Source organism: Staphylococcus sp. IVB6181 (genome assembly GCF_025561445.1).
GTDB lineage: Bacteria > Bacillota > Bacilli > Staphylococcales > Staphylococcaceae > Staphylococcus > Staphylococcus simulans_B.
Window position 1 is genome coordinate 1153431 of record NZ_CP095096.1, and the last position, 230686, is coordinate 1384116.

Consider the following 230686-nt stretch of genomic DNA (forward strand, 5'->3'; position numbering starts at 1 on the left):
ATGAATTGCTAGTTCTTCTTGAGTCATTTTAAATTTCCTCCGTTGCTTTGTTAAATTTATTATACATTATATGTCACCAAAACGGTAACAAAAAGCACCGAATTACTTAATAGGAGGAAAATATGAACGAAATTCAACAACTATTTAACTTAAAACGAAATGAAGACGGAACAGTGGCAGTAAGTGGACGTGAATTGCATAAGGGTTTACAAATTGAAACTCAATATACTAAATGGATTAACCGAATGATTGGTTATGGTTTTGAAGAAAATGTTGATTACATTTTGGTTAGTCAAAAAAGTCTAACCAATAATCCACGCAATCCATATACAAATATAACTGACCACATCATGACACTCGACATGGCAAAGGAAATTTCGATGATACAACGTAGTGACATCGGAAGAAAAATCAGAGGTTACTTCATCAAAGTAGAAAGACAGCATAATCAATTAGCAAGCGCTTATGGAATTACTTCATTAGAGGATATGAACCAACTCATTGAACAGTTAGTAAGTGATAAACTTGATTATTTAATCTCAACAGGAAAAGTAAGTAATCAAAAATTAGAAGAATTAAACGAAAAATTCGAAGGCGAATATGTAACGCCACAAGACATTGACGCTATCAAATTTGCTATCAAGTCTAAAGCTGAACAAATATTAGGAAAAGCTGGCATTCAAGTAACGATAGATGAATTCTTAATCGGAGATGTATATGAACAAGCATTAGCAAACAAGAAAGCTAAAGAAGAGTACAGATACCAATTAGGAAAAGTTAAATCAAAATTATTAGTTAAATCTAAAAAATATCTAGGAATGAAAGGTAACGCACCTAACAACCACATCAAACGAAAAGATGTAGACTTAGCAATTCAATTTATCAAGGATGTTAGATTATCAGAGATTGAGATTTAAAGAAAAAGAATCACAAACAACTTAATAGGAGGAAACAACATGTAAGATCAAAAATTAAGTAGAAGTCAAATTTTTAAGGTTTATACATTGAAAGAACAAGCATTCGAAGAATTTTACTCACAAGAACACCAAGAGTTAGCTAATGAAATTCTTCAAGCAATAAAGAAAAAAGAACCAACGTATGAGGAAGCATACGCGGTCCTAAATCTCGTTCATGCAAAGTTACAATTCGAATCTAATTTTGTTCATGTTTTACCAAATGTAAAGAAATGAATTCTAAATCATCATCAATTTTTATGATTGGTATATTCCAGCTTTTATCTAGAGATTGGATGTTATATGCATAATCAGAACAATTCATATCAAATTCGTAAAAATCATTATTTTCTAAAAGATAAAGCATTAAATAATTAGTTTCTTGGTTTTTGTAATGATTTATCAACTGCTTAAATTTGAATTTTTCTTTCACCATATTGTATTGAGAGTTAACTTCCGTATACAACTTCGCTTTATCATCTGAAAGTGAAGCGATAGTTTTAGGTTCTGAAAGATAAAACTCATCATCCCATTCAAAAGGAATCACAAGATCTAGTGTTACAAATTGATTATTCCATTTACAAATTATTTTGTATAAAAAATCTAATTTCAGGTCATTGCTGATTAATTTAAGCAAAGTGTCAATACACTTTAATTCTTTATAACTCATATATTATCACCTCCTCAATAGGAGTATAGCAGAAAGGAGGAACGCAAATGTTCAAGTTTTTAAATGATGTAAAAACTTCTTTAGAAAACCACCCTTGGGGTTGGAAAGAGCATTTACCTTATTTACTGATTTTATCAATGTCACTAATTGCTCTGATTCTCGGAATTCTCTCAGTGATTCTATTTTAAAAGGAGGAAACGGAATGAACATTCAAGAACAAAATAAAAAAGTCATCTATTACTACTATGACGAAGCAGGTAATAGACGACCGTTAGATTTTCAAGTCAACGATGGATATAACTTGATGATTCAAGAAATATTTATCAGTAAGGTTTTAAAAAAATATCCATATTTAAAAAATAACTTTTACGCTTTGATTGATGGTATCGAATTTAAGATAGATTAAATTTTTGAGAAAGGTATTGAACAGCTAGTTTACTCATCAGGGTCAACGACATACTAGAGGTTTTACTTGCGAGTCTTTTAACCTCTTTCCAAGTATTATTGTCTCGGATATTGTCTAAGAATTCATGACCTTCCCAAGTCATATCATTGATTAAAAAACTTTGAACAGATCCAGATTTTCAAAGTAACTGAACATTGAGATATTCAGCTTCATTCAGTTTTAACAGTGAATACATCACCGTATCAAAACCATATTTTTTAAAGACGATATTATCTTTGAAATTGTGTTCAGTAAGTGGTTCTCCAATTCTCTTATTAGATTCAATTTCTAATAATAATAGCCTTACACAATCATGATTTAATTTCATATTAACTCACCTCCCTTAACAGGAGTATAGCAGAAAATTTATGAACAAATCCCATAATCGAACGAACTAAGGAGGAAACAAAGTGAACAAACTATACAAAATAACCCTCCTCATCACAATGACAGTTGTGACTTGGAAGGTTTGGAAGATTGAAAAAAATTCAAGAAGACCAATGATTAAAATAAAAAACTTCGACAAATTAAAAACTAATCGTCGCTTTGGGTCTTCTCAAAATATTCTCTAGCATGTTCATATGCCATTAAATAAATGACAAACGCTTCTTTTATCATATCTTGTTCACTCGTGTAATCTTTTGGATTAAAGTTTTGAACACTTAGATATGCATTAGCAAAATGCTGAGGATCAAATGGAATTTTATCCACTAATCGCACCTCCTTCCACTAGGAGATAACAACATTATACACGAAAGGAGGAAACAAAATGAGCAAACTCAAAGCAATTAAAATAGCACTCCTCTTATATATCGCTGCAACGATATTAGAGAAAGTGCCGAAAAGAAAAAGACATGGAATTAAATTATCCATAAATAAAAACGGTTCATTAATTAAAAATTATTGAATGCGAGGTAAATACTTATCCTCTCTACTATTATAATCTAACGCCCAATTACTCTTGATGATGATCTTGTCAGGAAACTGAATGAACATTACATGAAAGCCGTTATCATATTGTTGCTCAAATATTTTTAAATCATCAGTTTGGTAAATTTCATCATGCTGCATTCCATCTTGCCAATTTTCATATTCGTCAAGCCAAGGTGTATCTATTATAAATTCCTTAGTACCACCATTCTTAGGAGCCTTGACTTCATAAGTAAAAGGGAATTTTTGGATATTAACCATTCTTAACACCCCCAATCCAACGCAGTAGCTATAAAAGGATTATAGCACGTATTTAATTAATAAAAACTAATGAATTATAGATATACAAGTATACAAGATAGGAGGTTCCACTAATGACACAAACACTCAGTGTGCAAATCAATATACCGGAAGAATATGTATTGATTGAAAAAGATATTCACACACAGTTGTTGATGAATCAACAAAAAGCGATATGGTCCAAGAAAGATTTTATTGATCAATCTCCATTTAAGTCAGAAACAACTGTGAATAAAAGGATTTTACAGAAAGCAAGATTCAGAAAGATTTTAGAAAATGAAGGTATCGCTACTTATCCACGTGATGGAATAAGAGATTTTAGATTTGATGGACCAAAGGCATATGAGTTTTTACGTAAATATAGAGATGAATTTTAAAAGAGGTGAAACAATGAAGTCATTCTGGATAGCATACGCATTTTGGTTTGTAACGTCATTCATTCTAAGTGCAATAACAAGCGATGCAATTATATCGATGGCGTGGGGATTTATAGCTTCGTTAGCAGTTTTTCTGTTCTTCGATGTCTGGTACTTCGAAGAAGATGAAGCAGAGGAAGCAGTCGATGACGACGAAGAGTATATTACGTTATTTACGATTAAGTATTAAAAAAGACTGCTAGCAAGGGCAATTGCTAACAGTCGAAGTCAAAAGAGTGGGAAATTATCCACTTCAAGCTTACAAAAATTATTGGAGGTAGTCAATCATGACTAAAGAATATATCACAATTAGTTTAGAAACATACGATAATTTGATTCGTAGTAATGAACGTAAAAATATACAAATAGAGGATCTACAAGAAACTTGTCAAAACTTACGTATTGAAATAGATTACTTAGAAGACAAAATTGAACATTTGAAGGAGGTCGTACACAATGGCAAACCTATTCAATCTTAATCAAGATTACAAAGAATTGTTGGATCAGATGGAACAAGGTATCGACCCAGAAGTTTTGAAAGACACAATGGAATCTATCGAAGCGAGTATTGATGTCAAAGTCGATAACACAATCGGACTTATTCGAAGTGTAGAGGGCGACATTGAAACTGTGGACAAAGAAATCAAACGTTTGCAGACAGTGAAGAAACAGAAGCAGACTTTTATCCACACGCTTAAAACATTGCTGCAGGATATGCTTGAATATCGTGATTTAAAAAATTATCGAACATCTACAAACTACATTTATAAACGTAGAAATGCACCGAGCGTCTACATCACAAATGAAAAACTGATTGATAAATCATACTTTATTGAACAAGCACCAAAACTGGATAAGAAAGCACTCAAAGTAGATATTCAAAACGGTGCAGATGTGCATGGTGCAGAATTGCGTGAGAGTGAAAGCCTGGTGATTAAATAATGAGTTTTAACATTACAAGCGCTAAAGATATTCAGACAGACAAAGCAACTTATCTTATTTATGCGAAACCTGGAACAGGAAAAACACACACATTGAATTTCTTACCAGGCAGAACATTATATATCAATGTGGACAAATCAGAACGTCCATTAAAAGGTAACGAAAATATCGATATCTTAGAATTTAATACCCACGAAGCTTGGAAAGAGTGGGGCGAATTAATGAAATGGTTAGCGGACAATAAAGAAATTCTTAACCAATACGACACTATCGCTATCGACAACATTTCAGAATTGTTTAGATCAATGTTAGCAAACTTAGGGCGTAATGGTAAAAACGAACGTGTACCAGAGATGAGTCATTACCAACGTGTAGACTTCTTCACTATTGATAGTTTGCGCTTCCTTCAAAGCTTAAAAAAACGTTTAGTATTTCTTGCTTGGGAAACGAATTATGAAAACTACACGCCTGCAGGGCAACAAATTACGCAAGCTGTCCCAGATATACGTAAAACCATTCGCGACAACGTAGCAGGTCTTTGTCAAGTCGTAGCGAGATTAGTGTTTAACGAGAAGTCTGGTAAACGTGGCTTTATACTAACGCCAAGCAATAACGTCTTTGCTAAAAATCAATTAGACAACAGAGAACATTGCTTGCAAGAGGATTTGTTTAAGGTAGGTGACAGTGATGGTTAAGTTAAATGCAAGCTATGACTTTATGGACGCTATCGAAGATATAAAAGTAATTTCTAAAGATAAAAAATTAGGGATAACAAAGGATATCCTACCACATTTAGCGATTGAATTAGTTAAATCTGAACAAGAGAGAAAAAGAAATGAGATTTTAGAAGAGGGTGTAAGAAATAACCAAGCAGATACTATGTTGGATATTCCTCTTACAGATATTTCACATAGTTTAATTGAAATTGCAACTGCAATTGAAAGAACGGGTGAGGTAGTATTACCAGAATGCCCAAATTGCCATTCAGTTATAGTTACTGGCAATAAGGTATGCCCTGAATGCAGTTTTAATTTAAAGGACGGTGAAAAGCGACATGTTTAAACTCTATGACTACCAACTAGAACTTGTAAATAAAGCACGCAAACTTTTTTCGGAAACAAATGGCGTATTAATACAGTCGCCTCCCAGGTAGCGGTAAGTCAGTCATGATTGCAGAAATTGTTAAGAATGCGGCACAAAGACGAAACAGGGTTCTGTTCATCGTACACAGACGAGAATTGATATTTCAGATTACAAACACCTTGAATAAACATGGTGTTGATCTATCGCAAGTTGATATCTATTCGGAAAAGCGTGCTAAGAACAATCTGCATGCAATACAAACACCAGCTATTATTCTGACAGATGAAACGCATCATTCGAGAGCGCAGACGTACAAAGACATTTATAAACATTTTGACAAAGCATTGCGGTTAGGTTTTACCGCAACACCATGGAGGGCATCAGGCGATGGTTTTACCGATATCTATCCTCACATGGTTGAAGGTCCATCAGTACGCTGGCTAATCAACAATCAGAAACTAGCGCCTTATAAATACAAAAGTGTTGTGCTAGCAGATACCGATAAATTAAAGAAAAATTCGCAAGGTGATTATACTAAAAAATCAATGGATGAGGCTATACCTAAAGCGATTTACGGGGATATCGTCGGCAATTATCAAAAGCTTGCTGATGGTCAAAAAACTATTCTTTACGCCCACAGTGTTGAAGCAAGCAAAGCAATTGCATATCAATTTGAACATCAAGGTATAAATGCGGTTCATGCAGACGCAAATACACCTGCAGTCAAAAGAGAACAGATTATGGAAGATTTCAGAGACGGTCATATCAAAGTTTTATGCAATGTGGACTTAATCAGTGAAGGTTTCGACGTGCCAGATTGTACATGCGTCATTCTTGCAAGGCCAACAGATTCATTAGTGTTATACATGCAGCAAGCTATGCGGTCAATGCGTTATCAACCAAACAAAGCAGCAACAATCATTGATCATGTCGGGAATTATGCAAGACACAACTTGCCAGATTATCCGCATAACTGGAATAAATACTTCAAAGGTTATAAGAAAAAGAAACGTAAAGACGAGGATGCACCCAGTTTAACCACATGTGATGAATGCTTTACAGTGTATGAATCCGAAAATACTGCTTGTCCTGCATGCGGACATGTCAATGAAACAGAAGTCAAAAAAAGTGAAATGGAACATGTCGAAGCAGAATTGACTGAAATCGACCCATTCGAAATTGATTACACATTAGTTAAATACAGCAAAAGCAACATAGATAAATCAGAACTTAAAACTTTGGAAGATTACTATTTGTATGCAAAAGCAAATGGTTACAAAGAAAGCTGGATTAAGTTTAATTATCCATATTATCAAAATGCACCGTTTCCAGTTTTATATTCAGATTTAAAACCAATCAAACAAAAATACAATTATTAAAGGAGTTTTATATTATGTCATTATTTACAACTGATTATTCAAATATCGAGGAAAGCAATTACGGACCATTACCAGAAGGTGAATACGAAGTAGTTATCAAAAACGCAACAGAAAAAGCAACACCTAACGGCAAAGAGTCAACACAATTAACTTTAGTGGTCCGCAACGACTTGGAAAAAGCACCTGATCTAGCAGAAACAAATGCAAAATATCCGAACCGCTATATCTTTGTAGATGAATGGAAACGTCATATTGATGGTGCTTACAAATACAAAATGGAAAACTTCATGCATTATCTAAATGGTGTCGGTGTACCAGAAGGAACAGAAATCAAAGACTTCGAACACTTGTTAAGTCTCTTCCGCGGAAAGCCTGTCAGAGTTTATGTAAAACAAGAAGAAAATGAGTACAAAGGCGAAACAAAAACAATCAATCGTGTCGCACCGTGGGGCTTTAAACGTACAAAATTCGAACAAGTCAACCATCAATGGAAAAATGAGGACGATAAGCCGAACAATAATAATCCATTTAACGGTACTAATGATATTGATGACGATGATTTACCATTTTAATTAAAGGATGATTTAAATGTATGACAACATACCAAGCGAATTAAAACAGCTGAAAAACTGGTGCGTTTGGAAGTATCAAGAACGCAACGGTAAAAAAACTAAAATACCTTTTAATGCAGCAACTGGCGAATTCGCTAAGTCTAACGATTCATCCACATGGAGTGATTATCAAACAGCAGTTAATTGTAAAGGTGCAGACGGTGTGGGGTTCTTCTTCGAACCTCCATACGTGGGCATTGATTTAGACAATATCGAAGATGATCTTCACTTGTATAAAAACGGGGAGCGTTTAGACAATATCGTGGCAGAATTCACTGATGCATTCAAAAGCTATACCGAAGTCAGTCCATCAGGCAACGGACTGCATATCATTATCAAAGGCAAAATACCTGGCAACCGCAAACGTAAAGGCAATATCAAAATGTACGACAGCGGACGCTTTTTCACAATGACAGGAAACAAAATCAGCAAATACTCAGAAATCAACAATGTCAATCCGAAAGTATTCAAAGAAATTTATAGCAAATATTTACCGGATAATACAATTCCGATTCCGACAAGAAATACAGTACAAACGATTCATAATTTGTCGGAAATGGATATTCTCAATGAAATTTATAAGTCGAAACAAGCTAGGCTGTTCGATGACTTGATGAAAGGTCATTGGGATAGACATTACACGTCGCAATCAGAAGCAGACATTGCAATAGCAAACATTTTAGCATTCTGGTGTGCGAAAGATTATTCTCAGATGGACAGTATTTTCAGACAATCAGGGCTTTATCGTGATAAGTGGGATGAAAAACGCAAAAACTCGACTTATGGCGAACAAACATTATTCAAAGCAATCAATGAAACCAGTAATATCTACACGCCTAAACAAGAAAAAGAACCATTGAAATATGCACTTGATCATATCTTTGAAGATTATAAAGACAAACCTAAAGAATATCCTCCAAGAAGCTGGGACGACACAGGCAACGCAGACAGATTTATAGACAGATACGGCAATCTTTACCGTTTCAGTTATATCAACAATAAATTTTACATTTACGACGGCACGAAGTGGACACTGGATGACAGAGGGTTAATCAGAAAACTAATTGATGAAATGATTGAAAGCATGAAACGTGAAAAAATTATTGTTTCAGAAGATACCGGAGAAGAAGATGCGCAGAAAGAGTTCCAAAAATTCTTGAAGAAAACCAGAGGAACACAAGCTAAGAAAAATATTACAAACGAATTAATGCACAGAAAGCCGATTACACCAGACCAATTTGACGTAGATGACATGCTGCTTAATGTTGCTAACGGTTATGTTGATTTAACAAGCCGAGAGTTACATCCACATGATAGAAATAAGATGTTCAGTCAGATTGCCAATACAGACTATTCAGAGAAGATGCAGCCTTCTGTATGGCTAGATTTTTTAAATGACATTTTTGACGGCAATGAAGAAGTTATCCGCTACATTCAAAAAGCACTCGATTATTCACTCACAGGCAGTACGAGAGAGCAGGTAATGTTTATCTTGCATGGTAAAGGACGTAACGGTAAAAGTATTTTTGTTGAAACAATTTCGGAAATATTAGGTGATTATTCAAACAATATGCAAGCCAAATCTTTGATGGTACAAAAGAACGACAACGTCAATACAGACATTGCCCGTTTAAGCAAAGCACGATTTGTCACATCATCCGAACCAAACGAAGGATTTCGATTTGATGAGGGGCTAATCAAGCAGCTTACAGGCGGAGATAAAGTTACAGCACGCTTCTTGTATGCAGAAGAGTTCGAATATCAACCTAAATTCAAAATTTGGGTGTCTACTAACCACAAACCGATAATCAGAGGTACTGATGACGGGATTTGGCGAAGATTGATACTGATTCCTTTTGAAGTACAGATACCTGAAGAAAAAGTAGATAAGGATCTAAAGTATAAACTTTTACGAGAAGCGCCTGCAATCCTTAACTGGATGACAGAGGGTGCATACATGTGGATGCAGGAAGGCTTAAAAATGCCAGATAAATTAAAAGAAGCAAGCCAAGCCTATCGTACTGAAATGGATGTCGTCGAACAGTTTATCGAAGATGAATGTATTAAAGAAGATGGTGCGAGAGTCAAAGCAAGTATGCTTTACAGTGCTTATAAAGATTGGGCGAATGAAAACGGTGTTTACAAAATGGATAACAATAAATTCGGTAAAAAAATGATGGAGAAATTCAAAAGAAAAAGATTTAACAATGGATACCATTATCTCGGAATTAGAACGAGAGAACGTTTTGATGGTTTGAAAAATGTTTTAGATCAGTGAACCCCAAAGTGAACTCAAAGTGAATAGAAAGTGAATCCCTACTTCACTCGAAAAACCCTATTATATCAACGTTTATTACTTCTTTTTTATAAATAGTGAACCCTAAAGTAATAAAAGTATATATACGTGTATAAAAATGTATGTATTTCCATAGGAGACTTTTTCTGACGCTGGGGTTCACGATTTGGTTCAAACTTAGTGCCAGTAAGGCTTGGAGGGCATTTTTAGGGTACACGATTGGGGTACACGATTTCAGTTTTTGGAGGAAATCATGAAAAAAACAGAACAAGCAATACAAAACGAAATTATTTTAGCTGCTAATCAACGCGGTCACAGATTGTGGAGAAGCAACGCAGGAAGAATTGTTACAAAAGACAATCGAATTGTGCAGCTTATGCCTAAAGGTTTTCCAGATACAGTTGGATTCAGAAAAACAGACGGAAAATTTATTGTAATCGAAGTTAAAACTGAAAGTGGAAGATTACGATCAGAACAGATCAAATTTAAAAAGTTTGCAGAGAACATGCCGATACTTTATGGAGTAGCCCGCAGTGTGGACGATGCAATCAAAATTATAGAAGGTGATATTAATTGAATATCGACAATGACGATGTAGAAATGCAATTCAAATGCACAGTGACGTTTACAGCTAAAGTCAAAGATACATTTCACAAACACACTGATTTACAAGCTATGGAAGATAGTTTGATCAATAAAATTTATGAAGAACCAGAAGCCTACATGGATGACTTAGAAGTCACAGATGTAGAGCGGTTATTGTAGGAGGTTAGAGTAATGGGAAAATTTATTTATAAAGGTGAAACGATTGAGATTGGAACTCAAAAAATCTTATATGCATCTCAAAATTTAAAAGTATCTTCTAAAGATTTGCAAGAAAGATTTGATAAAGGTTGGGATATAGAAGATGCGCTTAAATACAATTTCAAACACGTGATGTACAAAGGGAAAATATGCCGAAAGATTAAACATAAAGGACTCACTTTTTATATCGTAGCTGAAGATTTGAAAAGGTCTAAAGTGCCTCCGCAAACAATTATTAAATATTTAAATGACGGACACATTATGGACGATATTCTACCGCTGGAAACAGAGTTTTATATTGTGGAACATGAAAAAGATGCTTTGCGAAATTTGGTTTATAAGGACCGTTTGCTCAAAGAACGTCAAAAAGAACAAGCGGAAGCACGCAAAAGAGCAGAGCGTCCTTGGTTATACGACGGTACACCGCAGAGTGTAGAAGCTGGTCTTTGGTACTTGCACTTATGTGAAAATGACTTAATTGTAAAGGCGGTGCGTTAAATGAAAGTTAGGGATTTGAATTTGAACGATCGTATTATTATTTGGAGTGATGATGGAGAAGAGGGCAAGTGTGGCAGTGTTACTGCATTCAGTTACAAAAATTTTACTCAAGAAACTGCAAGTGTATTGTTGGATGGGGAAGTTAATGAAATTGAATTAACTGATAGAGACTACTTCGACAAACTTCCAATATCTTTCAAGAAAGCTGAACATTCAGAAGATTGCAAAAAACATTCCTGAACATTATTCTGGTCAAACAGATGTAATTGAATTTACACGTCAACAATTTACTAAAGATGAGTGGATTGCATCAATGAAGTTTAACATCATCAAATACGCCACAAGACTAGGTCGTAAAGACGCATTAGATAAAGAGCTGGATAAAATCATAGATTATGCACAACGTCTCAAGGAGGGGCTTTAAATGACCTTAAAAGAGGCGCTTAAATACGCAAACGCTCAATTGAATACATGTACAGGAGAGTTATATGTGGACAACATGCGTGAGCAGCATGCAAAGCTGTGTATCAAGAGAATTGTTGAAAAATTAGAGCAAGGACAATCACTAAATCATAAATTCAATGATGAAGGAATTTTGTAATGGCTGGCACACGAGGACGTAGTTTAACGCAACTAGAGCAAGAGTTACAAAGCAGAGGTGTAAAGGGGTTTGTGATTGATGCAAGCCCTTCACGCATCACTGCAATCGTTGCTAGAGAGGATTATTTGAATAACAGGAGGAAATGGGATGGCAGTCAGATTAGGCAACCTCAAAATCGAAGAAGTTTTAGATAAATTAGGAATTACCTTGCCAGAAGAAGTTGTAGAACGTATGGAAGCGAGATACCAACCGTCTGCACAGTCAGAGGACTTAGAACCAGAACAATGGCATTGCTTCGAATTACCTTTCTGTATGTCATGCGGTAGCAGAGAAACAGCATATGAATGGTTTGAGATACTTTCACCTTATCGTGATGAGATTAAAACGCAAATGCAGATCGTAGCAAAGTAAAGGAGGAATTGGAATGATACCTAAATTCAGAGAGTTTGATAGAGAAAGACATAGAACTGATTATCAGAAAGGCATGAGTTATGGTGAACAACAAGACTTTGATATGGGATTCACTATTTGGTTCGACCATATTGAAGACCTGGATTTAATCGAAAAAGATGGCACCATTAATAGAATTGTGATGATGTCGACTGGTCTGAAAGACAAAAACGGAAAAGAAATCTATGAGGGCGATATTCTTAAATGGTTAGGACATCATGGTCATGGATGGCAAGCTACAATATATGGTTTTATCACATATGAAAAGGAACAAGCAAGATTCAGATTAATTGAAGATAACAACGAATATTACGAAGATATTTATCGCATATCAAAAATCGGGGAAGTTGTTGGAAACGTTTATGAAAACCCTAAATTACTAGAGAGGGGCAGTGAATGATGAAATACAAATACATGGAAAAACAAGTGGAAGGTGCTAAAGCATTGGCAGAAAAATACCCTCACATGCAAACACATCAAGATATTTATCGAGAGCATGTAGAGGTGCTGGAAAAGGCAAAGGCGTTTGACCGTATTAAAGAAATGATTGATGACCAACAAGCAGAAGGCGAACCAGATAGCGAAGTGTTGAGTGAAATAAGATATGAAATATCGAAAGTGGAGGATAAAAACAATGACTAACACAATTACAGTGGATCAATTAAAAGAATTATTGCAGATTCAAAAGGAATTTGATGACAGAATACCAACTTTAAACCTAGAAGATAGCAAAGTAGCTTACATTGTAGAATTCTTTGAATGGTTTAATACTCTAGAAACTTTTAAAAATTGGAAAAAGCAACCAGGCAAACCATTAGATGTACAGTTAGATGAGTTGGCTGACTTATTGGCATTTGGATTGAGTATAGCGAATCAATCTTGTAACGAAGATGAAAAAGAAGAATTAGTAGACAATTTATATTCTTGGATTCAAAAAAGAGAAAAGGGTGGTAAATTCGATTTGTCTAAAAAAGATAACACGCTGACTATTGTTAAGTTACTCCCCCTTATGATTTTGAGTGATAGTGATGAATCTGTGTTAGATGCAGTTACTTCACCATTTGGCTACGCAAAAAATTACTATTCAATCAACCAACTCGTTGAAGCATACAAAAAGAAAATGCAACGTAATCACGATAGACAAGACGGTAAAGCAGATAAAGACAAAGGATATGTGTAAGGCGGTTCTTCCGCCTTGCTTTTAGGAGGAAGACAATGATTAAACCGATACTCAAAATAATCTTAACGCTTACACTATACGAAGCAGCTAAATACATCACTGAACAACTTATCATTTACCGTACACAGAACGATGATGTGGAAGCACCTGCAGACTTCGATATAAACGATCACATACATCTTAATGATTTAAAAGCAGAGGTGAGTGATTAAATGGAAGATATATTATTTACTATTATATTGATAGTTGCGATTATTTGTTACACCGTCTATAAGATAGATAGTAACCATGTGAATAGACCGGAGAGTCATAGAATTTCACCTAAACCAGAGAAAGAACCGACGCCACCAAAGAAAGATAAAGGTACAAGAATGCCGCCAGGAAAGGAACGTGAGTGATTGATATGGGCGAAAAGGTAAACGAAGAGAACAAAAAATTAGACTTTGATAAAACAAAAGAAAATGAAAGAGAACTTCTCATAAAGGGTTATCATTACTGCATTAAACATATTGACGAGGAAATTAAGCAGGCGATTGATAATGGTATATACAGAGTGTCTTTAAATGTTTTTGCTTTACATCTCACTGTTATTTCTAGCGATACAGGAAGAATTAATAATGACACTATTCAAGCGGTTATACACCACTATAAAAAACAAGGGGTTAAAGCCTATATTTATTTTGAAGAAGGATATGGAGGTGTAAATATTAGAAGACATCCGGAGGAAAGACTTATTATAGATTGGAGTAATGTATAAATGTGGATAGCACTAACCATTCTCTTCGCTCTCCTCTCTCTTGTGCTTTATATGGCGAACAGAGAGTTGAATGAAGAGTTGGAGTTGAAGAATAGAATTATAGAAGTGTTGAGAAAAGATAAGTAAGTGGAGGAATTAGATGAGTGTAGATATAAAACCTGGGACTTTTAAATATATTGAGTCCGAAATATATAACCATCAAGATAATAAGAAAGAAATTAATAGGTTGAGGATGGAAATATTAAATCCATATAAAGAAGCAGACTCTAATATTATATACGGACCAATGCAAAAAGGAGAGCCAACACGCACAACAGAAGTTATGGCTACTCGCTTACTTACTAATAAGATGTTACGTAACAATGATCCTGAATACTTACGCTTTTATAAGTCTAAGCAGTGGCAGAAGATGCGTGAAATTGTATTGATGGAGAATGATTATATTTGTAAATCTTGTGGACGACAAGCACAAATGGTTGACCATATTATCCCAACAAAAGCTGATTGGTCAAAACGGTTGGAAAAAGAAAACTTACAGCCATTGTGTTACGAATGCCACAACAGAAAAACGAAACGAGAACAAAAGGAAGTCCCCCACATCAAAGAACGGGGGCGGTGAGGAGAGTGCCGAAGAACGAGGCCCACTCTTCTTCTCAAAGATTTCCCTTAATTTTTAATACTAGGTACTAAAATATAATGGAGGTGCTAAAAATGGCAGGTAGACCTCGAAAACTTCTGAATAATACAAAGAAAAATTATACAAAGGAAGAAATAATTGAAAAAAAACGCCAAGAAGCACAATTAAACAAATTTTCAAAAATAGATTCACAACCACCCGACTTTTTAGATGACATTGCCAAGGAAGAATACCTAAGAATATTGCCGTATATGCAAGAATTACCCATATCAAACTTGGATAAAGCGCAACTCTCGCAATATTGCAGTTTTTACAGTGACTTTGTTAGAGCGAGCTTGCATCTTGAAGAGACTGGCGGGGTATTAATCGAAGGAACGAATGGAGAGCCGAAAGTGAACCCGGCTTTTACTGCTAAAGAGAAAGCAGGTACGCGAATGCAACAAGTAGCTAACACGCTAGGATTAACAATCGATAGTAGATTACGCATTGTTGTTCCTGAAGAAAAAGAAGTTGATGATCCGTTTAAAGAATTTGTGAGTGACGACTAATGGTTGATTATGCAACACTTTACGCAGAAAAGGTTTTAAGTGGCGATATACTAGTTAGTGAAAAGAACTACGCAGTGGCTGAACGCCATTTAAATGATTTAAAACATCCACCTGAAGGTTGTTATTGGGATGCTAAAAAAGCTAACAAGGCTATCAAATTCATCGAGATGTTACCTGACCCTAAAACCAATCAGCCTATGCCTCTAATGCTCTTTCAGAAATTTATTGTAGGGAGTATTTACGGTTGGCGTCGTGAAGGCGGCTTTAGACGATATACAAAAGGATACATTAGTATGGCAAGAAAACAGGGACAGTCATTAATTGTAGCAGGTATGTCATTAAATGAATTACTGTTCGGTCAATATCCTAAATTCAACCGTCAAATATATGTTTCATCTTCAACTTATAAACAGGCACAAACAATATTCAAAATGGCTAGCCAACAAATCAAGTTGTTACGTTCAAAAAGTGACTTTATTCGTAAGTCAACAGATGTACGCAAGACAGATTTAGCGCATATTGATTCAACTAGTGTTTTTGAGCCACTTTCTAACAATCCTGATGCTGTAGATGGTAAAGATCCAACTGTGGCTATATTGGACGAATTGGCAAGTATGCCAGACGACGAAATGTACTCAAGATTTAAAACAGGTATGACATTACAGAAGAACCCGCTTACACTCTTGATTTCTACTGCAGGCGACAACTTGAACAGTCAAATGTATCAAGAATATAAATACATTACAAAAATATTATCAGGTGAAGTTAAAGCAGATAATTATTTTGTTTATTGTGCTGAAATGGATTCCGAAGAAGAAGTGAATGATGAGAGTAAATGGATTAAGGCAATGCCGCTTTTAGAGTCGGATGAACACAGAGACACGATACTACGTAATATTAAGTCGGATATTCAAGATGAATTAGAAAAAGGAACGTCATTTCATAAAATTTTGATTAAAAACTTTAATCTTTGGCAGGCTAACAAAGAGGATAGCTTAATCAATATTAACGAATGGGAAGCAATCGAAGTAAATCGAGATAACTATAATTTGTACGGAAAAGACGTGTATATCGGCGTCGATTTATCACGACTTGATGACTTAACATCAGTAGGTTTTATATTCCCGACAGATGACGGAGATATGTTAATTGATAGCCATTCATTTATAGGTTTAAGAACTACACTCGAACAAAAGTCGAAACGTGACAAAATTAATTACGAAAAGTTAATCAACACAAGTGAAGCAGAAGTGACAACATCCGAGAGTGGTATGATTGATTACAAGCGCGTCATTGAATACATCTTCGACATTGTGGAAGAGTATCGGTTAAACGTTAAAGCATTGTGTTATGATCCATGGAATGCACAATCATTTGTGACAACATTAGAATCTATGGTGGTTGATTGGCCGCTTATTGAAGTCGGTCAAAGTTTCAGAAGCCTCTCACAACCCATTAAGCAATTTAGAATGTGGGTTGCTGAAAAGACTATTAAACATTTCGGTAATAACCTATTAACTATTGCAGTCAATAATGCCGTCTTGATTTATGACGGTGAGGACAATGTTAAGATTAACAAAAAGATGAATCGACAAAAGATTGACCCTATCATCTCTGTTATAACTGCTTTTAGTGAAGCAAGTATGCATGAATTCGAGGTTGATTGGTCATCAATATATGAAAATGAAGAATTCGGCTTTTAAAGGAGGTGCCATGATGAAATTGAGCAAACTTTTAATACCTTTAAAATTAATGATTGTTAATATTGTCAGCATCCTTTTTTTATTAGGTTTAATTATTATAAACACTGCAATATATTTAGGGTTTGGCGCTGTATATGGTTTGGTTATTACAGGCGTTTTCCTAGTGGTTATTGCGTTAATCATTGACAACGAATCACGCGAGAGGAGGTGATTAAGTGGGTATCTTCTTAAGAAACGAAAATAGAGATTTACAGTATAACGAAGATGATCTACAAATGATGGTTCAGACGTTACCTGGTTTTCAGGGTACTAATTTAAGGCAGTATACGCCTATAGATGCCATTAAGCACAGTGACATTTTTACAGCAGTTATGATGATTGCATCCGATTTAGCACGTATGCCGATTAGATTAAATGTGAACGGTCAGATTGATTATAGCAACAAGATTGTCAATCTACTAAATACAAGACCAAATTCACTGTATAACGGCTATATTTTTAAATTGGTTGTATTTGCCAATGCTTTATTGACTTCTCATGGTTACGTTGAAATCACACGTGATAAGTTAGGTAACCCTATTAGTTTAACTTTTAGAAAGACTTCAGAAGTTGAATTAAAATCTGACCGAACGGGACGTCCGTACTATTTACATGAACGCACCGATGATAATGGTCAATTTATTAGTCGAAATATTAAATACGAAGATATGTTAGACATTAAATTCTACTCGTTAGACGGGATTCATGGGTTATCTTTGTTAGATACTTTAAGTAAAACGATTGATTCGGATAACAATGGTAAGGACTTTTTAAACAACTTCTTGCGTAATGGCACGCATGCAGGCGGAATACTTAAGATGAAAGGCGTCTTAAACGATAAAAAAGCAAGAAACCGTGCGAGAGAGGAATTCCACAAAGCGTTTAGTGGCACTAAACAAGCCGGTAAAGTGGTTGTACTTGATGAATCGATGACATTCGACCAATTAGAAGTTGATACAGAAGTGTTAAAGCTGATTCGTGAGAATAAATCGTCCACACGTGAGATTGCAGGTGTGTTTGTCATACCATTGCATAAATTCGGTATTGAAACAACGAATATGAGCATTACTGACGCTAATCTTGACTATCTTTCAACGTTAAAACCATACATTACGTGTGTGTGTGCAGAGTTGAATTTCAAATTTAATGATGAATATACAGATAATGTTTGTGAATTCAAATTTGATACGACTGAAATACGTGTGGTTGATGAAAAAACACAAGCTGAAATCGATAAAATTAATATTGATTCAGGTAAAACAAACATTGATGAAGTCCGTAAACGTGATGGATTACCGCCTATACCAGGTGGCTACGGTAGTATACATCGTGTTGACCTTAACCACGTAAATATAGCACTTGTTGATGAGTATCAAATGAATAAATCACGTGGTACTGACAAAAAATTGAAAGGTGGCGAGGAAAATGGGCAAGGAAATGAGAATCGGAAATATTACAGAAGTACGTTCGAATGATGATAACGAAATGGTCATTGAAGGTTACGCTTTAAAATTTGACACGTGGTCAGAAAATTTAGGTGGCTTCAAAGAAACGATTTCACGCAGCGCTTTAGAAAACACTGATTTATCTGATGTGCGTTGTTTAGTAGATCATGTACCTTCACAAATTATAGGTCGAACAAAGTCAGGTACTTTAGAACTTGAAACTGATGATGTTGGCCTTAAATACCGTTGTAAATTACCGAATACAACATTTGCACGTGACTTATATGAGAATATGCGTGTAGGTAACATCAATCAATGTTCATTCGGATTTATGCTCGATGAACAAGGTGATGAAATGCGTTTTGACCAACAAGAAAATATCTACAAAAGAACTTTAAAATCCATTAGAGAACTCACAGATGTATCTGTGGTAACATATCCCGCGTATAAAGACACGGATGTTAAACCGGCATTACGCAGCATTGAAAACATTGAAACTGAAGAACGCAAAAAGGTGTTAGAGTTAAAACTAAAAAAACATTTTATTAGAAATAAGCTTGGTGAAGTTGGACACCGTTAACAAATGCAACCATAGGACGTGCTTAAAAGCGACGTCTATTTTTTATGTAAGAATTTAGGAGGAATTTAAATGAATAGAAAAAATATTTTACATTCTGAAATTTTGGATTTAACACGTAGTATTGACTTAAAAATCAAATATGCTACACGTGCATTAGACAATGACGAATTAGAGAAAGCAGAGACTTTAGAAAAGGAAATCGCAGACTTGCGCTCTAAAATTCAAGAGAAAGAAGCAGAGCTAAAGAAATTAAAAGATAAAGACGACGAAGTAGAAAATGCAAATCCACAACCTGTAGTGGTTGAACAAGAACGTTCATACCGTCAAGCGCCTAACTTAAATGATTTAGGTATTTCAATTCAAGATACTAAAGTAACTTCACAAGAAGTTAGAGATTTTACTAATTATCTTGAAACACGCGAAGATATTAAGGGTGGTTCTTTAAAAACGGATTCAGGTTTTGTAGTTATTCCGGAAGAAATCGTAACTGTCATTCTTAAATTAAAAGAAGTAGAGTTTAATCTTGATAAATATGTAACTGTTAAACGTGTTACTAATGGTTCTGGTAAATACCCTGTTGTACGTCAATCAGAAGTTGCAGCACTTGAAAAGGTAGAAGAATTAGAAGAAAACTCTGAATTAGCGGTTAAGCCATTCTTCCAATTAGCATACGACATCGACACACACACCGTGGTTACTTCCGTGTTTCTCGTGAATCAATCGAAGATGCAAAAGTTAATGTACTGCAAGAATTAAAATTATGGATGGCACGTACAATTGCGGCTACACGTAATAAAGCGATTATTGATGTAATTACTAAAGGTTCAACGGGTTCTAAAGATAGCGGTTTTGAAAAAGAAGGCGCTAAACTTGAAACTAAAAAAGCAAAATCATTAGACGATATTAAAGACGCTGTGAATTTAAATGTGAAACCTAACTACGAGCATAATGTAGCTATTGTGTCTCAAACGATGTTTGCGAAATTAGACAAAATGAAAGATAAGCTAGGTAACTACTTAATCCAACCTGACGTTAAAGAGAAAACGCAACAACGTTTATTAGGCGCTAAAGTGGAAATCTTGCCTGATGAAATGCTCGGTGAAAAAGGCAAAAATACGATGATTATCGGTAACTTAAAAGACGCTATTGTGTTATTTGACCGCTCTCAATACCAAGCGTCATGGACTGATTACATGCACTTTGGTGAGTGCTTAATGGTTGCAGTACGTCAAGATTGCCGTATTTTAGATTATAAATCAGCTATTGTCATTGAATATGATGATAGCCAACTGCCAGAAGAAGAATCAGACCATATGGAAACACTATAGGAGTGATTGAAAATGGCGAAATATAAAGTGAAAACGGCTTATATTGATAAAGAATTACAAAAGGTGTTAAAGGTTGGCGACGAAGTTGATATGACGGTAAAACGTGCTAATGAGGTTAATAAAAAAGGGACACCACAAAACGGCATCTTAGAACGTATCGATGTTAAGTAGGTGATAGCAGTGAGTGACTTACAGCTATTAAAAAAACATTGCAAGATAGACCATAATTCAGAAGATGATTTACTAGAAATGTATTACGAATGGGCAAAAGAGGATATAGCGAGTGCGGTGACTGATGATATGGCTTGGTTAGAGAAGCAAAGATTATTTAAAACTGCAGTATACCCACTCACTGCTTATTACTTTGAAAATCGTTTAGCATTTAATGAAAGGAATTTAAGTTATGCACCTCACATGGTATTAAGTGTCGTGCATAAGTTACGATCAGCGTATGAAATTCAATTCGAATAGATTAAACGAACGTGTCACTTTTTGCCATGACACTAGTAAATCAATCAATGGTCTACCACAAAAGCCGATTACAGAGGAGTTATACAGTTGCTACGCATGTATTCAAGACGCAAGAGAATCAGATATGCAGACAAGCTTAACCACAAGTTCACAATTTATTAAAACAATAATCATACGTGATCCACGAGGAGATTATAAACCAAACAATAAACATTATGTAATCCATGATGGCGAAAGGTATCAAATTAAGTACGTCAAAAAGGATTATCAAGATAAATCCTATGTGCGTGTTTATTGCGAGGTGGTTTTCTAATGGGTGCAAAGATTGAAAAAAACGATATAGAACAAGGTTTGGTTAGAAAGCAATTAGAGTTTAAGGCGTCGCAGAATCGTGTATTAAAAGCCGGTGCAATGGCACTTACACCTTTGCTTAAACGTAACACGCCAGTCAGTGAAAACAAGCGACATGCAAAGGATAATATCGCCGTGTCGAACATTCGAACTGACCGTGATTCAAGTGAAAAGTACGTGCTTATTGGATATACAAAAGGTTATTCGCACCGTATACATGCAACTGAATTTGGAACTATGTATCAGCGTCCACAGATGTGGATTACAAAGACAGAGAAAAACGGCAGTAAGTTAGTGTACAAAGCTATGTTGACTGCTATGAAAAGGGTGATGAAATGAATGTAACAGATGTGGTTTACAAGAAGCTCATCGCCGACAAACGTATCACGGTTGAAGATAATATTTTTAAATACGTGGTTCCTGAAAATTTCCATGAATCTACGAATCAACCCATCGTAAGGATTACCCCGTTGCCGTATAATCCTGATGAATATGCGGATAATGAGGAATTTACGAGAGAATATGACTTCCAAATTGATATTTGGTGGTCAACAGATGAACCGCATGCGCAAGCAGAAGCAATTGTGGAGAATCTAAAGCAATTAAATTTTAAATCATATTATCGAGAGCCTATGTATGAAATTGAGACTCTAACATTTAGAGAAATCATACGTGTATCTGGCTCTCTTTTAAATTAGGAGGATTAATAATGGAAAAATTAAAACTAAATTTACAACATTTCGCTGAACAAAAAGGTGTTTCAGGTATTGCCATTGGTGTAACTAACTTTTATTGGGCGCCAATTAAAACAGATACAGATAAGAAGTTTGACGTAGAAGGTGGTCATCGTACACGTTTCTTAAAAGAAATCGAAGTTGACCGTCCACAAGAAGTAGAAGAAGAATACGGAGATAACATGGTCGCTGCTACTGCTGTGTCTAATGGTAAATTATCAGTTAAAACAACATTCGTATCAATTCCTGCAGAACAAAAAGCATTCTTAGCAGGCGCTAAAAAAGGCGAAAATGGATTTAAATACGGTGCGAACGACATTCCACCAGATGTGGCAGTTGTATTTGAGCGTACTAACCATGACGGCTCATCTGAATGGGTAGGCTTATTCAAAGGTAAATTCACGCGTCCGAACTTATCAGGACAAACGAAACAAGATAAAGTTGAATTCCAAAATGATGAAGTAGAAGGTTCTTTCGTAGATCGTTTATATGATGAGTCTTCACATGTGACAGGATATGACGATAAAGGTTCTACTAAAGGTCGTGACTATGTATTTACTGAGACATTTGGTAAAACGTACGAAGAGTTCATTGAAGACATTGACCAAGAATTCGAGATGGAAGAGGATGAAAAAGCGATGCCGGGAAAGACGAGTAAGAAAGAGGTAATAAGTGTATCTCTTTCTAAAGAGTCAACAACAATTAAACAAGGTGAAACGGAACAGTTATCAGCTACAACTGAGCCACTAGGACAACCCGTAACATATAAAGTTACTGAAGGCGAAGAATATATTAGCGTGAGTCCTGAAGGTTTAGTGAATGCAGATCGAGTTGGACATGGCGTTGTAACTGCTACGTCTGGTGACCAATCAGATACAATTAATGTAGAAGTAATAAGTAATTTAGAAATGTAATTTAAGAGGGGCAACCAACCCCTCTTTTATTTTTGCGCAAAAATAAAAAAATGAAAGTAGGAATTTAAAATGGCAAGAACTTCAATTGAACTAATTACAGGATACACAAAAGCAGGGAAACCTCAGAAGAAAAAATATTTAGCGAAGCCGATGATGTCACTTTTTGACACAATTCAAGGTTCAAAGTTATCAACACGTTTAACTAAATCATTCAAACAACCAGACTTTGAAGAATTATCACAAGAAGAATTCGAGAATTTAAGTGAAACAGAACAAAAAGAGTACCAAGCTAAGATTGAAGAATACCAAGAACAAGTCGCTCAGCAATTTGATGTTCTAGATGAGGTGACGACATTTGTTGCTGAAGGATTCGATAACCAATTTACATCTGAAGAATTACAAAAAGGTATTCCAGCGGGGCCAGAAGGACTGAATACTTTAGTAACAGTGTTAGAAAAGCTTATCGCAGGAGATGTGGACGACACAAAAAAGTTCGTGAACGAGAAGAAGAAATAAATCCTGAAGATTTGACACCTGAAGGTAGATACAACAACTATATGAAAGTTGCGAAGCAATTAATCGATGAGGGCATGGACCCTGAAAAAGTGGCTAACATGCCGATTCACTTCTTTTTAGAAATTGTAAATTCAAGAGTCGAACACAAGAAAAAGGCGACAAGCTTTTCTCAAGTGTTCGGCTAATTTTTTTGAAGAAAGGAGGAAACTAAATGGCAAATCCTATAGGTAATATGGTCATAAAAGTTGATTTAGACGGGTCGGGATTTAACCGTGGTATTACTGGTTTGAATCGACAAATGCGCATGGTTTCAAGAGAAATGAGTGCTAACCTTTCAAAGTTTGGGCGTTATGATCAATCACTTGAAAAGTCAAAAGTGAAAGTTGATGGGTTAACCAAGCGTCAACAAATCCAGGCTCAAAAAGTTAAAGAGTTAAAAAACAATTATGATCAATTATCAAGAGAAACAGGAGAAAATAGTGCTAAAACACAGGCTGCTGCCGCTAAATACAACGAAGCCTATGCAGAATTAAATAAATACGAACGTGAACTTAATGAAGCAACAGCCGAAATGGAAGTCTTAGAGCGTCAACAACAAGTGTTAAATACAACCATGGGAAAAATCGGCAGCAAATTCAGTGAGTTGGGACCACGTCTGCAAGAAATTGGCAGTAAAATGCAATCTGTAGGACGTAGTATGAGTATGTATGTCAGCGCACCGATAATTGCAGGGTTTGGTGCAGCGGTTAAAAAGAGTATAGACTTTGACGACTCTATGCGTAAAGTAAAAGCTACATCAGGTGCTACAGGTAGTGAATTCCAACAACTACGTGATAAAGCGCTTGAAATGGGAGCTAAAACAAAGTTTAGTGCATCTGAATCAGCAGAAGCTTTGAACTACATGGCGCTTGCAGGTTGGGATACTAAAGATATGTTAGGCGGTATCGATGGTGTTATGCAATTAGCTGCTGCCTCTGGGGAAGATTTAGGACAAGTGAGCGATATCGTTACTGACTCATTAACAGCATTTGGTATGAAAGCTAAAGATAGTGGACGATTTGCAGATGTATTAGCACAGACAAGTTCTAAAGCTAATACCGATGTACGTGGTTTAGGTGAAGCGTTCAAATATGCTGCTCCAGTTGCAGGTGCGTTGGGATATACTGTGGAAGATACATCCATAGCTATTGAGTTAATGTCCAACGCTGGGATTAAAGGTGAAAAAGCCGGCACTGCATTACGTACCATGTTTACTAACTTATCAAAGCCCACAGGCGACATGAAAAAGAAAATGGATGAGTTAGGTATATCCATTACTGATAGTAGTGGCAACATGCTACCAATGCGTGATGTTATGGATCAGTTACGTGGCAAGTTTAAAGGATTGTCAAAAGACCAACAAGCAAGCGCAGCTGCAACTATCTTTGGTAAAGAAGCAATGAGTGGTGCATTGGCTGTTATTAATGCTTCAGATGAGGACTACAAAAAGTTGACTAAGTCTATTGATAACTCAACAGGTGCAGCTAAACGAATGTCGGATGAAATGGAAGGCGGAATTGGTGGTTCAATCCGTAAAATGAAATCCGCTTTAGAATCTTTAGCTATAAGTATCGGAGATGTGTTAGCACCTCACATTAAAAGAGCGGCAGAAACTTTAGGTAACTTAGCGAAAAAGTTGTCAGATTCTCCTAGTTGGGTTAAGACTGCAATAGTAAGTGTTGGTTTATTTGCTGCAGCATTAGGACCAGCTATTCTTGTTACAGGGATGTTTACATCTGCAATAGGTAGCATTATGACTACTTTAGGTCCTGTGATGACAGGCATAGCTAAAGCTGGTGGCGTAATGAATTTCTTGGGAACCAAAGCGCCGTTTGCTGCTAAAGGTTTAACTTTAGTAGGTGGAGCTTTTAAATTCATGCTTGGTCCAGTAGGTTTAGCAATTGCAGCAATAGTAGCAATCGGTACAGCATTTGTAATTGCTTATAAAAAATCTGAAACATTCAGAAATATAGTTCACTCTGTAATAGATCCAGTAATGAATGGCCTAAAAAAGATGTGGGATGTTGCTAACCAAATATTTAATGCTTTAGGAAGTTTATTATCTGGTAAAACATTACCAACAGTGGATTTATTATCCAAAATTATGCCTAAAGAAACTGCTAGAAAAGTGACCGTTACTTTAATGCAAATTAGACAAGTATTTATAGACGCTTTTAACGGTATTTGGTCATATATACAAGAAATAGGTAAGAAGTTATCTGATTTTTGGAAAGAAAATGGAGATACTATCATCCAGGCATTAGCGAATATTTGGAGTGTCATATCGACTGTTTTTATAGAGATTAAGAACTTTTTATGGCCTATTTTACAAGAGTTGGGCGGTCTTGTTCAAACGATATTTATGAATGTTATAGTTCCAATTATCAAAATAGCAATGGGGATTATATGGAATGTAATGAAGTTTTTATGGCCCCTAATCAAGACATTAGTCGTTGATACTTGGAATAATATTAAAAATATTATCAATGGAGCTTTGAATATCATTTTAGGTATTGTTAAGATATTCAGCGGACTATTTACTGGCAAATGGAAACAAGTTTGGAATGGTGTTAAACAAGTATTCAGTGGTGCATTAACGCTTATATGGAACCTTATCCAACTTTGGTTTATCGGCAAAATACTTAAAGTTGTTAAGATATTCAGCGGACTCTTCAAAGGTGTTATAAGTTCTGCTTTTAAACATATCAGAAGTGTAATAAGTACAGTTCTGAAGTTTATTTGGTCTATTATCAGCACGATTTTCAAACGGATATTAAGTATCACTAAAACGATATTCGGTGCTGTCGCAAAATTCATTAAGTATATATGGAATGGTATAAAAAATGCCGTCGTTGGAGCGGTTAAATTTATTTATAACGGAGTTAAACGTTACTTTACCGCATTAAAAAATACTGTGAACAAAATATTTACTGCTGTAAAAAGTTTTATCGTCAAAACATGGTCAAATATTAAGAACACAGTTGTAAAATACGCTAAAAGCTTATGGGCCGGCGTACGTAATACATTTAATGTTTTATCTAAAGGTGTTCGTAATATTTTTAGTCGCTTACGCAGATGGTTATCAGATACTTGGAGAAATATCAAGAACACAGTAACTAGATACGCCTCACAGTTATGGGCATCAGTCAAGAAGACTTTTAATAATTTATACAACGGTACTCGTGATATAACTAATAATGTTAAGAGAAAAGTAACAGGTATCTGGCAAGGAATAAAGAAATCTGTAACCGGTATTGCTAGTGCGTTATGGAGTTCTGTTAAGAAGACCTTTACAAATATGCGTGATGGATTAGCTAATATCATTGGTAAAATAAAAGATCATATCGGCGGCATGGTTAGCGCCATTAAGAAAGGTTTAAATGGATTAATTGACGGTTTAAATTGGGTAGGTTCTAAGTTGAGCTTGCCTAAAATACCTAAATTATCAACTGGTACACAAAGAGTTAATCGCCACATCACTACTACTTCAGATGGTCGACTAAAACAAGGTACGATGGCAGTCGTTGGAGATAAAGGCCCAGGTAATGGAAGAGGTATTGATGGTAGACGTGAATTAATTCAATATCCAAACGGACGTACTGCGTTAACACCTGCGAAAGACACTACTACATTTTTACCTAGAGGATCACGTGTCATAAGTGGCGGAATGCGACAAAAATACGAAGAAGCTGAAGGTGCAGGTATGTCACCTCGCTTTAGCACAGGTACATTGCCGAGATTGAGTATAGGTACGTGGTTCGGCAATGCCAAAGACTGGGTCGGTGATAAGCTTAAAGGTGCCGGTAAAGCCGTCGGTAATAGCGCTAATTGGCTATCCGACAAAATCGGAGACGTTATGGACTACATGGACAATCCAGGAAAATTACTTAACAAAGTGCTTTCCATGATGGGCGTCGACTTCAACTCCCTTACAAAAGGTATGGGTGTTGTCGGAGATATTACGCGTGCTGCGTGGAAGAAGATTAAAAAAGGCGCAATTGATTGGATAACTAATGGATTTGAAGCACAAGCGGGCGACGGTTCGGTGTTTGAAGGTTATGGAATCCTACAAAAATATTCTGCTCCGCCATATCCACCCAACCCAAATTATCCATTTAATGGCGGAGTCCATCACGGTGTCGATTATGACATGCCTGTTGGTACGCCTGTGCGTACACCGATGGCTGGTCGTGTCAGAAGTTGGTACGACAGCTACGGCGGCGGTAATGCTATCACTGTTTCAAAAGGCAAAACATTCTTATGGTTCATGCACCTTAGCAAGCAGCTTAAAAAAACAGGAGAACAAGTTAAAGCAGGTCAGCTTGTAGGTAAGTCTGGTAACACAGGTTCTATGACGAACTACCGACACTTACATTTCCAAGTCAATCAGGGCGGAGAAGCCAACCGCTACTCAATCGAGCCGACAAGTTGGCTGAAGAAAAATGACAAAACCGGCGGTGGCAAAAAAGCACCCGGTGGCAGCGGTGCAGCTAATGCCCGCAGAGCAATTAAGGCCGCTCAAAATATCTTAGGTGGTCGTTACAAATCAGGTTTTATTACAAATGAAATGATGCGTGTTGCCAGCCGTGAATCCAATTACACCGCAAATGCTGTCAATAATTGGGATATCAACGCACGTAACGGTACACCTTCGCGCGGTATGTTCCAAATGATAGATCCGTCATTCAGAGCATATGCCAAATCAGGCTATGGCAACCCATTAAATCCGACGCATCAAGCTATTTCAGCAATGCGCTATATTGTAGGTAAATGGGTGCCGCGTATGGGCTCTTGGCGTGCAGCTTTCAAACGTGCTGGTGATTATGCATATGCTACTGGCGGATTGATTAAAAATTCAGGATGGTACAATTTAGCTGAAAACGGCTATCCAGAGTGGGTCATTCCTACAGACCCTAACCGACGTAGTGACGCTATGAAGTTGTTAGCGCTTGCGGCACAAGACATCAATCGTGGCAAACAATCAGGTAATAAACGTCCTGGACAATTACCGAATGTGAATCGTGGTGGTTCGGATAACACAGCACTATTGCTTAAAATGATTGAAAACCAACAAGCGCAAATTAACCAACAACAAGCACAAATGAAGGTGTTAATGGAAATCGCTGCGAAAGAATTAATCGTTGACGAGTCATCGATGGAACGTATGCATAATAGACATCAAGACAAACGTGAACGCAACATTTCACGTAAACAAAGATTTAATGCAGGAGGTGTATTTACTTAATGAACGATACAATTATAGTTAATGACAAAACACTTCCGTGGCTATTTGTTGAAAGAGGGTTTAAAATACCCTCTTTTAATTTTGAAGTGAAAACGGAAGAAGTACCTGGGCGAAGTGGTTCAGTATACCAAGGAAGAGAATTGAAACAGTATGCGTTTGAATTACCATTGATTATCCACAATGACTATTTATCGCATAATGGCTTTAAATCGCACGATGATATATTGAATGAACTCGTCAAGTTCTTGAATTACGATAAAGAGGTTAAACTTCAATTCAAATCAAAATCATGGTATTGGAATGCGTTTTTTGAAGGACCGATCGAGTTATTTAACAAAACTGAAAATCAAATCAATGTGGTTAATTTAAAAGTAGTTTTAACTGACCCGTACAAGTACGCTGTAAAAGGTAATAAAAACACTGCAATATCAGACCAAGTATCTATTGTGAATAGCGGTACTGCTGACACACCCGTAGTCATAGAAGCACGTGCATTAAAACCAGCGAGTTATTTTATGGTAGCTAAAGGCGATGAGGATTATTTTATGATAGGTGACGATAACGTTAACAAGGTCTACAAAAACTATCTTCCTTCGATTTATTCATCTGAAATTACGACAATGGTGGACTGGAGCAAACAGTCTACGATTGATTTTACAGACAATTATACAGGAGGCGGAGTCGGCGGTTACTTCAAACAGTCTGAAACTAAGGACAGTGTTTATTTAGAACCCGAAAGTGTTGAAGGAAAAGGCTGGATTGGCGGTATGTATAAGCGCAGTTATACTAAGTCTGCACAAGATTTTCGTTCAAGCGTACGCTTTATTATAGGACAGAAAAACAAGGGTGCAGTCCGTGCAGCACAATACATCTATGATACAGATAATCGTGTCATTGCAAGTTTAGGTTACGTGAACCCAAGCCCAACACAAAATATAGGACGTGTGATTATCACATTATTCGACCAAAGCGGTAATCAACGTAAAGTATATGAGTATGCTAATTCGCCGAAAGTACAAAGAATGAATGATTTTGTTATCTATGTTCAAATCAAGCGTGTAGGCAACGAATTTACATTGAGAAGTTGGAAGTATACAGATCAGAAACAACGCGTAATCTTTGATGAACACCGCCAAGTCTTTACAGATCGAGGAAACTTTTATAAACGACCTGTATCCAGCGTGAGCGTGTATGAAGGTAAGCATGGGACAGACAAAACGTTTCCTGTTTTTATCGCTGGAACTTTTAACCATGAAATACTGCCAAAACCACAAGATGCTAACGATATGATTATCAAAGAAGGAGACAACATCCTTATCGATACGCGGAGCAATCTTGTAATGGTAAATGAAGAATCATTTTTAACTGAAAAAAGCTTTGGCAGTAATTTCTTTAATATTGATTCGGGTCATACAGAGTTGATGATTTATCCTGAAAAGACTTTCGATACAACAGTTAAATGGCAAGATAGATACTACTAGAGAAGGGAGGGTTTGATATGATTCATGTTTTGGATTATCAAGGTAAGATTATTGATTTTATAGCTCAAAACGATAATGCAGTTATCAGTGCGGTGCACCATAAAAATATAAATGAACGATCTGAAACGTTTGATTTTACAATATTGTCTGAGCGCGCTGAACATTTGCAAGACAGAAACAGAATCATTATACAAGATTCGAATGAACAGTATCGTGAGTTCATTATTGAACATATCTCACAAGATATCGACGGCTATACCGAGGTAGAAACCAGCGCCAGTTATTTAGAAGATATTTCTAAAAGCAAACCTTACAGTCCAGGTAAATTACCTAGTATGACCACATCACAAGCATTGAGAGATGTATTAAAAGATACAGGTTGGCAAGTTTCGGATAGAACTGAATACGGCGGCACACGTTCTACTTCTTGGACAAGTTTTCAAACACGTTATGAAGTATTGATGCAGTTATGCACGACGTATAAAATGATTCCTGATTTTTATGTGGAAGTCGGGCGTAATCGTGTAGAAGGAAGATATGTTGTATTAAAGACGCGCGCTCCTTTATTCAAAGGCAAAGAAATTGTGTATGGTAAAGATTTGCTAGAAATGAAGCGTACAGTAGATATGACTGAAATTAAAACTGCATTGCTTGCCAGCGGACCACAAAAGGAAGATGGGACACCAGGTATCACGTTGACTGTCAAAGATGATGAAGCAAATAATCGATACAGTCTTCCAGGACGGTACTTGTGGGGGATTTATTCACCTGAAACTGAAGATGAAAATATGACTGAATCACGTTTGCGTACTTTAGCAACTACTGAATTAAATAAGCGCAAAGCAGCTGCTATCAGTTATGAAGTTAAAGCAGCAGATATTAAACGCTATTACCCACATGAAGTGATTCGTTTAGGTGATAAAATCAGAATTAAAAATGAAGATTTTGTACCTAGTTTATATCTGGAAGCAGAAGTAATCGGTGAAGATTACGATTTGATTTCTGGAGATTCCGAGTACAGTTTTGGGGAGTATAAGGAATATGCAGAATCCGAACTCAAGAAAGCGTTCGAGCAAAGATTACGCGACATTCAACAAAAGCTGAATGATAAAGTAAGTAATATTAATACAATTATTGAACAGACACAAGCAGGTAATCTTGAATACTTTGAAAAGAAAATCATAAAATCTTCTACACCTCCTCCTAATCTTGTCAATGATATGCTTTGGTATGATACCAGCAATCTGGAAGTCGCGGTATTGCGTAGATATTGGAATGGTGAGTGGTTAGAATCTACTGTTGAAAACGTCGAACAAATCGGCGGGATCACACGTGAAAAAGCATTGCACAGCGAGTTAAACAATACGTTTATTAATTTGTGTATCCAACACTCAAAATTATTAAGTGAAGTATACGAAGTAATAAATAGTGAATATTTAACTGATAACGTATTAGAACAAGATGTGCAGGCTAAACTTAATGATACGGTAGCTGTATATAATGCCATTAAGTCGAATCTTGACAGCATGACGCCGGAAACCGCGACGATTGGCAAATTGGTTGATACACAATCGCTATTTTTACAGTATCGTGAATTATTGCAGGCGCTTTATACTTCATTAGAAAATGCGAAGATCGCAATAGATAAATATTTCAAATTGCTACAATCGCAATATACAGATGAAAAGTACAACGAGGCAATGACAAAAGTAGCAAACAGCATAGGCGGCACATGGAATAGTGATACCAACCAGTTAATCGCAGATATTCCAAACAACGACGAAATGACCGCAGCAATCAAGGCATACACAGACGGCGAGGTTACAAAGCTAAACAACTTGTTAAACAGCACAATCGACAGCAAGATAACACAAACAAAAAACGAGTTAAGCAGCAACATTACAGCCGTTAACACCAAGGTTGATAATTTACAGGTTGGCGGTAGGAACTTACTAAGGTCATATTATGGTTCGAGCAATATATCAACAGTAATTACTGATACAAAATCATTTACTTTTATTGGTTGGGGCGTAACAATCTACCAACCGTCAATATTTTCGCCATTACTTGAAAGTGGAAAACAATATACTTTGACTTTTGATGTTGAGGTTCTAAATGTATCATCACTTAAGCCTTATGCATTAGACTATTCATTACGTATTTATGACCGTACGACAACAAAAACACTCATCAATGTATCAGCCGCAAGAGTAACCGGAACAGTTGGCGATAAGTATCATGTATCGCAAACGTTTACGGCAACGCCGGGCGAATGGGGATTAATAGCCTATTCAAACTTAAAAACGCCGGACGGTACTTTAAGTACGAACCCGAGAGAAAGCGACACGATAAGAATTTCTAATTTGAAACTAGAAAAAGGCACAATCCCGACAGACTATACACTAGCGCCCGAAGACATTAATTCTCAAATCATCAAAGCACAGACAGACGCAACAGCAGCCGCCAAGGCTTACGCTGACGCGCAAGACGCATTAAGGAAAACAGAAACACAGGCTTATGCGGACGGAATCGTTACAGCCGAGGAAGAACGAGCAATCGCAGACGCTACCGCTAAACTTGAGGAGGCGAAAAGGTACGCAGCAGACAGGGACTCAGAAGTTTTATTCCTTGCACAACAAGACATAGACGGAAAACTGCTGCCGATTAAGTCGACACAAACAACACAAAGCACTGACATTAAGCAGCTGCAAGATAACATTTTATTAAAGGCGGACAAGTCGGAAGTAACAACATTGTACGACAACAACATCAAACCTTTAGAAACAAAGGTCAACGACAACACAGCACAGTTACAAATTCAATCGGACAAAATCGACAGCAAGGTATCAAATACGCAATACACCGCAGATGTCGACAATATCGTGACACGCTTAAACACAGCCGACACACAACGCACGCAGTTATCTAATGCAATCAATGACCGTGTAACTTTAACGCAATTCAACGACAACAAGACAGCGACAACCAATCAGATTAATACAGCCGTTAATAATATCCAAGTCGGCGGACGTAACTTGTTACTAGATAGCTTAAACGCAGTGTTTTCACCTAATAATGTTGGATTAGGAACGCCGGTGCAAAACGCAGACAAAAGCTGGACGATTACACCGGACGCAGACAAAATCATATCGAGTTACTACTTTTTCAAATACACAAATAAAAAATTGACATCACAACCATTAGAAAAAAATGTTTACTACACATTTTCATTAGATGTTAAACCGGCAGTAGATACTACCGTAGAATTATCTATTAACAGTGCAGCGATTGAACAATATCAAAGCACAGCCAAGAACAAATTTATTTCAGTCGCAGCCAATCAATATAAACGGATAGCATTTACTTTCAAAATCATGCAAGATATTGATAACTTACCGATAATTTTACGTACACAAACAGCAGGCGCAAAGTTAACTTACACAAATTCACAACTAGAAAAAAGTAACACGGCAAATGATTGGACGCCAGCACCCGAGGACACGCAAGCACAGATAACAAAGGCACAAACAGACGCAACCAACGCCGCTAAAGCGTACGCAGACGCACAGGACGCCCTACGCAAGACCGAGGCGCAAGCGTACGCAGACGGCAAAGTGACAGCAGAGGAACAACGCGCAATCACAGACGCACAGAACAAGCTCACAGAGGCAAAAACACACGCCGAAACAAAAGCAACCGAGGCGCAAAACTTAGCGCAGCAATACGCACAGACGCAAGACGGGGCAACCTTAGCAAGCGCTAATAAGTACACGGACGATAAAAAAGCACAAACAGACCAGACTTTAACAACTATGCAAACGCAGATAAACCAAAATGGAACAGATATTAACTTACGTGCTACCAAAGACGAATTTAATCAGACACGCAAGACGTTATCGTCTGTAATATCTGATTTAACTGTCAATACAACAACCGGCCTTACACTGTCTTATGATGAAAATGGCAACATCACATCAAGTACAGTCGGCCCTGAGGGGATTATGCTGAAAGGTGATCATGTAGATATTACAGTTAATGAAGACTTTAAAGTCATGACTAATGCTATTAATAACAAAGTTGGTAAACATGAAGTTATTAACAGCATTAATGTATCGAATGAGGGTATTGCTATTGATGCAAATAAAGTTGGCATTCGAGGCGGAGATGGTACAACCTATTTGGATATTCAAAATACCAAATTATTATCGCGCGGTTTCTTTGATCGAACATGGGGAGATGTCACAGATCGACCTTACTGTAAATTAGGGATTTATGATGGACACCTTATTATGCAAAATGAAACATCTGCGAGAAACTTGTATTTAACTGAAAAAGGTCTATCAACTACAATGGCTGGTAACTTAAAAGGGACAAGCGGAACATTAGAGTTTCACTTTTTAAGTCCTACAGATAATACAGAAGGTGTAAGGCTGCATTCGTATTACGGCATGGTATATCTGCAATCTCAAGAAAATCGTGTTTATATTCGTTCAAAACAAACGACTAATATTGAAACAGCCGATGCCGGTATTTATGTTAGACCTTATAATTTAACGAGACCCGGTTATAATGAATTTAGTTATAAGGTTGTAGAAGCAGATAAGCCGGAAGAGACTGATGGTTATTTTATTTACGGTGAAGTTTCTAATCCTGATGGATTAGCAGGTTCAGGTATTCGTTTCAGAAAGAAAGGATATAAAAGACAAACAACCGGAGAGTACGAACCGATGATATATGCAACAGATAATGCAGGCAATGCGAGCACCGGATCGTTTAGTGCGCGAAACTTTTATGGCGACTAAAAGACAAGGCTCACGCATTTATATATCATGGCTGATAGTGCAGGCGGTGAGATACGTGCGACAAGTACAACGGGGTACAATAACGGTAATACAACGTATCTTCCAGTGCGTGCAGCCGGCATTAAAACACATTCTTCTTTAGCATTTACCAACCATAGCGATAATGATGTATTCTTTGGCATTATGCCTAACAAAACATTCTGTTTTACTGATGTAAATGGATACAACGGAGGTAAGCCTGCGTACCAAAGTGTGCGTGCAAAAGAATACTTACCAGGGTCATTAGAAGAATATAAACGCGATATAAAAGAATGGAATGATGATGCACTTACGTCTATATCAAATGCACAACTTTATCAATACAACTACAAAAATGATTTAGCTGACGAGAAAAAACGTCATGGTTTTGTCATTGGCGAGGATTATGCAACACCTGATGATTTTATTGACGGTGATGGTGTTAAAACTTATGAAATGATTGCGTATTGTATGCGCGCTATTCAACAATTAAATGAAAAATTGGAGGAACAAATAAATGGAAAATAATCAACAAGGTGTACAAGTCAATCCGAATTACGTGATTGATAAATTGATGAGCAAGAATGTAGAATTGACAATGGAAAACGCAAAATTAAAAGCGTTGCTTAGAGAACAAGCAGAGCAAGAAAATACAAAAGAAGCAGAATAACTTGCGGTAGAGGTGAGAGTCCTTTACCGCTATTTTTATACAAAATTTTAGGAGGAATATATCATGGCAAATGAAATCGTAAACAAACAAGAAAGAACTATTTTAGTACAAGTGAACTTGGATACTAATACAGAACGTGTAGTTATGCGAAACCCTTATGGCGGAGGCTACACACCTGTGCAAGACCCTGCTCAAGCACAAGCATTCGAGAATACAGATAAGGCGCAAAAAATCGCAGCCGCTTTGAATGGATTATACACATTAACAGGTGATAACTATGAAATCCGTATTGTTCATGAAGTAATTGATCGTCAATATGTTAATCCACCAGATGCAGAAACATTGCAATAATATTAAGGCCGGTTTTATCTGGTCTTTTTTATCTATAGAAAGCAGGTGAAACAATGAAAAGAACAGACTTAGGCGAATCACTCGCTTTTGTAATGATTGCAGGCTATGCAATTTTTACATTTATGAGAGGATTATTTTGGTTTGTAGAAGATGATGAAGTGATTGCAGATTCAGCATTTTATTCAGCTTTGAATGATGTGATGTCCATCTGGATATGGGGGTTATTGTTAATGATTGTCGCAATAATTCTATTCGCGGCAGCATGGTTGATACCGAGGTATCGTTTGACGAACACATGCCAAATATTTTTAATTGTCGGCGGTATCGGTGCGTCGATTATTTATTTTTTAATGGCAAGCGCAAGTATATACAATGCGATTAACTGGTTGACATGGGCGCAATTTGCGGTATTGACTGCCAAAAGCGGCGGTATGGCGTTTATCGGAGGCATGATGCTCAATGACAAACGCAAGTGAATATCTGGCAAAACATGAATTCGAAGCTGCTAAGAATAAGATATACGAACGTATCAATGATAATGACCGTAAGCATACAGAAGCAATTAACACATTAGAAAAGACGGTCAATCGGCAAATATCCTTACAAGAGCGCTCCTTCGAATCACAAGAGCGTTCTGAGAAGCATTTAGAAAAGCTGAGTGGAACAATGGAACGTTTAGGAGATTTTAGGAGATGAAGTGATTGATATTAAATATAAAGTCAAATCACATGATGACACCTTGCATAATGTCCAAAGCGTCATTTCTGAAAAGCAAAAAGGCAACACACAGATAGGTGTCGCAATTATATCCGGCGTAGTTGCGGTTATCGTTGCGGCATTCGGATTTGCGCAAGTCTTTTTTTAAAACGTCTAATTATTAATGAATGTGTTACAATAGAAAAAGCAAGCAAGTTGGATAGATGGTGGCTATCTTAGTACAAAGTGAGGTGATGCGTATGAGCGTATCAACGAAATCTTTAGAAAGGAGACGCCTAATGATTACAATAAGTACCATGTTGCAATTTGGTTTATTCCTTATTGCATTAATTGGTCTTGTAATCAAGCTTATTGAATTAAGCAATAAAAAATAACCATCACTAACTTTGGCGAGTTTGATGGTTATTATTAAATAATCATATAAATAAGGTCACCGTCTTTTTAACGGGCTTGCAGGGGGACTCACTATATGTGAGCCCTTTTTCTATATTCAATTTAACACAGAATATAGAGAGGAGCAAATGAAAATGAAAATAAATATGAAATTAAGATTTAAAAACAAGGCAGTGCTGACTGGATTAGTCGGTGCTGTTTTATTATTTGTGAAACAAATGACTGAGTTATTTGGATTAGACTTATCAACACAATTAGAACAAGTCAGCGGAGTTATTGGCGCAATTCTTACATTGTTAGCTGGCTTAGGTGTTCTTACAGACCCGACGACGAAAGGTATTAAAGACAGCGGTATTGTACAGACATATACAAAACCTAGAGATAGTAATAATGCAGATGAAATGGTTCAGTGGCAGAATCAAGCACATGTGCCTGAAGTGCAACAGTTCCAACCAGAACAATATGACACGTCAAAACCGTTTGTTGATGATAGTGACGAAATCGGATTTGATGTGAATCAATATGAACATGGAGGTGGTTCAAATCACAGTAACACTGACTAAAGAGGAATTTATAAAGTGGCTTAATAATTCTGTGGGGAAGCAATATAACGAGGACCTTTGGTATGGTTTTCAATGCTTCGATTATGCTAATGCAGGTTGGAAAGTGTTATTCGGCCACCTTCTAAAAGGAATCGGAGCAAAAGACATTCCAAACGCTAATGATTTCACTAATGAAGCGACAGTATATCAAAACACGCCTGATTTCTTAGCGCAACCTGGTGATCTAGTTGTATTTGGAAGCAACTATCGTGCGGGATACGGTCATGTAGCTTGGGTGATTGAAGCGACTTTAGACTATATTATCGTATTAGAGCAAAACTGGCTTGGCGGTGGATGGACTGACGGTATCGAACAACCTGGTTGGGGTTGGGAAAAGGTAACACGTCGCCAACATGCCTATGACTTCCCTATGTTTTTCATTCGTCCTAAGTTCAAGACAGCAACAGCGACACGTTCAGCGCAATCACCTACACAAAGTGTTAAAAAAGCTAATTCTAAAAAGAAAGCAAAGCCGGTTAAATTAAACATTATTAAAGATGTAGTAAAAGGTTATAACTTACCCAAGCGTGGATATAATCCTAAAGGGATTGTCATCCATAACGATGCAGGAAGTAAAGGGGCAACTGCACAAGCGTACAGAAACGGTTTAGTCAACGCGCCATTATCACGCTTAGAGGAAGGTATTGCACATAGTTATTCGGGAAATACTGTTTGGCAAGCACTAGATGAATCACAAGTCGGTTGGCATACTGCTAATCAATACGGCAACAAGAATTATTACGGTATTGAGATTTGTCAATCAATCGGAGCAGATGATAAAACATTTTTAAAAAATGAACAAGCCACTTTCCAAGAATGCGCAAGATTATTGAAAAAGTGGGGACTACCGGCAAACAGGAATACTATCAGACTACACAATGAATTTACATCTACATCTTGCCCACACAGAAGCGCAGAGCTTCACACAGGCTTTAATCCAGTTACACAGGGGTTATTGCCTAAAGATAAGCAATTGAAGCTTAAAGACTACTTCATTAAACAAATCAGATCATACATGGATGGAAAGATTCCAGTCGCAACCGTAGTAAAAGGTACAAGCGCATCAAGCAATACGGTAAAACCAGTTGCAGGCGCTTGGAGACGTAATAGTTATGGTACCTATTATATGGAAGAAAAGGCAAAATTTACGAACGGTAATCAGCCGATTATGGTACGAACTGTTGGACCATTCACAAGTTGCCCACATGCTTATGACTTCCAACCTGGTGGATATTGTGATTATGATGAGGTAATGTTGCAAGATGGTCATGTTTGGATCGGCTATGACTGGGAAGGACAACGATATTATCTACCAATCCGTACATGGGACGGTGTCGCACAACCTAATCATGGAGTAGGTGAACTTTGGGGTAGTATCAGTTAAACAAATATGTTATCTTAGACATAGACTGCTGATGTCACTTACAACAATTGATACTATATTATGTTTTCCATGATTTTTAAAAAATTGTGATCATGATTTGAGGGTTGTCTTTGCAGGGGAGCCCTCTTTTTTATTGATTATGTAAAAGAAGCGTGCTATGATTTGTTTTGCAGTATGCATGTCGTGCATATTGCGCCCTTACTTTCTGGATGCTTTATCTTAGGCATCTATATGTATTTTCGTTACTTTCTTCCTAACTATCCCAACGAGAATACAACCACCCTACGGGGTGGTTTTTATGTATAAAGGTTTTTAATATATAGTTTGTCCTAACAAATTAATAATAATTTGATTTTTAATTAACCTCTTAGTTTCCAACTAAAACACTAATACATACTAAAGACCCCTTTGCTACACGAGAGAGCAAGGGGGCCAGTCAGCAAGTGATCATACAGAGAGGTATTATAAACAACACTGCTCTTTAATAATGTAAGTCTGGGACATGACTTACATTAAATGTATATCCTTTCTTCTCAATTTTCAAACATAATTAAATTTCTAATTAACTTAAATTTCCAAGAATATGCATGAATTGGAGAGGGGTATTAAAAAATTTGAAAAATAAGTGAAAAGTAGTATAATGAAATCACTAACAACTCCTATCTAATAGTAAATTTGTTACTTGTTATGCGTCGCTTTTCTTTTACAAGATTGAGTGACGCATTTTTAGGTGCCATCTAAATATTTAATAATAGCTATGGTAGTATTGATTATATATATATGTTACTATATAATTATGTCTTACATGTTTTGCTTCTTTGTACATGTAAAGTGAGCATACTATCGATATATAAAGAGGAGTGTCTTCTAAGGCAGTCCTCTTTTTATTATTAAACACTTGGACACGTTTTGGACACGTTTTATTAAACAATGTTGATATATCAATGTTTATAGAGTATAATTTTCCCGGCCAGCGGTATCAGCTTACAAACTTCATAAAAGTTTTAAGAGTAAAACTATTGAGATAATCAATGGTTTTACTCTTTTTTTGGTTCTTCATCTTTTATGGTGGGAAGGTAAAACTCTCTGCCTTCTTGATACACCAAAAGTACAATTGTCTTTAGAATTTATTGTGCCTAAATCGAAAGCATTAATAATAAAATAAAATAGATTAAGTGGCTTTAATGTGGATATAGAAGCTTTAATATAAAAAAACGTTTGACGTTGGTATTAGTTGATTTAGAAATAAGAATGAAAAGACAACCAGACTCATAAATCGTAAGGTTGTCTATGTGATATTATTCGAAGAATTACAATCAATATTAATTTTTTAAATAATCCTGCCACTACAAAAGGAGAGGGACAAATAATAAGAGGACAAATCTGCACCCTTAAAATATTAATTAAGTTGCTAAAGATGAAATGATTTTTTCTTTGTCTGACCAATATAAAATTGAAAGATTTTCATGTTCTGCAGCTTGGCGAGCTTTATCATTAACAGGGTGATCTATATCATTAGCTATAACAAGCATTCTTGGTAATAAATTATTTCTAAAAGGTCTATTTGTTTTTACATCTCTATACATATAAACATCATTTGTCACTTTATTAAAGTCTAAGTTGTTAGCAAAATTAATAAGTTTTTCTGGTTTAGATTTTGTCCCTGGCAAAATGTAATCGATAGAATACTTTATACCTGATTCACCAGCTACTGAGACTTCAGCAGTTCCTCCGATCTCTTCTTCATACAAGAAGTTAAATACATCTTCATAGTATAGAGAGGAAACATTGTTTCTAGATGTTATAGTAAGGTCATAAATTTTTAGTATACCTTGTATTAAATTATGTTTAGACTGAGCAAAACCTTCATTTTTAACATGAGCAATAATTTCGCCTTTTTTTAAAGTTAAATTAAATTGATTTAATATGCTTTGGATTATTCTATTTCTAGCTTTGGTGTTTGTGTTTATATTAGACATCTCTAGTTCGTTGAAAGTTAAACCATCATCTGATAATATGATTGAGTCATCAGGTAAGAAATCAACATATATTCTTATATAATCGTTTATATGATTTCTGAACGGAGTGGTAATTTCTACAGAACTATCTAACTCACTATATTTATAGCTTTGTTTTAACCAGTTAAAATACTCATTCATCTTTTGTTCGGTAGTTTCCATTATTTTTCACTCCATTTCCTTTAATTCCTATTCCATCTTTCAACCTCCTTCATATAATTTTTTAAATCTGATGAAAAGATAGGGAACCTGAATGGTTTTATTAATTTCTTAATCCTGCTTTTTCTATTTGCTCATTTATCCAATCTTTATAAGATTCTACATATAAATTAAGCTTTGCATACATATTACAAATACAAATAACGCAAGGGTAATGAATAACCCTATATGCACTTTGTATTTTTGTATACCATGTTCTTTTGACTTTTTATTACCATTGTTTTTGGCTAAATCTTTTTTACTATCCATGATGTCACTTCCTTTGATGTTAGATATTAAATTAATTATACAAAATTAGTATACAAATGAGAAGTTGCTTTGTAACCAATTGTTACTTATGTTTCATTCTGCGTATTGTTGCTTTGAATGTTTTGTAATAGAATAAAGGCATTACTTAGTGAACGGAGGATATACAAGTAGCTTATGGCAAAGTCAGAATTAAATATTAAAGTATTTTTAAGCAACATCCTAAATGCGGTAGGAGCAGGTGTTGTTGTAGCATTATTGCCTAATGCATTATTGGGTGAAATTCTTAAAGTTTTTAAAGAGGGCAATCAGTATTTAGAATTAATCTTTCAAATTGTAATTGCTATACAGTCATTTATGGCTTTTATTATTGGTGTACTTGCAGCACATCAATTTAAATTCAGCGGACCTTCAGCTGCAATGATCGGTACTGCCGCAATGATTGGTTCAGGTGCATTGCAGTTTACACCTAAAGGTTTAGCATTAAAAGGAATCGGCGACATTATTAATGTGATTATTGTTGTAATTATTGCATGTCTATTAATTTTGTTATTAAGTGGTCGCTTAGGTTCTCTTGAAATGATTATTTTGCCTGTTGTGATACCAGTAGTTGCTGGTTTTATCGGTTTGACGACATTACCGTATGTCTCAGGTATTACAAAAGCATTAGGCGCTGTGATTCATTCATTTACAGAGCTGAATCCATTACTCATGAGTATCTTAATTGCAATGGCATATTCACTGTTAATGGTTACACCGATTTCAGTAGTGGCTATCGCAACTGCGATTTCATTAACAGGATTAGGCAGCGGTGCAGCTAACTTAGGTATCGTTGCTGCATGTGTAACCTTTATTTGGGGCTCGCTGAGAGTCAATAAAGCAGGGGTTAACATAGTGTTGATAATCGGTGCAGCGAAAATGATGATTCCTGTATATTTCAAGCATCTTATCATTGCAGTACCTTTAGCATTAAACGGTATTGTAGCGGGATTAGTCGCTTACTTTATCAATGTACAAGGTACACCGATGTCAGCCGGCTTCGGTTATACTGGTCTGGTCGGACCGATCAATGCCTTTAACCGAATGGAAGGGGATGCTTTTACCAATATTATTCTCCTTGTCTTCGGCTACTTTATCATTCCGTTTGTTGCAGGATTTATTATCCATCAAGTCTGCAAGCGCATTTTGCCCGGCTATCATGACGATATTTATAAATTTGAAATACCGAAACAGTAATCTTTCAGAGTCTTGTTCCATTCATTTGGGGCAAGGCTTTTTCATTTTTAGTAAATGAAAACGTTTACTCTACTTAATTATCAGAAAATTTAAAAATAAGTATTGCATATATATACATATAAACGTATAATAATTCCATGAGTTAAGGAGGACACCACTATGATACAAAAGAAAGCAACGAATATAATTAAGGTTATCATTTGTACCGTATTATTATGCGGATTGATTTTCCCATTCTTCTCAGCAAAAGCGGGTGCTGAAGAACAAGATCAAACATGGGAAAAAATTAAGAAAAGAGGAGAATTAAGAGTCGGGTTATCTGCAGATTATGCCCCATTAGAATTCGAAACAACTAAAAGCGGAAAACGTGAATTTGCGGGTATTGATATCGAACTAGCGAAGAAAATCGCTAAAGACAATCATTTGAAATTAAAGATTGAAAACATGTCATTCGACAGTTTATTAGGGGCTTTGAAAACAGGAAAAATCGATATGATTATTTCTGGTATGACACCTACACCTGAACGTAAAAAAGAAGTCGACTTTTCTGATTCATACTTAAAATCAGGACAATCAATGGTCGTGAAAAAAACAGATTTAGATAAATATAAATCTTTAAGAGACTTTGATAATAAAAGAATCGGAGCTCAAAAACAAACTACACAAGAACAATTAGCCAAAACAGAAATCAGTAATGCAGATGTACATGCTATGACACGTTTGCCTGAAACGATTCTTTCTTTAAAAAGCGGAAAAGTAGACGGTATTATTATTGAAAAACCAGTCGCAGAAGCATATTTACAACAAAATCCTGAATTAGGATTTGCGAATGTGAAGTTCCATGAACCAGACAAAGACACTTGTATTGCATTGCCTAAAAATTCACCGGTCTTTTTAGCACAATTGAATAAATCAATTAAAGATATGAAAGATCAAGGCTTGATGGAACAATACAAGGAAAAAGCAGCACAATCTATGGAAGAGGACGGCAACTTTTTCACAAAATACAGCTCATTCTTCATTACCGGTATTAAAAACACAATTCTAATCTCAATTGTCGGTGTAGTCTTAGGTGCTTTATTCGGTGCATTGTTCGCATTGATGAAATTAAGTTCTATAAAACCATTAAAATGGTTAGCTTCAGTCTATATCGAATTTATCAGAGGTACACCGTTATTAGTACAAGTATTCTTAGTATTCTTTGGTACAACAGCGGTACTCGGTTGGGATATTTCAGCATTGATTTGCGGTATGATAGCGATGGTTATCAACTGTGCAGCTTATATCGCAGAAATCATCAGAGCTGGTATTAACGCAGTAGATAAAGGACAAACTGAAGCAGCCAGAAGTTTAGGCTTAAGCTATGGTCAGACAATGAAAAACATTATCTTGCCGCAAGCAGTCAAAAACATTCTGCCGGCTTTAGGTAATGAGTTTGTGACAGTGATTAAAGAATCTTCAATTGTATCTGTAATCGGTGTCAGCGAAATTATGTTTAACGCGCAAGTTGTGCAAGGTGCATCCTTCGATCCATTTACACCATTGCTTGTCGCAGCAATTTTATACTTCATCTTAACATTCACATTATCTAGAGTGATGAACATCTTGGAAGGGAGAATGAAAGTCAGTGATTAATATTAAACATTTAAAGAAGAACTTCGGTGAAAACGAGGTATTAAAAGATATTGAACTAGAAGTTAAAGCAGGCGAAGTGGTTGCGATTATCGGTCCTTCCGGCGGAGGCAAAAGTACATTATTACGTTGTATTAATTTATTAGAAAAACCAGACGGCGGTCAAATCATTTTTGAAGGTACAAACATTCTTGATAAAGGTGTTCATGTAAATGAATTAAGACAGAAAATGGGAATGGTATTTCAAAATATCAACCTGTTTCCGCATAAAACTGTGTTAGAGAATATTATGTTAGCACCTAAATTGCTTAAACATACAGATTCACAAGAGTTGAAACAAGAAGCACAAGAGCTTTTAAGCAAGGTAGGTCTTGCGGAAAAAGGAGACAGTTATCCTTCACAATTATCAGGCGGACAAAAACAAAGGGTTGCCATTGCGCGTGCATTAGCAATGCATCCAGATGTACTGTTGTTTGATGAACCGACTTCAGCACTGGATCCGGAAGTAGTAGACGATGTATTGCAAGTTATGAAAGACTTGGCAAAAGAAGGTATGACCATGGTTGTGGTTACACATGAAATGAACTTTGCGAAGGACGTCAGCGATAAAGTCGTGTTTATGGCAGACGGTGTAGTAGCAGAAGCTGGTGCACCTTCGCAAATTTTCGGCAATCCGCAACATGAAAGAACACAGCAATTTTTGAAACGTGCATTGTAATTAAGTAAGGGGATGGCAGTAATGATTGAAGTTGGAATAGTAGGCGGAAGCGGATATGGGGCAATTGAATTAATCAGATTACTTCAACATCATCCTGCCGTCCACATCAAATATGTATTTTCACATTCAAAACAAAATGAACCGATAAAAGACACTTTTTCTAATCTGTATCATAAAGATATTATGTTTACTGAGTTAGATATTGATGAAGTGGAATGCGATGCGATATTTTTTGCGACACCGTCAAACGTGTGCAAAAAGTTTGTGCCTGATTTGTTAAACAAAGGTATTAAAGTAATAGATTTATCCGGTGATTTCCGTTTGCAAGATCCAGAGATATACCGTCAATATTATGGAGAATATCCATTAGCACAAAAATGGCTGAAACAAGCAGTATATGGTTTAGCTGAACAGCAGGATAATTATCAAGATGTGCAATTAATTGCTAATCCCGGATGTTTTCCAACAGCTTCATTATTAGCGTTATCACCACTTATCAAAGCAGGTGTTATTGATAAGAAACAGATTATTATCGATGCGAAAACAGGCGTTTCAGGGGCAGGGAGAACTATTAAACAGCAGACACACTTTCCAGAGCTGAATGAAAACTTTCAAGCTTATGCGATAGGCAAACACAAGCATACGCCAGAGATAAATCAATTTTTAATCCAGCTTGCAGGTCATGAGGTTAAAGTCAGATTTACACCGCATCTTGTACCGATGACAAGAGGTATATTAGCAACATGTTATGTATCGTTTAAACGCCCTGTGACTGAAGAAGCAATCAGAAAACTATATCAAAATGAATATGACAGCCAACCTTTTATCAGAATCAGATCAAGTAATAATTTTCCAGCAACTAAAGAAGTCTCAGGCAGCAACTTTTGCGATATCGGACTTTATGTTGATGAAACCAGTCAGACAGGTATTATCATCAGTGTCATTGATAATCTCGTAAAGGGTGCCAGCGGACAAGCAATACAAAATATGAATCGGTTATTCGGATTGAATGAACAAACAGGATTAAATCAAACACCCGTATATCAATAAAAGAAGGTGACAACTATGAATACAACACAACACGCATATAAAGTGATTGAAGCTGGAGATGCGGCATCTCCAAAAGGTTTTAGTTCAGGCGGCATGCATGCAGGATTAAAAAAGAAGAAACGTGATTTCGGCTGGATTGTCAGCGAGGTGCCTGCCAACGCAGCAGGTGTCTATACAGTCAATCCATTTAAAGCAGCACCATTGAAAGTAACAGAACAGACAGTCAAAATACATCAGACATTACGTGCCATTGTAGTGAATTCTGGAGTAGCAAATTCATGTACAGGTCCAAAAGGCTATCGTGATGCATTAGCCATGCGCAGTAAAGCCGCTCAAGAACTAGAAGTACCTGTGAATGAAGTAGCCATTGCTTCTACAGGTGTCATCGGAACGTTGTTGCCGATGGATGCAATTTATTACGGGTGTTCAAAAATAAAGGAAGCGGCTTATCAAAATAGTCAATACTTTAACGAGGCCATATTAACAACAGATACAACTGCAAAACACATAGCTGTTGAAGTAGAAATTGATCATCAAATTGTCACGATTGGCGGTACAGCCAAAGGTTCAGGTATGATTCATCCTAATATGGCTACTATGTTAGGGTTTATGACTACAGATGCGGTCATTGACAGCAAACATTTGCAGAGACTGTTAAAGGAAGTTGTGGATGACACATTCAATATGATTACCGTGGATGGCGATACGAGTACTAATGATATGGTGCTGGTACTCGCTAACGGAAAAGTATCAACAAATCCCTTAACACCAGAGCATCCAGCTTGGAATCAATTTAAAGCAGCATTTTTGAAAGTTGCAAAACATTTAGCAATCGCTATCGCGAAAGATGGAGAGGGTGCAACTAAACTCGTTAAAGTAAAAGTAAACGGTGCACCGACTAAAACGATTGCGGGTCAAACCGCTAAAGGTATTATCTCATCAAATCTGGTGAAAACAGCTTTATTCGGTGAAGATCCTAATGTCGGACGCTTATCTTCAGCAATCGGAAACTTCTATCCGAATGTACGTCCTAATGAAGTCAATATTTGGTTATGCGGTACATTAGTCGTTAATAATGGATTGCCTGCAGACTTTAATGAATCTGATTTAAAAGCACAAATGGGCAATTCTATAATAGACATTACTGCCACTATCGGCAAAGGCAAATATGAACAAGAAGCATTCGGCTGCGACTTATCTTATGATTATGTACGTATCAATGCATCTTATAGAACGTGAGGTCATCTTATGAAATACATCGTATTTAAAATCGGAGGCAGTATCATCGAGAAAATGTCTTTATCTGTTTTTGAAGAAATTGCGGAGAGTAAAAAGAATGGCTACTTTCCCATTATTATTCACGGCGGTGGTCCGATGATTAATAAAGCATTAAAAGAACAAGGCATAGCATCAGAATTTGAAAACGGCATACGCAAAACGGATTTAGCTACACTCAAAATATTAGTGAATACGTTATTGTGCAAAGTCAATGTGGATTTAGTGGAACAAGCCAATACCTTATCCCAGCAGTTCATCGGGATTAACGGTGCTTACTTCCCATTGTTTAAATGCCATCCCTTCAACAAAGCACTAGGATATGTGGCTGTGCCTGACTCAGTTAATACTGAAGCATTAAAACAGTTATGCAGCGCTTATATACCGATTATGGCATCTGTCGGGCGTTATCATAATCAATTTTATAATGTAAATGCGGATACACTTGCTTATAAAGTTGCTTCTGCTTTAAAAGCGCCTTTAGTCATATTAAGCGACATTCCGGGTGTGTTGGATAATGGGAAAGTGATACCAACCATTCAACAAGAGAATCTGGATATATTAATTCAATCTAATATTGTATGCGGCGGTATGATTCCTAAACTTAAAGATGCTTCTGAAGCATTGGATGAAGGGTGCCCGAAAGTTATGATTGTACCAGGATACGAACCGCATATTATCGCAGACTATTTTAAAGGTCACTCCATCGTAACAACCATTCAAAAATAAATTTGATTAAAAGCTGGTGCATCTGCATCGGCTTTTAATTTTGAAGAATTTCTTCATTTTCACTGTACAATTTGTGTTAAAATACAGAATGGACCATTAATATGGAGGCATTATGGTGGATAATAAACAATTAAAGAAAGAAATAATAGATTTTGCGCATCAAATCGGTATCGACAGTATCGGTTTTACGACTGCAGATCCCTTTGATGAGCTGAAACAAAAGTTAGTAGACTATCATGTTAAAGGTTATGCATCTGGTTTTGAAGAACCTAATATTGAATTAAGAGTCAACCCTAAGTTATCAATGCCGACAGCAAGATCTATTATAGCGATAGCAGTGGGTTATCCGAATAAATTAAAAGGCGCACCGAAAAGTGTACGCGGCGACCGCAGAGGTATGTTCGCAAGAGCTTCATGGGGCCAAGATTATCATACAATTATGCGTAAACGTTTAGATCAGCTCGGTGCATTCATTAAGGAAAAAGTGCCTGATGTAGAAATGTTATCGATGGTAGATACAGGCGTATTGTCAGATCGTGCAGTCGCAGAACGTGCTGGACTTGGTTTTACAGGCAGAAACGGCTTCGTTATCAATCCAGATTTAGGCACATGGACATATTTAGGCGAAATGCTGGTCAGTATTCCGTTTGAACCTGATGATCCGCTGCTGGACAGCTGCGGTGATTGTACAATATGTGTAGATAGATGTCCTACAGGCGCTTTAGTAGGAGACGGTCAATTAAACAGCCAAAAATGTATTTCATTTTTAACACAAACTAAAGGCTATCTCCCAGACGAATACCGTTATAAAATCGGCAACCGTCTTTATGGCTGTGATACATGCCAGCAAGTTTGTCCAAAAAACAGAGGTATTAATACTGAACACGATGATATTGTATTAGAACCAGAAATACTTAAACCGAGATTGATTCCATTGCTTCAGATGAGCAATAAAGAGTTTAAAAATACTTATGGTCATTTAGCTGGAGCTTGGAGAGGCAAGAAGCCGATTCAACGCAATGCCATTGTCGCACTTGCACACTTTAATGAGACATCAGCGATTCCAGAGCTGAAAGAAGTAGCACTTAATGACCCGAGACCTATGATCAGAGGGACAGCGTACTGGGCTATCGGTCAAATTGCAGGCGAAGACGAACGCACCTTTATCGAAACTAACTTTGATGACGAAGAAAAAGAAGTTCAAGAAGAAATGTTAAAAGGATTAGAAAAGAGGAATTAACTTATCATGACGAACCATGTCGTTTTATACCAACCCCAAATACCAGCCAATACCGGCAATATTGCGAGAACATGTGCAGGAACAGATACGCATTTGCATCTGATTAAGCCTTTAGGTTTCAGCACAGATGATAAAATGCTGAAGCGGGCAGGATTAGATTACTGGGTACATGTCAATATTACGTATTATGACAGTATCGAAGCATTTTTCGAACAAACAAATGGACACTATTACTTAATTACTAAGTTCGGTCAAACAACCTTTACAGACTTTGACTATTCAGATTCAGATGAAGATCATTACTTTGTATTTGGGCGAGAAACGACTGGATTGCCGGACTGGGTGAAAGAAAAATATGCGGACACAGCTTTAAGAATACCGATGAACGACCATATCCGTTCTTTAAACTTATCCAACACGGCTGCAATTTTAGTATATGAAGCGCTAAGACAGCAAAATTATCCGAATTTGCATTAGTAAATTTTTAGATTGAGTGAAAAATCGATACACAAAAGGTATAATAGAGTTGAATTCACTGTATACAAATGCGTTTATTGCTATGATAGAGAGGGTAAATAATCTAGCAAATAACGCTATATACGAACTGAGAATAATTAGAGGAGTGTACATTATGGCAATGAACTTTAAGGTTTTTCCAACTGCAGATAAAGCAGCACGTTATTCTGCGGATATTATCAGAAAGACATTTAATAATAATCCAACAACAATCATGGGTGTGCATCTAGCAGATGACAATGCACCTGTTTTAGAAGACTTAAAACAAAATGTGTTGAGAAATCCAGTGGATTTCAGTCAAATCAACATTCTAGATTATGATGAAAACAAATCATACTACGAAACATTAGGTGTGCCCAGCACACAAGTTTACAGCTTATCATACAATGATGGTGTCGTAGACTTTATCGAAGAAAATATCAAATCAAAAGAAAATAAAGCAAAATTCACATTGCAAGTTTTAACAATCAACGATAAAGGCAGCTTAGATATTGCAGTGAAATCCGGAGTAATGCCTGCACGTGAAGTGATTTTAGTCGTGACTGGACCGGAAAAAGCGGAATTAGTGAAAAAATTATACGAAGAAAATGGTAACTCAAGCTATGTGCCATCTGACTTAAAAGCACACCGTATGGTCAATGTAATTTTAGATGAAGCAGCAGCTGAAGGCTTGCCAGAAGATGTACGTCATTATTTCACTGAGCGTTTTTCTTAAGGAAATCAAATAAAGCAGAAGTATCCGAGTTATGTTGAAGGATTTCGATATAACTCGGATTTTTGTTTGTATTCTTAAATCAATTCATTTATTATTTTTATGAGCGAGTAATATCAGAAAGGAACATTACCATGCAAAACTTACATAAACATTGGAAATTATTAATGATCATTACGTTCATTGTCAGTTTGCTGTCTATAAAAGGGTTTCCAATTGCACTAGGCGCATTATATCTGCCAGTACTTTTCAGAGTAGTAAAACTGCAAATGAATCTGTCAGAAGGGTTAGTCAGTCAAAGAGATCCGCAGTTATTTATCAAAAGCAACCAAAAGGGTGTTATTATCAGTGTCATCTGCTGTATAGCGATAACTTTTATTTTGTTTAAACCGCTAGGTGAGTTCTATGCGAGTTTAATGGGCTTTTTAGGCACTTTAATCACACTGAGTCCAATTCTATTAGTTATCAGTATTATCCTTTATATCCTTACAGCTGTTGCAGTAATACAAGCAGTTAAACACTACTTTGCGGGAAAACAATAAATTAAATACGTATATTCAATCGAGCTTAGTCTTGACTAGGCTCTTTTTTGTTACATAATACATTATCAGAGAAGTTGGAAACATTAATGAAAGCGTTAACTATATAGCGATTTAATTTAAAAAGGGTTAATGCTATACTTGTGATAAATACCATTCAAAAAGGGGAGACAAGTCAAATGTCAGTAAGAATTGAGCATGATACTTTTGGAGAAATCGAAGTACCTGGAGATAAGTTCTGGGGTGCACAAACTGAAAGAAGTAAACGTAATTTCCCAGTCGGTAAAGAACGTATGCCGATTGAAGTTGTGTATGGCTTTGCACAATTAAAACGTGCAGCAGCATTAGCAAACTTTGAACTAGGCAAATTAAGCGAAGATAAAAAAGATGCAATTGTCTTTGCATGCGATCGTGTGATTAAAGGGGAATTGGATGAACATTTCCCATTAGTAGTATGGCAAACAGGAAGCGGTACGCAAAGCAACATGAACGTCAACGAAGTTGTCAGCTATGTGGCGAATGATTACTTGAAAAAACACGGCAGCGAAGATACAGTACATCCAAATGACGATGTTAACAAATCACAAAGTTCAAACGATACATTCCCAACAGCAATGCATGTCGCTTTATACCATGAAATCGAATCAAACTTGGAACCTGCGTTGAAACAATTACGCGATACATTTGAAAAGAAAGAAAAAGACTTCCATGACATTATTAAAATCGGCCGTACACACTTACAAGATGCTACACCGATTCGTTTAGGACAAGAAATCAGCGGATGGCGCTATATGCTCGATAAATGCGAACAATTATTAGGGGAATCAAAAGCGCATTTATTAAATTTGGCAATCGGCGGTACTGCAGTTGGTACAGGTATCAACGCGCATCCTAAATTCGGCGATATGGTAGCAGCAAACATTAAAGAAAATACAGGCTATCCATTCGTATCATCAGAAAATAAATTCCATGCGTTGACAGCACATGATGAAGTGGTTCAATTGCACGGTTCATTAAAAGCTTTAGCAGCTGACTTGATGAAAATTGCGAACGATATCCGTTGGTTAGCTTCAGGTCCGCGTGCAGGTTTAGCTGAAATCAGCATTCCTGAAAACGAACCAGGTTCTTCAATCATGCCTGGTAAAGTGAACCCGACACAATGTGAAATGTTGACGATGGTGTCAGTTCAAGTTATGGGTAACGATACAGTTGTAGGTATTGCGGCATCACAAGGAAACTTTGAATTAAACGTCTTCAAACCAGTGATTATGGACAATACATTACAATCTATTTACCTATTAGCAGACGGTATGAGAACATTTGATGAAAACTGTGCACAAGGCATTGAACCGATTGAAGAAAACATCGATCAATATTTAAATCGTTCATTGATGCTTGTGACTGCATTGAACCCGCATATCGGTTACGAAAAAGCAGCTTCAATTGCGAAAAATGCACATAAACAAGGCATTACTTTAAAACAATCAGCAATTGATTCAGGTTATCTGACTGAAGAGCAATTTGATGAATGGATTAAACCTGAAAACATGGTAGAACCAAAAGAATAAAATAGATAATCAAGAAATAAAAGGAGAGGGCGCAATGCCTTCTCCTTTTATTTGTCATCCAATGAAACAGAAATCAATTGTTTTGTCAGCGGATGTGTAAATTCAATTTTATGACTATGCAAGCGCAATTTTCTCAGTTTAGAATCGCCGTATAAAGGGTCTCCAAGAACTGGATGGCCGATGGCAGCTAAATGTACACGGATTTGATGTGTGCGTCCTGTATCCAGCTTAATATCTAGTTCACATTCGTTTTCTTTAAGCATACGTGCATCTAAAATGTGCGTAACAGCATGTTGTCCTGTTGGCGAAACTCTTCTGCGGTTCGGATGAAATTTGTCTTTACCGATAGGCTGGTCGATCGTTTGCGGTTTTAATGGCAGTTGGCTTTTAACTACTGCTTTATAAATACGTGCAATCTGATTGTCTTCCAACATACGGTCAAGCAGCTTTTTCATCAATGGGTTTTTCGCCACAATCAACAAGCCGACAGTTTCTTGGTCTAAACGATGAATCGGTTCGACATAATCACTGTCAATCGTGTAAATGACGTGGTTCATCAGTGTGTTGCTTTCTTTTAAATCATTCGGATGCGTTTTTACGCCTTTAGGCTTCTTGATAATCGCAATATCCTCATCTTCATAATAAACATCCGCATAACGGTAACTCGGCAAATAGTTGCTGACTTCGTCAGGCGTAGGCACAAAGACTTGATCGCCTTGTGCAGCTTTATCTGTTAATTTAGCTTCCTTGCCATTAATCGTAATGGCTTTTGACATATTTAATTGATGCAGTTCTTTTTTAGGTAATTTCACATCTTGAAAAATTTCACGCAATGTATAGCCATTGTATTGTTCAGGTACTTTAAATTCCATAATGTCCTCCTCGATTATTACTTAATATGATAACATATTCTGTTAGTAATGCGTCGAGACTTGAAGTAGAATGCTATCGTTAAGATAGCTGAATCGGTATAATATAGATAAATTGACATTGAGAGGTGACGCTTTTTGGTTAAACCGACACGCCTTGCTTTACTAAAGGAAATCGCTGAATATCTGAATGAAGAAACAGAAATCTATACAATGATGCATGGTGCTTTACGGCTATTAGTGGAAGGCAGTGCTTTTACTACCGGCTGGATTTTCTTTATCAATGAAGACGGGCAGCAAGAAATGGCAGCGGACTATCATTTGCCGCCTTCTTTGTTGAAAAATGAATGCCAAGGAATGAATGAAGGCACTTGCTGGTGCGTACAAGCTTACCATAGCGAAAAACTGATGAAGGCTTCAAATATTATCCATTGTTCCAGAATCAGTGCAGCCAATCAAGCGTATCTTGACGAATCAGAAGGGATTACACATCATGCGACAGTCCCGCTGCGTTCAGGCAGTGAACGTTTCGGGTTGTTAAACGTAGCTTCGCCTTATACCGAGAAATACTCAGAAGAAGATTTAGAGTTGCTCGAATCAGTAGCATTTCAAATCGGTTCGACTATTAAGAGAATCGAACTGACGAATAAAGAGAAAGAAGCAGCACGTTTAAATGAACGCAACCGCTTGGCACGTGATTTGCATGATTCAGTCAATCAAATGCTGTTCTCTTTGAAATTAACGGCACATGCGGCTTATGGTATGACTAAGGAGCCTGTAGCAAAGAAAGCCTTTGAAACGATTGAAACAACCAGCCAGCAAGCAGTCAATGAAATGCGCGCATTGATATGGCAATTAAAACCGATTGGCTTAGAACACGGTTTAGTCAGTGCATTAAAACAATACTGCAAACTGATCGGTATTCAGCCGGATATTGAAGTAGAAGGTTTGATCGATTTATCCAGCACGGTGGAAGAACATATTTATCGCATCTTGCAAGAGACCATGAATAATGTTAAAAAACATTCACAAACCAGCCAAGCTTATATCTTGCTGCACCAAAAAGATAAAGAATTTGAAGTAGTTATTTCAGATCATGGTGTGGGTTTCAATCCAGAATGGGTCAACCAGACTTCTCATGGTATTCATAATATGCGTCAGCGTATCAAACAAATACAGGGAAGTATTGATATTAATTCTAAGTTAAATCAAGGAACGACAATTCGTTTGAATGTTCCTTTAACGTCGGCAAAGAAGGAGATAAATCATGAACCAAGTAGTTTTGATAGATGATCATTACATTGTTCGGCAAGGCATTGAATTTTTAATTTCAACAATTGATGATTTAACAGTTCAAGGGTCATTTGCGAATGGAAAAGAATTTATCGACAGCTTGCAAAATACAGATACCTATCCAGATATTGTTCTGCTCGATTTGGTTATGCCGGAAATGAACGGCATTGAAGTAACCGAAATGTTAAAAGCACATTATCCGGATATCAAGATTCTAGTACTGACAAGCTATGCGGATGACGAACATGTCATTTCAGCGCTCAATAAAGGTGCTGACGGTTATGAAATGAAAGATGTAGAACCAGAGGTCTTGATTGATTCCATACATAAGGTACTGCAAGGTGAAAGAATCATTCACCCAGAGGTTCAAAAAGTAATGGATGATGTAGCTAGAAAACCTCATCATATTAACAAACTGTCAAATAGAGAAAAAGACGTACTAAAAGAAATGGCAAAAGGCAAAACCAACCGAGAAATAGCAGAAGCCTTATTTGTGTCTGAGAAAACAATCAAAACACATGTGAGCCATATTTTTTCTAAATTACAAGTCACAGATAGAACCCAAGCAGCAATTTATGCGATGGAAAACAAATTAATTTAATTTATTAAAAACGTGCAGAAAAGGCGAAATCAAAACCTTTTTCCGCACGTTTTCTTTGTCATGTAAAAATATAAGTAAGATATATATTTGCTATTTCTGAAAAATCTGACTATAATATATATAACTAAATAAAAGGTGGATGGAGCCAATGAAAAGCAAAAACTTAACAATGAATATTGTCATTGCTTTAATTGCAGGGATAATCATTGGATCGATTTGCGATATTTATGCGCAAACAAGTTTAGTTAAAGGGGTAGACCAGTATTTCTTTAATACCGTCGGTCAAATTTTCTTGAACTTGATCTTTATGCTCGTTGTTCCAGTGGTCTTTGTTTCAATTGTGCTTGGCGTTGTCGGTGTAGGGGATCCGAAATTACTCGGAGGCATCGGCTTGAAGACTTTGATTTTCTTTTTATGTACTACGGCAATAGCGATTACTATTGCAATTGTACTGGCATTGATTGTTAAACCAGGTGCAGGACATTCTGATTTAATGAAAAGTGCAGATGTATCATCGTATCAAAAGACATTAGATAAACAAAACGAAGGTGCAGATGCACCTGCAAAACAAACATTTGATCAAACATTGATTAATCTGTTTCCGAAAAATCCAGTTGAAGCCATGACACAAGGCAACATGCTGCAAGTCATTACGTTTTCAATATTTATCGGAATCGGAATTATGATTTTGGGAGAAAAAGCACTCATTGTTCGGCAGTTCTTTGAACAATTCAATGAGGTGCTGATGTATATAATCTCTATGATTATGCGTGTATTTGCGCCGATTGGAACATTTTGCTTAGTCGCACATGCTTTTACAGGTGCAGGCTTAGGCGCAATCCGTCAGCTGGGATTGTACTTTATCGTTGTACTTGCTGCGTTGATTTTACACTTCTTTTTAATCTACGGCGGTACTATCAAATTCATAGCTAAAGATAGTCCTATTAAATTCTTCAAAGGATTTATTCCGGCTATTACAATCGGTTTCGGCGGTTCAAGTTCTAATGCAGCTTTGCCGGTTTCGATGGAATGTACGAAGAAAATGGGAGTCAGACCAGCGATTGCTTCATTTGTGCAGCCGTTGGGAGCAACCATCAACATGGATGGTACAGCGATTATGCAAGGGGTAGCAACTGTATTCATCGCACAGATATCTGGGGCTGACTTGACCATTATTCAAATCTTGACAGTAATTACGATTGCAGTCATCGTAAGTATCGGAACTGCAGGTGTGCCAGGTGTAGGCTTAATCATGTTAGCTATGGTGTTAACAGCAGTAGACTTAAATCCAGCCGCAATCGGTATCATCATCGGTATCGACAGATTGCTTGATATGACGCGTACCGCTGTCAATATTACAGGTGATGCAGCATGTGCCTTTATGATTTCAAAGCAAGAAGATAGAAAAGAATTAAAGCGTGTATAGTTTTTATTTTGGATTGGGATGAGACAGATGCATCTCAATCTTTTTTTTGACTAAAATACACTTTATACAACTGAAATAAATATTTCTACTTTAAGGTAATATTAACTTAAAAAGCAAAAATGACTTGAAAAATCGCAAAATTTCGCCATAATAGAGTAAGAGCTAAAAATCCTAATCAAAATGACCGAGATACTCTATTTCATAGGGATACCGGTGAAAATATAAGCGGAAAAGTGTTTGATTATTTTGATAATTTCGGCTTTAACAAAATACGTTATAAATACGATTTCGGTCTTTTAATTTTTGTTATTTTGTATTAAGATGTAATTTGTGTTTCAAGAAATGTGTATAATTGCAATTTCTTGCGTACGGAAGAATCACATAATAGAAAGGTAGAGTAATGATGGATAGACAAAGTTTTACAGATTTAATTCAAACGAAGTTCAAAATGGTGAGAATAGAAGCAGGCTATACTCAAGATACAATGGCTCAAACGATAGGCTTATCGAAAAAAACCCTTGTTCAAATTGAGAAAGAGCGCGTCTTACCTAACTGGACAACATGTGTTTCAATTTGTGCTTTATTCAGAGACTCAGATGTCTTAAACAGCACATTCGGATGTGATCCATTAGAAATCGTTCAAACGATTTCCAGAAATCATTGTGCATATCCTAAACATTCAACAACAAGCGATATTTATTGGAATACATTGGATGCTAAAAACGGATTTATTTTACAAAGCAACAAAGTCAGTGAAATCTACCGCGTATTAAATAAGGATAAACAACCTATTTTTGGAACTTCTAAATTAAGAGAAGCCGAAACATACTTCGGAAGAATCTCTAAAGATGAATTAGTGCATGCTTAATTCATAACCGATAAAGAGTGATAACAGAATCTTTTGCAGAGATTGATACACTTTTTAACGATTTGAATCATGATACTTAAAAAGATTGGTGGCTATGGTCATCAATCTTTTTTTATTTGGCGAAACCTCTCAATTGTGAATGGATTCCAATCTATTGTAGTATTATTAATACGAGTGTCAGTAAAAGGAGATAAAATTATGCACGAATTTTTAGTCATATTATTTATGATTGCTATCGGTGCAATTATAGGCGGGGTCACGAATATCATCGCTATCAAAATGTTATTCCACCCGCAAAAAGCCTATCATATAGGCAAGTGGAGAATTCCTTTCACGCCAGGTTTAGTACCTAAGCGCAGAGAAGAAATCGCAAATAAAATCGGACGTGTGATTGAAGAACATCTGATCACAGAAGATTTAATTAAAGAAAAAATCAGTTCAACGAGTGCTAGAACAGCAATAGAAAGCTTTATAGGGCAGCAAATGCATAAGTTGAGCAACGACAAGGCAACATTGCAGAATTTTGCACAGTCTTTAGATATTGACTTAGAACAAGCAGCACAAACTAAAGTACAGCGTATGATTGACGAAAAGTTAACCCAATATTATCAAGAAAATGGCCAACAAGAAATTCACCAATTACTGCCTGAATCATTAGAACAAGAAATTGATGAAAAAGTTGAAGCCTTAACACCGTTATTATGCGACCGTGCTCGTATTTATTTATCTTCTTCAAAAGGGGAAGAAGATATATACAATATGCTCGATACGTTTTTTGCAGAAAAAGGCAAAATTGTCGGCTTACTTCAAATGTTCATGACGAAAGAAAGCATTGCTGAACGTATCCAAATGGAATTAATCCGTTTAACCAATCATCCGAAAGCGCGTAAAATAGCAGCACAGCTGATTCGAAACGAATATCAGACTTTAAAAGAAAAGCCGCTTGATCATGTGTTGTCGCCTGCACAATTCAATAACATTAAAGATAAAGCAACACCGATTATCATGGCTTATATCGATATTCCGACTAAAGTTAATCAACCGTTAAAAGAACTTGCACCTGGACTTGTGGCTTATGCAGAGCAGCATGCAGCTGGCTATATGACAGATTTAATTGTCAATAAAGCAGCTGAGCATATCTCATCCATTATGAAGCAAGTGAATCTCAGCGGTATTGTTGAAGAACAAATCAATTCATTCGATTTGGATTATATTGAACGTTTAATCATTGATATTGCCAACAAAGAATTGAATCTGATTATGCTGCTTGGTTTCATTCTTGGCGGTATTATCGGCTGTTTCCAAGGAATTATCGCTTTATTTGTTTAAAACAGCAATGTCTGGGAATGTATTAAAGGGCAGTTAATAGCAGTGATGATTAAATGTTTCGACAGTGTTAAACATTTATGTTATGTTTATTGACGACGTAGTAAAATAACTAATAGGAGTGAATTTGAAATGGCAGTAGATTTACAAGAACAAGCACACAAATTAGAAGAGGCTTTAAGAGAAAGCAAAGAATATCAAGCAATTAAAGATGCTTATGATAAAGTTAAAGCCAACGAAGAATCTAAAAAGTTATTCGATGAGTTCCGTGAAACACAATTGAAATTCCAACAAATGCAAATGCAAGGTGAACAAATCGAAGAAGATGACTTGAAAAAAGCTCAAGAGCAAGCACAAGCAATTGAAAAAGACGAAAACATTGCTGAGCTTATGTCTGCTGAACAACAAATGAGCCAAGTATTCCAAGAAATCAACCAAATCATCGTAAAACCTTTAGATGAAGTTTACGCTGAAGACGAAAAATAAGGTTTAAATTTCTCACTGTCGGAGTAGTATCCGACAGTTTTTTTATGTCTTTTTGAACCTAAGTTCTTTAGACCGTTAACGCGTAGTATGGTAAAATAAGATGATACTTTGGTTGCGAAAACATTGAATTTTACATAAGTAATTTAAAATATGGATGATATATTGAAAAGGAGCTTACCAATATGGTGAAATTTATTCATTGTGCAGATTTACACTTGGATAGTCCGTTTAAAACGCATAGTCATTTGAGTGAAAACATCTATGAAGATGTTAAAAGAAGTACATACGAAAGTTTTAAATCTATTGTCAACTTTGCATTGCAAGAAGAAGTGGACTTTATTGTAATTGCCGGAGATGTGTTCGATCATCGAAATCGTACATTGAAAGCAGAAGTATTTTTAAAAGAACAATTTGAACGCTTAAAGAAAGAACAGATATTTGTTTATATGTGTCACGGCAATCATGATCCGCTTTCTGATAATGTTACAACAGATTGGCCGGAGAATGTTTCGGTATTCGATAAAAATGTTGAAACATATCAAACCATCACAAAAGGCGGAGAAAAGATTTATCTTCATGGTTTCAGTTATCAAGATGAAGCAAGCTATGAAAATAAATTAGATGAGTATCCTTCCAGTCAAGGCGAGAAAGGCCTGCATATCGGTGTATTACACGGTACTTACAGCAAATCCTCAACAAAACACCGTTATACTGAGTTTCGTTTAGAAGATTTGAATTCTAAGTTGTATCATTACTGGGCATTAGGTCATATTCATGAGCGTCAGCAGCTTAATGATATGCCGCCGACTTTTTATCCCGGCAATACGCAAGGCCGTCATTTCAATGAAATGGGCGACAAAGGTTTCTTGTTAGTTGAAGGAGATGAGTTCAAATTAAATGTCGAATTCAAACCTTCGCATTATATTCGCTTTGATGAAGTGAAAATCGAAACAGAAGCAACGACAAAACAAGAGATTTACGACGTTATTCAAAAATTCAAAGATCAAGTGCGTAAGCAAGGTAAAGCTTTCTATAGAGTTTACCTTGAAATCGACAGCGATGAACCTGTCCCTGCACAGGATTTGCAGCAAGTTGATGAGATGCTGAAAGAATATGAAGAGAATGAAAAGAACTTTGTGTTTATTGAATCATTGATTGTATCTTATAAAGATGACGATGCAAGACCATTAGAACAAGAATTCTCTCAAGAGTTAAAAGCGGATGAAGCCGTTTTCGATCAAGCAATGAATGAATTGTATCTCAATCCTAAGGCTTCGAGATTCTTGGATAATTATGATGACTTCGATAAGACAGAATTGATTAACCGCGCTGAGGCATTGCTTAAATCGGATTTGAGAGGTGATAGATCATGAAGATTCTTGCATTAGACATTTATGGATACGGTAAATTTGTTGAAAGAAAGATTAAATTCAACAAAACATTAACACAGATTTTCGGTGAAAACGAAGCGGGTAAATCTACGATTCAAGCCTTTATCCACTCTATTTTGTTCGGTTTCCCTACAAAACGCGAAAACGAACCGCGCTTTGAACCGAGATTAGGCAATCAATACGGCGGTAAATTATATCTTCAATTAGATGACGGCCAAAAGATTGAAGTTGAGCGTGTGAAAGGTGCAGCACAAGGTGATGTGAAAGTCTTTCTTGAAAACGGCGGTATCCGTGATGAAGAGTGGCTTAGAAATAAATTAAATTATATCGATAAAAATACGTACAAAGGTATTTATTCCTTCGACGTTTTAGGTCTGCAAAATATTCATCGCAATATGGATGAAAAGCAGCTGCAAGAATATTTGCTGCAAGCAGGGGCATTAGGCTCTACACAATTTACAACAATGCGCGAACAGTTGGAAACACAAAAAGCAGAGTTGTATAAACGCTCAGGCAAGAATCCAATCATTAATCAGCAGTTAGAACAGCTGAATGACCTTCAAAATCAAATCAGAGCGCATGAAAGCGAACTTGAGTCATATCATAGTCTGATTGATGAACGTGATAAAGCAGAGCGCCGATTAGATCATTTGAAACAAAATTTGATGCAGCTGTCTAAAATGCATGAATCAAAACAAAAAGAAGTAGCATTGCTGGATCAAGCACAAGAATGGAAAGCGTTAGAGCATGAATTGAATATCGAACCGCTTGATTTCCCTGAACAAGGTATCGAGCGTTATGAAGCGTCTAAAGCACGTGAAGACCAGCTTAAAAAAGATATCAGCTTGCGTAAAGAAAAGCTTGAACAATTGCAAAATGAAAATGAACATATTTCTGTACCTAAACAGATTGATATCGAAGCATTAGATAATATTGTGAAACAAGAAGATGAAATTAAACAAAAAGAAACGCAGTTGCATGCGCTAAATAAAGAAATCGAAGATAAAACAAGAGAAATCGAAGGCTTAAAATCTAATATCGGATGGCAAGAAGACCATGAAAATATTGATACGTCTGATAGTGTGAAAAGCTTTGTCAGCAAACAAATTTCTAAGAAGAACGATCAATCATCTTATATTACGCAGCTTGAACGTACGTTAGAAGAACAGCAAATTGAACAAGCGAATAACGATGAAGAAAAAGAAGCGGTTGAAGCGGCGCTTGTTTCTGATGAAGTTTTCGACAAGAAAAAACAATATAATCAGCAATCTATTGAACTTGGCGAAAAGAAAAATCTATATCAAAAAATGAAAGAAGCATTTGATACAGAACAAGAAGAACGTAATCGCAAACAAAAAACAACACGCATCATCTTTATTATATTAGCGCTTATCAGTGCTGGTTTAGCAGCGTTCTCATTTGTGACTCAAGCAATGTTGTTTGCGGTGATATTTGTCATTGCGGCGATCGGCTTTGTGTTTGGCGCTATCTTGTTTAAATCATCAGAAATCGGCCATAGCGAGACATTCTCAAATGAAATTGCACAATTGGAACAGCAAAATGCTGATTTAGAACAAAACTATGACTTAGATTTTGATTTAGATGAACAATATCGCTTAAGAGAACAAAACCACAGTGTGAATAAAGCGATAGATGTATTGCGTTCTAAAATCGAATTGACCGAAGATAAGTTGAAAGAAGCAAAACAAAATTTTGAACACTTCGATAAAAACATTCAAGAAGTCAAATCCGACTTGCATGTCTCTGACAAAATGTCTGATGATTTGATTATTGACGGTGTTAAAACTATTGAACGTATTCAAACATTAAAACAACGTGTTGCAGAATTAACAGACCAGCAAAAAGCATTGAAAGAAGAAGTAGATACATTCTATAACCATGCAGAAGCGGTCACAAAAAATCAATTAACAAGCTTTAATGCCTTAGCATTATTCCATGATACGAAACGATGGTTAAAAGAAGCTGAAGATAATAAAACAAAATGGAAACGTAATGATGAAGACATCCAGTTGTTGACTAAAGAAATCGAACAATTGAATGAACGTTTAAACGAGCATCAACAGTCTATCGAAAGTTTATTTACTTTTGTCAATGTAGGGGATGAAGAAGCATTCTATCGTTATCATAACCGTTATACAACTTATAAAGATAACCACAGCCGATATCAAGATTTAAACAAATACTTGGAAAATCAAAATATGATGTATGACGATGCTTCTGATTTAAGTGCTAAAACAAAAGTACAACTAGAAGATGAAAACAATGTCTTAGCTTCTCAAGTTGATGAATACAATGATAAGTATCTTGCATTGCAAACAGAAGTCAGTGATTTAAATGCGCAAATCAAGCATATGGAAACTGACGACACATTAGCGCAATTACGTCATAAATATTACATGCTAAGAAACCAAATGAATGAAAATGCGAAAGATTGGGCGAGTCTCAGCTACTTGCAAGCACTTGTCGATGCGCATATCAAACAAATCAAAGACAAACGTTTACCGCAAGTGATTGATGAAGCAACCGACATTTTCAGCCGCTTAACGAACGGCAACTATTCACAAGTCACTTATGCCAATGAAGATGTCAGAGTCAAACACCGCAACGGTCAAATGTATCATCCGAATGAAATCAGCCAATCTACGAAAGAATTATTGTATATTGCATTGCGTTTAAGTTTGATCAAAATTTTACAACCTTATTACTCAATGCCGATTATTATTGATGATGCTTTCGTTCATTTTGATAAACATCGTAAAGCAGCTATGATGGAATACCTCAAAGAATTAGCTGCGAAGTACCAAATTTTATACTTTACTTGCGCGAAAGAAAACTATATTCCGTCTAAACAAACGGTAGTCTTAGAAAAATTAGAAGAAGGAGGCAAAAAATGAGAAATGTAGAAAAGCTTCAGCCAGGAGATTCAGTTGATCATTTCTTCTTGATTCACCGTGCAGCACAGGGGGTAACTGCACAAGGTAAAGATTATATGACTTTATACTTGCAAGATAAAAGCGGTGAAATTGAAGCTAAAGTATGGACAGTCACAAAACAAGATATGGAAGTACTTAAACCAGAAACGATTATCAAAGCTAAAGGTGATGTCATTAATTACCGCGGCCGCAAACAAATGAAAGTTAATCACTTTGAACTTGCACAGCCGGCAGACGGTTTATCTGCGAAAGATTTTATTGATGGGGCACCTTTAACACCTGATCAAATTAAAGAACAAATCGATTATTTCTTATTAGATATAGAAAACAGCAACCTGCAGCGATTGACGAGACATTTATTGAAAAAGCACCACGATGCTTTTTATGTATTTCCTGCAGCCAGTTCTTTCCATCATAACTTTGCGAGCGGTTTAAGCTATCATGTATTAACGATGCTGAAAATCGCAAGCGGATTATGCGACATTTATCCAATGCTGAACAGAAGCTTGTTATACAGCGGGGTTATCTTGCATGATATCGGCAAGGTTAAAGAGTTAAGCGGACCTGTCGCAACATCTTATACGGTTGAAGGTAATTTGTTAGGACATATTTCTATTGCCAGCGAAGAAGTTACGAAAGCCGCAGAAGATTTAGGTATTGAAGGCGAAGAAGTGATGTTGCTGAAACATATGATTTTATCGCATCACGGAAAACTGGAATACGGTTCACCGAAGTTGCCGATGCTGAAAGAAGCGGAAATCTTAACTTATATTGATAATATTGATGCAAGAATGAACATGTTTGAAAAAGCATTCAAAAAGACTGGAAAAGGGCAGTTCACTGAACGTCTTTTCGCAATGGAAAACAGACAATTTTATAATCCGCAAAGTTTAGATTAATGCATAATAAAACGCTGAATCCCACGAGGAATTGGCTCTATGTCAAATTCGGTTGATGCATAAAATTTGAAATCAAATATTATAGTTACCATAAACTATGTCGCTCAGCTAGTATTGCTTTAATTCCTATGGAATTTAGTATTACTAACTGAGCATTTTTTATTTTAAGCTGCTTTAGGCAATGGAGTATGGAAGCGATGTTTTTTCTTAGCTAATAGCTTGAATTTGATTAGAATTCTATTTCTGAAGTTATAGAAATTTCTGTATCCATAAGCGATTCTTTTTAGTACTTTAATGTTGTTATTTATAGCTTCTATAGGGCCGTTTGAGCGACCAGGATGATTTAATGCATTCATAATTTCTGGTAAAAAATTTCTAAAGCTTTTAAGTACTCTTTTAAGTCCGCCATCAGTATTTCTATCCTTAAGGTATTTAAGAATTTGATGAGTTAATTTATGATTTTCATTGGTCTTTATTGATGTACGAAGCGCATTTACTTTGTCATAGACATCCTTTAACTCTGGGCTTTCACCCAAAATAAAATTTATCATTGATTTTTCTGATTCTAATCCAGGGAAAAGCTTGTTATCTTTATAAAGCGTACTATTCAAGGATTCGGAAGGTTTAAGAATAAGCTTCCAATAATGTTTAAGTTTTCTATAGTATTTGCCATCCTTATGTCTTTTTTCATTCATTATCCTGATACGAACTCTATTGAGTTCTCTATTTAATGCTTGAACAAGGTGAAATCGATCTAAAATGATTTTCGCATTTGGAAATAACTGCTTAAATAAAGAAATATATGGGCTGTACATATCGGTTGTAACTGTTTCAACTCTTTTTCTTACTTCTCTATCAAACCGGATAAAATAAGCAAATAATGCACGCTTTCTACGATCAGGTAAAATATCTACGATTTGATGCGTATCACCATCACAAAATATAAAACTCATTTTACCTACTACATTTTTAACACTTTTGAATTCATCCACCATGATATGTTTGGGCAGTTCATTAAATGGACCTAACTTAACACTATTTGCAGTTTTATTAATATAACGTATTACAGAAGCAGAACTAACATTGTTATCGTAAGCAATGCCTTTGCAAGACCTATTCTCATGGCTTTGATACAGAATATGCAGCGCTAATTTATTACAGAAATTATGATGTTTTTTCACAAAATTCGTCTTTGCTACAAATGATGAATGGCATGAACGACAAAAGAACCTTTGTTTTTTGAGCTCTAAATAACTGGGACTACCTTGAATCTTCATAAGCTTTATCATCGTTTTTCTTTTACCATTCTTTACTATTCTATGGTTTTCATTTACTGCTCCGCAGTTTTCACAACAATCTGGTGTTTATGTCAAAGTGCCTTTAAATAGTAAAGTTCTTACCAAGTTAAAGTAAACTTCCTGAACATCATCAGAAAAAGTAATATTTTTCCCTTTATAATCAAGTGTTTTTGCTATACAATGTGTCATAAGCGCAATTCCTCTCTTTATTTGTGTTGGTAACTTAAATATTAGGGGGTTGCGCCCTTTTTATGCAAAAAATTCGATTGAGAAATAACCGCTAGGTTATCTCATCAACCGAATTTATTATAGAGCCGAGGAATTCAGCGTTATTTTTATGCATTCAGATTTGATTAAGGAGTAGACATACCCTCACCAGAACTGCCGCCGCCTTGTGACTGCTGCTTAAGCTTTTCTGGATTTAAGATAGAATCATCGACTGCTTTTTTAATATCTCTATCTTTAAAGTCTACATTATATTCTTTTAATAGATCTTTATAAGCATCTACTAAGATTTTCGGATCTTTTTGAACTTTATTTTGAACGATTTGAGATTTTAATTTCTTACGTTCTGAAGAGAAGTCCGTTGGTTTTTCAGCTTTGATTATGTGATAGCCGTAATCTGTTTTCACTACATCTGAGATTTCGCCATCTTTTAATTTGAATAAAGCTTTATCGAATGGTTCGACCATTTGGCCTTTGATGACATAATCTAAGCTGTCGTCTTTTTTGGCACTTGCTTTATCCATTGATTCTTTTTTCGCAATTTCACCGAATTTATCCGGATTTTTCTTCACTTCTTTTTGGATGGATTCAGCTTTTTGTTTTGCTTCTTTATCACTTAAACCTTCTTTATCTTTGTCGTCTGATTTGACTTTAATAAGGATATGAGAAGCTTTTTTAGTGTTGTCCTTCAACTCTTTATCAGACACTTTAACTTTATCTGTCAGCAGTTGTTTTTGATACGCTTGAAGTTTCTTTTGCTCTTTATAATCTTTAAGTGTCATACCTTGTTGTTTTAGAGCACTTTCAAACTGATCTTTGCCGCCGTATTGTTTTTGTTCTTCTTTGATTTGTTTATCAATTTCTTTATCATCCACTTGATCCGCATATTTCTTTTCAAGCAATTTGCCGAGCAGGATTTCAAAAGAACTGTTCGCAATTTGTTCATTGCCGATTTTTTTCATAACATCTTCAACTTTAACATCTCCGGCTTTTGAAGATATCAGTACATTATCTTTAGAGTCCGTTGCTTGATTCCCGCATGCGCCTAATAGTACAGCACTTGCTGCGACAGGAATCATAATCTTCTTAAATGATCTCATATCACAATCTCCTTTTTTAAATATAACAATGTTAATATACCATACTATGAATGTGATACAAATTCATTTCTGTTGTACTAAGACCAAAGTATGAAGGAGAAGATAAAAAAGGGTCTGAACAAAGCAGTGCAATGTTCAGACCTTTGAATAGTATTTCAAATTTAATTAAAGTTCGGATCTAATGGATAATCGTATTTGTTTAAGATATTGAAACCTGTGCAATGTTCTTCGATATATTTACCTTCATTAGAGAATAAAATCAATTTCAAGTACATGAAGTCCATCACTGAAAATCCTGCATTGAGTGAAAGTAAAAACATAAAGTAATGACCGTATTGCGGTAATAAAGCAGCGAGATAAATGCTAGCTGCTGTAATGACGATTAACGGTGTGATTAAGCTTAAGCAGAACAGGTATTTGTTCACAGGTGTGCTGACATATAAGTTATATAAAGGTATCCAAGGACGTTTTGTTAAACGTTTCTTTTTAAAGTGTTTATAGTAGGGTGCCAGTACCACTAAATGAATCATTTTATGAATCGGATACAACAACAGCACCGCAGCTAAAAAGACGAAAAAGTATCGATCTGTAATTTCCTTGTGAGATAAAAATATCAATACCTCATAACTAATTAAAAAAGTAATAATCGTAGTAACGAGCGCTATGAAAAAGATACGCGGTAAGCCAAATCTAGTATTAATGTCAATTTGACGAGAACACATGAACATCACGATACCTCCTCGCATGTATATTTTTGAAATTTTTGGATGTTTTTTTGCTTGTTTCTTATCAATACTTAGGTATTATCTATCTTTATTTCAAAAGAGTCAAGCATTATTTACGAGGAATTTTGACAGGTGTTTTTAAAGGAAAGAGAAAAGGGAATAAATGTTGTCATAATGCATATTAAAGCGTGATTAAATGCATTAAAAAAGCACAAAAAAAGATTAGAACAAAATGATTTTGTCCTAATCTTAATTGAATGTTTATTCAGCTTCAGTATCAACTTTTTTATCTTTAGGTTGAACAGCTGCTGATTGGTTTTGATAAACAGTTTCTTTTTCATCTCTGCCGATAGCTTGCGTTTTAGGTGTGTAAGGCGGAATGTTTTTCTTGCTTGGGCTTTTAGTAATATCTTGAACCGTAGCTGTAATAACATCACCGCGTTTTTGAATGTCTTCGATATTTTCTTGAATATGATTAATATTCGGTTGAATATCTTTCATGAAGTCGCTGATTAATGTTTTGACTTCGTCGACAATCGTTTTAACTTGTTTTGTTTCTTCTTTGATTTGATTCACATAGCCTGTGATATTGTTGGTAGATTGCTTAATTGCACGTGTACTGTCGTCAAATTCGCCTTGACTAGTTTTAGATTGGTCTTTGTTAAAAGCAGTAACTGCTAAGCCAGCTGCTGTACCGGCTGCTAATCCACCTAAAATACGTAATACTTTCATAGGTTAGTCTCCTTAATTAATTGATGTTCAGATTTGATATAGTATGCTATACCCGATTTTTAGGCAATCATTCAAATTGTGCTTGAATCTCTTTTGCGATTTCAGCTTTTGCTGCATCGTCAATCGTATCTTCATGTGTAATCCATTTATAACCGAAACCGTCCACATCGTTTTCATATCTAGGCAAGAAGTGGAAATGTAAATGGAATACTGATTGGTCTGCAAATTCACCATTGTTTTGAATGATGTTTAAGCCGTCTGGATTGAATGCTTTCTTAATCGCATTTGCAATCTTAGGCATCGCAGCACCAATATGCTGCATTGTTTCTGGATCTGTTTCAAAGATATTCGGAGAAGCTTTTTTAGGTACCAATAACGTATGGCCTTTCGTTACTTGAGAGATATCTAAAAATGCATAGACATAGTCGTCTTCATAAACTTTGTAGCTTGGAATTTCACCATCAATGATTTTGCTGAAAATAGTTTCTGACATCACAATTCACTCCTTAAAAGGTTTACTTAATCTACATTATAGCATTACCCGCCTTGAAACGTCATGTAGTGAATGATATCTCTATGAGTTATGTTTCGCTTTTTGGTACAATTAAAACAGTTGGAGGTTATGAATGATGACTGTAAAAGTAGAACATCTTACAGGCGGCTATGGTAAGAAGCCTGTAATTAAAGATATTAATTTTGAATTGAATGATGGAGAAATCGTAGGTTTAATCGGATTAAACGGGGCAGGGAAGAGTACGACAATTAAACATATGCTCGGCTTGCTGACGCCTGCGTCTGGCGAACTTTCGATTTCCGGTACTAATATAAAAGAAGATATAGAACAGTACAGACATAAATTGTCTTATATTCCTGAAGCGCCCGTAATTTACGAGGAGCTGACACTGCAAGAACATATCGATATGACTGCAATGGCATACGGTATTGATAAAGCAGAAGCGATGAAACGTGCGCAGCCTTTATTAAAGACGTTTCGCTTAGAGAAGGAATTACAAGTATTCCCAAGTCACTTCTCTAAAGGGATGAAACAAAAAGTAATGATTATCTGTGCCTTCATCGTTAATCCTGAGCTTTATATTATTGATGAACCATTTCTTGGATTAGATCCGCTCGGTATTCAATCGATGCTCGATTTGATGGTAGAAAAGAAAAATGAAGGGCGTACTGTATTGATGAGTACGCATATCCTAGCTACAGCAGAACGTTACTGCGACCGATTCATTATTTTAGATGAAGGGAAAATTGTTGCGTTCGGCAACTTAGATGAACTAAGAGCACAAACAGGTTTGCATGATAAAACGTTAGATGAAATTTATATTCATGTAACGCAAGGTGGTCAGACAGTATGACAGATCACCGAGCAGTAGCATTATTTAATCAAAGAAGACAAGCAATCAGCAAAGAAAAAGCGCATTACAATAAGTTTATTTTTAATGGGCACTTTTCCGTATTCTTATTGATATTGTTCGGCGCATTTCTTTTAGGCTATGGGAATTGGCTGAAACATATTCCGACTGGTATTCCTTATGCATTGCTTGCAAGTTTAGCGGTAGCTGTTATTTCCATATTTCCGCTGAGAACATTATTAAAAGAAGCAGACAGATTATTCTTGCTGCCGTTTGAACGCCATATGTCCAGTTATTTAAAGTACAGTATGCTTTATAGTTATTTGGGCAGAGTGGCTTTGCAGATAGTAGTATTGATAGTGCTGTTCCCGTTATTTAATAAACTAGACAGCAGTAATTTCATTTACTTTGTTTTATTTGCTATCAGTGCATTAATATATCCGTATTTAGGGCTGCTTGCTAAATTGGAATGGATACAAGCCAATCGTTCTGTTTGGGTGATGCAGTTGATGCAATGGGTCTATTTTGCTCTGACTTACTTCATTATTCTTGGTGCACATCAATGGCTCGGTATCATTTTGATTTTCATCTTTGCGGGTTGGATTGTGTTATTAAAGAAAGGGAATCAACAACGGTTATTGCCTTGGGAACGCTTAATTGCGATAGAACAGCAGCACCATATGAATTACTATAAATTCGTCAATATGTTTACAGATGTGAAACATTTGCGCTCGATGGCAGTACGCAGACGTTATCTTGATTTCTTGCTTGTACGTCCGAGTGCTAATAAATATAATGCAAAACATATGTATCTCTTCTTATTCAAACGCAGTTTCTTAAGAGGGAAAGATGCATTGAATATTATTTTGCGTTTGGTGATTTTGACATTAATTTTAATGATATGGTTATCTAACCAATGGATTTCGCTGATTGTAGGCGGATTGTTCATGTACATCATTATTTTGCAGACGGCACAATTTTATACGCAGCAAGCATATGGGCTTTGGCCGCAAGTTTGGCCGGTTCCTGAAGAACGAGTGATTCAAGGATATGCTCAATTCCTTTATCATATTATGTTTGCAGTAGCGATTATTTTAACTATCGCATATGTCATTTTATTCCCGGCACAATTTTATTTCGCATTATTGTTCTTTATTGTCGGATTCTTAACTATCATAAATATTGTGAAGAAATTAAAATATCAAGAAGCATTGCTGAGAGATTAACAGCAAAAAAGAACACCTGATTAACTTTTTAGTTAATCGGCGTTCTTTTAATACTATCGCTTTTGGCTTAGTCTTTATCCACGGGGTAGAGGTAACGTTCAAAGTAACTTGAATGTTGTCCGCTAGATCCGAAGAATTGAGATAGTGCAGCTTTTGAAAAGTTTTCTTGATAAACTGAAGAAGCTTTGAAATCTTCAAAATTACGGCGTTCATTAAAGCCGAAGTAAATTTTATAAGTTGTGCCTTTGTCTGGTTTCAATAAACGATAACATTTGAATCCAGGGAACTTTTCAAAGTCTAAAGATAATGATGTTAAACGTTTTTCTAACTGATAAGCATGATTTTCAGCAGTCGGTACAAAGACAACTGCATAGAAACATTCTTCTTCAAGCTCTTTAACTCTTGATAATACCTCATAAGTTAAAGGCTCTTTTAATGCACTCGGCATATCAGTTTCTTCAAATATTAATGATGTATCATTTGCTGAAAATAAATATAAGTGATGGTCTGGGTTGTTCAATCTGATTTGGTTGAGGTATCCGAATGTACCATAGGATGCATAGAATTTCATGGTACTCTCCTCCTTTGTCTTATTTTGCAATAAACAATATTAATTGCTAGCGCAATTTTTTGCTAGTACTTACATTATAAAGCATTAAATGGATAAAGTGGTAAAAATATGAAAAGGAAGTTCAAAAAGTTGTCGAAATTGCAAACGGCGAAAATGAGAGTTGTGCTGAATTATGTCATAATATAGATTGATGAGAAATTAAGAAAGAAATTGTGATTGAAAAGTTCTATTTCTTTAATTTCCTATGTCGTATTTATGACATTTCCAATGATTAAAATACGCATATTCTTTAGATATGCTAGAATTGATTAGAATGATTATTATTGTGGGAGGATACTGTGGTGCATCGTAAAAATAATACAATTTTAAAAATGATTAAGGGAGAAGAGGTGCCGCATACACCATTATGGTTTATGCGACAAGCAGGGCGTTCACAGCCTGAATACCGTGCCTTAAAAGAGAAATATTCGTTATTTGAAATTACACATCAACCTGAGTTATGTGCCTATGTTACACATTTGCCTGTCGATCATTATCAAACAGACGCAGCAATTTTATATAAAGATATTATGACACCGTTAAAACCGATTGGTGTCGATGTTGAGATTAAATCAGGAATCGGACCTGTCATCGATAATACGATTAAAACGTATCAAGATGTTGAAAAGCTGGGCAAAATCGATCCGAAAAGGGACGTTCCCTATGTTTTAGATACAATTAAATTATTAACAGAAGAGAAGCTGAACGTGCCGTTAATCGGATTTGTGGGCGCACCGTTCACATTAGCCAGCTATATGATTGAAGGCGGACCTTCTAAGAATTATCATTTTACAAAAGCAATGATGTATCGTGATGAGGCAACTTGGAATGCGTTGATGAATCATTTAGTCGACATGTCGATTACGTATGCGAATGCGCAAATCGAAGCGGGTGCAGAATTAATTCAAATCTTTGATTCATGGATCGGAGCATTGAATGCGCCTGATTTCAGATATTATATTAAACCGCACATGGAACGTTTGATTAAAGGTATCAAAGCTGAACATGATGTGCCGGTTATTTTATTCGGTGTAAATGCGACGCATTTAATCGAAGAATGGAATACATTGCCGATTGATGTGTTAGGCATAGATTGGCGTACAACAATTAAAGCTACTGCAGATGCAGGCGTAACAAAAACAATTCAAGGTAATTTAGATCCGTCATTATTACTTGCTCCTTGGGAAGTAATTCAACCGCGATTAGATGAAATTTTGGATCAAGGTATGGCACATGGCAAACATATCTTTAATTTAGGTCATGGTGTATTCCCAGAAGTGAAACCGGAAACGTTGAAACAAATTGCGGATTACGTGCATCAATATACGAAAAGAAAATAAATGAATTGTGAAACGAAAGATAAAGGAAGGGTTTATAATGACTCGAACTATAGGATTACTAGTGATGGCTTATGGTACGCCGTATCAAGAAAGCGATATTGAAGCGTATTATACAGATATCCGTCATGGTAAAAAGCCGACACCAGAAGAAATTCAAAATTTAAAAGATCGCTATGAGTTTATCGGCGGTTTATCGCCGCTTGCAAGAATTACAGATGAACAAGCAGAAGCACTGCAAAAACATCTCAACAATATGTATAAAGATAAAGAGATTGAATTTAAACTTTATGTTGGATTAAAACATATCCATCCATTTATTGAAGATGCGGTAGATCAAATGCATGAAGATGGTATTACTGAAGCGGTTACGATTGTTTTAGCACCGCATTATTCTAATTTCTCCGTTGGCTCATACAACAAACGTGCAGCAAAAGCAGCTGAGCCTTACGGTATTGAATTAAAACATGTTAAAAGTTTCTACCAGCAGCCTAAGTTTATTCAGTATTGGGTTAAACAAGTGAATGAAACACTTAAAACGATACCTGAAGCTGAACATGATCAAACAGTTTTAGTTGTTTCTGCACATAGTTTGCCAGAAAGAATGATTATTGAATCAAATGATCCGTATCCAGAACAGCTGAAAGATAACACACGTTTGTTAGAAGAACTATCTAATATTCAGCATACTGCACGCGGATGGCAATCAGAAGGGAATACAGGAACGCCTTGGCTTGGGCCGGATGTGCAAGATTTAACAAGAAGTTTAGCTGCAGAATATGGTTATAAACATTTCATTTATACGCCGTTAGGCTTTGTCTGCGATCATTTAGAAGTGTTGTATGACAATGACCATGAATGCAAAGTTGTGTGTGATGAAGTAGGTGCAACGTATCATCGTCCGCCGATGCCGAATACACAACCGCTATTCATCGGTGCTATGGCAGATGAAATTTATCAGCTCTTAACAGTGAAAGAAGTGGATGAACATGAGTAAGAACATAGCAATTATAGGTGCAGGTATTACAGGCTTATCTGCAGCTTATTATTTGAAAAAAGAACATCCGGACTTTGATGTGACAATCATCGAGGCTGCTAATCGTACAGGCGGTAAAATCCAAACGTATCGCAAAGACGGCTTTACGATTGAACTCGGACCGGAATCTTATTTAGGCCGTAAGAAGATTATGACAGAACTAGCAGAAGAGGTAGGGTTAGGTGATGATTTGATTACCAATCAAACCGGACAATCCTACATTTATGCGCGCAATCAGTTATACCCGATACCCGGCGGCTCTATTATGGGTATCCCGACTGATATCAAACCGTTTATGACGACTAAGCTGATTTCTTTAAAAGAGAAAGCAAGAGCAGCATTGGATTTAACTAAAAAACCGATTGAAATGGATGGCGATATTTCTGTCGGCGACTTCTTCAGACAACGTTTAGGAGATGAAGTACTGGAAAATTTAATTGAACCTTTAATGGGCGGTATCTATGGTACGGATATCGATCAATTAAGTTTGATGAGTACCTTCCCTAACTTTAAACATCGAGAAGAAGAATACGGCAGTCTTATCAAAGGTATGCGTCAAGAAAAGCTCGAACGCCAACGCCAAAAAGAATTGTATCCAGGTGCGCCTAAAGGACAATTCAAACAGTTCAGACATGGTTTAAGTTCATTTATAGAGGCATTGACGCAAGCAGTTGAAGCACAAGGTACAACGATTCAATATCAAACGAAAGTAGAAGATATTATCGGCTTCCAAAAAGGCTACAATGTGGTATATAAAGGCGAGAAACACTTTTATGATGGTGTTCTTGTAACTGTACCGCATCAAACGTTCATGCAATGGTTCTCTGAAGATCCGGCATTAGATTACTTTAAAACAATGGACAGTACCTCAGTAGCCACTGTTGTGCTGGCATTCGATGCAAAAAATGTTGAAAACACTTATGATGGTACTGGATTTGTGATTGCGAGAACATCAGATACACGCATCACAGCATGTACATGGACCAGCAAGAAATGGCCGTTTACAACACCAGAAGGCAAAGTCTTGCTGCGTGCATATGTCGGCAAACCAGGCGATCCGATTCTCGAAGAGATGGATGATGAACAAATTGTTGCGACAGTGAGAAAAGATTTAAGTCAAATGATGACGATTAAAGGCGACCCTGAATTCTCAATCGTCCATCGTATGCCGAAGAGCATGCCGCAATACCATGTAGGTCATATTCAGCATATTAGACGTATACAAGACCATATCAGACATACGTATCCGCATTTGCGTATAACAGGTGCGGGATTTGAAGCAGTTGGTTTACCAGATTGTATTCAACAAGGTAAAGATTCTGCAGAAGAATTAGCAAGCGCTGTACAATAATTATTAAGAAACGATGAAATTTCTGAAAAAAAGATTGACCTTTTTATCAAATAAGATTAATCTGAATATGGAAGACAGTGAGATAATATAATGGATTGTATGATATAGATAGAAGAAGTATACAAGAGAAAGATGACCTGAACCTAGGTTCTATTAGTATTGAAACAACGGCTACCTTTTGATGAGCACAAGAGGCAGCAGTTTGTTTTCAGGAATTTGAACCTGTTATTCAGGTCATTTTCTATTTGAAAGTGCAAGAGGTGAAGTTGATGACAAATATTATTTTAATTCATGCACAAGGTGCAGATGCACATGAAAACTGGTATGAATGGTTAGAACAATCGCTTAAATTAGAAGGTTATCAATCAGATATTGTGAATATTGAACATAGTCTGCCGGTTAATATGGATGAGTGGCTGACACAATTAAATGAGCAAATTGATATTACTAATTATGAAACTTATTTCGTGACACATGGCTTTGGTACACTTGCAGGGCTGAAGTATTTAGAGCAGCAACCTGATGTACATATTGAAGGTTTCTTCAGTATTGCAGGCTTTGGACCGGATGCAAAGGATATCAACCCAGAACTCCATGCATCAGATGTGACATTGGACATAGAAGGGCTTAAACCGCGAATTGATTATTTCTATGGACTGGCTTCTAAGGATGATCCTTTTGTGCCGTATCAAGCAACAGAAGACATTGTAAAAGCATTCGGAGGCAAAACAAGAATTATTAAAGATGGCGGTCATTTTACTACGAATGACGGTTATGATACATTCTTAGCTTTAAAAAATAATATGATGAAACGTATGTCTAAATAAGGTAGATGATAAAGAGATACGAAAAAAACGTCTCGCCGCATGAAAACGGTGAGACGTTTTTTGTATAATCAAGTAATGCTTAACATGCGATCTAAACTTTCTTTCGCATATTTTGTTGTTTCAGCATCTACTTTAATGATGTTGTCGCGATTGCCGTCTAGAATTTTATCTAAGCACCATGCAAGGTGAGGCAAGTCGATACGGTTCATTGTTAAGCAAGAACACATCAAAGGATTAAGAGAATCGATTTGAATATCTGTGTATGTGGCTTTTAATCGGTTGACTAAGTTCATTTCAGTACCAATCAACCAACGTGAACCTTTCGGCGCATTTTTAATCGTTTCGATAATGTAACGAGTTGAACCTGCATAATCCGCAGCTTGTACGACTTCAAATTCACATTCAGGGTGAACGATAACATTGATTTCAGGGTCGCGTTCGCGTGCTAGATCAATATGTGCTTTATGGAATTTCTCATGAACTGAACAATGTCCTTTCCATAAAACAATACGCAAATCTTCAACTTTACCTTCGTAAACTAATTCCTTAGCAATAGGGTCCCAAACCGCCATTTGTTCTAATGGAATACCTAAATCATATGCGGTGTTGCGTCCTAAATGCTGATCAGGCAAGAATAAAATAACTTTGCCTTGTTTTAATGCCCAATCTACGACTGATTTAGCATTACCGCTGGTTACACATGAACCGCCGTGTTCGCCAACGAATTTTTTAATTGCGGCTGTAGAGTTCACATAAGTAAGCGGAAGAATATCAAGGTTATATTCTTTTGTTAAAACATCATAAACATGCAATGCTTGTGTGATATTAGCCATGTCTGCCATAGAACAGCCTGCTGATAAATCCGGTAAGTAAATATCTTGGCTGTCATCTGTTAAAATATCAGCTGTTTCGGCCATGAAGTGTACCCCGTTGAATACAAAGTATTCGGCAGCTGTATTTTCTTTACAAATACGTGCAAGCTCTAAAGAATCGCCTGTGATGTCCGCAAATTGTACGACTTCATCTTTTTGATAGTGGTGAGTAGGCATAAATAAACGATCGCCTAATTCATCTTTAATAGACTGGATATGGTTTTCTAATTCTTCTGTTGACATCTTAAGATACTTTTCCGGTAGTTCTTTTGAAACTGATAACATTGGGTTAAACATTGAAATCACAACCTTTGCAGAAATATCGAGCGCATTTTGCGCATAAAATAGAGCACCCATTGAAATGTAGTCGACACCTGTTTGTGCGTAATCGACGACATTATTTTCGTTAATATTGCCAGAAGCTTCAGTTTGAATATTAGCTGGAACTGCTTTGATGTGTTCAGCGATCCATTCTGGTGTTTGATTATCGAACATGATGATATCAACATCTTGTTCGATTGCTGTTTGCAGCATGTCCGCATTTTCAATTTCAACTTCTATTTTATCCATTGGACCAACGACTTTTTTTGCATTCGAGATGGCTGCTTCCATAGATGCACTGAATGCAATATGATTATCTTTCAACATTAAACCGTCATTCAAAGAACGGCGATGGTTCAATCCGCCGCCGACAGTGACCGCAAATTTTTCAAACATACCTAAACCAGGTGTTGTTTTGCGTGTGTCCACAATACGTGTAGATGTATGTGAAATTTTATCTACAATACGGCGTGTTTGTGTTGCGATACCTGACATACGTTGTATTAAATTCAGTACGATACGTTCCATAGTAAGCAAAACATAAACAGGACCGGTAATTTCAGCAATGATATCACCAGGTTTAACAGCTTCGCCGTCTTTTACTTTCTGCTCAATGGTAATGTGGCTTTTGAGTAATTTGAAGCCTTCTTTGATGATAGTTTCACCGCAAAAGATACCATTATCTTTTGATTTTAAATACATAGTTCCTTCTTGTGTTTGGTCAAAGATGTGTGTGGCTAAATCGCCATATTGATTATCCTCAATGTAAAATTGAGTGATTTTCTCTCTGACGAGTAACGGATTTAACATGTTCCATGCCTCCTGAATATATTTCAATAACTTCATTTTTAAATTGATTGACTTGGTTCGGATAATCCAATCGGTAGTGTACGCCTCTGGATTCTTTGCGTGCTAGGGCAGAAGTACATACAATCTGTAATAATTTAACAATACAATAATGCTGCCATGCTGTTTTGCTGATATGTTCTGTTAAAGGTGCATTGTTTAATGTTGTTTCAATTGCATCTAAATAATGCTGCATTTGAGTACCGTTGCGTTCTACACCTAATACGTCGAAACTTTGCTGCTGCAAACGTTCTACATCTTCAGCACTGATAGCAGGGATTTTATGCACTGCATTTAAATGACTTTGGCTGACAGATGTAAGTGTTTGATTTAAGTGCTGCGCACAGCATGCACCCATGACTAAACCTTCAAGCAACGAGTTGCTTGCAAGTCGGTTAGCACCATGGAAATTGGTACAAGCCGCTTCTCCGATCGCATACACACGGCTTAAGCTGGTTGTACCATTAACATCTGATTGAATACCTCCGACGGTATAATGCGCACCTGGTGTCACAGGAATACGTTGACGCTCCATGGCACCTGGATAATGTGCTTGAACGGCTTTGTAAATAGTAGGGAAACGTGTTTCGAAATTATCGATGGCACTTATATCTAAGAAACATTGATGGCCAAGCTGCTGATGATGATAGATAGCACGGCTTGTGACATCACGCGGTGCTAAGCTTTTCATCGGATGCAATTTATCCATAAATGGTTCATCTAATTCATTGACCAGCACAGCACCATCGCCTCTGACTGCCTCTGAAACCAAACTGAAGGCATGTTTCGGCTCGCCCAGCAAAGTAGGGTGGAATTGAATCATTTCCATACTTTCTAACGCAATCTTGTTTCGCAATGCAAGGACTGGCCCTGATGCGATAGAATGCGGAATATTAGAGTTGGTAGGGAAGAGATTATTGATACCGCCAGTGGCTAATACAACACTGTCTGCTTCGATAGTTTCTAGTTGATCTGTTTTGTCTAAAATCATAACCCCGCATACTTCATGCGCTTCATTATAAATAAAATCAACCGCTTCTGTTTCTTCAAGTATTGTCAGATGCGGATGGGATAAATGATGGACCATATGATGTGCAATATATTTACCGGTTTGATCTCCGCCGGCATGCAGAATTCTAGGTGCAGAATGCGCACCTTCCATGGCATAATCCAGACTATGCGTTTTTGCATCCTTATCAAATGGAACACCTTCATCTATTAATTCTTGAATCAGCGGGTAACTTTTTGTGATAACTTCATGAATGATAGGGAAATCTCCCATTTCAGCACCAGCTTCAAAAGTATCTTGACAGTGACTGATGCCTTCATCATTTTCATTTTTTGAAAAACATATGCCACCTTGGGCAAAATTACTGTTGTTTTCAGCAAGCTTGTCCTTAGTGATACAAATCACTTCGATATTATCTTGTAATTGACGAACAAACGAGAGTGCAGCAATTCCGCTCCCAACGACAATGACACGTTTCATGTTTACACCTCTATTTACATTAATATATACAATAATGTTAACATGTATGTATGCAATGATTTTGTCATAAAAGTACGATAATTGCAAGTGGGGGAGAAAATATATGATTTATTTAGATAATGCATCTACAACACAACCAACAAAAGAAGTGTTAAATATTTATAATGAAGCACAACAAGCTTTATTCTTTAATAGCGAAAGTTTACATGCAGGCGGAGAAATGATCAGAGAAGCATTGACTTCAAGCAGACAATTTATCCAAGGTTATTTCAATACCGACAAAGAAGTGTTATTTACAACAAGCGGTTCACACGCAAACCAAATTGCAATCAGTATTTATTTATCTCAAGCAGAAGAAGGGACTGTGTGGGTATCGCCTTATGAACATCCTTCTATCTTTGCGGCACTTGAACCGTATCAAGCACAATTCGAAATTAAAGTAATGCCGATTACAAAAGAGGGTAATATTGATGTAACTGCACTAAAAGCACAAGTTGATGAAAACTGCGTGCTCTTTATAGCACAGCATGTCAATTCTGAAACAGGCTATATTCTGCCGGTGTATGAAATCGCGGAAATTGCACAATCACACAATGTTCCATTTCATGTAGATGGGGTACAAGCTGTACAAAAAATCGTCGAAAAGAATATTGCGCCTTTTACGTCTTATGCTTTTTCTGGTCATAAATTCAATGGTACGAAAGGCAGCGGTGCATTATTAATTGAGCACAAGTCTGTACGTCCGATTAACACACATTATTTCCATGAAGAGGGAACACGCAACGGAACATTGGATGTGCCGAGTATTCTAGCAATGACGAAAGCTTTATCGCTTGATGCTGCGTATGATCACTTAGAAGCGCTGCACACTTATGCACAAGAGCGTGCTGAAGCTGCCGGATTTACTGTATTAAGCAATCCGAAACAAGCACCGCATATTATCGGATTATTAACACCTAAATTTGAAGGCCAGTATGTAATGCAGTCTTTATCCAGCCGCAATATTTGTATCTCAACTGGCACTGCATGCGGTCATGGTTTATTATTGAGTGACGGATTAATTGATAAAATCAAAAATATCCGCCAAGAAGCTGATCAATATATCAGAATTTCATTTTCAAAAACAACTTCAAAAGAAGCTGTTGCTGAAGGTTTCGATCAATTAGATAAAATTATAGAAGGAGTGGCTGCGAATGAGTCAAGCTGATCAACGCAGAACAGAAATTGTTGAACTGCTTCAAGACGCACAGCGTCCTGTAAAAGGATCTGAGCTGAGTGAACGTTTCGGCGTCTCCAGACAGATTATTGTTAAAGATATTTCGCATCTCAAAACAAGGGAGTATGCGATCAATTCCACAAGCAAAGGTTATTTTATGGATATACCGCCGCAAGGCAAACCATGCAAGCGGGTTGTGATGTGCCAGCATGGTGTTGAAGAGATGGAAGCGGAGCTGACATTAATAGTAGAAAACGGCGCTATGATTGATGATGTTTCAGTAAAACATCCTGTATACGGCAGTATCAGAGCGGAGTTAATGATTGAAACCTTAGATGATGTCGAGACATTTATTGAAGAAATGACACGTTATCAAGGAACAATGCTAGCCAAGCTTACAGATGGTATCCATTTGCATACACTATCTGCAGACACAGAAAAGATTTTAGATAATGCGATAGAAGATTTAGATAAAAAAGGTTTTCTTGCTGAAAGCGAAACACCTGTTTAATCATAAGCACCTTTATGTCATGCATAGAGGTGTTTTTATTCTACATATATATAGATGTTCCGATGTCATACCAGGAGCAAAATTTAAAATTAGAGGCCGATATTTATATTAAAATAGCAAGGAAAGGGTGTATCTAGAGAGGATTTTCGATTGAAGCTTAATAATATTAACGGTATTAACAGTGAAAAATCCTCATAATCCGAGAGAAAAAAGGGTTGTTTACACTCTAAACATAAAAATTTATAACAATTATATATTTATTACACTTATTTCTATTGAAATGTTGTTGACTTGGACTAGGGAACTCGATATACTAGTTATTGTCTTGAAAAAAGGGATTGCAAATTCAAAACAACTTTTAAGTTTTGAAAATAAAATTCATATTTTGTTAAAAAAGGTTTGACATTGCTTAACAAAGTGTGATATATTAAATAGGTAAGTCGCAAGATTAATATTATTATCGCGGGATGGAGCAGTTCGGTAGCTCGTCGGGCTCATAACCCGAAGGTCGGTGGTTCAAATCCGCCTCCCGCAATTACATAGTTTTCACGTAGGTCTCGTAGTGTAGCGGTTAACACGCCTGCCTGTCACGCAGGAGATCGCGGGTTCGATTCCCGTCGAGACCGCCATTTTAATTACGGTTCAGTAGCTCAGTTGGTAGAGCAATGGATTGAAGCTCCATGTGTCGGCAGTTCGACTCTGTCCTGAACCATTCTATTTTTATTGTAGTTTGGCGGTTGTGGTGAAGTGGTTAACACATCGGATTGTGGTTCCGACATTCGTGGGTTCGATTCCCATCAGCCGCCCCATAATCGTTAATGCGGGTGTAGTTTAATGGCAAAACCTCAGCCTTCCAAGCTGATGTTGTGGGTTCGATTCCCATCACCCGCTCCAAATATTATTATTCCACAGTAGCTCAGTGGTAGAGCTATCGGCTGTTAACCGATCGGTCGTAGGTTCGAGTCCTACCTGTGGAGCCATGGCTCCTTGGTCAAGCGGTTAAGACACCGCCCTTTCACGGCGGTAACACGGGTTCGAGTCCCGTAGGAGTCATTCACAATCAGAAACGTAATCACGTTTCTGATTTTTTTATCATTATATGGAGAGTTGTCCGAGTTGGCCGAAGGAGCACGCCTGGAAAGTGTGTAGGCGCCACAAGCGTCTCGAGGGTTCGAATCCCTCACTCTCCGTTAATAAGACGTTGTACATTTTAATATAGCAATGTTTCGTATGAGCAAGTGTCAAATGCGTGTCATGAAAGGTAATCTCTGACATGTTGGCCTTGCTCTTTTTTTGATTCTTCATCTTTTATGGTGGGAAGGTAAAACTTCCCGCCTTTTTTGATACGCAAAAAGCGCAATTGCCTCTATAATTTAAAGTGCCTAAACCCAAATTAAAGGAGACAAGTGCGCCTATGAACTATGATAACTTATAATCACTAAGAATAAAAGATAAAAATATCAAATTTGTTAGCCAAGATATTGATGTAATAGTAAAAGGAAAGAAGTCTACGGTTGTTAATGCTGTACTTACGTATAAGCCTTCGGCTTGTCCTTGCTGCGGAATTAAAAATGAAGGACAAATTCATAAGCATGGTAAACAAGTTTCTCGTATTACCTTGCTTAAAACTCAAGGCTATAATACATATCTAAACTTAGCCAAACAGCGCTTTAAGTGTTTAGAGTGTAATACAACTTTTACTGCTGAAACTGATGTCGTAGATAAGACACGATTTATTTCTAATTATGTGAATCAAAAAATAATTGAAGAAGCCACGAAAGTCAAAACAGAAATAGATACTGCAGAAGACAACTGTGTTTCTCCATCTACAGTACGTCGTATTCGAAATAAAGCAGTCAATACTTTACTTATCAAGCCTTTCGATAATCTACCTGAACATTTGGCAATCGATGAATTTAGAAGTGTAAAGAGTGTGACTGGCTTAATGAGTTTTATATTTATTAACAATGACACACATGAAGTTCTAGATGTTTTAGAAAACAGAACTTCGGGTTATTTAAAAGCTTATTTTGAACGCTTTGATCGAAAAAATAGACTTAAAGTTAAAACAATCACTATTGATATGTTTGAACCCTATTTATTCTTATTTAAAAAGCTCTTTCCTAATGCATCTATAATCTTTGATAGATTTCATATCGTTCAGCACATGAATAGAGAGTTAAACTTCTATCGCAGAGAAGTAATGAATCGTTATAAAGACAAAGATGGAAGGGAATACCCTGTTTTAAAGAACAAATGGAGGCTTCTTTTAACAGACAAACGTAAACTCTTCATGATGGATGGTATTTGGGACGGTTCCTTTAGATGTTATAAAAAAGGTTATGATCTAGTGAATTTTATGCTTCAAACAGATGAAAAGTTAAAAAATTCATACGAACTAGTACATGATTTACGCGAAAGTTTAAAATTATGTAATTGGAAAGATTTTATCAATCGTTTGAACGACGTTGATAAAAACTCAATCAGTAAAAACATATGGAAAGTAGTAACATTTTTTAGAAAGCATCAAGAAATACTTCGAAATACGATTTACAATCCCTTATTAAATAACGGTGCAATCGAGGGTATTAACAATAAAATAAAGCTAATTAAGCGAATTTCATATGGATACAGAAGTTTTAATAACTTAAGAAACCGTATAATGCTGGTATTTAGTTTATTTAAAAACAAAAAGAAAAAGACAACCAGACCCGTACATCGGATGGTTGTCTAAATGATAGAATTCGAAGAATTCCAATCAAAATTAAGTTCTTTAAATTATTCACCCACCACAAATGGTGGAGAACCTTTTTTATGCTAATCAAGCATATGTAAATAAGTGTCAAGCGGGATAGATATACTCGAAAGTCTTAAGTGCTTGTTAATATATTCAATAGGAATGTCATTTAAAAATAAATAAGATGCATGCATGTGTTTAAGTGAGTAGGGGGAAATTTCATCATCAATTAAGTTCTTGTTATCTTAACATGATTAAACGCTTTTTGAACGGTGTTGTGACTTATTTTAAATAGTTGTCGTCTACTCTTTCGGGCAACTTGGATAATTTCTTTAATCAAATTAAAGTCTTTTGAAATCACTTCTAAAATATGATCTGAAACACTTGTTTTTGAACCTCGCAAATGAATGATTCACTCTATAGAAAAAATAATAAGGGTACGAGATGTACCCTCAATTAAAACGACAAATAATCCTTATTGATCTAATTCACTCTCGTGTTGTTCCATGATAGCTTCTTCTTCTTCAGGTGTAGGCATTTCTCCGACTTCGTCTTCATTAATATTACGGTTTTCTTCTAAAATTCTTTCAACTTCATCATAATCAATCATTCCAGCGTCTCCGTTAGGAATACCAGTGTAATCATGTTGTTTAGCAACTTCGGCATTAGCACGCATTTGTTCCTCATATGATGGTTCTTGTTGTGGTGGTTCTTGGTTTGATTGTTGGTTTTGTTGTTGGTCGTTCACTTGATTTTCTTGTGATTGTTGCTGCTCAACTTGTTGCTCGTTTTCTTGTGTTTGAGCAGTTTGTGAACCATCTTCGTTTTGTTCTTTTGATTCACTTTCTTTCTTTGTTTGTTCTTCTTGTTTATTCTTATTCTCTTTGTCCGCTTTCTTTTCCTTGGCTTGCTTATCTTCTTTCTTATTTGTTTCTGTTTTATTCTCTCCCTTTTTGCTTTCCTCATTACCGCAAGCCGATAATACTAACACAGAGGACAATAGAAGGGTTACTAAATATTTCATTTGCTGCACCTCCATTAAGTTTATATATGTTAACTATTTACCCTGTGTGAAATTTAAATAACACGGCAGTTAATTGTGTATTGGTAGATTGATTGTAATTAAAATGCCGCCTCAAGTTTGAAGCGGCTTGTTTGGTATTAGTGCTATTCATTAATTTTTAGGCGCTTTGATTTAGTTACTTGTTTTTCGTCGATATCATCTACACTCTTTTGACTGAAGCGAAAGATTTTCATCAAGGCAGGTTTTGATAATGCTAGGAAGGAAAGAAATGTTGCTAGAAAAGAAAAGTGGGTTACATTCAATACAAACAGCATAGGCACAAATATTAAAATAAAGAGTGCAATAAATATAATCAATGGCAGTATTTTGGTTAACAAACCATTTAGTGTGCCTTTAGAAAGGCGTGTCAGAATGAATACGATTAATCCGATTAAAAGCAATGGGATAATGATCGTAGTCAATGTTGCAACGTAAGCTTCTGCATAGCGATTCCAATCAAGATGAATGATGTAATACATAGACGAGTCTTTTGGAATGTCTATTTTGAATAGATTGTTGCCGTAATTTGCATAGAGATAATATACGATGAGTAACAATAATGTGATTGAGCCGCAGTATTTAATAATTGTGCGTGTTATTTTTGCAGGTGATTGGCGCAAAACAATTTCCTCATTTCAAGTAATTTCTATTATTATCTTATGCTTTTGTTTTAAAAGCAATAGAGATGTTGTCATAGATACGACTTTTATACGAGGTGGAAGATGACTACGCGTGGTACAATAGTGGTAAGAGTAATATAAGAAAACTTTAACATTATTTCGAAATAAGGTGATAGACATGAAACGCTCAGATAGAAATCAACCTGATTATGACCGTTATAATCGCGACCCTCGTGACCCTAGAGATGGGCAAGATCCACGTTATCGTGATACGCGCGAAGAAGAATACCGCAGACGTTCTGATGAAGACGGCCGTTATTATAATGAACGAGATTACAGACGCGAACGTATGCTGGAAGATGAAAATCGTAAAAACAGCAAATGGAAAAAAGGCTTAGCAGCCATTGTTGTGATATTATTGATTGTCGTTGCTGTCTTTATAGTCAGAAACATGATGCAGCCGAAAGATAGTACTGAAACTGCTAATCAAAATGCGCAAACACAACAAACGCAAGCAAACAATAATTCAAGCCAAAAACCGGTAACAAACAACTATAAAGAAATCATCAAAGAAAAAGAAACAATCATTAAAGAAAAGATTGAAAGTGCTAAAAACAATATTCAAAACGGCCAAAACAGTCAAAGTGCTATTGAATCTGCACAAAACGAAGTGAACCAGTTAAAAGATAAAGCAACAAATGCGACAGACCAAAATGTGACAGATCAATATCAAAATGCAGTTGATAAATTAAAACAAGCGAACCAAGCACAGCATAATGGTGAAAATCAATCTAAAGTGAACAGCTTGTTAAGTGATATCGACAGTAAGCTTCAAAGTATTAAAGATAAATTAAGCCAGCTGTTTAATTAAATATAATCAATTTCAGGGGGTGCGTGCAGCATCCTCTTTTTTCAATTCGAAAATTAAGGGTAAAATATAGAAATTTGTTATGATAGATAAGTATAGAAATTAGGAGGCAGATAGTATGGATTTTTGGTTAAAGCAAAGTGCAGAAAGTGTACCGCAAAATATTGCATTAGATAATGGTACGACTCAACTTACTTTTGCGAATGCTTATCAAGCAGCAAAGCAGTATGCATATGTATTAAAACAGCAAAATGAAAAGAGAATTGCATTTTATATTGATAACCGTATTGATTCCGCATTGATTGTTTACGGAGCATGGCTTGCTGGGGTAGAAGCGGTAATGATTAATACCAGACTTACATATGAAGAAATCAAAGCACAGCTGAAATCCGTACAAACAAATACGATTGTCGCTGTATTACCGTTAGAATTAGATGGTTTTAATATTATCAGCTGGAGTGACATCGAAGCACAGCGTTCAACAAAAACGTATGAGACAGACTTGGATTTAGATCGGATTGCGTCGATTATGTTTACATCAGGGACAACAGGCCCGCAAAAAGCAGTGCCGCAAACTTTCACAAATCATTTAGCCAGCGCAAACGGGTGCAGAGAAAGTTTAGGTTTTGACCGTCATACGAAATGGTTATTAGTATTGCCGATTTATCACATTTCAGGCTTAAGTGTGTTGCTGCGCAGTATCATTGTAGGATTCACAGTGCGTATCGTTCAAAAGTTTGATGCTGCACAAATTTTAAAACAAATTCAAACAGAACAAATCACGCATATTTCATTAGTCCCGCAAACATTACAGTGGCTGATGAATCAAGGATTGAATCAACCTTACCAATTGGAAAAAATCTTACTTGGCGGTGCGAAATTATCTGAAACACTGATTGATCAGGCTTTAGATGCAAAATTGCCTATTTATAACTCTTTCGGAATGACAGAAACATGTTCTCAATTTTTAACAGCGTCACCGACAATGCTGAAACAAAATCCGAATACAGTAGGGAAACCGAGTCCTAATGTGCAAGTAAAACTTATTAATGCCAATCACGAAGGTCATGGGGAACTGTTATTAAAAGGCGATAATGTGATGGACGGTTATTTATATCCAAAACATTTAACTGATGTATTTGAAGATGGTTATTTTAAAACGGGTGATATCGCAAGTATTGATATAGATGGTTTTGTGATGATTTATGATCGCAGAAAAGATTTAATTATCAGTGGCGGAGAAAATATTTATCCATATGAAATCGAAACAGCAGCCAAGCGTTTTCCAGGCATCACTGATGCAATGTGCTATGCTCAAGATGATGATGTATGGGGGCAAGTGCCTGCGCTTTATTATGTGAGTGAACATTCGATGGATGAAGCACAATTAGAAGCCTTCTTAAAAGAACATTTAGCTAAATATAAGGTGCCGAAAGCATACCAGCGCAAAACTTCATTGCCGTATACATCTACAGGTAAATTAAAAAGAGGAAAAATCGAGGATTAAATGATGAGATTCCATACTATTCGCTTTTATTCCTACGAGGCACCTTTTAAACACCCGATTAAGACACCTAAAGTGAATTTGAACAGCAGAAAAGTGCTGGTTATAGAATTAGTCAATGAAGCAGGTACATCTTATTTTGGTGAAGCAAATGCGTTTGAGACAGATTGGTATGATAAAGAAACCATCGAAAGTGTATACACATCAATTAAAGATTGGTTTTATCATCATTTAAAAGGACAAGATGTTACTGATTTTGAAGAAGCAGCGGATTATTTAAATGCGCTGGATGCGGCACCGACTGCAAGAAGTACAGCAGCAATGGCGTTATTCCAAGCTTTTCATATACTGCCTGCTTTTGATGTTGCTTACGGGGCAACAATCAGCGGATTATCTGAAGATAATTATCAGCAGCTGTTATCAACACAGCCGAAACGGATTAAATTGAAATGGTCGCAACATGTTTTAGAGGACTTAAAGCAGCTCCAAGCATTGCCTTTTCAACCAGAACTGGCTTTAGATGCCAATGAATCTTTAACTGAACTAGACAGTGAGTCATTGAAACAAGTGCATGCGGGCGCTAACTTACTGTATATCGAAGAACCTTTTAAAGATTTAAATATATTAAATGCTATAGATAGTGCTCAGATACCGCCGGTGGCTTTAGATGAAAAAGCACGCGACCTAGAAACAATATTAAAATATGTACAGGACTATCCGATAGATACAGTGGTGTTAAAGCCGTTCAGACTGGGCGGTATAGACAAAGTGTTAACAGCTATAGAAAAGCTTGAGCAATATAATATTAAAATGGTTATCGGCGGGATGTATGAATTTGGTTTAAGCCGTTATTTTACAGCGTACTTGAGCCGTTTTACAGACTATCCTGGTGATGTCACACCGTACGGTTATTATTTCGAACAAGAATTTGTGTCGAAAAACGGCATATTAAAAGAGGGGCACATCCATTTTGTGCCCCCTGAAGTCAATGTTCAATTATTAAATGCTTATGAATGATGATGGTGGTGATGATGCTTTTTGTCGTGTTTCATCGGAACCGGGTCGAAGCCGCCTTTATGGAGTGGGTGGCATTTAGAAATACGTTTAATACCGAGCCAAGCACCTTTAATCGGTCCATGAACTTCAATGGCTTCTTTCGTATAATTAGAACAAGTAGGGTAGAAGCGGCATGTGGGCGGTGTCAACGGTGATATAAAATGCTGATACAGCCAAATGATGCCTAAAAAGAGCTTCTTCAAATCAATCCCTCCGCTTTATATAAACTAAATCGTAACGAATCTATTTTAGCATAGAATACAAAGGAATGTGATGGAATGTGATTATGCATGATCAATTTGATAAAGAGATAAGGCTCCATTTTACTGACGAAAATGATCAGCCGGATGGAGAACATGTATTAGCAATTACGTGTATGAAGGGGCAGTATTTGCTGACACGTCATAAGAAAAGAGGGATTGAATTTCCTGGAGGAAAAATCGAAGCAGGCGAGAGCAGTGAAGCAGCTGTTTTACGTGAGTTGCATGAGGAAACAGGGGGACATGCCAAAGCAATGACTTATATTGCGCAGTATACTGTGTATCATCCTGATGGAGAAAAATGGTTTACGAAAGATGTGTATGCTGTTCTCGTCGATCGTTTGGATGAGAAGTCGGATTATCTAGAAACAGAAGGCCCTGTTTTATATCGTTCGTTAGACGCAATTCGTGATGAGGATAAAAGTTATTTGCTGGAAGACGAAGCAATATTAAAATGTGTAGAAAGAGTGATACAACTTGGACTTTATCAAAACGAAACGAATGCCGATTGATTTATCGACGCATATTGGTGAAGAAGTGACGTATTTGGTGGATCATTTGCGCGTGAAAGGGTTAATGATGAAGCCGAAAAAAGATGTGAAGCGGATTGTAATTTATCTGAGAGGCGGCAAAGGCAAAGTAGGCCGTGTACGTGCTGGACGTATGCTTCAGTTTGCAGATGAGCATACTTTAGTCTTCGGTCCGTATTACAGAGGCAACAACGGCAGTGAAGGAAGAGATGAATTCAGCGGAGATGATTTGCACGATGTCACACAGGCTATTCGTATTTTGAATGCTAAGTATCCTGATGCTTTTGTGCATATCATTGGTTTTTCACGAGGCGGTTTGCAAGGATTATTGACATTCCAAGATTTGCCGGCAGATAGTTATATTATTTGGGGCGGTGTTTCTGATTTGCATCTCATGTATGAAGAACGTGTAGATTTAAGAGGCATGTTGAAACGTATGGTAGGACATCCTAAGAAAGATGACGCAGCCTACGATCAACGAGAAGCACTGCAATATATTGATGCAGACAGTCCGCCGATACTTATTGTGCATGGCGGTGAAGATATTCAAGTCGGGATACATCAAGCTTATTATTTAGAGGAATACTTAGAACGTATCGGACATCGTTATCAAACTTTCTATCAAATGAAAGAAGGACATGTACCGCGTCCTAAAGCATTAAAAGAGGTATTAAAGGTCATCCGTCAGTGGATGGCAAAAGTTGAAAATCAGCAAAACTAAAACGACCGAAGCGATGGCTTTCGGTCGTTTTGTAATAGATTATCTATTTTATTGAAAGGGTGATTATGCTTTGAATCCGCCTTTATCAGCGATTTCTTGGCTTTCTTCACCGAATTTCTTGAAGTTTTCAACGAAACGTGAAATTAAATCTTGTGCTTGTTCGCGGTAAGCATCTTGGTTGCTCCAAGCATTGATAGGTTGCAAGATTGAATTTGGAACGTCCTCAATTTCTTTTGGAACACTTAAACCAAAGACTTCATCTTTTTCAAACTCTGCTTTCTTCAAATCACCTTTAATGGCAGCATCTACCATACGACGTGTATATTTAAGGCTGATACGACGACCTACGCCGTATTTACCGCCTGTCCAACCTGTGTTTACTAAGTAAACATCTACGTCGTGTTTATCGATTAAATCACCTAAAAGCTCAGCATAAACTTTTGCATGCAATGGTAAGAATGGTGCACCAAAGCAAGTTGAGAATGATGGTACAGGTTCTGTAATACCGCGTTCTGTACCTGCAAGTTTAGAAGTGAAACCACTTAAGAAGTGATAAAGTGCTTGCGCTTTATTTAATTTAGAGATTGGCGGCAACACGCCGAATGCATCTGCAGTAAGGAACACAATTGTATTTGGATGTGCACCTTTTGAAGGTTTTGCGATATTTTCAATATAATCGATCGGATAAGCAGCACGTGTGTTTTCAGTGTGCTCATTGTCATCGAAGTCAACAGAACCATTATCTTCAACAACTACGTTTTCTAAAATTGTACCGTAACGGATTGCATTATAGATTTGAGGTTCTTTTGATTTTGATAAGTTGATAGCTTTTGCATAGCAGCCGCCCTCGATGTTGAAGATACCGTTTTTGTTCCAACCATGTTCATCATCACCGATTAATTTACGATCAGGTGCTGCAGATAAAGTAGTTTTACCTGTACCTGATAAACCGAAGAATAATGCGACATCGCCTTTTTCTCCAACGTTTGCTGAGCAGTGCATACTCATGATATCTTGCTGCGGCAATAAGTAGTTCATTACTGAGAAGATACCTTTTTTCATTTCACCAGCATATTCTGTTCCCCCGATTAGAATTATACGGTGTTTGAATGAAATGATAACGAATGTTTCTGATTTTGTGCCGTCAACTTCAGGATTAGCTTTGAAATAAGGTGCTGAAACGATTGTGAAGTTAGCTTTGATTTTTTCAGCTTCATCTTTTGAAGTAGGGCGGATGAACATATTGTGCGCAAATAAGTTATGCCAAGCCATTTCATTAATTACAGTTAAACGTAACTGAGTATCTTGGTCACTGCCTGCATAACCATTGAAGACATAGAGTTCATCTTTTTGATCTAAGTAATCTAATACTTTGTCATACAGTCTTAAGAAAGTTTCTTCTTCGATAGGTTGGTTAATTGATCCCCAGTCAATTGCATCTCTATAGGAAGGTTCGTTTACAATAAATTTATCCTTAGGAGAACGACCTGTGTATTGTCCAGTAAGTGCGTTGATTGCACCTAGTTCTGTCAATTCGCCTTCGTTATTGTCTAAAATCTTGTTGTAAAGCTGTGTTTTAGTCAGTTGGAAAAGTGATGATGATTTTCCAATTAAATGTTCCAATTTTTTTCGGTTAGTTTGTGCATCTACTGCCATTTTAAATAACCCCTCCAGAGCATTAAGTATTAATTGTAATTGTAAGCCTTTACATTTTCATAGTATAACATATTACCATGATTATTCCACAACAGATTAAAGATTTTGTAAACATAGAATTGACAAGTGTAAATTGTTTGGGTAGTATTGTGTGTAACGGATTCTCTTATCCTGAGTGGCGGAGGGACATGGACCCAAAGAAGCCCAGCAACCTCTCCTTATTGGAGAAAGGTGCCAAACCGTTTGCAAATGTCATAGAAGACGTTTGAACGATAAGAGCGAAAGGACGTTTAAGGGCTTTCTCTCTATGTATATAGTTAGAAAGTCCTTTTTTATTTGAGCTCGTAGATAGAGAATTTTCGTAAAAAAATCAAAAGGAGTCAGTTATGTCGAATAATAGAAGATTATTTACGTCAGAATCTGTTACAGAAGGGCATCCTGATAAAATAGCGGACCAAATTTCAGACGCTATTTTGGATGAATTATTAAAGAAAGATCCGGATGCAAGAGTAGCTTGCGAAACAGTAGTCACTACAGGAATGGCTATGATTGTCGGAGAAATTTCTACAGCAACTTATGTTGATTTTCCTAAAGTTGTCAGAGATACAGTAGAAGAAATCGGTTATACACGAGCAAAATATGGTTATGACAGCCAAACAATGGCGGTTATGTCAGCAATTGATGAACAATCACCTGATATTGCTCAAGCAGTTGACCGTGCGCTGGAATACAGAAATGAAATTACGGAAGAAGAAATCGAAAGTACAGGAGCAGGGGACCAAGGTTTAATGTTTGGTTATGCGACTAATGAAACAGAAACTTATATGCCTTCACCTATCTACTTCTCTCATCAATTAGCAAAACGCTTATCAGATGTTAGAAAAGACGGTACTTTAACATACTTAAGACCGGACGGCAAAGTTCAAGTGACTGTTGAATACGATGAAAACGATCAGCCTGTTCGTATTGATACTATTGTATTATCTACACAGCATGCAGAAGATGTAAGTTTAGATCAAATTCAAAAAGACATCAAAGCGCATGTTATCGATCCAATCGTACCGAAAGCATTATTAGATGAAGAAACAAAATTCTTCATCAATCCTACAGGACGTTTTGTAATCGGCGGACCGCAAGGTGATGCTGGTTTAACAGGCCGTAAGATTATTGTAGATACTTATGGCGGATTTGCACGTCACGGCGGCGGATGCTTCAGCGGTAAGGATCCTACAAAAGTGGACCGTTCAGCAGCTTATGCGGCACGTTATGTGGCTAAGAATATTGTTGCTGCGGGCTTAGCAGATAAATGCGAAGTACAGCTTGCTTATGCAATCGGTGTTGCTGAACCAGTATCGATTTCAATTGATACATTTGGTACAGGCAAAGTGTCTGAAGGTGTGTTAGTTCAAGCAGTCAGAGATAACTTTGATTTGCGCCCAGCAGGCATCATTAAGATGTTAGACTTGAAGCGCCCGATTTATAAACAAACAGCAGCATATGGTCACTTCGGCCGTACAGATGTTGCATTACCTTGGGAACGTGTTGATAAAGTGGATGTATTGAAAGCAGCAGTCCAAGCATAATTTCGTACTTTTTGAATAAAATACGCTTTATTATCGATACATTTGAAAATTTCCTTTATAATTGGTAGTAAGATAAGTAAAGGAGCGGAAATATGTTATGGGACCATTGGAAATTGGTTTAATTGCAGCAATTGTTGTAGCTGTTATCTGTTTTGTACTCTTCTTAATTGCGTTAAACAGTAAGAAGAAAGCAAAATTGCAAGCAGAAGAACAATATGAGGCAAAAGAAAGAAGTTTAAAAGAAAATTATGAAGACGAGTTGGAAAAAGAACGCGTCGAACATAAAAAAGCGGTCACTAAACAACGCGCTGATTTTGATGAAACAGTAACTTCGAAAGACCGTGAAATTGATGCGCTGAAGCTCTTCTCTAAAAATCATAGTGAATATGTGACAGATATGCGTTTAATCGGTATCAGAGATCGCTTGGTCAAAGAAAAACGTATCCGTCCTGAAGATATGCACATCATGGCGAATATTTTCTTGCCGAAGAACGATTTCAATGATATTGATCGCATCAGTCATTTAGTGTTAACGCGTACAGGGTTATACATTATTGATTCACAGTTATTGAAAGGGCATGTTTATAACGGTATCAGTAAAGAACAATTCAGTACTTTACCGACAATTGAACAAGTCTTTGATGTACTTGATTTAGATAAACGTCATCCTCAAACACTAGTGTTAGATGAGAATGATGATAAGCAATCAGCTTCATTTGTGAATTATTCAAATCAATTAAAACGTGTAGAACAGCTTGCTGAAACGTTGAAACGCGAATTAGATTTGAAATATACACCAATGGCATTGCTTTACTTCAACCCTAAAAATGAGGGTGCTGTAACGATTTCTAACTATTCTCAAACAACGAATACAAAAGTATTGGTTGGACCTGAACAGTTAGATGAATACTTTAATAAATTCGTATTCCATGGACGTATTCAATATAATGTTGAAGATTTGCAACGTGTCATGGAAGAAATCGAATCATTCAACTAAACGACAAAGTACCATTGACTGCAAGTATTGCAGTGGATGGTACTTTTTCATTTTAACCAGGACTTTCACTCATGCACTGTTTAACAATTAAGCGTATAGTAAAGGTTGAGAAAAGCGAAGGCTAAAGGAGAGATAGAGATGGAGTATATTACATTTTATAATGGTAATACAATGCCGAAAGTCGGATTAGGCACTTTCAGAGTAGAAAATAATGATCAATTAAAAGCATCTGTTCAATATGCTATTGAACAAGGTTATAGAAGTATTGATACTGCTATGATTTATCAAAACGAAGAAAAAGTAGGAGAAGGTATTAAAGCAGGTATAGCCGCTGCAGGAATAAAACGTTCAGATGTGTTTATTACCTCTAAACTTTGGTTGGATGATTATGGAAGAACGAATGTAGAAGCGGCTTATCAAACATCACTGGATAAATTAGGATTGGATTATTTAGATTTATACTTAATGCACTGGCCTGGTACAGATGAAGATTTAATGATAGAAACATGGCAGGGTATGGAAGATTTATTGAAAGATAATAAAGTTAAAAACATCGGCGTCAGCAATTTCCATCCCCATCATTTAGAAGCCCTATTATCACATGCTTCTATCAAACCTGTTATCAATCAAGTTGAATTTCATCCTTATCTGACACAAAGTGATTTAAACTTATATTTAAATGCACAGCGTATTCAAATGGAATCATGGTCGCCCTTAATGAATGCACAAATTCTTGAAGATGAAACTGTAAAACAAATTGCAAAAGAAGTTGATAAATCTCCAGCACAAGTTATCATTCGTTGGAATCTTCAACATGATGTGGTAGTAATTCCAAAATCAGTAACACCTTTTCGCATCAAAGAGAATATTCAGGTCTTTGATTTCGAACTTACTGAAGACCAAATGCAGCGCCTTGATAATTTGAATCAAAATAAAAGAGTAGGGCCTGACCCAGAACATTATGAAGGTCATAAATAAAGAGGATAACATAGAATGAAAATAGAGAAGCGGGTTCACTACAAAACCTGCTTCTCTATTTTTGCTTATCTTTTCATTTTTAAACTAAATGATAGCCGATCAGACAAGCCGCAAAACATAAACCATACTGCAATAAACTATAAACAATGAACAGTGTCAGTTTTGTTTTATTCATTAGCATTTGTGACAGCTCTGAAGAAAGCGTAGAAAAAGTGGTTAAACCACCTAAAAAACCTGTAACGAGCAATGGCGACACAAACGCATGTCCTATGGCCATACCTGAAATAATACTGATCAAAAAGCTGCCGGCTATGTTAACGATTAATGTCGCAATCGGAAGCTGCGTACGTAGATTTTTACAACTATTTGTGACAGCTGCACGTACAACTGCACCTAAACCGCCGCCAAGCATCACTAAAAGTAAATTAATCATTACTTAACGCACCTCCCAATTTAGTTCCGATATAACATAAAATTATACCTAACACATAACTTGAAAGGGCATAAATAATGAGTAAAGGTATTTGCTGATGGGCAAGCATTTTAACCAGTTCAAATTGAAATGTGGAAAAGGTTGTCAATGCACCTAGCAAACCTGTAGTGATGCCTTTCTTGACTAATGGATGATTTTTAAAGTATTGGATAGCCAATGCTGAAATCAATCCCATCAAAAAGGCACCAGCTAAGTTTGCGGTAAATGTGCCTATCGGAAAACCTTGTCCGGAATTTAAAAATGAAAATAAATAGCGCAGCAATGCACCTATGGCACCGCCTGCAAAAACATATAAATACTGCACATTATCGCCTCTTACAATCGTAATATATAAATTATTCTACGATGCTCATAAAATGTCAATCTTGTTTTAAAATTATTTAAGCATACCGAAAGAGAATAATGACGCAACAATATGAATGACAATTACAATCAGTAAAAGGATTGGCAGGAATTTGCTTGCTGGTCTAATCCAATCTTTACGATCTTTGGCATGTTTGATTGATTTATCCGCTAGAATAATAGCAACAATCAAAATAATGACATTAATGATACTGCTGGTGATAATCTTTTTGACGATAGAATGAAATTGTTCGTTTAATAGTGGATTAAACATGTTGAAGTTAAAACTTATAACAATAAGTATAAGTGTGAGATAAAAATAAAGTTTTGACCGTGACATGATGACCTCCATTTCTTTACATTCTTTAATATTATCATAGATTATGAAGGTGCAACCATTTTCTTTACAAAATCGTAAGATAGGAATGGACGTTTGAGTTAATCAATCGCGATTTGAACGTCTGAGTGTTATAATCAAATTACTTTCAAAAGGATTGCAAGTAATATTAAGGAGGCACTTATATTATGGTAAAAGCAGATTTAAATGTTGAAGTATTTGCGGATGGTGCAGATATTGAAGAAATGAAAAGAGCCTATAAAAATAACGAGGTAGATGGTTTTACTACAAACCCAAGTCTAATGGCTAAAGCGGGTGTAACAGATTATAAAGCATTTGCAGAAGAAGCAGTTAAAGCAATTCCTGATGCTTCAATTTCATTCGAAGTTTTCGCAGATGATCTTGAAACAATGGAAAAAGAAGCTGAAATTTTAAAACAATACGGTAAAAACGTATTTGTTAAAATTCCTATTGTTAATACAAAAGGCGAATCAACAATTCCTTTAATTAAAAAATTATCAGCCAATCAAGTTCAGTTGAATGTGACAGCTGTTTATACAATCGAACAAGTTAAAGAAATTACTGAAGCAGTAACTGAAGGTGTACCGACTTATGTTTCTGTATTCGCAGGCCGTATCGCTGATACAGGTGTAGACCCATTACCGCTTATGAAAGAATCTGTAGAAGTTACTCATTCTAAAGAAGGCGTTAAATTATTATGGGCTAGCTGCCGCGAATTATTTAATGTCATTCAAGCAGACGAAATCGGTACAGATATTATTACTTGCCCAGCAGGTGTTATCAGCAAAATTCCTAATATCGGAAGAGATATCAACGAGCTATCAGTAGATACTGTTGAAGGATTTGCGAAAGATATCCAAAAATCAGGACTTTCAATTCTTTAATTCAAACAAAATTAAAGGTATCTAAACCTTTAAAGCTAGTATAAAATAAAGGCAGAAATAAACTTTTCATAAGGCAGATTCCCTTATTAAAAGTTATTTCTGCCTCTTTTTTAAATAAGATTCGGGCAGGTGTATAGGTGTAGTGAAAAAAGAGCATTTTGAAACAAAAGTAAAAAAGCAGCTTTGGTTCTTGAATAATAAAGAAAAAGCACAGCTGAATCAAGTTTTATCTGAAGTAGAACAAAATCAGGATCCTCAAGCAATTTACAAGAAGCCGATTAAGTTTTCTAATCAGTTTTTGCGTACGCACATTTTTCGTGAACGCAACCAAGGAACAGCCTCTTTCTTCTTAATTATTGCAGGAATGCTGTTAATCAATGCATTATTACTTGGTTTGTTTTTATTCGGCTTATTATCAAGCCTGAATGTCGTTCAATATTTTGTACATCCTCAAGTCGATCTATCGATGCTGCAACTTATATTGATTTTAACAGGCGGAATATTAGCAATCATTGTATCTAGTATTTTAATGAAGGAAGTCACTGCGTACTTTACCAAAAAGCTGCTTGAATGTCGTTTTAATCAGCAGCATTAAAAGTCAGATGATATAAAAAGATACATTCTAGCCATTTACGGTGAATCAATGCATAATGGGCATCTACTATGAGTTGTTCGCCATTTTTGAAAACCAATCGTGTCATAGAGTAATGGCATTGCACACCAGAAATTTCCAGTCCGTTAATAAAATGCTGGATAGGAGAGCGTTTATTGCGGATTGGGAACAGAATGGTTTGCTGATTAATAATGATCAATGGCAGATGTTTACGTATGTTCAGCATACTTTTGAGTTCATGAGATGAATATTTCGGAGTGTAATGGTAGTGTCTGAGTAATGCATTCATATACGAACTCAATGGAACTTTCATCAGTTCATGAAACAAATTATATGCACATTCAATTTGAAACGTTTGATGCGGATAAGATGTGAAATATAAAATTTTGGGTCTGCGGTAATTTGTCATGCATGCGACGCTCCTTTTAGAAATTTTTTCAAAGGCGCTAATTTAGTGCGTGCCTGTGTTTGATATTTGCGGATGCTTGTCGCAGATTTTTTCATCAGCGTTTGAATTTCGAATTGTTTATATCCGCAAAGCTTAAGGTTCAGCCACATTCTTTCGCAATCATTCAACAATGCATAATACTCTGATGCAATGAGTTGCGATAGATGATTTTTAGTAGAGTTTATAGCGCTGTGATTTTCAATAAGACTAAAGTCTCCAATCGTATCCTCCAGGCATTTTCCTTTCTTTCGGAACTGGTCCACTAAATAAAAATTAAGCCTTTGAAATAAATATCCGCTCATGCTATTATGAATAGACATGTCGAATTGTCGCAATAATGACCACATTTTAATGGAAAGTAATTGGGCATATTCTTCGACATCATACTTGATATTATATCTCTTCAACAATGTGTAAATAATCCCTTGGTTACGGATGATTAATGTCTCTATATTCATCTCGTACCTATTCAATCTATGGGCATAACATGTTATTTCCAGTTGAAATAAGTTTAACGAAGTTTATAAATTATTTCATTTGCTTATTGTACAAAATAAGTGTTAAATAGAAGGGTAGAAATAAATTTTTAACTGAATTTGATTGCAGAAATGAACCGAAACATAACGATAAAGCATAATTCACTATAAGACGGGAGGATTCTATGGATTACGCACATTTAAATTTGGAACACTTTTTTGCACGCCATGATGAATTGGACATGATTAAAGATAGTTCAGATTTTATAATGATTAATAATATGACGAATGAAATGATGTATCGCGATGGAAAAATAGAAGGAACGATCGATTTGAATCGTTACTATTATAAGAATAGATCAGAAGCAGCCAGCTTTATTATGATGGAGTATAAACGTCCGGAATAATAAACGTGCTTTTATAGAATTCTGCCTGTTTATTACAGTTTCACTGTAAATAAATAGGCTTTTTTTATTTTGTAATGTTATATTGCACTTAATTATTACTGACGTTATAAAAATATTATATGAAGACTACAGCAATATTACATTCTGACTTCATTCCAGTCACATTTCAAAAGGTATGATAAAATGTGGAGTGGACAACTTTGAATTGTTATACACTTAAAAAATTGTTAAGATTTAGAATCAATACGCATCAACTTTAATTTAACTTGACCTAAGAGGTGTAATTATGACGAAGCACAAGAAGGGCTCTATCTTCGCTATAATAGGGCTGCTTGTTATTTTAGCTGTTACTGGCTTTATTTTCTTTTCTATGATTTCAGATCAAGTCTTATTTAAACACGTTAAGAAAGTAGAGAAGGTTGAACATTTAGATGTGACTTTAGAAGAGGCAGCGAAAAAACAAATCGATAACTATACAAGCCAGCAGGTTTCTGACAAGAATGACAGATGGCATGATGCAACTGGTACAGAAATTAAAAAAGCGATGGATAGTAAAAACTTCATAGACGATGATATTCAAAAATATCAATTTTTAGATTTATCTAAGTATCAAGGTATTGATAAGAATAGAATTAAGCGTATGCTTGCGGACCGACCTACCTTGTTATCTCATACAGAAGATTTTATACATGCAGCGAAAAAACGCCAAGTGAACGAAGTCTACTTGATTTCGCATGCTGTCTTGGAAACAGGCGCTGTTAAAAGTGAATTATCAAAAGGTGTAGAGATAGACGGTAAGAAATATTATAACTTCTACGGTGTAGGCGCATTAGATAAAGACCCTGTCAAAACAGGTGCAGAATACGCTAAGAAACATGGATGGGATACACCAGAAAAAGCCATTGACGGCGGTGCAGAATTCATCCACAAACATTTCTTATCCAACCCAGATCAAAATACATTATACAGCATGAGATGGAATCCTAAGAATCCAGGTGAACATCAATATGCGACAGATATAAAATGGGCGGAAAGCAACGCATCATTGATTGCGAACTTCTATGAAAAAATCAACACTGAAGGTAAATACTTCAAATTATTTGTTTATAAAGACGATAAAAAACACCAATAATAGTTTAATATTGAATAAAGTTAAAGCGGAATGATTAAATGTTTGAGATTTAATTGTTTCGCTTTATTTTTGTTTATAGCATAATAGACAGTGTATAACTAAAAGTATTGGTTAAGAGGAGGTTATCAACGATGCGCGTTGCAATTATAGGAATGGGTACGGCAGGCGTCAGTATCTTAAGACAATTAGAGCAGCATTCATATTTTAAAGAACTAGAAATAGATGTGTATGATAATGCGAAAAATATGGGGCAAGGTGTGCCTTTTCAAAACGACAGTTCCCAATTATTAATCAACTTGCCGAGTAAAGACATGTCGTTGAATTTAAATGACCAAGAAGAATTTTATAAATGGTATGAAGACCAAGATGAATTTAAATTCGATAACGCTGCGTATTTGCCGAGATTTGTATTCGGCCATTACATGAAAAGCTATTTGGAACGTTTCAGCAATCAGTATGACAATATACATATCATTACTGAAAAAGCGACTGAAATGTTTTTAGAAAAAGGGTTTGAAAAGGATGCACAGATTCAATATTTTGTATGTACGAATCATCAGCACGAAGCATGCAGACAATATGACTATGTCTTCTTGACTGTCGGAACAATGTCGTATCATGATCCATACAAACTCAAGGGATTAAAAGGATTTATCAAATCACCGTATCCGACATATGAAACGCTGAATACAGTGAATGGCACAGATGATATCGCAGTTATCGGTACTGGATTATCCAGTTTAGATGTTATTCGTTATGTTGTTAAACATCATCCCAACTTGCCTTTAACAGCTGTAAGCAGAAAAGGAGAGTTGCCGAGTGTCAGAGGTGAAATGCCTGATATTACATTGAAATATGTAACAAAAGACAACTTTAACAATATTATCAAATCTCATTTCGGCGTGGTACCGTTAGAATCTGCTATCCATTTGTTTAAACAAGAGTGCGAAGAATTGAATATTCCGTTAGAACAATTAGTACATCGACGTGTCGGAGATCCGATCAAGGATTTAAAATATGATTTGGCGCATCCTGAAATCTTAAGTGTTTTCCAAAGTTTGTTAGAAACTATCAAAGAAAATATGAACTGGATTTGGAATAGTTTGAGCATCGAAGATCAAAAGATTTTCATGAAAGAATACATGCCGATACTTAAAGCTAATTCTAATCCGATGCCGCCGCGTACTGCGCGTTTATTGATTGAAGAGATTGAAAACGGTCATTTAATTATTAAAAAAGATTTAGCAGAAGTGACACAAGAAAATGATACGTTTATCTTCAAATATAATGATGATACCAAAACAGAACGATACAACGTTGTAATTAATGCGACAGGACCGCGCACACAACTTAAAGATCTAGATGAAGATGATGCATTCTTAATAGATATTGCGAATAGACAAATTGTTCAAGCGCACCCGATGGGCGGGATTCAAATTGTGCCGGAGACCAATCAAGTAATTAGTCCAAGATACGGGACTTTGCCGCATTTAATTGCGATCGGTCAAATCACTAATGGTATCAATCAAGCACGTAACGGTGTCAATATGATAGTGCGTCAATCTGTACAGGCTGTTGAGAGCCTGTATGAATATCATGCTGAAAACAGATAACAAATAAGTTAAAATTATTGTCATATAAAATAAAGTAAGCTATGATATTCTTATGAGCACGAAATACATGCTCGATCGATTCAGAAACAATTTCATAATATTCTTTCGGGGCAGGGTGAAATTCCCAACCGGCAGTAAATTATAAGCCTGCGACCTGTACTCATTTGATGAGTATGGCTGATCTAGTGGAAATCTAGAGCCGACAGTTAAAGTCTGGATGGGAGAAAGAATCAAGACGTCATTAAATATTAATTTTAATTGGTATTTAAGTGGGGTCTAGTTCGCTATACAGAAATCAGCTTTCTTACTATAGGGACTGGTCTGCTTAATTATCCAACGTTGATATATTCTAATCCGCTGCCTCTTTATTTGAGACAGCGGATTTTTTAATGAGGTGATTGTTTGAATCGTTTTTTACAATATGCTATACAATTAGCAAAAATGGCTGAAGGCCAAACAGGTGTTAACCCTGCAGTCGGTTCTGTGGTTGTCAAAGACGGCAAAATTGTCGGACTCGGCGCACATTTGAAGCAGGGAGAAAAACATGCTGAAGTACAAGCATTAGATATGGCTGGATATGCAGCAAAAGGTGCAACCATCTATGTATCTTTAGAACCTTGTACACATTTTGGATCCACGCCGCCGTGTGTTAATAAAATTATCGAAGCGGGGATTAAAAAAGTTGTCTATGCTATGAAAGACATTACTTTGGATTCTCCTGGAGATGATATTTTAGCAGCGGCAGGTATTGAAGTGGATTATCAGCATCAGCCTGAGGCAGAAGCAATGTATACAGACTTTTTTAAAGCTAAACAAGCACAAATACCAGAAGTAACATTAAAGGTAAGTGTAAGTTTGGATGGTAAACAAGCTACGGATGAGGGTCAAAGCAAATGGATTACCAATCCTGGCGTTAAACAAGAAGTGTTTTTGCAGCGTGCACGTCATGATGCAATTTTGACCGGTGCAGGTACTGTTGCTGCGGATAATCCGAGTTTAACGGTGAGGTTAGAAGGTGAACGCCAGCCCGTTCGCGTGATATTAGCACGCAGCGGTAATTTGGATTGGAACCAGAACATATTTCATGATCCGACTTCGCCCGTCTATGTATACACAGAAAATAACCAAATAAAAACAGATGAACTTCAATCTCACTTACAGGTGATTGTACTTGATGATTGTTCAATTAAAACTGTTTTAAAAGATTTATATAAGAAAGGTATCGGCTCAGTCTATGTTGAAGCCGGTCCTAAAGTGACTTCCCAATTTCTCCAATCGCAGTGTGTACAAACACTGATTATTTACTACGCCCCGAAAGTAATTGGAGGTTCTGGCGCTTATCAGTTTTATCAAACTGACAGCATTTTACCGCTGGAACAAGTTCCTCAATTTGAAATTGACCATTCTGAAATCATTGATCAAAATATCAAAGTTGTATTAAGAAAGAAGTGATTTCATGTTTACCGGTATTGTAGAAGAAATCGGTATGATTGATCGAATGACTACAGAACAAAATGTCATCAAAATGACGATAGCATGTCAAACTATCATAGAAGATATGCATATCGGTGATTCAATCAGTGTGAATGGTGCATGTTTAACAGTGACTTCCTTTGATTCATCTTCCTTTGATGTCAATGTCATTAAAGGAACCGAAGACAAAACTTATTTATCGCAGCTGACAAAAGGCAATCGTGTGAATTTAGAGCGTGCCATGCCCAGTCAAGGCAGGTTCGGCGGACATTTTGTATTAGGACATGTTGATGAAGTAGGGTCGATTATTAAAATCAGACCTTCTGCCAACTCTAACATCGTAACTGTACAATGTCCTGCATCGATTACAGATCAAATGGTTCAGCAAGGTTCTATCACTGTTGATGGAACAAGTTTGACGATTTTCAGACTTGACCATGGACAATTTGATATCCATTTGATTCCTGAAACTAAACGATCGACGGTTTTAGGTCAGAAACGTGTGGGCGATAAAGTTCATTTAGAAGCGGATATGTTATTTAAATATGTACAAAAAGCAATTTCAAATGACAAGTCGGAATTGACTAAAGAGAAACTTATGCAATTCGGCTTTTAGAGGAGTGTTGATAAATGCAATTTGATTCTATAGAAAGTGCTGTTGAAGCACTTAAACAAGGTGAAAGTATCATTGTTGTCGATAATGAAGATCGTGAAAATGAAGGTGATTTAGTTGCGATTACTGAATTAATGAATGATAATACCGTGAATTTTATGGCACAAGAAGGCCGCGGTTTAATTTGTGCGCCGATCTCACTATCATTAGCTAAATCATTGAATTTAGAGCCGATGGTTAAAGAAAATAGCGATGAGTTCGGTACTGCGTTTACTGAAAGCATCGACCATATTCATACTACAACAGGCATCAGTGCCGATGAACGAATGATGACAGCTCGTGCTTTGATTGATGAGAACAGTACTGCAAGCGACTTCAATCGACCAGGACATTTATTCCCGTTAATAGCAAGAACGGGAGGGGTGTTGGTTAGACAAGGCCATACAGAAGCAGCAGTAGATTTAGCTGAAATGACAGGTTCGAAACCTGCAGGGTTGATATGTGAAATTATGAATGAAGACGGCACAATGGCAAAAGGTGAACAGCTGCAAGCATTTAAAGAAAAACATCAGTTGAAAATGATTTCCATTGAAGCCTTGATCCATTACCGCAAAGTACACGAAACGCATATGCATGCTAAAGCAAAAGTTAAGATGCCGACAGATTTTGGTACGTTTGATATGTATGGCTTTGAATCGGATTATTCACATGATGAAATTGTGGCTATTGTAAAAGGCGATGTTCAAAATGTAGAAAATGTACGGATTCATTCCTCTTGTTTAACAGGCGATATTTTCCACAGTCAGAGATGCGACTGCGGAGCGCAATTAGAAGCAGCAATGAAATACATCAATGAGCATGGCGGTATGATTATTTATTTACCGCAAGAGGGCAGAGGAATCGGTTTAATCAATAAATTAAAAGCTTATGAATTGATTGAAAAAGGTTACGACACAGTCACTGCCAATTTAGCTTTAGGTTTTGATGAAGACTTGCGTGATTATTATCATGCGGCTGAAATTCTAAAACATTTCGACATAGAAAAAGTCAATTTACTCAGCAATAACCCAGAGAAATTCAAAGGTTTAAAACATTACGGAATTGACGTGGAAAAACGTATTGAACTGATTGTTCCTGAATGTGAACATAACCATGATTATATGCATACAAAGAAAATGAAAATGGGACATATGATTTAAGTAAAAGAATCAATCATTAAATAATTGGAGGAATTAATAATGAACTTTGAAGGAAAATTATTAGGACTGGATTTAAAAATCGGTATCGTTGTGAGCAGATTCAACGACTTTATTACAGGACGCTTATTAGAAGGTGCGAAAGATGTTTTAGTACGTCATGAAGTAGATGGCAACCAAATCGATGTGGCTTATGTGCCAGGTGCATTTGAAATTCCATTGGCAGCGAAAAAATTAGCTCAAACCGGAAAATACGATGCAGTAATTACATTAGGATGTGTCATCAGAGGGGCAACTTCTCACTATGATTATGTCTGCAACGAAGTAGCAAAAGGTGTATCTAAAGTAAGCGATACAAGCGGATTACCAGTCATTTTCGGTGTGTTAACAACTGAAACGATTGAACAAGCTGTTGAACGTGCTGGGACTAAAGCAGGTAATAAGGGTGCTGAAGCGGCTATGGCAGCAATTGAAATGGCTAACTTATTAAAATCAATTGAAGGCTGATATAAAAGATAATTGAATAGGATACAGCAACAAATGAAAAGCAAGGACGCGCGTCCTTGCTTTCTTTAATGATAATTGTGTCTTAATTATTTCTTCTTTAAACCTTTGAATAAGAAACTTAAACCGATACATACAGATAAGATGCCTGCACCTACAGCAAGTGTTCTTGGTTTTACAAATTCTTTCAATGCTAAATTCAAGTTTTGCGGTCTTTCTGCTAAACGGCGCATGAAGTAACCGAACCAATCTTCGCCGTAGGGTACATAGATACAGAAGTGGTAACCTTCATCTGCAATTTCATAGGCTAAGTCAGAGCGGAAGCCGTATAGCATTTGGAACTCGAATTTATCTCGATCGATATGATTGTCCTTCACAAACTGCTTTACATGATCGATGATTTTATCATCATGTGTCGCAATAGATGTTATATTCTTCGCACTTTTCAGTCTTTTTTCGATAAGACGAATGTAGTTTTCATCAATATCTTCTTTCGTTTGATAAGCAATCGACGCATTTTCCTTATAAGCACCTTTTACTAAACGCAAGCGGATATGTGGATAGTTTTCAATCATATTATCTGCAGAATATAAATATGCTTGAACTACAGTTCCGATATTGTCATATTCTTCAGATAATTTGTCCAATACATATAGAATATTGGAAAGCCCTGCAAACTTTTCAGTGTCGATATTAATATGGATATTGCCTAAATCTTTTGCTTTCGCAGCAATTTCTCTTAAATTCTCTTCAGCTAAGCCTAAATCGAATTCAGCCCCCAATTGACTGATTTTAACTGAAAGATGTGCTTTTAAATTGTTGTCGTAAATATTTTGAAGCACAGTTAAAATAATGTTTTTCTCTTTAAGACTTTGCTCCTTTGAATCTACAAATTCACCAAGACAATCGACAGTCACTGTAATCCCCTTATCGTTTAGTGTCTTGATTGTCTCAATGACTTCATCAATAGAATTGCCGACAACAACTTTGTTAGCCCCAAGTACAGGTCCGTATTTTCTAGCTGCATTGTTCAAAAAAGTGTTATTTGACAAACCTATAAAAAAATCTTTGACTAGTGACATGTAAATTCCTCCCATACAACTCTGTTTCAGTTAGTGTATCATGTTTCTTTAAGGTATGAAAACGTTAACAATATATAATAATACACATTATAATAAATAATTACATAATGAGGAGACAATGTAATTATGTTTTCTGTAGTTATTGTGCTTGAAATCTATTCAAAAATACTTCTTTCTTATTTTGGCGTGAGTTCTAAATAGATTTTAGATGTCAGCTTTTGATACAATAAAATAAACTAATTTTATTAGAAGGGTAGTCGTTGATATGTGGAAGTGGGAAACAGAAAGCGAAGCAAAAGGCGTTATAGTCATTGCTCATAATTTATTAGAACATACAGGCAGATATGCATATGTCATTACATCATTAAGACGTAACGGTTATCATGTCATCATGGGAGATTTGCCTGGACAAGGTCAGACATCAAGATCTAATAAAGGCCAAATCGACAACTTTGAAATTTATCACGAACATATCTTAGAGTGGCTAAGAATCGCGAGTGAATATAAGCTTCCGACATTCTTGATGGGCGTCGGTCTGGGCGGACTGATTACCTTGAATTTAATGGAGCGTACAGAACTGCCGATTGAAGGCATTATTTTAATTTCACCTTTAACAGCATTCCAAAAAAATGCTAAAACACGCAAAAACATGTTTACATCTAATATCGGTTCAAATGTTAAAGATATGCGCTTCAATCTAGGGATTGAACCCGAACATTTAACAAGAAATGAAGAAGTGATTAAAGAAACTAAAGAAGATGGATTGATGCTGACAAAAGTTTCATACCATTGGTACAAAGAAGTTGTAAATATAATGAAACAAACTATGGAACACTTAGAAGATATTCAAAGTATTCCAATGTGTCTGATGTATGGTACAGAGGATCAAATCGTAGATACAGAAACTATCATAGATATAAAGAAACGTGTTAAAACAGAAGAATTATATTTTAAAGCTTGGGAAGGTTTATATCATGAGATTCATAATGAGCCGGAACGTCCATTAGTAATGCGTTATGTCCTAAGTTACTTGAATAATAAAGTTAATGCATTAGGGTTTATTCCGAATGATATGGATGATCAAATTGAAATTTAAAAACGTTTGAGGTTGAGATATAAATTGTATCTTGACCTTTTTTTGATTCACATTGTAAAAATTTGTTCACTTGTATGAAGATTTTTGAGTTCAACACATTGCAATTATGCAATGAAGTTGGTATCTTTAATATGTGAAATATATCACATGAAGATATTCCATAATGGAGAGGGTAAGTAATATGAGTAATGTAAAAGCTAACAAAGTAGTTTTAGTAGGCGATGGTGCAGTAGGTTCTAGTTATGCATTCGCCATGGTAGCACAAGGTGTTGCTGATCAATTAGTCATCATCGACTTAGTTGAAGAAAAAGTAAGAGGTGACGTTTTAGATTTAAATCATGGTATGCCATACGGTGAATCACCAACTCTAGTTTCTGCAGGTACTTATGCTGACTGTTCAGATGCTGACTTAGTAGTCATCACTGCAGGCGCACCTCAAAAACCAGGTGAAACACGTTTAGATTTAGTCGAAAAAAATACTAAAATCTTCAAATCAATTGTAGGTCAAATCATGGACAGCGGTTTCGATGGTATTTTCTTAATTGCTGCAAACCCAGTTGACGTACTTACTTATGTCACTAAAAAAGTATCAGGCTTACCAAAAGAACGTGTTATCGGTTCTGGTACAATCTTAGATACTGCACGTTTCAAATATGAATTAGGTGCAGAATTCGGAGTTTCACCAGACAGCGTAAACGCAAGCATTATCGGTGAACACGGCGACTCTGAATTAGCAGTTTGGTCTCAAGCTAGCGTTGCTGGTCAAAACTTATATGATATTTTAAACAGCGATCCAGAAAGAGCAAAACGTATTGAAGAAATCTTCTTAAACACACGTGATGCTGCATACGACATCATCAAAGCTAAAGGTGCTACTTACTACGGTATCGCTATGGGCTTATTACACATTTCTAAAGCAATTTTACGCAACCAAAACATCGTATTAACTGTATCTAGTTATTTAGAAGGCGAATATGGTCAAAAAGATGTGTACATCGGTGTACCAACATTAGTTAACCGTGCCGGCGCTGTTAAAATTTATGAAACACCTTTAAATGAAAAAGAAACTGAAGAGTTCAATCACTCTGTAAGTGTATTAAAAGAAACAACTAAAAGTGTAGATAAATTATTCAACTAATTATATATAAAACAAGAGCCATTGCCGCTTTAACACGGTAATGGCTCTTGTTTTTTGATCTTTTTGTAGATTTCTTTGCTTCAATACTTGTTTATCGCTTCTCAATTGCACAAATATAGGGTGGATTATTTTGCTGATTAATAAATCCGTACTGCAATATATGTGCTTTTTGCTGATCGAAGTTTTGAAGATACTGAAAAACTGTCTCGCTTTCTACTTGTCCTTCCGGATGTCCTGGATAGATGACTAAGACAATAATGCCTTCTGTTGAAAGCATTTCGAATATCGCTTCAATTGCTTGAATCGTAGTTTCTGATGTCGTCACGATATGTTTATCGCCTTTTGGCAAATAGCCGAGATTAAAGATAGCCGCATCTACAGGCAAGTCAGCTGCTTTAATATATTGTGCAACGTTTTCATGACTATCATGAATCAATGTTGTATTATCGAAATCTGCGACTTTTTGTTTTGCTGATTCGATTGCTTCGACTTGGATATCAAACCCGTAAACATGTCCATTCGGAACATGCTGTGCTAAAAACAACGTGTCATGTCCGTTGCCGCATGTTGCGTCAATGACTGTACTCTTACTGTTGATATGAGACTGAATCAAAGACTTTGCAAACGGTAAAATACGTTCTACTATCATGATTGATGCGCTTCCTTTGCAGGTTGGTAGTGCTGTCCTTGTGCTGAATTTCTTCGTGCTAATTCAGCATCAATTGCATTCAATACTTCCCACTTATTAACACTCCACATAGGCCCGACCATCAAATCGATAGGGCCGTCGCCGGTAATTCGGTGGATAATCATTTCAGGCGGCAGTATTTCTAATTGGTCGCATACTAAGCTGACATATTCTTCTTGCGACATAAAGTTCAGCATGCCTTTTTCATATTGTTTGACCATAGGTGTTCCTTTAAGCAAGTGTAGCAAATGAATTTTAATTCCTTGTACATCCATTTGTGCGACTGTTTTAGCAGTTTCCATCATCATGTCGTAATCTTCGCCCGGCAGTCCGTTGATAATGTGCGAACATACATTAATGTTGTGCTTTCTTAATTTAGCCACACCATCGTAATACGTCTGCATGTCATGCGCGCGGTTGATTAAATCTGAAGTTTCTTGATGTACTGTCTGTAATCCAAGTTCTACCCATAAGTAAGTGCGTTCGTTTAAATCTGCTAAATATTCAACGACATCGTCCGGCAGACAGTCAGGTCTAGTTCCGATAGATAAACCGACAACACCTGGTTCTTTTAACACCGGTTCGAATTTTTCCTTTAAGACTTCTACTGGTGCATGAGTATTAGTAAAGGCTTGGAAGTATGCAATATACTTGCCTTCATACCATTTCTCATGCATACGTTCTTTGATTTCTTTGAATTGCACTTCGATAGGATCTGCACGATTGCCCGCGAAATCACCGCTGCCCGCAGCAGAACAGAATGTACAGCCGCCATGTGCAACAGTACCGTCTCTGTTAGGGCAATCGAAACCTCCATCCAATGCGACTTTAAAAATTTTATGTCCGAATTTATTTTTTAAATGGTAATTCCATGTATGATAGCGTTTATCTTCAAATGCATACGTAAAATATCGACCCATATGACATTTTCCTTTCTTAAATTAATCCATTGTAAGATTTTACCATAATTTAAGGTAACTTGTTGAGAAGAAAATCTGAATTAGGTCTTTTCTTAATATAGAAATTATAGTAAGATTGTCTGGTTGCAAAATCTAAGTACTTAATAAATAGACGTAAAATGTGTTTTCGCTTCGCTCATTTTGATGCGTAGGCGAAAATTTTTAATTGGCAAAAAAGCAGAGGTTAAAAACTTGAATCTGAAAAAAGAAAAGAGAAAGCAGGTGTATAAGTATGAACATGCCCAAATCAATTTGGTGGCTTGTTGTAGGAATGGCAATCAACATTATGGGTGCCAGTTTTTTATGGCCTTTAAATACAATTTATATGAGTCAGGAATTAGGTAAAAGCTTAACAACTGCCGGGTTAGTTTTGATGATTAATTCATTAGGGATGGTCATCGGCAACTTGCTTGGCGGTTTATTATTTGATAAGTTAGGCGGCTTTACAACAATTATCAGCGGCGCAGTTATTTGTTTATGCGCTACAACTTTATTAAACTTTTATCACGGCTGGCCGTTATATGCGGTGTGGCTTGTAATGTTAGGTTTCGGCGGGGGTGTAATCGTACCTGCGATTTATGCGATGGCCGGAGCAGTGTGGCCGAATGGCGGACGTCAAACCTTTAATGCGATTTACTTAGCACAAAATTTAGGTGTGGCCTTCGGCGCAGCCATGGCCGGCTATGTAGCAGAACTAAGTTTCAATTATATCTTTATCGCAAACTTATTAATGTATGTCGTGTTCTTTATTGTAGCTGTGACACAATTTAATGTACAATATCGCGGGAAAGTCAGAATCCCAGAGACGAATCAATGGGCGCAAAAGAAATATCGCAAACGCTTTGTTGCATTATTACTGTTATGTGTAATGTTTGCGATATGTTGGATTGCTTATATTCAATGGGAGAGTACGATTGCATCATTTACGCAGCAAATGAACATTTCATTATCGCAATATAGTGTATTATGGACTATCAACGGTATCATGATTTTAGTTGCACAACCTTTGATTTATCCTGTTATACGCTTATTAAGAGGCAATTTAAAGAAACAAATGTTTGTCGGTATTTGTATTTTTATTTTATCGTTCTTCGTTACAAGCTTTGCGCATCAATTCTCTGTCTTTGTAATCGGTATGATTATCCTGACATTAGGTGAGATGTTTGTATGGCCGGCTGTACCTACAATTGCGAACCAGTTGGCACCTGAAGGAAAACAAGGTGCATATCAAGGTATTGTCAATTCAGCGTCAACGGTCGGTAAAGCATTCGGTCCACTAATCGGCGGAATTTTAGTAGATAGTTTCAACATGCAAGTGATGTTCTTGTCAATGATGGGCTTATTAATCATTTCAATGTTCTTTTTATATATTTATGATAAACATTTAACGCCAAGTGAATTTGATATTTAAACAAGATATGGATACCATGTCTTGTTTTTTTGCACTTCTAAAGTATTTCATAACATATAATTGTTTATTAATAGTATTGTATTAAACGAGTTGAAGTGTTAAGCTACTTTTAGGAAATATTAATTACAACTTAGAGGTACACAACATGACAAAAACAACTGAAGAATTTAACAGCGACGTGCTGCATACGCCTTTAAAGATCAATAAAGGCGAAATCACACTGGATTTAGGTGTATATGAGTATCAATTTCAAAAGAAATTGAACTTGCAACATCCGGTTGAAAAACCATACTTTGCATTAAAAAGAATCGTAGACATTGTATTGAGTTTCACATTGATACTCATCACTTTGCCGATTATGATTTTATTTTCGATTATCATTTGTTTGGATAGTTTCGGCAGTCCGATTTATTCGCAGATGCGTGTGGGTAAAATGGGAAAACTGTTTAAAATATATAAATTAAGATCCATGAAGAAAAATGCGGAATCAAACGGCATGCAGTGGGCGGAGAAAGACGACCCGAGAATCACACGTGTCGGCCACTTTATCAGAAAAACAAGAATTGATGAATTGCCGCAATTATTTAACGTGTTAAAAGGCGAAATGAGTTTTATCGGTCCTAGACCTGAACGGGCTGAATTTGTGGAATTATTCAGTTCACAGTATCAAGGATTCGAACAACGCTGTTTAGTTTTGCCAGGTTTAAGCGGCTGGGCACAAGTTTGCGGCGGTTATGATTTAAAACCGAATGAAAAGCTGAAATACGATATGAGTTATATCCTCCATGCATCTATTCCTTTGGAGTTATTTATCGCATTCAAAACAATCGGTGTGTTATTCACAGGTTCTGGTTCTAGATAGCACTGGCAAAGTATTTAGGGCTTGCATTAAAGGTTAGAATAAAATATAGTTATAGATGTATATGGAGTAGTAATTTAAATTGCTTATCAAGAGAGCTGGTGGTCGGTGCGAACCAGTTTAGGAATTTAAGTGAACTTACCAACGAATAATATTAAGAATAAGTACAGCTCGAGCTATTATGTATGAGGTGCGTAGAAATACGAATGAAGGTGGTACCGCGGCGTCAGTCGTCCTTCATAAAGCAATCATAATAGTTTGAGTTGTATTTTTTTATTAGGAGGAAAGCAAAGTGAGTTTTAATCATCAAGAAATTGAAAAGAAATGGCAGAATTATTGGGCTGAACACAAAACGTTTAAAACTAGCGATAATTTAGGTCAAAAGAAATTTTATGCATTAGATATGTTCCCGTATCCATCAGGTGCAGGGTTGCACGTAGGACATCCTGAAGGTTACACAGCAACAGATATTATTTCACGCTACAAACGTATGCAAGGATATAATGTTCTTCATCCTATGGGATGGGACGCTTTCGGTTTGCCTGCTGAACAATATGCATTGAACACTGGTAATGACCCGCGTGAATTTACTAAAGAAAATATCAAAACATTCAAGCGTCAAATTCAAGAGCTCGGTTTCAGTTATGACTGGGACAGAGAAATCAGTACAACAGATCCTGATTATTATAAATGGACACAATGGATTTTCATTCAACTTTACAACAAAGGCTTAGCTTATGTGGATGAAGTTGCGGTGAACTGGTGTCCTGAACTTAAAGCGGTATTATCTAACGAAGAAGTTGTAGACGGTGTTTCTGAACGCGGAGGATATCCTGTTTATCGCCGTCCGATGAGACAATGGGTATTGCGTATTACTGAATATGCAGACCGTTTGCTTGAAGACTTAGATGACTTAGATTGGCCTGAATCTATCAAAGATATGCAACGTAACTGGATCGGCCGTTCTGAAGGTGCGAAAGTTACATTTGATATCGAAAATAATGATGGCAAAATCGACGTATTCACTACAAGACCGGATACAATTTACGGCGCAACTTTTGCGGTACTAAGTCCAGAACATGAATTAGTAGATCAAATTACAACAGAAGATCATAAAGCAGAAGTTGAAAATTATAAAAAAGAAGCATCTATGAAGTCTGATTTGGAACGTACAGACTTAGCAAAAGACAAAACTGGTGTATTTACAGGCGCATATGCGATTAATCCATTATCTGGCGAAAAACTTCCGATATGGATTGCGGATTATGTATTGTCTACTTATGGTACAGGGGCTGTAATGGCTGTACCGGCACATGATGAACGCGACTATGAATTCGCACAAAAATTCGACTTGCCGATTAAAGAAGTCATCGAAGGCGGAGATATTGTGAAAGAAGCCTATACAGGCGACGGCCCGCATATCAATTCAGGTGCATTAGATGGCTTAAACAATGCAGAAGCGATTCCTAAAGCTATCCAATTGCTTGAAGAAAGAGGTGCCGGCGAGAAAAAAGTCAATTTTAAATTACGCGACTGGTTATTCAGCCGTCAACGTTATTGGGGCGAACCTATTCCGATTATTCATTGGGAAGACGGTACAATGACAACGGTTCCGACAGAAGAATTACCATTGTTATTACCTGAAACTGATTCAATCGAACCTTCAGGTACAGGCGAATCACCACTTGCTAATATTGATGAGTTTGTGAATGTGGTTGATCCTAAAACAGGTATGAAAGGCCGCCGCGAAACAAATACTATGCCACAATGGGCAGGCAGCTGCTGGTATTATTTAAGATATATTGATCCGAAAAATGATGAAATGTTAGCAGACCCTGAAAAATTAAAACACTGGTTGCCGGTTGATTTATATATCGGCGGGGTAGAACATGCGGTACTTCACTTGCTTTACTCAAGATTCTGGCATAAAGTACTTTACGATTTAGGCGTTGTACCGACGAAAGAGCCATTCCAAAAATTATTCAACCAAGGTATGATTTTAGGTGAGGGTAATGAAAAAATGAGTAAATCTCGCGGCAACGTAGTCAACCCAGACGATATCGTACGTTCACACGGTGCAGACACATTACGCTTATACGAAATGTTCATGGGACCTTTAGATGCGGCAATCGCATGGAGCGAAAAAGGTTTAGACGGTTCTCGTCGTTTCTTAGACCGTGTCTGGAGATTGTTCGTAAATGAAGATGGCACACTATCTTCTAAAATTGTAGATAATGATGATAAATCATTACAAAAAGTATATAACCAAACTGTGAAAAAAGTAACAGAAGACTATGACACATTAAACTTCAACACTGCTATCAGTCAATTGATGGTATTCATTAACGAAGGCTACAAAGCTGATCAGCTTTACAAACCTTATGTTGAAGGATTTGTGAAAATGTTGTCACCGATTGCGCCGCATTTAGGTGAAGAATTATGGTCTAAACTTGGACATGATGAAACAATCAGTTACCAACCATGGCCAGATTTCGATGAATCATTACTTGTTGATGATGAAGTTGAAATTGTTGTCCAAGTCAACGGTAAAGTCAGAGCGAAAGTCTTCATTCCAAAAGATGCGTCAAAAGAAGAAATGGAAGACATTGCTTTAAAAAATGAAAATGTTAAATTAGATATAGGGGAAAAAGACATCAAGAAAGTCATCGCTGTTCCGCATAAATTAGTGAACATTGTAGCTAAATAATTAAGGAAGGTGATTAAGTGATGGAATCAATTACAACAGATGAACTTAAAAAGAAAATGCTAGAACATTCACCTGTTCATATTGTTGACGTCAGAGAAGATGAGGAAACAGCTACAGGTATTATTCCTGGAGCAACAACAATTCCGATGAATCAAATTCCTGACCATGTCAAAGACTTTAATGAAAATGATACGTACTATATTATTTGCGCAGGCGGTGTACGCAGTGCAAATGTAGTCAACTATCTTAAGGAACAAAACCCTAACATTCATGCTGTAAATGTAGAAGGCGGCATGAAAGCATGGGGCGACGAAGGTTTAGAAGTCGATAGTATTTAATAAGTTTTAACATAGTAATAGCCGAAACAGGGCACTTTATCAGTGTGCTGTTTCGGCTATTTTCATTGTGTGATGCATTACATTGTGCTGTTGTAGATGCCTGCGTTAAGACCCGAAACACGTCCGGTTACTAAAGCGCTGGTAATATTATAGCCGCCAGTATAACCGTGTATATCGAGTACTTCACCGCAAAGGAAAAGGCCAGGTGTAATTTTAGACATCATCGTATGCGGTTCGATTTCTTTAATAGAGACACCGCCGCCTGTGACAAATGCTTTTTCTATCGGCAAGGTACCATTTACAGTAAACGTAAATGTTTTGAACAGATGTGCGATTTCCAAGATTTGCTGATTAGAGATATGATGTCCGGTTGTGTCTTCAGCTACGCCGGCTTGTTCTAAAATAAAATTCAGATAGCGTTCTTCAATAATGCCGCGCAAGCTGTTCTTGATATATTTATCCGGAGCATCTTTAATTAATTTCTTAATGCGTGCTTGCACTTCATTTTCTTTTTTTTCAGGGAAGACATCAAGCTGCATTTTGATGTCTTGTCTCTTTTGAGACTTTTGTTCTTTGTATACAAATTGGCTGCAGCGTAAAGCAGCAGGTCCGCTGACGCCGAAGTGTGTGAAAATCATATCCATTTGATGGGTGATACGCGGTTTTTTATTTTTTCTTAATACAGATAAAGCGACATCTTTTAAGCTGAGGCCTTTGAGTGTCTTTCTGATTATAAAAGGTTCTTTAGAAGTAATCGGAACTTCTGTCGGAAAGAGTTCTGTAATGGTATGGCCTAAACTTTCCGCAAATGTATAGCCGTCACCTGTTGAACCTGTGTGCGGTACACTTGTGCCGCCTGTAGCGATAACCACTGATTTGGCTAAATAGTCGCGGTTATCTTGATCTGTAACGCTAAAGCTTCCATCATCGTTCTTTTGGATGTGTTTGACTGCTGTTTCTTCTTTAACTTCAACATGATTTTGAGCGAGTTCTTGAATCAAGGTATCCACGACATCTTGTGCACGGTTAGAAACCGGAAACATTCGGCCGTGATCTTCTTCTTTAAGTTTTACGCCTCTTGATTCAAAGAATTCTATAATAGACTCATTGTCGAAAACTGAAAAGGGGCTGTAAAGAAATTTTCCGTTGCCTGGAATATGACGGATAATTTCATCGTAGGGCAATCGGTTGGTGACATTGCATCTGCCTCCGCCTGAAATTTTCAGTTTTCTGCCGAGTCCTTTCTTCTTTTCTATCAGCAAAACCTTTTGTTTGTCTTGGCTTGCGGCTGCAGCTGACATTAAACCGCTGGGACCGCCGCCTATAATGATTGTTTGGTACATATCGATTATCACGCATTAAATTTAGCGTGATTACCTCCTTTGATTTGATTTGAAATAAGTATTTAGGTTATTGTGAATGCTTAGACTAGTATTCCGTTTACTTTCGTAAGATTATATGGCATAGTCTACTCTGTTGTTAAATTCTTTATAATATCTTTCCTGTTAACACAATTTTAAGCTATAATACTAATGAAAAAAAGTAACTGCTAATGAATGTTGGTAGTGGGATAAGATTAAATTAATTTTCAGATAGGAAGAGTGTTATGAATGAAAGTCAAGAATTAGTGAGAGGGACCTTTCTCTTAACAGTAAGTATTTTGATTACCAAAATACTGGGTGTGCTGTTCATTATACCGTTTTATGCAATTATCGGCGGTGAGGAGAATTTGGCCCCATTCAACTATGCATATGCACCTTACAACATTGCGATTGCTGTAGCAACCGCTGGTGTTCCGCTGGCTGCTTCTAAGTATGTAGCAAAGTATAATGCAATCGGTGCATATCATGTAAGTCAAAAGCTTTATAAATCAAGTTTTATTGTCATGTCGATCAGCGGTATTATCGGGTTTATTATCTTATATACTTTATCTCCGTTTATCGCTAATGTCACATTGGCACATAAATCAAACGTAAAAGGCGGATGGACTGTTGATGATATTACATGGATTATCCGTATTATCAGTACAGTTGTTATCTTTATTCCGCTATTAGCGACTTGGCGAGGGGTATTCCAAGGTTTCAAATCTATGGGTCCTACAGCTGTTTCAGAGGTAACTGAACAAGTAGCTAGAATTATCTTTATTTTAGGCGGCAGCTATGTTGTCTTGCACGTGATGAACGGTACAGTCTTAATGGCCAATGGTGTAGCTACATTTGCGGCAGCAATCGGTGCAATTGTAGGTATCTTTACACTATGGTATTATTGGCGCAAGCGTAAACCATATATAGATGAAATGGTTGCGTCTGACACAACCGGTTTGGATGTTCCGTATTCAAAAATGTATAAAGAAATTATTTCGTATAGTATTCCTTTTGTTATTGTCAGCTTAAACTTCCCGCTCTTCAACATTGTGGATCAGCTGACACATAACAATGCTTTAGGCATTGCAGGCGTACCTCAGCAATTACACGACTATTTCTTTACAATATTAAATATGACAACAAACAAAATTGTGATGATCCCCACTTCATTAGCAGCAGGCTTTGCGATCAGTTTGATTCCTTATATTACAAAGACATATGAATCAGGCGAACTGAGCGAAATGCACAGACAAATCAGAACATCGCTTGGTGTCTTAATGTTTATTACAGTTCCTGCAAGTTTAGGGATTATGGCGTTAGCCTCTCCGTTATATACTGTGTTCTACAGTAATAACTTTGACGGCAGCCGTTTGTTATTCTTCTATGCACCCGTGGCAATGCTGATATCTTTATTAAGTATTACTGCATCTATGCTGCAAGGTATAGATAAACAGAAACTGACAGTATTCGTTATTTTAGCGGCAGTTGTAGTGAAAATTGTATTAAACTTCCCGCTTATTGTTATGTTCCATACAGCAGGTGCAGTACTAAGTACGGGTATCGCTTTATTATTCGCGAACATCTGCAACTTCTATATCTTGAAGAAATATGCGAAGTTCACATTTACAGAAACTTGGATTCAATTTGCGAAAATCTTTATCTACGGCTTCATCATGATGATTTGTGTCGAAATCGGTTATTGGTTGATGCAAATGGTTGTATCGCCGCAAACAAAATTCGGCAGTTTAATTATTTTAATCGTAGGAGTTGTGATTGGTATGGCAGTTTATGGTGGTATCACGCTGAAAACAAGACTTGCGGATCAATTCCTTGGTGAATTGCCAAGCAAATTACGCAGAAAGTTGAGAATCTCATAATGAGATTAGATAAATTCTTATCAAATATGGGTGCAGGTACACGCAGCGAGGTCAAACAACTGTTAAAGAAAAATGCAGTGATGGTCAATGGAAAGAAAGAAAAACAAAGCAAGCGTCAAATCGATCCAGAAGCGGATGAAATCAGCGTAAACGGTGAAGTCATTGCTTATATTGATAAAATCTATTTAATGCTGAACAAACCTGCCGGCTATGTTTCTGCGGTTGAGGATGCAGAACATAATACAGTCATTAGCTTGATTGAACAATATCAATATTTAGACCTTTTTCCTGTTGGAAGATTAGATAAAGATACAGAAGGGTTGTTGTTGATTACAAACGATGGGCAATTCAACCACGATGTAATGAGTCCGAATAAGCATGTTTCAAAAGTATATCAAGTCCAAGCAGCACAACCAGTGACGCAAGATGATGTACAAAGATTCAAAGAAGGTATAGAATTATCGGATGGTAAAGTCAAACCGGCAAAACTCGAAATAACAGAAGATCCTCAAATTGTATTTGTAACAATTCATGAAGGTCGCTACCATCAAGTAAAAAGGATGTTTCATGCGATTGATAATGAGGTAACTAAGTTAAAGCGAGTTAAAATCGGAAATTTAAAACTAGATGATAATCTGTTAAAAGGCGAGTATCGCGAATTAACCGAAACAGAATTGGAATTAGTTAAAAGCTAAAATTTTAAAAAGGACAAGGTGATTATTTATGGCTAAATCAAATAACTTCTTAAAAGCAGTACTAGGAATCGGCGCAGCAGCAGTTGCTGTAGCGTTAAGCAGAAAAGAAAGCAGAGATCGTTTAAAACAAGAATATGATAAATACAAAGAAAACCCTGAATCATATAAAGAAAATGCTAAAGAATTAGCAAACCAAGTTGCATCAAAAGCAACTGAAACTTTCAACGAAGTAAAACAAGATCCTAAAGGTTATGCTGAAAAAGTAAAACAAGATCCTAAAGGTTTCTTGCAAGAACAAAAAAATCGTTTCTCTAATTCAGGAGATGCGCCATCACCAACATTAAAAGATGTTAAAGGTTCAGATGAAGCGCAAAACAACATCAGAATCGTTACTGATGAAGATTTAAAACAAAACGAAAACAAAGATTCTAACGACAACAAATAAGACAGTTTTTATTTTAAGTACCTTAGCGGATTCGCTAAGGTGCTTTTTTGATACCAAAAATTATTTTTGTGTTTTAAGGCTTGCAATGACAACAATTTTGAAAAGTTGACAGAAAATTTATGGGGTTCCTACTGTTGTTTAAGAATCAGTTAGGGTAAAATAAATAGTGAACTAAAAAACGAGAAGGAAGTTGATCACGAATGTGGAAAGAAAAAGTGCAAGAATATGAAGATCAAATTATTGCTGATTTAAGCGGCTTACTATCCATTGAAAGTGTAAGAGACGATAGTAAAGCAACATCTGATGCACCAGTCGGTCCGGGTCCAAGAGCGGCACTTGATTATATGTATCAAATTGCTGAACGTGATGGATTCACTGTCCACGATGTCGATCATATTGCAGGCAGAATCGAAGCAGGTAAAGGAGAAGACTTATTCGGTGTATTATGCCATGTCGACGTAGTACCTGCAGGCGAAGGTTGGGATACTCCGCCGTTTCAACCTACTGTAACTGATGATGCAATTATCGCACGTGGTACTTTAGATGATAAAGGACCTACAATCGCAGCTTATTATGCTGTTAAAATCTTAAATGAAATGAATGTAGATTGGAAAAAACGTGTGCATATTATCATCGGTACAGATGAAGAATCTGATTGGAAATGTGTCGACCGTTATTTCAAAACTGAAGAAATGCCGGTATTAGGTTTTGCGCCTGATGCTGAATTCCCAGCAATTCATGGTGAGAAAGGGATTACTACTTTCGACATCAAATTCAATGCTGATGCTGCTTCTGATGATGAAGCGGAAGTGACACTTTTATCACTTGAATCAGGTCAACGATACAATATGGTTCCTGATGAAGCAGTGGCAAAACTTAGTGTTAAAACAAGCAATTCTGATGTAACAGAACGCTACCAGCAATATCTGGAAGCGCATGAATTAACAGGCACAAGCGAATTAGAAGGAGATACATTAGTACTACGTTTAAAAGGTAAAGCCGTACATGGTATGGACCCTTCAATCGGACTTAATGCAGGGTTATATTTAATTCACTTTTTAAACGGCTTGGAATTAGATGCAAACGCTGCAAAATTTGTGGATTTAAGTGAACGTTATTTATTTGAATCACACTTCGGCGAAAAAATGGGCATGAAATTCCATACCGATAAAATGGGAGACTTAACAACTAACATCGGTATTATTTCTTATGAAAAAGGAAAAGGCGGCGAATATGGTATTAATTTGCGCTACCCAGAAGGATTTGAATTTGATGAAGCTATCGAAGGCTTTAAACACGAAGTAAATGAATTAGGATTCGAACTTGAATTAGGCAAAGTACAACGTCCTCATTATGTTGATAAAGATGATCCGTTTGTACAATCCTTAGTTCAAGCATATCGCAACCAAACAGGCGATATGACTGAGCCATACACAATCGGCGGAGGTACTTACGCACGTAATCTAGATAAAGGCGTAGCATTCGGAGCGATGTTCAGCGACTCAGAGGACTTAATGCATCAAAGAAACGAATACATCACTAAAAAACAATTATTTAATGCTACAAGTATTTATTTAGAAGCATTGTACGCATTATGTGTGGAGGAATGACTATGACGAATAAAGTGTTGCTAAACGGCCGATTTGTAGAGGAACAAGAGGCACTTGTGCCATATAATGACAGAGGTTATAACTTCGGAGACGGTATTTATGAATACATCCGAATTTATGATGGACACTTCTTTACTTTACAAGAACATTTTGAAAGATTTTTAAGAAGTGCATCTGAACTGAATATTGATTTAGATGAAACAATCGAATCACTTACAGAAAAAGCAGAAGCACTTGTTAAAGAAAACAACGTAGAAAACGGCGGCGTTTATATGCAAGTGACACGCGGTGCAGCACCGCGCGACCATGCGTTCCCAGGTCCGGACGTCAAACCGCAAATGATGGCATTCACAAGAAGTTACGGCAGACCGTTAGAAGCATTAGAAAACGGAATCAACGCTGTAACAGTTGAAGATATCCGCTGGTTGCGCTGCGATATCAAAAGCTTGAATTTGCTTGGTAATGTATTATCAAAAGAATATGCTGTGAAATATAATGCTTCAGAAGCAATCCAACATCGCGGCGAAACTGTCACTGAAGGTGCATCAAGCAACGTATATGCAATTAAAGACGGTGTGATCTATACTCATCCGACTGATAATTTCATCTTGAATGGTATTACTAGAAAAGTAATCAAACGTATTGCAAATGAGCAAAACATCCCATTCAAAGAAGAAACATTTACTGTAGATTTCTTGAAACAAGCGGATGAAGTAATTGTTTCAAGTACTTCAGTTGAAGTGATGCCGGTAATTAAATTGGATGGAGAAGCGGTTGGAAACGGACAAGTCGGTCCAATTACACGCCAATTGCAAAAAGGATTTGAACAAAAAATAAATGAGAGTCATTAATTTAGTGATTTTTACCAACTGACATTAAATTTATGGTATAATTTTTAATTGTCGCCGCTAAAAAACTGAAATGTTTTCATTAGCGAATAAGAAAGTAAAATGTGTCTTTTTGTTTCTCATTTTTGGTTGAAAAGAAATGTTAAAAATTATAGAATTAACAATGAGTGCTACGAACGGATAATTGTTAAAAATTGGTAAAAGAAATGTAAAATATGGCTCTTGATCTACGATTCTAGAGCCATTTTCTAATTGAAAGCGAGGTGAACGTGTTGGAGCAGTTCTATCAGTTAGGATGGACTTTAGATTCTGCTGGAGGAGCTTCCGGAGAGGCTTACATGGCTGAACAAGATGGCCAAAAGCTGTTCTTGAAAAGAAACTCAAATCCATTTATAGCAGCATTGTCTGCTGAGGGTATTGTCCCTAAGCTAGTTTGGACGAAACGAATAGAAACAGGGGAAGTTGTCACAGCGCAGCATTGGAAGAATGGCAGAGAATTAACATTCGAAGAGATGACACAAACAAGAGTTGCCAAGCTGTTGAAGAAAATTCACAGCTCAAAAACATTGTTAACAATGTTAAAAAGAATGGAAATGGAACCAATCACACCTGACATTCTTTACAATAAAATCAATACCTCGCTTTCAAGACAAGTGCTTTCGCATCATGTCATACGAAAAGCTTTGACTTATCTTGAAGAACACAAGCCTCATTTGGACCCTCGCTTTTATACAGTTGTTCATGGTGATGTGAATCATAATAATTGGTTACTATCAGATCGAGATGAACTTTATTTAGTAGACTGGGAAGGCGCAATGTTAGCAGATCCGGCCATTGATATTGGAATGCTGCTTTACAATTACGTTCCTCACAGCGAGTGGTCAGAGTGGCTAGAAAAATACGGCTGTAAAGAGTCTATTGATTTAAGCAAGAGAATGAAATGGTATACAGTGATACAAGCAATCGGTCTTGTAGAATGGTCTGAAGAACAAAAACGCTTTAAAGATATGAATATTTGGCTGAAATTCTTAAATGAAGTAATGAACAGCAACGTATTTATTTGAGGAGACAAATTAAATGAGATTAAGAAATAAACCTTGGGCAGAGGATTATTTGCGCAAACATGATAATGTGGTAGATATAGACGGCACACATGCTGGCGAGATGTCTGCTTGGTTCGATAAAGAACAGCCGATTTATATCGAAGTCGGTTCTGGAATGGGGCAGTTCATTACTGAACTTGCTGCCTTGCATCCGAATATCAATTTTGTTTCTTTAGAAAGAGACAAGAACGTCATGATTCGTGTTTTAGATAAAGTACTGGAAAAAGGCTTAACTAATATTAAATTGATCTGCAATGATGCAATGGAACTGACAGATTACTTTAAAGAAAGCGAAATTGATCGCATTTATTTAAATTTCTCAGACCCATGGCCTAAGAAACGTCATGCAAAGCGCAGATTGACGTATCACACATTTCTAGCGTTGTATAAAGCAATATTGAAAGCAGAAGGCGAAATTCACTTTAAGACAGATAACAGAGGGTTATTTGCTTATAGTTTAGAAAGCATGTCCCAATTCGGCATGTATTTTACAAAAATCAACTTGAATCTTCATGATGAAGACGATGAAGATAATATTGAAACTGAATATGAAAGAAAATTTGCGGACAAAGGTTCTCGTATTTACCGAATGGAAGCAAAATTTCATCAATAAGCACTGCATTCTTATGAATGCAGTTTTTTTATGCGTTGATAAAGTTTGAAAATACGCAATAATCGCCCTATACTTATACTATATAACTGAACGTAAGGGTGATGCAGGTGAAATTTGGTAAATACGAATTGCATTATTTAAATGGCGGAATGACAAATATGGATGGCGGTACGATGTTCGGACCTGTACCAAAACCATTATGGGAAAGAAAAATACCGGTTAATGACAAAAACCAAGTTCCGATGACAACACATCCTATTTTAATTCGTACCGGCGAACAGAATATCCTTATTGATACAGGGCTTGGAGAAGGAAAACTTACAGACAAACAAAAACGCAATTTCGGGGTTGAGAATGAAAGCCTTGTTGCTCAAGATTTGAATAAGCTGGGTCTTAAGCCGGAAGATATTGATATTGTATTAATGACGCATTTGCACTATGATCACGCTTCAGGATTAGCAGATTTAGACGGCAATGCAATATTTAAAAATGCAGTACATTATATTCAACAAGATGAATGGCATGAATTTTTAGCACCAAATCTTAGAAGTAAAGCTACATACTGGCCGATGAATCGAGGCGATTACCAAAAGCGCATGATTTTATTCGAAGACGATATTGAAGTCGTGACTGGTATTCATATGTATCATACAGGCGGGCACAGTTTCGGTCATAGTATTATCACGATTGAGACTGAGGGAGAAAAGGCAGTACACATGGCTGATATTTTCCCATCTCATGCGCATTTAAATCCGTTATGGGTAACTTCTTACGATGATTATCCGATGCAGTCTATAAGAGAGAAAGAAAGATGGCTGCCTTGGCTGATAATGCAGGATTATTGGTTCTTATATTATCATGATGCTGCGTATTTTGCGGTAAAATTTGATAAAGGCGACCATTCCATCAAAGCAGCGGTTGAGCGAAAATAGTAAAAAAAGCATTTAAAGGGTGGAAAGGTTAGAAAAGGGCATAAAAAAACAATGTTTCCGTTTTTTCGGAAACATTGCAGCAATAAGTATGCATACCAATATCATTAAACTTCTTTTATGTTAATGATTTTACCATTTGCGGCATCGGCGATGAATTCATAATTACTAACTTTGCCGCGGTTTTCAGTTGTTACACCGCCGCGATAGATTTCGTATTGAATCCCGTCTTGTTCAAATGGTTGAGGTTCTGAGACAATGTATGACCCTGTGACATTCATGAAGTAGCTTTTTACTTCTTCAATCAGCTTTTGAGGGTTATACTTTTTAGTGCCTAAAATAGTGAGGTAAGCTATTACACTGCCCAATAAAACTGTAATTGGTAATACTATCAATAACAAAATTTTTCTTCGAGACATCTCAATTTATACCTCCACTTACGTTATATTAATATTCTACCATAACAATAGGGAGATAATGAATTATTAAGGAGCGATAACATAATGGAAATTGCAAGACAAGATACTTTAAAACATATTAAAACTTTAACAGAATTTCATGGTGCCCCAGGTTTTGAACAAGATCTTAAAGCGTACATAAAACAACAAATGGCGCCCTATGCGGATACATTTATTTATAATCATATGGGCGGATTTTATGCAGTTAAAAAATCAAAAAAAGAAAATGCGAAAAAGGTTATGGTCGCAGCACATATGGATGAAGTAGGTTTCATGATTACAGATATTACAAAAAACGGTATGCTGCATTTTACAAACATAGGAGGCGTTGCTGCTGATATTTGGCAAGGACAACGTTTAAAAGTCAAATCACGCAAGAATGAAATCATTACTGGTGTAGTTGCGAGTATTCCAAAACATTTCAGAACAGGAAATGAAGGACAGCCGCAGATTAAAGATTTGATGTTAGATATCGGCAGTGATTCAGCTGATGAAGTCAGAGCGAGAGGTATTGAAATCGGAGATTCAATCGTACCTGATACTGAATTTATTCAATTATCCGAGCATCGCTTTGCTGGTAAAGCATGGGACAATCGTTATGGTTGTTTATTGGCTATTGAAATTTTAAAATTATTTAAAGACCAAGAACTTGATGTAGATTTATATGTCGGAGCAAATGTTCAAGAAGAAGTTGGTTTAAGAGGTGCCCGCGCAGCAGCTGAACAAATCAATCCAGATATCGCATTTGTGGTAGATTGTTCGCCAGCGAATGATATGAAAGGTGTACAACAACTGTCAGGCCAATTAGGCGGCGGTACTCTAATTCGTATCAAAGACGGTACAATGATTCTGAAACCGGCATTTAGAGACTACTTATTAGAACAAGCTCAGCAACATGATATTAAAACACAATATTACATTTCTCCTGGCGGTACTGACGGCGGTGAAATTCACAAAGCCAACATTGGTATTCCAACTGCGGTTATAGGTGTGTGTGCAAGATATATTCACAGTTCTGACTCTGTATTTGATATCAGAGATTATTATTCTGCCAGAACACTGCTCAAAGCATCTATTTCTGCATTAGATGATGAAACAATCGAACATTTACAACATTCATAAAATATAAGAAAGAAGTGAAGGATTTATGAAACAATTAGAATCAGTAGAAGCATTTAATGAATTGAAAGAGGGTAAAACCATCTTTATGTTTACAGCAGATTGGTGCGGCGACTGTCGTTTTATCGCACCTAGACTTCCAGAATTAGAAGAAAAACATCCTGAGTATACATTTGTTTCTGTAGACCGTGATCAATTTATTGATTTAGCTGCAGAACTCGGTATTATGGGTATCCCAAGCTTTTTAGTTTATGAAAATGGCGAACAAGTGGGAAGCTATGTAAGTAAAGACAGAAAAACAATTGAACAAATAGATGAATTTATCGCGAATATTTAAATAAAAATACCCTTAGGAAATTAACATTTTTTCTGTTCCTAAGGGTATTTTTACGGTAAACTATAAAAAGGTATGTAATTAGGAGTGTTAATTATGAATGTCTTTCAAATGAGAGATAAATTAAAAGAACGTTTAAACCATTTAGACGTAAACTTTACATTTAATAGAGAAGAAGATACCTTGCGCATTGCACGTAAAGATAATGGGAAAGGTGTAACGATTAGATTAACACCCATCGTTGCAAAATATAACGATCACAAAGAGAAGATTGTAGATGAAATTGTTTATTATGTTAACGAGACAATTCATCAAATGAGCGATCAAGCACATCAAGATATGAAAGATTTAAAAATTATGCCTGTCATACGTGCAGCAAGCTTTGAAAAAGAAACAAAAGAGGGCCATCCGTTTGTAATCGATAAACATACAGCAGAAACTAATGTTTATTACGCATTAGATTTAGGAAAGTCCTATCGATTAATCGATGAATCAATGTTAAAACAATTAAATGTCACGGCTCAGCAAATTAAAGAGATGGCATTATTCAATATCAGAAAATTAGATACGCCTTATAAAACTGATGAAGTTAAAGGCAATATCTTCTATTTCATTAATACCAATGATGGATATGATGCAAGCCGCATTCTCAACACACCATTATTGAATCAATTTGAAGAAAAGTGCGAAGGCGAAATGTTAGTAGCCGTTCCCCATCAAGATGTTTTGATTATTGCTGATATCAGAAACAAAACAGGCTATGATGTTATGGCACATTTAACTATGGAATTCTTCACAAACGGTCTTGTACCGATTACTTCATTGTCCTTAGCTTATGAAAAAGGACACTTTGAACCTATCTTTATTCTTGCGAAAAATAATAAAGATAAAAAAGGAAAAAGTCCTAATGTGGTTCAAGAATTAAGCGCAGTTAAAGATAATAAGAAAAATGACAAGAAATAAGGAGATCATACTATGAATTTATTTTATAACTTAAACGGTGTTGGAGATGTAGCATTTTTACAAGTTGAACCTGCAGAAGGCGACTTTGAATATACGACACATGGCGATGTTGTCAGAATTACTTTAGACAATAAAGCAGTCGGTTATAATATCTTTAATGCTTCTAAGCATTTATCAATTGAAGGCAACGGCTTTATTAAATTAACACTTGAATTATTAGAAAGTCTACAAAAAGTTCTAGCAGATGCAGGTGTTGAAGATCAATTAGATTCAGATTTATCACCTAAATTTGTAGTAGGTTATGTTAAAACAAAAGAAAAACATCCGAATGCGGATAAATTAAGCATCTTAAAAGTTGATGTCGGAGACGAAACACTGCAAATCGTTTGCGGTGCACCAAACGTTGAAGCTGACCAAAAAGTGGTTGTTGCTAAAGTAGGTGCTGTAATGCCGAGCGGTATGGTAATCAAAGATGCTGAACTTCGCGGTGTACCATCAAGCGGTATGGTGTGCTCAATGAAAGAATTGAATCTGCCGAATGCACCGCAAGAAAAAGGTATTATGGTTTTATCTGATGATTACCAAGTTGGGCAACCATTTTTCGAAGAATAAAATGATTGGAAGGAAGTGACATTATGAACTGGTTTGATAAATTATTCAGCGATGAAGACGAAGAAGAAGTCTATCAAAGAAAATACAGCCAACGCAGACAAAAGTTAGAAGAAAAGGAACGTCACCGTCATGCATTGCTGCCAGAAAATAATGATATTTACGAACGTCCAAAAGGTAATTTCAGATTTCCGCTGCATGTCAATGATGACGATAATCAAAGTGATGAATCAGAGACAGCATCCAATCATTCTGAACCAGGTTATGAACAAGCAGCACATTCTGAAGAAGCTGCTTACCAAAAGCCCGACCATCGCCGTCATAGAAGACGACGTACATTTCATGATGATACACAAGAAGATAGTTCATTTCGAACTACACGCAGTTCACGCAAGTCATCACAAGCGACTGCACAGCGCACACAACCTGCATCAGAACTGCCGAAAAGAGAAAACCAAAGCAGACGTGTGCAAAATTATTCTACACGCTATGATACAAAAGATATCTATTATAAAAGCGGAGAATTTAAAGCAGAAGAAGTACCTTCGGCAATTTTCGGCACGAAAAAGCGTCATCCATTAGAAAACGGTGTGATTCAACGTTCAAATCAACCATCTGAAGAAACACCAAAACAACAAGGCAAGATTCCGACAGATCCTTTAAATGGTATGAGAAAAGCTCAAGTTGATGCACAGACTGAAATGCATGAATCTAAAGATGAAAAGCATGAGTCAGCAAAAACACATACTAACAATGCGAAAACAAATCGTACACCTAATTATTCTAAGGCAGATAACACGATTAACATCAATAATATTTATGCTTCTCAAATCGTTGAAGAAATCCGCCGCGAACGTGAACGTAAAGTCTTGCAGCGTAAAAAGTTCAAAGAAGCACTGCAGCAAAAGCGTGAACAAGAAGATACAAGCTCGATTCAAAAAGCCATTGATGATATGTATGCTGAACAAGCTAAACAGTATGTCCAAGATCCTGTTTTCCAAGAAAACGGCTTTGAAAAAGAAAAAGAGATGGAAGCTGAATCAGCTCAACAAGAAACACCAGCTGAAACAGAAGAAACTAATCAGTCTGAAACACCATCTGAGGCTGATGTATCAGCTTCACATCCTTCAGATGAAAATAAAACTTCAGAAGAACCGCAAGATGCCTTTGATTATGAAGAGGTAGACTTGAACCAAGTTCATAGTGTGCAAACATTAAATGAAGAAGATGTTAAAGTGGTGGATGATGAACCATTTAAAGCACAAAACGTTTCAGACGAAGTGTTAACAGAATCTGATGCATCATCTGAAACTCAAGAAACAGAATCTCAAGTTCAACCAGAAGTAGCAGATGCGCAATATACTGAGTTAGAAGCATCAGAAGAGGATAGTGACGCAGAAACACAAGCAGCTGCAGAGGCAGAAGCTGAAACTGCGGAACTTGAAGATGAAACAGAACCAGCAACATCTTCTGACGAAGAAGATATTGATACAACTGAAACTTCAAATACAGAGCATGTATCACAAGAAGATAATCAAGAAACACATGAACCTGTGTTAGCACCTGACAATAAAGAAGATCAATCACAATTTATTTCAAACACAGATGAATCAGAAGCAGTGTCAGAACATAAAGAAGAAAAACCGAATTATGAACCGCAGCTTAAACCAGATACACCTGTATCAAATGAGACAGAAGCACAGCCGAAAGCAAATGATGAAGATGTATCAGAAACACACACTGCAGACGATGTACAAGATAATGCTGAAACATCATCTGAAAACACGGCTTCACAAGTATCTGAACAGGCTTCAAAAGCTGAAGAAAAGCCGAAGGTTTCAAAACCAATTCGTAAAGGTGCAAAACCATTCAATGTGATGATGACGCCATCAGACAAACGCAGAATGATGGATGCGCGTAAACGAAAAGCTGAACCTGTATTAAGACCTGATGACAAGGATAAGTCAACTCAAGAACAATCAGCACAAGAAACAGACAAACAAACAGAAACACCACAAGCTGCACAACCGTCTTCTGAAACACAAACGCATCAAACTGAAGACAAAGACCAGCAAGGTGAACAAGGTCATATCACGACAAGTGTGAATACACAAAGAACAACACAAAATGGCGAACGTCATGTTCAAAACAGAGCACAAGAAGCTCAACAGGAGCATACACATGTGCATGGCCCTAAAGCAGTTTCTGTAAATGCGTCAAATGAACAACATCATGAAGGTATTCGCAGAGGACCTAACCTGAAATTACCGAGTCTAAATCTTTTAGACGAACCGGAAGTGCATGAAGTCGACCAAGAGTGGATTGATGAGAAGAAACAAGAACTTAATGATGCGTTCTTCTATTTCAATGTACCGGCTGAAGTTAAAAATGTTACGGAAGGTCCAAGTGTGACACGCTTTGAATTATCAGTAGAAAAAGGTGTGAAAGTTTCAAGAATCACTGCTTTGCATGATGACTTGAAGATGGCGCTTGCGGCTAAAGATATCCGTATAGAAGCACCGATTCCTGGTACAAGCTTGGTAGGTATAGAAGTACCGAATGTATCTCCTACTAAGGTCAATTTAAAATCAATCATTGAAAGTTCTAAATTCAAGAATGCGGAATCTAAATTAACCGTAGCAATGGGTAATCGTATTAATAATGAGCCATTATTAATGGATATTGCGAAAACACCGCATGCCTTGATTGCAGGGGCAACAGGTTCAGGTAAATCAGTATGCATTAATAGTATTTTATTATCATTACTGTATAAAAATCACCCTGAAGAATTGAAGCTGCTGCTGATTGATCCGAAAATGGTTGAACTTGCACCATATAACGGATTACCGCATCTGGTTTCACCGGTTATTACTGATGTCAAAGCAGCTACACAAAGTTTAAAATGGGCTGTAGATGAAATGGAAAAACGCTATAAATTATTTGCGAAATATCATGTGCGCAATATTACAGCGTTTAATAAAAAAGCACCATATGAACACCGATTGCCGAAAATCGTCATTGTTATTGATGAGTTAGCAGATTTAATGATGATGGCACCGCAAGAAGTAGAACAATCTATAGCAAGAATTGCGCAAAAAGCACGTGCTTGCGGTATTCATATGCTTGTCGCAACACAACGACCATCTGTAAATGTAATTACAGGATTAATCAAAGCGAATATTCCAACTCGTATCGCATTTATGGTATCATCTAGTGTGGATTCTAGAACGATACTTGACAGCGGAGGCGCAGAACGTCTGCTTGGTTATGGCGATATGCTATATTTAGGTAATGGTATGAATAAACCAATCCGTGTACAAGGCAGCTTCGTTTCGGATGAAGAAATAGATGCAGTCGTTGATTTTATTAAAGAACAACGCGAACCTGAATATTTATTTGAAGAGAAAGAATTACTAAAACAAACAAAAGCGCAGCCGAAAGACGATTTGTTTGATGATGTGTGCAGATTTATGGTTTCAGAAGGCAATATCTCTACATCATCTATCCAACGCCACTTCCAAATCGGATACAATAGAGCGGCACGTATTGTTGACCAATTAGAAGAATTGGGATATATCTCAGGTCCAAACGGTTCTAAACCACGAGAAGTTTATTTAACTGCAGCTGAAATTAATGAGGAATAAGAAAGAAGGAGTTTAAGTATGACACACTATCATTTTGTCGGAATTAAAGGTTCTGGTATGAGTTCGTTGGCTCAAATCATGCACGATTTAGGCCACGAAGTTCAGGGCTCCGACATCGACCAATATGTGTTCACTGAAGAAGCATTAAGAAATAAAGGGGTTAAAATCTTACCTTTTAATCCAGATAACATTCAAAAAGGCATGGTTGTTATTCAAGGCAATGCCTTTTCAGATAAACATGAAGAAATTGTACGTGCAAAAGAATTAGGACTAGAAATTATCGACTATCCAACATTCTTAGGACATGTGATTGAACAATATACATCTGTTGCTGTGACAGGGGCTCATGGTAAGACTTCTACAACAGGACTGCTTTCGCATGTGATGAATGGAGATAAAAGAACTTCTTTCTTAATCGGAGATGGCACAGGCTTAGGAATTCCTCAAAGTGAATATTTTGCATTTGAAGCATGCGAATACAGACGTCACTTCCTAAGTTATCACCCTGATTATGCGATTATGACGAATATCGACTTTGATCATCCTGATTACTTTAAAGATGTTGATGATGTTACAAGTGCTTTCCAAGAAATGGCGCATAACGTTAAAAAAGCTATCATTGCGTGGGGCAAAGATGAGCACTTGCGTAAAATCAAAGCAGATGTACCGATTTATTACTATGGATTAGAAAAAGATGAAGATATCTATGCAGATAATATCCAAATTACTGAACATGGTACACAATTCGACGTATATATCGATGGAAAATTTTATGATCAATTCTTATCACCGCAATATGGTGATCATAATATTTTAAACACACTTTCTGTAATCATGGTTTGCCACTTAGAAGGCTTAGATGTTCATAACATCAAAGAAGCATTAGAAACATTCGGCGGTGTAAAACGTAGATTTAATGAAACAAAAGTTAATAATCAAGTAATAGTAGACGATTATGCCCACCATCCTAGAGAAATTAATGCTACAATTGAAACAGCAAGAAAAAAATATCCGCATAAAGAAGTAGTTGCTGTTTTCCAACCGCACACTTATTCAAGAACGCAAGCATTCTTAAATGAATTTGCTGAAAGTCTGAATAAAGCGGACCGTGTTTACTTATGTGATATTTTCGGTTCAATTCGTGAACATGAAGGCAGCTTAACGATCCAAGATTTAATTGATCGCATTCCAGGTGCGCAATTAATCGGGGAAGATAATGTTAATATCTTAAAATCATTAGATGGCGCAGTTATTTTGTTTATGGGTGCAGGAGATATCCAAAAAATCGAACGTGCATATTTAGACAATCACGGCGTTACTAGTGAATTTTAATATGTTTATGTTAGAATATATTTGGGTATTATGAAAAAATAAGACATAAGCAATTTAGGAGGCGTTTTTAATGGATTGGATTTTACCTGTAGCTGGTTTAGTTGCAGCTATAGCATTTTTAGTATTAGTAATCGGTATTGTAGCTGTCCTATTCTCAGTTAAGAAAAACTTAGACTATGTGGCTAAGACTCTTGACGGAATTGAAGGACAAGTACAAGGTATTACAAGAGAATCAACTGATTTACTTCATAAAGCTAACCGCTTAACTGAAGATATTCAAGATAAAGTGGACCGCTTAAACTCTGTAGTTGACGGAGTGAAAGGCATCGGTGACTCTATCCAAGACTTAGATGGATCAGTGGACCGAGTAACTAACTCAATTGCACATAACATTTCTCAAAACGAAGACAAGATTTCACAAGTCATCCAATGGTCAAATGTTGCAATGGAAATTGCTGATAAATGGCAATACAGAAAGCAACGCAGAGAAAGTGCAAACTACAGAGGCTAATAAGGCATTATTGAATTGATACCTTATCAGTCAGCTCACATTATCAATTAATAGACGAACAAATTGCACTTAAATGAGGTTAATCAACTTTGTTTAAGTGCTTTTATTTTACTAGGAGGCAAATACATGAGAAAGAAAAACGATGAAGCAAAATTAGAGATTTATGAAGTCGAAGCAATGTCTGATACAGTGCGCAAAGACTTTGTATACGGATTTATTGCAGGTGCATTTATCGGTACAGCAGCAGGATTCGTCATCAATCAAGTGAAACGACGCAAAGCAATCGAAAAACAACAAGAACTGCAAGTACAACAAGAATCAGATGAAAATAAAGCATCTGTCAAAGATAAAGTGGCAGCTCAAACTGACGCATTAAAAGCGAATGCGCAAAACCAATTGCAAGATATTAAAGATAAAGCGCAACAGCTTAAATCAGATGTAAGACAGAAATTCAACAAAGATGAACAAGAAACAGATCCGAAAGCTTTAAGAGCTGAAAAACAAGCGATTCGTAATGAAGCAGCTGCACATGATTTATCTAATGTGTCTCCAAAAGCTCAAGAAGCACAAGTGGATAACAATCCATTAAAATCATCTCAATCAGTAACAACACCTGCACATGAGTTCACAGCAACAGGTATTGCCAAAGCAGCACATGACAAGGCAAAATTAATTGAAAATGATAACACAGTGGCAGCAAAAGTTGCTGAACTGTTCAAAGCAAGCCCAATCAAATCAAGTGCTTATGCAACAGTTCCGGTATTAGTTTCAGCAGCCGCTGCAACAGCTGCAGTTAAAAAAGCAGATACTAAAGATGCTAAGAAAGCAGACAAAGCAGTTTCAAAACCAAAAGATGCTGAAAAACGTACTAACCAAACACACGAAAAAGCATCATTTGATAAAGGTGTTATCACGCATGATAAAGCAACAGCTAATCATTCAGCGGATGAATCTAAAGCACCAAAAGCATCAGACAAAGTAGTAACTAAAACAGTCAACAATACAACAACTACAAAATCAGAAACAACAAAAACGACGAACACACCTAAGAAAAAGCCATCATCAACAACTAAAACTGCGAAAGCAGCTTCAGCAAAAGATGCTACAAAAACAACAACAAAGACAACTAAGCAGCCAGCAGCTAAAGGCAGCAAAACAACAACACAAAAAACAACAACGAAAACAACTAAGTCAGCCGGCAGCAAATCAAATGCAAAATCAAGCAGCCAGCCAAAAGGGGAAACAACTAAGAAGAAAATAGAAAAGAAAACATTCGATAATAAATAATGTCTCTCAAGAAGGTCAACCTTGTTCTTTGAGGTTGATCTTCTTTAATTATTAATGAACTTGGTAACATCATTGTAAGAAAATTAAAAATAATCAAATAAGTTAAGAAAATTGGATGAACCTACTTGATAAATTTGGAACTTCTTGCTAGAATTACTGATAAATTCAATTTTTTATCGCTTTAAAGTGTAATAAGTTGGATGCAAATAATTACATAGAGGTGACCAGTAATGAATAAATTAGAACAGTACAGAAGTGAAATTCAAGACATTAACGAACAAATTTTAGATTTACTAGAAAAGCGTGGTAATTTAGCGCAAAAAATCGGTGAAGAAAAGCGTAAACAAGGAACAAACGTTTATGATCCTGAACGTGAAAAAGAGATGTTGAATGCTTTAATCGAGAAAAATAATGGTCCATTTAACGACAATGTAATTAAACAATTATTCAAAGAAATATTTAAAGCATCCACTGACTTACAAAAATCAGAAAACGAAAAACATCTTATTGTTTCAAGAAAATTAAAACCGGAAGATACAATCGTTCAATTTGATAACGGCGGTATTATCGGCGATGGCAATAAATCATTCATCTTCGGACCATGTTCAGTTGAATCACAAGAACAAGTGGACGCTGTAGCACAGGACTTGCAAGGCAAAGGCTTGAAATTCATCCGAGGCGGCGCATTCAAACCGCGTACTTCTCCATATGACTTCCAAGGCTTAGGTTTAGAAGGCTTGAAAATCCTTAAAAATGTGAAAGATAAATACGACTTGAATGTTGTAAGTGAAATCGTAGCACCTTCCGACTTCGAATTAGCAGATCAATACTTAGATGTGTTCCAAATCGGAGCGCGCAACATGCAAAACTTCGAATTATTAAAAGAAGCAGGACGTACAAACAAACCAATCTTATTAAAACGCGGTATGTCCGCAACAATCGAAGAATTCATCTTTGCGGCTGAATACATTGCATCTCAAGGTAACCAAAATATTATCTTATGCGAACGCGGTATCAGAACTTACGAAAAAGCTACACGTAATACATTAGATATTTCTGCAGTACCTATTTTAAAACAAGGTACACACTTACCTGTAATGGTCGATGTTACACACAGTACAGGACGTATAGACATCATGCTTCCGACAGCAAAAGCTACTTTAGCGGTTGGCGCAGATGGGGTTATGGCAGAAGTACATCCAGACCCTGCAGTAGCATTAAGCGACAGCGGACAACAAATGGATTTAGATCAATTCGATAAATTCTACAACGAATTGAAACCATTAGCTGATATGTACGATAATAATCAATTACGCTAATCAGATAATTGAAATTAAGCCTTCTCGGTCAATGTAATTTTTGTTGACCCAGAGGGCTTTTTGATGTGGTAAAATAAATATTCAGTGACAAAACAGTGACATCAGAAACTTTTATTTTGAGTTTTTAACGATTTATGGTAAACTTTGAAAATGTTATGAAAACTTATTATAATAGTGTTTGAAACGCTTTCAGAAAGGGTGAATAATATGACCGTTACGATTTATGATGTTGCAAGAGAAGCGCGTGTTTCTATGGCGACAGTCTCTCGTGTTGTGAATGGCAATCAAAATGTCAAACCAGAAACAAGAGATAAAGTAAACGCAGTCATTAAAAAGCTGAACTATAGACCGAACGCAGTTGCCAGAGGTTTAGCAAGTAAAAAGACAACAACTGTCGGAGTTATCATTCCAGATATCTCAAATGTCTATTATTCTCAATTAGCTAGGGGCCTTGAGGATATTGCGACAATGTATAAATATCATTCTATTATCTCAAATTCAGATAATGATACTGAAAAAGCGAAAGAAATCTTTAATAATCTTTTAAGCAAACAAGTGGATGGTATTATTTTCCTTGGCGGCACATTAGATGAAGAATTAGAATCTATGATTGAAAATTCTTCGATTCCTGTAGTTGTTTCAGGTACAAGCGATGACGACAATAAAGTTGCTTCTGTCAACATCGATTATAAACAAGCTGCTGCTGAAGTAACGAATCACTTGATTGAATCCGGTGCAGAAAAATTTGCCTTTGTTGGCGGCAATAACTCAGAAAAAGCTGAGAATGACGTGTTATCCGGATTAAAAGATACATTATCAGAACACGGCTTGAATTTAGATGACAAACTTACATTCAGAGGTAAAGAAACGTATAAAGACGGACTTAAAGCTTTTGAAGAAATCAAAGACTTAAAACCAGATGCAGTATTATCTATCAGTGACGAACAAGCTATCGGTATCGTGCATGCGGCTGAAGATGCGAATGTTAATGTGCCTTCAGACATGCAGATTGTCAGCTTTAACAATACACGTCTTGTAGAAATGGTACGCCCGCAATTATCAAGCGTAATTCAACCGCTTTATGACATCGGGGCAGTAGGTATGCGTTTACTTACTAAATATATGAATAATGAAACAATTGAAGATTCAACGGTCATTTTGCCATATCGCGTAGAATATCGCGGAACAACGAAATGATAATTAAAAATGTCTGGAAAAGCAGTGCAATATGCAGCGTGCCTCCAGACATTTTTGTTTTGTCTCAAGTCTTTAAAACCAGCTGGCGACTTGATTAGCATGTTTTAAATTTTTCTCAGTAATTTCTTTAGTTCTTGGTATCTCCATATAATCTAAACGCTGGTCATCCCAGGTCGTCGGCAGGTCTGTCGGACAATACTGTTTCCATTTGTCGACCCAATCTTTCGGCAGATCGCCATGTTGAATCGGGACATCCATTAAGCTTAAAAAGACATGGCTCCATGCTCTCGGCACAACACGCCAGATATTATAACCGCCGCCGCCGAACATTAAAACTTTGCCGTCGGTATATTCATCAGCAAGAGACTTAATGTAATAGGGGACAGCGTTTAAAGAATCGAGTGTGCAATTCATATGTGTGAGCGGATCTAAGTAATGAATATCAACACCATGCACGCTTAAAATGATGTCAGGCTGATATGACTGAATCACAGGTGTAACAGTGCGCTTGAAACAATCGATATAAGAAGCGTCTTCTGTATAAGGTTCTAACGGTACATTTACAGAATAGCTGAAACCTTGTTCTTTACCGCGTTCTGTATAATGGCCAGAACCAGGAAAGAGAAATTTGCCTGTTTCATGAATAGAATAATTCAAGATTTCATTTTGTGTATAAAAGCTCCATTGCACACCGTCCCCATGATGTGCATCTGTATCAATGACCATGACTTTCATATGATACTTCTCTGAAAGATATTTTGCGGTAATAGCGACATCATTATAGATACAAAATCCATTGGCTCGCCCAGGCAATGCATGATGCAGACCGCCCCCTAAATGACAGCCGTTTTTGACTTCGCCGCTGACTATCATATCTGCTAATTTCAATGCGCCGCCGACAATGCGTGCACTGTGCTGATGCATATGTTTGAATTGTGAAGTATCTTCGTTCGCAAATCCATATTTTTTAGATTCCACTTCGCTGAGAATGCCGCGGGATGCGTGTTTGATTGCATTGACATAATCATACGTGTGAATCAATGTGAGTTCTTCATCTGTGGCGATTCTTGGTGTGATAATTTGGCTTGAATGCAGCAAGCCGGCATCAATCAAGAGTTCCGTCGTCAGCTTTAAGCGCATCTGATTGAAAGGGTGGTCGTTGCTGAAGCGGTACTGCATTAATTGATTGGAATAGACATACCCCGTTTGTTTATAACTTTGACTCATATCATTCTCCCCTTTAGTAGAAGAAGCGGTTCATGAAGCGAATATCATCAAACGCTTCCATCTGGTCTAATGTAATGCGCGAACCGATTCTTGCCATTAAACAGTTTGCAGGATGACCCGCAATTTCAGGATCATCTGTCGCAAAGATTTCTAAACCTCCATGCGCCATCAGTTTCTGCATTAATTTCTTATATTCGTATACATCTAATTTCGAATTCTTTAAATCCCAATGCCAATAATATTCTGTCGTAAGGACGATATAGTCTTCGAATTCATCCTCGCTCAGACTGAGTTTAATCAATTCATTGCCTAAACCCGTGCCTCTGTGCGGCAAGGCGATTTCAACTGCCCCGAGTTCAATTAAATAGGGCAGATTACCTGTCGACCATCTTTCTAACGGATCAGGATAATGGTAAGTAACATAGCCTACAATTGTGTTATCTAAGCGCAAAACATAAATGCGTCCTTCAGGCAGTTCACTGATCTCTTGAATGGCTTCAAATTGTTCTATCGGCCTTCTAAACGCATCTAACCCGTCATCATAATACATTTGTTCTAGTTGTTTGCGTGGTACAGGGCCTTCAATGACATACGTAGTATCGTTGCGTGTATAGGTATTTTTGACATACGTTTTGACATGTTCCATATTGCCACATCCTTTTTTATATTCTTCTTAGTTGTAATGTGTAATTCCGATTTTGAAGTAAATTGATATAAATCTACGTATTAATTCTTATTATAATAGTTTTAAGCAATAATTTACACACAAATCAGAATTATCGCAATAATTTTTGAATAATGGGTATAACTTTTGTATAATGGTTTTTGAAAACGATTTCAAACGAAGGGGGCAATTCAAATGAAAGTCGATATTTATAAAGGGGGAGAAGGTAATTACAACCTTCAAAACTACGAAGAAACATATAATAATTTTGACTGGAAGGAAGTAGAGAAAGCATTCTCTTGGTACGAAAGTGGAAAGGTCAACATGGCTTATGAATGTATTGATCGTCATGTAGATAATGGTCTCGGGGATAAAACGGCCTTAAACTACAAAGATGCGAAAAGTAAAGAAAGCTATACATTCAAAGAAATGCAGGAACTGACAAATAAAGCAGCCAATGTCTTAAAAGATGAAGCCAACGTAGAAAAAGGGGATCGTGTCTTTATCTTTATGCCGAGAACACCGGAACTTTATTTCGCATTCTTCGGAATTTTAAAATTGGGTGCAATTGTTGGTCCGCTATTCGAAGCGTTTATGGAAAAAGCAGTCGCAGACCGTTTAGACAATAGTGATGCGAATGTAATCGTTACGACGAAAGATTTAAAATCCAGAATTCCGAAAGATGATTTACCGAAGTTAGAAAAAATCGTCGTTGTTGATGAAAATGGTGATGTTGAAGAAGAAGATGTAGACTTCAACAAAGCACTCAAAGATGCGAGCGATGAATTTGATATTGAATGGTTAGACCGCGAAGATGGTTTAATCTTGCATTATACTTCTGGTTCAACTGGACAGCCAAAAGGGGTATTGCATGTCCAAGACGCAATGATTGTACATTATATTTCTGGTAAATATGTATTAGACTTGCAAGAAGATGATGTTTACTGGTGTACTGCAGACCCAGGCTGGGTAACAGGTACATCTTACGGTATTTTCGCACCATGGTTAAACGGTGTTACAAATTGTATCGCAGGCGGTCGTTTCTCACCAGAAGCTTGGTACGGAATGATTGAAGAATTCGACGTTACAATTTGGTATACAGCACCGACTGCACTGCGTATGCTTATGAGTGCGGGTGATGATATCGTGAAGAAATACGATTTATCATCATTACGCGAAGTATATTCAGTAGGTGAACCGCTTAACCCTGAAGTAATTAAATGGGCGAAAGAAGTGCTAGGCCATACAGTACTTGATACTTGGTGGATGACAGAAACAGGCGGTCATATGATTGTCAACTATCCTTCAATGGACGTGAAACTCGGTTCAATGGGTAAACCATTGCCAGGTATTGAAGCAGCGATTGTAGATGACCAAGGCAACGAGCTGCCGCCGAATCGCATGGGCAACTTAGCCATTAAAAAAGGCTGGCCGTCAATGATGCGTAAAATCTGGAAGAATCCAGAAAAATATGACTCTTATTTCATCGGCGATTGGTATGTTTCAGGCGACTCTGCTTACCAAGATGAAGATGGCTACTTCTGGTTCCAAGGTCGTGTGGATGATGTCATTATGACAGCAGGAGAACGTGTCGGACCATTCGAAGTAGAGTCTAAATTAGTAGAACATCCAGCAGTGGCTGAAGCAGGGGTTATCGGTAAACCTGATCCGGTCCGCGGTGAAATCATCAAAGCCTTTGTCGCTTTAAATCATGGTTATGATCCAAGTGATGAAGTAAAAGAAGACATCAGAAAGTTCGTTAAAAACGGATTATCTGCACATGCAGCACCAAGAGAAATCGAATTTAAAGAAAAATTACCTAAGACACGTTCTGGTAAAATCATGAGACGTGTATTAAAAGCTTGGGAACTTGATTTGCCTGAAGGCGATTTAAGTACTATGGAAGATTAATTCCCTTTTCTGCCATAATATATTTCTAATTGAATAGGCAATCAATCAAAGCGGTATCGGGATGTTGTTTAAAGCATTTCGGTACCGCTTACATTATTGAAATATAAAGGGTTTTCATAAAATAATATCTACGATTTTTGTAAAATTACCAAAAAAGTATGAATACTAAAATAATATAGATGAATATGTTCGACATTAAATCTATATTTCGATATGATTGATGATGTAAAAGGTTTTCATGCAGTTGAAACAAGGTCTGTTTGTGATGCTTCATTGAAAAGTGCTTTCGTTTATGAGGGAGCTTCAGTACTGCTGCTATGAAATAAAACAAAGAGACTGTTGCGCAACTGTAAATAAAATACTTAATAAGGGGCTGAATGAATTGAGTCATTTATCAGATTTGGATATTGCTAATCAAGCAACATTACAACCAATTAAAGAAATCGCGGAAAAGGTTGGTATTCCAGAAGATGCTTTAGAACCTTACGGTCACTATAAAGCTAAAATTGACATCAACAAATTAGAAGATAAAGGGGAAAAAGGTAAAGTAGTTCTTGTTACTGCAATGAGTCCTACACCAGCAGGTGAAGGTAAATCAACAGTTACAGTTGGTTTAGCGGATGCATTCCACGAATTAGGCGAAAATGTCATGATGGCATTACGCGAACCTGCATTAGGTCCAGTCTTCGGTATTAAAGGCGGTGCAACAGGCGGCGGATACGCACAAGTATTGCCGATGGAAGATATCAACTTGCACTTCAACGGCGACTTCCACGCAATCACTACAGCAAACAATGCTTTATCAGCATTCATCGACAACCATATTCACCAAGGTAACGAATTAGGTATCGATCAACGCCGTATCGAATGGAAACGTGTTCTAGACATGAACGACCGTGCTTTAAGACAAGTTGTTGTAGGTTTAGGCGGCCCGACACAAGGTGTACCTCGTGAAGACGGCTTCAACATTACAGTAGCATCAGAAATCATGGCAATTCTTTGCTTAAGCACAGGCTTAAAAGACTTAAAAGAAAGCATTGCGAATATTACAATTGCTTATACTCGCGATCGCAAACCAGTTACAGTTAAAGACTTGAAAGTTGAAGGTGCGCTTGCAATGATTCTTAAAGATGCAATCAAACCTAACTTAGTACAATCAATCGAAGGTACGCCTGCATTAATCCACGGCGGACCATTCGCAAACATTGCACACGGCTGTAACTCAATCTTAGCTACTGAAACAGCACGTCAATTAGCTGATGTAGTTGTGACAGAAGCTGGTTTCGGTTCTGACTTAGGTGCTGAGAAATTCATGAACATCAAGTCACGCAAAGCTGGTTTCGAACCTAGCGCTGCAGTAGTTGTTGCGACAGTTCGTGCATTGAAAATGCATGGCGGCGTAGCAAAAGACGACTTGAAAGAAGAAAATGTACAAGCGGTTAAAGACGGACTAGAAAACTTAGCACGTCACATCAGAAACATCCGTTCATTCGGTGTTGAACCAGTAGTTGCATTAAACGCATTCGTTAATGATACAGATGCTGAAACAAAAGTTGTTGAAGACTGGGCAAAAGAAAACAACGTACGTATCGCTTTAACTGAAGTATGGGAAAAAGGCGGCAAAGGCGGCGTTGAATTAGCTAAACAAGTGAAAGAAGTTATTAATGAAGACCAAGACTTCAAAAACACTTATGAACTTGACGAACCAATCGAAGAAAAAATCGAAAAAATCGTTAAGAACATTTATGGCGGTAATAAAGTAACATTCACAAGCAAAGCCCAAAAACAATTGAAACAAATCAAAGACAACAGCTGGGACAACTATCCAGTATGTATGGCTAAAACACAATACTCATTCTCTGACGACAAAGACTTATTAGGTGCACCAAATGACTTTGAAATCACAATCAGAGAATTACAAGCGAAAACAGGTGCAGGCTTCATCGTTGCATTAACTGGTGCAATTATGACAATGCCTGGACTTCCTAAAAAACCAGCTGCATTAAACATGGACGTAACTGAAGACGGACATGCTAAAGGATTATTCTAATTCACAATAGAACTTAAAATAATCTAAAAAACGACCCTAAAGTTGTGCGTGATGATACGCTCAGCTTTAGGGTTTTTTCGTCATTAAATGTGAAACAATATCGTATTTTTCTGCTTTTTTAAATGCCTTTTCGGAAATTTCGCCTTCAACACGCATTCTCCATAAAACATAATGTTGGCGTCGTAATCCGATTTTCAGTTCGTCTTTTGGTTTTAACGTTCCGTCTGCTTCATAAGGTGTATATGTGTAAGGACTTTGTACTAAACCGACTAAATAGGCAGCCTCAGGCAGATTGACCTCGCTCGGCGGTTTGCCGAATAAGCTGAAGGAAGCGGATCCGATACCTGTAATATTATCCCCGTTATAGTCGCGGCCGAATGGGACGATGTTTAAATACGTATACATGATTTCTTCTTTGGTCAAGATACGTTCAAGTTTTAAAGCCAGAACAATTTCATTAGCTTTGCGGTTATATGTTTTATCATTGTTCAGCACTTGATTTTTAATGACTTGCTGCGTGATCGTACTGCCGCCTGAAGAAACTTCTGTTTCGAAAATATCTTGATAAATTGCTCGAAGCAATGCTTTAGGCAAGATACCGTCATGTTTTAAATACAAAGAATCTTCCGATGCGATCAATGCCTTCGGTATTACAGCATTCACGCTTTTCGGTCCCACAAGCAGAGGGTTATTAGATGCATCATATTGTGTTAAAAAATCTTTTTGACTATAATCTATATGTTCATCGCCAGGTACATTTAAAACTGCGCGCTTCAATTCAGCGTCTGATAAATTTTCTGAATCAGAGGTCATGCTCATGAAGAAACCAATCAAAAGTCCGGTCGATAAACTGATTATTAAAAGAATAATAACAAATAGGATGACAAAGAAATGTTTGGTCCGCTTATACCATTTTTCAAAGTAATGTAATGGGGGAGAAGCGGCTGTATATGTTGTTTGAGTATGTTTCATATTTTGCCTCCAATAATTAACAATAGTATAGCATAATTGTATTCAAGTTGACTTTAAAAAAACTGTTGATTATAATGAAATCAAATTAATAAGTTTTGGATAAGGAAAAGTAACTGATTTGATTGTTTTCAGAGAGCTGGTGGGTGCTGCGAACCAGTAACAACAAATAAGCGAATACACCTGCTGCCTTATATTTAAGTATCCAACGTTTGACTTGATGAACGTATCATTAATGATAGAAACCTTTAAGTATGGTGGTACCGTGCAATAGATGCGCCCTTACAGTGAATGCTGTAAGGGTTTTTTTATTTCCTTAAATTCCAAAGCAAAATATTAACAACAATTCAGAGGAGGAACAATAGATGACAAATGAATTATTAAATGACTTAGAATGGCGTGGACTTGTTTATCAACAAACAGATGCAGAAGGATTAGAAGCATTACTTAACAAAGAGAAAGTCACTTTATACTGTGGTGTAGACCCGACTGCAGACAGTATGCATATCGGACACTTATTACCATTATTAACATTACGCCGTTTCCAAGAATACGGACATAAACCGATTGTTTTAATCGGCGGCGGAACAGGTATGATCGGCGACCCTTCAGGCAGAACGGATGAACGTGTATTGCAAACAGAAGCACAAGTTGAAGATAACGTACGCGGTATCGGTGAACAAATGGATAAAATCTTTGATTTTTCCGGCGAAGAAGCGGCACAGCTTGTAAACAACAAAGATTGGTTAAGCCAAATCTCATTAATCGATTTCTTAAGAGATTACGGTAAACACGTAGGTGTCAATTACATGCTGGGTAAAGACTCAGTACAATCTCGATTAGAAAAAGGTATTTCATACACTGAATTTACTTACATGATTTTACAAGCTATCGACTTCGGTCATTTAAACCGTGAATTCAACTGTAAAGTTCAAATCGGCGGATCAGACCAATGGGGCAACATCACAAGCGGTATCGAATTAATGCGCCGTATGTACGGTCAAACTGAAGCATTCGGCTTCACAATTCCGTTAGTCACAAAAGCAGATGGTAAAAAGTTCGGTAAATCTGAATCAGGTACAGTTTGGTTAGATGCAGATAAAACAAGCCCATATGAGCTATACCAATTCTGGATTAATACATCAGATGCTGATGTAATCAAGTTCTTGAAATACTTCACTTTCTTAGATAAAGCTGAAATTGAAAAATTAGAACAATCTAAAGAAGAAGCACCGCATTTGCGTGAAGCACAAAAAGCTTTAGCTGAAAATGTTGTACGTTTCATTCATGGTCAAGCAGCGTTAGATGATGCAATTCGTATTTCAGAAGCATTATTCAGCGGAGACTTGAAATCATTAAGCAGCGAAGAATTGCGCCAAGGCTTTAAAGATGTACCGCAAGCTTCTGTCAGCAATGACACTACAAACATTGTAGACTTCATTGTAGAAGCAGGCATTTCATCTTCTAAACGCCAAGCACGCGAAGATGTTTCAAATGGTGCGATTTACATTAACGGCGAACGCCAACAAGATTTAAAATACGAAATCAGCGATGCAGATAAAATCGATAATGAATTTACTATTGTCCGCAGAGGTAAAAAGAAATACTTCATGGTGAAATACCAATAATTCAATAAACATTAAAAAATGCTTGTGCTAAGGAAAAGAATTCCAAAGCACAAGCATTTATTTTTTATGTTATCTCTTACCTAAGTGAACAGAAACTTCTTTTTCTTTGCCATCGCGAATGACTTTGACTTTCAATGTTTCACCTGGTTTTTTATTGGAGTAAAGATAAGATCTTAATTCAGAGTCATCTTTCGCTTTTTGTCCGTCTGCTTCAATGATAATATCGCCTTCTTGTAGTGCACTATCACTTTGCGCTTTTGCGACGTACACACCATCATTACGGTCTGTATGCAATTCTTTCTTATAGCGCTCAGGAATATCACTTAAATTGATTGTGCCGATACCGATAGAAGGGCGTTCGACTTTACCATTTTTTACAAGCTGTTCGATGATAATCTTCGCTTCGTTGCTTGGTATTGCAAAACCGATACCTTCAACTTGAGGCATTGAAATCTTCATAGAGTTGATACCTACTAGATCGCCGTTCAAGTTGACTAAAGCACCGCCGGAGTTGCCGGGGTTGATTGCCGCATCCGTTTGCAGCACAGACACTTTATTTGAGCCGGCTGAAGTTTGTGTATCAATGGTTCTTTCGTTTGCTGAAATAATACCTGATGTCACAGTATTAGCGAACTCTAAGCCTAATGGATTACCGAACGCAAATACACTGTCGCCGGTTTTGACTTTTGCAGAATCCGCAAATTGAATCGCTTTGATACCAGGCGCATTTTCAATTTTCAATACGGCTATATCTGTTAAAGCATCTTTACCGACAAGTTCTGCTTTTACTTGTTTCGTATCATGTAATTGGACTTTGATTTCACTCGCACCGTCTACAACGTGGTTATTTGTAACAATATAAGCATTGCCGCCGGATTTTTGATAAATCACACCAGAACCGATACCCGCTTCTTGCGACTTTCCAGCATTGCCGCTGAAGAAATCTTCTAAGCTTTGTGCCTTTTGCATATTGATAACACCCACAATAGAAGGTGAGACATCTGTAATCATTTGATTGACAGATTTATATTTTGAACTTTTGCCATCTAAGACATTGCCGCCTTTGCTGTCTTTAGCTTGCTGTACTGTGGCACCGTCATTAGATTGCTCTACCAACTTGCCGATACCTAATACAAGCAGCCCGCCGATAATACCAGCAAGCAGGGCAAGTAAAATGACGCGCAGCCAAGGGAATGACCTTCTAGGCGGCTGTTGACGTCGTTCTTGATTTTCATTATAGTATTCAGTCATTGAATTCCTCCCAGAATGTTTCTTTCTATTATTATCATATGTTTTGTTAATATTTTCTAGCATTTTGCTATGTATGCAATATAAAACATAACAAAATCTGAACTGTCTGACATATATAATGCACTGAAATAGGCTTGTTGACAGAGGTTGGAAGTGATAAACTTTGGATAGTTAAATAAACAATTGAGTAGGTGACCCAATGTATAAATTTATCAGTAGTATTCTATACGGAATCATTGTAAAGCTGAGTCATTCGCTTAAGGTATACGGTAAAGAAAATGTACCGCAGCTTAATCGTTATGTCGTGACATGCAACCATGAGAGTTACAACGAAGTTATAATGCTTGGCATGGCAATGTATCCTAACCAAATTCATTATATGGCTAAAAAAGAATTGTTCTATAATAAAGCGTTCGGCAGCTTTCTAAAATCATTAAATGCCTTTCCGGTTGATCGTGAAAACCCAGGTCCGAGTACGATTAAAACACCGGTGAATTTATTGAAGAAAAACAAAACAATTGGCATGTTCCCAGCAGGGCATCGTACTGCAGAAGAAACACCTTTGAAACGCGGTGCAGCAACGATTGCAATGATGGCAAAAGTACCGATTGTACCAGCTGCTTATGAAGGACCAGACAAAATTTTAGGTATGGTAACTGGAAAAGCGAAAATTATCTTCGGCGAACCGATTGATACTGCCGCTTTACCTGAACATTTGAAAAAACGTCATGAAAAAGTTGATTATATTACGCAAGAGCTTACAAAACGCACAAGAGCACTTCAAGAAGAATTAAAGCATTTGCCTAAGTAATGTACGGAGATAAAGTGAGATGAAATAAAGAGAAACCATAAAGTCATCTGGCTTTATCTCTTTTTCATGCCGTTATTTATAGATCCATAGAGAGAAAGAAGGATAAGCATATGTATAACTTTTTACAACGCTTAGGGCGTTCTTTAATGCTGCCGGTTGCTGTATTGCCAGCAGCTGCCATTATTATCGGAATTGCTAACGTCTTAAAAGCAATGAATACAGCACCGACTGTGGCAGAGTTCATTTTCCAATGCGGTTTGGCTGTTTTAGAACAGCTCGGTTTACTCTTTGCTATCGGTGTTGCTTTAGGGATGGCGAAGAAGAATGACGGTTCTGTTGCTTTAGCAGCAGTTGTCGGCTACTTTGTCGTAACATCAGTATTAAAACCAGAAAAGCTTGCAGGTATACTGCGTATCAAAAAGGATGCAATCAACATCGGTTTTGATCAAATGAATAACCAAAACGTATTTGTCGGTTTATTAATCGGTTTAATTGCAGCATTCTGTTATAACAAATTCAGTGCTACAGAATTGCCGACTGCATTATCGTTCTTCAGCGGTAAGCGTTTAGTTCCGATTATGACAGCATTTTTATCAGTATTGTTGTCTCTTGTTTTATTTTTCGTATGGCCATTCGTTTATGATGGCATTGTAGCTTTCGGTAAATGGATTATTAATTTTGGTCCATTTGGAGCCTTTTTATATGGTGTATTTAATCGTTTGCTGATTCCAACAGGTTTGCATCACGCATTAAATGCTGTCTTTTGGTTTGATTTAGGAGGTATAAATGATATCGCTAAATTCCAGTCAGGCGATGGTGCTATTAAAGGCATTACAGGCCGTTACATGGCAGGATTCTTTTCGGTCATGATGTTTGGTGTACCGGCAGCAGCCTTGGCTATGTATCAAACAGCTGTTTCTAAACAAAAGAAACGTGTAGCTGGTTTAATGTTAGCAGGCTCAATTTCAGCATTCTTTGTAGGTGTGACTGAGCCGATTGAATTTGCCTTTATGTTTGCGGCACCAGTATTATTTGTGATTCATGCCTTATTGACAGGTTTATCACTCTTTATTGCAGCATTATTCCATTGGACAGCAGGGTTCTCATTTAGTGCAGGACTGATTGATTTCCTATTATCACTCGTCAATCCTGTGTCGAATTATCCGTTGATGTTAATGGTTCAAGGAATCGTGTTCTTTGTGATTTACTATGTAGTCTTCAGAGCTGCGATTCAAATCTTTAACTTGAATACACCAGGCCGCGGTGATGAAGAAATTACAGACCCAGTTGCAGATCCTTCTGAATCTGATGAGAATTCAGAGAAACCGGCAGGAAAGTATTCTGCAATGTCTGCACAAATTATTGATGGGTTAGGCGGAAAAGAAAATATTACTACGTTAACCAATTGTGCAACAAGACTTCGATTAGAAGTGGATGACATTGAAAAGCTGAATAAGAATCAAATCAAGCAAGCAGGCGCAGCTGGTGTAACTACGAGCGGTAAACATAATGTCCAAGTTATTATAGGGACACATGTGCAACAAGTTGCGGATGAAGTAGAGAAACAAATGGAGTCATGATAAACTTAAAGGGCGGAAGCATTCTTTAGAGTGTGCTTTCGCTCTATTGCTTATTTGTGTATAAATTTGTATAATATTAATTATTCTGAATTTTCCGAAGTAGGTGGAGAAATGAAAGCAGTATTATTTGATGTTGATGGTGTATTTTTAAGTGAAGAAAGATGTTTTGACGTATCTGCTTTGACTGTCTATGAAATGTTGATGAGCCAGCATTTCTTGAAGTTGATGCCGTCAGTTAAATTCAACACGATTAATGACAGTGAAATTAATCTTATTCGTCAAGTTGTGTTTGAACAAGATCAGATTTTGAATGCGATGAAGTCGCGCGGTTTGAATTCCAACTGGGATATGTTGTTTATTGTGTTATCAATCCATTTGATTGATTTGCTTAAAACACTCTCAGCAGAAGACAGAGAAGCATTTTTAACAGCACATCCTTTTACAGATGTCACGCTTCAAGAGGTTGGAGATTTAGTTTCAAAACAGCAAGTTGATTTTATCAAGCCGCTGCATTTTATTGAAAATGCGGAATCTGGTAAAACTCAAATTTATCGTGATTTGCGCAATTATGCGGCAGAACAGCTAGATACAGAACATACAGAGCTGTTTGAAATCCGCAGTCCTTTATGGGAAATTTCACAAGAGGTCTTCCAAGAATGGTATTTAGGCCATCGTTTATATCGCAAAGTGGAAGAAAAAACACCGAGAAGTGATTTTAAAACAGGCTATATATATCAAGAAGAAGAGTTGGCTGATGCTAAAGAAATTCAAGGCTTGCTGAAAGATTTAGAAGAAGCGGGTTATAAACTAGCAGTAGCTACTGGCCGCCCTAGAACAGAAACACTCGTACCGTTTGAAGACAAGGGCTTCTTAAAGTACTTTGATGAATCGCATATCGTGTCAGCTTCTGAAGTATTGAAAGCTGAAGAACAGTTCCCTGAATTAAAACCTTTAGGCAAACCGAATCCGTTTTGCTATATTGCAGCATACAACGGTAATCAGCTAGACCAGTACCAAAACTATGCACAGCAGCAAGATCAAGTATTCCGAGATGAAGAGATATACATAGTAGGAGATTCTCTCGCAGACTTATTCAGTGCAGAAACAACAGGTGCTACATTTATCGGTACGCTGACAGGTTTAAAAGGGAAAGCAGCGCAATCAGAACTTGAAGCGCATCATGCAGATTGTATTGTTGATAATGTCTTAGATATTCGTAAAATCTTATTATAAAATACACCAAAATAAAACGACCAGCAAACTTAGATATCAGAATCTGAGTCAGCTGGTCTTTATTTATGTGTTGCCTTTATAATTTTATTTGTTTAAGTCAACGAATTGAATAGATTCAAATCCATCGATTTTGTATAGTGCATCAATAACTTCTTCTGAGGCAGGCATATCTACAGAGATAATCATCATTGCATTACCGCCTTGAGTTGTACGGCCTAAGTGCATTGAGGCAATGTTAATATCATATTCGCCTAAGATTTGACCTGTACGTCCTACAATACCAGGACGGTCTTGGTGATGGATAACAAGTTGATATTTTTCAGGTTTGAAATCAACAGGGTAGTCATTGATTTGAACAATACGCGCACCATAACCGTTTAAGACAGTTGCACCGACAGTAACTTTACGATCTCTGTTGACCATTGTTAATTCAATGTAGTTGCTGAAAGAACGAGGCTTCGCATCTTTTTCAACATTGTAAACTACATTTTGTTCGTTAAGAAGGAAGAGGGCATTGACTAAGTTGACACGATCGCCTAAGTCTTGAGATAAAATACCTTTAGCGATTGTACGTGTCAAAATGTTGGTATCTTCTTTAACCAATTCCCCGCTGAATTTGATTTTTAATTCACGCGGTGCTTTGCCTAATAATTGAATACATACTTTGCCGACCATGTCGCAAAGGTTCAAGTATTCTTGAAGTTCTTCCGCTTCTTCTCCAAAAATCATTTTCGGTGCATTGACAGCATGGCGCACATTGCCGGTATGGAAGAATTCTTCAATTTCATTCGAAACGGATACGGCTACTTTTTCTTGTGCTTCAACAGTAGATGCACCTAAGTGCGGTGTCACAACGATTTTATCGTGTTTTGTCAAAGGTGAATCTGTAGCAGGTTCATTTTCGAATACATCAATTGCTGCACGTGCAATCAAACCTTTATCTAATGCTTCAATCAAGGCTTCTTCATCAATGATACCTCCGCGTGCTACGTTGATAATTTGAAGGTTAGGTTTAGCTTGAGCAAAGAATTCTTTGCCGATCATACCTTTTGTTTTCGGTGTTAACGGTGTATGCACAGTCACGAAGTCTGCATTTTGTGCGATTTCTTCTACTGTTGCACGTTCAATATCTAATTCTTTTGCTTTTTCAGCTGTTAAATAAGGGTCAAAAGCAATGATTTTCATACCGAAACTTTTGGCGCGTTTAGCTACACCTAAACCGATACGTCCTGTACCGATGATACCTAATGTTTTATGGTATAATTCTGTACCTTTGAATGATGAGCGGTTCCATTTGCCTGCTTTAAGTGATTGGTTGGCATCTGGAATTTGACGTGCCATAGCTAAAATCATAGCCATGGAGTGTTCTGTTGCTGAAATGGTGTTGCCGTCAGGGGCATTGATTACTAACACACCGCGTTTTGTGGCTGCGTCGCGATCAATATTGTCTACGCCGACACCGGCGCGTGCAATAATTTTCAAGTTGTCAGCCGCTTCAATGACTTCAGGCGTTACTTGCGTTTGGCTTCGTACAATAAGTCCATCATAGTCTTTGATTTTATCGATTAAAGCTTCAGGTGAAAGTCCTGTATCAATATCGACTTCAAAGTCTGGGTCATCTAAAAGTGTTTGCAAACCGTCTTTTGCGATTGGATCTGATACTAGAATTTTATACATATGCTTTTACCACCTCTAAGTATGCTGTAGTTCCTTTTCCGACATATGATTCGTGACGTAATTCAGAAAGGATAATTTCAAGTGCGCTGACACATTGTAAAATATCAGCTGTATCGATTTGTCCTAAATGACCGATACGAAGGATTTGGCCTTTTAATTTACCTTGTCCGCCGGCGATTGTGATGTTGAAGCGGTTAAGTAATTCATTTTTGATTGTTGAAACTTCAGTAGGTGAAGTCGGTACAAATGCTGTTACTGTAGGAGATGCATATTCGTCTTCAACAAGTAAAGGCAAGTCTAAAGCTTTTAATGCAGCTCTTAAACCGTCTCTGATAACATAATGACGTTGAATTACATTCTCAAAACCTTGTTCAGCAACAAAATCTGCATACGCAGCAACGCCTTTATAAAGGCTGACATTCGGTGTGAATGGTGTTGAATTGTTTTCTGCTGAAGCAATGTATTTATTGAAGTCTAAATAGAAACGCGGTGTTTCGACTTCAGCAAAACGTGCTTTAGCACGGTCTGAATACGCTGCAAATGCCAATCCTGGCGGCAGCATAATTGCTTTTTGGCTTCCTGAAACCAATACATCGATATGATCGCGTTCTAAGTCAGCATCTACAGCACCGACACAACTTACGCCGTCAACGACAAAATAAGTTTCCGGATAATTTTCGTGCAATGCATGACCTAATTCATGAATAGGGTGGAGTACAGATGTAGATGTTTCGCAATATTGACTATAAACTGCAGTTACTTGTTCTGGCAGTGATTTTAAGAAATCAATAAAGGCATTCACATCAACTGCTTCTCCCCACGGGACATCAAAGACATGAACGTTGTGGAAGTATGTTTGAGCAATTTGTTTGTAGCGGTTGCCGAACGCTCCTGAAACAATGACAGCCACATGGTCATCTGGATTTAAGATATTGACCATACTTGCTTCAAGTGCGCTTGTACCGCTGGATGTAAAGATCATGACTTCGTTTTTGGAACCGAATACAGGTTGCAGCCCTTTATAAGCTTTTTCAGCAATAGCTTCAAATTCTTTTGTGCGGTGACCAATCATCGGTTCTTGAATGACGCGTTGAATGCGTTCAGGAATTGGAGTTGGTCCGGGTGTTAATAACAATGGATGATGATACATATAGATTTCCCCCTAACGTAAGATTTCTTAATTTTATCAAATATTCTGAAAATAAGAAAGGGTATTTCAGTGTTATTTCACTGATTTTACGATAATTTAACAAAATATATGAATTGTAAGCGTTTTTAAAGAAAAAATACTAAAAATAATTACCCAACTCAAAAAGTTGGGTAGAAGATTATAAAATGTATGGTTCAATCTTGATGTCGACATTACCGCGAATAGAGTTAGAAATCATGCAATTGTTATCTGCGATTTTTAAAAGTTTATCTAATCTCTTTTCAAGCGCTTCTTTTTGTGACGCTTCTACTGAGATTTTAGGTTGATGTTTGATTTGCTCCATTTTAAATTTACCATTGGTTAAAGAGGCTGTTCCAACCGATTCCTGATTAATAGAAATGTCGTTGAAATGCGCACGTTCAAGCGTAGCAGCAAGCGAAATAATATAACAAGATGAAGCTGCCGCTACCAGCATTTCATCTGGGTTGGTTCCTTCTCCGACACCGCCGAGCGATGATGGAATAGAAATAGATTCATTAATCACATCGCCTTTAGCAAGTCCGACTTCATCTCTGCCGCCGCTCCATTGCGTCGTAACTATAAAATCGTGGTTTGTCATATTTCTTTGACCTCCGTTTTGAATATGATAGATTAATTCTGAAACTAAAAATTGATAAAGGGTGAATACCATGGAAAAAGTAATCCCAAGCGAAGACCTGCAAGTCATTGCACATCGCGGATTTTCAATCGATTATCCCGAAAATACATTATTAGCATATAAAGCAGCACTCAGTGCACATATAGATATGCTTGAAATCGATGTGCATTTAACTAAAGATCAGCAACTTGTTGTTATCCATGATGATAAAATAGATAGAACCTCTAATGGATCAGGCTATGTAAAAGATTATACGCTAGATGAATTAAAAAGCTATGATTTCGGTTCATGGAAAGACAGTACATTTGCGGGTGCACGTATTATGACATTCAAAGAAGTGGCACAACTTGTAAAACCCTATAAAACAACACTATTAATTGAAATTAAAAAGCCGAGCAAATATCCTAATATCGAAGAATTACTGCTCAAAGAAATAGAAGAAAATCGTTTAGATGCGGATAAAACAATTATTCAATCGTTTGATGATAAAAGTATTCAAAAAATAGCACAGTTAACAAACAAATATAAATTAGGCGTGCTGCTAAGCAAAAAGAAATATCTATTTAGAATGCCGAACTTTAACAAATTGGCTAAGTTTTGTGATTATGCGAACCCGAATTTCGAATTGGTCAACAAAAAATTTGTTGAAAGAGCGCATATTCATAAATTAGAAGTAATGCCATATACAGTTAACGATATTAATGATATCCGAAAATTAATCATTGATGGGGTAGACGGTATTATTACAGATGGGCCGAATTACTACTTTGATTTAGATTGAAATGGAAACGACGCAACTGTATAATTAAATTATCTAAAATGCAGAAGGGAAGGCAAGAGGGAACATCATGACTGTCATCAGCAACAGGCTTTCCTCAATTATTTATGAAACTCAATTTTGATATTCATCCAATAAAGCGTATCCGAGAAATCGACAAAAAAGAACTGATAAATTGGATTGTTGTGATTATTGGTGTTGCTATTTATAGAGTAGTCAAAAGAAAAAAAGCGCAAAAAACTAAATAAGATCAACCGGTTTGTATGTACTGATGAAATTACAATAAAAATCGGATAAAGAACAAGGGTGTTTGTGTGATTCAAACGCCCTTATTTTTTATCCGCTTGGAGAGGTTGTTTTTTAAAGTAATTATTGATGAGATTGTAAGCCCAAAGCAAGTACTTTGTAAATCCGTAGATGAATCCAAATAGTGCAAAAATGGCTTCACCATTATCAGTTGTGATTGAAAGCAAAGCTAAAGTGCAAATGAATACATAAACGTTAATAACAACTACCACAAATGCAAATTCTTTAATAACATTTTCTACGTTATCATTCTTAAAATACTGATAAGTCATGACGATGACAGATAGTACGAAAGAAATACCAAGTGATAGCGACAACGCAAATCCAACAATAGCCATAAATGAATCTATAATGACTTTTAGTATGGAGTGATCAAAATAACTTTTATTAAAATAGTCTCCCAAACTCGGCAATAATAAAAACCCTCCGGTGATATACAACGCAACAAGTATCATAATAAATCTATTATTTTTCAGCCAATTCTTCAATGATTATTTTCTCCCTTACCTTAATAGTTTTATTATGCCGTAATTACATCGATAAAACTAGATTTCACACAACACAAAAACGGAATAAATGACACATGTTGAATGTTAGAAGGTTAGGGAGAAAGTTGTAGTAAAAAGGGGAGAAAACAAAAAAATACTGCATCCTTGAAAACAAGGCATGCAGTATTGAAATAATAGATTTATTATTTACCTGAGTAGTACTCAACGATAAGTTGTTCGTTGATTTCAGCTGGTAATTCGCTGCGTTCTGGAACGCGTACGAATGTACCTGTTAATTTTTCTTCGTCGAATTCTAAGTATTCTGGTACGAAGTTGTTGATTTCTACAGATTCAGCAATGATATCTAGTTTTTGAGATTTTTCTCTAACTGAGATCACTTGACCTGGTTTTAAAGTGTATGATGGGATGTCTACGCGTCCGCCATCAACTTCGATGTGACCATGGTTTACTAATTGACGTGCTTGACGACGTGTACGTGCTAAACCTAAAGCATATACAACAGCGTCTAAACGACGTGCTAATAAACGCATGAAGTTTTCACCGTGTACACCAGATTGTTTACCAGCAATAAGGAATGTATTGTGGAATTGTCTTTCAGTTACGCCATATAAGTAACGTAATTTTTGTTTTTCACGTAATTGAATTGCATATTCTGATAATTTTTTTCTTTGGTTAGGACCATGTTGACCTGGTGCGTAAGGGCGTTTTTCTAATTCTTTACCAGTACCGCTTAATGAGATACCTAAACGACGAGATTTTTTCCAGTTTGAACCTCTGAATCGAGCCATGTTAATACTCCTCCTTTTGTTTTTAATTGTTATGAAAAAACAAAAAAGAGTGTTGTATACTTATTAAGATATGTTATTTTATGTGTCCTCGCCTCATAGCTCCGGTTACACGGCACGTCCGCATCGGGAATAACATAGCGCCTAATAATATACAACTGCTACTTTCGTTAATTCACACAAAGAGTATTCTACCATTCTGGCAGATAAAGTCAAGCTTTTATCTCTTTTTCTTCAAATAAATAATTATTTCATTGTTTGTGCAATTTGTTTTTCTAATACTTTCATTAATTGAATCAAGCCATCTTCATCTTCTTGTGAGAAGCGCGACTTGACCGGTGCATCAATATCCAATAGTCCCATGACTTTATTGTCTTGATGCAGCGGAATAACAATTTCAGATTGGCTGCGTGCATCGCATGCAATATGGCCAGGGAAAGCATGTACATCATCTACACGCTGAACAATATCTTTTTGAGCTGAAGTACCGCATACGCCGCTGCCTAATTGGATAGGGGTACAAGCAGGACGGCCTTGGAAAGGACCCAAAATAAGCTGGCCGTCTTCCATAAGATAGAAACCAATCCAATTGATGTCAGATAAATTTTCATTTAATAAAGCAGATGTGTTGCTTAGTAAAGTAATCAAATAGCGTTCATCCGCATTCAAGCCTTCTAATTGCTGAAGAATGGTGTTGTAATTTGTAGTATTGCTGCCCATATATAATTGACCTCTTTTCTCTCTTGCATTTTCCATATTATAATATGTTCTATTAAGAAACTTCAATTTAGAGTACTTTCATCAAAGTTTGTATAAAGAAACTTAATATTTTTATTTTAATGCGACCCAAAATTACGCTATAATGAGAAGTGATTAAATAGGAGGAGAAAACAATGGCATTGTATATCATTTTAGCAATTATAGTTATTGCACTTATAATTGTCGGTATCATGTTCTATCTCCGTTCTTCAAAACGTCAGGTGGTCGAAAAAACCGAAGAGCGCAAGATAGAGGTTGAGAAACTAACACTAGATGATCGTCTGAAAGCGTTGGACGATTTAACCCTGCAGGGTGAAACACAACAAGAATATGACCGCTTAAAGCGCGAATCATTAAAGAATACTAATGATAATTTAAGTCCGGTTGAAGAGAAAATTCATAATGCTGACGAATATTTCGATAAATTCAAATTTACTGCTGCTCAAACTGAATTAGATGATGCGAACGCATTATTAGATCGTTATGAAGAACGTCATGCACAACTAGGTGAAGAAGTTGAGGATATCTTGGCGCTTCATAAAGAAAGCGATCGCTTGTTTGAAGACAGCAAAGTTTCATATCGTGAAATGAAGCGTGATGTGCTGGCTAACCGACACCAATTCGGCGAAGCAGCTGCACCGCTTGAAAAAGAAATTGAATCATTCGAACCTGAGCTTGTTAAGTACACAGAACTAAGAGAAGAGGGGAACTACAAACAAGCGCATGAGCATATCAAAACGCTCAACGAAGATATCAATTATCTGCAAAAAGATATGAAAGAAATCCCTGAATTGATTCGTGAAGCACAAAAAGAACTTCCAGGGCAATTCCAAGATTTGAAATACGGCTGCCGCGACTTGAAAGTCGAAGGGTACGACTTAGATCATGTTAAAGTCGACAGCAATCTTCAATCTATGAAAACAGAATTAAGCTTCGTTGAACCGATGATCAGCCGTTTGGAATTAGAAGAAGCGAACGATAAGCTCATCGCTATCAATGATCAGTTGGATGAAATGTATGATTTAATCGAGCATGAAGTAAAATCTAAAAACAAAGTGGATGAAACAAAAGAAGTCATTACTAATGATTTATTCCGTGCGAAAGATACCAATTATACATTACAAACAGAAATCGAATATGTACGTGAAAATTACTACATCAATGAAACAGATGTTCAAAATGTACGTCAATTCGAAAATGAAATTCAAAACTTGATTTCAGTTTACGATGAAATTTTAAGAGAAATGGCAAAATCTGCTGTACGCTACAGCGAAGTACAAGATAATCTTGCGTATATTGAAGAACATGTCAAAGTAATTAATGATAAACAAGAAAAATTACAAAACCACTTAATTCAATTACGTGAAGATGAAGCGGAAGCTGAAGATAATCTTCTACGTGTTCAAAGCAAAAAAGAAGAGATTTATCGTAAGTTATTAGCTTCTAACTTAACAAGCGTACCTGAACGTTTCATTATCATGAAGAATGAAATTGATCATGAAGTACGTGAAATCAATGCACAGTTTGATCAACGTCCGATTAATGTCAAACATCTTAAAGATAAAGTGACAAAAGTCGTACTTCACATGAACAACTTTGAAAATGAAGCGATGGACGTTTTAGTGAATGCAGTGCTTGCTGAAAAACTTATCCAATACGGCAACCGTTACCGTAAAGACGACAGCAGCATTGATAAGAGTTTGAATGAAGCAGAACGCTTATTCAAGAACAACCGCTACAAACGTGCGATTGAAATTGCAGAGCAAGCTTTAGATTCAGTCGATCCTGGCATTTCTCAACGCATTGAAGATGAAGTTGTATCTCAAAGCAAAATATAAGTGTTATACAAAAGACAAGGACATTCGTTGTTCTTGTCTTTTTTTGCGTATTGAGAATTTAGTCAGATGTGGTAAAATATTAAAATTGGAAGAAAAGACTCAAAAAGAGAGAATCAAATAAGTGGAAGTGACATAAAAGTGATTTATTTAGATAATGCGGCGACAACTCGACCAGCACAAGATGTACTGGATACTTATGTCAAAGTGAATCAGAATTTATATTTTAATCCGAATAGTCCGCACCAAGCCGGCTTGCAAGCAGAGCAATTGTTAAATCAAGCCAAAGCACAGATTAATCAAATACTGAATCTTGAAGACAGATACGATATTATTTTTACAAGCGGCGCTACGGAATCTAATAATATGGCGTTAAAAGGTGCAGCGTACAACCGTAAACCGTATGCTGATGAAATCATTGTTTCAGTGCTTGAACATCCATCTGTATTAGAGGTGATGCGTCATTTGGAAACAGAAGGTTTTAAACTGCGTTATGTGAATGTGACGAAGGAAGGCAAAATCGACCTTGAGCATTTTGAAAGTTTAATGAATTCGAACGTAGGATTAGTTACGTGTATGCACGTGAATAATATTACGGGACAAATTCAACCGATTGAAGAAATGGCTGAAATATTAGAAGCATATCCTAAAGCGCATTTTCATGTTGATGCTGTGCAAGCCATCGGTAAAATACCTTTAACATTCAAAGGTATCGATAGCATGAGTTTCAGCGGGCATAAATTTAACGGTTTAAAAGGCCAAGGTTTATTGCTCGTGCATAATATTCATAATTTAGAGCCTGTGATCCATGGCGGAGGCCAAGAATATGGGTTGAGAAGCGGTACAGTTAATTTACCGATAGATATTGCGATTGTTAAAGCTTTAAAACATGCGGTACATCAACAAGATGATTTACACCAGCGTTTAACAGAATGGAATCAGCAATTGCGCCGATTTTTCAATGATTATCCAGGTGTGAAAGTGAATTCTCCGGATACCAGTGCACCTCATATTTTAAATGTAGGTTTTGACAGTTTAAAAGGGGAAGTATTAGTCAATGCCTTTTCTAAGCAAGATGTTATGTTATCTACTACAAGTGCATGTTCATCAAAGCGCGGACATTTGAATGAAGTCTTGCTGTCTATGGGTATCAGCGAATCAAGAATAGAAGGCAGTATTCGTATATCAATGGGTGCTGTGACGACAGAAGAAGATATCAAAGGATTTAAAGCAGCTTTTAAAGCAGTATATGAAGAAATGAAGGAGTTGTTGAAGAAATGATCTATGATCATATTTTAGTGCGTTACGGCGAATTGACGCTTAAAGGAGCCAACCGTAAAATGTTTGTGAACAAACTTCGTTCTAATGTGAAACAAGCGTTAATGCCGCTTCAAGGCTATCACGTTAAAGCGAACAGAGACAGAATGTATATAGAAGTTACGCCGGAAGCGGATATCGAAGAAATTATGCAGCGTATCAGCAAAGTCTTCGGTGTAAAATCTATCAGTCCTGTTATGAAATTAGACAAAGACTTAGAACATGCAAAAGCGCAAGCAAGCGAATTTGCAAAAGCTTATGATGAAGGCGATTCATTTAAAATCGATGTGAAACGTTCTGATAAACAGTATCCATATGATACTTACCAATTACAGCGTATTTTAGGTGGTGCTGTTTTAGAAAGCAACCCGCAAGTCCACGTTAATGTGAGACAGCCTGACCATGTCATCAAAACAGAAGTTCGCTTAGATGCCATTTATATCTATGACCGTGTGATAGACGGTGCAGGCGGGTTACCAGTAGGTACTGGCGGCAAAACATTATTGATGCTTTCAGGCGGTATTGATTCGCCTGTAGCCGGCATGGAAATCATGCGCCGCGGTGTGACAGTCGAAGCGATTCATTTCCATAGTCCGCCGTTCACAAGTGAAAAAGCGAAAGAAAAAGTGATTGAATTAACACGAATTTTAGCTGAACATGTCGGACCGATTAAATTGCATATCGTGCCGTTTACAGAAGTACAAAAACAAATCAATAAAGTAGTACATGAACGCTATACAATGACATCTACACGACGCATGATGATGCGTATCGCAGATAAAGTCGTGCATGATATCGGTGCAGATGCCATCGTAAACGGTGAAAACTTAGGACAAGTCGCGAGCCAAACACTTAAGAGTATGTATGCGATAAACCATGTGACTTCAACACCTGTCTTACGCCCGTTATTAACATTAGACAAAGAAGAAATCGTTATTAAAGCAAAGGAATATGGTACTTTCGAAACATCTATTCAGCCATTTGAAGATTGTTGTACTATCTTTACACCGAAGAATCCTGTCACAGAACCTAACTTTGAAAAAGTAGAAAAATACGAAAGTGTTTATGATTTCAGCGACATGATCGATCGTGCTGTTGAAGGTATTGAAACTATCGAAGTAACAAAAAATTATCAAAGTCAAAAAGATAAAGCGACTGAAGCATTAATGGAAGATTTATTCTAATAGCATAAGAAAAGGGGACAACATCGTGGAATGGGATCTGACACTTATTATTATCATCATTGTATTCGGCTTTTTAGCTGCTTTTATTGATTCTGTAGTAGGGGGCGGCGGCCTGATTTCAACACCTGCTTTATTAGCAATCGGATTACCGCCCGCAACAGCTTTAGGCACAAACAAACTTGCAAGTTCATTCGGTTCTTTAACGAGCGCTGTTAAGTTTGTACGCTCAGGCAAAGTAGATTTGAAAATAGTCGGCAAACTCTTTCCGTTTATTTTCATCGCTTCTGTCGGCGGTGCAAGTTTAGCATCATTTCTGCCGGCAGCTGTATTAAAACCATTAGTAATTGTGATTTTATCTATAGTAATGATTTATACGCTGATCAGAAAAGATTGGGGCAGCATCCGTACGTACAAAAAACTTTCGAAAGGCAAATCTGTTATCTTTGTTGCAGTATTGTTGCTCATCGGTTTTTATGATGGTTTTTTAGGCGGCGGTACAGGCTCTTTCTTCTTGTTCGCATTATTGATTGTAGGGTTTGATTTTTTAAGTGCGGCAGGCAATGCGAAAGTGTTAAACTTTGCGTCTAATATCGGTGCATTGATTTTGTTTATGATTTTAGGCAAAGTCGATTACGGCATTGGATTGATTATGGCTGCAAGTATGGTTGCTGGTTCATATGCAGGGGCACAATTTGCACTTAAGCAAGGTGTCGGCTATGTCCGAGTATTGTTTGTGGTCGTTACAAGCGCGTTGATTATCAAGAATATCTATGATTATCTGCAATAATGGATAATGTGTTGAATAAGCTGCGATGAAAATCGCGGCTTATTTGTAATTTATGGATAAATATTACATTTCTATGTGAGTTCTATCAAAATTGAGTTAAAAAAATAATGTATCTTAAGGATTATCATTGGAGTTGAAGTGTTGATATCGGTATAATGGGGTAGAGATAAATAGTAACAGAATCTTAGGAGGTTGTTTATTTATATGGTACAAATTACATTTGGCGGAGATCCCGTAACATTAGTAGGTAATGCAGTAGAAGAAGGGCAAACAGCACCAGATTTTACAGTTGTAAATAATGATTTAGAAGAAGTAACACTTGCTGACTATGACGGCAAGAAAAAATTAATCAGTGCAGTACCTTCAATTGATACAGGTGTTTGTGATAAACAAACTCGTAAATTCAACGAAGAAGCTGCTTCAGAAGAAAATGGCGTAGTATTGACTATTTCTCAAGACTTGCCATTCGCTCAAAAAAGATGGTGCGCAGCAAGCGGTTTAGATAACGTTATCTTACTAAGCGACTATCAAAAACATTCATTCGGTAAAAACTACGGTGTGTTAATGGATGGTTTACAATTATTAGCACGTTCAGTATTTGTTTTAGATAAAAACAACAAAGTAGTTTATACAGAAATTGTGAATGAAGGCACTGATTTCCCTGACTTCGAATCTGCATTAAAAGCATATAGAGAATTAGACTAATCAATGCGTTTAAAGTTATTTTTAAATTAATATAAAGACCAGACTGCTCATAATTAGTGTAAGAAAGTGAATCATTGATTATGAGCAGTCTTTTTAGGAAGGATTTTAATATGGCCGAAGAAAAAACTATAATGGAGCGTTTATTCCACGAACTAGATAGTAAAACTAAGGAACTGAATAAAGAAAACGGGCAAAGCTTTATCGAAAACTTAGGGCTTGCGATGGAACAGATTTATCAAAATAATCGTGATTTGCTGGAACAGGCAACATTATCAGATCGACGCAAGGCCTTTCAATTTGCATACTTAAGTTTATTGCAAGAGCAAGAGATTCAAGCGAATCACCAGATTACACCGGATTCAATCGGCTTAATTCTTGGATTCTTAGTACAGCAGTTTACACAAGATAAGAAAGAATTAAATATTGTAGATTTAACGAGCGGCAGCGGACATTTAAGTGCGACAGTGCATGAAGTGTTGACTGAACAAACACTAATGCACCATCTTGTTGAAGTTGATCCAGTGTTATCTCGTGTAAGTGTGCACTTAGCGAATTTCTTAGAAATTCCGTTTGATGTCTATCCTCAAGATGCTATTCTGCCATTACCGTTTGAAGAGGCAGATGTGGTCATCGGTGATTTGCCGGTAGGCTATTATCCGGTGGATGAACGCAGTCACGAAATGAAATTAGGGTTTAAAGAAGGACATAGTTATGCCCATTACCTTTTAATCGAACAAGCGGTTGAAGCATTAAGAGGGGCCGGATTTGCATTCTTAATTGTGCCGAGCAATATTTTTGAAGGTGAAAACATAAAACAGCTCAAAAATTTCATTGCAACAGATACAGAAATGCAGGCATTCCTCAATTTGCCTAAAACATTATTCAAAACTGAACAATCACGCAAATCTATCTTGATTCTTCAGAAAAAAGAACGTGATGTAACCCACTCTGTTGAGGTATTGCTCGCCAATATACCAGATTTCAAATGTCCGCAACAATTTCAAGGATTTTTACGAGAATTGTCAGAATGGCTGCAACAAAATCATCACAAAAAATAAACTGTAATAATCTTGAAATTAAACTGTATTAATGGTTAAATAGAATTGGTAAAAGAAAATGTAAATATTGGAGGCATAGTTTTATGTCAAAATTAGTGTTAGCGATTAACGCAGGTAGTTCATCACTGAAATTCCAACTTATAGAGATGCCTGAAGAAAATCTAGTATGTAAAGGTTTAATCGAAAGAATCGGACTTAAAGGTTCAAAATTAACAGTTGAATTCAATGGTCGCAAATTTACAGATGAAAGAGAAATCAACGATCATGTTCAAGCTGTTGACTTAATGTTGGACAACTTAATCGATCATGGTATCATCCGCGATATCAATGATATCGATGGTACAGGACACCGTGTTGTACATGGTGGTGAATTATTCCCAGAATCTGCGTTAGTTACCAACGAGGTAGAAAAACAAATAGAATCATTAACTGAATTGGCACCGCTTCATAACCCAGCAAACTTAATGGGTATCCGTGCGTTTCGTAAATTATTGCCGAACATTCCGCATGTGGCAGTATTTGATACATCATTCCACCAAACAATGCCGGAACAAGCTTACTTATACAGTTTGCCATTCCATTATTATAAAGACTATGGCATTCGTAAGTACGGTTTCCACGGAACAAGCCATAAATACGTATCTCAACGTGCGGCTAAAATCTTAGACCGTCCAATTGAAGAATTACGTATTATTTCTTGTCATATCGGTAACGGTGCATCTATCGCTGCAATCGACGGCGGCGAATCTGTAGATACATCTATGGGCTTCACACCATTAGCAGGTGTAACAATGGGTACACGTTCAGGTGACATTGACCCTGCATTGATTCCATATATCATGGAGAAAACAGGCAAGAGTGCTGAAGCTGTATTAGATATCTTAAACAAAGAGTCAGGTTTATTGGGTATCTCAGGAACTTCAAGCGACTTGCGCGACTTAGAACAAGATGCTGAAGAAGGCAAAACTCGTGCGCAATTAGCATTAGATGTTTTCGCTTCTCGTATTCATAAGTACATTGGTTCTTATACAGCGAAAATGCACGGTGTAGACGTAATTGTCTTCACAGCAGGTGTAGGCGAAAACTCAGACGAAGTACGTGCACGTGTATTAGAAGGACTAGAATTTATGGGTGTATATTGGGATCCTAAGAAAAACGAACAAATTCATGGTTCAGAAGGATTCATCAACTATCCGCATTCACCAGTAAAAGTTTTAGTTATTCCAACAAATGAAGAAGTTATGATTGCAAGAGACACAGTAAAATTCGGTAGTCTGTAATCATTAAAAATAATCCGGTTAGAAGGGCAGCTGCCTTTCTAGCCGGATTTTTCATGCATGCAAATTCGAAAAAGTATTTAAATAAAAGAAAACCGATTAGAACAAGTCTAATCGGTCTCAATTGAAAGATTGATTGAGCAAAAATTATTTAGCTTGATATTGTTTGCGTAATTCTTCTGTTGCAACTTGAGGTTGGAAATCTTCAGGCATTTCTTCTGTACGAACCACTAGAACATCACAAGGTGAATGACGTACAATAGCTTCAGATACAGAACCTACGATGAAGCGTTCCACAGCATTCAAACCAGAAGTACCGCAAATTACTAAGTCTGCATCGACTTCTTGCGCAATTTTTTTAGGAATGATTGCTTTAGGTGAACCAAATTCAAGCAATGTTTCAACGTCGTTAACGCCTTCTTTTTGGGCAAATTCTTTATAACCTCTAAGTAATTCTTCAGCGAATTGTTTAGATTTCTCAGTGAATTGAACATCATAGACTTCGTATGAAGTATATGTTCTAGAATCAATAACGTTCGTAATAATAAGTTTTGAATCGTTACGTTTTGCTACATCCACTGCTTTGTTGAATGCCCATTCAGCTTCTTGTGATCCATCTACAGCGATTAAAATATGTTTGTAAGTTAACATCGTACATGACCTCCTTCTACTCTTCACTTATATTTTACCATAGTTAACTGAATATTAGAAATTAAAATCGTATGCTTAATATTACAATTTATTGAAAATTACAAAAACCTTATCTTTAATGATAACTTAAACTTATCATCTATTATTACTGAAATGATTGCGCTTTCATTGCTTTCGCGTTACGATAAGCGTGGGAGGTGTACGGAATGAAAATAGGTATTCCAAAAGAGATAAAAAATAATGAAAACAGAGTAGGGTTATCACCAAGCGGTGTTCACGCATTAGTTGAGAAAGGGCACACAGTTAATGTAGAACAAAACGCTGGTGAAGGTTCATTCTTTACAAATGAAGATTACAAAGCAGCAGGTGCAACAATTGTTGACGGACCTGCAGAGGCTTGGGATGCAGAAATGGTGATCAAGGTTAAAGAACCTATTGAGCCAGAATACAAATACTTCAAAAAGGATTTAATCTTATTCACTTATCTGCATTTAGCAAACGACGAAACGTTAACTAAAGAATTAGTTGATAACGGCGTTGTTGCAATTGCATACGAAACAGTGCAATTACCAGATAATTCATTACCATTATTAACGCCAATGAGTGAAGTTGCAGGAAGAATGTCAGCACAAATCGGTGCGCAATTCTTGCAAAAATTCTACGGCGGTATGGGTGTCTTGCTAGGAGGTATTCCTGGTGTACCTAAAGGTAAAGTAACAATTATCGGCGGTGGTCAAGCAGGTACAAATGCTGCGAAAATCGCTTTAGGTTTAGGCGCAGATGTAACAATCTTAGACGTTAATCCAAAACGTCTTCAAGAACTTGAAGATTTATTTGATGGACGTGTGCATACAATTATGTCTAACCCATTAAATATCGAAGAAAGTGTTACACAAAGCGACTTAGTTATCGGTGCTGTATTAATTCCAGGTGCTAAAGCGCCGAAACTTGTTACTGAAGACATGGTTAAGAAAATGAAAGACGGTTCTGTTTTAGTTGATATTGCAATCGACCAAGGCGGTATTTTCGAAACATCTGACCGTGTAACAACACACGATGATCCGACTTTCATTAAACATGGCGTAGTACACTATTCAGTAGCGAATATGCCAGGTGCAGTACCGCGTACTGCTACTATCGGTTTAAATAATGCGACTTTACCATATGCATTGCAAATCGCGAACAAAGGCTATTTAAATGCATTACGTGACAACCAACCATTATCATTAGGTTTAAACGTATTTGACGGTAAAGTTACAAATGAAGGTGTAGCTAAAGCGTTTGAACTTCCGTATACACCAGTAGATCAAGCATTAATTTAATTTTGAATGCGTTAAATTAATGGGATGTAAAGGGAAATATTGTTTCCTTGAAAACATCAAAATAATAGCGCCATCGGGCAATCTGTTTTGGGGTTTAACAGAGCCTGATGGCGCTTTTTGTGCGTTGAAAAAGGCGAAGCCTTGCGACTTAGCCTTTGAGCATTTACCAATAATTATATATAGATTATTTTTCGTAGTGTGTTAATACTTTATGTCCGTCTTCAGTGACTAAAATATCATCTTCGATACGTACACCGACTTCTCCCGGTACATAAACGCCTGGTTCAACAGTGATAACCATGCCTGGTACAAATTTGTTTGTATTGAATCCGGCAACATCTTGATATTCATGTTCTTCTAAGCCTAAACCATGGCCTAAACGGTGAACGAAATATTCGCCGTAACCCGCATCAGAAATGATACCGCGTGCTTTTCGATCAACGTCACCGATAACTACGCCCGGTTTAATCATATCAATAGCAGCTTTTTCTGCTTCAAGTACTACATTATAAACTTCTTTTGCTTTATCGCTAGGATTGCCGAAAGCAACTGTTCTTGTCATGTCGCTGCAATAGTTTTCATAGATAACACCTAAATCAAATAGGACATATTCGTCTTTTTGAAGTTGACGGTCTCCAGGAATACCGTGAGGTGAAGCTGCATGATCTCCGAATAATACCATTGTCGGGAAACTCATGTCAGTGATACCGTAGTTTGTTTGGATTTCATATTCGATATGACGCACAACTTGTCTTTCAGTTACGCCTTCTTTTAAGAAATCTACACCGATTTCAATGCATTTATCTGCAAGTTCAGCAGCTTTTTGGATTTTTTCGATTTCTTCTGGTGTTTTCACATTACGCAATGCTTTGATAGTGTCGTCAATCGGACCGAAGTCTTTTGCGCCGAAGCCTTCGACTAACTCTTTTTGACGTTTCAATGTTAAGTGATCTTCTTCGACTAAAATTTTGTCGAATTGATAATCTACTAATTTGAATGGGTCTTCGCCATCAGCATTACCTACAACTTTGCCTTTGAAAGGTGATGCTTTAACTTCTTCTACTTCTAATTTAGGGCAGAAGAGTACTTCTTCACCTTCAGCAGTAATTAATAAGGCTAAAAGGCGTTCATGCGGATCGCTTAAGTAACCTGAAAAGTAGAATACGTTAAGCGGTGTTGTAATCCAAGCAGCCCCAGCATCTTGATTACGTATTTCTTTAACAATTTCTTCTGTTTTCAAAATCCTCAACCTCCATTTACTTGATTAACTATATTTTAAGCTAAATAAATTGAGAATTCAAAAGTACTGGGGAATGATTTCGACTAAAATAGGGAAGATGTTATACTGTAACTAAGATTAAGAAGCATAGGGGGCATAAAAAATGAAATTATCATTTCATGGACAATCAACAATCTATTTTGAAGCAAACGGTAAGAAAGTTATTGTAGATCCGTTTATTACAGGTAACGAATTATCTGATTTAGATGCAGAAAACCTAGAGGTCGACTATATCGTGTTAACACACGGCCATGCTGATCACTTTGGCGATACTGTTGAAATAGCTAAAAAGAATAATGCAACAGTAGTGGGATTAGCAGAAGTTGCAGATTATTTATCAACAGCAAAAGGTGTTGAGAATGTACATCCGATGAACATCGGAGGCAAATGGAAATTTGATTTCGGTACAGTGAAATATGTTCAAGCATTCCACAGTTCAAGTATTACAAACGAAGAAGGCATTCCTGTTTACTTAGGTGCTTCAACAGGATTGATTTTAGAATTAGAAGGCAAAACAATTTATCATTGCGGCGACACTGGCTTATTCAGCGACATGAAATTAATTGCTGAACGTCATCCAGTCGATGTATGCTTCGTACCAATCGGCGACAATTTCACGATGGGTATCGAAGATGCAAGTTATGCGATTAATGAATTAATTAAACCGAAAATTTCTGTACCTGTACATTACAATACGTTCCCTTATATCGAACAAGATCCAGAAGAGTTCAAATCACTTGCTAAAGAAGGGGAAGTACAAATCCTTAAACCAGGTGAAGCTGTTCAATTCTAATTGAAAAAGAGAGATAATAAAAATGCTTGTACAAACAATCTGTACAAGCATTTTTTCTGATTATTTTACGATTAATACAGGGATATGAGCACGTTTCGCTACTTTATGGCTGACACTGCCAAGTACGAATTTTTTTCTTGCTTGTGCTTTTCGGTTACTTACTACTAAGATGTCGTAATCACCGCTGTTCGCAAATTTTACTAATTCTTCTTTCGGATTGCCGCGCACGATAATCTCATCGTATTCAATACCATAGCCGTCAAGAATATCACGCGTAGGTTGTAATTCTTTGCTGCGTGCTTTTGTTAATTCATTTAGATGTGTGCCGCCTTTGATTGATGCTTGCGCATCTTGTTCTGAAATAGCATTTAATAAAGTGACAATTGTGCCTTCACCAGATAATTTTTTAACGTTTTCCAGTGCTTTTTTGTTTTCTAAATCTGTATCAACGCCAAGTAAAATGTTTTTATACATTCTCTATCCCTCCTTAATACTTATTCTAATAAAAATGTGTCAACATTTCCAATTAAATTTATATTCAACAAATTAAACTGATTTTAAATTACAAATTCTCAAATAATGCGTTAGGTACAGCAACGAATACATGTTAAAATTCAATAGAGGTTAGCTTCGATTTTTACTTCAAAGAAAGTTATAATTAAAAGAAGAGTAAGTAGAGAATGAGGGAAGTAAGTAATGACAAAACATGAACAAATTCTTGCACATATTGAATCACTTGCGGTAGGTCAGAAAATATCAGTCCGCAAAATAGCTAAAGATTTAGAAGTATCTGAAGGTACTGCATATCGCGCAATCAAAGATGCAGAACAGTTAGGTCTCGTTGCTACGATAGATCGCGTAGGAACTGTAAGAATTGAAAAGAAAACAAGAGAACAGATAGAACAATTGACCTTCGGGGAGATTGTCAAAATTATAGATGGGCAAGTATTAGCTGGACGCAACGGCTTGCATAACACATTGTCAAAATTTGCGATAGGCGCAATGAAGCTAGAGAACGTAGTCAAATATTTAACAAAACATACATTACTTATTGTCGGAAACAGAACAGATGTACAGCTTGAGGCTTTGCGCCATGGAAGTGCTGTATTAATTACAGGCGGATTCAATACGACGCCTGAAATCAAACGTTATGCAGATCAACACAATTTGCCGATTTTATCTTCAAACTATGATTCGTATTTAGTCGCAAATATGATTAACCGTGCGATGTATAATCAAATTATTCGTAAAGAGATTCTCATCGTTGAGGATATTGTTAAACCGGTAACGGATGAAACAGTTGTCAAAGAGTCAATGACAGTCGCCGATTTAAAAAAGCGTTCTCAACAATCAGGACATTCCAGATTCCCTGTTGTTGATGATGACTTTAAACTCGTAGGAATTGTGACAAGCAAAGATATTATTTCTAAAGACTCTGATGAATATGTGCATAAAGTTATGACAAAGCCAGTACTTAACGTACAATTGTCTACTACAGTAGCAACTTGTGCGCATATGATGATTTGGGAAGGTATTGAATTGCTTCCGGTTACAACCGTCAATAAAAAGCTTCTAGGTGTAGTTTCCCGTGAAGACGTATTGAGAGCGATGCAATTATTAGGCCGTCAGCCGCAAGTCGGTGAAACAATCAATGACCAAGTCGGCAAATACATTTCTGTTAACAAAGATAAAATCACAGTAGATGTTGCACCGCAATTAACAAGCCAATACGGGACTTTAAGTAAAGGCGCCTTTGTTGCAATCATTGAAGAAACGATACGTTTTAAGATGAGACAATTGAAAAAACAAGAAGTCATGATTGAAAGTCTCAGTATTATCTATATGAAAACTGTGTCGATTGAAACAGAACTTGAAATCCAATACAACATGCTAGATGTAGGGCGTAATTTTGCTAAAATAGAAGTAAGCATGCAAGCCGATCAGCAAGATGTCGCAAAAGCATTGATTATTTGCCAAATGCTTGAAAGCTGATAGGCGAACGCACCTGGAATTTGAAAATGAAGGAGTAACTCAGATGAACACGTTTAATGAAATTATGGAACAAATTGAACAAGCAGATACGATTATTATTCACCGTCACGTACGTCCAGATCCTGATGCGTACGGTTCTCAACTTGGATTAAAATCCTACTTGCAATTGAAATTTCCGAATAAACAAATTTATGCAGTAGGGGAAAGCGAATCTTCACTTGATTTTATGGGAACTTTTGATGCAGTGGATGATGCTGTGTATCAAAATGCACTTGTAATTGTGTGCGATACAGCAAATGCACCGAGAATCGATGATCAACGTTATAATACAGGCAAGGGCTTGATTAAAATCGATCATCATCCGCCTATTGATCAATATGGTGATTTGAACTATGTCAATACTGAAGCTTCTTCTACAAGTGAAATCATCTTTGATATCATTCGTCATTTTAACAATACGTCTGTAATTAATGAAGAGACTGCACGCTTGCTTTATTTAGGTATTGTCGGCGACACTGGCAGATTCTTATTCAATAACACTACACCGCATACAATGAAGTCAGCGGCACAATTATTGGAATATCCGTTTGAACATAATGCGGAATTGAATAAAATGGCAGAAAAAGACCCTAAATTAATGCTGTTCCAAGGCTATGTTTTGCAGCATTTCGATATGAATGAAAATGGGTTTGCGAAAGTACAAATTACAGATGAAGTATTAAAAGAATACGGCTTAGCACCCAATGAAGCTTCGCAATTTGTTAACACTATTTCAGATTTGCGCGGATTGAAAATCTGGGTATTTGCTGTAGATGAAGGCAGTGAAATCCGTTGCCGTATCCGTTCGAAAAATATAGTAATCAATGATGTTGCACAAGCTTTCGGAGGCGGCGGCCATCCGAATGCATCTGGCGTTTCAGTAGACAGCTGGGAAGAGTTCGACCGCTTAGCTGAAGCGTTAAACCAAAAGTTGATTGATTAAGACATTGAAATCTATGAAAGGAGGGATTGTCAGACATGAAAGCACATCTTAATATTCATACTGCTTACGACTTGTTAGAGTCGAGTTTGCGTATTTCAGACATCATTAAAAAAGCACAAACAGAAGGCTATCAAGCACTCGCGATGACAGATCAAAATGTCTTATATGCAGTCCCTCAATTTTATGATGCATGTCTCGCAGCAAATATCAAACCTATTATTGGCATGACGGTCGTTTTAAGCGATGGACTGACAGAGATAGAAACAGTCTTATTAGCTAAAAACGACGATGGTTTGAAATCACTTTATCAACTATCATCTGCGATTAAAATACAAGATAAACGCACAATTTCTATTGAATGGCTAAAACATTATCAAAATGATTTAGTCATTATTTTTAAGCGTGCAAACGCTGAACACTTGAATTTGATTGAAGCTTTCAAAGCACATGATGAAGTATATACAGACCATTTAAGCAGCGGGGCAGCTGAACAGTTAGATTTAGGTAGAGTGTGGATGCAAGAAGCTAAATATTTAGATGAACAAGATGCAGATTCGGTCAGCGCATTAAATGCGATTAAAAATAATACTGCCTTGGATTTAGTGAATACCGGCAGCGAACAACATGCACATTTCTACAGCCAGCAAGATATCGATAATCTAAGTCTGTCAGAAGATATCATTGAAACAACAGAAGCGGTCGCAAGCAAATGTAATGTTAATCTTCAATATCATCAATCATTATTACCGCAGTATGAAACACCTGACAAATCCTCATCAAAAACATATTTATGGAATCTATTAGAGCAAGCACTGACGAAAATGGATTTAGATCGACCGCAATATCGCAAACGTTTAGAGTATGAGTTTAATATCATTACAGAAATGGGCTATGAAGACTATTTCTTAATTGTCAGCGATTTGATTCATTATGCAAAAACACATGATGTCATGGTAGGGCCTGGCCGTGGGTCCTCTGCAGGTTCGCTCGTCAGCTATCTGTTAAATATTACTACGATTGATCCGCTTCGTTACAACTTGCTCTTTGAACGTTTCTTAAACCCGGAACGTGTCACGATGCCGGATATTGATATCGACTTTGAAGATACAAGACGTGAACGTGTTATTCAATATGTACAAGAAAAGTATGGGGAATACCATGTTTCAGGTATTGTCACATTCGGTCATTTATCCGCAAAAGCTGTAGCACGTGATGTAGGGCGTATCATGGGATTTGAAGAAAAAACATTAAGCGAAATATCAAGGCTGATCCCTTCAAAATTAGGGATTACCTTAAATGAAGCATACCAAGAACAAAACTTTAAAGACTTTGTGCACAGAAATCACAGACATGAACTATGGTTCGATATTTGTAAGAAGTTAGAAGGGCTGCCGCGTCATACGTCTACACACGCAGCAGGGATTATTATCAATGACCGCCCCTTGTATCAGCATGTTCCATTATTAATGGGGGATACAGGTTTATTGACGCAATGGACAATGACTGAAGATGAAAAGCTGGGCTTGCTTAAAATCGACTTTTTAGGATTAAGAAACCTTTCCATTATCCATCAGATTATCAACCAAGTTAAAAAAGATTTGAATCAATCAATCGATATGGAAAAGATTCCGTTTGATGATAAAAAAGTATTTGCAATGCTGTCAAAAGGTGATACAACCGGATTATTCCAATTAGAATCTGATGGTGTCAGACATGCATTGAAACGTTTGCAGCCGCAGCATTTCGAAGATATTGTGGCGATGACTTCTTTATACCGTCCAGGACCGATGGAGGAGATTCCGACTTATATTGCAAGACGTCATGATCCTTCTAAAGTTCGTTATCTGCATCCGGATTTAGAGCCGATATTAAAACAAACTTATGGTGTTATTATCTACCAAGAACAGATTATGCAGATTGCAAGCAAGTTCGCAGGATTCAGTTACGGTGAGGCGGATATCTTGCGACGTGCCATGAGTAAGAAAAACAGAGCGGTACTTGAAAGCGAACGCCAGCACTTTATTGAAGGTGCGAATCAAAATGGTTATTCAGAACAGCTCAGCAAGCAGATTTTTGATTTGATACTTAAATTTGCGGATTATGGTTTCCCGCGTGCACATGCGGTAAGTTATTCTAAAATTGCATATACTATGGCTTATTTGAAAGTACATTATCCAAATTACTTTTATGCCAATATCTTAACGAATGCGGTAGGCAGCGAGAAGAAAACTGAACAAATGATTGCGGAAGCAAAATCAATGGATTTAAAAATCTTGCCGCCGAATATTAATGAAAGTCACTGGTATTATAAGGCAACTCCAAATGGTATATACCTGTCTTTAGGTGCAGTAAAAGGTGTTGGATATCAAAGTGTGAAAACCATTGTCGATGAACGCTACCAAAACGGACCGTTTAAAGACTTCTTTGATTTTACCCGCCGTTTATCCGGCCGTGTCAAAACACGCAAACTTTTGGAAGCTTTGATTCTCGTCGGAGCATTTGATCAATTCGGCGAAACACGTGCGACTTTATTAGGAACTCTTGATCAAGTGCTGGATGGTGTCAGTCAAGTGGAACAAGATGAAATGCTGCTGGATTTTGTGACACCAAAGGCAGAATATGAGAAAAAAGAAGAATTGCCAGACCAGGCACTCAGTGATTTTGAAAAAGAATATTTAGGCTTCTATATTACTAAGCATCCTGTAGAAAAATTATTTGAAACTAAACAATATTTAGGAATTTTCAAGCTGGACAATGCGTTGAATTATCAACCTGTTTTGGCACAAATCGACACATTGAGAAGAATCCGTACTAAAAATGGACAACCTATGGCTTTTGTTACGTTGAATGACGGTAATAAGAACATGGATGGTGTGATATTCCCTGATGCATTTCAAAAATATGAACTTGAACTCAAAGAAGAAGTGCCGCTGATTGTACAAGGGAAGTTTGAAGTCAGAAATAACCAAGATCAATTGATTATCAACACGGTACAATCCTTAGAGGTGTTTGAAGATATGCGCTTTAAACAAGCAAAAATGATTGTGCTGAGAAATGTTGCGTTAGAAGATTTAACCTTTGATAGAGAGGGCAGTTCTGATAATCATCAGCTGCCGATTTATGAATTCCATGAGCAATCACAAAAAATGGAGAAAGTGGGACAAATTAATAGAAATCATGAAACCATTGCAGCTCTCATCAGCCAGATATCACCTGAAAATATCAGACTGATGTGATAGCGTACAAAGTAAAGTGCTATAGAATCAGCTTATCTGAAGTTTTAGAAAGCTGATGCGTAAAACTTGCAAATTTTAAGGATTTCATGCATGTGAATCAGTGAAACTTTTGTTTCTGTGTTATAATCAGTACATATTTTCAAAGTGATACTAAAATTGGGATAGCAATGGTTAAATTTCAAGATAAAGACAAGACAGCTATTGCATCATTGAAGCATAAAAATCATAGAACTCATATCGATAATATGCAACAATTTTATTGAACAAAGGAGCGATCAGTTTGTCATTAAGAGATGAATCTTTAGAAATGCACAAAAGAAATCAAGGCAAAATAGACATAGCGCCTAAAGTTAAAGTAACAAATAAAGAAGAATTGAGTTTGGCTTATTCGCCAGGTGTTGCGGAACCATGTAAAGAAATTTACGAAGATCCGCGCAAAGTCTATGATTATACATCAAAAGGTAATACAGTAGCTGTAGTTACAGACGGAACAGCAGTATTAGGTTTAGGCAATATCGGACCAGAAGCAAGTATTCCAGTAATGGAAGGTAAAGCTGTATTGTTCAAGAGCTTTGCTGGCGTAGCAGGCGTTCCGATTGCACTAGATACGACAGATACTGAAGAAATTATCCGTACTGTTAAATTATTGGAACCGAATTACGGCGGTATCAATTTAGAAGACATTTCAGCACCGCGCTGTTTTGAAATTGAAAACCGTTTGAAGAAAGAAACTAAAATTCCGGTTTTCCATGATGACCAGCATGGTACAGCTATTGTGACAATGGCAGGTTTAATCAATGCATTAAGAATTACTGGCAAATCATTATCAGATATCAAAGTTGTATTAAATGGTGCCGGTGCTGCAGGTATCGCAATTGTGAAATTGCTTTATTCTTATGGTGTCAGAGATATGATTATGTGCGACTCAAAAGGGGCAATTTATAAAGGCCGTCCGCATGGTATGAATGAAACTAAAGAATTTGTAGCGGAATGGACGAACAAAGATAAGCAAGAAGGCAAACTTTCTGATGTGATTAAAGGCGCAGATGTCTTTATCGGTGTATCTGTTGCTGATGCTTTATCTCAAGATATGGTAAAATCAATGAATAAAGATAGTATTATCTTTGCGATGGCAAACCCTAATCCGGAAATCAACCCGGATGATGCGAGAGCAGCAGGTGCCAAAGTTGTAGGAACGGGACGTTCTGATTATCCGAACCAAATTAATAATGTGCTTGCATTCCCTGGTATTTTCAGAGGAGCATTAGATGTGAGAGCGACACATATTAATGAAAAAATGAAACAAGCTGCAGTTGAAGCGATTGCTGACTTGATAAAAGAGGACGAATTATCACCTGAGTACTGTATTCCTGCGCCGTTTGATAAACGTGTTGCACCTTCAGTAGCCAGAAATGTAGCAAAAGCAGCAATGGAATCTGGAGTTGCAAGGGTTGAAGTTGATCCAGATGATATATACAATAAAACGATGAGATTAACTGATATTAAATAAGTTATTTTTTATAAAGCGCTGTTATGCGGTAGAAATCAGCATAATAGTGATGTGGAGGTTGACCAATGTTTAAAGATTTTTTTAATCGCGGCAGTAAAAAGAAAAAATATGTTACTGTTCAAGATTCAAAACAGAGTGATGTTCCATCAGGTATCATGACTAAATGCCCTAAATGCAAAAAAATCATGTATACTAAAGAACTTTCTGAAAATCTCAATGTATGTTTCAATTGCGATCATCACTTATCATTGACCGCATATAAACGAATTGAAGCAATTTCAGATGAAGGTACATTTAAAGAATTTGATAAAGGCATGACGTCTGCGAATCCATTAGACTTCCCAGGATATGAGGAAAAGATTCAAAAAGACCAAAGCAAAACGGATTTAAAAGAAGCGGTGGTTACAGGGACTGCAAAATTAGATGGCGTTGCTTATGGTGTTGCAGTTATGGATTCGCGTTTCAGAATGGGCAGTATGGGTTCTGTAGTCGGAGAAAAAATCTGCCGTATTATAGATTATTGTACTGAACATAAATTGCCTTTCATTCTCTTCTCAGCCAGCGGCGGAGCGAGAATGCAAGAAGGTATTATTTCATTAATGCAAATGGGTAAAACAAGTGTGTCTTTAAAACGACACGCTGATGCAGGCTTATTATATATTTCTTATATTACACATCCGACAACAGGAGGCGTTTCTGCAAGTTTTGCGTCTGTTGGCGATATCAACTTATCAGAACCGCAAGCTTTAATCGGATTTGCGGGCCGCCGTGTCATTGAACAAACAATAAATGAGAAATTGCCGGATGATTTCCAAACGGCTGAATTCTTATTAGAACACGGTCAATTAGACAAAGTGGTACACCGTAAAGAAATGAAAGCTACATTAAGCCAGTTATTAAGAATGCATACAGGACAAGGGGTGAAAAAAGATGCTTGATTTCGAGAAGCCGTTATTTGATATTAAAAATAAAATAGAAGCTTTGAAAGAATCTCAGGAGAAAAATGATGTGGATTTGCAAGAAGAAATCGAAATGCTCGAAGCTTCTCTCCAAAGGGAAACTGAAAAAATCTACAAGCATCTTAAACCTTGGGACCGTGTCCAATTAGCAAGATTGCAAGAGCGTCCGACGACTTTAGACTATATTCCGTATATTTTCGATGACTTCATCGAATTGCATGGTGACAGAAACTTTAGAGATGACCCGGCTATGATCGGCGGACTGGGTTATTTAAATGGTCAACCTGTTACTATTGTAGGGCAACAGCGCGGGAAAGATACGAAAGATAATATTTACCGCAATTTCGGGATGGCGCATCCTGAGGGATACAGAAAAGCTCTGCGCTTGATGAAACAAGCTGAAAAGTTCAATCGACCTATCTTTACGTTTATTGATACAAAAGGCGCGTATCCTGGTAAAGCAGCCGAAGAACGCGGCCAAAGCGAATCGATTGCCAGAAATTTAATTGAAATGGCAAGCTTGAAAGTACCGGTTATCACGTTGGTTATCGGCGAAGGCGGAAGCGGCGGTGCTTTAGGTATCGGTATTGCGAACAGAGTATTGATGCTTGAAAACAGTACGTATTCTGTTATTTCACCTGAAGGTGCAGCAGCATTATTGTGGAAAGACAGCAATCTTTCTAAAATTGCGGCTGAAACAATGAAAATTACTGCGCCTGACTTAAAAGAATTAGGTGTCATTGATGAAATGATAGCTGAACCTTTAGGCGGCGCGCACAAAGATATTGAAGAACAAGCAAAAAATATTAAAAAGGCATTTACAGCGCAATTAGCTGAACTTGAAAAGTTAGATGGCCAAGCGCTTGCTGACGATAGATTTAATAAATTCCGCCAAATGGGTGAATTTAAGGAACAATAAGGGAAAAGGATTCTATACTTCTTTTTAATGAAGTAGTATAGAATCCTTTTTTGTATCAAAAAGTGCACTTGATTTTCACTTTATGGGCTGTAGCATAATACATTAAAAATGGTACGAATAATGAGTAGATTTTCTCCGTATCGATTCGATATTTAATAAAAAGTGTGGCTATATTTCGAAATGAGAAATATAAAACGTTTACATTATAGATTGCATTGTATTTTTATGGATAACCACGCTATTTTATGGTATTTTTAATGTAAATCATACAAGTTAGGAAGGTCAGTTGTCATGAAAAAAATTGCAGTTTTGACTAGTGGTGGAGACGCACCGGGAATGAATGCTGCCGTTCGAGCAGTTGTGCGTACAGCCATCTATAATGGGATTGAAGTTTACGGTGTGTATCAAGGCTATCTCGGATTGATAAATGATGATCTTAAGAAGCTTGAATTAGGATCAGTGGGAGATACAATCCAAAGAGGCGGTACATTCCTTTACTCAGCACGTTGCCCAGAATTTAAAGATAAAGAAGTACGTGCGAAAGCAATTGAAAATCTTAGAAGCCATGGAATTGACGGATTAGTAGTAATCGGCGGTGACGGAAGCTACCGCGGTGCACAACGTATCAGTGAAGAGTGCCCTGATATTCAAACTATCGGTATACCGGGAACAATCGATAATGATATTCCAGGTACAGACTTTACAATCGGTTTTGACACAGCGCTCAATACAATTATTGAATCTGTCGATAAAATCCGTGATACTGCATCAAGTCATGCGAGAACATTTATTATCGAAGTCATGGGTAGAGATTGCGGCGACCTAGCTTTATGGGCTGGTTTAGCTGTTGGTGCAGAAACAATTTTAGTGCCAGAAGTAAAAACTGATATCAAAGATATCGCAGAAAAAATAGAAGCCGGTATTAAACGAGGTAAAAAACATTCAATCGTAATGGTTGCTGAAGGTGTTATGTCAGGACAATCTTGCGCTGATGAACTTGCCAAATACATCCATGTTGATGGACGTGTATCTGTATTAGGCCATATCCAACGCGGCGGAAGCCCGACTGGTCAAGACAGAGTATTGGCATCAAGATTAGGCGGTCATGCCGTTAAATTGTTAATTGAAGGTAAAACAGCATTGGGAGTAGGTATTAAACAAAACCAATTAACTCAAACACCATTTGACGATATCTTCAATAATAAAGGTAATAAATTTGATTTAAACATGTATGAGTTAGCACAAGAATTATCAATTTAATGATAAATTTAGTGAAATTTTTTAGGAGGCTTTTATAATGAGAAAAACTAAAATCGTTTGTACGATTGGACCTGCATCAGAATCTGAAGAAATGTTAGAAAAATTAATGAACGCTGGGATGAACGTTGCCCGCTTAAACTTCTCACATGGTGATCATGCGGAACACAAAGTACGTATTGACCGTATCAGAGAAGTTGCGAAACGTTTAGATAAAACAATTGCAATCATGTTGGATACAAAAGGACCTGAAATCAGAACACACAACATGGAAAATGGTGTGATCAATTTAGAAAAAGGTAACGATGTTATCGTCAGCATGACTGAAGTACTTGGAACAGCAGACAAATTTTCTGTAACTTATGAAGATTTAATCAATGATATTGAACTTGGTTCATACATCTTGTTAGACGATGGTTTAGTTGAATTAGAAGTTAAAGAAATCAACAAAGATAAAGGCGAAGTATTATGCGAAGTCTTAAACTCTGGTGAAATCAAAAACAAAAAAGGTGTTAACTTACCAAATGTTAAAGTAAACTTACCAGGTATCACTGACAAAGATGCGGACGATATCCGCTTCGGTATTGACGAAAACGTTGACTTCATCGCAGCAAGTTTCGTACGTCGTCCTAGCGATGTGTTAGATATCCGCAAAATTTTAGAAGAAGAACGCAACACTAACATCAGCATTCTTCCTAAAATCGAAAACCAAGAAGGTATCGACAACATTAAAGAAATCCTTGAAGTTTCTGACGGTTTAATGGTAGCTCGTGGTGACATGGGTGTTGAAATTCCACCTGAAAATGTACCAGTTATCCAAAAAGACCTTATCAGACAATGTAATAAATTAGGCAAACCAGTTATCACAGCAACTCAAATGTTAGACTCTATGCAACGTAACCCGCGTGCTACAAGAGCCGAAGCAAGTGACGTAGCAAACGCTATCTATGATGGTACAGATGCAGTAATGTTATCTGGTGAAACTGCTGCTGGTTTATATCCTGAAGAAGCAGTTAAAGCAATGAGAAATATCGCAGTTGCTGCTGAAGCTGCTCAAAACTACAAAAAATTATTAAACGATCGTACTAAATTAGAAGAAACTAACTTAGTAAACGCAATCGGTGTTTCTGTTGCACATACTGCACTTAATTTAAAAGTTAAAGCAATCGTTGCAGCAACTGAAAGTGGTTCAACTGCTAAAACAATTTCTAAATTCCGTCCGCATTCAGACATTATCGCAGTTACACCAAGTCCTGAAACTGCACGTCAATTAGCATTAGTATGGGGCGTATTCCCAGTTGTTAAAAAAGGCCGCAAAACAACTGATGCTTTATTAAACAATGCAGTGGCTACAGCAATCGAAACTGGACGTGTACAAAACGGTGACTTGTTAATTATCACTGCCGGTGTACCAACTGGTGAAAAAGGTACTACTAACATGATGAAATTACATTTAGTAGGCGACGAACTTGTTAAAGGTCAAGGCGTTGGCCGCAACTCTGTTGTAGGTAATGCTGTAGTAGTTAACGAAGCTTCTGAATTAGAAGGCAAAGACCTTACTAATGCAGTAATCGTAACACACTCTACTGACGAAACATTCGTACCTTATGTTGAACAAGCTGCTGGTTTAGTTGCAGAAGAAGGCGGTATTACTTCTCCAAGCGCAATCATCGGTTTAGAACAAGGTATCCCAACAATCGTTGGTGCAAGCAACGCAACTAAATTAATCCATGATGATGCGGTTGTAACTGTAGATGCAAACACTGGTCGTGTTTATGACGGTTATGCAAACGTACTTTAATCAAAAGCGTTAAAATTTCATATTAAATTATATAAGCTGTCTGTTTCTTTTTTGAAGCAGGCAGTTTTTTATTGTTAGAAGTACGAAAGATAAAATGATTCATGTAATGATACATAATCTATGAAATATTAATAATTTTAAGGTAATTTTTATTATTATTTAATAAGTAAATTGGTTTGTTAAGCTAACTATTTATGATAAAGTTTTTTTTCTGTAATTTATTTCAGAAGGGAGGTTTACTATTGGAGGTTAAGCACGCTTCTCATCAAAAGAGAAATGTGATTGTAGTGATCATGCTGATCAGTGCCTTTGCGGCGATGTTGAATCAAACGATTCTAAATACAGCGCTGCCTGCAATCATTAAAGATTTGGGTGTGCATGATACAACAGCACAATGGCTGATTACCGGCTTTATGCTTGTGAACGGTATTATGATTCCGCTCACTGCATATTTAATGGACAAGTATTCAACGAAGACGCTGTATATATTTTCTATGGCAGCATTTCTAATAGGTTCTGTCATTTCGGCACTTTCGCCTGTCTTTGAGATTTTAATGGCAGCACGTGTCATTCAAGCTATCGGTGCAGGGATACTACTGCCGTTGATGCAATTTACAGTATTCACACTGTTCCCAGTTGAAAAACGGGGCTTTGCGATGGGATTGACTGGCATCGTTGCACAAACAGCACCTGCAGTCGGTCCTACATTAACAGGTCTGCTGATTGACCATTTTACTTGGCGCATACCATTTTTTGTTGTAGCAGCGATTTCAGTCGTTGTATTTATCTTCGGTATCTTCTTTGTAGAGCGTCAAAATCAACCTAAAGCAGCACATCTGGATAAAATTTCAGTGGTTTATTCTACATTTGGTTTCGGACTCATTTTATATGCATTCAGCACGGTGGGAAAATTAGGTGTGACTTCACCAATTGTAATTTCAGTATTACTGCTTGGTATTATAATTATCATTGTTTTTACGCTAAGACAGTTGAAATTAAAACATCCTCTACTGAATATGCAGGTGTTTAAAAACAGAACTTTCTCCTTATCCGCATTTGCGTCTATGGCGCTGTTTATCGGAATTGTCGGACCTGCTTTATTAATTCCGATGTATGTGCAGACAGGTTTAGGATTATCAGCACTTTTATCAGGTTTAGTTATCTTGCCTGGAGCCGTATTCAATGCCATGATTTCGGTTTATACAGGAAAAATATACGATCGCTTTGGAGCACGGGTATTAATTATTCCTGGTTTCCTTCTACTGATTGTGATGACAATCTTACATGGCATGTTAACGGTAGATACGCCGTTTTGGTACGTAGTAGTGATATACGCGATACGAATGTTTTCTGTAGGCTTATTGATTATGCCATTGAATACTGCTGGATTAAACGCATTGCAAGATCATGAAATTTCGCATGGTACTGCAATTATTAATGCGTTACGTATTATTGCAGGTGCTATGGGCACAGCAATCAGTATCACAATTATGTCAGCCGTCGCAAAACATTTTACTGATTATGGACACCATCATGTTTCATCGCAAATGCTTGCGAGAATGGCGACAGTCAAAGGGATAGATGCCGCATTTGTTTTTACTACTATTATCATGATTATCGGTTTTGTATTAAGTCTGTTCATTAAAGAGCAGCGCACATAAAACAAGTTATTTATTGAAAGGAAGGATTTCTGAATGTCAGTATTAACTAATGAAGAACGCGTTGATATTTTGAGCAATATCGTCAATATTAATTCTGTGAATGATAATGAGATAGAAGTGGCCCAATATTTGAAAGGGCTGTTTGAAGCGCATGGAATTGAAACTGAAATAGATGAGATAACACAGACGCGTGTGAATTTAATCGCTAAAATCGGAAGCGGTTCACCTGTAGTCGGTATTTCTGGACATATGGATGTCGTATCAGAAGGGGATTGCGATGCATGGAAATATCCTCCGTTCGAATTAACTGAAACAGACGGCAAGCTTTATGGGCGCGGTGCCTCTGATATGAAATCAGGTTTAGCAGCACTGGCGATTGCGTTAATTGAAATCAAAGAACAAGACTTATTGAAACAAGGTACCATTAAATTCATGGCAACTAGCGGTGAAGAAATGGAACAACTAGGTTCTAAACAGTTGTATGAAAAAGGATACATGGATGATGTCGATGCATTGATTATTGCGGAACCGTCAGAAACAAACATTGTATATGCACATAAAGGTTCTATGGATTATCGCATTACGTCTTATGGTGAAGCAGCACACAGTTCTATGCCGATAATCGGACGCAATGCGATTCAGCCTTTAATGCACTTTGTATTGAATATAGATGAAGCTTATCAAGAAGCACTTCGTACATTGAATACAAGTCAATTAGACTTCACGCAAATGGTTAATCATTTAGGACACCTCTTTGGAGATAAAGTAGATTTAAATGAAGCGCAAAAAGTATTATCTGGTCTTGTCATCAGCAATACGATTTTCAACGGCGGCAATCAAGTCAATTCTGTACCAGATCGCGCAACAGCTGAATTCAATATCAGAACGGTACCTGAATATAACAATGACGATGTTAAAGCACTCTTCAACCATCATTTAAAAGCCGCTAACAACAACGGGGCAGATTTAAAAGAAGATTTATATTTAGATTTAGATCCTGTCATTACAACAGGTCAAAATACTTTAATCGAAACAGGTTACCAAATCGCAAAAGATATGTTTGATAAAGATATTTTAATTACACCAATGCCAGGGGTTACAGATGCATCTAACTTATTAAAAGGCAAAGATGAAAACTTCCCATTCTTAATGTACGGTCCTGGCAGTACAGCACATCAAATCAACGAATATGTTGATAAAAAGACATATTTGGATTTCATTGAATATTTCATTTCGCTTTTAACACAATATACTAATAAAGCTGCTGAAAAATAAGCGCAAAAAGATACGCCTGCACAAAATAAGATGTGCAGGCGTTTGATTTGTTTATTGGGTGCTTTTTATTTTTTGGTTTTATGATTGATGTTTCTTAAGTTGTTGTGTGTATCTCCAGTACATTAAACCTAACATGATAAACCAAATCGGTGATAAGAAAATCGCTGTTCTTGTGACAGGGTTAACAAATAATAATCCGAATACAAAGATGAAGAAGATTAAAATTGCATAACCAGAATACTTACCGCCCGGCAATTTATAAATTGCATTTTTATGGTTTTTAGGTTCGCGTCTATGGTATTTAATATACGCGATTGTAATTAATGACCAAACGACTAAGAATAATACTGTTGATACTGTTGTTACGTAAGTAAATACTAAAGTAGCATCCGGAACAATATAGTTTAATAAAGCTGCGACAAGTAATAGGGCACATGAGACGATAATCGCAATGTGCGGTACACCGTTTCTATTTGTTTTATGGAAAATAGGCGGTGCTTGTTCTTGTCTTGATAATCCGAATAACATACGGCTGTTTGAGAAAATACCGCTATTACAAGATGAAGCAGCTGCTGTTAATACCACAAAGTTGATGATACCAGCCGCAAATGGTATTCCGACCAATGCGAATAATCGAACGAACGGACTATCTGACGGGTCGACTTTATACCAAGGAATAATAGACATAATCACTGCAAGTGCACCAACGTAGAAAATCAAGATACGTGCAGGTACACTGTTGATTGCTTTCGGAATCGTTTTTTCAGGGGCTTTAGTTTCACCCGCTGTTACACCGATTAATTCGATCCCAACGAATGAGAACACTGCCATTTGGAATGACATGAAGAAACCTGAAATACCTTTAGGGAAAATACCGTGATTATAAAGGTTAGCCACATTTGCATGACCGAATTTCGTTTCATACGCTACGAAAATCATGCCAAGACCAACGACAATTAAAACGATGATAGTTGTCACTTTGATGATCGCAAACCAGAACTCTAATTCCCCGAAAATTTTCGCACTTAATAAGTTGAAGGCCATTAAGATAATGACACAAAACAGAGCGCTGACCCAGTTAGGAATCTGCGGCCACCAGAAGCTGACATATTTTGCGACTGCTGTAACTTCTGCCATCCCTGTAATAATCCAACATAACCAATATGTCCAGCCGGTTACGAACCCTGCAAAAGGTCCTATGTACTCATTTGTTACATCGGCGAAAGACTTGAAGTTAGTATTTGAAATCAGAATTTCACCTAAGCCCCTCATGAACATAAATAACATCAAACCGATAATGATGTAGGTTAATAAGATGGAAGGTCCTGTCATCGCTATCGTCTGTCCTGCCCCCAGGAACAATCCAGTACCGATCGCGCCACCAATCGCAATCAACTGAATGTGACGATTGCTCAGTTCTCTTTGTAAATTGTTTGCCATAGTTTAAAAACAACTCCCTTTTTGCACCTTAATAATATTATGCACATATCCCTACAAGATGACAAATATTTTTTGGAAATAATGAGAATTTTCATGCAATTCTCAATGAAATATAGTTATTATGAATGATAATAATTTAAAATGGATGGTTGAAATCATGATGATTTCGTTACTTTAAGCTATAATAATGTAATATATTACCAAATTTAAGAGGAGAAATTGCATTTTTCGCTGTGTACGGGTAATTACAATAGTATCAATGCACAATTTAAAGTTTCTAAATTGTTCACAAAAGCGTTCATATTGGATATAATACTAAATGAAAGCCATTTCAATTTGTTATAGAAAAGGGGAAATTAATATGGCAGAATTGCATAAAGGTTTAGAAGGGGTAATTGCAGCTGAAACAAAGGTAAGCTCAATTATCGATAGCCAACTGACATATGCTGGTTACGACATCGATGATTTAGCAGAAAACGCATTATTTGAAGAAGTCATTTTCTTATTATGGAACTATAGACTTCCAACACAAGATGAATTAAATGAGTTGCAAGAAAAACTATACGAGTATAAGAAATTAGACCAAAGAGTTTATGATCATTTCGAAGACTATGCAACGGACAACGTTCATCCAATGACAGCACTAAGAACTTCAGTTTCTTATGTTGCGCATTTCGATGAAAATGCTGAAAGCGAAACTGAAGAAGAAAAGTATGACCGTGCGATCAGAATTCAAGCGAAAATGGCATCATTAGTCGCTTCATTCGAACGCGTAAGACAAGGTAAAGAGCCTGTTTATCCTAAAAAAGGCTTAAACTATGCGGCAAACTTCTTATATATGCTGCGCGGTGAAGAACCAAGCGACATTGAAGTAGAAGCGTTTAACAAAGCATTAGTATTGCATGCTGACCATGAATTAAATGCTTCAGCATTCACTGCACGCTGTGCTGTATCATCACTATCTGATATGTATTCAGGTATTGTTGCAGCTGTAGGTTCATTAAAAGGACCTTTACACGGCGGCGCAAACGAACGTGTAATGAATATGCTGTCTGAAATTCATTCAGTAGATGAAGTAGAACCATATATTGATAATAAATTGAAAAACAAAGAAAAAGTAATGGGCTTTGGTCACCGCGTATATAAAAACGGCGACCCTCGTGCTAAGTATTTAAAAACAATGAGTAAGAAAATCACTGATGAAACAGGTCAAAAACACTTGTATGATATCTCAGTGAAAATTGAAGATTTAATGAAGGAACATACAGGCATTATCGCAAACGTTGACTTCTACAGTGCAACTGTATATCACAGCATGAACATTCCTCATGATTTATTTACACCGATTTTCGCAGTCAGCCGTACTTCAGGCTGGTTAGCTCATATCTTCGAACAATATAGAGATAACCGTATTATGAGACCGCGTGCACAATATATCGGCGAAACAAATCGTGAATATGTACCTATCGAAGATCGCTAATATTAAATAAAGAGACGACTTGGAATCATCACAATAATTTATATTAACGGAGGAATTTAGAATGGCACCAGAAAAAATTGTAAAACAAGAAGACGGTTTATTAGTACCTAACAATCCTATCATCCCTTATATCATCGGCGATGGTATCGGACCAGATATTTGGAGAGCAGCAAGCCGCGTATTAGACGCTGCTGTTGAAAAAGCTTATAACGGCGAAAAACAAATTGAATGGAAAGAAATCTTAGCAGGTCAAAAAGCTTATGACGAAACAGGCGAATGGCTGCCTCAAGAAACTTTAGATACAATTGAAGAATATCTTATCGCAATCAAAGGACCTTTAACAACACCAATCGGCGGAGGTATCCGTTCATTAAACGTAGCATTGCGTCAAACATTAGACTTATATGCATGCTTACGTCCTGTACGTTGGTTCAAAGGTGTTCCATCACCAGTTAAACGTCCAGAAGATACTGACATGGTGATCTTCCGTGAAAACACTGAAGATATTTATGCAGGTATCGAATTTAAAGAAGGTACACCAGAAGCTAAGAAATTAATCGATTTCTTACAAGATGAAATGGGTGCTAAAAATATCCGCTTCCCAGAAACATCTGGTATCGGTGTAAAACCTGTATCTAAAGAAGGTACTGAACGTTTAGTACGTTCTGCAATCCAATATGCGATTGATAACAACCGCAAATCAGTAACATTAGTACACAAAGGGAACATCATGAAGTTCACTGAAGGTGCTTTCAAACAATGGGGTTACGATTTAGCTGAAAATGAATTCGGCGACAAAGTATTCACTTGGCAGCAATATGATCGCCTAGTTGAAGAAAAAGGCAAAGATGAAGCAAACAAAATCCAAGATCAAGCTGAAGCAGACGGCAAAATCATCATCAAAGATTCAATTGCGGACATCTTCTTGCAACAAATCCTTACACGTCCAGCTGAATACGATGTAGTAGCAACTATGAACTTAAATGGTGACTACATCTCAGATGCATTGGCTGCACAAGTCGGCGGTATCGGTATTGCACCAGGCGCAAACATCAACTACGATACTGGTCATGCTATCTTCGAAGCGACTCATGGTACAGCACCTAAATACGCTGACCAAGATAAAGTTAACCCTTCATCTGAATTATTAAGTGCAGTGTTAATGTTAGAACACTTAGGTTGGCAAGAAGCTGCTGACTTAATCACAGATTCAATTGAGAAAACAATTGCATCTAAAGTTGTAACATACGACTTTGCACGTATGATGGAAGGCGCTAAAGAAGTTAAAACTTCTGAATTCGCTGATGAGTTAATTAAAAACTTATAATCCATTCATAATAGATGGAAAGCTATACTGCTCTTTGGGGAGCGGTATAGCTTTTATTTTTACCTTTCAAATTATTTTGTTATTAACCCAATGTTAAGATTGTGTAAAGTTAATACATAGTATGTTATCTTTATGAAAATATAAGTTATAATTAGGTTGAAAAATACACAGGGGGTACTACCATGACTCAGAAAATTTTAGTAGTCGATGATGAACAATCAATTGTAACGTTGCTGAAATATAATTTGGAAACAGCAGGTTATTTAGTAGAAGTGGCCTATGATGGAGAAGAAGCGCTCCAAAAATTAGACGCTGTTCAACCGGATTTGGTCGTATTAGATGTAATGCTGCCTAAATTAGACGGTATCGAAGTCTGCAAATCGATTCGTTCAGACAAAAATCTTGTTCCGATTTTAATGTTGACTGCGAAAGATGATGAATTTGACCGTGTTTTAGGTCTGGAATTAGGTGCAGATGACTATATGACAAAACCATTCTCTCCAAGAGAAGTCGTCGCACGTGTTAAAGCAATTTTACGCAGATCTAAACAAGTGCACAGCCAAAAAGAAGATGAAACAGATAACGAAGATGTTATTATAGGTTCAATCAAAATCAGACCTGAATATTTTGAAGTATATAAGAACAACGAATTATTAGAATTAACCCCTAAAGAATTTGAGTTATTATTATATTTAATCGAGCGTCAAGGACGTGTGATTACAAGAGAGCATATGCTGAACTCTGTATGGAACTATGAATTTACAGGAGATTCAAGAATTGTTGATGTGCACATCAGTCACTTAAGAGATAAATTAGAAGAAAATCCTAAGCAGCCGAAATTGATTAAAACTGTTCGTGGTTTAGGCTATAAATTAGAAAGACCGAAGTCAGCTAATTGAAGTTCTACACACGCTTACTGCTTACGTTAGCCGTACTGATTATCTCTTGTCTCATTGCGTTAGGATTATTAATCAATCATGCGATTTACACGACTATCTCTCAAAGGGATGCGGAAAGTTTAAAGCATGATGCCGAACGCATCAATGAGTCATATGAAAAGCATCACGAACAGACCATCAAAGAATTTGCACATTTAAATAATTTTGCAGTATCCATACATAACAATGATGGAGGCAAAACATTATTTAAGGCAGGAAATGATGTCCCGCCTAACAAGAACATCAATGTTGTCGGCAACCCGTCGAATCTTTTATACGATACGCATAAAGGCAACCACAGATTTACGTATAAGTTTATTGCAAATGATCATTTTGTCATCATTACAGGGTATAACAACGAGATTACGCAGCTTCAATTTGAAGCATGGAAATATATTGCGATTATCGGACTGTTTATTATTGTACTTGTCTTTTTAATTGTCAGAAATATCAACCGTACGTATATCAGACCCATCAATGATGTGACATATGCGACGAAATTGCTTGCACAAGGGCATTACCATATTCGTGTCCCTGAAAGCAATGTCAAAGAGACACGTGATTTATTCGTTACGACGAATGAGTTGGCACGCCGTTTGCAGAAAATGTATAACGAACAAAAGATTCAATCTAATCGTTTAAAAACAACACTTGAGAATATTCCAAGTTCTGTATTGATGATTGATAAGTATGGCAAGATTGTAATTGCGAACACTGCTTATTATGATATGTTCAATCCGGAATCAAGTGTAGTAAACAAAAACTATAATAGAGTGATTAAGGGTAAACTTAATACGTTGATTATCGATGCATTCAAAACTGAAAAAACGATCAATGATCAAGTTAAAATTTACTTGAACAATGTACATGAAAGATACTTTGATACAGTGTGTGTACCGATTTTGTCGCGCAAGAAAAAAAGACTTCAAGGCATGGTAGTTGTGCTCCATGATATTACCAGCTTGAAGAAACTTGAGAACTTGCGTCGCGAATTTGTCGCAAATGTATCGCACGAGTTGAAAACACCGATTACATCTATTAAAGGTTTTGCGGAAACGTTGATAGACGGTGCTAAAAATGATGAAACTACATTGGATGAATTCTTAAATATTATCTTGAAAGAGTCGAACCGCATTGAATCATTAGTGGAAGACTTGCTTGATTTGTCTCACATTGAGCAGCAGACAGAAATTACTACAGAGCCAGTTGATTTATCTGAAGTGACAAGAAATACTGTCAAAACGCTGTATACGAACGGCAAAAAGAAAAATATCACATTAGACACTGAAATCGAAGATTATGTCTTGATTGATGCACAAGAATCTAAAATTGCACAAGTTGTCGTGAATATCGTCAGCAATGCAATCAACTATTCGCCAAAAGACAGTGTTGTCCATGTGAGAGTGTACAAAGATAAAGAGAAATGTGTCCTAGAAGTGGAAGACTATGGTATTGGTATTGCGCCTGAAGATCAAAAGCATGTGTTTGAACGTTTCTATCGTGTAGACAAAGCACGCAGCCGAGATTCTGGCGGTACGGGTCTTGGTCTTTCTATCACAAAACACATTGTTGAGGCTTATCATGGCCGTATTCAAATTGAAAGTGAAGTCGGTGTCGGAACAACGTTCAAAGTTATCTTTTTCGACAATAAAAATAAATCTAATAAAATCTCATAATCTTTGCGCCGGATGAATTTCCGGCGCTATTTTTATGAGTGGCATACAGACATATGATAAAATAGAACCAAACCAATTCTGGAGGTTATAGTGTGGAAAAATTAGTGTTAATTGATGGAAATAGTTTAAGTTTCCGTGCATTTTATGCATTGCCTCTATTAACGAATCGCGCTGGAATTCATACAAATGCGACTTATGGATTTGCGATGTTATTAGAAAAAATTATCAAAGAAGAAAATCCGACGCATTTCTTAGTCGCGTTTGATGCGGGCAAAACAACATTCAGACATCAAACATATGGTGATTACAAAGGCGGAAGACAAAAGACGCCACCAGAATTAAGCGAACAGTTCCCGCTGATTAGACAACTTTTAGATGCTTATCATATTAAACATTATGAGTTAGAAAATTATGAAGCCGATGATATTATCGGTACATTAAGCAAAGCCGCTGATGAAGCAGGGATGCAGACGATTATTGTAACAGGCGATCGCGACTTAACGCAGCTTGCGACAGATAATGTAACCATTTATTATACGAAAAAAGGTGTAACAGATGTGGACCACTATACACCTGAATTTATTGCTGAAAAATATAATGGACTTAAACCGTCTCAAATTATTGATATGAAAGGTTTAATGGGTGATACATCAGATAATATTCCTGGTATTGCAGGTGTAGGAGAAAAAACAGCGATCAAATTATTGAATCAATTTGATTCTGTTGAAAATCTTTACGACCATTTGGATGAAGTGTCCGGCAAGAAGTTAAAAGAAAAACTTGAAAACGGGCATGAAGATGCATTAATGAGTAAACAGTTAGCCACTATTAATGTAGAGAGCCCGATTGAAGTTTCATTGAAAGATACGAAACGACCTGAAGATACAGATCAAACACAAAAAATCGAACTATTTAAAGAATTAGATTTTAAACAAATGCTGAATCAAATCGATGTGGATGCTGATGTTGAAAGTGAAAGTGCAAAAGAATATAAATTAGAAACAGATTTTGATGCTATCGACTTTGATCAATTAGACGCTGCTGCGATTCATTTTGAAGTGGATGAGGGCGACTATTTAACAGCAGATATTTTAAAATTCGGTCTGCATACAGATGACCATTATGTGGTGATTGACGGATCAGAAGTAACACAACACTCTGCACTTGTTCAATGGTTAGAAAATAAAGATACGAAAAAATATGTCTATGATGCGAAAAAAACGTATGCAGAAGCACATCGTTTGAATATTGATATTCAAAACATTACCTTTGATATTATGCTTGCAAGCTACATTTTAGATCCATCGCGTTCGATTGATGATGTACATTCAGTAGTCAGCCAATATGGACAAAATTATGTGGCTGAAGCGGTACATGTATACGGCAAAGGACGCAAACGCCAAATTCCAGAGGATGAAGTCCTTAATCCTTATATAGCGGCGATATTAGATGCTGTTAATCAATGTGTGCCGATTATGCATGACCAATTAAAAGAATACAATCAACTAGATTTATTCAAAGACTTAGAACTGCCATTAGCACGTATTTTAGGCAAAATGGAAGAACTGGGTGTTTATACGGACGTTGAAGAACTTAAAGAGATGGAAAGCGAAATTCAAGGCAAACTTGATACATTGATTGCATGTATTCATGAAGCAGCCGGCGAATCATTTAATTTAAACTCGCCGAAACAGCTGGGTGTGGTCTTGTTTGAAAAGTTAGAACTGCCTGTTATTAAAAAGACAAAGACAGGTTATTCTACTGCCGTAGATGTACTTGAACAGTTACAAGGCGAACATCCGATTATTGAAGATATTTTAGAATATCGCCAACTCTCAAAACTGCAATCAACGTATGTTGAAGGCTTGCAAAAAGTAATACAAGACGATAATCGTATTCATACACACTTTAACCAAACACTCGCACAAACAGGACGACTGTCTTCAGTTGATCCTAACTTGCAGAACATTCCTGTTCGTTTAGAAGAAGGCAGACGTATCAGAAAAGCATTTAAACCTGCAGAATCAGGCAATGTGATACTATCTGCGGACTACTCTCAAATCGAATTACGTGTATTAGCACACATTACTGAAGATGAAAGTATGATGAAAGCATTCAGAGAAGGACATGACATTCATACTGCAACAGCGATGAAAGTCTTTAATGTCGAAGCGGATGACGTTGATGGTTTAATGCGCAGACAAGCTAAAGCAGTCAACTTCGGAATTGTTTATGGTATCAGTGATTATGGTCTCAGCCAAAGCTTAGGAATCACAAGAAAAGCTGCTAAACAATTTATTGATGACTATTTAGACAGTCTCCCTGGTGTGAAACAATATATGAGCGATATTGTTAAAGATGCGAAAGCAAAAGGATACGTAGAAACATTGCTGCATCGACGCAGATATATTCCTGATATTACAAGCCGTAATTTCAACCGACGCAGTTTCGCAGAGCGTACAGCCATGAATACACCGATTCAAGGCAGTGCTGCAGATATTATCAAACTTGCAATGGTCAATTATGACAAAGCAATTCAAGAAACAGAATTTAATGCGCATTTATTATTACAAGTACACGATGAGTTGATCTTTGAATTGCCTGAAAGCGAAGTTGAAGCGTTCAGTGCCTTTATCGAAGAAATTATGGATAATGCGATAGAACTTGAAGTTCCTTTACAAGTAGATACGAATTACGGACCTACTTGGTATGATGCAAAATAGAAAGAGGGTACAAGATTGCCGGAATTACCAGAAGTTGAACACGTAAAAAGAGGAATAGAGCCTTTTGTGGTGAATCAAACCATAGAAGATGTAGTATTCTCTGATAAAGTTATAACGGGAAAGAAAGAGAACAGAGATACAATTATTAAACAAATGGACTTATCCATGTTTAAAAATCGTACAAAAGGATATAAAATTACACGTGTAGAACGTAGAAGCAAATATATCCTTCTCTATTTGGAAAATTATAGCGACCGCAGAGTAATTGTCAGTCATTTAGGTATGACTGGCGGTTATTTTGTGGTGAATCATTTAGATGAGATTATTGTACCGAATTACAAAAAACACTGGCATGTCAATTTTAAGTTGAGTAGTGGCAAGCAATTGATTTTTTCAGATATCAGACGGTTCGGTGAAATCAGAAATGTAGATGACATTACGGCATATGCTTCATATAAAGATATGGCACCTGAACCTTTTGATGAAAATGCGTTTGCACATTACCAACAACAGTTAAAATTGGGTAAATATAAGAATAAACCGATTAAACAGGTCATATTGGATCATAAAGTCATAGCAGGCTGCGGCAACATTTATGCTTGCGAAGCTTTATTCAATGCGCGTATTCATCCTAAACGCACGGTACAATCTTTAAGTCAAAAAGAACAGCAGCGTGTGTTTGAAGCAGTCGTGGATGTTTTAGCATTAGGCATTGAACAAGGCGGTACAAGTATATCTGATTATCGCCACGCAGACGGAAAGACCGGCCATATGCAAGATTACTTGAATGTATATAAGAAAAAGGTATGTCCGGTATGTAATGGTCCGATTGAAACAGAAGTGATTGCAGGAAGAAACAGTCACTTTTGTCCAAACTGTCAAAAATAAATTGTGAACGAGGGAGATTTTAATATGCAAAAGGTAATAGGTCTAACTGGCGGAATCGGAACTGGAAAATCTACTGTTTCCGAGTTGTTAGCAGTACACGGCTTTAAAATTGTAGATGCTGATATTGCGGCGAGAGAAGCGGTAGAAAAAGGTTCTGAAGGTTTAGAACAAGTCCGCCGAACTTTCGGAGATGAAGCAATAGATGAAAATGGCGAAATGAATCGTAAATACGTGGGCGAAATTGTGTTTAACGATGACAAAAAGCGCGAAGAACTCAACCATATCATTCATCCGATTGTGAGAGAATTGATGGAAAAACAAAAAGAAGCATATCTGGAACAAGGCTATAATGTCATCATGGATATTCCGTTGTTATTTGAAAATAATTTGCAAGATACTGTAGATGAAACTTGGCTGGTATATGCTTCTGAGAGTATTCAAGTGGAACGTTTAATGGAACGTAATGATTTAACACAAGAGGAAGCCAAAGCACGTGTTTACAGTCAGATTTCAATAGACAAAAAACGCCGCATGGCTGATCATGTGATTGATAATCGCGGTACACTATTGGAATTAAAACAAAACCTAGAAGCATTGCTTGTACAAGAAGGCTATATTAAGAGCTCTGAAGAGGTTTAATTCAGTTTCAATAACAATGTAAATATGAAATCAAAAATTGCTTATCATTAATGATAAGTAATTTTTTTGTTAATTTTGATAAAACGCTTTCATTTTTACGTAAATATGCTATACTTATTCCATAAAGTATAACACATATAAAAATCGAGGGGTGCTTTTTATGACAACGAATATTGCAATTAATGGAATGGGACGCATTGGACGCATGGTTTTGCGTATTGCTTCTAAAAATGATGACTTAAATGTGGTAGCAATCAATGCGAGTTATCCTCCAGAAACAATTGCACATTTAGTAAAATACGATACAACACATGGAAAATATGACGGTGAAGTTGAACCGACAGAAAATGGTATTCGTATTGATGGTCATGATATTAAATTAGTTTCAGATCGTAATCCAGAAAATTTACCTTGGAAAGATTTAAATATTGACATTGTCATAGAAGCAACAGGAAAATTCAATCATGGCGACAAAGCAGATGCGCACATTAAAGCAGGTGCTAAAAAAGTATTATTAACAGGTCCTTCAAAAGGCGGCCATGTACAAATGGTTGTTAAAGGTGTAAACAACGAAGACTTAGATGTTGAAGAATACGACATCTTCAGTAATGCTTCTTGTACAACAAACTGTATCGGTCCAGTAGCTAAAGTATTAAACGACAGCTTCGGAATTGAAAATGGTTTAATGACAACTGTTCACGCGATTACAAACGACCAAAAGAATATTGATAATCCGCACAAAGATTTACGTCGTGCGCGTTCATGCAACGAAAGTATTATCCCGACTTCAACAGGTGCAGCAAAGGCATTGAAAGAAGTTTTACCTGAATTAGAAGGTAAATTGCATGGTATGGCATTACGTGTGCCGACTAAAAACGTTTCACTTGTTGACTTAGTTGTAGACTTAAAACAAGATGTTACAGCTGAAGAAGTTAACAAAGCATTTGAAGATGCTGATTTAGACGGTGTATTAGCAGTTTCAGACGAACCGTTAGTATCAGTAGACTTCAATACAAACCCTAACTCAGCAATCGTTGATTCAATGTCAACACTTGTTATGGACGACAAGAAAGTTAAAGTTATCGCTTGGTACGATAATGAGTGGGGTTATTCAAACCGTGTCGTTGATATTGCAGTTCAAATTGGTGAATTGTTAAAGACTAAAGAAACAGCAACAGCTTAATTGATACTGCTGTCATAAATTTTTGACCAGTTAATTGGAAGTAGGGCTCCAATTAACTGGTTTTTTCATGTCTTAGTTTCCTTTCTTTTGTGACAACAATTTTTATAGTATAATAGGCCTAATCAATAAAAGAGGTGAAAATGAATGAAATGCCCTAAATGTAATTCGACACATTCTCGTGTAATAGATTCCAGACATGCTGATGAAGCTAATGCCATTCGCAGACGCCGTGAATGTGAAAATTGCGGGACTCGTTTTACCACATTCGAACATATTGAAATGAGTCCATTAATCGTTGTGAAGAAAGATGGTACGCGTGAACAATTTTCACGTGATAAGATTTTAAATGGGCTAGTTCGTTCATGTGAAAAGAGACCAGTAGGCTATCAGCAGCTTGAAGATATTACCAATAAAGTTGAGTGGCGCCTAAGAGATGAAGGTCAAGCAGAAGTTTCTTCAAGAGAAATAGGCGAACATGTGATGAACTTATTAATGCACGTAGACCAAGTATCTTATGTACGGTTTGCATCAGTTTATAAAGAGTTTAAAGATGTCGATCAATTACTTGCGTCGATGCAAGGTATTTTGCAAGAAAAGAATAAACGGAGTGAATCATAATCATGATGCGTCAAAGTGATTTCGGTTTACGACCTCAAGATCCTTTTAAAGTATTGCAAGCTGAAAAACTATCTGAAGCACAATTAGAAGTGCTTAATCGCTTATTTACGCCGTTAATCGGCACAACAGCTATCGGTGTATACCATTATCTGTCGCAGTTTGCGTCATATCCTGCTGAAAGTAATAAAACACATTATGTGATTATGAGTGAACTGAAGATAAACTTAGGCGATTTCAGAGAAGAGATGAATCGTTTAGAAGCGATAGGGTTAGTCAAAACATTTGCCAAACATAACGAGCAATATTCACAGTTTGTCTATCAATTAATAGAACCTCCCACATCTAAGAAATTCTTTAATGATCCTATGTTGTCTGTCTATTTGTATAAAGAAGCAGGCGGTAAAAGATTCCATGAATTAAGACGCTATTTTGAAAGCACTCCCATTAATTTAGATGAGTATCATGAAGTGACGCGCAATTTTACAGATGTATTTAAAGTACCGAATCATGTATTTGAACAGATGGATACAACCAATTCGATTACGGAAACACCGCGATATGAAGGAATGAATTTAGAGCGGATTCAGTTTGATTTCGAACTGCTGTATCAATTGCTGAGCAATCATTTTGTCAGTGCTGAAATTGTTGAAGAAAAATCTAAGCATCTTATTACACAATTAGCAGTATTATACGGCATCACTCCTGAAGGTATGAAGAACTTGATTTTAAAATCGCTGACAAGTGCACAGAAGATTTCGTTTGAAGAGTTGCGTAAACAAGCGCGTGCCTATTATGCGATTGAGCATGAAAATCAACTGCCTTCATTAGAAGCTAAAGCAGATATACCAAATGCTGCACCAGCAAAAGAAACTGCGGTATCGCTGACAACAATGCCTAAAACAGACGAAGAGTTTGAAGCGTGGTATCAACTGTTAGATGAAACCAGTCCGGTAGATATGTTAACCAGCTGGTCAGATTCAGAACCGACACCAAGTCAAAAGTATTTAATTGAAGACTTGATTGTTCGTGAACAGCTGCCGTTTGGAGTGATAAATATCTTGCTGCAATATGTAATGCTGAAAAATGATAGTCAGCTGCCTAAAACGTATATCTTGGAAATAGCTTCGAATTGGAAGAAAAAAGGTTTCAGTTCGGCAAAAGAAGCCTTTAAGCATGTCAAGTCGATGCAGCAATCGCAAAAAGAGAAAGCACAGCAGCCGCAAACCTATAATAACCGCAGCAAGTTCAATAATTATAGAAAGCAAACGGTATCGAAAGAAATCACTCCGGATTGGCTGTTGAACAGACAGCATGAAAAACGCCGTAAAAAAGGCGAAAAACGAAAAGTAGATACACATGATGAACAATTCTTAAAAGATAGAGAAGCCTTTTTAAAACAATTAAATGAAACATGGAAGGAGGATGAATAAACATGAAACGATTCAGCAATATTATGCAGACATCACCGGATTTTCAAAAACGCTTTGAAAAGATAAAAAGAGATGTTGTCAATGACCCGGATGTCAAAAAATTTCTAGAAGCACATCAATCAGAGGTCACAAATCGTATGATTGAAGAAGATTTGAATATTTTGCAAGAGTATAAAGATCAGCAAAAACAATACGACGGGCATGAATTCAAAGATTGTCCGAATTTTGTAAAGGGGCATGTACCGGAACTTTATATTGAAAATGGCAGAATCAAAATCAAATACCTTCCATGTCCATGTAAAATCAAACATGATCAAGAGCAGAAAGAAGCACATTTGATTACGTCGCATCATATGCAGCGAGATACGCTGGATGCGAAATTAAACGATATTTATATGGATAACCGTGAACGTTTGGATGTCGCAATGGCAGCCAGTCGATTATGTGATGATATCGTGAAAGGCAAAAGGGTCAAAGGTTTATACTTATACGGCTCTTTCGGCACAGGCAAATCCTTTATATTAGGTGCAATTGCCAATCAGCTGAAATCTAAATTAATTCCGTCTACCATTGTTTACTTGCCGGAATTTATCCGTACATTAAAGAACGGTTTTAAAGATGGTTCTTTTGAACGCAAACTGCAAGTGGTCAGAGAAGCTGAAATTTTAATGCTTGATGATATCGGTGCTGAAGAAGTTACACCGTGGGTGCGTGATGAAGTGATTGGACCGCTGCTGCATTACAGAATGGTTCAAGAATTACCGACATTCTTCAGTTCAAACTTTGATTTCAAAGCCTTAGAACATCATCTTTCGATTACAAGAGATGGATCTGAGCAGACAAAAGCTGCACGAATTATGGAACGTATTAAATCGTTAGCGGAACCTTACGAATTAGTAGGAGAGAATTTACGTGACGATTGATATTTTTAGAAAATAGGTTATAATGGAATTAAATCTAAATCAACGTAAACATAAGAGGATATGACAATTTATTCCCTGCTATACAGAAAGCTGCTGGTGATGAGAATGCGGCTATCATAATAAAGTGTTACTCCCTTTTAGATATGATATTTGTAATGAATATCCGGCTCAAGACCGTTATCTTATGCAGAGATGAGAAACAGTTATATGGGAATGTTCCTGTTTCTTAAACTAGGGTGGTATCACGAGAACCTCGTCCCTTTACAGGGCGGGGTTCTTTTTATTTTTACGTGAGATTAAAAATGGAGGCGTTTTTAAATGGATAAAATCAACATTACTTTTCCAGATGGAAATAGTACTGAATTCGACAAAGGTATTACAACTGAAGAGATCGCACAATCAATCAGTCCGGGATTAAGAAAGAAAGCAGTTGCCGGCAAAATCAATGGACAAATGGTAGATTTAACACGTCCGCTAGAAGCAGACGGCACAATTGAAATTGTGACACCTGGCAGCGATGAAGCATTAGAAGTATTACGTCATTCAACAGCACATTTAATGGCACAAGCACTTAAACGTTTATACGGAGATGTTAAATTCGGTGTAGGTCCTGTCATTGAAGGCGGTTTCTACTATGACTTTGATACAGATGCTAAAATTTCTTCTGAAGATTTCCCAGAAATCGAAAAAACAATGAAACAAATCGTGAATGAAAATCATAAAATTGAACGCAAAGTAGTCAGCCGCGACGAAGCAAAAGCATTCTTCAGCGACGACCCGTACAAACAAGAATTAATCGATGCGATTCCTGAAGATGAAAATGTGACACTTTATACACAAGGCGAATTCACTGACTTATGCCGCGGTGTACATGTGCCATCAACTTCTAAAATCAAAGAGTTCAAATTGCTTTCAACAGCTGGTGCATATTGGCGCGGCGACAGCAACAACAAAATGCTGCAACGTATTTACGGAACTGCATTCTTCGACAAAAAAGATTTAAAAGCACACTTGAAAATGCTGGAAGAACGTAAAGAACGCGATCACCGTAAAATCGGTAAAGAACTTGAATTGTTTATGAACAGCCAATTAGTAGGTGCAGGTTTGCCGTTATGGTTGCCGAACGGTGCAACTATCCGTCGTGAAATCGAACGGTATATTGTGGATAAAGAGGTCAGCTTAGGTTACGACCACGTATATACACCAGTAATGGCGAACGTAGATTTATATAAAACATCAGGTCACTGGGATCACTATCAAGATGACATGTTCCCACCGATGAAATTGGATGAAACTGAAGAAATGGTTATGCGTCCGATGAACTGCCCGCATCATATGATGATTTATAAAAACAAACCGCATTCATACAGAGAATTGCCGATTCGTTTAGCTGAATTAGGTACAATGCACCGTTATGAAGCAAGTGGTGCTGTATCAGGCTTGCAGCGTGTCCGCGGTATGACTTTGAATGATGCGCATATCTTCGTACGTCCAGATCAAATCAAAGAAGAATTCAAACGCGTTGTACAATTAATCTTAGACGTGTATGACGACTTTGGTTTCGAAAACTACAAATTCCGTTTAAGCTATCGTGATCCAGAAGATACTGAAAAATACTTCGATGACGATGAAATGTGGGATAAAGCAGAAGCAATGCTTAAAGAAGCAGTAGATGAAATGGGCTTGCCATATGAAGAAGCAATCGGCGAAGCGGCATTCTACGGTCCTAAATTAGATGTTCAAGTGAAAACAGCTATGGGTAAAGAAGAAACTTTATCAACTGCACAACTTGACTTCTTATTGCCAGAACGCTTTGATTTAGCGTATATCGGCAAAGACGGAGAAGAACACCGCCCAGTTGTTATTCACCGCGGTGTAGTATCAACAATGGAACGTTTCGTAGCATTCTTAACAGAAGAAACAAAAGGTGCATTCCCAACTTGGTTAGCACCAATGCAAGTTGAAATCATTCCTGTAAATGTTAATTTGCATTATGATTATGCGCGTCAAATTCAAGATGAATTGAAATCTCAAGGTGTACGCGTTGAAATTGATGACCGCAATGAAAAAATGGGCTACAAAATCCGTGAAGCACAAATGCATAAAATTCCTTATCAATTAGTAATCGGTGATAAAGAAATTGAAAATAATGAAGTCAACGTACGTCAATATGGTTCAAAAGAACAAGAAACAGTTGAAAAAGATGAATTCATTTGGAATTTAGTAGACGAAATCCGATTGAAAAAACAAAGACAAAATTAACTCCTTGATATTACAGAAGAATTAATGTATATTACAATGTAGTTGAATAAATATTAAAAAAGTGTTAGAGGTTGCATCTTTGAAGAGTTGCTTATCAGAAGCTTTATCGGAGCGTATGTTGAATAAGTTAAAGGCAAAGATGCCGAAATTTACAATAGCCGTAACTATTGTATTTTGGGACAGTTTCCTAATAGGAGCTGTACTGTCACATAATGTGATGTGCTACCGTATATTATAAAGTTCTAATGATGGTCGCATATCAAACAAGATAGCGGCCATCATTTTTATATTCATGCAAGCCTCTATACTAAAGAAAGGAATCGATTATGAACAATCAATCTAATCAGGATGCAGGCATCCAAAGAGGTCTGAAAGACCGACATATTTCCATGATTGCAATCGGCGGATGTATCGGAACAGGTTTATTCGTAACATCAGGCGGCGCAATTCATGATGCTGGGCCTTTAGGAGCGCTTTTAGCGTATGCTGTTATTGGTATTATGGTTTTCTTCCTAATGACTTCATTAGGTGAGATGGCAACGTATTTACCAGTCTCTGGTTCATTCAGTACGTATGCCACTCGATTTGTAGACCCGTCATTAGGCTTTGCTTTAGGATGGAACTATTGGTTTAACTGGGTTATCACTGTCGCAGCAGACGTAACCATTGCTGCACAAGTCATTCAGTATTGGGACCCGATGAAAAGTATTCCAGCTTGGGCATGGAGTGTTTTATTCCTTATCATTATCTTTGCACTGAACTCATTGTCAGTTCGTGTCTATGGTGAAAGTGAATATTGGTTTGCATTAATTAAAGTTGTAACAGTAATTGTTTTTATCGCAATCGGGCTGCTTACAATTGTCGGAATTATGGGCGGAAAATTCATTGGATTTGAAACCTTTACTTCAGGCGACGGTCCAATCCTAGGCGGTAATTTAGGCGGAAGCTTATTATCTATCTTAGGTGTATTCTTAATTGCTGGTTTCTCTTTCCAAGGAACTGAGCTGATCGGTATTACAGCAGGGGAATCTGAAAACCCTGAACGTGCTGTACCAAAAGCAATCAAACAAGTATTCTGGAGAATTTTATTATTCTATATTTTAGCAATTTTTGTTATCGGTATGATTATCCCTTATACTCATCCAGCATTGATGGGCGGGGAAGATAACATTGCGACATCTCCATTTACATTAGTATTTAAAAATGCCGGTTTAGCATTCGCAGCTTCATTCATGAACGCAGTTATCTTAACTTCTGTATTATCTGCCGGCAACTCAGGTATGTATGCATCAACACGTATGCTGTACTCTATGAGTAAAGATAAACTTGCTGCACCAGTATTCGGCAAAACATCTAAACAAGGTGTACCATTCATCGCATTAGTTGCGACAGGTGTAGTTACAGTTGCTATTTTCTTATTACAAAAATTAAGCGGCGGCGCTTATGAATATATTGTTGCTGCGAGCGGTATGACTGGATTTATTGCTTGGGTTGGTATTGCAATCAGCCATTATCGTTTCAGACGTGCATTCACTGCACAGCATCATCATAAATATGAATTGAAATATAAAGCAAAATGGTCCCCATTCGGACCTATCTTTGCAGGTATCTTATGTGTGATTGTTATTATCGGACAAGATGTCGACTTCATTAAAACAGGCGACTTTGATCCTAACAGATTTTTAATCACATATATGGGTATCCCAGTATTCTTAGCATTCTTCTTGTATCATAAAATCAGATACAAAACGAAAAAAATTCCATTGAAAGACGTAGATTTGCGTCAAGACGTGAATATGAGCCAATTTAAATAAAGTTTCAAATTTTAATTGACTTTATCTCTCAATGTTGATATGATTGTATACGTTGAATACGAAACGAACCAAGTAGAAGCTTCCCGCTTCTCACCTGTAGCGACGCTTAAGGCTGTTGGCAGGTCCAAAACAACGTTGCAATAAGACAACGTTGACTTTATGGAAAAGAGCGGGCACTTCTGTGTCCGCTCTTTTTACTTGGGATATTTCGTAAATATAACGGAGGTGTTAACCATAGCAAAGGATCAAACGCAAGTTAACGAAAGAATTCGTGCAAGAGAAATTCGTGTCATTGGTCAAGACGGTGAACAAATCGGTGTTAAACAAAAACGTGAAGCATTAGAAATGGCGGATCGTGTAGGTTTAGATTTAGTCGTAGTCGCGCCTAATGCTAAACCTCCTGTTGCTCGTATTATGGATTACGGTAAATACAAATTCGAACAACAGAAAAAAGAAAAAGAAATGAAGAAAAAACAAAAAGTTATCAACGTTAAAGAAATTCGTTTAAGTCCAACAATTGAGGAACATGACTTCCAAACTAAGTTGAAACAAGGACGCAAATTCTTAACTAAAGGCGATAAATGTAAAGTTTCAATTCGTTTCAGAGGACGTGCTATTACGCATAAGGAAATTGGTCAACGTGTATTAGAGAAATTTGCAGGCGAATGCAAAGACATCGCTACAGTTGAACAAAAGCCTAAAATGGAAGGCCGTCAAATGTTTATCATGCTAGCACCACTAGCAGAAAAATAATTTTTAAAGATATTATAGGAGGAATTTCATTATGCCAAAAATGAAAACACACCGCGGAGCAGCTAAACGTGTTAAAAGAACTGCTACAGGTAAATTAAAACGTTCAAGAGCTTTCACATCTCACTTATTCGCAAACAAAAGCACTAAGCAAAAACGTAAATTACGTAAAGCAAGCTTAGTATCACCAAGTGATATGAAACGCGTAAAACAATTATTAGCTTACAAAAAATAATTGACTAGAATCAAAACGCATAATCAGTTCTGCTTTAGCTTTGATGAAAAGATTGCAGACTGAACCAAATTAAAATAATCAAGTTATAGATATAACCAAGGAGGAATTCAATATGCCACGTGTTAAAGGTGGAACAGTAACAAGAGCACGTCGTAAAAAAGTAATCAAATTAGCTAAAGGTTACTTCGGCGCAAAACGTACTTTATATAAAACAGCTAAACAACAAGTAATGAAATCAGGTCAATACGCTTTCCGTGACCGTCGTCAAAGAAAACGCGACTTCCGTAAATTATGGATCACTCGTATCAATGCGGCTGCACGCAACCACGGTTTAAGCTACTCTAAATTAATGAACGGCTTAAAACAAGCTGACATCGATATCAACCGTAAAATGCTTTCTGAAATCGCAATTTCAGACGACAAAGCTTTCGGTGAATTAGTAGAAAAAGCTAAAGCAGCTTTAAAATAATCAACTTACAATACTCAATCATTGGTAATCTTTATACTGATGATTGAGTTTTTTATTAGAAGCAGCTTTACGCAGATTTCAAATCTTTGATAAAATAACAACGAGTACATATGTAAATAGTAAAGGAGAAAACCATGTCAAAATTTGATGAGAAAATCATTGTAGTACCAAGAGATATTGTGTTTAATCATGAAAAAAATGCTTTCAACGGCTTTTTACCGCAAAATGATCCAACTGGGGAAGCTATTTTTGAAACGTTAGATAAATATGAAGTAAAACGCCGCGGAGATATGGAAGAAGATCCTGCGTACAAACAACTTATCTCATATTGCTTGCTAGAAAATGAAAAAGGCGAAACGCTCGTATATGAACGTTTATCTGGCGGCGGCGAAGACCGCTTGCATGGTCAATCTTCTATCGGTGTAGGCGGACATATGAATGATGTAATGGACGCACAAACAATTAATGAAGTATTGCGTGTGAATGCACAACGAGAATTAGAAGAAGAAGTCGGTTTAAGTACAAGCAAAACACAAAATATGGAATATATCGGTTTCATTAATGATGATACGAATGAAGTGGGCGAAGTACATTTAGGAATCGTCTTTAAAATCAGAGTGGATTCTGAAAATGTAGAAGCCAAAGAAACAGATACACTTAAAATCAAATGGGTGAATCAAGGCAGAATCGAAGACTATGATGATTTTGAAACTTGGAGTGCGCTCATCTTAAAAGCATTGAATTAGAAGCGGGTGTTAACATGTCTGATGTAATTCCATTCCCTCAAAACAAAGCAAAACTGACGAAAGATATTAAATCGCATTTTGAACATGAAAATTACGATGAGATGTACGATGCATTTATGAAATTCGAAAAAAGTTTTGAATTAGATACTGAATTAGCTTTATTAAAATGTGAGATGCTTCTAAGAATGGAACAATATTTGGAATTGAGAGAAGAAGCAATCATCCTATTGAAACAGGGTTTTGATGCCTACAATCGCTTAATGGTCTATTATATGACCAGCTTGCATGGGTTAGGACAGTACTATGAATGTGTGGAAGTCTTTAATCAGATTATAGATCAAGTGAATGATCATGATATCCGCATGCAGCTGTTTCCGATTAAAGAAGATGCCCAAATGCAGCTGAATGAAAACAAAAAGCATTATATCAGCAGGATGAAACAATTTACCGAATTGCAAGTCGATCAGCAGTTGTATTTATTGTTCGATATGATGCATGAAGGACAGTATGGTTTTTCAGATACGTTCGCAGAAATCATCAACCAAACAACATTACATGCACACGTTCAAACCATTATTTTGGAATACTTGAAAAAAGCACAATACCGCCATCATGTGAAATTCATTAAAAATAAAACAGAGTTCGATGTCGTACCTAAAGACTTGCCCGGCTTAGAGTATGCACCTTTTACACAAAAGGTGATTCCTGAAGTAATGCAGCGGTTTGAGGATGCTTTCGGAGATCAAATGAGACCGGAAATTTCTCAGATGCTGCAAGGCTTTGCGATTGGGATTTATCCGCTTGAAATTGAAACATACGCGCCAATTGACGAGTGGATTACGACCTTCTTCAATTATATACAGTCAATGTTGAATCTGTCTGTATCTGATGAATTGAAGATGAATGATGAGGTCCTTAAATGGATTCATCTGATTGAACAGAATATCACAAAATGATTAGGGTATTATGATAGTATTACAACAATTAAGAGAAAAGATTAAATTGCAGCAGCAACTCGCAATACACTAATCACAAGGTTTGTAACCGTATTGTACGTATGCTATAATGAAAAAGTTGAAAAATTAAAATTACGATTATCATGGAGGTTTTTATATCATGACAGCAACATGGGAAAAAAAGGAAGGTAACCAAGGCGTTTTAGAAGTTACTGTTCCTGCTAAAAAAGTAGATCAAGCAATTGATCAAGCATTCAAGAAAGTAGTTAAACAAGTAAATATTCCTGGTTTCCGTAAAGGAAAAGTACCTCGCCAAATCTTTGAACAACGTTTTGGTGTAGAAGCACTTTACCAAGATGCAGTTGATCTTTTATTACCAGAAGCTTACGGTGAAGCTATCGAAGAAACAGGTATCAAACCAGTTGATCAACCTGAAATCGAAGTTACACAAATTGAAAAAGGCAAAGACTTGACTTTCAACGCTACTGTAACTGTAGAACCAGAAGTTAAACTTGGAGACTACAAAGGTCTTGAAGTTGAAAAGCAAAATGCTGAATTAACAGACGAAGAATTACAAGAACAAATTGATCACAGCTTAGGTCACTTAGCTGAAATGGTAATCAAAGAAGAGGGTGCAGTTGAAGAAGGCGATACTGTAAACTTAGACTTCGATGGTTATGTTGACGGGGAACAATTCGAAGGCGGACAAGCTGAAGGCTACGATTTAGAAATCGGTTCAGGTATGTTCATTCCTGGATTTGAAGAGCAATTAGTAGGCTTGAATACTGGCGACGAAAAAGACGTTAAAGTTACATTCCCTGAAGAATACCACGCTGAAGAATTAGCGGGTAAAGAAGCGACTTTCAAAGTTAAAATCAACGAAGTTAAATACAAAAACGTTCCTGAATTAGACGATGAAATCGCTAATGAATTAGATTCAGATGCGGATAACGTTGAAGAATACAAGCAAAATCTTCGCAAACGTCTTGAAGAAGAGAAAAAAGTCAACGCTGAAAACGTTGAAAAGGAAGAAGCAATCAACAAAGCTGTTGAAAATGCTGAAGTAGATATTCCTGAAGCAATGATCAACACTGAATTAAACCGTATGATGCAAGAATTCGAACAACGTATTCAACAATCAGGTTTAAACTTAGAAACTTACTTCCAAATCTCAGGTCAAGATGAGTCTCAATTAAGAGAACAAATGAAAGACGATGCTGAAGCACGTGTTAAAACAAACTTAACATTAACTGCAATCGCAAATGCTGAAGACATCGAAGCATCTGATGAAGATATCGATAAAGAATTAGAAGCAATGAGCGAACAATTCGGCATCTCAGCTGAAGATATCAAGAAAACATTAGGCAACACTGACTTAATCAAAGGTGATGTACGTGTTAAAAAAGTTATCGACTTATTAGTGGATAATGCTAAATTTGTTGAAGCTTCTGAAGATAAAAAAGAAGAAAAAGAAGACAAATAATCAATTCATTTCCAATTGAATAAATGAATGGGTAGAGGGTGAAGTTGCATTTCTAATGTGTCAATCAGCTTGAGAGATTCAAGGTGTTTGAGTTGCAGAATGTAGTTTCATCCTCTACAGTGATTTGTAATCGTAATTATTTCGTTTTAGTAAACCCTATGCTATATTGTTTGTAAGCAACATTGTTGCATAAACTTTACAAAATGATATATTCGATATACAAGTTCAATAAAGTAAAAATCTCATCATAGATATAATCAATACAATCATCAATAATTCTTAACCTGATTTAAGGAACTGTAATGATTGGTTTAAAAGTAACGATAAAGTCTATAAACAAATTCATTGCATAGTTTAAAGTGTTTGCGTATAGTCTTTATGGAATAGAGGTGTAAATAATAAATGTTTAAATTCAATGAAGATGAAGAAAAATTGAAGTGTTCTTTCTGTGGTAAGGACCAAGATCAAGTTAAGAAACTTGTGGCAGGCAGCGGTGTCTACATTTGTAACGAATGTATCGAATTATGTTCTGAAATCGTAGAAGAAGAACTTGCCCAAAATGCTACAGAAGAATTTACAGATTTACCAACTCCGAAAGAAATTATGGATCAACTAAATAACTATGTCATTGGTCAAGAGAAAGCGAAAAAATCATTATCAGTGGCGGTATACAACCATTACAAACGTATCCAACAATTAGGGCCTAAAGATGATGAAGTAGAATTACAAAAAAGTAACGTCGCTTTAATCGGACCAACTGGTAGCGGTAAAACATTACTTGCACAAACATTAGCGAAAACGTTGAACGTGCCATTTGCGATTGCAGATGCGACAAGTTTAACTGAAGCTGGTTATGTAGGTGAAGACGTAGAAAATATCTTACTACGTTTAATCCAAGCAGCTGATTTCGATATCGATAAAGCTGAAAAAGGTATTATTTACGTGGATGAAATCGATAAGATTGCACGTAAATCTGAAAATACTTCAATTACCCGTGATGTTTCTGGTGAAGGTGTACAACAAGCATTGCTTAAAATCTTAGAAGGTACAACTGCTAGTGTACCGCCGCAAGGTGGACGTAAGCATCCTAACCAAGAATTCATCCAAATCGACACGACTAATATCTTATTCATCTTAGGCGGTGCCTTTGACGGAATCGATGATGTTATCAAACGCCGTTTAGGTGAAAAAGTGATTGGATTTGCTAGTAATGAAGCTGCAAAATATGACGAAAGTGCATTGCTAGAACACATCCGTCCTGAGGACTTGCAATCTTACGGATTGATTCCTGAATTTATCGGACGTATTCCAATCGTAGCGAACTTAGAAACATTAGATATTTCAGCATTGAAAAATATCTTAACACAACCTAAGAACGCTTTAGTAAAACAATACAAGAAAATGCTTGAGCTTGATCATGTAGAACTTGAATTTACAGAAGAAGCCTTATCAGCAATTGCTGAAAAAGCAATCGAACGTAAAACAGGTGCACGAGGTTTACGCTCAATTATCGAAGAATCATTAATTGAAATCATGTATGATATCCCATCTACTGAAGAAGTAGCAAAAGTGGTTATCACTGAAAATACAATTAATAACGAGTCTACGCCTGAATTATATGGCGAAGACGGTAATGAAGTTAACTTAGAAAAAACTTCTGCATAATCGTATTGCATATTGCATTCTCAGCACTGATTAGGTGCTGAGAATGCTTTTTTTATACTTTTCTTTCGAAATCGTTGCACTTTCGAATTTGTTATCTGATATAATGAAACGCGAATCAATCTATAAAGGATAGAAAAGAGGTCGAAAATGGATATCAACCCGAATAATATAGAACTATTGATCAGTGCAGTAAAACCTGAACAGTATCCAGAATCAGGACTGGATGAGGTTGCTTTAAGCGGACGCTCTAATGTAGGGAAGTCCACATTTATCAATAGTATGATTGGCCGTAAAAATATGGCCAGAACATCACAGCAACCTGGTAAAACACAAACACTTAACTTTTATGATATCGATAACCAATTAATCTTTGTCGATGTGCCTGGATACGGCTATGCGAAAGTCAGCAAAAAACAAAGAGAACAATTCGGTAAAATGATTGAAAAGTACATTACTCAGCGTGAACAGCTGAAGCTTGTGATTCAATTAATCGATATCAGACATGCGCCGACAGAAGATGACGTGTTAATGTACGATTTCTTAAAGTACTATGATTTGCCTGTCTTAATCATTGCGACAAAGCAAGATAAAATTGCTAAAGGCAAAATTCAAAAACATCTTAAAGTAATCAGAGAAAAATTAGAGATGGAAAGTGAAGATACGATTATCAGTTACTCTTCCATTAACAATAAAAACCAGCAAGTCATTTGGAATGCGATAGAGCAATATTTATAATCGTTCTAATGTAGCAGTCAAAAGTGTCATGAAAGTGCAATCACAATCTATGTATACAAAAAGCACAGCAAGCGTTATAGCACTTGTGTCTAAAATATGAATGGATTTTACATTGATTCTTAAATTTGACGAATTTTTGACTGAACAAATGCTAGATTAGAATATTTCTAAATAAACCGGCTTGATGACTTTAAGGTTATAATTTGTGTGTTATAATGTAGGTATTGTCAATAGTATGGAGGGCGTTATAAATGCATATAATTGCGATAAGCATCAACCATCGTACCGCTGATGTAGCACTGAGAGAAAAAGTTGCTTTCAAAGCTGATGCCATACATGAATCGCATATTGATTTGTTTGAAACAAAATCAATATTAGAAAATGTAATATTGTCTACGTGCAACCGCACAGAAGTATACGCTGTTACGGATCAAATCCACACAGGCCGTTATTACATTCAGCGCTTCTTAGCTCGTAAATTCGGTTTGGAAGTAGATGAAATCAAGGCAATGTCAGAAGCGTTGGTTGGAGACGAAGCTGTAGAACACTTATTTAATGTAACATCTGGATTAGACTCGATTGTGTTAGGGGAAACACAAATCTTAGGTCAAATGAGAGATGCGTTCTTTACAGCACAAGAAGTAGGTACAACAGGTACGATATTTAATCATTTATTTAAACAAGCAATCACATTCGCTAAACGTGCACACAACGAAACAGATATCGCAGATAATGCGGTAAGTGTTTCTTATGCGGCCGTTGAACTTGCTAAAAAAGTATTCGGCAACTTGAAATCACAGCATGCGGTGATTATCGGTGCAGGCGAAATGAGCGAATTGTCATTGTTAAATCTGTTAGGTTCTGGAATTGAGAAAGTTACAGTTGTTAACAGAACTGCTGAACGCGCACGCGATTTAGCAGATAAGCATCAAGTAGATTATGCACAATTAGACGAACTAGAATCATTATTAGTCAATGCTGATATTGTAATCAGTTCAACAAGTGCATCAGAATATATTATTACTCAAAGCATGATGGAAACTGTTACACGTCAACGCAAACAAGAACCGATGGTATTAATTGATATCGCAGTGCCGAGAGATATTGATCCAGCTATTGAGTCAGACATGAATGTGTTCAGTTACGATATCGATGATCTTAAAGGTTTAGTAGATGCCAACTTGCGTGAAAGAGAAGCAGCAGCAGCTCAAATTGCTGATCAAATTCCGCAAGAAATTGCCTCACACAATGATTGGGTGAACATGCTGGGCGTTGTTCCAGTTATCAGAGCATTGCGTGAAAAAGCAATGAATATCCAGCAAGAAACAATGGATAGTATTGATCGTAAATTACCTGATTTAAGCGAACGTGAACGCAAAGTAATCTCAAAACATACTAAGAGTATCATTAACCAAATGCTGAAAGATCCGATTAAACAAGCGAAAGAATTGAGTAATGATAAAAATAGCAGTGAAAAATTAGAGCTGTTCCAAAACATCTTTGATATTGAGGCTGAAAGCGAGTATGAAAAGAGCGTCGCAAAGAAAGAACGCAAACTCTCAGCACGACAAATCTTAGGTTTTGAATAAGCAGCCATAGTATGGTGATAATATGCAAGATATGTTTTTCGTGCGTTTCCATGAAGTAACTTTGCTGATTTATTTACTCAGTATTTCTTGCTATTTTTATGATTTTTTTAAAAAGAATCATAAAATTAGAACGTTAGGGTTTTACACACTAGGGATTGTTTGGGTATTGCAAACAATCTCTTTGTCTTTATATATCAATATGGCAAAAGCAGTTCCGTTAGGATCAGTTTTTGATGTGTTTTATTTTTTAAACTGGCTGATTTTATCATTTTCTATTGTAATCAGTGTAGTAAAGCACTTGGAGTTTTCTATATTTTTGTTCAATGCAATAGGGTTTATTGTCATGGCGATTCACACATTCAGACCGAATGAAACGTTTATTCAAAAAGCAGAATTTAACGTAAACCATGAGTTATTAATCATTCATGTCTCATTGGCTATCGTCAGTTATGCTTTCTTTTCATTAGCGTTTGTGAATGCTGCTTTATACGTATTGCAGTATCGCAACCTTAAACAAAAGCATTTTGACCAAAAATATTTTAGAATAGGTAGTGTAAACACCTTAGAAAAGATGACTTTCTATTCGACTATCATTGGTTTTACTTTGCTGGTCATTGGTGTCATCCTTGGAGCACAATGGGGTTTTCAGACAATAGGTTATAATATCTTATTGGACCCTAAAGTGATATCTTCAATTATAGTAATGGTGTGCTATGTGATATATATTCTTATTCGCACTAAAAAATGGGTAAGCCCTATAAATCAAGTATTGTTTAATATGCTGATTTATATGTTCAGTATGTTTAACTTAATATTCGTTTCGCATTTCCCGAACTTTTTTGGGTAATGACAACCTTTAAGCAGAGGAGGAAGTTGACGTGCGCAAGCTTGTCGTTGGTTCAAGAAGAAGTAAGCTCGCATTGACGCAAAGCCGTCAATTTATTGAAAAGTTAAAAGAGGTACAACCAGATTTAGATATTGAAATAAAGGAAATTGTCACAAAAGGTGACCAAATCGTGGATAGACAATTATCTAAAGTAGGCGGAAAAGGTTTGTTCGTCAAAGAAATTCAACAAGCTTTATTCGACCATGAAATTGATTTTGCCATCCATTCTTTAAAGGATGTACCAAGTGAGTTGCCGGAAGGATTAACACTCGGCTGTGTTCCTGACAGAGAAATTCCTTTTGATGCATTTATTTCAAAAAATCATGTACAGCTCCAAGATTTGCCGGACGGCAGTATTGTAGGAACAAGTTCATTAAGACGCGGAGCACAAATATTAGCAAAATATCCTAATTTAGAAATCAAATGGATCCGAGGTAATATTGATACGCGTCTGCATAAACTAGAAACAGAAGACTATGATGCGATTATATTAGCAGCTGCAGGATTGCGCAGAATGGGATGGTCTGACGATATCGTAACGCAATATCTTGAACAAGATATGCTGATTCCAGCTATCGGCCAAGGCGCATTAGGTATTGAGTGCCGCAGCGATGATGATGAATTATTAGAATTATTGACGAAAGTGCACAATCAAAGTGTAGCTGAATGTGTAACGGCAGAGCGTACATTCTTAAAAGAAATGAACGGCAGCTGCCAAGTGCCGATCGGCGGTTATGCGACAGTCGGCGATAATGGTCAGCTTTCATTCACTGGTTTAATAATGTCTCCAGACGGCAAACAACGCTTCGAACATTCTGTGACAGGCCAAAATCCAGTGGAATTAGGCAAAGAAGTCAGTGATGTTTTGAAAAAACAAGGCGCTGATAAAATTATTGAAGCATTAAATGAGGAAGAGTAGTCTATAATACGGAGATGAATTCTTATGCCATCATCAGTCATAATGACACAAACGAGTTCTATTCATGATACAAGCAATGATTTGATTCATTTGCCATTCATACAAATCCAACCATTGTCATTTGATGAAAGCTTACTCACTCATCACTATCATTGGATTATCTTTTCATCAAAGAATGCAGTTCGGTATTTTTTACCTTATTTAGATCAAGTAAAGTATGATAAAGTTGCGGTAATTGGTGAAAAAACCCGACGTTTTTGCGGTTTGCATGATATTTTTGTCGACTTTTGTCCTGACGATTACTCTCAAGAAGGCTTTTTAGCAGCGTTCTCTTTCAATCAAGATGAAACTATTTTTATCCCAAGCAGTGCTGCTGCTCGTCCTTTGCTGGAAAACGAACTTGCACAACGAGGTGCCAAAGTGACAAAAGTCGACTTATATCGACCGGTTCAGCATAAAGCTAACATTGAAAAAGCGATTCAATTATTACGTATGCATCAGGCAGAAGGCATTGCATTTGCCAGTTCTTCTTCTGCGGGTAATTTTTTTAATACTTTAAAGCAAAAGCATTTGAAATTATCATTTTCATGTTATGCTATCGGCCAACCTACTTATGACACGATTCATAAGTACGGATACGATGCATATATCGCAAAAATACAAACAATCGACGGTTTAATCAATACAATTAAAGAAAGTAGGAATCATAAATGAGTTTTGACAGACACAGAAGATTACGTGTAAATGAATCTATGCGTAGTCTTGTTAGAGAAAATCACGTAAGAAAAGAAGATTTGATTTATCCTATCTTTGTAGTGGAAAGAGATGACGTTAAAGAAGAAATTCCTTCCATGCCTGGTATTTATCAAATCAGCTTAAATCGATTAGATGAAGAGCTAAAAGAAGCGTATGATTTAGGAATACGAGCAGTGATGTTCTTTGGTGTCCCAAACGAAAAAGATGCGGTTGGAACAGGTGCTTATGCACATGAAGGTATCATTCAAAAAGCAACATGCAAATCTAAACAGCTTTATCCGGATATGCTTGTATTAGCAGATACTTGCTTATGCGAATACACGGATCACGGCCATTGCGGTTTAATCGATGATCATACACATGACGTTGATAACGATAAAACATTGCCTTTATTGGTTAAAACAGCTATATCGCAAGTTGAAGCAGGGGCTGACATTATCGCACCAAGCAATATGATGGACGGTTTCGTTGCTGAAATCCGTAAAGGTTTAGATGACGCTGGTTACTACAATATTCCAATCATGAGTTATGGTATTAAATACGCATCTAGTTTCTACGGTCCATTCCGTGATGCAGCAGAATCAACACCATCATTCGGTGACAGAAAAACTTATCAAATGGATCCTTCAAACAGAAGAGAAGCTTTGCTTGAATTAGAAAGCGACTTAAAAGAAGGTGCTGACATGATGATTGTCAAACCAGCACTTAGTTTCTTAGATATCATCAGAGATGTTAGAGAAAGAACGAATGTTCCAGTTATTGCTTATAATGTCAGCGGTGAATACAGCATGACAAAAGCAGCAGCACTTCAAGGTTGGATTGATGAAGAAAAAATCGTAATGGAACAAATGATTTCTATGAAACGTGCAGGCGCAGATATGATTATTACGTATTTCTCAAAAGATATTTGCCGTTACTTAGATAATAAGGAGGACGAATAAATGGGTTACGAAAAATCGATTGAAGCATTTAAGAAAGCAGAACAATTAATGCCTGGCGGTGTCAACAGTCCAGTACGTGCATTTAAATCTGTTGATACGCCAGCTATCTTTATGGATCATGGGAAAGGCTCTAAGATCTATGACATTGATGGTAATGAGTATATAGACTATGTATTAAGCTGGGGGCCTTTAATCCTTGGACATGAAAACAAGCAAGTAATCGACAGTTTGCATAAAGCGGTTGATAAAGGTACAAGTTTCGGTGCTTCAACACTCGAAGAAATCAAGTTAGCTGAACTTGTGGTTGACCGTGTACCTTCAATCGAAAAAGTAAGAATGGTGTCTTCTGGTACAGAAGCAACACAAGATACAATTCGATTAGCAAGAGGTTACACTGGCAGAGATAAAATCGTTAAATTTGAAGGTTGTTACCATGGCCACAGTGATTCACTGCTTATCAAAGCAGGATCAGGTGTCGCAACTTTAGGTTTGCCTGATTCTCCTGGTGTACCTGAAGGCACAGCTAAAAGCACAATTACAGTGCCATACAATGATTTAGATGCGATAAAACAAGCATTTGAAATGTATGGAGACGATATTGCAGGTGTGATTGTTGAACCAGTAGCTGGTAATATGGGTGTAGTTCCGCCAGTTGAAGGCTTCTTGCAAGGCTTAAGAGATATCACAAATGAATATGGTTCATTGCTTATCTTTGACGAAGTCATGACAGGATTCAGAGTCGGTTATAACTGTGCACAAGGCTACTTCGATGTGATGCCAGATTTAACTTGCTTAGGTAAAGTGATCGGCGGCGGTTTACCTGTAGGTGCTTTCGGCGGTAAAGCAGAGATTATGGATAAAATTGCACCGGTAGGTTCTATTTATCAAGCTGGTACACTATCAGGCAACCCATTAGCAATGACAAGCGGTTATGAAACATTAAGCCAATTAACACCAGAAAGCTACGATTACTTCAACGAACTTGGCGATATTTTAGAAGAAGGCTTGAAAAAAGTAGCAGCAAAACACAATGTACCTATGACGGTTAACCGTGCGGGTTCTATGATTGGTTACTTCCTTAATGAAGGACCAGTGACAAACTTTAAACAAGCTAATGCCAGCGACTTGAAACTCTTCTCAGAAATGTATCGTGAAATGGCGAAAGAAGGCGTCTTCTTACCACCATCTCAATTCGAAGGTACATTCTTGTCTACAGCACATACTAAAGAAGATATTGAAAAAACAATCGAAGCATTCGATAAAGCATTTGAAAGAGTCGCAAAATAATTATTAGATTAAGTAAATAAAATGATTTTGAGAGTGAAATGTCTGCAAAGATATTTCACTCTCTTTTTCATCATTTCAGTATGAAAAACGCTATGAAAACGGCTCCAAATCAATTCCTAACGTTTTCGTATCAAGCGTGTTATGATAAATATAATGGATAAGAAGTGGGATAAAGGTAGTGATAAAATATGAATAAAAAATTGCGTAATAATATTATTGTATTATTGATGGCAATTGTTATCAGTCTGATCTTATCAGCAATGCATATCATGCTACCATTTATGTTTGGTCCCATAATTGCGAGTATCATATGCATACGCTTGTTTAAAATGGAAATTGAATGGCCATTTTGGATAAGTCAAATAGGTTTGATTTTGTTAGGGGTACAAATCGGATCTACCTTTACACGTACTGTAGTGAATGACATTACAAATAATTGGTTCTCAATTATTTTAGTAACTGTGCTGCTATTGGTTATGGCAATCTTAATTGCTTATTTCTTCAAAAAGATAGCGAAAGTTAATAATGAAACAGCATTATTGAGTGTCATTCCAGGGGCTTTGAGTCAAATGCTGATTATGGCTGAAGAAGACAAACGTGCTAATATTTTAGTGGTGAGTTTAACACAAACTTCGAGAATTATTTTCGTTGTGATTTTGATTCCGATGTTATCTTACTTTATGTCCAGCGGAAGCGAAGATGTTCATGCCAGCAAGCTCATGAAACTCAAACCTTTGAGTGAAGTATTAAATATATGGCAAGTATTGTTTATTATTTTGGCTATCGCTGTAGTGTACTTTATCATGGGTAAAATCAATTTCCCGACAAGACAATTATTAGCGGCAATTGTTGTTTTAATCGCATGGAACATGCTGACAAATGCGACATTCACTTTAGATAACTATTTGATTGCGGCAGCGCAAATTGCTTATATGATTCGAATCGGTATTCAAATTTCTAAATTGCTGAATGACTTGAAAGGCCGCGTCGCAGTCGCAATTATCATTCAGAATGTGCTTTTAATTCTACTTGCGGCTGTGATGGTTTACGTTGTTTCGATTTTCAACCATATGCCGTTAAATGACTTATTCTTAGGTGCTGCACCAGGCGGTATGAGTCAAATTGTTCTGGTTGCTATGGAAACTCACGCTGATGTAGCGATTATATCGAGTTTCCATATCTTTAGAATTTTCTTCATATTATTCTTAGTTGCACCAATAATTAAGTATTTCTTAAGCTATACAGGACGCAAATTGAATAAGTAAGTACACAAAGAAAACCGCCATTTCGGCGGTTTTTTTAAGTGCGCTCGGCATGATTAGCAACTTGATGGTGAAAGTCCATTACAGGCTTGGCAGTAGGAACTGTTAGCGAAAGACAAGGGTGTCCATCGCGAGGTGGAATCTGAAGGAAGTCGGACGCAAACACTCGCATTGACGAATAGAAACATCAAATCAAGGCTTATGCGAACGGATGAGTTTGCTTAACAAAACAAAGTCCGATACTGCCCGAATTCGTATGAGTAAATGATGCAATGACATGAGTGGAAAGTGGTTAATCTTACCCGAGGAGGTCTCATAAGCGATTCTTCGAATCGTAGTAACAACGAATTATGAGAAGTCAGCAGAAGTCATAGTAGGGAAAATGTACCGAAGGACTGAACAATATTAAATACAAAGTAAAGAATGGAGGTTATAGATTTACGAAGTACCGAAAACAATGCAAATTGGCAGTCTGTGGAAGATAAGTAGTGGAACGAAAAAGATAAGCAGATGTGTACAGTAAATCTTAGTTGATATGAAAGAAATGTATCGTGAGACTCCATCACTGATGGAACTTGTTGTAAGAAAGAACAACATAGAGAAAGCAATCAAGAAAGTTGTTAAAAATAATGGCTCTCCTGGAATCGATGGGATGAAGGTTAAAGAGTTACATGCTCACTTCAGAGAATTCTATCCACAGATAAAAGGAAAACTGCTTAACGGTACGTATAAACCGCAAGCAGTTAAGAAAGTAGCCATTCCAAAACCGAATGGCAAAAAGAGAATTCTTGGAATTCCCGTCGCAAGGGATAGAGTTATCCAACAAGCAATCAAACAAGTAATCGAACCGATGATAAATCGCCAGTTTTCGAAACATAGTCATGGGTTTAGACCAAATCATAGTACAGGTACTGCATTAAAACAATGTATCCAATACTATGAGGAGGGTTATCACACAGTCGTAGACTGTGACTTAAAACAATGTTTTGACACGTTGAACCATGACAAATTGATGTACTTGTTTGAACGCTTTATACAAGATAAAGCTATCTCTAAATTTATCCGCAAAAGTTTACAAAGCGGGTCTGCAGACCTGTCTGGCGAATACGCAGAAAGAAAGACAGGCGCCCCTCAAGGTGTACTGCACCCCAAAAGTTGAACCTACAAAATTCAACTTTTGGGGTGTTTAATTATGAATAAAAGTTATAGTTTAGATTTCAAACTTAAAATATTACAAGAATACAAAAGCGGGCAAATTGGTTATGGTTCATTAGCTAAAAAGTACAATATTCATCATTCTTATATCGAAAGATGGATCTATCAGTACGATACCTTCGGTATTCAAGGTCTTACTTTTGGTATGACAAAAAGAAAATATTCAAAAGAAGAAAAATGTGAAATCATAGAATACCGATTGGAACATCATTTATCGTATAAAGAAACTGCGAAAATATTTAATATTCCTAACCCTTCCTTAATTGCTCAATGGCAGAAGAAATTTAATGAGTATGGTATTCTTGGCTTAAAACCAAAACCGAAAGGTCGTGTGTCCAAAGCCATGAAAAATAAGAAGAGTGAACCGTCTAACCAACCATTAAACGAAACTGAAAGAGAAGAACTTGAAAGACTACGTTATGAAAATAAATTGTTGGAAATCCAAATTGAACTCGAAAAAAAGTTACAATCCTTAGCTCGAAAAAATCAAACAAAGAAATAGTTTCAGCTATTATTGAGTTAAGGAAAGAGAAAGATTATCAGCTGAATCATATTCTAAAAGTAGCCAATATAGCTAAAAGCAGCTATCATTATTGGAAAAACAATTTAGGTTTAAAAGAGTATAAGGATGCACCTCTGCTGAAGTTGATTAAAGAAATTATCGAAAAAAATCATGAACGTGTTGGTTATCGTAGAATTACTTTAGAGCTTCATGCAATGGGGATTATAGTTAATCATAAGAAAGTTTTAAGAATAACAAGAGAAAATAAACTTTTATGCACAAAGTTTAACCATAGAAGCAGAAACTATAAATCATATAAAGGAAGCACTGGAAAAGTCGCTAAAAATATACTAAATCGAAGATTTGTATCAGATAGACCTTATCAAAAATTATTAACAGATATTACTCAATTCAATATTAAGAATACAAATACAAAGCTTTATTTGTCACCTGTTTTAGATGTATTTTCAAAAGAAATCATCGCTTATTCTATTAGTAGGCACCCAAATTTAGAATGTGCTTTGTCATCTTTAAATCAGGCTATTAAAAATATACCTGAATTAAATTATCGAACTACAGTACATTCTGATCAAGGTTGGCACTACCAGCATAAAGCTTGGGTAAAAGCGCTCAAAGACAATCATATATTTCAAAGTATGTCGCGTAAAGGGAACTGTTATGATAATTCTCCAATGGAGAATTTCTTTGGCCTATTAAAACAAGAGATGTTTTATGGAGAAGAATTTAATTCTTATGAAGAGTTGGAATTAGAAATACACAAATATATCAATTACTATAATAACGTAAGAAGAAAAGTAAATTTAAAAGGCAAGACTCCTGTTGAATACAGAAATCTTGCCTTAGGAAAATAGCTTAATCAAAAAGTTCAACTTTTTGGGTTCACTACAAGGTGGGGTTATATCTCCCTTGTTGTGTAATATCTATTTGCATGAGCTGGATAAAGAATTAGAGAAGCGCGGACATCGTTTTGTGAGATACGCAGATGACTTCGTCATCTTTGTTAAATCAAAACGTGCCGGACAACGTGTTATGGAGAGTATCACAAACTTTATCGAAAAGGACCTGAAATTAACAGTGAATAAAGATAAAAGTAAGGTAGGCTCTCCCACACGTTTAAAGTTCTTGAGTTGTCTGATAACGAAAATAAATGGCACTTGTCGTTTCAGACCCACTATGGAAGCAAAAAGAAATTTAAAAGCCAAATTAAAGTGGGTCACAAGAAGAAATAGACCTGGCACATTTACTGAAATTATAACAGAAATCAACGCGATTACTAGAGGTTGGATAAACTATTTTGGAAGAGGTTTTGTTAAAGGATTTATCCGCGAAATGCAAGAGTGGTTGAACCATCGAATCAGACAACTTATTTTAAAGCGATGGAAGAAGGTCAAAACAAAATACAAAATGCTTCGAAAATACGGATTAGACCACAATGGTGCCATGCGTATTGCGAACTCAAGAAAGAAGTATTGGAGGCTTTCCAAAACGCATGAGGTTCATCATGCGCTTACAACAAATAGACTCTACAAGTGGGGTCTAGTACCACTAGCCCGACTCGCAGAGTCTGCTTACGCAAGATATTGAACCGCCGTGTACGGAACCGTACGCACGGTGGTGTGAGAGGACGAGTATTCAATTAATGATTACTCTCCTACTCGATTGTATTAATGCGTTTGTCCTAATGCAATATTTTCGTCGCGATTGTCTGGTGACAAGACTTCAATTGCGGCTGTAAGTCCCTTAACAATCGTGCTGAGTGCCATAGAAGGGGTATTAGGTTTAGAGATAACTTGCTCTGGAATAAACGGTACATGAATAAATCCGAATTGAATATAAGGGAAGGTTGTCGCATGCAAATAGCCTAATTGATATAAAATATGATTACATACAAAGGTACCTGCAGTATTCGATAATGAAGCCGGAACATCTGCATCTTTAATGGCTTGTGTTATACGTTTGACCGGCATATTAGAAAAGTAGGCGGGTGCACCGTCTGCTTGAATGGTCTCATCAATCGGTTGATTGCCTTCATTATCAGCAATTCTTGCATCATCGATATTAATGCCGATTCGTTCTGGTGTAAGTTCAAAATGGCCGCCGGCTTGTCCTACAGCAAGTACTGCATCATAATGTTCAATCTTAAGCTGTTGTTTAATGACGTCTAATGATTTGTGGAATACAGTTGGAATTTCTAATTTTGTAATTGTATGTTCGCCGATAGTCTCAGGCAATAATTTAACAGCTTCAAGCGCTGGATTTGTTTCTTCTTTACCAAATGGATCAAATGCAGTTACAAGTATATTCATATTATCGTCTCCTTTATATTAAAATGCCCAAAAGTACATTAAAGCAATATGGACTATGATTAAGATAAATGCTACGGGAATTTGTGCTTTAATCACACTGAATTCGCTTTTCATTTCTAGTAAAGCAACGGGTAGTGTATTGAAGTTTGCGGCCATAGGTGTTAACAAAGTACCGCAAAAACCGCCAGTCATTGCAAGTGCACCTGCTATTGCAGGATCTGCACCTTGTGCAATCACAAATGGAATACCGATACTGGCTGTAATAACAGTGAAAGCTGCGAAAGCATTACCCATCAGCATAGTAAACAGTACCATGCCTATAATATACGCAGCAGCACCGATAAGGTGATTGCCTTCAGGCAAGAAACCGGAAATACTATTTGAAATCACTTTGCCTACGCCGCTGACAGTAAATAAGACACCTAATGCGGCTAAGAATTGGGGTAAAATACCGACAGTTCCGACTTGTTGTGTCAGACGGTCGCTGTCATATAAGATATATTGGACTTTAGGTTGAATTACTACGTAGGCAGCAATTAAGCCTACGATTGAAGCGATACCTAAACCGATAGCACCGCCTAAAGGTGTCCAATTTGAGATGATCACCGCAACAACAGCTAAGACAACGGCCGGCCAAAAGAGTTTGTTTCCATAACGTTTTGCGCCTGTTTCGCCTTGCTTTTCTGTGACATCTACAATATTTTTGATTGCGACTTGTTTAAAGAGTGTCAATACACCCATTAACAAGATAATAGCGCCGTTTACAACATTCGGCAGATAAGGGCCAAAAATAAATGTAATCGCAAGCAGCGTCCAAAATAGAGCAGTTCCTATACGTTTTGTTTTATCTTTATCTTTTAATACACGATAAGCGGTATAAAGTAATTGAATACCGATTAAAATATAAAAGCATTCAAGGATGGTATCAAGTGTGTGCTGACTCATGACTGATCCTCCTTGTGCTGATATTTTCTAGCCAAGTATCGATCAAGCATAATATTCTTAATGCCCACAATGATTAAAGTAATAATTGCTATCGGTACAGAAGCAATGGCAAGATTGACTGCGTTGACTTTAATATCTAAAGAATTAAAAGTACCGACCATTAGTAGGACACCAGCAGCGCCCACAAAAAGGTTCTGCCCAAAGAAATTGCCATAATTTTCCATGGCAGATGCTTCTGCTTTTATTTTTTCGACATCTTTTTTGTCTATTTGTTCAGGTTTGAGTCGATATTTCGTTGCGAGTGCACCTTGTACCATAGGATTAATCAACGGACGTACAAATTGAGGGTGTCCGCCGATACGTATTGAAGCTAAACCTGCCAATTCACGTATCAGCAAATACAGTGATAATAACCTCCCGCTGGTCATGGATTTGATTTTTCCTATTAATACTGTGGATTGTTTCTTAAGCCCGAAACGTTCAATCAAACCCACCATAGGCAAAGTTAATAGGAAAAGGGAAACCAAGCGGTTATCGATAAATGCTTTGCCGAGTACATCTAATATTTCAAAGAAATGCATACCAGACACAAGTCCGGTCACGATAGCTGCAGCTAATATGACTGCTATCGTATCAAATTTTAATAGGAATCCGATAATAATTACCAAGATACCTATTAATTTCAACCATTCCATACAATTCCTCCTTCAAAAAATAATATAAATGTCATTTTAGCATAAATTAGAAGTAATTTTTAGATAATTCCAAATATTATAAATAAAAGTAAGAACAAAAATTGTTCCTACTTTTGAGACGGCTTAAATGGACAGCCGATTAAATGCGCATCATATAAACCTGCAGCTTCTAAAAAAGAAAACATAGTTACAGGACCCATAAACTTAAATCCGTATTGTTTTAAAGCTTTCGACATCTTTTTTGCTCTTTCATCAACTGTAATACGATCTTTTGGTGTTTTGTATTTTAAATCGATAGGGTGATAATCAACGAAGGACCAAAGAAAATCACTGAAGCTGCCGTGTTCTTTTTCAATTGCTATATAACCTTTGGCTTGGCTTACTATCACTTCTAATTTTTTTCTGTAATGGACAATGTTCGGAAATCCCATCAGTGCATCGATATCTTTTTCTGTCATTTGTGCTATTTTATATGGGTCGAATTGATAAAAGGCTTCTCGGTAGGCAGAACGTTTCTTTAATATCGTCAGCCATGATAAACCTGCATGCTGCGACTCTAATGCCATTAATTCAAAAAGCTTTTGGCTATCATATAAAGGTTGTCCCCATTCTTTGTCATGATATTCAATATAAAGGGAATCAGTTGTCCCAAAGGCACATTCATTCACAAAATTTCACTCCATCCGCATTGACTTATTTTAGAGTTCTATTATACTATAAATTAGTAGTGAATATAGAAATCGGGAAGAGTAAGCAGTTTTTAATTTCAAAGAGAGTGTATGGTCGCTGAAAATACATAATTATTGCTGTCGAAGGTAGCCCGCTTAGTTCTTTAACTGAACCTATAGTAAGTTAAAGCGTGTTTGAGCGTTAATCATAATTAAGTGCAATATAGATGAACTATGTTGAATTTAGGTGGTACCACGGAACATCCGTCCTATGTTTAGGAACGGGTGTTTTTATTTTTAAGGAGGCGTTTGTCCTATGGAAATGAAACCAAAATACAATCCGAATGAGGTTGAAGCTGGACGCTATCAACAATGGGTAGAAAAAGGCTACTTCAAACCTAGCGGAGACCAATCGAAAGAAACATACACTATTGTTATCCCACCTCCGAATGTAACAGGTAAATTACATTTAGGCCATGCTTGGGATACAACTTTGCAAGATATTTTAACAAGAATGAAACGTATGCAAGGCTACGATACTTTGTACTTGCCTGGTATGGACCATGCAGGGATTGCGACACAAGCAAAAGTAGAAGCTAAATTACATGAACAAGGCATTTCAAGACATGATCTCGGCCGCGAAAAATTCCTTGAAGAAGTTTGGAGCTGGAAAGAAGAATATGCTTCATTCATTCGTCAGCAATGGGCGAAATTAGGTCTTGGTCTGGATTATGACAGAGAGCGTTTTACTTTAGATGAAGGATTAAGCAAAGCGGTAAGAAAAGTCTTTGTTGATATGTATAAAAAGGGCTTGATTTATCGCGGAGAACGTATCATCAACTGGGATCCGGTTGCTAAAACAGCAATTTCTGATATCGAAGTAATCCATGAAGATACAGCTGGTAAATTCTATCACTTCAAATATCCATATGCAGATGGAGAAGGCTATATTGAAATTGCGACAACACGACCAGAAACAATGCTTGGCGATACAGCTATCGTAGTCAATCCGAATGATGAACGCTATAAAGATGTTATCGGCAGAAAAGTTATCTTGCCGATTGTCGGTCGCGAATTACCGATTTTAGCAGACGAGTATGTTGATGTTGAATTTGGTAGCGGTGCGATGAAAGTTACGCCTGCACATGACCCTAATGACTTTGAATTAGGCAAACGTCATAACTTAGAATCAATCATCGTTATGGATGAATCAGGAAAAATGAATGACAAAGCAGGCAAATACGAAGGCATGGACCGCTTCGAATGCCGCGAACAATTAGTCAAAGATTTAGAAGCTGAAGACTTAGTTATCAAAATCGAAGACCATACGCATTCAGTCGGCCACTCTGAAAGAAGCGGTGCGATTGTCGAACCTTATTTATCTACACAATGGTTCGTTAATATGGATCCGCTTGCTAAAAAAGCATTAGACAATCAAAAAACAGATAACCGTATAAACTTTGTACCGGATCGCTTTGAACATACATTCAATCAATGGATGGAAAACATCCGCGACTGGACAATTTCTCGTCAATTATGGTGGGGTCATCAAATCCCAGCTTGGTACCATAATGAAACAGGGGAAATTTATGTAGGCGAAGAAGCACCTGCAGACAGTGAAAACTGGACACAAGACGAAGACGTTTTAGATACTTGGTTCTCAAGTGCTTTATGGCCATTCTCTACTTTAGGCTGGCCGGATACAGAAGCAGAAGATTTCCAACGTTATTATCCTACTAATGCATTAGTTACAGGATATGACATCATCTTCTTCTGGGTTGCACGTATGATTTTCCAAGGTCTTGAGTTTACAGAAACTCGTCCATTCAACGATGTATTTCTTCATGGTTTAGTACGTGCTGAAGATGGGCGCAAAATGAGTAAATCATTAGGCAACGGTGTAGATCCTATGGATGTTATTGATCAATACGGTGCTGACAGCTTGAGATATTTCTTAGCAACAGGTTCATCACCTGGTCATGATTTACGTTATTCTACAGAAAAAGTAGAAGCGGTTTGGAACTTCATCAATAAAATCTGGAATGCTGCGCGCTTCAGCTTAATGAACATCGGTGAAGACTTCAAATTTGAAGATATCGATTTATCTAAGAATTTATCACTTGCCGACAAATGGATTTTGACGCGTCTAAATGAAACTGTGAAAACAGCAACAGATTTAAGCGATAAATATGAGTTCGGCGAAGTCGGCCGTGCTTTATACAACTTCATTTGGGATGAGTTCTGCGACTGGTATATTGAAATGAGTAAAATTCCGATGAACGGTGAAGACGAAGACCAAAAACAAGCAACACGTTCAGTATTGAGCTATGTATTAGATCGTACAATGCGTATGCTTCACCCGTATATGCCGTTTGTTACAGAAGAAATTTGGCAAAACTTGCCGCATGAAGGCGAAACAATTGTGACAAGTGCATGGCCGAAAGTTCAATCAGAATTCATGTTTGAAGAAAGTAAACAAACAATGCAATATGTGGTAGAAATTATCAAAGCTGTACGTCAAGCACGTTCAGAAGTTAATACTCCATTATCTAAAGCAATTCCTATCTATATTAAAACGAAAAACGAAGCCATCACAGAAATGTTAGAAGAAAACAAACACTACATTGATCGTTTCGGACACCCAAGCGAACTTGTGATTGCGACAGATATCGAAACACCAGATAAAGCAATGACATCTGTTGTAGGTGCAGGTGAAGTGATTTTACCG

225 protein-coding genes, 8 tRNA genes, 6 pseudogenes, 3 riboswitches and 2 other annotated features (2 of these 244 only partly in view) are annotated in these 230686 nt (G+C 36.8%); of the genes and pseudogenes, 190 read left to right on the plus strand and 49 right to left on the minus strand.

Going from position 1 to position 230686, the window contains the following annotated elements; genetic code table 11:
- Nucleotides 1-27, minus strand: partial view of a helix-turn-helix transcriptional regulator gene (locus tag MUA90_RS05545; RefSeq protein ID WP_262588614.1) — the 5' portion only. Its footprint begins 303 nt before the window's first position; only the first 27 of its 330 coding nucleotides appear in the window; its start codon is at nt 25-27; its stop codon lies off the left edge, out of view.
- 95 nt (nt 28-122) lie between these two features.
- On the opposite strand from MUA90_RS05545, the gene MUA90_RS05550 reads away from it, so the two are divergent.
- Nucleotides 123-917 carry an antA/AntB antirepressor family protein gene (locus MUA90_RS05550; RefSeq protein WP_262588615.1) on the plus strand — a complete coding sequence of 265 codons (795 nt, stop codon included), beginning with the start codon at nt 123-125 and terminating at the stop codon, nt 915-917.
- A gap of 235 nt (nt 918-1152) precedes the next feature.
- On the opposite strand, the gene MUA90_RS05555 is transcribed toward MUA90_RS05550, so the two are convergent.
- Nucleotides 1153-1623 carry a hypothetical protein gene (locus tag MUA90_RS05555; protein ID WP_262588616.1) on the minus strand — a complete coding sequence of 157 codons (471 nt, stop codon included), beginning with the start codon at nt 1621-1623 and terminating at the stop codon, nt 1153-1155.
- A gap of 47 nt (nt 1624-1670) precedes the next feature.
- Here MUA90_RS05555 and MUA90_RS05560 point away from each other — a divergent pair, with 47 nt between their 5' ends.
- Both MUA90_RS05560 and MUA90_RS05565 read left to right on the plus strand, forming a co-directional pair.
- Nucleotides 1671-1811, plus strand: coding sequence for a hypothetical protein (locus MUA90_RS05560; RefSeq protein WP_262588617.1), 141 nt, complete (start codon nt 1671-1673; stop codon nt 1809-1811).
- Between the two features lie 20 nt (nt 1812-1831).
- Nucleotides 1832-2029, plus strand: a complete 198-nt coding sequence (locus tag MUA90_RS05565; RefSeq protein WP_262588809.1) for a hypothetical protein — start codon at nt 1832-1834, stop codon at nt 2027-2029.
- On the opposite strand, the pseudogene MUA90_RS05570 reads toward MUA90_RS05565, so the two are convergent.
- Nucleotides 2016-2396 (minus strand): annotated as a pseudogene (locus tag MUA90_RS05570) (DUF2513 domain-containing protein). The gene MUA90_RS05565 and the pseudogene MUA90_RS05570 overlap by 14 nt on opposite strands.
- 206 nt (nt 2397-2602) lie before the next feature.
- Nucleotides 2603-2779 carry a hypothetical protein gene (locus MUA90_RS05580; RefSeq protein WP_262588618.1) on the minus strand — a complete coding sequence of 59 codons (177 nt, stop codon included), beginning with the start codon at nt 2777-2779 and terminating at the stop codon, nt 2603-2605.
- A 58-nt stretch (nt 2780-2837) separates the two neighbouring features.
- Between MUA90_RS05580 and MUA90_RS05585 the strand changes: the two genes are divergently transcribed.
- A complete protein-coding gene (locus MUA90_RS05585) occupies nt 2838-2975 on the plus strand; it encodes a hypothetical protein (protein ID WP_262586876.1) in 138 nt (45 codons plus the stop codon).
- Here MUA90_RS05585 and MUA90_RS05590 read toward each other — a convergent pair.
- Entirely contained in the window at nt 2969-3259 is a 291-nt protein-coding gene (locus tag MUA90_RS05590; protein WP_262588619.1) for a hypothetical protein, read from the minus strand. The genes MUA90_RS05585 and MUA90_RS05590 overlap by 7 nt on opposite strands.
- Nucleotides 3260-3372: 113 nt before the next feature.
- On the opposite strand from MUA90_RS05590, the gene MUA90_RS05595 reads away from it, so the two are divergent.
- The 49 genes and pseudogenes from MUA90_RS05595 to MUA90_RS05825 all read left to right on the plus strand — a co-directional run bounded on the left by MUA90_RS05595 (nt 3373) and on the right by MUA90_RS05825 (nt 39283).
- On the plus strand, nt 3373-3675 hold the full coding sequence (locus MUA90_RS05595) for a DUF771 domain-containing protein (protein WP_262588620.1): 303 nt from the start codon (nt 3373-3375) through the stop codon (nt 3673-3675).
- 13 nt (nt 3676-3688) lie between these two features.
- Nucleotides 3689-3904, plus strand: coding sequence for a hypothetical protein (locus tag MUA90_RS05600; protein ID WP_262588621.1), 216 nt, complete (start codon nt 3689-3691; stop codon nt 3902-3904).
- Between the two features lie 97 nt (nt 3905-4001).
- Nucleotides 4002-4193 (plus strand): hypothetical protein, encoded by a 192-nt coding sequence (locus MUA90_RS05605; RefSeq protein ID WP_262588622.1) that lies wholly within the window; start codon nt 4002-4004, stop codon nt 4191-4193.
- A complete protein-coding gene (locus tag MUA90_RS05610) occupies nt 4171-4656 on the plus strand; it encodes a siphovirus Gp157 family protein (RefSeq protein WP_262588623.1) in 486 nt (161 codons plus the stop codon). Before MUA90_RS05605 ends, MUA90_RS05610 begins: the two co-directional genes overlap by 23 nt.
- Entirely contained in the window at nt 4656-5351 is a 696-nt protein-coding gene (locus tag MUA90_RS05615) for an AAA family ATPase (RefSeq protein ID WP_262588624.1), read from the plus strand. Before MUA90_RS05610 ends, MUA90_RS05615 begins: the two co-directional genes overlap by 1 nt.
- Nucleotides 5344-5718 (plus strand): zinc ribbon domain-containing protein, encoded by a 375-nt coding sequence (locus tag MUA90_RS05620; protein ID WP_262588625.1) that lies wholly within the window; start codon nt 5344-5346, stop codon nt 5716-5718. Before MUA90_RS05615 ends, MUA90_RS05620 begins: the two co-directional genes overlap by 8 nt.
- A gap of 104 nt (nt 5719-5822) precedes the next feature.
- On the plus strand, nt 5823-7118 hold the full coding sequence (locus tag MUA90_RS05625) for a DEAD/DEAH box helicase (RefSeq protein ID WP_262588626.1): 1296 nt from the start codon (nt 5823-5825) through the stop codon (nt 7116-7118).
- Nucleotides 7119-7132: 14 nt separating this feature from the next.
- The gene (locus MUA90_RS05630) at nt 7133-7690 is read left to right on the plus strand and encodes a DUF669 domain-containing protein (RefSeq protein ID WP_262583334.1); all 558 of its coding nucleotides are present in this window, start codon (nt 7133-7135) and stop codon (nt 7688-7690) included.
- 16 nt (nt 7691-7706) lie between these two features.
- Entirely contained in the window at nt 7707-10007 is a 2301-nt protein-coding gene (locus MUA90_RS05635; RefSeq protein WP_262588627.1) for a phage/plasmid primase, P4 family, read from the plus strand.
- A gap of 271 nt (nt 10008-10278) precedes the next feature.
- A complete protein-coding gene (locus MUA90_RS05640; RefSeq protein ID WP_262588628.1) occupies nt 10279-10602 on the plus strand; it encodes a VRR-NUC domain-containing protein in 324 nt (107 codons plus the stop codon).
- Nucleotides 10599-10790 (plus strand): hypothetical protein, encoded by a 192-nt coding sequence (locus MUA90_RS05645; RefSeq protein WP_262588629.1) that lies wholly within the window; start codon nt 10599-10601, stop codon nt 10788-10790. The genes MUA90_RS05640 and MUA90_RS05645 overlap by 4 nt, the downstream gene beginning before the upstream one ends.
- A gap of 12 nt (nt 10791-10802) precedes the next feature.
- Nucleotides 10803-11327, plus strand: a complete 525-nt coding sequence (locus MUA90_RS05650; protein WP_262588630.1) for a hypothetical protein — start codon at nt 10803-10805, stop codon at nt 11325-11327.
- A complete protein-coding gene (locus MUA90_RS05655; RefSeq protein ID WP_262588631.1) occupies nt 11328-11567 on the plus strand; it encodes a hypothetical protein in 240 nt (79 codons plus the stop codon).
- 25 nt (nt 11568-11592) lie between these two features.
- On the plus strand, nt 11593-11751 hold the full coding sequence (locus tag MUA90_RS14065) for a DUF3310 domain-containing protein (RefSeq protein ID WP_398577383.1): 159 nt from the start codon (nt 11593-11595) through the stop codon (nt 11749-11751).
- Nucleotides 11752-11928 carry a hypothetical protein gene (locus MUA90_RS05660; RefSeq protein WP_262588632.1) on the plus strand — a complete coding sequence of 59 codons (177 nt, stop codon included), beginning with the start codon at nt 11752-11754 and terminating at the stop codon, nt 11926-11928.
- Between the two features lie 147 nt (nt 11929-12075).
- Nucleotides 12076-12339, plus strand: a complete 264-nt coding sequence (locus tag MUA90_RS05665) for a hypothetical protein (RefSeq protein WP_262588633.1) — start codon at nt 12076-12078, stop codon at nt 12337-12339.
- 13 nt (nt 12340-12352) lie between these two features.
- On the plus strand, nt 12353-12778 hold the full coding sequence (locus MUA90_RS05670; protein ID WP_262588634.1) for a YopX family protein: 426 nt from the start codon (nt 12353-12355) through the stop codon (nt 12776-12778).
- Nucleotides 12775-13020 carry a hypothetical protein gene (locus MUA90_RS05675; protein ID WP_262588635.1) on the plus strand — a complete coding sequence of 82 codons (246 nt, stop codon included), beginning with the start codon at nt 12775-12777 and terminating at the stop codon, nt 13018-13020. Before MUA90_RS05670 ends, MUA90_RS05675 begins: the two co-directional genes overlap by 4 nt.
- On the plus strand, nt 13013-13558 hold the full coding sequence (locus tag MUA90_RS05680) for a dUTPase (RefSeq protein ID WP_262588636.1): 546 nt from the start codon (nt 13013-13015) through the stop codon (nt 13556-13558). Before MUA90_RS05675 ends, MUA90_RS05680 begins: the two co-directional genes overlap by 8 nt.
- Before the next feature lie 35 nt (nt 13559-13593).
- Entirely contained in the window at nt 13594-13770 is a 177-nt protein-coding gene (rinB, locus tag MUA90_RS05685) for a transcriptional activator RinB (protein ID WP_262586849.1), read from the plus strand.
- Complete coding sequence (locus MUA90_RS05690) at nt 13771-13956, plus strand: hypothetical protein (protein ID WP_262586848.1); 186 nt, start codon at nt 13771-13773, stop codon at nt 13954-13956. It abuts the gene before it with no gap.
- Nucleotides 13953-14315 carry a hypothetical protein gene (locus MUA90_RS05695; protein WP_262586846.1) on the plus strand — a complete coding sequence of 121 codons (363 nt, stop codon included), beginning with the start codon at nt 13953-13955 and terminating at the stop codon, nt 14313-14315. Before MUA90_RS05690 ends, MUA90_RS05695 begins: the two co-directional genes overlap by 4 nt.
- Nucleotides 14316-14454: 139 nt before the next feature.
- Nucleotides 14455-14934 (plus strand): HNH endonuclease, encoded by a 480-nt coding sequence (locus MUA90_RS05700; RefSeq protein WP_262588637.1) that lies wholly within the window; start codon nt 14455-14457, stop codon nt 14932-14934.
- Between the two features lie 92 nt (nt 14935-15026).
- Nucleotides 15027-15500: a phage terminase small subunit P27 family gene (locus MUA90_RS05705; protein ID WP_262588638.1), complete on the plus strand. Its 474-nt coding sequence runs from the start codon at nt 15027-15029 to the stop codon at nt 15498-15500.
- Entirely contained in the window at nt 15500-17203 is a 1704-nt protein-coding gene (locus MUA90_RS05710; RefSeq protein ID WP_262588639.1) for a terminase large subunit, read from the plus strand. The genes MUA90_RS05705 and MUA90_RS05710 overlap by 1 nt, the downstream gene beginning before the upstream one ends.
- Before the next feature lie 13 nt (nt 17204-17216).
- Nucleotides 17217-17414 (plus strand): hypothetical protein, encoded by a 198-nt coding sequence (locus tag MUA90_RS05715; protein ID WP_262588640.1) that lies wholly within the window; start codon nt 17217-17219, stop codon nt 17412-17414.
- Nucleotides 17415-17418: 4 nt separating this feature from the next.
- Nucleotides 17419-18717 carry a phage portal protein gene (locus tag MUA90_RS05720; RefSeq protein WP_262588641.1) on the plus strand — a complete coding sequence of 433 codons (1299 nt, stop codon included), beginning with the start codon at nt 17419-17421 and terminating at the stop codon, nt 18715-18717.
- Nucleotides 18668-19267, plus strand: coding sequence for an HK97 family phage prohead protease (locus tag MUA90_RS05725; protein ID WP_262588642.1), 600 nt, complete (start codon nt 18668-18670; stop codon nt 19265-19267). Before MUA90_RS05720 ends, MUA90_RS05725 begins: the two co-directional genes overlap by 50 nt.
- A gap of 69 nt (nt 19268-19336) precedes the next feature.
- Nucleotides 19337-20595: pseudogene (locus tag MUA90_RS05730) on the plus strand (phage major capsid protein).
- 12 nt (nt 20596-20607) lie between these two features.
- Nucleotides 20608-20766: a hypothetical protein gene (locus tag MUA90_RS05735; protein ID WP_262588643.1), complete on the plus strand. Its 159-nt coding sequence runs from the start codon at nt 20608-20610 to the stop codon at nt 20764-20766.
- Nucleotides 20767-20775: 9 nt separating this feature from the next.
- Complete coding sequence (locus MUA90_RS05740) at nt 20776-21066, plus strand: head-tail connector protein (RefSeq protein ID WP_262578084.1); 291 nt, start codon at nt 20776-20778, stop codon at nt 21064-21066.
- Nucleotides 21047-21379: a phage head completion protein gene (locus MUA90_RS05745; RefSeq protein ID WP_194749979.1), complete on the plus strand. Its 333-nt coding sequence runs from the start codon at nt 21047-21049 to the stop codon at nt 21377-21379. The genes MUA90_RS05740 and MUA90_RS05745 overlap by 20 nt, the downstream gene beginning before the upstream one ends.
- Nucleotides 21379-21756 carry an HK97-gp10 family putative phage morphogenesis protein gene (locus MUA90_RS05750; RefSeq protein WP_037571988.1) on the plus strand — a complete coding sequence of 126 codons (378 nt, stop codon included), beginning with the start codon at nt 21379-21381 and terminating at the stop codon, nt 21754-21756. The genes MUA90_RS05745 and MUA90_RS05750 overlap by 1 nt, the downstream gene beginning before the upstream one ends.
- The gene (locus MUA90_RS05755) at nt 21753-22115 is read left to right on the plus strand and encodes a DUF806 family protein (RefSeq protein ID WP_262557140.1); all 363 of its coding nucleotides are present in this window, start codon (nt 21753-21755) and stop codon (nt 22113-22115) included. The genes MUA90_RS05750 and MUA90_RS05755 overlap by 4 nt, the downstream gene beginning before the upstream one ends.
- Before the next feature lie 11 nt (nt 22116-22126).
- Nucleotides 22127-23065, plus strand: a complete 939-nt coding sequence (locus MUA90_RS05760; protein ID WP_262588644.1) for a major tail protein — start codon at nt 22127-22129, stop codon at nt 23063-23065.
- A gap of 69 nt (nt 23066-23134) precedes the next feature.
- Nucleotides 23135-23581 carry a phage tail assembly chaperone G gene (gene gpG, locus MUA90_RS05765; RefSeq protein WP_262588645.1) on the plus strand — a complete coding sequence of 149 codons (447 nt, stop codon included), beginning with the start codon at nt 23135-23137 and terminating at the stop codon, nt 23579-23581.
- A gap of 41 nt (nt 23582-23622) precedes the next feature.
- Nucleotides 23623-23766 carry a phage tail assembly chaperone GT gene (gene gpGT / locus MUA90_RS05770; RefSeq protein ID WP_165886024.1) on the plus strand — a complete coding sequence of 48 codons (144 nt, stop codon included), beginning with the start codon at nt 23623-23625 and terminating at the stop codon, nt 23764-23766.
- Between the two features lie 26 nt (nt 23767-23792).
- Nucleotides 23793-28865 (plus strand): phage tail tape measure protein, encoded by a 5073-nt coding sequence (locus MUA90_RS05775; protein WP_262588646.1) that lies wholly within the window; start codon nt 23793-23795, stop codon nt 28863-28865.
- Entirely contained in the window at nt 28865-30346 is a 1482-nt protein-coding gene (locus tag MUA90_RS05780; RefSeq protein ID WP_262588647.1) for a phage tail family protein, read from the plus strand. The genes MUA90_RS05775 and MUA90_RS05780 overlap by 1 nt, the downstream gene beginning before the upstream one ends.
- 17 nt (nt 30347-30363) lie before the next feature.
- Nucleotides 30364-35148, plus strand: a complete 4785-nt coding sequence (locus MUA90_RS05785; protein WP_262588648.1) for a phage tail spike protein — start codon at nt 30364-30366, stop codon at nt 35146-35148.
- A 27-nt stretch (nt 35149-35175) separates the two neighbouring features.
- Nucleotides 35176-35694, plus strand: a complete 519-nt coding sequence (locus MUA90_RS05790; protein ID WP_262588649.1) for a tail fiber domain-containing protein — start codon at nt 35176-35178, stop codon at nt 35692-35694.
- A complete protein-coding gene (locus tag MUA90_RS05795) occupies nt 35684-35836 on the plus strand; it encodes a hypothetical protein (RefSeq protein ID WP_262588650.1) in 153 nt (50 codons plus the stop codon). Before MUA90_RS05790 ends, MUA90_RS05795 begins: the two co-directional genes overlap by 11 nt.
- A gap of 63 nt (nt 35837-35899) precedes the next feature.
- Nucleotides 35900-36187, plus strand: a complete 288-nt coding sequence (locus MUA90_RS05800) for a hypothetical protein (protein WP_262588651.1) — start codon at nt 35900-35902, stop codon at nt 36185-36187.
- Nucleotides 36188-36240: 53 nt separating this feature from the next.
- Complete coding sequence (locus MUA90_RS05805; RefSeq protein WP_262588652.1) at nt 36241-36663, plus strand: NfeD family protein; 423 nt, start codon at nt 36241-36243, stop codon at nt 36661-36663.
- Nucleotides 36647-36883 (plus strand): hypothetical protein, encoded by a 237-nt coding sequence (locus MUA90_RS14070; RefSeq protein WP_398577371.1) that lies wholly within the window; start codon nt 36647-36649, stop codon nt 36881-36883. The genes MUA90_RS05805 and MUA90_RS14070 overlap by 17 nt, the downstream gene beginning before the upstream one ends.
- 1 nt (nt 36884) lies before the next feature.
- The gene (locus MUA90_RS14075; protein WP_398577372.1) at nt 36885-37052 is read left to right on the plus strand and encodes a hypothetical protein; all 168 of its coding nucleotides are present in this window, start codon (nt 36885-36887) and stop codon (nt 37050-37052) included.
- 91 nt (nt 37053-37143) lie between these two features.
- Nucleotides 37144-37278, plus strand: coding sequence for a type I toxin-antitoxin system toxin PepG1 (gene pepG1, locus MUA90_RS05815; protein ID WP_316959809.1), 135 nt, complete (start codon nt 37144-37146; stop codon nt 37276-37278).
- A gap of 153 nt (nt 37279-37431) precedes the next feature.
- Entirely contained in the window at nt 37432-37860 is a 429-nt protein-coding gene (locus MUA90_RS05820) for a phage holin (protein ID WP_262588653.1), read from the plus strand.
- On the plus strand, nt 37841-39283 hold the full coding sequence (locus MUA90_RS05825; protein ID WP_262588810.1) for an SH3 domain-containing protein: 1443 nt from the start codon (nt 37841-37843) through the stop codon (nt 39281-39283). Before MUA90_RS05820 ends, MUA90_RS05825 begins: the two co-directional genes overlap by 20 nt.
- A gap of 1403 nt (nt 39284-40686) precedes the next feature.
- Here the strand turns inward: MUA90_RS05825 and MUA90_RS05830 are convergent.
- Together MUA90_RS05830 and MUA90_RS05835 are read right to left on the minus strand one after the other, a co-directional pair.
- Nucleotides 40687-41463: a DUF1828 domain-containing protein gene (locus MUA90_RS05830; RefSeq protein ID WP_262588654.1), complete on the minus strand. Its 777-nt coding sequence runs from the start codon at nt 41461-41463 to the stop codon at nt 40687-40689.
- Nucleotides 41464-41619: 156 nt separating this feature from the next.
- Nucleotides 41620-41769, minus strand: coding sequence for a hypothetical protein (locus MUA90_RS05835; RefSeq protein WP_262588655.1), 150 nt, complete (start codon nt 41767-41769; stop codon nt 41620-41622).
- Nucleotides 41770-41943: 174 nt separating this feature from the next.
- On the opposite strand from MUA90_RS05835, the gene MUA90_RS05840 reads away from it, so the two are divergent.
- The 11 genes from MUA90_RS05840 to fumC all read left to right on the plus strand — a co-directional run bounded on the left by MUA90_RS05840 (nt 41944) and on the right by fumC (nt 52981).
- Nucleotides 41944-43002, plus strand: coding sequence for a PTS sugar transporter subunit IIC (locus MUA90_RS05840; RefSeq protein ID WP_262588656.1), 1059 nt, complete (start codon nt 41944-41946; stop codon nt 43000-43002).
- Nucleotides 43003-43161: 159 nt separating this feature from the next.
- On the plus strand, nt 43162-44637 hold the full coding sequence (locus MUA90_RS05845) for an ABC transporter substrate-binding protein/permease (RefSeq protein WP_262588657.1): 1476 nt from the start codon (nt 43162-43164) through the stop codon (nt 44635-44637).
- Nucleotides 44630-45352 carry an amino acid ABC transporter ATP-binding protein gene (locus MUA90_RS05850; RefSeq protein ID WP_262588658.1) on the plus strand — a complete coding sequence of 241 codons (723 nt, stop codon included), beginning with the start codon at nt 44630-44632 and terminating at the stop codon, nt 45350-45352. Before MUA90_RS05845 ends, MUA90_RS05850 begins: the two co-directional genes overlap by 8 nt.
- 21 nt (nt 45353-45373) lie before the next feature.
- Nucleotides 45374-46402 carry an N-acetyl-gamma-glutamyl-phosphate reductase gene (argC, locus tag MUA90_RS05855; protein WP_262588659.1) on the plus strand — a complete coding sequence of 343 codons (1029 nt, stop codon included), beginning with the start codon at nt 45374-45376 and terminating at the stop codon, nt 46400-46402.
- A 15-nt stretch (nt 46403-46417) separates the two neighbouring features.
- A complete protein-coding gene (gene argJ, locus MUA90_RS05860) occupies nt 46418-47641 on the plus strand; it encodes a bifunctional glutamate N-acetyltransferase/amino-acid acetyltransferase ArgJ (RefSeq protein WP_262588660.1) in 1224 nt (407 codons plus the stop codon).
- Nucleotides 47642-47650: 9 nt separating this feature from the next.
- On the plus strand, nt 47651-48406 hold the full coding sequence (gene argB, locus MUA90_RS05865) for an acetylglutamate kinase (protein ID WP_262588661.1): 756 nt from the start codon (nt 47651-47653) through the stop codon (nt 48404-48406).
- A 112-nt stretch (nt 48407-48518) separates the two neighbouring features.
- Nucleotides 48519-49646, plus strand: coding sequence for a tRNA epoxyqueuosine(34) reductase QueG (queG, locus tag MUA90_RS05870; RefSeq protein ID WP_262588662.1), 1128 nt, complete (start codon nt 48519-48521; stop codon nt 49644-49646).
- Nucleotides 49647-49652: 6 nt separating this feature from the next.
- Entirely contained in the window at nt 49653-50123 is a 471-nt protein-coding gene (gene trmL / locus MUA90_RS05875; RefSeq protein WP_114603064.1) for a tRNA (uridine(34)/cytosine(34)/5-carboxymethylaminomethyluridine(34)-2'-O)-methyltransferase TrmL, read from the plus strand.
- 154 nt (nt 50124-50277) lie between these two features.
- Complete coding sequence (locus tag MUA90_RS05880; RefSeq protein WP_262588663.1) at nt 50278-50877, plus strand: 6-phosphogluconolactonase; 600 nt, start codon at nt 50278-50280, stop codon at nt 50875-50877.
- 131 nt (nt 50878-51008) lie between these two features.
- Entirely contained in the window at nt 51009-51416 is a 408-nt protein-coding gene (locus MUA90_RS05885) for a hypothetical protein (RefSeq protein WP_262588664.1), read from the plus strand.
- Between the two features lie 176 nt (nt 51417-51592).
- The gene (gene fumC / locus MUA90_RS05890; RefSeq protein ID WP_262588665.1) at nt 51593-52981 is read left to right on the plus strand and encodes a class II fumarate hydratase; all 1389 of its coding nucleotides are present in this window, start codon (nt 51593-51595) and stop codon (nt 52979-52981) included.
- Between the two features lie 47 nt (nt 52982-53028).
- On the opposite strand, the gene MUA90_RS05895 is transcribed toward fumC, so the two are convergent.
- Nucleotides 53029-53853, minus strand: coding sequence for an RluA family pseudouridine synthase (locus MUA90_RS05895; protein ID WP_262588666.1), 825 nt, complete (start codon nt 53851-53853; stop codon nt 53029-53031).
- Nucleotides 53854-53988: 135 nt separating this feature from the next.
- Here MUA90_RS05895 and MUA90_RS05900 point away from each other — a divergent pair, with 135 nt between their 5' ends.
- The 9 genes from MUA90_RS05900 (at nt 53989) to yhaM (ending at nt 65094) form a co-directional block, all read left to right on the plus strand.
- Nucleotides 53989-55143 (plus strand): GAF domain-containing sensor histidine kinase, encoded by a 1155-nt coding sequence (locus MUA90_RS05900; protein ID WP_262588667.1) that lies wholly within the window; start codon nt 53989-53991, stop codon nt 55141-55143.
- Nucleotides 55118-55744 (plus strand): response regulator, encoded by a 627-nt coding sequence (locus MUA90_RS05905; RefSeq protein ID WP_262588668.1) that lies wholly within the window; start codon nt 55118-55120, stop codon nt 55742-55744. Before MUA90_RS05900 ends, MUA90_RS05905 begins: the two co-directional genes overlap by 26 nt.
- Nucleotides 55745-55892: 148 nt before the next feature.
- The gene (locus MUA90_RS05910; protein WP_262588669.1) at nt 55893-57170 is read left to right on the plus strand and encodes a dicarboxylate/amino acid:cation symporter; all 1278 of its coding nucleotides are present in this window, start codon (nt 55893-55895) and stop codon (nt 57168-57170) included.
- A gap of 403 nt (nt 57171-57573) precedes the next feature.
- Nucleotides 57574-58038, plus strand: coding sequence for an XRE family transcriptional regulator XdrA (locus MUA90_RS05915; RefSeq protein WP_105992460.1), 465 nt, complete (start codon nt 57574-57576; stop codon nt 58036-58038).
- A gap of 198 nt (nt 58039-58236) precedes the next feature.
- Nucleotides 58237-59367 carry a DUF445 domain-containing protein gene (locus MUA90_RS05920; RefSeq protein ID WP_262588670.1) on the plus strand — a complete coding sequence of 377 codons (1131 nt, stop codon included), beginning with the start codon at nt 58237-58239 and terminating at the stop codon, nt 59365-59367.
- Between the two features lie 129 nt (nt 59368-59496).
- A complete protein-coding gene (locus MUA90_RS05925; RefSeq protein ID WP_114603073.1) occupies nt 59497-59850 on the plus strand; it encodes a YlbF/YmcA family competence regulator in 354 nt (117 codons plus the stop codon).
- A gap of 182 nt (nt 59851-60032) precedes the next feature.
- Nucleotides 60033-61223: a metallophosphoesterase family protein gene (locus MUA90_RS05930; RefSeq protein WP_262588671.1), complete on the plus strand. Its 1191-nt coding sequence runs from the start codon at nt 60033-60035 to the stop codon at nt 61221-61223.
- A complete protein-coding gene (locus MUA90_RS05935) occupies nt 61220-64156 on the plus strand; it encodes an AAA family ATPase (protein WP_262588672.1) in 2937 nt (978 codons plus the stop codon). Before MUA90_RS05930 ends, MUA90_RS05935 begins: the two co-directional genes overlap by 4 nt.
- Entirely contained in the window at nt 64153-65094 is a 942-nt protein-coding gene (gene yhaM, locus MUA90_RS05940) for a 3'-5' exoribonuclease YhaM (RefSeq protein WP_105992465.1), read from the plus strand. Before MUA90_RS05935 ends, yhaM begins: the two co-directional genes overlap by 4 nt.
- 164 nt (nt 65095-65258) lie before the next feature.
- On the opposite strand, the pseudogene MUA90_RS05945 reads toward yhaM, so the two are convergent.
- From MUA90_RS05945 to MUA90_RS05965, 5 genes and pseudogenes are all read right to left on the minus strand, one after another.
- A pseudogene (locus tag MUA90_RS05945) lies at nt 65259-66443 on the minus strand (ISL3 family transposase); the annotation flags it as partial.
- Nucleotides 66444-66745: 302 nt separating this feature from the next.
- Entirely contained in the window at nt 66746-67717 is a 972-nt protein-coding gene (locus MUA90_RS05950; protein WP_262588673.1) for a peptidylprolyl isomerase PrsA, read from the minus strand.
- A gap of 161 nt (nt 67718-67878) precedes the next feature.
- Complete coding sequence (locus tag MUA90_RS05955) at nt 67879-68445, minus strand: DUF3267 domain-containing protein (protein ID WP_262588674.1); 567 nt, start codon at nt 68443-68445, stop codon at nt 67879-67881.
- A 258-nt stretch (nt 68446-68703) separates the two neighbouring features.
- Nucleotides 68704-69174, minus strand: coding sequence for a hypothetical protein (locus MUA90_RS05960; protein ID WP_114603079.1), 471 nt, complete (start codon nt 69172-69174; stop codon nt 68704-68706).
- Nucleotides 69175-69241: 67 nt separating this feature from the next.
- Nucleotides 69242-69667, minus strand: coding sequence for an HIT family protein (locus tag MUA90_RS05965; RefSeq protein ID WP_105992469.1), 426 nt, complete (start codon nt 69665-69667; stop codon nt 69242-69244).
- A 136-nt stretch (nt 69668-69803) separates the two neighbouring features.
- On the opposite strand from MUA90_RS05965, the gene ecsA reads away from it, so the two are divergent.
- Both ecsA and ecsB read left to right on the plus strand, forming a co-directional pair.
- Nucleotides 69804-70541, plus strand: a complete 738-nt coding sequence (gene ecsA / locus MUA90_RS05970) for an ABC transporter ATP-binding protein EcsA (RefSeq protein WP_105993045.1) — start codon at nt 69804-69806, stop codon at nt 70539-70541.
- Entirely contained in the window at nt 70538-71764 is a 1227-nt protein-coding gene (ecsB, locus tag MUA90_RS05975) for an ABC transporter permease EcsB (RefSeq protein ID WP_262588675.1), read from the plus strand. Before ecsA ends, ecsB begins: the two co-directional genes overlap by 4 nt.
- 67 nt (nt 71765-71831) lie before the next feature.
- Here the strand turns inward: ecsB and MUA90_RS05980 are convergent, their stop codons facing one another.
- Nucleotides 71832-72335: a signal transduction protein TRAP gene (locus tag MUA90_RS05980; RefSeq protein ID WP_262588676.1), complete on the minus strand. Its 504-nt coding sequence runs from the start codon at nt 72333-72335 to the stop codon at nt 71832-71834.
- Nucleotides 72336-72673: 338 nt separating this feature from the next.
- Here MUA90_RS05980 and hemE point away from each other — a divergent pair, with 338 nt between their 5' ends.
- The 4 genes from hemE (at nt 72674) to MUA90_RS06000 (ending at nt 76925) form a co-directional block, all read left to right on the plus strand.
- Nucleotides 72674-73714, plus strand: coding sequence for a uroporphyrinogen decarboxylase (gene hemE / locus MUA90_RS05985; protein ID WP_105992472.1), 1041 nt, complete (start codon nt 72674-72676; stop codon nt 73712-73714).
- Nucleotides 73715-73751: 37 nt separating this feature from the next.
- Complete coding sequence (gene hemH / locus MUA90_RS05990) at nt 73752-74708, plus strand: ferrochelatase (RefSeq protein ID WP_262588677.1); 957 nt, start codon at nt 73752-73754, stop codon at nt 74706-74708.
- Nucleotides 74701-76098, plus strand: coding sequence for a protoporphyrinogen oxidase (gene hemY / locus MUA90_RS05995; RefSeq protein ID WP_262588678.1), 1398 nt, complete (start codon nt 74701-74703; stop codon nt 76096-76098). Before hemH ends, hemY begins: the two co-directional genes overlap by 8 nt.
- A 269-nt stretch (nt 76099-76367) precedes the next feature.
- Nucleotides 76368-76925 carry an RBBP9/YdeN family alpha/beta hydrolase gene (locus MUA90_RS06000; protein ID WP_262588679.1) on the plus strand — a complete coding sequence of 186 codons (558 nt, stop codon included), beginning with the start codon at nt 76368-76370 and terminating at the stop codon, nt 76923-76925.
- Nucleotides 76926-76993: 68 nt separating this feature from the next.
- Here the strand turns inward: MUA90_RS06000 and nadA are convergent, their stop codons facing one another.
- The 3 genes and pseudogenes from nadA to MUA90_RS06015 all read right to left on the minus strand — a co-directional run bounded on the left by nadA (nt 76994) and on the right by MUA90_RS06015 (nt 80453).
- On the minus strand, nt 76994-78094 hold the full coding sequence (gene nadA / locus MUA90_RS06005; RefSeq protein WP_262588812.1) for a quinolinate synthase NadA: 1101 nt from the start codon (nt 78092-78094) through the stop codon (nt 76994-76996).
- Between the two features lie 30 nt (nt 78095-78124).
- Nucleotides 78125-78964: pseudogene (gene nadC, locus MUA90_RS06010) on the minus strand (carboxylating nicotinate-nucleotide diphosphorylase); the annotation flags it as partial.
- A complete protein-coding gene (locus tag MUA90_RS06015) occupies nt 78879-80453 on the minus strand; it encodes an L-aspartate oxidase (protein ID WP_262588680.1) in 1575 nt (524 codons plus the stop codon). The pseudogene nadC and the gene MUA90_RS06015, both read right to left, overlap by 86 nt.
- Before the next feature lie 103 nt (nt 80454-80556).
- Here MUA90_RS06015 and MUA90_RS06020 point away from each other — a divergent pair, with 103 nt between their 5' ends.
- The 11 genes from MUA90_RS06020 (at nt 80557) to MUA90_RS06070 (ending at nt 84914) form a co-directional block, all read left to right on the plus strand.
- Nucleotides 80557-81660, plus strand: a complete 1104-nt coding sequence (locus MUA90_RS06020) for a cysteine desulfurase family protein (RefSeq protein ID WP_262588681.1) — start codon at nt 80557-80559, stop codon at nt 81658-81660.
- Nucleotides 81647-82180: a transcription repressor NadR gene (locus tag MUA90_RS06025; RefSeq protein ID WP_262588682.1), complete on the plus strand. Its 534-nt coding sequence runs from the start codon at nt 81647-81649 to the stop codon at nt 82178-82180. The genes MUA90_RS06020 and MUA90_RS06025 overlap by 14 nt, the downstream gene beginning before the upstream one ends.
- A gap of 461 nt (nt 82181-82641) precedes the next feature.
- Nucleotides 82642-82715, plus strand: a tRNA-Met gene (locus MUA90_RS06030).
- 18 nt (nt 82716-82733) lie between these two features.
- Nucleotides 82734-82809 (plus strand) — tRNA-Asp (locus MUA90_RS06035).
- Nucleotides 82810-82819: 10 nt separating this feature from the next.
- Nucleotides 82820-82892, plus strand: a tRNA-Phe gene (locus MUA90_RS06040).
- 21 nt (nt 82893-82913) lie between these two features.
- Nucleotides 82914-82989, plus strand: a tRNA-His gene (locus MUA90_RS06045).
- Between the two features lie 11 nt (nt 82990-83000).
- Nucleotides 83001-83074 (plus strand) — tRNA-Gly (locus MUA90_RS06050).
- A gap of 11 nt (nt 83075-83085) precedes the next feature.
- Nucleotides 83086-83160, plus strand: a tRNA-Asn gene (locus MUA90_RS06055).
- A 1-nt stretch (nt 83161) separates the two neighbouring features.
- Nucleotides 83162-83233, plus strand: a tRNA-Glu gene (locus MUA90_RS06060).
- Nucleotides 83234-83281: 48 nt separating this feature from the next.
- Nucleotides 83282-83370 (plus strand) — tRNA-Ser (locus tag MUA90_RS06065).
- A gap of 254 nt (nt 83371-83624) precedes the next feature.
- Nucleotides 83625-84914: an ISL3 family transposase gene (locus MUA90_RS06070; protein WP_262588813.1), complete on the plus strand. Its 1290-nt coding sequence runs from the start codon at nt 83625-83627 to the stop codon at nt 84912-84914.
- A 478-nt stretch (nt 84915-85392) separates the two neighbouring features.
- Here the strand turns inward: MUA90_RS06070 and MUA90_RS06075 are convergent, their stop codons facing one another.
- The gene (locus tag MUA90_RS06075; RefSeq protein WP_262588683.1) at nt 85393-85941 is read right to left on the minus strand and encodes a hypothetical protein; all 549 of its coding nucleotides are present in this window, start codon (nt 85939-85941) and stop codon (nt 85393-85395) included.
- 143 nt (nt 85942-86084) lie between these two features.
- The gene (locus tag MUA90_RS06080; protein WP_262588684.1) at nt 86085-86600 is read right to left on the minus strand and encodes a hypothetical protein; all 516 of its coding nucleotides are present in this window, start codon (nt 86598-86600) and stop codon (nt 86085-86087) included.
- Nucleotides 86601-86778: 178 nt separating this feature from the next.
- Here MUA90_RS06080 and MUA90_RS06085 point away from each other — a divergent pair, with 178 nt between their 5' ends.
- The 3 genes from MUA90_RS06085 (at nt 86779) to menC (ending at nt 89989) form a co-directional block, all read left to right on the plus strand.
- Nucleotides 86779-87471 carry a hypothetical protein gene (locus MUA90_RS06085; RefSeq protein WP_262588685.1) on the plus strand — a complete coding sequence of 231 codons (693 nt, stop codon included), beginning with the start codon at nt 86779-86781 and terminating at the stop codon, nt 87469-87471.
- 115 nt (nt 87472-87586) lie between these two features.
- The gene (menE, locus tag MUA90_RS06090; protein WP_262588686.1) at nt 87587-88975 is read left to right on the plus strand and encodes an o-succinylbenzoate--CoA ligase; all 1389 of its coding nucleotides are present in this window, start codon (nt 87587-87589) and stop codon (nt 88973-88975) included.
- A 3-nt stretch (nt 88976-88978) separates the two neighbouring features.
- Nucleotides 88979-89989 carry an o-succinylbenzoate synthase gene (gene menC / locus MUA90_RS06095; protein ID WP_262588814.1) on the plus strand — a complete coding sequence of 337 codons (1011 nt, stop codon included), beginning with the start codon at nt 88979-88981 and terminating at the stop codon, nt 89987-89989.
- Here menC and yidD read toward each other — a convergent pair.
- Nucleotides 89980-90231, minus strand: a complete 252-nt coding sequence (gene yidD, locus MUA90_RS06100) for a membrane protein insertion efficiency factor YidD (RefSeq protein ID WP_262588687.1) — start codon at nt 90229-90231, stop codon at nt 89980-89982. The two genes, menC and yidD, sit on opposite strands and share 10 nt — an antisense overlap.
- An 83-nt stretch (nt 90232-90314) precedes the next feature.
- Between yidD and ytkD the strand changes: the two genes are divergently transcribed.
- Both ytkD and MUA90_RS06110 read left to right on the plus strand, forming a co-directional pair.
- On the plus strand, nt 90315-90800 hold the full coding sequence (ytkD, locus tag MUA90_RS06105; RefSeq protein WP_398577373.1) for an RNA deprotection pyrophosphohydrolase: 486 nt from the start codon (nt 90315-90317) through the stop codon (nt 90798-90800).
- Nucleotides 90766-91539, plus strand: a complete 774-nt coding sequence (locus MUA90_RS06110) for an alpha/beta hydrolase family protein (RefSeq protein WP_262588689.1) — start codon at nt 90766-90768, stop codon at nt 91537-91539. Before ytkD ends, MUA90_RS06110 begins: the two co-directional genes overlap by 35 nt.
- Nucleotides 91540-91602: 63 nt before the next feature.
- On the opposite strand, the gene pckA is transcribed toward MUA90_RS06110, so the two are convergent.
- Nucleotides 91603-93195: a phosphoenolpyruvate carboxykinase (ATP) gene (gene pckA / locus MUA90_RS06115; protein WP_262588690.1), complete on the minus strand. Its 1593-nt coding sequence runs from the start codon at nt 93193-93195 to the stop codon at nt 91603-91605.
- Between the two features lie 163 nt (nt 93196-93358).
- A riboswitch (SAM riboswitch) is annotated at nt 93359-93474 on the plus strand.
- Between the two features lie 107 nt (nt 93475-93581).
- Between pckA and metK the strand changes: the two genes are divergently transcribed.
- The 3 genes from metK (at nt 93582) to MUA90_RS06130 (ending at nt 96753) form a co-directional block, all read left to right on the plus strand.
- On the plus strand, nt 93582-94778 hold the full coding sequence (gene metK / locus MUA90_RS06120) for a methionine adenosyltransferase (protein ID WP_105992490.1): 1197 nt from the start codon (nt 93582-93584) through the stop codon (nt 94776-94778).
- A 97-nt stretch (nt 94779-94875) separates the two neighbouring features.
- Nucleotides 94876-95775: an NERD domain-containing protein gene (locus tag MUA90_RS06125; RefSeq protein ID WP_105992491.1), complete on the plus strand. Its 900-nt coding sequence runs from the start codon at nt 94876-94878 to the stop codon at nt 95773-95775.
- A 138-nt stretch (nt 95776-95913) separates the two neighbouring features.
- Nucleotides 95914-96753: an aldo/keto reductase gene (locus tag MUA90_RS06130; protein WP_262588691.1), complete on the plus strand. Its 840-nt coding sequence runs from the start codon at nt 95914-95916 to the stop codon at nt 96751-96753.
- A gap of 79 nt (nt 96754-96832) precedes the next feature.
- On the opposite strand, the gene MUA90_RS06135 is transcribed toward MUA90_RS06130, so the two are convergent.
- The 3 genes from MUA90_RS06135 to MUA90_RS06145 all read right to left on the minus strand — a co-directional run bounded on the left by MUA90_RS06135 (nt 96833) and on the right by MUA90_RS06145 (nt 97928).
- Nucleotides 96833-97186, minus strand: a complete 354-nt coding sequence (locus MUA90_RS06135) for a fluoride efflux transporter FluC (RefSeq protein WP_262588692.1) — start codon at nt 97184-97186, stop codon at nt 96833-96835.
- Entirely contained in the window at nt 97179-97550 is a 372-nt protein-coding gene (gene crcB / locus MUA90_RS06140; RefSeq protein ID WP_262588693.1) for a fluoride efflux transporter CrcB, read from the minus strand. Before crcB ends, MUA90_RS06135 begins: the two co-directional genes overlap by 8 nt.
- A gap of 72 nt (nt 97551-97622) precedes the next feature.
- Nucleotides 97623-97928 (minus strand): hypothetical protein, encoded by a 306-nt coding sequence (locus MUA90_RS06145; protein WP_105992495.1) that lies wholly within the window; start codon nt 97926-97928, stop codon nt 97623-97625.
- Nucleotides 97929-98113: 185 nt separating this feature from the next.
- Here MUA90_RS06145 and MUA90_RS06150 point away from each other — a divergent pair, with 185 nt between their 5' ends.
- Both MUA90_RS06150 and MUA90_RS06155 read left to right on the plus strand, forming a co-directional pair.
- Nucleotides 98114-98830, plus strand: a complete 717-nt coding sequence (locus MUA90_RS06150; RefSeq protein WP_262588694.1) for a transaldolase — start codon at nt 98114-98116, stop codon at nt 98828-98830.
- A 142-nt stretch (nt 98831-98972) separates the two neighbouring features.
- Nucleotides 98973-99425 carry a hypothetical protein gene (locus MUA90_RS06155; RefSeq protein WP_262588695.1) on the plus strand — a complete coding sequence of 151 codons (453 nt, stop codon included), beginning with the start codon at nt 98973-98975 and terminating at the stop codon, nt 99423-99425.
- Here MUA90_RS06155 and MUA90_RS06160 read toward each other — a convergent pair.
- Together MUA90_RS06160 and MUA90_RS06165 are read right to left on the minus strand one after the other, a co-directional pair.
- A complete protein-coding gene (locus MUA90_RS06160; protein WP_262588696.1) occupies nt 99409-99852 on the minus strand; it encodes a hypothetical protein in 444 nt (147 codons plus the stop codon). The two genes, MUA90_RS06155 and MUA90_RS06160, sit on opposite strands and share 17 nt — an antisense overlap.
- A complete protein-coding gene (locus tag MUA90_RS06165) occupies nt 99849-100349 on the minus strand; it encodes a sigma-70 family RNA polymerase sigma factor (RefSeq protein WP_262588697.1) in 501 nt (166 codons plus the stop codon). Before MUA90_RS06165 ends, MUA90_RS06160 begins: the two co-directional genes overlap by 4 nt.
- 203 nt (nt 100350-100552) lie before the next feature.
- On the opposite strand from MUA90_RS06165, the gene MUA90_RS06170 reads away from it, so the two are divergent.
- The 7 genes from MUA90_RS06170 to ribE all read left to right on the plus strand — a co-directional run bounded on the left by MUA90_RS06170 (nt 100553) and on the right by ribE (nt 107308).
- Nucleotides 100553-100774, plus strand: a complete 222-nt coding sequence (locus MUA90_RS06170; RefSeq protein WP_262588698.1) for a hypothetical protein — start codon at nt 100553-100555, stop codon at nt 100772-100774.
- A gap of 286 nt (nt 100775-101060) precedes the next feature.
- Nucleotides 101061-101906, plus strand: coding sequence for a peptidoglycan release complex glucosaminidase SagB (locus MUA90_RS06175; RefSeq protein ID WP_114603109.1), 846 nt, complete (start codon nt 101061-101063; stop codon nt 101904-101906).
- A 131-nt stretch (nt 101907-102037) separates the two neighbouring features.
- Nucleotides 102038-103519: an FAD/NAD(P)-binding protein gene (locus MUA90_RS06180; protein WP_262588699.1), complete on the plus strand. Its 1482-nt coding sequence runs from the start codon at nt 102038-102040 to the stop codon at nt 103517-103519.
- Between the two features lie 97 nt (nt 103520-103616).
- Nucleotides 103617-103752, plus strand: a riboswitch (FMN riboswitch).
- A 169-nt stretch (nt 103753-103921) separates the two neighbouring features.
- Nucleotides 103922-104971 (plus strand): bifunctional diaminohydroxyphosphoribosylaminopyrimidine deaminase/5-amino-6-(5-phosphoribosylamino)uracil reductase RibD, encoded by a 1050-nt coding sequence (gene ribD / locus MUA90_RS06185; RefSeq protein ID WP_262588700.1) that lies wholly within the window; start codon nt 103922-103924, stop codon nt 104969-104971.
- Between the two features lie 4 nt (nt 104972-104975).
- Complete coding sequence (locus MUA90_RS06190) at nt 104976-105608, plus strand: riboflavin synthase (RefSeq protein ID WP_262588701.1); 633 nt, start codon at nt 104976-104978, stop codon at nt 105606-105608.
- Nucleotides 105609-105622: 14 nt separating this feature from the next.
- The gene (gene ribB / locus MUA90_RS06195) at nt 105623-106804 is read left to right on the plus strand and encodes a 3,4-dihydroxy-2-butanone-4-phosphate synthase (protein WP_114603112.1); all 1182 of its coding nucleotides are present in this window, start codon (nt 105623-105625) and stop codon (nt 106802-106804) included.
- A 39-nt stretch (nt 106805-106843) separates the two neighbouring features.
- Nucleotides 106844-107308, plus strand: coding sequence for a 6,7-dimethyl-8-ribityllumazine synthase (ribE, locus tag MUA90_RS06200; RefSeq protein WP_262588702.1), 465 nt, complete (start codon nt 106844-106846; stop codon nt 107306-107308).
- A gap of 86 nt (nt 107309-107394) precedes the next feature.
- Here the strand turns inward: ribE and MUA90_RS06205 are convergent, their stop codons facing one another.
- Nucleotides 107395-108387, minus strand: a complete 993-nt coding sequence (locus tag MUA90_RS06205; protein ID WP_262588703.1) for a proline dehydrogenase family protein — start codon at nt 108385-108387, stop codon at nt 107395-107397.
- 265 nt (nt 108388-108652) lie between these two features.
- Between MUA90_RS06205 and MUA90_RS06210 the strand changes: the two genes are divergently transcribed.
- Complete coding sequence (locus tag MUA90_RS06210) at nt 108653-109483, plus strand: alpha/beta fold hydrolase (protein ID WP_262588704.1); 831 nt, start codon at nt 108653-108655, stop codon at nt 109481-109483.
- A gap of 181 nt (nt 109484-109664) precedes the next feature.
- Nucleotides 109665-110621 carry an L-lactate dehydrogenase gene (locus tag MUA90_RS06215; RefSeq protein ID WP_262588705.1) on the plus strand — a complete coding sequence of 319 codons (957 nt, stop codon included), beginning with the start codon at nt 109665-109667 and terminating at the stop codon, nt 110619-110621.
- Between the two features lie 91 nt (nt 110622-110712).
- On the opposite strand, the gene MUA90_RS06220 is transcribed toward MUA90_RS06215, so the two are convergent.
- Both MUA90_RS06220 and MUA90_RS06225 read right to left on the minus strand, forming a co-directional pair.
- A complete protein-coding gene (locus MUA90_RS06220) occupies nt 110713-111270 on the minus strand; it encodes a tRNA 5-(aminomethyl)-2-thiouridylate-methyltransferase MnmM (protein WP_262588706.1) in 558 nt (185 codons plus the stop codon).
- Nucleotides 111267-112229 carry a tRNA modification radical SAM protein MnmL/YtqA gene (locus tag MUA90_RS06225; RefSeq protein ID WP_262588707.1) on the minus strand — a complete coding sequence of 321 codons (963 nt, stop codon included), beginning with the start codon at nt 112227-112229 and terminating at the stop codon, nt 111267-111269. Before MUA90_RS06225 ends, MUA90_RS06220 begins: the two co-directional genes overlap by 4 nt.
- Nucleotides 112230-112500: 271 nt before the next feature.
- Between MUA90_RS06225 and MUA90_RS06230 the strand changes: the two genes are divergently transcribed.
- From MUA90_RS06230 to MUA90_RS06245, 4 genes are all read left to right on the plus strand, one after another.
- Nucleotides 112501-113679: an MDR family MFS transporter gene (locus MUA90_RS06230; protein ID WP_262588708.1), complete on the plus strand. Its 1179-nt coding sequence runs from the start codon at nt 112501-112503 to the stop codon at nt 113677-113679.
- A gap of 145 nt (nt 113680-113824) precedes the next feature.
- Nucleotides 113825-114541 carry a sugar transferase gene (locus MUA90_RS06235; RefSeq protein WP_262588709.1) on the plus strand — a complete coding sequence of 239 codons (717 nt, stop codon included), beginning with the start codon at nt 113825-113827 and terminating at the stop codon, nt 114539-114541.
- Between the two features lie 289 nt (nt 114542-114830).
- On the plus strand, nt 114831-117245 hold the full coding sequence (gene leuS / locus MUA90_RS06240; RefSeq protein WP_262588710.1) for a leucine--tRNA ligase: 2415 nt from the start codon (nt 114831-114833) through the stop codon (nt 117243-117245).
- 20 nt (nt 117246-117265) lie between these two features.
- On the plus strand, nt 117266-117583 hold the full coding sequence (locus MUA90_RS06245) for a rhodanese-like domain-containing protein (protein ID WP_114603126.1): 318 nt from the start codon (nt 117266-117268) through the stop codon (nt 117581-117583).
- Nucleotides 117584-117660: 77 nt separating this feature from the next.
- On the opposite strand, the gene MUA90_RS06250 is transcribed toward MUA90_RS06245, so the two are convergent.
- Nucleotides 117661-118926, minus strand: a complete 1266-nt coding sequence (locus MUA90_RS06250; RefSeq protein ID WP_262588711.1) for a BaiN/RdsA family NAD(P)/FAD-dependent oxidoreductase — start codon at nt 118924-118926, stop codon at nt 117661-117663.
- A 263-nt stretch (nt 118927-119189) separates the two neighbouring features.
- Between MUA90_RS06250 and MUA90_RS06255 the strand changes: the two genes are divergently transcribed.
- From MUA90_RS06255 to MUA90_RS06290, 8 genes are all read left to right on the plus strand, one after another.
- Nucleotides 119190-120824, plus strand: a complete 1635-nt coding sequence (locus MUA90_RS06255; protein WP_262588712.1) for a putative polysaccharide biosynthesis protein — start codon at nt 119190-119192, stop codon at nt 120822-120824.
- Entirely contained in the window at nt 120824-121519 is a 696-nt protein-coding gene (locus tag MUA90_RS06260; RefSeq protein ID WP_262588713.1) for a pseudouridine synthase, read from the plus strand. The genes MUA90_RS06255 and MUA90_RS06260 overlap by 1 nt, the downstream gene beginning before the upstream one ends.
- 28 nt (nt 121520-121547) lie before the next feature.
- Entirely contained in the window at nt 121548-121964 is a 417-nt protein-coding gene (locus tag MUA90_RS06265; RefSeq protein ID WP_114603130.1) for a YtxH domain-containing protein, read from the plus strand.
- 200 nt (nt 121965-122164) lie between these two features.
- On the plus strand, nt 122165-123574 hold the full coding sequence (gene pepV / locus MUA90_RS06270) for a dipeptidase PepV (RefSeq protein ID WP_114603131.1): 1410 nt from the start codon (nt 122165-122167) through the stop codon (nt 123572-123574).
- A gap of 2 nt (nt 123575-123576) precedes the next feature.
- On the plus strand, nt 123577-124425 hold the full coding sequence (gene dat, locus MUA90_RS06275; protein WP_105992521.1) for a D-amino-acid transaminase: 849 nt from the start codon (nt 123577-123579) through the stop codon (nt 124423-124425).
- Between the two features lie 269 nt (nt 124426-124694).
- A complete protein-coding gene (locus MUA90_RS06280; RefSeq protein ID WP_162912131.1) occupies nt 124695-125486 on the plus strand; it encodes a phosphotransferase family protein in 792 nt (263 codons plus the stop codon).
- A gap of 13 nt (nt 125487-125499) precedes the next feature.
- A complete protein-coding gene (gene trmB, locus MUA90_RS06285) occupies nt 125500-126138 on the plus strand; it encodes a tRNA (guanosine(46)-N7)-methyltransferase TrmB (RefSeq protein ID WP_114603132.1) in 639 nt (212 codons plus the stop codon).
- Nucleotides 126139-126245: 107 nt separating this feature from the next.
- Nucleotides 126246-127070, plus strand: coding sequence for a YtnP family quorum-quenching lactonase (locus MUA90_RS06290; RefSeq protein ID WP_262588714.1), 825 nt, complete (start codon nt 126246-126248; stop codon nt 127068-127070).
- 104 nt (nt 127071-127174) lie between these two features.
- Here the strand turns inward: MUA90_RS06290 and MUA90_RS06295 are convergent, their stop codons facing one another.
- Nucleotides 127175-127486: a hypothetical protein gene (locus MUA90_RS06295; RefSeq protein ID WP_105992525.1), complete on the minus strand. Its 312-nt coding sequence runs from the start codon at nt 127484-127486 to the stop codon at nt 127175-127177.
- A gap of 84 nt (nt 127487-127570) precedes the next feature.
- Between MUA90_RS06295 and MUA90_RS06300 the strand changes: the two genes are divergently transcribed.
- From MUA90_RS06300 to ccpA, 10 genes are all read left to right on the plus strand, one after another.
- A complete protein-coding gene (locus tag MUA90_RS06300; RefSeq protein WP_262588715.1) occupies nt 127571-128647 on the plus strand; it encodes a M42 family metallopeptidase in 1077 nt (358 codons plus the stop codon).
- A 25-nt stretch (nt 128648-128672) separates the two neighbouring features.
- Entirely contained in the window at nt 128673-128981 is a 309-nt protein-coding gene (locus tag MUA90_RS06305) for a thioredoxin family protein (protein ID WP_114603135.1), read from the plus strand.
- A gap of 93 nt (nt 128982-129074) precedes the next feature.
- Nucleotides 129075-129941 (plus strand): DUF1444 domain-containing protein, encoded by an 867-nt coding sequence (locus tag MUA90_RS06310; RefSeq protein ID WP_105992528.1) that lies wholly within the window; start codon nt 129075-129077, stop codon nt 129939-129941.
- Nucleotides 129942-129953: 12 nt separating this feature from the next.
- Nucleotides 129954-130553 (plus strand): YtpR family tRNA-binding protein, encoded by a 600-nt coding sequence (gene ytpR, locus MUA90_RS06315; protein WP_262588716.1) that lies wholly within the window; start codon nt 129954-129956, stop codon nt 130551-130553.
- 23 nt (nt 130554-130576) lie between these two features.
- Nucleotides 130577-134194, plus strand: coding sequence for a DNA translocase FtsK (locus MUA90_RS06320; RefSeq protein ID WP_262588717.1), 3618 nt, complete (start codon nt 130577-130579; stop codon nt 134192-134194).
- Nucleotides 134195-134212: 18 nt separating this feature from the next.
- Complete coding sequence (murC, locus tag MUA90_RS06325) at nt 134213-135526, plus strand: UDP-N-acetylmuramate--L-alanine ligase (RefSeq protein WP_114603138.1); 1314 nt, start codon at nt 134213-134215, stop codon at nt 135524-135526.
- A 70-nt stretch (nt 135527-135596) separates the two neighbouring features.
- Entirely contained in the window at nt 135597-136037 is a 441-nt protein-coding gene (locus tag MUA90_RS06330) for a DUF948 domain-containing protein (RefSeq protein ID WP_105992532.1), read from the plus strand.
- A gap of 126 nt (nt 136038-136163) precedes the next feature.
- Nucleotides 136164-137324, plus strand: coding sequence for a hypothetical protein (locus tag MUA90_RS06335; RefSeq protein WP_262588718.1), 1161 nt, complete (start codon nt 136164-136166; stop codon nt 137322-137324).
- Between the two features lie 230 nt (nt 137325-137554).
- Nucleotides 137555-138643: a bifunctional 3-deoxy-7-phosphoheptulonate synthase/chorismate mutase gene (locus MUA90_RS06340; protein ID WP_262588719.1), complete on the plus strand. Its 1089-nt coding sequence runs from the start codon at nt 137555-137557 to the stop codon at nt 138641-138643.
- 207 nt (nt 138644-138850) lie between these two features.
- A complete protein-coding gene (gene ccpA / locus MUA90_RS06345) occupies nt 138851-139840 on the plus strand; it encodes a catabolite control protein A (RefSeq protein ID WP_114603141.1) in 990 nt (329 codons plus the stop codon).
- Between the two features lie 72 nt (nt 139841-139912).
- Here ccpA and MUA90_RS06350 read toward each other — a convergent pair whose 3' ends face one another.
- Nucleotides 139913-141067: an acetoin utilization protein AcuC gene (locus MUA90_RS06350; protein WP_262588720.1), complete on the minus strand. Its 1155-nt coding sequence runs from the start codon at nt 141065-141067 to the stop codon at nt 139913-139915.
- Nucleotides 141068-141080: 13 nt separating this feature from the next.
- Entirely contained in the window at nt 141081-141713 is a 633-nt protein-coding gene (locus MUA90_RS06355; protein ID WP_262588721.1) for a GNAT family N-acetyltransferase, read from the minus strand.
- A 213-nt stretch (nt 141714-141926) separates the two neighbouring features.
- Between MUA90_RS06355 and acsA the strand changes: the two genes are divergently transcribed.
- Both acsA and MUA90_RS06365 read left to right on the plus strand, forming a co-directional pair.
- Nucleotides 141927-143642 carry an acetate--CoA ligase gene (gene acsA / locus MUA90_RS06360; protein WP_262588722.1) on the plus strand — a complete coding sequence of 572 codons (1716 nt, stop codon included), beginning with the start codon at nt 141927-141929 and terminating at the stop codon, nt 143640-143642.
- A gap of 382 nt (nt 143643-144024) precedes the next feature.
- Entirely contained in the window at nt 144025-145692 is a 1668-nt protein-coding gene (locus MUA90_RS06365) for a formate--tetrahydrofolate ligase (protein ID WP_262588723.1), read from the plus strand.
- Nucleotides 145693-145758: 66 nt separating this feature from the next.
- On the opposite strand, the gene MUA90_RS06370 is transcribed toward MUA90_RS06365, so the two are convergent.
- Entirely contained in the window at nt 145759-146664 is a 906-nt protein-coding gene (locus tag MUA90_RS06370) for a biosynthetic peptidoglycan transglycosylase (protein WP_262588724.1), read from the minus strand.
- A 362-nt stretch (nt 146665-147026) separates the two neighbouring features.
- Here MUA90_RS06370 and tyrS point away from each other — a divergent pair, with 362 nt between their 5' ends.
- Nucleotides 147027-148289 (plus strand): tyrosine--tRNA ligase, encoded by a 1263-nt coding sequence (gene tyrS, locus MUA90_RS06375; protein ID WP_262588725.1) that lies wholly within the window; start codon nt 147027-147029, stop codon nt 148287-148289.
- A 69-nt stretch (nt 148290-148358) separates the two neighbouring features.
- On the opposite strand, the gene MUA90_RS06380 is transcribed toward tyrS, so the two are convergent.
- Nucleotides 148359-149540: a S1C family serine protease gene (locus tag MUA90_RS06380; RefSeq protein ID WP_262588726.1), complete on the minus strand. Its 1182-nt coding sequence runs from the start codon at nt 149538-149540 to the stop codon at nt 148359-148361.
- Between the two features lie 199 nt (nt 149541-149739).
- On the opposite strand from MUA90_RS06380, the gene MUA90_RS06385 reads away from it, so the two are divergent.
- The 3 genes from MUA90_RS06385 (at nt 149740) to MUA90_RS06395 (ending at nt 153164) form a co-directional block, all read left to right on the plus strand.
- Entirely contained in the window at nt 149740-150351 is a 612-nt protein-coding gene (locus MUA90_RS06385; protein WP_114603149.1) for a lysophospholipid acyltransferase family protein, read from the plus strand.
- A gap of 110 nt (nt 150352-150461) precedes the next feature.
- On the plus strand, nt 150462-151931 hold the full coding sequence (nagE, locus tag MUA90_RS06390; RefSeq protein ID WP_262588727.1) for an N-acetylglucosamine-specific PTS transporter subunit IIBC: 1470 nt from the start codon (nt 150462-150464) through the stop codon (nt 151929-151931).
- A gap of 111 nt (nt 151932-152042) precedes the next feature.
- Nucleotides 152043-153164, plus strand: coding sequence for an HAD family hydrolase (locus MUA90_RS06395; RefSeq protein ID WP_262588728.1), 1122 nt, complete (start codon nt 152043-152045; stop codon nt 153162-153164).
- An 84-nt stretch (nt 153165-153248) separates the two neighbouring features.
- On the opposite strand, the gene serA is transcribed toward MUA90_RS06395, so the two are convergent.
- From serA to MUA90_RS06410, 3 genes are all read right to left on the minus strand, one after another.
- Entirely contained in the window at nt 153249-154841 is a 1593-nt protein-coding gene (gene serA / locus MUA90_RS06400; protein WP_262588729.1) for a phosphoglycerate dehydrogenase, read from the minus strand.
- Nucleotides 154834-155991, minus strand: a complete 1158-nt coding sequence (locus MUA90_RS06405) for a pyridoxal-phosphate-dependent aminotransferase family protein (RefSeq protein ID WP_262588730.1) — start codon at nt 155989-155991, stop codon at nt 154834-154836. The genes serA and MUA90_RS06405 overlap by 8 nt, the downstream gene beginning before the upstream one ends.
- A gap of 178 nt (nt 155992-156169) precedes the next feature.
- Nucleotides 156170-156610: an SACOL1771 family peroxiredoxin gene (locus MUA90_RS06410; RefSeq protein ID WP_105993047.1), complete on the minus strand. Its 441-nt coding sequence runs from the start codon at nt 156608-156610 to the stop codon at nt 156170-156172.
- Nucleotides 156611-156680: 70 nt separating this feature from the next.
- On the opposite strand from MUA90_RS06410, the gene MUA90_RS06415 reads away from it, so the two are divergent.
- Complete coding sequence (locus MUA90_RS06415; protein ID WP_262588731.1) at nt 156681-157430, plus strand: glycerophosphodiester phosphodiesterase; 750 nt, start codon at nt 156681-156683, stop codon at nt 157428-157430.
- Nucleotides 157431-157756: 326 nt separating this feature from the next.
- Here MUA90_RS06415 and MUA90_RS06420 read toward each other — a convergent pair whose 3' ends face one another.
- The 3 genes from MUA90_RS06420 to MUA90_RS06430 form a co-directional block, all read right to left on the minus strand.
- Complete coding sequence (locus MUA90_RS06420) at nt 157757-158221, minus strand: hypothetical protein (protein ID WP_262588732.1); 465 nt, start codon at nt 158219-158221, stop codon at nt 157757-157759.
- Nucleotides 158222-158424: 203 nt separating this feature from the next.
- Entirely contained in the window at nt 158425-159030 is a 606-nt protein-coding gene (gene rpsD, locus MUA90_RS06425; RefSeq protein WP_262588733.1) for a 30S ribosomal protein S4, read from the minus strand.
- Nucleotides 159031-159273: 243 nt separating this feature from the next.
- Nucleotides 159274-159747 carry a GAF domain-containing protein gene (locus MUA90_RS06430; RefSeq protein WP_262588734.1) on the minus strand — a complete coding sequence of 158 codons (474 nt, stop codon included), beginning with the start codon at nt 159745-159747 and terminating at the stop codon, nt 159274-159276.
- A 173-nt stretch (nt 159748-159920) separates the two neighbouring features.
- On the opposite strand from MUA90_RS06430, the gene ezrA reads away from it, so the two are divergent.
- The 7 genes from ezrA to MUA90_RS06465 all read left to right on the plus strand — a co-directional run bounded on the left by ezrA (nt 159921) and on the right by MUA90_RS06465 (nt 167952).
- Nucleotides 159921-161624, plus strand: a complete 1704-nt coding sequence (gene ezrA, locus MUA90_RS06435; protein WP_262588735.1) for a septation ring formation regulator EzrA — start codon at nt 159921-159923, stop codon at nt 161622-161624.
- A 138-nt stretch (nt 161625-161762) separates the two neighbouring features.
- Entirely contained in the window at nt 161763-162902 is a 1140-nt protein-coding gene (locus MUA90_RS06440; RefSeq protein ID WP_262588736.1) for a cysteine desulfurase family protein, read from the plus strand.
- Complete coding sequence (thiI, locus tag MUA90_RS06445; protein ID WP_262588737.1) at nt 162899-164122, plus strand: tRNA uracil 4-sulfurtransferase ThiI; 1224 nt, start codon at nt 162899-162901, stop codon at nt 164120-164122. The genes MUA90_RS06440 and thiI overlap by 4 nt, the downstream gene beginning before the upstream one ends.
- 25 nt (nt 164123-164147) lie before the next feature.
- Nucleotides 164148-164909 (plus strand): TSUP family transporter, encoded by a 762-nt coding sequence (locus MUA90_RS06450; protein WP_262588738.1) that lies wholly within the window; start codon nt 164148-164150, stop codon nt 164907-164909.
- Between the two features lie 204 nt (nt 164910-165113).
- The gene (gene tpx / locus MUA90_RS06455; protein WP_114603163.1) at nt 165114-165614 is read left to right on the plus strand and encodes a thiol peroxidase; all 501 of its coding nucleotides are present in this window, start codon (nt 165114-165116) and stop codon (nt 165612-165614) included.
- Nucleotides 165615-165724: 110 nt separating this feature from the next.
- Complete coding sequence (locus tag MUA90_RS06460; RefSeq protein WP_262588739.1) at nt 165725-166672, plus strand: class I SAM-dependent methyltransferase; 948 nt, start codon at nt 165725-165727, stop codon at nt 166670-166672.
- A gap of 83 nt (nt 166673-166755) precedes the next feature.
- Nucleotides 166756-167952: an acetate kinase gene (locus tag MUA90_RS06465; protein ID WP_105992558.1), complete on the plus strand. Its 1197-nt coding sequence runs from the start codon at nt 166756-166758 to the stop codon at nt 167950-167952.
- A gap of 144 nt (nt 167953-168096) precedes the next feature.
- Here the strand turns inward: MUA90_RS06465 and MUA90_RS06470 are convergent, their stop codons facing one another.
- On the minus strand, nt 168097-168600 hold the full coding sequence (locus MUA90_RS06470; RefSeq protein WP_114603164.1) for a universal stress protein: 504 nt from the start codon (nt 168598-168600) through the stop codon (nt 168097-168099).
- A gap of 206 nt (nt 168601-168806) precedes the next feature.
- Here MUA90_RS06470 and ald point away from each other — a divergent pair, with 206 nt between their 5' ends.
- Nucleotides 168807-169922, plus strand: coding sequence for an alanine dehydrogenase (gene ald / locus MUA90_RS06475; protein ID WP_262588740.1), 1116 nt, complete (start codon nt 168807-168809; stop codon nt 169920-169922).
- A 184-nt stretch (nt 169923-170106) separates the two neighbouring features.
- On the opposite strand, the gene MUA90_RS06480 is transcribed toward ald, so the two are convergent.
- Complete coding sequence (locus MUA90_RS06480; RefSeq protein ID WP_398577374.1) at nt 170107-171162, minus strand: M24 family metallopeptidase; 1056 nt, start codon at nt 171160-171162, stop codon at nt 170107-170109.
- A 142-nt stretch (nt 171163-171304) separates the two neighbouring features.
- Between MUA90_RS06480 and MUA90_RS06485 the strand changes: the two genes are divergently transcribed.
- The gene (locus tag MUA90_RS06485) at nt 171305-171994 is read left to right on the plus strand and encodes a metal-dependent hydrolase (RefSeq protein WP_262588741.1); all 690 of its coding nucleotides are present in this window, start codon (nt 171305-171307) and stop codon (nt 171992-171994) included.
- Nucleotides 171995-172054: 60 nt separating this feature from the next.
- Here MUA90_RS06485 and MUA90_RS06490 read toward each other — a convergent pair whose 3' ends face one another.
- Nucleotides 172055-172468 (minus strand): universal stress protein, encoded by a 414-nt coding sequence (locus tag MUA90_RS06490; RefSeq protein ID WP_114603168.1) that lies wholly within the window; start codon nt 172466-172468, stop codon nt 172055-172057.
- Between the two features lie 222 nt (nt 172469-172690).
- Here MUA90_RS06490 and MUA90_RS06495 point away from each other — a divergent pair, with 222 nt between their 5' ends.
- The 10 genes from MUA90_RS06495 to MUA90_RS06540 all read left to right on the plus strand — a co-directional run bounded on the left by MUA90_RS06495 (nt 172691) and on the right by MUA90_RS06540 (nt 187586).
- Nucleotides 172691-173986: a DRTGG domain-containing protein gene (locus MUA90_RS06495; protein WP_262588742.1), complete on the plus strand. Its 1296-nt coding sequence runs from the start codon at nt 172691-172693 to the stop codon at nt 173984-173986.
- A gap of 43 nt (nt 173987-174029) precedes the next feature.
- Nucleotides 174030-174968: a DHH family phosphoesterase gene (locus tag MUA90_RS06500; RefSeq protein WP_262588743.1), complete on the plus strand. Its 939-nt coding sequence runs from the start codon at nt 174030-174032 to the stop codon at nt 174966-174968.
- Between the two features lie 35 nt (nt 174969-175003).
- Nucleotides 175004-178204: a DNA polymerase III subunit alpha gene (locus tag MUA90_RS06505; protein ID WP_262588744.1), complete on the plus strand. Its 3201-nt coding sequence runs from the start codon at nt 175004-175006 to the stop codon at nt 178202-178204.
- A gap of 280 nt (nt 178205-178484) precedes the next feature.
- Entirely contained in the window at nt 178485-179714 is a 1230-nt protein-coding gene (locus tag MUA90_RS06510) for an NADP-dependent malic enzyme (protein WP_262588745.1), read from the plus strand.
- Between the two features lie 65 nt (nt 179715-179779).
- On the plus strand, nt 179780-180652 hold the full coding sequence (gene accD / locus MUA90_RS06515; protein ID WP_262588746.1) for an acetyl-CoA carboxylase, carboxyltransferase subunit beta: 873 nt from the start codon (nt 179780-179782) through the stop codon (nt 180650-180652).
- Entirely contained in the window at nt 180645-181592 is a 948-nt protein-coding gene (locus MUA90_RS06520) for an acetyl-CoA carboxylase carboxyltransferase subunit alpha (protein WP_114603174.1), read from the plus strand. Before accD ends, MUA90_RS06520 begins: the two co-directional genes overlap by 8 nt.
- A gap of 291 nt (nt 181593-181883) precedes the next feature.
- Nucleotides 181884-182852, plus strand: coding sequence for a 6-phosphofructokinase (gene pfkA / locus MUA90_RS06525; protein WP_262588747.1), 969 nt, complete (start codon nt 181884-181886; stop codon nt 182850-182852).
- A gap of 37 nt (nt 182853-182889) precedes the next feature.
- Nucleotides 182890-184650, plus strand: coding sequence for a pyruvate kinase (gene pyk / locus MUA90_RS06530; RefSeq protein ID WP_262588748.1), 1761 nt, complete (start codon nt 182890-182892; stop codon nt 184648-184650).
- A gap of 293 nt (nt 184651-184943) precedes the next feature.
- The gene (locus MUA90_RS06535) at nt 184944-186311 is read left to right on the plus strand and encodes an MDR family MFS transporter (protein ID WP_262588816.1); all 1368 of its coding nucleotides are present in this window, start codon (nt 184944-184946) and stop codon (nt 186309-186311) included.
- Nucleotides 186312-186344: 33 nt separating this feature from the next.
- Complete coding sequence (locus MUA90_RS06540; RefSeq protein ID WP_262588749.1) at nt 186345-187586, plus strand: ArgE/DapE family deacylase; 1242 nt, start codon at nt 186345-186347, stop codon at nt 187584-187586.
- 78 nt (nt 187587-187664) lie between these two features.
- Here MUA90_RS06540 and MUA90_RS06545 read toward each other — a convergent pair whose 3' ends face one another.
- A complete protein-coding gene (locus MUA90_RS06545) occupies nt 187665-189026 on the minus strand; it encodes an amino acid permease (RefSeq protein WP_262588750.1) in 1362 nt (453 codons plus the stop codon).
- A gap of 361 nt (nt 189027-189387) precedes the next feature.
- Here MUA90_RS06545 and MUA90_RS06550 point away from each other — a divergent pair, with 361 nt between their 5' ends.
- From MUA90_RS06550 to MUA90_RS06705, 32 genes and pseudogenes are all read left to right on the plus strand, one after another.
- A complete protein-coding gene (locus MUA90_RS06550; RefSeq protein WP_262588751.1) occupies nt 189388-190506 on the plus strand; it encodes a citrate synthase in 1119 nt (372 codons plus the stop codon).
- A gap of 61 nt (nt 190507-190567) precedes the next feature.
- Nucleotides 190568-191833, plus strand: coding sequence for an NADP-dependent isocitrate dehydrogenase (gene icd, locus MUA90_RS06555; RefSeq protein WP_114603179.1), 1266 nt, complete (start codon nt 190568-190570; stop codon nt 191831-191833).
- Between the two features lie 182 nt (nt 191834-192015).
- Complete coding sequence (locus MUA90_RS06560) at nt 192016-192732, plus strand: response regulator transcription factor (RefSeq protein ID WP_105992577.1); 717 nt, start codon at nt 192016-192018, stop codon at nt 192730-192732.
- Complete coding sequence (gene pnpS, locus MUA90_RS06565) at nt 192729-194447, plus strand: two-component system histidine kinase PnpS (RefSeq protein ID WP_114603180.1); 1719 nt, start codon at nt 192729-192731, stop codon at nt 194445-194447. The genes MUA90_RS06560 and pnpS overlap by 4 nt, the downstream gene beginning before the upstream one ends.
- A 92-nt stretch (nt 194448-194539) precedes the next feature.
- On the plus strand, nt 194540-197170 hold the full coding sequence (polA, locus tag MUA90_RS06570) for a DNA polymerase I (RefSeq protein WP_262588752.1): 2631 nt from the start codon (nt 194540-194542) through the stop codon (nt 197168-197170).
- Between the two features lie 15 nt (nt 197171-197185).
- Nucleotides 197186-198058, plus strand: coding sequence for a bifunctional DNA-formamidopyrimidine glycosylase/DNA-(apurinic or apyrimidinic site) lyase (mutM, locus tag MUA90_RS06575; protein WP_262588753.1), 873 nt, complete (start codon nt 197186-197188; stop codon nt 198056-198058).
- Between the two features lie 24 nt (nt 198059-198082).
- Entirely contained in the window at nt 198083-198697 is a 615-nt protein-coding gene (gene coaE, locus MUA90_RS06580) for a dephospho-CoA kinase (RefSeq protein ID WP_262588754.1), read from the plus strand.
- A gap of 160 nt (nt 198698-198857) precedes the next feature.
- A complete protein-coding gene (locus MUA90_RS06585; RefSeq protein ID WP_105992582.1) occupies nt 198858-199880 on the plus strand; it encodes a glyceraldehyde-3-phosphate dehydrogenase in 1023 nt (340 codons plus the stop codon).
- A gap of 144 nt (nt 199881-200024) precedes the next feature.
- Nucleotides 200025-200498 (plus strand): transcriptional regulator NrdR, encoded by a 474-nt coding sequence (gene nrdR, locus MUA90_RS06590; RefSeq protein WP_105992583.1) that lies wholly within the window; start codon nt 200025-200027, stop codon nt 200496-200498.
- Between the two features lie 2 nt (nt 200499-200500).
- Complete coding sequence (locus MUA90_RS06595; protein WP_262588755.1) at nt 200501-201928, plus strand: replicative helicase loading/DNA remodeling protein DnaB; 1428 nt, start codon at nt 200501-200503, stop codon at nt 201926-201928.
- 2 nt (nt 201929-201930) lie between these two features.
- Complete coding sequence (gene dnaI, locus MUA90_RS06600) at nt 201931-202851, plus strand: primosomal protein DnaI (protein ID WP_262588756.1); 921 nt, start codon at nt 201931-201933, stop codon at nt 202849-202851.
- A 318-nt stretch (nt 202852-203169) separates the two neighbouring features.
- Nucleotides 203170-205113: a threonine--tRNA ligase gene (thrS, locus tag MUA90_RS06605; protein ID WP_262588757.1), complete on the plus strand. Its 1944-nt coding sequence runs from the start codon at nt 203170-203172 to the stop codon at nt 205111-205113.
- A gap of 57 nt (nt 205114-205170) precedes the next feature.
- Nucleotides 205171-205346, plus strand: a riboswitch (Lysine riboswitch).
- Nucleotides 205347-205439: 93 nt separating this feature from the next.
- Complete coding sequence (locus MUA90_RS06610; protein WP_262588758.1) at nt 205440-206927, plus strand: amino acid permease; 1488 nt, start codon at nt 205440-205442, stop codon at nt 206925-206927.
- 64 nt (nt 206928-206991) lie between these two features.
- Nucleotides 206992-207130: a sequence feature (ribosomal protein L20 leader region), on the plus strand.
- 22 nt (nt 207131-207152) lie between these two features.
- Nucleotides 207153-207680, plus strand: coding sequence for a translation initiation factor IF-3 (infC, locus tag MUA90_RS06615; RefSeq protein WP_105993049.1), 528 nt, complete (start codon nt 207153-207155; stop codon nt 207678-207680).
- 31 nt (nt 207681-207711) lie between these two features.
- Nucleotides 207712-207912, plus strand: a complete 201-nt coding sequence (gene rpmI / locus MUA90_RS06620) for a 50S ribosomal protein L35 (protein WP_114603188.1) — start codon at nt 207712-207714, stop codon at nt 207910-207912.
- Between the two features lie 112 nt (nt 207913-208024).
- Complete coding sequence (rplT, locus tag MUA90_RS06625; protein ID WP_105992589.1) at nt 208025-208381, plus strand: 50S ribosomal protein L20; 357 nt, start codon at nt 208025-208027, stop codon at nt 208379-208381.
- A 134-nt stretch (nt 208382-208515) separates the two neighbouring features.
- Nucleotides 208516-209127: an NUDIX domain-containing protein gene (locus MUA90_RS06630; RefSeq protein ID WP_105992590.1), complete on the plus strand. Its 612-nt coding sequence runs from the start codon at nt 208516-208518 to the stop codon at nt 209125-209127.
- 14 nt (nt 209128-209141) lie between these two features.
- Nucleotides 209142-210083: a hypothetical protein gene (locus MUA90_RS06635; RefSeq protein ID WP_262588759.1), complete on the plus strand. Its 942-nt coding sequence runs from the start codon at nt 209142-209144 to the stop codon at nt 210081-210083.
- Nucleotides 210084-210243: 160 nt separating this feature from the next.
- Nucleotides 210244-211566: a trigger factor gene (gene tig, locus MUA90_RS06640; protein ID WP_105992592.1), complete on the plus strand. Its 1323-nt coding sequence runs from the start codon at nt 210244-210246 to the stop codon at nt 211564-211566.
- Nucleotides 211567-211968: 402 nt separating this feature from the next.
- Nucleotides 211969-213231 carry an ATP-dependent Clp protease ATP-binding subunit ClpX gene (gene clpX / locus MUA90_RS06645; RefSeq protein WP_262588760.1) on the plus strand — a complete coding sequence of 421 codons (1263 nt, stop codon included), beginning with the start codon at nt 211969-211971 and terminating at the stop codon, nt 213229-213231.
- A gap of 147 nt (nt 213232-213378) precedes the next feature.
- A complete protein-coding gene (yihA, locus tag MUA90_RS06650; RefSeq protein ID WP_262588761.1) occupies nt 213379-213966 on the plus strand; it encodes a ribosome biogenesis GTP-binding protein YihA/YsxC in 588 nt (195 codons plus the stop codon).
- 251 nt (nt 213967-214217) lie between these two features.
- Nucleotides 214218-215555: a glutamyl-tRNA reductase gene (hemA, locus tag MUA90_RS06655; RefSeq protein WP_262588762.1), complete on the plus strand. Its 1338-nt coding sequence runs from the start codon at nt 214218-214220 to the stop codon at nt 215553-215555.
- A gap of 22 nt (nt 215556-215577) precedes the next feature.
- Nucleotides 215578-216402, plus strand: a complete 825-nt coding sequence (locus MUA90_RS06660; protein ID WP_262588763.1) for a cytochrome C assembly family protein — start codon at nt 215578-215580, stop codon at nt 216400-216402.
- 31 nt (nt 216403-216433) lie between these two features.
- Nucleotides 216434-217360, plus strand: coding sequence for a hydroxymethylbilane synthase (gene hemC, locus MUA90_RS06665; protein ID WP_262588764.1), 927 nt, complete (start codon nt 216434-216436; stop codon nt 217358-217360).
- Nucleotides 217361-217384: 24 nt separating this feature from the next.
- On the plus strand, nt 217385-218074 hold the full coding sequence (locus tag MUA90_RS06670) for a uroporphyrinogen-III synthase (protein ID WP_262588765.1): 690 nt from the start codon (nt 217385-217387) through the stop codon (nt 218072-218074).
- Nucleotides 218071-219057, plus strand: coding sequence for a porphobilinogen synthase (gene hemB, locus MUA90_RS06675; RefSeq protein WP_262588766.1), 987 nt, complete (start codon nt 218071-218073; stop codon nt 219055-219057). Before MUA90_RS06670 ends, hemB begins: the two co-directional genes overlap by 4 nt.
- Nucleotides 219058-220344 carry a glutamate-1-semialdehyde 2,1-aminomutase gene (hemL, locus tag MUA90_RS06680; RefSeq protein WP_262588767.1) on the plus strand — a complete coding sequence of 429 codons (1287 nt, stop codon included), beginning with the start codon at nt 219058-219060 and terminating at the stop codon, nt 220342-220344. It abuts the gene before it with no gap.
- A gap of 188 nt (nt 220345-220532) precedes the next feature.
- Nucleotides 220533-221609: an AbrB family transcriptional regulator gene (locus tag MUA90_RS06685; RefSeq protein WP_262585855.1), complete on the plus strand. Its 1077-nt coding sequence runs from the start codon at nt 220533-220535 to the stop codon at nt 221607-221609.
- A gap of 541 nt (nt 221610-222150) precedes the next feature.
- A pseudogene (locus MUA90_RS06690) lies at nt 222151-222744 on the plus strand (reverse transcriptase domain-containing protein); the annotation flags it as partial.
- Nucleotides 222745-222798: 54 nt separating this feature from the next.
- The gene (locus MUA90_RS06695; protein WP_262585858.1) at nt 222799-223323 is read left to right on the plus strand and encodes a transposase; all 525 of its coding nucleotides are present in this window, start codon (nt 222799-222801) and stop codon (nt 223321-223323) included.
- A 41-nt stretch (nt 223324-223364) separates the two neighbouring features.
- Nucleotides 223365-224195 carry an IS3 family transposase gene (locus MUA90_RS06700; RefSeq protein WP_262588806.1) on the plus strand — a complete coding sequence of 277 codons (831 nt, stop codon included), beginning with the start codon at nt 223365-223367 and terminating at the stop codon, nt 224193-224195.
- A 22-nt stretch (nt 224196-224217) separates the two neighbouring features.
- Nucleotides 224218-224928 (plus strand): annotated as a pseudogene (locus tag MUA90_RS06705) (reverse transcriptase domain-containing protein); the annotation flags it as partial.
- Between the two features lie 80 nt (nt 224929-225008).
- Here the strand turns inward: MUA90_RS06705 and pcp are convergent.
- The 4 genes from pcp to MUA90_RS06725 form a co-directional block, all read right to left on the minus strand.
- Nucleotides 225009-225650 carry a pyroglutamyl-peptidase I gene (pcp, locus tag MUA90_RS06710; RefSeq protein ID WP_262585862.1) on the minus strand — a complete coding sequence of 214 codons (642 nt, stop codon included), beginning with the start codon at nt 225648-225650 and terminating at the stop codon, nt 225009-225011.
- Nucleotides 225651-225668: 18 nt separating this feature from the next.
- Nucleotides 225669-226595, minus strand: a complete 927-nt coding sequence (locus MUA90_RS06715; protein WP_262585863.1) for a DUF979 domain-containing protein — start codon at nt 226593-226595, stop codon at nt 225669-225671.
- A complete protein-coding gene (locus tag MUA90_RS06720; protein ID WP_262585865.1) occupies nt 226592-227290 on the minus strand; it encodes a DUF969 domain-containing protein in 699 nt (232 codons plus the stop codon). Before MUA90_RS06720 ends, MUA90_RS06715 begins: the two co-directional genes overlap by 4 nt.
- A gap of 107 nt (nt 227291-227397) precedes the next feature.
- Nucleotides 227398-227958: a DNA-3-methyladenine glycosylase I gene (locus MUA90_RS06725; protein ID WP_262585867.1), complete on the minus strand. Its 561-nt coding sequence runs from the start codon at nt 227956-227958 to the stop codon at nt 227398-227400.
- A 59-nt stretch (nt 227959-228017) separates the two neighbouring features.
- Nucleotides 228018-228233 (plus strand) — a binding site (T-box leader).
- 41 nt (nt 228234-228274) lie between these two features.
- On the opposite strand from MUA90_RS06725, the gene MUA90_RS06730 reads away from it, so the two are divergent.
- A protein-coding gene (locus MUA90_RS06730; RefSeq protein WP_262585869.1) for a valine--tRNA ligase crosses the window boundary here: on the plus strand, nt 228275-230686 show its 5' portion. Its footprint extends 219 nt past the window's final position; 2412 of the gene's 2631 nt are visible here — the first part of the coding sequence; the start codon lies at nt 228275-228277; its stop codon lies beyond the right edge, outside the window.

What these genes read in the sequence shown, in the direction of transcription:
- MUA90_RS06025 (WP_262588682.1), top strand. Translation starts at nt 81,647, where the DNA reads ATGAGTCAAGCTGATCAACGCAGAACAGAAATTGTTGAACTGCTTCAA.
- ribE (WP_262588702.1), top strand. Translation starts at nt 106,844, where the DNA reads ATGAACTTTGAAGGAAAATTATTAGGACTGGATTTAAAAATCGGTATC.
- MUA90_RS05920 (WP_262588670.1), top strand. Translation starts at nt 58,237, where the DNA reads ATGCACGAATTTTTAGTCATATTATTTATGATTGCTATCGGTGCAATT.
- MUA90_RS05665 (WP_262588633.1), top strand. Translation starts at nt 12,076, where the DNA reads ATGGCAGTCAGATTAGGCAACCTCAAAATCGAAGAAGTTTTAGATAAA.
- MUA90_RS06500 (WP_262588743.1), top strand. Translation starts at nt 174,030, where the DNA reads ATGAACACGTTTAATGAAATTATGGAACAAATTGAACAAGCAGATACG.
- MUA90_RS05615 (WP_262588624.1), top strand. Translation starts at nt 4,656, where the DNA reads ATGAGTTTTAACATTACAAGCGCTAAAGATATTCAGACAGACAAAGCA.
- pyk (WP_262588748.1), top strand. Translation starts at nt 182,890, where the DNA reads ATGAGAAAAACTAAAATCGTTTGTACGATTGGACCTGCATCAGAATCT.
- MUA90_RS06310 (WP_105992528.1), top strand. Translation starts at nt 129,075, where the DNA reads ATGAATGTCTTTCAAATGAGAGATAAATTAAAAGAACGTTTAAACCAT.
- MUA90_RS05785 (WP_262588648.1), top strand. Translation starts at nt 30,364, where the DNA reads ATGATTCATGTTTTGGATTATCAAGGTAAGATTATTGATTTTATAGCT.
- MUA90_RS05605 (WP_262588622.1), top strand. Translation starts at nt 4,002, where the DNA reads ATGACTAAAGAATATATCACAATTAGTTTAGAAACATACGATAATTTG.
- argB (WP_262588661.1), top strand. Translation starts at nt 47,651, where the DNA reads ATGAAATACATCGTATTTAAAATCGGAGGCAGTATCATCGAGAAAATG.
- nrdR (WP_105992583.1), top strand. Translation starts at nt 200,025, where the DNA reads ATGAAATGCCCTAAATGTAATTCGACACATTCTCGTGTAATAGATTCC.
- MUA90_RS05820 (WP_262588653.1), top strand. Translation starts at nt 37,432, where the DNA reads ATGAAAATAAATATGAAATTAAGATTTAAAAACAAGGCAGTGCTGACT.
- thrS (WP_262588757.1), top strand. Translation starts at nt 203,170, where the DNA reads ATGGATAAAATCAACATTACTTTTCCAGATGGAAATAGTACTGAATTC.
- MUA90_RS06235 (WP_262588709.1), top strand. Translation starts at nt 113,825, where the DNA reads ATGACAAAAACAACTGAAGAATTTAACAGCGACGTGCTGCATACGCCT.
- pckA (WP_262588690.1), bottom strand. Translation starts at nt 93,195, where the DNA reads ATGGCAGTAGATGCACAAACTAACCGAAAAAAATTGGAACATTTAATT.
- menE (WP_262588686.1), top strand. Translation starts at nt 87,587, where the DNA reads ATGGATTTTTGGTTAAAGCAAAGTGCAGAAAGTGTACCGCAAAATATT.
- MUA90_RS06370 (WP_262588724.1), bottom strand. Translation starts at nt 146,664, where the DNA reads ATGAAACATACTCAAACAACATATACAGCCGCTTCTCCCCCATTACAT.
- MUA90_RS05935 (WP_262588672.1), top strand. Translation starts at nt 61,220, where the DNA reads ATGAAGATTCTTGCATTAGACATTTATGGATACGGTAAATTTGTTGAA.
- MUA90_RS05885 (WP_262588664.1), top strand. Translation starts at nt 51,009, where the DNA reads ATGCAAAACTTACATAAACATTGGAAATTATTAATGATCATTACGTTC.
- pepG1 (WP_316959809.1), top strand. Translation starts at nt 37,144, where the DNA reads ATGAGCGTATCAACGAAATCTTTAGAAAGGAGACGCCTAATGATTACA.
- murC (WP_114603138.1), top strand. Translation starts at nt 134,213, where the DNA reads ATGACACACTATCATTTTGTCGGAATTAAAGGTTCTGGTATGAGTTCG.
- MUA90_RS06125 (WP_105992491.1), top strand. Translation starts at nt 94,876, where the DNA reads ATGGGACCATTGGAAATTGGTTTAATTGCAGCAATTGTTGTAGCTGTT.
- MUA90_RS06535 (WP_262588816.1), top strand. Translation starts at nt 184,944, where the DNA reads ATGCTGATCAGTGCCTTTGCGGCGATGTTGAATCAAACGATTCTAAAT.
- MUA90_RS06085 (WP_262588685.1), top strand. Translation starts at nt 86,779, where the DNA reads ATGAAACGCTCAGATAGAAATCAACCTGATTATGACCGTTATAATCGC.
- MUA90_RS06490 (WP_114603168.1), bottom strand. Translation starts at nt 172,468, where the DNA reads ATGTATAAAAACATTTTACTTGGCGTTGATACAGATTTAGAAAACAAA.
- MUA90_RS06405 (WP_262588730.1), bottom strand. Translation starts at nt 155,991, where the DNA reads ATGTATCATCATCCATTGTTATTAACACCCGGACCAACTCCAATTCCT.
- gpGT (WP_165886024.1), top strand. Translation starts at nt 23,623, where the DNA reads ATGAAAGTTGCGAAGCAATTAATCGATGAGGGCATGGACCCTGAAAAA.
- MUA90_RS05840 (WP_262588656.1), top strand. Translation starts at nt 41,944, where the DNA reads ATGGCAAAGTCAGAATTAAATATTAAAGTATTTTTAAGCAACATCCTA.
- serA (WP_262588729.1), bottom strand. Translation starts at nt 154,841, where the DNA reads ATGTATAAAATTCTAGTATCAGATCCAATCGCAAAAGACGGTTTGCAA.
- pcp (WP_262585862.1), bottom strand. Translation starts at nt 225,650, where the DNA reads ATGAATATACTTGTAACTGCATTTGATCCATTTGGTAAAGAAGAAACA.
- MUA90_RS06470 (WP_114603164.1), bottom strand. Translation starts at nt 168,600, where the DNA reads ATGTTAACTTACAAACATATTTTAATCGCTGTAGATGGATCACAAGAA.
- MUA90_RS05655 (WP_262588631.1), top strand. Translation starts at nt 11,328, where the DNA reads ATGAAAGTTAGGGATTTGAATTTGAACGATCGTATTATTATTTGGAGT.
- MUA90_RS05845 (WP_262588657.1), top strand. Translation starts at nt 43,162, where the DNA reads ATGATACAAAAGAAAGCAACGAATATAATTAAGGTTATCATTTGTACC.
- ribB (WP_114603112.1), top strand. Translation starts at nt 105,623, where the DNA reads ATGCAATTTGATTCTATAGAAAGTGCTGTTGAAGCACTTAAACAAGGT.
- ecsA (WP_105993045.1), top strand. Translation starts at nt 69,804, where the DNA reads ATGACTGTAAAAGTAGAACATCTTACAGGCGGCTATGGTAAGAAGCCT.
- MUA90_RS05660 (WP_262588632.1), top strand. Translation starts at nt 11,752, where the DNA reads ATGACCTTAAAAGAGGCGCTTAAATACGCAAACGCTCAATTGAATACA.
- MUA90_RS06495 (WP_262588742.1), top strand. Translation starts at nt 172,691, where the DNA reads ATGACAAAACATGAACAAATTCTTGCACATATTGAATCACTTGCGGTA.
- MUA90_RS05835 (WP_262588655.1), bottom strand. Translation starts at nt 41,769, where the DNA reads ATGGATAGTAAAAAAGATTTAGCCAAAAACAATGGTAATAAAAAGTCA.
- icd (WP_114603179.1), top strand. Translation starts at nt 190,568, where the DNA reads ATGGCACCAGAAAAAATTGTAAAACAAGAAGACGGTTTATTAGTACCT.
- MUA90_RS05925 (WP_114603073.1), top strand. Translation starts at nt 59,497, where the DNA reads ATGGCAGTAGATTTACAAGAACAAGCACACAAATTAGAAGAGGCTTTA.
- MUA90_RS06595 (WP_262588755.1), top strand. Translation starts at nt 200,501, where the DNA reads ATGATGCGTCAAAGTGATTTCGGTTTACGACCTCAAGATCCTTTTAAA.
- MUA90_RS05635 (WP_262588627.1), top strand. Translation starts at nt 7,707, where the DNA reads ATGTATGACAACATACCAAGCGAATTAAAACAGCTGAAAAACTGGTGC.
- MUA90_RS05630 (WP_262583334.1), top strand. Translation starts at nt 7,133, where the DNA reads ATGTCATTATTTACAACTGATTATTCAAATATCGAGGAAAGCAATTAC.
- MUA90_RS06415 (WP_262588731.1), top strand. Translation starts at nt 156,681, where the DNA reads ATGGAAAAAGTAATCCCAAGCGAAGACCTGCAAGTCATTGCACATCGC.
- MUA90_RS06385 (WP_114603149.1), top strand. Translation starts at nt 149,740, where the DNA reads ATGTATAAATTTATCAGTAGTATTCTATACGGAATCATTGTAAAGCTG.
- MUA90_RS05555 (WP_262588616.1), bottom strand. Translation starts at nt 1,623, where the DNA reads ATGAGTTATAAAGAATTAAAGTGTATTGACACTTTGCTTAAATTAATC.
- MUA90_RS06410 (WP_105993047.1), bottom strand. Translation starts at nt 156,610, where the DNA reads ATGACAAACCACGATTTTATAGTTACGACGCAATGGAGCGGCGGCAGA.
- MUA90_RS05640 (WP_262588628.1), top strand. Translation starts at nt 10,279, where the DNA reads ATGAAAAAAACAGAACAAGCAATACAAAACGAAATTATTTTAGCTGCT.
- MUA90_RS06695 (WP_262585858.1), top strand. Translation starts at nt 222,799, where the DNA reads ATGAATAAAAGTTATAGTTTAGATTTCAAACTTAAAATATTACAAGAA.
- MUA90_RS06250 (WP_262588711.1), bottom strand. Translation starts at nt 118,926, where the DNA reads ATGTACCAAACAATCATTATAGGCGGCGGTCCCAGCGGTTTAATGTCA.
- MUA90_RS06720 (WP_262585865.1), bottom strand. Translation starts at nt 227,290, where the DNA reads ATGGAATGGTTGAAATTAATAGGTATCTTGGTAATTATTATCGGATTC.
- MUA90_RS06685 (WP_262585855.1), top strand. Translation starts at nt 220,533, where the DNA reads ATGAATAAAAAATTGCGTAATAATATTATTGTATTATTGATGGCAATT.
- metK (WP_105992490.1), top strand. Translation starts at nt 93,582, where the DNA reads ATGTCGAATAATAGAAGATTATTTACGTCAGAATCTGTTACAGAAGGG.
- MUA90_RS06265 (WP_114603130.1), top strand. Translation starts at nt 121,548, where the DNA reads ATGGCTAAATCAAATAACTTCTTAAAAGCAGTACTAGGAATCGGCGCA.
- MUA90_RS06205 (WP_262588703.1), bottom strand. Translation starts at nt 108,387, where the DNA reads ATGTCACTAGTCAAAGATTTTTTTATAGGTTTGTCAAATAACACTTTT.
- MUA90_RS06635 (WP_262588759.1), top strand. Translation starts at nt 209,142, where the DNA reads ATGTCTGATGTAATTCCATTCCCTCAAAACAAAGCAAAACTGACGAAA.
- MUA90_RS05950 (WP_262588673.1), bottom strand. Translation starts at nt 67,717, where the DNA reads ATGAGATCATTTAAGAAGATTATGATTCCTGTCGCAGCAAGTGCTGTA.
- MUA90_RS05745 (WP_194749979.1), top strand. Translation starts at nt 21,047, where the DNA reads ATGAAATTCAATTCGAATAGATTAAACGAACGTGTCACTTTTTGCCAT.
- MUA90_RS05620 (WP_262588625.1), top strand. Translation starts at nt 5,344, where the DNA reads ATGGTTAAGTTAAATGCAAGCTATGACTTTATGGACGCTATCGAAGAT.
- MUA90_RS06335 (WP_262588718.1), top strand. Translation starts at nt 136,164, where the DNA reads ATGAGAAAGAAAAACGATGAAGCAAAATTAGAGATTTATGAAGTCGAA.
- MUA90_RS06610 (WP_262588758.1), top strand. Translation starts at nt 205,440, where the DNA reads ATGAACAATCAATCTAATCAGGATGCAGGCATCCAAAGAGGTCTGAAA.
- MUA90_RS06260 (WP_262588713.1), top strand. Translation starts at nt 120,824, where the DNA reads ATGAGATTAGATAAATTCTTATCAAATATGGGTGCAGGTACACGCAGC.
- MUA90_RS05930 (WP_262588671.1), top strand. Translation starts at nt 60,033, where the DNA reads ATGGTGAAATTTATTCATTGTGCAGATTTACACTTGGATAGTCCGTTT.
- MUA90_RS05760 (WP_262588644.1), top strand. Translation starts at nt 22,127, where the DNA reads ATGGAAAAATTAAAACTAAATTTACAACATTTCGCTGAACAAAAAGGT.
- MUA90_RS05805 (WP_262588652.1), top strand. Translation starts at nt 36,241, where the DNA reads ATGAAAAGAACAGACTTAGGCGAATCACTCGCTTTTGTAATGATTGCA.
- MUA90_RS06460 (WP_262588739.1), top strand. Translation starts at nt 165,725, where the DNA reads ATGGCCGAAGAAAAAACTATAATGGAGCGTTTATTCCACGAACTAGAT.
- MUA90_RS06170 (WP_262588698.1), top strand. Translation starts at nt 100,553, where the DNA reads ATGGATTACGCACATTTAAATTTGGAACACTTTTTTGCACGCCATGAT.
- MUA90_RS05965 (WP_105992469.1), bottom strand. Translation starts at nt 69,667, where the DNA reads ATGTCAGAAACTATTTTCAGCAAAATCATTGATGGTGAAATTCCAAGC.
- MUA90_RS06520 (WP_114603174.1), top strand. Translation starts at nt 180,645, where the DNA reads ATGCTTGATTTCGAGAAGCCGTTATTTGATATTAAAAATAAAATAGAA.
- MUA90_RS06160 (WP_262588696.1), bottom strand. Translation starts at nt 99,852, where the DNA reads ATGACAAATTACCGCAGACCCAAAATTTTATATTTCACATCTTATCCG.
- MUA90_RS05700 (WP_262588637.1), top strand. Translation starts at nt 14,455, where the DNA reads ATGAGTGTAGATATAAAACCTGGGACTTTTAAATATATTGAGTCCGAA.
- thiI (WP_262588737.1), top strand. Translation starts at nt 162,899, where the DNA reads ATGATCTATGATCATATTTTAGTGCGTTACGGCGAATTGACGCTTAAA.
- tyrS (WP_262588725.1), top strand. Translation starts at nt 147,027, where the DNA reads ATGACAAATGAATTATTAAATGACTTAGAATGGCGTGGACTTGTTTAT.
- MUA90_RS05710 (WP_262588639.1), top strand. Translation starts at nt 15,500, where the DNA reads ATGGTTGATTATGCAACACTTTACGCAGAAAAGGTTTTAAGTGGCGAT.
- MUA90_RS05690 (WP_262586848.1), top strand. Translation starts at nt 13,771, where the DNA reads ATGGAAGATATATTATTTACTATTATATTGATAGTTGCGATTATTTGT.
- MUA90_RS05680 (WP_262588636.1), top strand. Translation starts at nt 13,013, where the DNA reads ATGACTAACACAATTACAGTGGATCAATTAAAAGAATTATTGCAGATT.
- ald (WP_262588740.1), top strand. Translation starts at nt 168,807, where the DNA reads ATGAAAATAGGTATTCCAAAAGAGATAAAAAATAATGAAAACAGAGTA.
- nadA (WP_262588812.1), bottom strand. Translation starts at nt 78,094, where the DNA reads ATGTTTAACCCAATGTTATCAGTTTCAAAAGAACTACCGGAAAAGTAT.
- MUA90_RS06330 (WP_105992532.1), top strand. Translation starts at nt 135,597, where the DNA reads ATGGATTGGATTTTACCTGTAGCTGGTTTAGTTGCAGCTATAGCATTT.
- ecsB (WP_262588675.1), top strand. Translation starts at nt 70,538, where the DNA reads ATGACAGATCACCGAGCAGTAGCATTATTTAATCAAAGAAGACAAGCA.
- MUA90_RS06630 (WP_105992590.1), top strand. Translation starts at nt 208,516, where the DNA reads ATGTCAAAATTTGATGAGAAAATCATTGTAGTACCAAGAGATATTGTG.
- MUA90_RS05590 (WP_262588619.1), bottom strand. Translation starts at nt 3,259, where the DNA reads ATGGTTAATATCCAAAAATTCCCTTTTACTTATGAAGTCAAGGCTCCT.
- MUA90_RS06670 (WP_262588765.1), top strand. Translation starts at nt 217,385, where the DNA reads ATGCCATCATCAGTCATAATGACACAAACGAGTTCTATTCATGATACA.
- MUA90_RS05915 (WP_105992460.1), top strand. Translation starts at nt 57,574, where the DNA reads ATGGATAGACAAAGTTTTACAGATTTAATTCAAACGAAGTTCAAAATG.
- MUA90_RS06135 (WP_262588692.1), bottom strand. Translation starts at nt 97,186, where the DNA reads ATGATTAATTTACTTTTAGTGATGCTTGGCGGCGGTTTAGGTGCAGTT.
- MUA90_RS05610 (WP_262588623.1), top strand. Translation starts at nt 4,171, where the DNA reads ATGGCAAACCTATTCAATCTTAATCAAGATTACAAAGAATTGTTGGAT.
- tpx (WP_114603163.1), top strand. Translation starts at nt 165,114, where the DNA reads ATGGTACAAATTACATTTGGCGGAGATCCCGTAACATTAGTAGGTAAT.
- MUA90_RS05550 (WP_262588615.1), top strand. Translation starts at nt 123, where the DNA reads ATGAACGAAATTCAACAACTATTTAACTTAAAACGAAATGAAGACGGA.
- hemY (WP_262588678.1), top strand. Translation starts at nt 74,701, where the DNA reads ATGAGTAAGAACATAGCAATTATAGGTGCAGGTATTACAGGCTTATCT.
- MUA90_RS06320 (WP_262588717.1), top strand. Translation starts at nt 130,577, where the DNA reads ATGAACTGGTTTGATAAATTATTCAGCGATGAAGACGAAGAAGAAGTC.
- hemL (WP_262588767.1), top strand. Translation starts at nt 219,058, where the DNA reads ATGGGTTACGAAAAATCGATTGAAGCATTTAAGAAAGCAGAACAATTA.
- rinB (WP_262586849.1), top strand. Translation starts at nt 13,594, where the DNA reads ATGATTAAACCGATACTCAAAATAATCTTAACGCTTACACTATACGAA.
- gpG (WP_262588645.1), top strand. Translation starts at nt 23,135, where the DNA reads ATGGCAAGAACTTCAATTGAACTAATTACAGGATACACAAAAGCAGGG.
- hemB (WP_262588766.1), top strand. Translation starts at nt 218,071, where the DNA reads ATGAGTTTTGACAGACACAGAAGATTACGTGTAAATGAATCTATGCGT.
- fumC (WP_262588665.1), top strand. Translation starts at nt 51,593, where the DNA reads ATGTCAGTAAGAATTGAGCATGATACTTTTGGAGAAATCGAAGTACCT.
- MUA90_RS06020 (WP_262588681.1), top strand. Translation starts at nt 80,557, where the DNA reads ATGATTTATTTAGATAATGCATCTACAACACAACCAACAAAAGAAGTG.
- MUA90_RS05715 (WP_262588640.1), top strand. Translation starts at nt 17,217, where the DNA reads ATGAAATTGAGCAAACTTTTAATACCTTTAAAATTAATGATTGTTAAT.
- MUA90_RS05955 (WP_262588674.1), bottom strand. Translation starts at nt 68,445, where the DNA reads ATGTTCATGTGTTCTCGTCAAATTGACATTAATACTAGATTTGGCTTA.
- MUA90_RS06255 (WP_262588712.1), top strand. Translation starts at nt 119,190, where the DNA reads ATGAATGAAAGTCAAGAATTAGTGAGAGGGACCTTTCTCTTAACAGTA.
- dnaI (WP_262588756.1), top strand. Translation starts at nt 201,931, where the DNA reads ATGAAACGATTCAGCAATATTATGCAGACATCACCGGATTTTCAAAAA.
- MUA90_RS06465 (WP_105992558.1), top strand. Translation starts at nt 166,756, where the DNA reads ATGTCAAAATTAGTGTTAGCGATTAACGCAGGTAGTTCATCACTGAAA.
- MUA90_RS06150 (WP_262588694.1), top strand. Translation starts at nt 98,114, where the DNA reads ATGGTAAAAGCAGATTTAAATGTTGAAGTATTTGCGGATGGTGCAGAT.
- MUA90_RS05585 (WP_262586876.1), top strand. Translation starts at nt 2,838, where the DNA reads ATGAGCAAACTCAAAGCAATTAAAATAGCACTCCTCTTATATATCGCT.
- MUA90_RS05775 (WP_262588646.1), top strand. Translation starts at nt 23,793, where the DNA reads ATGGCAAATCCTATAGGTAATATGGTCATAAAAGTTGATTTAGACGGG.
- MUA90_RS05750 (WP_037571988.1), top strand. Translation starts at nt 21,379, where the DNA reads ATGGGTGCAAAGATTGAAAAAAACGATATAGAACAAGGTTTGGTTAGA.
- MUA90_RS06430 (WP_262588734.1), bottom strand. Translation starts at nt 159,747, where the DNA reads ATGGGCAGCAATACTACAAATTACAACACCATTCTTCAGCAATTAGAA.
- tig (WP_105992592.1), top strand. Translation starts at nt 210,244, where the DNA reads ATGACAGCAACATGGGAAAAAAAGGAAGGTAACCAAGGCGTTTTAGAA.
- ccpA (WP_114603141.1), top strand. Translation starts at nt 138,851, where the DNA reads ATGACCGTTACGATTTATGATGTTGCAAGAGAAGCGCGTGTTTCTATG.
- MUA90_RS06230 (WP_262588708.1), top strand. Translation starts at nt 112,501, where the DNA reads ATGAACATGCCCAAATCAATTTGGTGGCTTGTTGTAGGAATGGCAATC.
- trmL (WP_114603064.1), top strand. Translation starts at nt 49,653, where the DNA reads ATGACGAACCATGTCGTTTTATACCAACCCCAAATACCAGCCAATACC.
- menC (WP_262588814.1), top strand. Translation starts at nt 88,979, where the DNA reads ATGAGATTCCATACTATTCGCTTTTATTCCTACGAGGCACCTTTTAAA.
- MUA90_RS06340 (WP_262588719.1), top strand. Translation starts at nt 137,555, where the DNA reads ATGAATAAATTAGAACAGTACAGAAGTGAAATTCAAGACATTAACGAA.
- MUA90_RS14070 (WP_398577371.1), top strand. Translation starts at nt 36,647, where the DNA reads ATGACAAACGCAAGTGAATATCTGGCAAAACATGAATTCGAAGCTGCT.
- yhaM (WP_105992465.1), top strand. Translation starts at nt 64,153, where the DNA reads ATGAGAAATGTAGAAAAGCTTCAGCCAGGAGATTCAGTTGATCATTTC.
- dat (WP_105992521.1), top strand. Translation starts at nt 123,577, where the DNA reads ATGACGAATAAAGTGTTGCTAAACGGCCGATTTGTAGAGGAACAAGAG.
- MUA90_RS05895 (WP_262588666.1), bottom strand. Translation starts at nt 53,853, where the DNA reads ATGGAATTTAAAGTACCTGAACAATACAATGGCTATACATTGCGTGAA.
- MUA90_RS05625 (WP_262588626.1), top strand. Translation starts at nt 5,823, where the DNA reads ATGATTGCAGAAATTGTTAAGAATGCGGCACAAAGACGAAACAGGGTT.
- MUA90_RS05675 (WP_262588635.1), top strand. Translation starts at nt 12,775, where the DNA reads ATGATGAAATACAAATACATGGAAAAACAAGTGGAAGGTGCTAAAGCA.
- ytpR (WP_262588716.1), top strand. Translation starts at nt 129,954, where the DNA reads ATGAATTTATTTTATAACTTAAACGGTGTTGGAGATGTAGCATTTTTA.
- rplT (WP_105992589.1), top strand. Translation starts at nt 208,025, where the DNA reads ATGCCACGTGTTAAAGGTGGAACAGTAACAAGAGCACGTCGTAAAAAA.
- MUA90_RS06505 (WP_262588744.1), top strand. Translation starts at nt 175,004, where the DNA reads ATGAAAGCACATCTTAATATTCATACTGCTTACGACTTGTTAGAGTCG.
- MUA90_RS05725 (WP_262588642.1), top strand. Translation starts at nt 18,668, where the DNA reads ATGGGCAAGGAAATGAGAATCGGAAATATTACAGAAGTACGTTCGAAT.
- rpmI (WP_114603188.1), top strand. Translation starts at nt 207,712, where the DNA reads ATGCCAAAAATGAAAACACACCGCGGAGCAGCTAAACGTGTTAAAAGA.
- MUA90_RS05650 (WP_262588630.1), top strand. Translation starts at nt 10,803, where the DNA reads ATGGGAAAATTTATTTATAAAGGTGAAACGATTGAGATTGGAACTCAA.
- MUA90_RS05705 (WP_262588638.1), top strand. Translation starts at nt 15,027, where the DNA reads ATGGCAGGTAGACCTCGAAAACTTCTGAATAATACAAAGAAAAATTAT.
- MUA90_RS05830 (WP_262588654.1), bottom strand. Translation starts at nt 41,463, where the DNA reads ATGGAAACTACCGAACAAAAGATGAATGAGTATTTTAACTGGTTAAAA.
- ezrA (WP_262588735.1), top strand. Translation starts at nt 159,921, where the DNA reads ATGGCATTGTATATCATTTTAGCAATTATAGTTATTGCACTTATAATT.
- MUA90_RS05980 (WP_262588676.1), bottom strand. Translation starts at nt 72,335, where the DNA reads ATGAAATTCTATGCATCCTATGGTACATTCGGATACCTCAACCAAATC.
- MUA90_RS06000 (WP_262588679.1), top strand. Translation starts at nt 76,368, where the DNA reads ATGACAAATATTATTTTAATTCATGCACAAGGTGCAGATGCACATGAA.
- MUA90_RS05960 (WP_114603079.1), bottom strand. Translation starts at nt 69,174, where the DNA reads ATGAAAGTATTACGTATTTTAGGTGGATTAGCAGCCGGTACAGCAGCT.
- MUA90_RS06355 (WP_262588721.1), bottom strand. Translation starts at nt 141,713, where the DNA reads ATGGAACATGTCAAAACGTATGTCAAAAATACCTATACACGCAACGAT.
- MUA90_RS05755 (WP_262557140.1), top strand. Translation starts at nt 21,753, where the DNA reads ATGAATGTAACAGATGTGGTTTACAAGAAGCTCATCGCCGACAAACGT.
- MUA90_RS06225 (WP_262588707.1), bottom strand. Translation starts at nt 112,229, where the DNA reads ATGGGTCGATATTTTACGTATGCATTTGAAGATAAACGCTATCATACA.
- MUA90_RS06305 (WP_114603135.1), top strand. Translation starts at nt 128,673, where the DNA reads ATGAAACAATTAGAATCAGTAGAAGCATTTAATGAATTGAAAGAGGGT.
- hemA (WP_262588762.1), top strand. Translation starts at nt 214,218, where the DNA reads ATGCATATAATTGCGATAAGCATCAACCATCGTACCGCTGATGTAGCA.
- MUA90_RS06180 (WP_262588699.1), top strand. Translation starts at nt 102,038, where the DNA reads ATGCGCGTTGCAATTATAGGAATGGGTACGGCAGGCGTCAGTATCTTA.
- MUA90_RS06540 (WP_262588749.1), top strand. Translation starts at nt 186,345, where the DNA reads ATGTCAGTATTAACTAATGAAGAACGCGTTGATATTTTGAGCAATATC.
- argC (WP_262588659.1), top strand. Translation starts at nt 45,374, where the DNA reads ATGATTGAAGTTGGAATAGTAGGCGGAAGCGGATATGGGGCAATTGAA.
- MUA90_RS06220 (WP_262588706.1), bottom strand. Translation starts at nt 111,270, where the DNA reads ATGATAGTAGAACGTATTTTACCGTTTGCAAAGTCTTTGATTCAGTCT.
- ytkD (WP_398577373.1), top strand. Translation starts at nt 90,315, where the DNA reads ATGCATGATCAATTTGATAAAGAGATAAGGCTCCATTTTACTGACGAA.
- MUA90_RS06560 (WP_105992577.1), top strand. Translation starts at nt 192,016, where the DNA reads ATGACTCAGAAAATTTTAGTAGTCGATGATGAACAATCAATTGTAACG.
- yihA (WP_262588761.1), top strand. Translation starts at nt 213,379, where the DNA reads ATGGATATCAACCCGAATAATATAGAACTATTGATCAGTGCAGTAAAA.
- MUA90_RS05790 (WP_262588649.1), top strand. Translation starts at nt 35,176, where the DNA reads ATGGCTGATAGTGCAGGCGGTGAGATACGTGCGACAAGTACAACGGGG.
- MUA90_RS05560 (WP_262588617.1), top strand. Translation starts at nt 1,671, where the DNA reads ATGTTCAAGTTTTTAAATGATGTAAAAACTTCTTTAGAAAACCACCCT.
- MUA90_RS05800 (WP_262588651.1), top strand. Translation starts at nt 35,900, where the DNA reads ATGGCAAATGAAATCGTAAACAAACAAGAAAGAACTATTTTAGTACAA.
- pepV (WP_114603131.1), top strand. Translation starts at nt 122,165, where the DNA reads ATGTGGAAAGAAAAAGTGCAAGAATATGAAGATCAAATTATTGCTGAT.
- MUA90_RS06585 (WP_105992582.1), top strand. Translation starts at nt 198,858, where the DNA reads ATGACAACGAATATTGCAATTAATGGAATGGGACGCATTGGACGCATG.
- MUA90_RS06165 (WP_262588697.1), bottom strand. Translation starts at nt 100,349, where the DNA reads ATGAATATAGAGACATTAATCATCCGTAACCAAGGGATTATTTACACA.
- MUA90_RS05595 (WP_262588620.1), top strand. Translation starts at nt 3,373, where the DNA reads ATGACACAAACACTCAGTGTGCAAATCAATATACCGGAAGAATATGTA.
- rpsD (WP_262588733.1), bottom strand. Translation starts at nt 159,030, where the DNA reads ATGGCTCGATTCAGAGGTTCAAACTGGAAAAAATCTCGTCGTTTAGGT.
- MUA90_RS05670 (WP_262588634.1), top strand. Translation starts at nt 12,353, where the DNA reads ATGATACCTAAATTCAGAGAGTTTGATAGAGAAAGACATAGAACTGAT.
- MUA90_RS06190 (WP_262588701.1), top strand. Translation starts at nt 104,976, where the DNA reads ATGTTTACCGGTATTGTAGAAGAAATCGGTATGATTGATCGAATGACT.
- clpX (WP_262588760.1), top strand. Translation starts at nt 211,969, where the DNA reads ATGTTTAAATTCAATGAAGATGAAGAAAAATTGAAGTGTTCTTTCTGT.
- MUA90_RS06210 (WP_262588704.1), top strand. Translation starts at nt 108,653, where the DNA reads ATGTGGAAGTGGGAAACAGAAAGCGAAGCAAAAGGCGTTATAGTCATT.
- coaE (WP_262588754.1), top strand. Translation starts at nt 198,083, where the DNA reads ATGCAAAAGGTAATAGGTCTAACTGGCGGAATCGGAACTGGAAAATCT.
- MUA90_RS06545 (WP_262588750.1), bottom strand. Translation starts at nt 189,026, where the DNA reads ATGGCAAACAATTTACAAAGAGAACTGAGCAATCGTCACATTCAGTTG.
- MUA90_RS06395 (WP_262588728.1), top strand. Translation starts at nt 152,043, where the DNA reads ATGAAAGCAGTATTATTTGATGTTGATGGTGTATTTTTAAGTGAAGAA.
- acsA (WP_262588722.1), top strand. Translation starts at nt 141,927, where the DNA reads ATGAAAGTCGATATTTATAAAGGGGGAGAAGGTAATTACAACCTTCAA.
- MUA90_RS06015 (WP_262588680.1), bottom strand. Translation starts at nt 80,453, where the DNA reads ATGAAACGTGTCATTGTCGTTGGGAGCGGAATTGCTGCACTCTCGTTT.
- accD (WP_262588746.1), top strand. Translation starts at nt 179,780, where the DNA reads ATGTTTAAAGATTTTTTTAATCGCGGCAGTAAAAAGAAAAAATATGTT.
- MUA90_RS06485 (WP_262588741.1), top strand. Translation starts at nt 171,305, where the DNA reads ATGAAATTATCATTTCATGGACAATCAACAATCTATTTTGAAGCAAAC.
- MUA90_RS06215 (WP_262588705.1), top strand. Translation starts at nt 109,665, where the DNA reads ATGAGTAATGTAAAAGCTAACAAAGTAGTTTTAGTAGGCGATGGTGCA.
- MUA90_RS05880 (WP_262588663.1), top strand. Translation starts at nt 50,278, where the DNA reads ATGGCAATGAACTTTAAGGTTTTTCCAACTGCAGATAAAGCAGCACGT.
- MUA90_RS05735 (WP_262588643.1), top strand. Translation starts at nt 20,608, where the DNA reads ATGGCGAAATATAAAGTGAAAACGGCTTATATTGATAAAGAATTACAA.
- MUA90_RS06295 (WP_105992525.1), bottom strand. Translation starts at nt 127,486, where the DNA reads ATGTCTCGAAGAAAAATTTTGTTATTGATAGTATTACCAATTACAGTT.
- MUA90_RS06175 (WP_114603109.1), top strand. Translation starts at nt 101,061, where the DNA reads ATGACGAAGCACAAGAAGGGCTCTATCTTCGCTATAATAGGGCTGCTT.
- MUA90_RS06145 (WP_105992495.1), bottom strand. Translation starts at nt 97,928, where the DNA reads ATGTCACGGTCAAAACTTTATTTTTATCTCACACTTATACTTATTGTT.
- MUA90_RS05780 (WP_262588647.1), top strand. Translation starts at nt 28,865, where the DNA reads ATGAACGATACAATTATAGTTAATGACAAAACACTTCCGTGGCTATTT.
- MUA90_RS06130 (WP_262588691.1), top strand. Translation starts at nt 95,914, where the DNA reads ATGGAGTATATTACATTTTATAATGGTAATACAATGCCGAAAGTCGGA.
- MUA90_RS05795 (WP_262588650.1), top strand. Translation starts at nt 35,684, where the DNA reads ATGGAAAATAATCAACAAGGTGTACAAGTCAATCCGAATTACGTGATT.
- MUA90_RS05905 (WP_262588668.1), top strand. Translation starts at nt 55,118, where the DNA reads ATGAACCAAGTAGTTTTGATAGATGATCATTACATTGTTCGGCAAGGC.
- MUA90_RS05600 (WP_262588621.1), top strand. Translation starts at nt 3,689, where the DNA reads ATGAAGTCATTCTGGATAGCATACGCATTTTGGTTTGTAACGTCATTC.
- queG (WP_262588662.1), top strand. Translation starts at nt 48,519, where the DNA reads ATGGTGGATAATAAACAATTAAAGAAAGAAATAATAGATTTTGCGCAT.
- MUA90_RS06075 (WP_262588683.1), bottom strand. Translation starts at nt 85,941, where the DNA reads ATGAAATATTTAGTAACCCTTCTATTGTCCTCTGTGTTAGTATTATCG.
- MUA90_RS05910 (WP_262588669.1), top strand. Translation starts at nt 55,893, where the DNA reads ATGAAAAGCAAAAACTTAACAATGAATATTGTCATTGCTTTAATTGCA.
- trmB (WP_114603132.1), top strand. Translation starts at nt 125,500, where the DNA reads ATGAGATTAAGAAATAAACCTTGGGCAGAGGATTATTTGCGCAAACAT.
- MUA90_RS06550 (WP_262588751.1), top strand. Translation starts at nt 189,388, where the DNA reads ATGGCAGAATTGCATAAAGGTTTAGAAGGGGTAATTGCAGCTGAAACA.
- MUA90_RS06350 (WP_262588720.1), bottom strand. Translation starts at nt 141,067, where the DNA reads ATGAGTCAAAGTTATAAACAAACGGGGTATGTCTATTCCAATCAATTA.
- argJ (WP_262588660.1), top strand. Translation starts at nt 46,418, where the DNA reads ATGAATACAACACAACACGCATATAAAGTGATTGAAGCTGGAGATGCG.
- MUA90_RS06380 (WP_262588726.1), bottom strand. Translation starts at nt 149,540, where the DNA reads ATGACTGAATACTATAATGAAAATCAAGAACGACGTCAACAGCCGCCT.
- MUA90_RS06245 (WP_114603126.1), top strand. Translation starts at nt 117,266, where the DNA reads ATGGAATCAATTACAACAGATGAACTTAAAAAGAAAATGCTAGAACAT.
- MUA90_RS06300 (WP_262588715.1), top strand. Translation starts at nt 127,571, where the DNA reads ATGGAAATTGCAAGACAAGATACTTTAAAACATATTAAAACTTTAACA.
- MUA90_RS06660 (WP_262588763.1), top strand. Translation starts at nt 215,578, where the DNA reads ATGCAAGATATGTTTTTCGTGCGTTTCCATGAAGTAACTTTGCTGATT.
- MUA90_RS06715 (WP_262585863.1), bottom strand. Translation starts at nt 226,595, where the DNA reads ATGAGTCAGCACACACTTGATACCATCCTTGAATGCTTTTATATTTTA.
- hemH (WP_262588677.1), top strand. Translation starts at nt 73,752, where the DNA reads ATGACTCGAACTATAGGATTACTAGTGATGGCTTATGGTACGCCGTAT.
- nagE (WP_262588727.1), top strand. Translation starts at nt 150,462, where the DNA reads ATGTATAACTTTTTACAACGCTTAGGGCGTTCTTTAATGCTGCCGGTT.
- pfkA (WP_262588747.1), top strand. Translation starts at nt 181,884, where the DNA reads ATGAAAAAAATTGCAGTTTTGACTAGTGGTGGAGACGCACCGGGAATG.